The following is a 230,686-nucleotide window of genomic DNA, read 5'->3' on the forward strand; positions in this document are numbered from 1 at the left end:
GCCTCGGTGATCGCCGAGTGGACCGGCGCGCTGATCGGCCTGTTCATGACCCGCAAAGCCCTGCGCGCCTATCCCGGCCATATTGCCTGGGCCGCGCTGGCGTTGTGGCAGAGCTGGCGCCCATTGTTGGCGGTCAACCGCGACATCTTCATTCGCAGCCTGGCGTTGCAGTCGGTGTTTTTCCTGATCACCGTGCAGGGCGCACGACTGGGCGATGCCACGGTCGCCGCCAATGCGTTGCTGCTCAACGGCCTGTTGCTGACCGCCCATGCGCTGGACGGTCTGGCCCACGCCGTGGAAGCCCTGTGCGGGCATGCCATCGGCGCTCGCGACCGTGATGCCCTGCGCCGCTCACTGGTGGTGGCGTGCGGCTGGTCGTTGTTGGCAAGCCTGGGGTTTGCCTTGCTGTTTCTGTTCGCCGGGCACCTGTTCATCCAGATGCAGACCAACATCCAGAGCGTGCGCGACACCGCCTTCATCTATCTGCCGTACCTCGCCGCGCTGCCGCTGATTGCGGTCTGGAGTTACCTGCTCGACGGCCTGTTCATCGGCGCCACCCGCGCCCGGGAAATGCGCAACGGCATGCTGTTGACGGTGATCCTGCTGCTGCCCTTCGCCTGGATGCTGCAAGGCTTGGGCAACCATGGACTGTGGATAACCTTCCTGCTGTTCATGATGCTGCGCAGCCTGACCCTTGGCACATTCGCCTGGTACTTGCGCAAGAACGACGGCTGGTTAAAAGGATAACGAGCGACACACCTTCAACCCGTTCAGGGTTGATCGTTCTGCCACAGGTTGCGCAGGCTATCGAGACGCTCCTGCTGGGTGGTTCCCGATAACGGCTGCCCCGGCACGGCGTCAGGGTGCTGCAAGCGCAGCCATAACCAGCCATCGAGCACCGGGCGCTCACTGAAACCCAGCGCCAGCCCTTCCTGCAGGTGAGCCCACAAGCTGTTGTAGTCGGTGCCGGTGGATCGGCTCCAGCGCCAGGCATGCTGCTCCAGCAGGCAGGTCTGCAAGGTGTCTCGCTGACGCGAGCTGAGGTTTTCTTCGATGGCCAGCGGCCTGACGGCAAGCCGTGGATTGAACAACTGCTGCCAGCCCAGACAGCCAATGGCCCGATCGGCCCAGGTGCCGCCGAACCAGCGTAACTGATCGATCGGACCGAGCCAGCGACTCAGCTCCTGCGCATCGCAGGCATCGAAAAAGTAACTCGCCGTTTGAGGGTTGTAGTAACTCAACAAGGCCCGGTGATGCAGGCTGAAGGTGACGGTGAGCATGCGGCGCAAATGCTCCAGCAGCTGTGATGAAGAGGCGTCACTGACCAGCAGCAACCCGCCCCATGTGTGTGGCTCACTTGAGTACAGCTCGACGAGTGCCGGGCATTCGCGAAGGTCGACCAACACTGGCCCGTGCTCACGCAACGGATGAAACTCGGTGCCTTCGAACAGCCAGAACCATCGGACATGAGCAAACTGTTGCCGCAACATCGCACCGGCCCGAGGCACGCCCGGTACATCGAGCAACAGCCATTGCGGGGTCGAGTCGGGCGCCTGAACGGCAATCATGCCGCACCGCTCTGACCAGGCTGCGTCGCTGCCCGGCAAGTGCATAAGGATTGCGCGCAATGACTGAAACTGCCCCCACCTGGCAGCAGACACAGGAGTACCAAGGGTTCGCTGGATTGCAGCAAGCCCGATAAACCATCAACCGCGCGGCTGGCTTCAGTGGTCGAGGCGGATAGCCGGTCGGCCATGGCTGACGCTGCGCTGGACGGTGCTCCGGGAAGAAATCCGCTGATCAAGGGTTGATCAGGATCACCTTCGATAAAGCTCACCAGCACTTGCGTGCCCTCACTCAAGGGCATGACACCCGCGTTTTCCAGCTCGCCAGACAACGGCAACCAACAGTGGCTGGGAGCTGCGCCTTCGCCCTGATAAAGCCAGTCAAACTGCACGGCAACCGGTCGGGAGGGATCGGGGCGAGACTCACCGACGTCGACTACCCATCCCCTTTGCAGGCTGTGCATCCTGGGTTTCACATCTGGATGAGCGGCAATGAAAGGCACCTCCTGCAAAACGACGCGCAGCTGGTTGCGATACAAAAAATCCGGCTGTTGTCCTCCCTGATGCTCGACATGAGTCAATAGCCAGAGACGATTCCAGTCCGCATACGGATGACCAGACAACGGCATCAGTTGACCGCTGCGCAGCGTTGGCAGGTTCGTCTGCCCCTCGGCAATCTGCCCGCAGCCATGAAGCTTGAACTGATGCACTCCCGGTCGTTCGCTTTCATCCTCGAAGACCCTCTCTTCGCCACGGCGAAACTGCCCCGGACCGTCGCCCAAGACCAGACAATGCCCGCGCGCACGGTGCTCGAAGTAGTAATGAAGCCGCTCCTGGGCGCATAGACGCTGGAAAAACTGCAGGTCCGACTCCCGGTACTGCGTGCAGAAATCACGGGACGGGTAATCGCCGCTCAGGTCGAAACGACGATCCTTGCCGGCAATGCCGTGCTCCTTGAGCACCTGGGCGAGAATGTCCGGCACAGAACGATCGCTGAAAATGCGCTGAGTGAAGCGCTGGGCCAGGCAAGCAAGCCTCGGGCCCAGACGCACACGACAAAGCCTGGGCTCATTGCCATGGCCGGGTTGAACGAGACCAAGCAACTGTCCGTGAATACCCTCCCCCTGCGGCCCGAAGTGCAAAAAGGCCGAGCGGTACAGCAGGCTTGCGAGGTCCAGCGTCGGGTCATCGTTCAGCAGATCCACGTCGAACGCAAAAGGCTCGCTGATCGCTTCACTACCGGTAAAGGCCAAGACCTCAAAGGGGTCGGGAAGACCCGCTATATCCAGACGAAATGACGGCTCGTTGACTGAATCGAACATCGGCGATTCTCTACAGGAGGGGCGGCCGGGGATTCTCGCTGAGAGACATGGCCGAGTAGAGTGCCGAAGTACAACTTAGGAAATGACCTACGTGAAAAGAAGACCACATCGCTTGGATTGCTAGGAATGTGGGTCATTTCGCGTGAAAAAAGAGAAGCCCCGCACCAGGTCATCTGAAATTTCCGCAACGTATGGAGAATTTTCAGACAACCCGATGGGCGCGGTGCCTTACCTCAAGAAGACAGGTAAGACGAACGGGTCAGGCCCAGACGCAAGGCATCGAGGAACTGGGTGCGCTCGCTGGCGCTGATGCGGGCACTGGCGCACTTGTCGCGGTAGTGGGTCATCAGTTCTTCCGGCGACAAGTGCACATAACGCAGCATGTCTTCGATGGTGTCGTGGGTTTCGATACCGGCGTGGTAAACGCTGCCGTCAGCATTCTGATAGATGTTCACCGAGTCGGTGTCACCGAACAGGTTGTGCATGTCGCCAAGAATTTCCTGGTAGGCACCGACCAGGAAAATCCCCAGCAGGTAGTCTTCACCCTCGTTCAGACCGTGCACCGGCAGGCTGGTCTCGATGCTCTGCTCGTCGACGTACTGCTTGATCTTGCCGTCGGAGTCGCAGGTCAGGTCTTGCAGCACGGCACGGCGCAGCGGCTCTTCGTCGAGACGGTGCAGCGGCAGGATCGGCAGGACCTGGCCGATGGCCCAGGTGTCCGGCAGACTCTGGAATACCGAGAAGTTGCAGATGTACTTGTCGGCCAGCTTGTCGTTGAGTTCGTCGAGCACCTGACGGTGGGAACGCTGACGGGCCTTCAACGAGTTGTGCAGGCGGCGGCAAACGGCGAAGTAGCATTGCTCGGCCAGGGCTTTTTGCGCCAGGGTCAGCTTGCCATCGGCGTACTGGGTGGCCACGTCGCTCATGTAGTGCGTGGCGCGCCAGTAGGTCTCGGTGACCATTTCGATGTCGGTCGGGCCGAGCAGGTCAACCAGCCACTGCACGGTTTCCGGCAGTTCTTCCTTGTTGTCGATCTTCGGCACGTCGTCGTTGTGTTTCTCGACGTCGGTCACCTGCACCACCAGCATCGCGTGGTGGGCGGTCAGGGAACGGCCGCTTTCAGAGAAGATGTTCGGGTGCGGCAGGCTCTGCGCGTCGCAGAATTCCTTGAGCATTCCGACCACGACACCGGCGTAATCGTCCATGTCGTAGTTGATCGAACTGGCGTTACGCGAGTGAGTACCGTCGTAGTCCACGCCCAAACCGCCGCCGACGTCGATGTGATCGACCGGCAGGCCAAGGTTGCGCAGTTCGCCGTAGTAACGAATCGCTTCCTTGAAGCCGTGCTGGTAGTCCGCCAGGTTGGCGATCTGCGAACCCATGTGGAAGTGCAGCAGGCGAATGCCCTGGTCCAGGCCTGCGGCACGGAAACGCTCGACCACCGACAGCAGTTGCGCCGCCGAAAGGCCGAACTTGGATTTTTCGCCACCGGTGTCTGCCCACTTGCTCGACGCCAGGGACGACAGACGCACACGCAGGCCGACCTGCGGCTTGACCTTGAGCGACGCCGCTTCTTCGATCACCAGACCGACTTCGGATTCTTTCTCGATCACGATGAACACGTTGTGGCCGAGCTTCTGGCCCATCAGCGCCAGACGGATGAACTCGCGGTCCTTGTAACCGTTGCAGACAATGGTGCCGCCCTTCGGCGCCAGTGCCAGTACCGCCAGCAGCTCAGGCTTGGAGCCAGCTTCCAGGCCGATCGATACGTTCTGGGTGGCGATGATGTTTTCGATCACCGCTTCCTGCTGGTTAACCTTGATCGGGTACAGCGCGGTGTACTTGCTCTGGTATTCCAGGCGCTCGATGTTGGCATCGAACGCGCCGGTCAGCTGACGCACGCGGTCTTGCAGGATGTCTGGGAAACGCACCAGCAGCGGCAAGGACAAACCGCTTTTGCGCAGTTGGTCGACTTGCTCGAACAGGTCGATAGGCGAACTGGTCGGGCCGTTCGGACGAACTTCGACGCGACCGGCGTCATTGATCGCGAAATACCCGGCCCCCCAATGGCGAATCCCGTAAACACTGCGGCTGTCCGCAACTGTCCATTGGCTGCCATCGTCTTTGCGTGTGCGTCTTACGGACATCGAAGTCCCCTATAAAGAAGTCATAGAGCGTCGCCTTGAGTTCAGGCCGGCGCAGTCTAAAGAATGAAAATGACGTTTCGTCAACGAGGGGGTAGACCTCGCTGACCGCAGTGAGTTTAGAAACCGGTCTTGAACAGGCTCTGTGAAAACCATGGAGACGACGCCAGACCAGAATGAAATCAGGACTGGATCAAGCCGCGGGTGGTTTTCACAGAGGCTGCTAGCCGCCGGACTTCTTCGCTTTGAAACCGTGTTTGATCAGCTCAGCCAAGAGTAGCTCGACATGATCGCCCTGGATTTCGATGATCCCGTCTTTCAACGCCCCACCGGTCCCGCAACGTTTCTTCAACGTGGTGGCCAGTTCCTTGAGCGCGTCTTCGGCCAACGGCACTCCGGTGATGGTCGTCACCGTCTTGCCGCCACGGCCCTTGCTTTCGCGACGCACGCGAGCGATGCCGTCGCCGGCCGGGATAACGGTTTGTTTGCAGATGCAGGCATCCACCGGTTTACTGCATTCCGGGCAATGACGACCTGCGTCGGTGGAAAATACCAGGCCACCAAGGGCGGCGAAGGATGCGGCTTTTTTGGCCACCGGCAATCCTCTTGGGAGGACAAAGACTGATCGCAACCTTGGGCAAGGTTATCGACCGCGAAGCCCCACTCAGGCAGGGGCAGCGCTACTGAGCCGGGCACTGCCGGTTCAGTTTGAAAAGGTCGCGCAGTGTAACGGCAAAAAGCCGACTTGCTAAGAGCCAATCGGCGCCAATTTACAGCTCTTTTGCGACGTCATCCCCTTGGGCGCGAAGATAGCGCTTCAGGGCTGCCAAAGAGTCCGGGCAGTACGGCTTTTGCTGGATTTCCAGCAGGACCTGATCGATCGGGATAAAGCGCGCTTCCAGCACCTCTTCCGGCTGCAGGATCAATGGACCGTCCCACACCGCCGAAAACGCCGAACACCAGAGCCGGTTGCCGGTGTCCTCGAAGAAAAAGTGATCGTGGGCGGTCAGTTCCACACCGCTCACCCCCAGCTCTTCTTCCAGCTCACGGGCCGCCGATTCGGCATAAGTCTCGGTGGCCAACACCATGCCGCCGGCCGCCACGTCCCAGTAACCGGGATAAATCGCTTTGCTCAGGGTGCGCCGGTGAACGCACAGCTCACCGGCAGAATTGAACAGCATGATGTAGGTGCCGCGCCCGATCAGCCCACGCTCACGCAGGTCGGAGCGGACCAGGGCGCCGAGCAGGTTGTCCTGTTCGTCGACCCAGGCGATCTGTTCGGCATCGGAGGCCGCGCGGTGGGCGGCCTCTTTAGCGCTATCTACCATGACTCAGCCCTGATTGAGCAGTTGACGCAAGTCGATCACCGCGGCGTTGGCCCGGGAGATGTAATTGGCCATGACCAGCGAGTGGTTGGCCAGCACACCGAAGCCGCTGCCGTTGAGGATCATCGGGCTCCAGACCGGCTCTTGCGAAGCCTCCAGCTCACGGATGATCTGGCGCACGCTGACCGTAGCGTTTTTCTTCGCCAGCACATCGGCGAAGTCGACTTCGATGGCACGCAGCAGATGGGACAATGCCCAGGCCTGACCACGGGCTTCGTAGAACACGTTATCGATCTGCATCCACGGGGTTTCAACGACTTCTTCGTCAACCTGCGGCACCTGGCCGAGCGCCGGGACTTCGGTTTTCAGCGCAGTGTTGAGCTTGACCCGGCCAACGCTGGCCGACAGCCGTTGCGACAGCGAGCCCAGACGAGTCCCTACATCACCCAGCCAGTTGTTCAGATTGTCGGCGCGGGCGTAGAACAGCGCGCTCTTCTGGTCCGGCCCCGACAGGCGTGCCTGATAGCGGCTCAGGGAGTTGATGCCTTCCTGATACTCGGACTCACTGGATGGCAGCACCCAGCTCTTGTTGTCGAAGTTGAAGCGCGGCTCGGCCTTGGCCAGGTCGGCGTCTTCGGCGGACTGCGACTGGGAACGGGCGAAGTCTTTACGCAGCGCACGGCTCAGGTCGCGGACCTGGACCAGCACGCCATATTCCCAGCTCGGCATGTTGTCCATCCATAGACCCGGCGGGAAACGGTCGTTGGAAATATAGCCACCCGGTTTGGTCAGCAAGGTACCGGCGACGGTCTTGAGGGTTTCCACCGTGGTGTACCCGACGACCATCTGCTTGCCTTCTTTCTCGGCCGCCATCTGGGCATTCTGCTGAACCGGGAACAGCGCGGGTTCCTGGCTCCAGTACCAGCCCAGCGCGATAGCCACCAACAGGTAAAGGCAAATCAGAGTGGCCAGCGCCCGACTGAACAACAGGCCACCAAAATAACTGCGGGTGGCCGATTTCGGTTCAGCGGCACGCTCAGGCGCGCTGCCCGTGCGGTTCTTCCAGTCCAGCATGGCGATATCCTTTCAATCACTTGAGTTCATCGGTTCGACTACAACCCTACGCCATCGTGCCTTTATTTGCCGCGCATTAAATCCTGCGGGACACAGCGAGCCATACAATGACTGCAATCGAAGCCATCACTATAAATGAAGCACAGCGTTGAGCCTATGCGACCAGTCGGTCGGGAACTGAATGATGTCGCTTTGCAGATTATTGACGTAGGACACTCATGCAATTGAAAAGAGGTGCTAGCATAGAGCCACCAGTCGATCTCAGCATGCACCCTAACTAGTAGTCAGGATATGACCGAGCCAGAAGACCCCAGCCGTGAGCGCCTCAAGCACCACTTTGCCCAGCGGGTAATTCATCAGGCACGTCAGATTCTTGAGATATGGCAACGCCTGCAACGCAACGAATGGTCCATCACCGACTTGTCGGAGCTGAGCGAGGCCAATCTGCGCCTGCTGCGCTTTGCCGAACGATTCGAACAACCGGAACACACCCTGCTGGCCCGTCATATCGGCCAGTCGCTGGAGGCCGTCGACGCCAATCGCGGACGCCTGAGCAGCGGATTGATCACTGACCTCAACCGCCTGATGCAGCGTTTGTCCCGCACTGGCCTGCGCCATGGCGATCAGCTCGAACACACCTTCCTGCCACCGCTGCGCAAGCCGATCTACGTGATGCTGCAGGATCACGACCGGGCCGAGCGGCTGGCCAAGCAACTTGAATTCTTCGGGCTCAGCGCCCAAGCCCTCGACAGCGTCGCCGCGTTCCGCGCCTCGATGGTCGAGCGTTTGCCGGCGGCGATCGTGATGGATGTCGACTTCAGCGGCGCCGGCATCGGCCTGAAACTGGCGGCCGAAGCCCAGCAAGGCCTGGAGCAGCCCTTGCCGCTGTTGTTTTTCAGCCTGCACGAAACCGACACCCCGACCCGCCTCGCCGCCGTGCGCGCCGGCGGCCAGGAGTTTCTCACCGGCACCCTCGAAGCCTCGAGCCTGCTGGAAAAGATCGAAGTGCTGACCTGCGTCGCCCAGTACGAACCTTATAAAGTGCTGATCATCGACGACTCCCGCGCCCAGGCCTTGCACACCGAACGCCTGCTCAACAGCGCCGGGATCGTCACGCGGACCTTGATCGAACCGATCCAGGCCATGGCCGAACTGGCGGATTTCCAGCCAGACCTGATCATCCTCGACATGTACATGCCGGCCTGCACCGGTACGGAACTGGCCAAAGTGATCCGCCATAACGACCGCTATGTCAGCGTGCCGATCATTTATCTGTCGGCCGAAGACGATCTGGACAAGCAGCTCGACGCCATGAGTGAGGGCGGCGACGACTTCCTGACCAAGCCGATCAAGCCGCGACACCTGATCACCACCGTGCGCAACCGTGCGGCGCGGGCGCGCAATCTGAAAGCGCGGATGGTGCGCGACAGCCTGACCGGTTTGTACAACCACACCCACATTCTGCAATTGCTCGAAGACTGTTCATTCCGCGCCCGTCGCGAAAACAAACCGCTGAGCTTTGCGATGCTCGACATCGACCACTTCAAACGGGTCAACGACAGCCACGGCCATCCCATGGGCGACCGGGTGATCAAGAGCCTGGCGCTGTTCCTCAAGCAACGGTTGCGAAAGACCGACTTCATCGGCCGTTACGGCGGTGAAGAGTTCGCCATCGTCATGCCGGACACCGATATTGAATCGGCCTACAAGGTGCTCGATGAAATCCGTCAGCGCTTTGCCGAAATTCACTACCCCGCGCAGCCCCAGGACCTCTGGTGCACCTTCAGTGCCGGCGTCGTCGAACTGCACGAAGGCTCCGACAGCCTGATGATGGCCACACAGGCAGACGAGGCGCTGTACCGCGCCAAGGACGCCGGACGCAACCGCGTGCAAGCCGCGCGGGAGTCAAAGCAAAGTGCCACTTTTTCATCGGAATCGACCGATTCGGTCATAACGCTGTAACAGAAACGCAATAACTTCAGGCACTTACCATTCTGCCGTTGGTAGCCCGCAATGCGCCTGAAGCTGTTGACCAATCTCAATACCCTCCTTCTGGTCGCCGTTTGCGTAGCCCTCGGCGCTACCCTCTGGTGGTCGCAAAAAGCCCTGGAACGCCCCTACCTGTTGATGGAGCGTTATCTGGGCCTGTCTCAGCAGTTTCAAAATGAAGTGGCGCGTAACGTCGAGGATTACCTGGCCAGCGGCGATGCCCTGCGCCTGAGCAGCGCGAGCCAGGCCATCGACAGCCTGCAAAAGGAGCTCGGCGAATTACCTCCAGCCCTGGCCGATACCTTGCGCCCCAGCCTGTCGAACCTGGACGAGTTCAGCAAAACGGACTTGCTGGCTGCCGGCAAACTCGCCGGCGATCCCCAAGCCCTGCTGCTGCAAGCCGAGCGCGAGCTCGGCGCCAGCCTCGATCAGCTCAGCCAGTACGCCAACGGCAACGCGGCGTACCTGACGCCTTTGCTCGCGGCTTCCCAGCATCTGGGCAAGTTGTCTTTGGCCCGGGACAAACTGGTCAGCAGCGGGCGCAGCGAACTGGCCGCCAATGTCGAGCGCGAAGTTGCCAGCATCCGCGTTCAGGCTGAACAATTGAACACCTTGCCGCTGCTGGGGGTGACTGCCAGCAGTGAATCGAACACTGATGACTTCTCCGCCATGATGGGCCTGGAGAACAGCGAGAAAGCCGTTGCCGAAGATGCCGGTGTCAGCCTCAAGCGTGAACTCAACAGCCTGCTCACCCGCTACCCGGCTGAACTGGCACGCACGCGCGAACAGATCCAGAAACGCGCCGACCTCAGCGCCGCGACTCACTTGAAAATCACCGCCGTGCAGCAGGCCATCGCCGGGCTGGAACCGGTAGTGCGCGCCCAGCACGGGCAAATCCAGGGCGAAGTGCGGTTGATGCAGGGCGTAATGATCGGGCTGATTCTGCTGATCGCCTTGCTCATCGATACCTTGCAGCGACGCCTGGCCCGAACCCTGACCAATCTGGCGCCAGCCCTTTCGACCTGGGCCGAGGGCGATTTCAGCCGAGACATTCAACTGGGCGCGACAAACCGCGAACTGCATGACATTCAAGCCTCGCTCAATCGCTTGCGCGCCTATCTGGTCGACCTGGTGGGAACCATTCGCCTCAACGCCGAGCAGGTCGCCGGCAGCAGCCGGACGCTGGCCGAATTGAGCAACGACCTGCACAGCGGCGCCGAGCATCAGGCCGGCGACACCGCGTTGATCCGCGACTCTCTCGGCGAACTCGAGGCGACGATTCAACAAGTCGCCGGTGACGCTAGCCAGGCCGCGGACGCCAGTCGTCATGCAGGCCTTGCAGTGGAGCACGGTCAGAAAGTCATCGGCCTGAGCCTCACCGGGCTGCATGCGCTGGTGGGTGAAGTGCAAGGCAACGCACAGATGATCGAACATCTGGCCGAAGAGTCGGCGACCATCGGCGGCGTGCTGACGGTGATTCGCTCGATCGCCGACCAGACCAACCTGCTGGCCCTGAACGCCGCCATCGAAGCGGCCCGCGCCGGGGAGATGGGCCGAGGGTTTGCGGTGGTGGCCGAAGAGGTTCGTTCACTGGCACAGCGCACCGCCGGTGCCACCGCCGAGATTCAGACGCTGATCGCCGGCCTGCAAACCGCCGCGCGGCAATCGGTCGAAGGCATGCGCGCCCAGGTCGAACACGCCGAAGCCACAGCCAACCAGGCCCAGGCCGCCGACGGTGCACTGGATAAAATCGTCGGAGCGATCCAGACCATTTCCGACACCGCCGTGCGCATCGCCGATGTCACAGCCCAGCAGAGCGGCGCCGTCAGCGAAATCCGCGATCACAGTGAGCGGATTCATCAATTGGGTGGGGATAACTTGCTGAGGATTGGTGAAGGGCGCAGCCAAGGCGAACATTTACTGACATTGGGTGGGCAGTTGCATACAGCGGTGCAGGCATTTCGGGTTTAAGGGCTCGGGCCTGAACGCTACCAACGAGCAAGATTATCGACACCTGAGTTCTTGTATGAAAACTCCTGTTTATCTATACGGTGCTTTTTAGTCATCGTTTTGATGCTAGAGTTTAGCGCTTCAATCAATCGAGCGTGCACAGGAGTGCGAGGCTCCTTTTGGCGATGATCCTGCGGATCAGGAATGGATCAAGAAGGGAGTCAGGTATGCCCGTTTCAGGAACTACTAAAAACACTGCATACACAATCGCCACCTCCTCCCTGCTAGCTGTATGCCTGGCTTATATCGGCTGGACATGGCTCATGTCTTCCGGCAACCCGGTGCTGACCGATGTAGTACTTAAACTACCCCTTGGCGAAAACGGCTTCATCTATGGCGTCAAGGATGATCGAGGCGGAGCAACAGTACCGTTCAGCTATCGATACTATGTCTATCGCGAACTGACATCCAACGAGCAAATAGCGTCTGAACTCAAGACCGCTGGTCCGTTTTTAGTCACCCGAGATCCAGCCATAAAGGTCGATATCCAAGGTTCAACTATCAATGTATCGACCCACCAGGAAGTCTATGAGTATCACAGCAGCACGCTGTTTCGACATACCAACAGTAACCACTACACCCCTGTAACAATCAACTTGTGTAAACACTCCAGCGATCAACCAACAAAGTAAGCCGGAAGCCTGACTGAAACACCTCCCTGCAGGAGCTGCCGAAGGCTGCGATCATTTGATGTTGATCCTGGCGGCGGATCGAGCGTTGAAGATCAAAGTCAAAATATCGCGGCCTTTGGCAGCGCCTACGGGAGATCGGCGTAGTCGCATACATTGCACACTCAGCTATCATGCCCGCACCTCCAATACGCGAGATTGTCATGCGCCGTTTGCTCTGCCTGCTGTTTTTAGTGCTCGCCCTGCCGGCCTCCGCCGCCGGGTTGCTGGACAGTCGCCCCAGTTCCACCCTGGGTTCGATCAACAACAGCGCCGATTTCCTGCCGGTGCGCGAAGCCTTTCAGTTGAGCCTGGTAGAAAGCACGCCGCAATCGATCAAGCTGCGTTTCGTCGCCACCGAGGGTTACTACCTCTACCGCCATCGCTTCCAGTTTCGCGCAGATCCGGCCGACGTTGGCCTCGGCGCAGCTCAACTGCCCAAGGGCGAACAAAAGCACGATGAATACTTCGGCGACGTCGAGGTTTACCACGGCATTCTCGATGTAGAGCTGCCGCGCACCGATCCCCGCGCCTTTACGCTGGCCGTGACCTATCAGGGCTGCGCCGACAAAGGCCTGTGCTACCCGCCCGAGACAGAGCGCCTGAGTATTGATGGCAGCGGCACCACGACCACAGATTGGGGCTGGCGCGAATTGGCGCTGTTCTTCCTCGCAGGCCTCGGCCTGACCTTCACCCCCTGTGTGCTGCCGATGCTGCCGATCCTCTCCGGGGTAGTCCTGCGCGGGCAGATCGGCGGTTTACGTGGCTTCAACCTGTCGCTGGCTTATGTGCTGCCGATGGCCATCTGCTTCGCCCTGCTGGGTGCCTTGATGGGCATGTTCGGCGCACAGCTTAATCTTCAGGCGCGCTTGCAATCGGCTTGGGTGCTGGTGCCGTTCGCGCTGTTTTTCGCGGTGTTTGCCTTGGCGATGTTCGGGGTGTTCGAACTGAAACTGCCCTACGCCATCAGCAGCCGCCTGGACCGGATCGCCGGGCGCACCGAAGGTGGCTCACTGTGGGGCGCGGCGGTGCTGGGCGTGGTGTCGAGCCTGCTGGTTTCGCCCTGCGTCTCGGCCCCCTTGGCCGGTGCGCTGCTGTACATCAGCGCCAGCGGCGATGCCTTGGGCGGCGGGTTGAAACTGTTCATGCTTGGCCTGGGCATGGGCGCGCCGCTGTTGCTGGTGGCGACTGGCGGCGCGGCCTGGTTGCCGAAAAGCGGGCCGTGGCTGATCTACGTGAAAAACGCGATTGGTGTGCTGCTGCTGGGGCTGGCGATCGGTTTGCTCAGCCGAGTATTGCCGGGCCAGATCACCTTGCTGTTGATCGGCTTGCTCGCCGGTGGCGTCGGGTTGTTCATGGGCGCGCTGGAGTTCGTCTATAAACCGCCGAGAAAACGCCTGGGGCAATTGCTGGGGATGTTTCTGCTGTTTTATGCACTGGCCTGTTGGTACGGCGCGTTCAGCGGTCAGTCCGATCCGTTCAACCCCATTGGCCAGCCGCATATCGTCGCCAGCAACGAGCAGCAACCGCAAATCACCAGCGCCTGGCAAACCATCACCACTCCATCCGAACTGGATCGCGTCCTCGCCGAAGCCAAATCCTCCGGCACGCCGCTGCTGCTCGACTGGTACGCCGACTGGTGTATTAGTTGCAAAGTCATCGAACACCAAGTGCTCAACGATGCCAACGTCGTCGAACGTCTCAAAGGCTATCGACTGATCCGCTTCGACATCACCGCCAGTAACACCGAACAGCGCGCCCTGCTCGACCGCTACAAGCTGTTCGGCCCGCCGGCGCTGATGTTTTTCGGCAGGGACGGCGCCGAACGCACCGATGTGCGAGTGATCGGCGAGATAAACGCCACGGACTTCGCCGAACGTGTTGCGAAAGCAAATGACCGGATTTAATCACCCGGTCACATATTTCGCGCAAACATCGGCCATCGTGCTGCCTATTGCATAGAACTGGACAGTCACAAAGGCTTTGCGGCATAGTCGCCTGGTTCTGACAATTGCACACGGATCACAAAGGAGCAGCAGATGGCGACCCTATTGGTTTTGCACGGCCCTAACCTGAACCTGCTCGGCACCCGGGAACCGGGCGTCTATGGTGCAACCACCCTGGCACAAATCAACCAGGACCTGGAACAGCGGGCGCGCAATGCCGGCCACCATTTGCTTTACCTGCAAAGCAACGCCGAGTACGAATTGATTGACCGCATCCACGCTGCTCGCGGCGAAGGTGTGGACTTCATTCTGATCAATCCAGCAGCTTTTACGCATACAAGTGTCGCATTACGTGACGCGCTGCTGGCGGTGAGCATCCCATTCATCGAAGTGCATTTGTCTAACGTGCACAAACGCGAACCTTTCCGCCATCACTCTTACTTCTCCGATGTTGCGGTGGGAGTGATCTGCGGCCTTGGCGCCAGCGGTTATCGACTGGCCCTGGAGGCCGCACTAGAGCAGCTTGAAAGACAGGCAACGGCTTGAACAACAAGCGTTAAACGCCCCTGACCGACCCTTGGGAGTTGATGATTCATGGATATCCGTAAAGTTAAGAAACTGATCGAATTGCTGGAAGAGTCCGGCATCGACGAGCTTGAGATCAAGGAAGGCGAAGAGTCCGTACGCATCAGCCGTCACAGCAAGACGCCGGCTCAGCAGTACTACGCACCGGCTCCGATGCATGCACCGGCACCGGCGCCAGTTGCTGCCGCCGCTCCGGTTGCTGCCGCTGCACCTGCGGCTCCAGCTGCGCCTACGCTGAACGGCAATGTTGCCCGCTCGCCGATGGTCGGCACGTTCTATCGCAAATCCTCGCCGTCCTCGCCGTCCTTCGTTGAAGTCGGCCAGACCGTGAAGAAAGGCGACACCCTGTGCATCGTCGAAGCCATGAAGATGATGAACCACATCGAGGCTGACCACAGCGGTGTGATCGAATCCATCCTCGTCGAAGACGGCCAGCCGGTTGAGTTCGACCAACCGCTGTTCACCATCGTTTGAATCGCGGAGAGCCTTTGATGACTGCGAAGTTGGAAAAAGTTCTGATCGCCAACCGCGGTGAGATCGCCCTGCGGATTCTGCGTGCCTGCAAGGAAATGGGCATCAAGACCGTCGCCGTTTACTCCAAGGCCGACAAAGAGCTGATGCACCTGGGCCTGGCAGACGAATCCGTCTGCATCGGTCCGGCCTCCGCTGCGCACTCCTACCTGCACATTCCGGCCATCATCGCCGCCGCTGAAGTGACCGGCGCCACCGCCATTCACCCAGGCTACGGTTTCCTTGCGGAAAACGCCGACTTTGCCGAACAGGTCGAGAACTCCGGTTTCGCGTTCATTGGCCCGAAAGCCGAAACCATCCGCCTGATGGGCGACAAGGTATCGGCCAAGCACGCCATGATCGCCGCTGGCGTTCCAACCGTTCCGGGCTCCGACGGCCCGCTGCCTGAAGACGAAGAAACCGCTCTGCGCATTGGTCGCGAAGTCGGTTATCCGGTGATCATCAAAGCCGCTGGTGGCGGTGGTGGTCGCGGCATGCGCGTGGTGCACAAAGAAGAAGACCTGATCTCCTCGGCGAAACTGACCCGCTCCGAAGCGGGCGCAGCGTTCGGCAACCCGATGGTCTATCTGGAAAAATTCCTGACCAACCCACGTCACGTGGAAGTTCAGGTACTTTCCGACGGTCAGGGCCACGCCATCCATCTGGGCGACCGCGACTGCTCGCTGCAACGTCGTCACCAGAAGGTTCTCGAAGAAGCGCCGGCACCGGGCATCGACGAGAACGCGCGCGAGGAAGTCCTCGCCCGCTGCGTCAAGGCTTGCATCGACATCGGCTACCGTGGCGCCGGCACTTTCGAGTTCCTGTACGAGAATGGCCGCTTCTACTTCATCGAGATGAACACTCGTGTCCAGGTAGAGCACCCGGTATCGGAAATGGTCACCGGCATTGACATCGTCAAGGAGATGCTCAGCATCGCCGCCGGCAACAAGCTGTCGTTCACCCAGGATGACGTGGTCATCCGCGGTCACGCGCTGGAATGCCGGATCAACGCCGAAGACCCGAAAACGTTCATGCCAAGCCCAGGCACGGTCAAGCATTTCCACGCCCCAGGCGGCAACGGCGTTCGCGTCGATTCGCACCTGTACAGTGGCTATGCCGTTCCGCCGAACTACGACTCGTTGATCGGCAAGCTGATCACCTACGGCGCAACCCGTGACGAAGCCATGGCGCGCATGCGTAATGCGCTGGACGAGATCGTTGTCGACGGGATCAAGACCAACATCCCGCTGCACCGTGATCTGACCCGTGACGAAGGCTTCTGCAAAGGGGGGGTGAACATTCACTACCTCGAGCACAAGCTGGCCGGCGAGAAGCACTAAGCTTCAGCCGGAACATGACAAGGCCGCTTTCGAGCGGCTTTGTTGTTTCTGAAGGTTTCATCCATCCCTATAGGACATAACTGACAGGTGCCAGCCTGTTCGGGCTGGCTATAATCGCCCCTTATTCAGCGCAACGCTGACAAACCAGAGCCCGCCCATGCCTGAAAAACTGCCGATCAACCTGAACGACCTGCTACGCCAGCGGACAGTCGAGGGCGAGCAAATTGAATATAAAACGGGTTGGAATCCTGATCCGATCATTCGCACGCTCTGCGCCTTCGCCAACGACTTTGAAAACCTGGGCGGTGGTTATGTGGTAATTGGGCAGGATTGCGATGCCAATGGTCAGCCGGTCTTTCCTCCCCTGGGCCTTGCCGATCAGGATCTCGATAAAATCCAGCTCGAACTGCTGGCCGCTTGCCAATCCATTCAGCCAGCCTACTTTCCCGTGTTGAGCATGGAAGAGGTTGAAGGTCGCAAGCTGATAGTACTGTGGGCACCGGGCGGGCAAAATCGCCCGTATAAAGCCCCGGCAGCGGTGACCTCCAAGCACAGGAGTTTGCATTACTACATCCGTCGCTACAGCAGTACGGTGGAAGCCAAGGGGGAAACCGAGCAGGAACTCTTGAGTCTTGCCGCCAAGGTCCCCTTCGATGATCGCTTCAACCTGGCCGCTAGCGTCAGCGATCTATCCAAACCCCTGATGCAAAGCTTCCTGCAGGAGGTTGGCAGCGGCCTCGCCTACGACGCAGACAGCATGCCTACCGAGACACTGGGCCGACAAATGAACGTCGTGGGTGGCCCGACCGAGTCGCCGTGGCCCAAGAATGTTGGCCTGATGTTTTTCAGCGCTACACCCGATCGATTCTTTCCGGGGACACAGATTGATGTTCTGTGGTTTCCCGAAGGTGCTGGCGGCGACCGTTTTGACGAAAAGATTTTCAAAGGCCCGCTGGCAAACATGACCCGCGAGGCACTGGCCTATATTCAGCGCAATTTCTTGCATGAAACGGTGATCAAACACCCAGACCGTGCCGAAGCCACACGGGTCTGGAATTTCCCTTTCACGGCGATTGAAGAGGCGCTGGTCAACGCCGTATATCACCGCTCCTACGAGGAACGCGAACCGATAGAGGTCCGCATCAGCCAGGAAGAATTGGTGATTTTGAGCTTTCCAGGACCTGACCGCTCAATTCGCCTGGAAGATTTGCGAGCCGGTCGAGCCGTTAGCCGTCGTTACCGCAACCGGCGAATTGGCGAGTTTTTGAAAGAGCTGGACCTGACGGAAGGACGCTCGACAGGAATCCCCAAAATTCTCAAAGTCATGGCCACCAATGGTTCACCTGCACCGCTGTTTGAAACTGACGATGACCGGATTGCTTACGTCGTTCGACTGCCCGCACACCCTCTGTCACAGAGCAAAGGAGCAGCGACCGGGGAGACCACCATGGAAGTCACCATGGAAGTCACCATGGAAGTCGCTGCGTTGCTGAATGTCATCGATGGCGATATGAGCAGGCTAGAACTTCAAACCGCGATGAACCTGAAAAACGCCGACCACTTTCGCAAGGCTTACGTATTGCCTGCCATTGCTGCCGGGGTTCTTGAAATGACGCTGCCCGAACGACCTAACAGCCGCCTGCAACGCTACCGCCTGACAAACAAAGGCCTGCAATGGCTCACCACCAAAAATGCAAGGAATCCGCATTAAGATGTGATCCAGACCAACAAGGCCGCTTTCGAGCGGCTTTGTTGTTTCTGCGCCCCTACAACAGAACACGCAGTGTCGACCTTGTCGTCTTCTGCCTCGCGCTCGCGTAAACTTGCGCGCTTCTCGCAGCCCGCTAGGCTGCAATCTATATTTTTCAAAGGTGCCCGCCATGCCTTGGCTGCAAGTCCGTCTCGCCATCAGCCCAGAACAAGCCGAAACCTACGAAGACGCTTTCCTTGAAGTGGGCGCCGTGTCGGTGACCTTCATGGACGCCGAAGATCAACCGATCTTCGAGCCGGAACTCAACACCACCCCGCTGTGGTCGCACACACACCTGCTGGCCTTGTTCGAAGGCGGCACCGACGCCGCCAGCGTGCTGGCCCACCTGGAGTTGCTGACCGGCAGCCCGCTACCCGAGCATCACAGCGAAGTGATCGAAGACCAGGACTGGGAACGCAGCTGGATGGATGGCTTCCAGCCGATGCGCTTCGGCCAGCGCCTGTGGATTGTCCCGAGCTGGCACGCCGCCCCTGAGCCTGACGCGGTGAACCTGCTGCTGGACCCGGGCCTGGCGTTCGGCACCGGCACTCACCCGACCACCGCGCTGTGCCTGGAATGGCTCGATGGCCAGGACCTGAAAGACTGCAACGTGCTGGATTTCGGCTGCGGCTCGGGGATTCTGGCGATTGCCGCCTTGTTGCTGGGCGCCAAACAAGCCGTCGGCACCGATATCGATGTGCAAGCCCTGGAGGCCTCCCGCGACAACGCCGGACGCAACAACATCGCCGACGAGCTGTTCCCGCTCTATCTGCCGGAAGATTTACCGCAGGTTCAAGCCGACGTGCTGGTGGCCAACATTCTTGCCGGCCCGCTGGTGTCCCTGGCGCCGCAACTGTCCAGCCTGGTCAAGCCCGGCGGTCGCCTGGCGCTGTCGGGCATCCTCGCCGAACAGGGTGAAGAAGTCGCCGCCGCCTACGCTCGCGACTTCGATCTGGACCCGATCGCCAATCGCGACGGCTGGGTACGCATCACTGGCCGTCGGCGCTAGAATGAGCGCCTGCATAAACCGGATTGCCGCATGACCGATAGCTTCGTCACCCAGTGCCCGCATTGCCAAACCAGCTTCCGCGTCAGCCATGCTCAGTTGAGCGTGGCCCGTGGGGTGGTTCGTTGCGGCTCGTGCTTGCAGGTATTCAACGCCGCCAGGCAGCTGCTTGAGCAACGTGCCGGCAAGGAAGCGGTAAAACCGGTTGCATCGGCGTCCGTAGAACCGCCCGTGCAGCGGGCCATCAGCCAAAAGCAATGGACCGCGGCCGAAATGGACCTGGACAGCCTGGACCTGGATGAAGAACTCGCCCGGCTCGAACAGCGGGAAATCCAGCCGACGACGGAGTTCGGTCGCTCCCGCGAAGACAGCCTCAGCGCTCGTCGCGACAACACCGAACACGACGAAGCCCCTTGGCCCGACAGCCTCTTCAGTGAGTCGGCCGCCGATCGTGCGCAAGCCGCCGACGCGCAGACGCCAGCACCGATGGTCGAACCGACGATCGAGCCAAGCAAACACTCGCGCACCGAGCCTTCGCTGTCCATGGAGCCCGTGCCGCTGGACGATGAGCCCGAGATACAGCAGCTGCGCCTGCACGACCCGCTTGACGCCCCGATCCCTTTTGGCAGCCTGTCGGCGAAAACCGATGACGATGAGATCGACGATGACCTGCCCTCCGTCGAGCCCCTGCGCAAGCGACGCGAACGCAGCGATCCGGCCCTGCGCGCTGAAGTGCTACAGGACCTGACCGACGACCCGTTGCAACTGGATTGGCAAAAACGCCGCTCCCCCTGGGGTCGGCGCTTTTTCTGGCTGCTGCTGATCCTGCTCGGCGCCGCCGGCCTCGTTGGCCAATACGTCGCCTACCACTTCGACGAACTGGCGCGCCAGGACCAATATCGTCCGTGGTTCCAGCAACTGTGCCCGCACATCGGCTGCACAGTGCCGTCCAAGGTCGACATCGCGAAAGTCAAAAGCAGCAATCTGGTGGTCCGCAGCCACCCGGACTTCAACGGGGCGCTGGTGGTCGATGCCATCATTTATAACCGTGCGCCCTTCTCCCAGCCGTTCCCGCTGCTGGAGCTGCGTTTTGCCGACCTCAACGGCCACCTGATCGCCAGCCGTCGCTTCAAACCCGGCGAGTACCTCAACGGCGATCTCGAAGGCCTGGCCGAAATGCCGCCGCAAACGCCGATCCACATCGCGCTGGACATTCTCGACCCAGGCCCCAAAGCGGTGAACTACAGCCTGAGCTTCCACTCGCCCGAGTGAAACGGCACACCGTTACAGGCTTGGCGGCAGATTTCTGACTTTGACCATTCAAACCAAACCGTTGGCGATAACAGAATAACTGTTCAGATTTTGTTCAATTCAGCCTTTATCCAGTCATCGAGAGCGGGTATCATGCCAACCCTTTTTCGAACTCTCATGATCCGGCCCCACAACAGGGAAGTCCTATGTCGGCGGTACGCATCGGTCCATATACATTGCACAACGGCTTGATCCTCGCCCCCATGGCGGGCGTCACCGACCAGCCCTTTCGTCAGCTGTGCAAACGATTGGGCGCAGGACTTGTAGTCTCGGAAATGGTCACCAGCGACATGAGCTTGTGGAACACCCGCAAATCACGGATGCGCATGATCCACGAAGGTGATCCCGAGCCCCGCTCGGTACAGATCGCCGGCGGAGATGCGCAGATGCTGGCGGATGCGGCCCGAGCCAACGTCGAACTGGGCGCGCAGATTATTGACATCAACATGGGCTGTCCGGCGAAGAAGGTCTGCAACAAGGCCGCCGGCTCCGCACTGTTGAAAGATGAAGCATTGGTGACCGAGATCCTGCAGGCCGTGGTGGCTGCGGTCGATGTACCGGTCACCCTGAAGATCCGCACCGGCTGGGACCGGGCGAACAAGAACGGTCTGACGGTGGCGAAGATCGCCGAACAGGCAGGCATCACGGCGTTGGCCGTACATGGCCGCACGCGTGCCGACCTGTACACCGGGGAAGCTGAGTACGACACCATTGCCGCGATCAAGCAGGCGGTGTCGATTCCGGTCTTCGCCAATGGCGATATCGATTCGCCCGAGAAAGCCCGGTACGTGCTCGACGCGACCGGTGCCGATGGCCTGTTGGTGGGCCGGGCTGCCCAGGGGCAGCCATGGATTTTTCGTGAAATCGACCATTATCTGCGTACCGGCGAAAAACTCCCGGCACCGGAACTGATCGAGGTGGAATGTATTCTGCTTGAGCATCTGGCCGCGCTGCATGCCTTCTATGGCGACGTCATGGGCGTGCGCATAGCTCGCAAGCATGTGGGCTGGTATCTCGCAACCTTGCCGGGCGCCAGGGAGTTTCGCGCCCACTTCAATCGTTTGGAAGATACGGAAGCACAATGCGCCTACGTTCGAGGCTTCTTCGCCGAACGTTACAAGAGCCTGACAGGGGACGGAGAAGGGGTGGCCGCATGACGATGATGACCGAGACTTTAGTGAGTGGAACAACACCCGTGAGCGACAACGTGAATTTGAAACAGCACCTCAATACCCCGAGCGAAGAAGGTCAGACCCTTCGCGGGAGTGTCGAGAAGGCGCTGCACAATTATTTCGCCCACCTTGAGGGCGCTGCCGTCACGGATGTGTACAACCTGGTGCTCTCCGAAGTCGAGGCTCCCCTGCTCGAATGCGTGATGAACTACGTCAAGGGCAACCAGACCAAGGCCAGTGAGCTGCTCGGGCTGAACCGGGGCACCCTGCGCAAGAAACTCAAGCAGTACGATTTGCTGTAAGCATTCAATCAAACCAGAAAGGCGCCCGCGTAAAACCGGTCGCCTTTTTTGCTGACTCCTTTGCTTTTGATGGAAATTGAGATGACCGACCAGACCACCCGCCTGCCGATCCGCCGCGCCTTGATCAGCGTTTCCGACAAGACCGGGATCCTTGAATTCGCCAAAGAGCTCGAAGCCCTGGGCGTCGAGATCCTCTCCACCGGCGGGACGTTCAAGCTGCTGCGCGACAACGGCGTTGCCGCAGTAGAAGTCGCGGATTACACCGGTTTCGCAGAAATGATGGACGGTCGGGTGAAAACCCTGCACCCGAAAATCCACGGCGGGATCCTCGGTCGTCGCGGTATCGACGACGCCATCATGAGCGAGCACGGCATCAAGCCGATCGATCTGGTAGCGGTCAACCTGTACCCGTTCGAAGCCACCATCAACAAGCCAGGCTGCGACCTGCCGACTGCTATCGAGAACATCGACATCGGCGGCCCGACCATGGTTCGTTCAGCGGCAAAAAACCACAAAGACGTGGCCATCGTGGTGAATGCCAGCGATTACGCCAACGTTCTGGAAAGCCTCAAGGCCGGCGGCCTGACCTACGCCCAGCGTTTCGACCTGATGCTCAAGGCCTTCGAACACACCGCTGCCTACGACGGCATGATCGCCAACTACATGGGCACCGTGAACCAGGCGGCTGAAACCCTCTCGACCTCCGGCCGCAGCGAATTCCCGCGCACCTTCAACAGCCAGTTCATCAAGGCCCAGGAAATGCGCTACGGCGAGAACCCGCACCAGAGCGCGGCGTTCTACGTTGAAGCCAAGCCTGCCGAAGTCGGCATCGCCACCGCGACCCAACTGCAGGGCAAAGAGCTGTCGTACAACAACGTGGCCGACACCGACGCCGCGCTGGAATGCGTGAAGAGCTTCGTCAAGCCGGCCTGCGTGATCGTCAAGCACGCCAACCCGTGCGGCGTGGCCGTGAGCCCGGACGCCGAAGGCGGCATCCGTCAGGCCTACGAACTGGCCTACGCCACCGACACCGAGTCGGCGTTCGGCGGCATCATCGCGTTCAACCGCGAGCTGGATGCTGAAACCGCCAAGGCCATCGTCGAGCGTCAGTTCGTCGAAGTGATCATCGCCCCATCCGTCAGCGCAGAAGCCCGCGCCATCGTGGCAGCCAAAGCCAACGTACGCCTGCTGGCCTGCGGCGAGTGGTCGGCTGACCGCGTTCCGGCCTGGGACTACAAACGCGTCAACGGCGGTTTGCTGGTACAGAGCCGCGACATCGGCATGATCAGCAGCGAAGACCTGAAAGTGGTGACCAAGCGCGCCCCGACCGAGCAGGAAATCAACGACCTGATCTTCGCCTGGAAAGTCGCCAAGTACGTCAAGTCCAACGCCATCGTCTACGCCAAGAACCGTCAGACCATTGGTGTCGGCGCCGGCCAGATGAGCCGCGTGAACTCCGCGCGTATCGCCGCGATCAAGGCTGAACACGCAGGCTTGCAGGTGGCAGGCTCGGTGATGGCCTCCGACGCGTTCTTCCCGTTCCGCGACGGCTTGGACAACGCAGCCAAGGTTGGCATTACCGCAGTGATCCAGCCAGGCGGCTCGATGCGTGATGCGGAAGTGATTGCTGCTGCAGACGAGGCCGGCATCGCCATGGTGTTCACCGGCATGCGCCACTTCCGTCACTAATCAGACAACGGCCGCACTGAAGCCGGCATCTGCTGCGTTGGAGCCGACCTCGATGATGCTCATTGCCAAAAGGCAACTCCGCTCATCGAGGTCGACTCCGCCTTGCATCTACCGACTTCATTGCGACCTCCTACAGCGTGAAGCGCTTTAGGTTCTAAAACAGAATTAGCGTCATCCGAGGTTTTTGAAATGAATGTTTTGATCATTGGCAGCGGTGGCCGTGAACACGCCCTGGCCTGGAAAGTGGCTCAGGATCCGCGCGTGCAGAAAGTGTTCGTTGCCCCGGGCAACGCAGGCACCGCCATTGAAGCCAAGTGCGAGAACGTCGCCATCGACGTGCTCGCCCTCGAGCAGCTTGCAGATTTCGCGGAGAAAAACGTTTCCCTCACCATCGTCGGCCCGGAAGTGCCGCTGGTTGCAGGCGTTGTCGATCTGTTCCGCTCCCGTGGCCTGGATTGCTTCGGCCCGACCGCGGGTGCCGCGCAACTGGAAGGTTCGAAAGCCTTTACCAAGGATTTCCTGGCGCGTCACAAGATCCCGACCGCCGACTACCAGAACTTCACCGAGATCGAGCCGGCCCTGGCTTATCTGCGTGAAAAAGGCGCACCGATCGTGATCAAGGCCGATGGCCTGGCCGCCGGCAAAGGCGTGATCGTGGCCATGACATTGGCTGAAGCTGAAGACGCGGTGCGCGACATGCTCGCTGGCAACGCGTTTGGCGATGCCGGTTCCCGCGTGGTCATCGAGGAGTTCCTTGACGGCGAAGAAGCCAGCTTCATCGTCATGGTCGACGGCAAGAACGTGCTGCCGATGGCCACCAGCCAGGACCACAAACGCGTCGGCGATGGCGACACCGGTCCGAACACCGGCGGCATGGGCGCTTACTCCCCGGCACCGGTCGTCACCGCCGAAGTCCATCAGCGGGTCATGGACCTGGTGATCTGGCCAACCGTGCGCGGCATGGCCGAGGAAGGCAACGTCTACACCGGTTTCCTCTATGCCGGCTTGATGATCGACAAGGCTGGTAACCCAAAAGTTATCGAGTTCAACTGCCGTTTCGGCGATCCTGAGACCCAACCGGTGATGCTGCGCTTGCAGTCGAGCCTGGTGTTGCTGGTCGAAGCGGCCCTGGCGCAAGCGCTGGACAAGGTCGAAGCACAGTGGGATCCACGTCCGAGCGTCGGCATCGTATTGGCCGCTGGCGGTTACCCGGGTGACTACGCCAAAGGCGTGGCCATCAACGGTCTGGATGCAGCCGCGGCACTGGAAGGCAAAGTTTTCCACGCCGGCACTGCACTCAAGGACGGTCAGGTGGTGACGGCCGGTGGTCGGGTGCTGTGCGCAACCGCCATGGGCACCAGCGTCGACGCAGCCCAGCAGCAGGCTTACAAACTGGCGGCTAAAATCGACTGGGAAGGCTGCTTCTATCGTAAGGACATTGGCTACCGCGCCATTGCCCGCGAGCGTGGCGAAAATCAGGAATAAGCCATCCATTCGGCCAGGCAAGGGCTTGCAGCCCTTGCCGGACTATTCCGGCGCCGCGCATAGTTATATTCTGGCATCAACCTACGAAGGGATTTCGCCGTGCGCTGGCTCAGGATTGCCATAGGCTTCACCGTCACTCTGCTGACCTTGCTCTGCATGCTCCCGGCCCAGGCCACGCAAGGCAGTGGCTGGGCGGTATTGCTCGACGAACAGGGCGATCTGCAGCTGAGCGACATCCGCTCCGGCCGCTACACCAATCAATTCAGCCCCGTCGAACTCGACCGCCTCACCGCAGCCGGGCCCGAGGGTGCGCTTTGGCTGCGTTTCAGGCTGGCACCCGGCAAACACGAACAGTTGCTGAAGGTGTTCGCACCCGACCTGTCGCACCTCAATCTGTATGTGCTCGACGGCGACCAGCTGATCGATCAATTGAATACCGGCACCGGGCAGCCTCAGGCTGAGCGCCCCCTGCCCAGCAGCGACTTCATGTTGCCGCTGCCACAAAGCGACAAAACCCTCGACGTCTATATGCGACTGGTCTCCGAACACCAGTTTCGGCCCTACATCACCCTGCAATCGGCGGTCATGAGTGCAGCCACTCAGAACCAGACGTTGATCTACGGTCTGCTCTTTGGCTGTCTCGGGATGCTGATCCTGCATAACCTGACCCGCTACACCTACACCCGCTCGCGCAGCAGCCTCTGGCTGGCGGCGTGCGAAGGGTTGCTGCTGCTCAGCCTGGTGCTGCTGCTGAACCTGGCCCGACCATGGTTGCCGAACTGGTCCGTCGTACAAACACCCGGTGCCTATCTTGCCTTGCTGCTGACCGCACCTTGCGGCCTGATGTTCGCCTACCGCTTCTTCGCCCCGCTCGGCCCACACCCGCTGAACAAGCTGCTGCTGGGGGACATCCTGTTCATCGTGGCCTGCGGCCTGCTGCTGTTGTTCGTCAACACCCTGCCGCTGAACCTGATCACGTACGCACTGGTTGCCCTGGCCGGCCTGAGCATGTTGTTCGTCAGCGCCCATCACTGGCAAAAAGGTTATCGCCCGGCTCGCCTGTTCGTGGCGGCCATGGTGGTGTTCAACCTTGGCACGTTGATTATCCTGCCGGCGCTGCAGGGGCTCACCCTTGTCGCCCCGCAAGGCCTGATCATCACCCTGCTGGTGTTTATCTGTATCAGTGGCCTGTTGATGAGTGTGGCCCTGGGCGAGCGACAGCGTAGCATCACCGAAGACCGTTTCAGCGTCAGTCGCGACCTGGCTGCCAGCAATGCCGAAATAAACGCCAAGGCCGAATTCCTGGCGAAAATCAGCCACGAAATCCGCACCCCGATGAATGGTGTGCTGGGCATGACCGAACTGCTGCTGGGCACACCGCTGTCGGTCAAGCAGCGCGACTATGTGCAAACCATCCATAGCGCCGGCAACGAACTGCTGACGCTGATCAACGAAATTCTCGACATCTCCAAGCTCGAGTCCGGGCAGATCGAGTTGGACGACGTGCAGTTCGACCTCAATGCCCTGATCGAGGACTGCCTGAGCATCTTCCGCGCCAAGGCCGAACAACAGAACATCGAGCTGATCAGCTTTATCCAGCCACAGGTACCGCGCGTCATCAGCGGTGATCCGACGCGCCTGCGCCAGACGCTGCTGAGCCTGCTGGAAAACGCCCTGAAGAAAACCGACGAAGGCGAGATTCTGATCGTTGTCGCCCTGGATGAACGCAGCGCCAAACCGCGGTTGCGCATCGCCGTGCAGGACAGCGGCCAGCCGATGGAGGCTGAAGAACGCGACGCACTGATGCACGCCGAGCTGCACAGCAAGCATTTCCTCTCGGCCACCAGCCTGGGGGGCAATCTGGGGCTGGTGATTGCCCGTCAGCTGATTCGTTTGATGCAGGGCGAATTCGGCATCAAGAGCGGCGCCAACCAGGGCAGCACATTGTGGCTGACCCTGCCACTGGACCCGGACCGTCTCGAGCATCCGACCTCGGACCTGGACAGTCCGTTGCAAGGCGCACGCGTACTGGTCGTGGACGACAACGACACCTGTCGCAAGGTGCTGGTGCAGCAGTGCAGCGCCTGGGGCCTGAACGTCAGCGCCGTACCGTCCGGCAAGGAGGCCCTGGCGCTGCTGCGCACCAAGGCCCACCTGCGCGATTATTTCGACGTGGTCCTGCTGGACCAGAACATGCCTGGTATGACCGGCATGCAACTGGCCGCCAAGATCAAGGAAGACCCGAGCCTGAACCACGACATTCTGCTGATCATGCTCACCGGCATCAGCAACGCGCCGAGCAAGATCATCGCGCGCAACTCCGGGATCAAGCGCATCCTCGCCAAGCCTGTGGCCGGCTACACCCTCAAGACCACCCTGGCGGACGAACTGAACCAGCGCAACAACGGCCCGGCCACCTCACAGCACCTGCCCACCGGCCCAACCCTTCCGGTCAAGGTACCCAGCGACTTCCGCATCCTGGTGGCTGAAGACAACAGCATCTCGACCAAGGTCATCCGCGGCATGCTGGGCAAGCTCAACCTGCAACCGGATACCGCCAGCAATGGCGAAGAAGCCTTGGTGGCAATGAAGGCCCAGCGTTACGACCTGGTGCTGATGGACTGCGAAATGCCAATCCTTGACGGCTTCTCCGCCACCCAGCAATTGCGTGCCTGGGAAGTCGGCAACCAGCGAACTCGCACGCCCGTGGTGGCATTGACAGCACACATCCTTGCCGAGCACAAAGAGCGTGCGCGTCAGGCCGGCATGGACGGGCACATGGCCAAACCGGTCGAGCTGTCGCAGTTGCGCGACCTGATCGAGCATTGGGTTGCCCAGCGCGATCATCAGAATCGTACGGCTTCGACGTTCTGAGCAATCTCCCGTCGCCCGCCGACAACTTTCTAAACCGGCTGATAGACTCCGCTCCAACAATCTCCTGCCACGAGTCGACATCATGCTCCACGTGTTATTCAGCGTTTACCTGAAGATGCTGGTGCTCTACAGCCCGTTCTTCGTGTTGTCCTGCTTCATCAGTCTGTCCCGCGGTTATTCGCGCAAGGAGCAACGTCGCCTGGCCTGGAAAGTGGCAATTGCCACACTGGTTTCCAGCGTCTTGCTGTACCTGTTCGGGAGGGTGATATTTGACGTGTTCGGCATTACCGTGGATGCATTTCGTATCGGCGCCGGCAGCGTGCTATTCATCTCGGCGCTGGGCATGGCCCAGGGCAAGTCGGTGGTGCAGACCGATAACGTGCAGCAGGACGTGACCATCGTCCCGCTGACCATCCCCCTGACCGGCGGCCCGGGCACCATCGGTGCACTGTTGGTGATGGGTGTCAGCCAACCGCACTGGGACGACAAACTCACCGCGATCCTCAGCATTGCCCTGGCCAGTTTCACGGTGGGGGTGGTGCTTTACTTGTCGAACCGCATCGAGCGGATTCTCGGCGACCAGGGCCTGCAGATCGTCAGTCGCTTGATGGGACTTTTTGTCTGTGCACTGGCGGCACAGATCATCTTCACCGGTGTGAAAGGCTATCTGGTGCCCTGAGAGGCGCACAACTCCGTCATCCCGTGAACGTGGCGATCGCCACACCGCCCCCATCATGTCAAAGGCCGCGAACGGCATCGTTCGCGGCCTTTTTTTCATGAGACCCGCTGCAGTCGCCGCTTAACCTGCGACTGCCGGCTCCGCCAACAGCTCCTGCAACGTTGCACTGCCGGCTTTTCCTTTCCTGTCGCGCAACCGCGCCACGAACATCGATACCGGATGTGATTGCAGCTTTTCAAACGCAAGGAACACATCACCGCGCAATGCCGGGTCGGCGGAACACACATCGCGGAAGATCAGACTGTGCTCACTGTCCGGGTCAACGATGACCAGATGCTCCTGAACAATCTCGAACAGCAATCTTTGCGGATCATCGAAGGCCCAGATCAATTTGCCTGGAATGGCCGGCACTTCACCCAGTGCGTGCCGGCAGTCGACGATGACTGAGTCGAGCCTCAGCCAGGCAGCCTTCGTCAGGTGATAAGTCACGGCGCCCTGCCCCAATCGCAGAATCAACGTATTGACGTCATCGGGAATCAGCGGCAGGAGATCACCCAAGGTCTTTTCTCCTTCGACAACCAGCACTTCGGCGTTGCGCTGGACATAATCGAACGGCCCGATGCTTCGCCTGTCCGGATACACACGCACCTGCCCTTCCCGGGCCTCATGCAGCAACACATTGACCTGGCCTTGAGTGCCCAGCAGCGAATAATCGGCGGGCAGATCTTTACCGGTAATCCGGATCAGCCGGGCGCTTTGGACGGCATACCACTGCAAGCTGTCGAGTTCGGACTCCACAGATATAAATTCGGCATGTTCCGTCGTTTCCAGTAACGCCTGGAGACTTTCGATCAAGTGTTCGCCATGGGCGCTCACCCAGTCGTGGCTGACGCCGGTGATGATCTCCACCTCTTGATGGCGGAGTTCGAGCAGTACGCCGTCAACGGTTGTCCCACGCAAGCCGGCGCCCTCGATGGTCACGTCGGCAAAACGCCAATCCGCCCACTCTGGTTGATGAGCCGGCAACCTGTCGCTCAGTAACAATCGCGAGCCCGTGCCGAATGCCTGATCAAGTTGCTGCGGGTCGATGAACGTCTGATTCCAGATTTCACCGCTGGACAGATCGAACAGCCAGACCGCCTGATTGTCCGGGGTAACGCCAAGCAAGCGAATTTCCTTGTCGAGTCCCGGATCGCACAACACCAAGCGGTTATTCACATACCAGGCACCTACGTTGCCGTTATCGGCGAAATTGCGCAGGCCGACAATGGCAATATTGTTGCCCGGGTAACGCTCGGCAATCGGCTCCAGCGCCTGCCACCACTGGGCGCGGCCGTTGAGCCACTGCTCGCTCAGGCCGCCCAGCTGCACCTCGCCTTGCGCGGTCAGGTTGAAAAACAGCCCGTCCTCATCGAGTGCCACATAGCCGCTCTCGACGGCCACGACCTGCTTGAGCCCGGCGGGCTGCACCCATTGGTGGGCCCATTGTCCTTTGCCCTCTGCCACGGTCCGTTGCAGTCGGCAAAGGGTCTGGGCGAGCCGGTCGTAAATGAAGAATATGTCGCTGTCGTCGGCCATCGGCAACAGCATCAGATCGTTCAGGTGCTTGATCGAATCGGCCCAGCCACGCGTGTGTTGAGGCCGGGGCAGGGGATGAATGAGCAACTGATCGCGACTGCGAACCCACGCCATGTCTCGCCGATCCGGGTCAAACTTCCAACAGATCGAAACGTAAGGCGCCGGCTGCCAGTCGACCGTTGTGAATCCGTCCCGCTCAGGAACAGGATCGAAAGACACATACTTGCCAAACACCGATGACCAGTCGGCCAGCGTTTCGCTGGCAAACACCAACGCCTGCAGTTCCCGCGCCATATCGTGAGTCACGGAGCTCAACAGCAGTCGCCCTTCGTGAATCAGGTAACGGTACTGCCTGGCGGCCTGATTGCCCGCGACGTACTCCTGCACGACATGAATCACACCATGAGCATCCGCTTCGATACTGCGAATGGAGCACTTGCCTTCCTGTAGCAGTAAGCGATAACGATTCTTGAGCAAGCCTGTGGCGGCATCGACTTGCCAGATCTGGTAGTTCTCCGGTTGGTAGAAATAAGCAGAACCATCGAAAACCATCGACAGCTGCGCCTCGTCGGCCTCAAGGACGGTCTCGTTGCGGATATACAGGAAACGGTCTTCAGCGCTGTCATACCAGGCATTGGTGTAACGGGGCTCGTCCGGCGCCTCGAACGGAATCAGATAACGATGGATCTGCGTGTACGGCAATACCAGTCGATGCTCCTGCGTGAGGCCTTTGTAGTGCTCCAGCAATGCCTGTTCATCGAGTCCTTCAGGCGCGGTCTGCTCGAGAATGTCCAATCGGCGCTCGCCAAGATTAACGCGGAACAACTGCTGATCCGCCGCCCGAATCAGCACCTCGTGACGACCTTTGCCGAAAATTTTCACATGGACAGTACCGATGTACAGTTCGCCGTAAGGCTCGACGCGGATATCACTTTCACTCGCCCAACTAGCCTGCAACACCCAGCGGCATTGCTTCAGGCTTGGAGAGACAAGGCGGATACTTGCACCGGGATTGAGCATCAATGAACAGCTCCCCCCCGCGCCTGTCAGCTCATACGACAGCTTGCCGTGCCAGGCATCCGGCAAAACGGGGACCACCAGTGAACGATCCACCGCATCCAGTTGCACCTCGATGACTGTTTCGCGATACACCGGATTCAGACGATGAAGGATGTAATGCGACGGAAAGGAATAGAACGTAAACAGAAATAGCTGCCGACCATCCGCTTGCTTTTTTTCAAGGCGCCGGGCCGTGTCAAAACCGGGGTCGTGAAATGCGAAGGCAAAAGGCAGCGCCTTGTACTCATAGCCATAAAAGGTTTGCGGTGTGCATGGCAGCACAATGGCTTGCCCTGAGGGTGGTGCAAACTCTTTTTGACCGGGCAGGTTCAATTCCTGACGGATATTGATCGCCCGCGCGTAATCAACATCGAAACCCGGCACTCCGAAGTGGTCGTGCAGCGGAAACAGCTTCGGGCTGTCGAGCAGCAACTTGCCGGCCCCCAGATCTATGCGCTGGACGATCAGCGCTGGTCGCACGACCCAGGCGCCAACGGTGGGATCGAACCGGTAGCCGTGCGAGCGATACCCCCGATCCATGTCGTCGAAGAACTTGCCGACCTCCTCGGCGTCTCGCAAGATGCTGGCAAACCCTTGAGCCAGTGCAGCAACACCAATGGCCAGGCCACCAAGAATCACCCCGGCGCCACCGAGCACCGCAGCGGCGGTCGATGCGCCGGCCAGTCCTGCACCGATACCGCCTGCCGTGAGCGCCAGGCTGGCGGTATCGAATGTCAATTGAGTACCGAACTGGGCCTTCTCGACTTCGTTTTGCGCCGTCGACAACTGATAAATATCAAAGCCGACATTGGCCAGCCCCAATACGGCGCCGATACCTTCACCGGCTGCATGCCCCAAAGCTTCGCCGACGACCGGAGCGCAAGTACGAGCGATGATTTTCTCTTCTCTCAACGCAGTGCGAACCAACTGCACCAGGCCAACCACATCCACGACGGTGCCATGCGCCAACTGGGCATAGTTGACGTAAGCGTGCAGGCGCACGGCGGTAGTCAATGTCCGGCCCTCCCCTTCCCGTCCACGCAACGCGTTCATCAACGCCTGAATGGCGAACCCTGCGTTGAGGGTGTGAACACTGCCGATCTCGGTCGGATCCACGACACCGCCCGTCTCGACCGGTTTACGCGCCAGGGTCGAAAACTGTTCCGACAGCCAATTCTTGATCCGCAACAGACGGTGATCGCCGCTGATCACCTGGACCTCGTGTTCCGGGTCCGACGGATTGATCAGACTCACCCGATATTTGCCCTCGGGCGTAATTTCCAGCGTTTCGAACAACGGCACCAGTGGCGTTACCGACGCATGCAAGTCCTGCAAACCCACGCTGGCGTGTGCGATCTGCTGTCCCCACCAGTGGCTATCGAGCTCCAGCAAACTGCTGCCCAGATGCCAATTGTTAACCAGCGATTGCCCACGGGCACTGTTCAGGCGCTGGCGAATCGGACGCAGCGGTGCTCCCGGCAACGGTTCGGACTTTAATAGCTGCTCCACGGTAAATCCGGCAGACAGCTTCAAGGCAGACACCTTTTCCCCATGCAGGTCAATCAGGTCAAACTCCGGCCGGGCTTGCGAGCCATAGGCTGCGTAATGCCGTGCCATGCCTTGCTTCAGAAAAAAGTATTCCAGCGCCCGCTTGAACATGGCCGGTTGCTCGAATTCGAACAACGCGAAGTTGGGGTCGTAAAAATGATAAGTGGTGTGATCGCCCTCTACGGTCTTGGCCACCAGCATCGAATGATTGTCGGAGTTAAGCATCAGCGCGCGGCTGCCTTCATGTTGCTCGAGAGCGGCAGTGACCTGATCCAGATCCGCGCGGGCAAGCGGTGCCCCTACATCGTTCAATTGCACATCCCGCAGCTCTTCCAGCGATTGCAGGAAGGTTGCCGAATCAGCTTGCTCGGGATCGATGGCAGACAGATAGAAACGTTCACGCAACTGCCGAGAGGCCATGTCGTCCTGCATCAGTGCCGCGCTCATCACCAGGGTCAACGGGAAGCACCGACCACCAACCGCCTCGCCACCGCTGCGCAGCAGCAGATCCTGGGGAACCAGTTTGATGCCGCTGGCTTCGAGCTCGTCGAGTATCTGCCCCACCTTCTCGACGATCTGCATGCGATGTTCAAGGGTGGCCACTTGCTGGATTTGCGCCACATGGCGACCCCACTGGCCCGCCGTCCGCGCCTGCGTCAATGCCGCCTTTTTCAGTTCAAGTGCGCTGCCGGCCGCCCTCGGCGCCGGTTCTGAATCACTGCTCAGACTGGCTATGAATTCCGAGGCCCCGCGCTTGTACAGTTGCCGCTCAATGACGGCGTAACGGCCTGAAGCGCCCTGCCCGACCATGCTGTTGGCCAGATTGTCCAGCTCACCGGTGAACTCTACAAAGCGTTGGTTATGCAGTGAGTCCATCCCCAACAACACCCCCAGCGACAACCTCTGCAAGGGGGTCGTCTCGACGAAGTGACGGGTGCCATTGGCGAGATCGCTCAGCACTTCATCGACACCCGGGTTATGGTTTTGCCCATCGTTCAGGAAAGCAGGGGCTTGCGATTCGAGGGGCTGATTACGGATGGCCTGGCGATCATCAAAACTCAGCGGCAGTGGAACCTCGAAGCGGATAGCGCCAGTGTGCCCCCGACTCATCGCCGCCATGAACGGCTCGCCCAGCCCTTCGACCAAACGCTCCAGCACGTGGGTCAGCAGCACCGGCCGCTCTTCGATCACCGGCCAGCCCTGCTCGAACTCAATCGTCGGGCCTTTGAGCAATTGCGCGATATCGCCGCTGTAACGGGTCTTGTATTGGCCTTCCTGCCAGCGTTTCTGCTCATTACTGACCCATTTATCAGGGTCGGTTTCATTGTCCTTCCAGGAATGGTCCAGTTCTTCTTCGGTGGCGCGGTTGACCGACGTGTAGCGCGCAATGGCGGCCTCCTTGCGCACGGCCTCAGCCACCGAGGGGGTAAAGTGGGCTCTTGCGTAATCGGCCATGCCATCACGCACGGCTCCAGGGCCGGTCAAATAGATAGTCCCTTCGCTCTGAAGCCGAATGCCGTCGCGAAAGTAGGTCGCAATGGCATCGATCAGAAACCCTGCAAATATTTCCTCTTCCATCGACAGCTCAATCAGCGGCCCATACGTTCCTTCCACCACTTCCTGCACCAGCGGCGCGATGGCATCAACATCGCTCAAAGCAACGCCTCGTCGGGCGGCCAACCGGTTCGAAGCATCAATCACCTCATAGTTGAACCGGAAACGCTCGAGCACGGTTTGCAGAATCGTCGAGCGGGGATGCGCCATCAGAAATGCATTCGTTATCGAACTGCCTTCCGACGCCGCACGCAGCATAAAGGGTCGGGCCAACCGATCTGCCGGTGGCTGAAATACCTCACTCAGGCCCGGCCGGCCTTGTACAAAAGCCTCCAGTGCCGGCAAATGCTCAGGGGGAATCGTCTCGATGTAACTGGAGGATGCCCGACGCCCAGGCATCCATTCGGGATTGTCATTGAGCAATAACTGCAAAATCCCCAAATGCGCATCGGAACCCAAACCGTGGATATCGACTCCGCCCAGCGTTCTCGATAACGGCGGCAGGTTATCCACATCGGCATAGAGGCCACCTTCGCCAAACAGAACTTCAACACGCACCACATCGGACGCCGCCGCCAGATTGCCACGTAATCGCATTTCCTGTTCGTAGATGTCCTGTAATTGCAACGGCACCTCGGCCGCATCAAGATCGCGCAATTGGAAACCGTTCATGTCCTGCACACTGCGGTGATTGCTTTCCTTCAACGCTTGCAGTTGCGCCGCATCCTGGCCGTAGGCCCGAGTCAGCAGATCCATCCGTGCCTCATCGGCTGATTCACCGTTAGCCACTGCCGCATTGATGTGTGCGTACATCTGTTGTTTCAGAACAATGGCGCGCTCCTCGTACAGGGTTGCCAGCTCATCTTCGGAGATACTTTTGTCTGCGACCTGCGTCAGGGCATGCGCCTTGGCGGCGTCAACAATCAGTTTGTTGGTTTGATATGCCAGCAGCGCATCGCTGTCATACCAGAGATTGAGGGTGTAGCCATGCTCGGCCAACACCTGTTTCCATAGGTTGAGGTAATCGCGCTGAATGGCGCCGAGACCGCCACCGAGCCAGACAAAATGCAACACCTTGGGAACTTCCGTCGCCACTGTATTCATCTGCTCGACACTGAACCGAAGACGCGACTCATACCGTTCGACTTCGTCATGTATCTGCGATAGTTGCATCGCGGTGTCGTCAGCATTGCCCGGCGTCTGCGAATCAAGATTGCGTTTGACTCGCTTGTTGCCCAGCAACAGTGTCAGCGTGTGTTTGAATAAACCTAACGGCTCGAGCAGTCTTGGCGACTCCAGCAGCCCCACACAGGCAAAGTAATAACGCAATAGTTCCTCGTAGTGTGGACTGTCTTTATACGACGACAATCCACGCTCAAGATCCGCCAGTTTGAAAAGACTGACAAAATCAACATAACCATCCTTGTTTCGGTGCTCAATATCGTGCATGCGTATCCCGTCTTACTGTTTCGATTTAATTATCAACGAATAGGCCAGCCAATAAGCACAGACACTCAAACAACAGGGCATCTAAAGTTTTGGCCTGGAAGTTGAAAACTACGCCTTGAAACAGGCAAGCTCAAACAGGAAGAAATTCAATTAGTTTCAATGAAGCAGAAACAAAAAAACTTAACAACACACCCTAATGACACCAAAAGTTACTTAACACCTCACCAATAAACATGAAACTACTGCCACCTCAAATAAACCTGTCACGCGCTCAACGATGCAAAATATTTAATATTTCCGAATAAATAAAACAAGACATTAGTGACAGAACAAAGACGACAGGCAACCGCGTCAAATCCCATGACAGCCGCTGAAAAGGACGACACGTTCGAACGTGGAAAAAACCAACCCGACCAGTGGGATTCCAGTGCTGTGAAGTGACGGTGAAGACCGCGGCCCCGAAGGGCCGCTGGATATCAGGACGCCGGCTTTTCACCGTACCAGCGTGGCGTATACACCCAATCGCCACCCTCGGCGCGAGGGAATGCGCAGGTAGTGGACGAGCCGACGAGCACCATGGTGCGCATGTCCACTTGATCCGGGGTCAACGCCCCCAAGGTGGTCGTGCGTAAGGTCTGTCCCGGTCGGCCGATATCCCGCCCCAGCACCACCGGCGTTTCAGGTTTGCGATGCTGCGCGACGATCTCCAGCGCACGCCCCAACTGCCATGGCCGTGAACGTGAGATCGGGTTATAGAACGCCAGGGCCAGGTCCGCTTCGGCGGCCAGGTCCAGACGCTTTTCGATGATCGACCACGGCTTGAGATTGTCCGACAGGGACATCACGCAGAAGTCATGTCCCAGCGGCGCACCGGCCTGGGCAGCGGTGGCGAGCGACGCGGAGACGCCCGGCAGGATCTCCAGTTCGACAGTGTGCCAGGCCGGGTCACTCGACTCGTGCAAGGCTTCGAGCACCGCCGCCGCCATCGCGAACACGCCCGGGTCGCCTGAGGACACCACGATCACCGAACGGCCCCGGGCCGCCAGTTCGAAGGCGTGGCGGGCACGCTGCATTTCTTCGCGGTTGTCGGTGCAATGCAGCAACTGATCCGCGCGAAAGGGACCGGCCATGCGCACGTAGGTTTCGTAGCCGAGCACATCGGTGGCCCGGGCCAATTCGGCCTTGACGGCCGGCACCATCAGTTCGGCGGCGCCCGGGCCGAGGCCGATCACGGCCAGACGCCCGCGTGGGCGGCCGACTTGCGTGAGGTCCAGCGGCTGTTCGGTCACGGCCACAGCCGCATTGTTTGTCGTTGCGATGATCGTCGCCGCGGGCACCGCGCTACGGGCCAACGCGCCGATGTCGCTCGCCGGTGCGACAAAACGCAGCGGCACACCCAGCGCAACGGCCGCTTCATGCAACACCGGGCTGGCCATTTCAGTGTCAGCCGCCACCAGACAGGCCAGCGCCTGCACCGCGACGTTCGCCTGCTGTAACGCCGCGCGAACAGTGCCCGGCAAATCCGCCGCGGCGGCACCAATCGCCACCGCAACACTGCGCGGATAAATCACCAGCTCATTGGCACTCGCCTCACGGGCGTCGCTACCGACATGGATCGAACGCTGCGCCAGCGGATCTTCCACCAACTGCGCCTGCTCCAGCCACGGCGCCGCGCCTTCGATGCGCACGCTGTGCCCGGCGAGCAAATCAGAGACAAAACGCTTGCCCAGTTCCAGATCGCCAAGGGCGTAACCGCTTGGCGGATTGAGCAGGCAGGTGCCAAAGCGCAGTTCGCCGCTGGTGGTGATCGCCGCGGCGACCTGCAAACCGGCAGCGATCTTGCGCGCCATGACGTTCACGCCAGCTAGGCCACCGAGCAAGGGCACCACCGCGCTGGCGTCTTCGGCCACGGCCAGCACCGGCGGTTCGGCGCCCTTTTCCAGCAACAGCGCAGCCAGGGTGCGAATGACGATCCCCGCCGCGCACAGGGCAATGATCGGCGTGTCCTGCTGATACAGCTCGCGCAGGGTCGCGCCGAATTCGGGATAAGTGCGGTCGGCGCCCTCGACCCGTCCGGCCAGGCCGTGGATCAACGCAGCCGGATACACCTGTTGAATGCGGCGGGCAGTGGCCAGACTGCCTTGACCGAGAATGACGATTGCGGGCGTGGAATGAGTCATCAGCCTTGCCACCGCTCACCGGGAACGATGATCAGCGAGAAATACGGCGAGGACATCGGCTCGACCTGATCCAGCGGCACGATTTTCTGGTTGGCCATGGTCGCGCGCTCGACGTACAGCGCACGCTCTGCCAGACCGAGTTCTTCCAGCACCTGACGGACCTTGGGAAAGTTGCGCCCCAGTTTCATGATCACTGCCGCATCGGCATCGGCCAGGCGACGCTTGAGGTCTTCGTGGGGCAGCACGCCGGACAACACCGACAGGCTCTGATTGCGATACACCAGCGGCGCACCGAGTACCGAGGCACCGCCGAGCATCGAGCAGACACCCGGCACGACTTCGGCTTCGTAACGCTCGGCCAGTCGATCGTGCAGGTACATGTAGGAGCCGTAGAAGAACGGATCGCCTTCGCAGATCACCGCCACATCACGGCCAGCGTCCAGATGCGCGGCGAGTTGTTCGGCGGCCGTATCGTAGAAATCGCTGATCACTTGTTCATACGACAACGGCGCCGGCAGCGCTTCGGTGGTCACCGGATAAACCAGCGGCAGCAGGGTTTGTGGGTCTTGCAGATGCGCTTCGATGATGCCGAACGCATTGCCCTTCTTGCCCTTGGCGACGAAGTACGCCACCACCGGCGATTCGCGCAGCAGGCGCAAGGCTTTGACGGTAATCAGTTCCGGATCACCGGGGCCGACGCCCAGGCCAATCAAACGTCCAGGTTGCTGCATCATTCGATCTCCGTGGCGAGGGCGTTGACAGCGGCGGCGGCCATGGCGCTACCGCCCAGCCGGCCTTGCATGATGACGAAAGGCACGCCACGGCTGTCCGCCGCGAGCATCGCCTTGGATTCGGCGGCGCCGACGAAGCCCACCGGGAAGCCGAGGATCAGCGCCGGCTTCGGCGCGCCGGCATCGAGCATTTCCAACAGATAAAACAGTGCGGTCGGTGCGTTGCCGATCACCACCACGCTGCCTTCCAGATGCGGGCGCCACAACTCCAGCGCGGCGGCGGAACGGGTATTGCCCAACTCGCGGGCAAGCTCCGGCACGCTGTCGTCGCGCAGGGTGCAAATCACCGGGTTGTTGGCCGGCAAACGCGCGCGGGTCACGCCCTCGCTGACCATCCGCGCGTCGCACAGAATCGGCGCACCAGCCGCCAGCGCGTCGCGCCCGGCCTTGCCGGCGCCTTCGGAAAACTGCAGACCATCGATGGCCTCGACCATGCCGCAAGCATGGATCACCCGCACCGCGAGTTTCTCCAGATCGGCCGGAATACGCGCAAGGTTGGCCTCGGCGCGAATGATCGCGAAGGAGTTGCGATAGATCTCCTGACCGTCGCGGATGTAATCAAGCATCAAGGGGGCTCCGTGAGCGGGCGTCGAGCAAGGCCGCGACCGCTTCAATAGTAAGATTGCGTGCGTGCAGCGCGCCGAAACCCGGCTGCCCTGCATCGCGAAAATAGAGGTCGTAGTGACCGGGGGCGACAGCCAGCAGCGTGACCGGTGCTACATGGGCCGCGGCGCAGGAACGCTGGCAGCCGGACAAATGCACTGTTTGATCGTGACGTTGCAACAGCGCAGCCAATTGCATGGCGTCGCTCTTGGTATCGGCCAGGCCCTTGCCGCAGCCAGCGGAACCGGTGCAGGCGATCGACCGTGACACAGGCTGATCAGCGCCACATAGCAGGCCCAGTTGCTCCAGACGCCTAATGACTTCAGGCGCCCGCTCTTTTCGAACGTTGGGCAGCAACAGACTTTGCCATGGAGTGAAACGCAGACTCGCGTCGCCGAATTCGCATGCCAGTTGCGCCACGCCCCTGAGCATGGCGGGATCGAGCCGCCCCAAAGGCGGTACAGCGCCGACATAGACGTATTCGGTTCCAGCCTGTGGATGATCGCCGATGTGCAGGGCACCCGCAGTCAACAAGCGCTGCCAATCGGTAATCGACTTCAAGGGCACACGCTCGGCCAGGCGAGCGAGAAACTCTGCGAGTGGATACTCGGACAGCAAATGACGCATTCGTGTTTGATCCGGACGCGCCAGGTCGAGAAACAACTCCAGCACCGCTACCACCAGTGCGTGCCCCTGCTCGAGCGACACCGCGCCTGCGGGCCTGTCCGTAGGGCAACCCGCCAGACCGAACGCCAGCAACAGCTCGCCGTTTCGCTCAGCAGCAGACAACCACAGATCATGCGGGTGTTCGAGCATCGCCAACGCCTCGCCGCCATCGAGTTGCACGGCAAACTTGGCGCTGAGCTCGTGGAAACGTTCGTGGCTTTGCAGCGTGGTGAGGATCTGCTCCGCCAGCGCATGCGTGTCGAAGAGCATGTGCCGGTCAATCCCGGCGCTCGGGCTGAGCATCAGGTTGCGCACATCGTCACCCGCCGCGGTACGCGGCCCCAACCCTGCGGCGAGCAGGCTGTCGATCAACGCCGTCTGCTCACTGCCAATCCCGCGAATCTGCAGATTGGCGCGGTTGGTCGCCTCGATGACGCCCCCGGCAAACCGCTCGGCCGCGCTGGCCACCGCTTCAGCCTGGACCGCGCTGATCGAGCCGCCGTTCAGCTTGATCCGGCAGATACCGCCATCCAGCGCCGGGACGATACGCAGCAACCCCGGGCAGGCCGAGGGGCGTAAGGCGGTAGACATCGGGCGTTCGTTCAAAGGGGCGACCGGCAGTGTGGGAAAGGCGCTTCGCGGAGCGAAGGCGCGGTATTATGCCTGCTTTGTCCGACGGCATGATAAGCCTGCCCGTCGAATGGCCGGTCGACCAAACACCACAAGCGCGTCGCAGGCACTCAAACCTGAGGCTCGGCATCAAATAAACGAAATGATCTGCTCCTGACGCCGCGAGCCCAACAATGAAATAACTTTCGCTCGGGAAAGGTCATAGTCCTCTGGATCTATCAGCGCCTTGTAGCCAGCGACCGACACGTTCCCTGGTACTTTTTCAGTGCTGAAACGGTGGCGAAGAAGGTTATCAGCTACTGCTTCATCCATCTCGAAAGATATCACCGCAATAGACATAGCAATGCCTTGAGAGAGCACACCGAACTTGAACCGTATCCACCTTTCCTGCTGCAGAGCATACTTTCGGAGCACTTCGTTCGCCGGGGAAGTCACTGCCTGGTCAGACAAAAATTCCAGAGTTGTGTACAAAGCCTCGGCAGTGGCGGCGGGCATCCACTGACGCAGAACCTGTTGCGCCAGTTCAGCCAAGGTAAAACTGCCGGGCAAAGGCACGGGAAGGCTGACGCTGGGATCGTCCAACAACGTTGCACCCATTACTCTCATGGCCATCTTGTCGGCGTGAGCCCAGGACTCGAACTCTGTCAAATCAGGCACTTTATGAGACGCCACTGTTTGAGAATAAAGCAGTGCATCCAGACCGTCGTACCTCTCCGATTCCGGCAGTTCGTTGGCCATTAAAATGACGGCGCCGGCACAGATGGAAGCCTTAAAGCCAAAACCTGCATTCATTGATATTTCCCTAATAAAAGTCAGAGGCTTACACCTCTGACTTCAATTCAATTCAGGCTGCGCCAAATTCATAGCTGAGCGCTTTTTCACGCTGCGCGGTCAATGCCTTAACGATCAGTGGTTCGACAACCAGATAGTCTTCTTCGTCCATATGCATCGTGGCCGCACCGTTATAAATTTCGACACTGGAGGTACTCCATTCCGCAAACAACACTTTTGTCGGCTGAGCGGCGGCGAAGTACTGAACAGCGCCAATGGCCAGGGTGATATCACCGTCAGCGCCCTCCAGAGCACTCGTCATGCAGAAATTCCCGCCTTCGGCCTTCTTCGAATTACGTTCGAACAGGGTCAACGCTTCAGGCTCATCCTTCAGCGCCTTCATGGTAGCGTCTGCCACATCGGAGAGTACTTTCAATGCCGCCGCACCTTGAGCCACCGCCGCGGTCACCGCGGTATGGAGAACAGAAAGTGCAATATTATCCATGGTCAGTTTTTGGGAGCTGGCTTGATAGCGATTATAAGGCTGACTAAAAGCAAACCATCCCGACACTCTCATAAGCCTCATGAACTCGTTGTAACGTTGCTCTTTCTGATTGGGATTCGGGTATTTCAGCAAGGCAACCAGATCGGCGTACATATAAGTATTTTTGACAATACGCTTGCTTCGCTTGGACATGCTTTTGTCGAATCCCGCGATACCTGTACCCATGATCGCTGCATTAAGCTCATCTTTGTCGATGGGCAATCCACTACTGGAGGATACTTTAAACGAACGAGGCACTGGCTGCGCAGCGATAAGCTTATTGCACTCTTCAATTAACGCAACTCGCTCAGCTACGGAAGGGGCTTGATTGGACAACTCAGTCATAACATTGATTCCTTTCAGATTTTTTTTAAGCGCCCTCATGGCGCCAACTCAAACTAACTTCCACCCAGCATTTAATCAACTCACAAGAGATTCAATTCATTTCAGCGCGAACCGCCCAGGCGAAGTTACCGCGTCAATTCGACTTCCTTGATTCGCATGTCCCTGACAGCCTCGCTCAGGTCTGCTCGATATTTATCCATTTGACGTGGAGTGATCACGAACCGCCGAGACTGAATATCCAGTTGCGACTTCGAATACTCAACATCCCAAAACAAATAAGTGGACACCCAGTTGGCGCTGAGCAACCGTACGTTACTGATCACTATTTCAAGCTCATTGTAACGATTGTACTGCGCCGGCAAGAAACGAAAATCTCCCCATTCCCTTGTACTTTCCGTGAACAAATCAAGCCCTGCAATGTTGTGCTCAAGCAGTTGAAAAGTCTCTTGCACCTGCTTCAGCTTTGCCCTGCTCACCAACCAGGACAAGGACTTCGCCCAACTTTCCAACAAGTCACCGGAAAAATTTTTTTCAACGATTATCACGGGGTCGTGCTCCAGCCCCCAACCGACAGACCAAAGCCCCCCCGAGTAAAACTCGAACCACAGGCTCACGCCTTCTATCATGGCGAAGGTCAGCCTGAAACTGCGCCCAGCGCATGCTGTCCTTGATGTACTGTTTATCCTGTCTGGACAAACCGGGGGAAAATGCCAACAGGTTACTACCGAGCACGGTGGCACTACTCTCTCCAGACAGCTGACTGATCGATTGCTGCGTATCATTCATATACATATCCATTGTTGTTCATCTAACTTTCTGGCAGTTACTTACTCACTCAGCACGCCCCTTAAATGCACTTATTGAACTTCATGCAAAAAATACACTAACAACAAACCAACCACTCCAGAAAAAACAACATCAACATTTGATGTCCGGCCGTGTTCGATAAAATGGATAGCAGTCAGGTCGAGAAAGCCGCGCTATCATGCCGCCCATTAACGATAAACGCGTAATGAGGAGCGGCATGATTCCTTGGCTTACGGTTGTAGGCATAGCTGAAGACGGCTTCAAGGGCCTGGGCAAGAACGCCCGTCACGCCCTGCTGGGCGCTTCGCGGATCTTCGGCAGCCAGCGGCAACTGGATTTGTTGCCCGTGTGCATTCGCGGCGAACGCCAGCCCTGGCCCAGTCCATTTTCCCTTGAGCCGGTACTGGCGCTGCGTGGCGAGCCGGTGTGTGTGCTGGCCAGCGGCGATCCGATGTTCTTCGGCGTCGGTGCCAGCCTGGCACGGCAACTGCCCGCCACGGAAATGCTGATCCTGCCCGCCCCCTCTTCCGTATCGCTGGCAGCCGCTCGCCTGGGCTGGCCGTTGCAGGATGTGGTGACGCTGTCGGTGGTCGCCCGTCCCGTCGCCGCGCTCAACGCTCATTTGTTCAGCGGTGTGCGTTTGCTGGTGTTGAGCAACGACGGCCAGAGTCCGGCGGCCATCGCGGCGCTGCTGCGTGAACGCGGTTTCGGGCCGAGTCGCCTCACCGTGCTGGAGCATTTGGGCGGCGAAGCCGAACGACGCATCGAGGGCGCTGCCAACGACTGGAGCGAGCCGCAGATCGCCGACCTGAACCTGATCGCCATCGAATGCATCGCCGAACCGAACACACCGCGCCTGTCGCGCCTGGCCGGCCTGCCGGATTCGGCCTTCCAGCATGACGGCCAACTGACCAAACGCGACGTGCGCGCCATCACCCTTGCACGCCTCGCCCCGGTCCCCGGCGAACTGCTGTGGGACGTCGGCGCTGGCAGTGGTTCGATCGGCATCGAATGGATGCGCGCTCACCCGAGTTGCCGGGCGCTGGCCGTCGAAGCGGATGAGGGACGGCAGTCGTTGATCGAACACAACCGCGATGCCCTGGGCGTTCCCGGCCTGCAATTGATTCGCGGCAGTGCACCTCAAGCCCTGAACGGGCTCGAGCGCCCGGACGCGATTTTCATCGGCGGTGGCGTCACTCGTGAAGGCGTGCTCGATACTTGCTGGGCGCAACTCAAACCCGGCGGCCGGTTGATCGCCAACGCTGTGACACTGCAAAGCGAAGTGACCTTGATGGCCTGGCGTGAACGGCATGGTGGTGAGCTGACCCGCATTCACGTCGCCCAGGCGCAACCGTTGGGCGAGTTCGATACCTGGCGTCAGGCGCTGCCGATTACCTTGCTGGACGTGACGAAACCCCTCGATGCGTGACGAAACCGCCGAACAACCCGCCCCGCTGCGCAGCGGCTTGACCACCGGCAGCTGCGCCACCGCCACCAGCCTCGCGGCCGCCCGCCTGCTGCTCGGCGGCGTGGCAGCGGACGCCGTCGAGATCATTCTGCCCAAAGGCAAACGGGTGCAAATGCGCCTGGAATTCTGTCGACTGACGGACGACGGCGCCGAAGCCGGAACGATCAAGGACGCCGGCGACGACCCCGACGTGACCCACGGCGCCCTGCTGTTTTCCCAGGTGCGCTTGCACAGCGAACCGGGTATCCGCTTCAGCGCCGGCCGTGGCGTCGGCACCGTCACCCGGCCCGGGCTGGTGCTGAACGTCGGCGAACCGGCGATCAACCCGGTGCCGCGCAAGATGATCACCGATCACCTGACGTTGCTGGCCGAGGAACTGAATTACCAGGGCGGCTTCGAGGTCACGGTGAACGTCGAGGACGGCGAAGCCCTGGCGCTGAAAACCATGAACCCACGGCTGGGCATTCTCGGCGGCTTGTCGATCCTCGGCACCAGCGGCATCGTCCGGCCATTCTCCTGCGCCGCCTACATCGCCTCGATCCACCAGGGTATCGACGTCGCCAAAACCAATGGCTACCTGCACATCGCCGCGTGCACTGGCAACGCCAGCGAAGACACCATGCGCCGGGTTTACGACTTGCCGGAAATCGCCCTGATCGAAATGGGCGACTTCGTCGGTGCGGTGCTCAAGCACCTGCGCAAAGTGCCTGTGGATAAACTCAGCCTGTGCGGCGGCTTCGGCAAGATCAGCAAACTGGCGGCCGGGCACATGGATTTGCACAGTCGGCATTCAAGCATCGACCTGCCGCAACTGGCTGAATGGGCCGCAGCAGTCGGTGCCGATGCGGCGTTGCAACAGGCGATCCGCGACGCCAATACCAGTCAGCAAGCCTTGGCCATGGCCAGCGCCGCCGGGATCGCCCTCGGCGACGCGGTGTGCCAGCACGCCCTCGACTTTGCCCGCAGCGTGGTGCCGGCGCAGGTTCAGGTCGAAGTGTTCGCCATCGATCGCCAGGGCGGGATTGTCGGCCATGCGGGAGTTTTTCAATGAAGCGCGTGTTGTTGCTCGGCGGTGTCACTGAGGCATTGGCCATCGCCCGAACCCTGGGGCCGGAGCACATCTACAGCCTGGCTGGCGTCGGTCGTGTGCCGACGGATCTGAACTGTCAGGTCCGCGTTGGCGGCTATGGCGGCGCCGAAGGTCTGGCGCAGTTCATCCGCGATGAAGGTATTGACCTGCTGCTGGATGCGACCCACCCCTACGCGGCCCGCATCAGCCACAACGCCGCCACCGCCGCGAAGTTGAGCGGCATTGCCTGCTGGGCCTTGCGCCGTCCGGCCTGGCAGCCACAAGCCGCAGATGACTGGCGCGAAGTCAGCGACTGGGCCGAGCTGATCCACGCGCTGAAACCCTTTCGCCGACCGCTGTTCACCCTCGGTCGCGAGCCATTGCAACACCTGCACGAAATCCCGCCGGAGCAATTCTGGACGTTGCGTGCACTGGACGTTTATCCGGGCAACGAGCGCTGCGAAGTGATCGGCGCGCGTGGGCCGTTTCTGATCGAGGATGAACGCGCGTTGTTCGAGCGGCGGCAGATCGACGTGCTGATCAGCAAGAACAGCGGCAGCACCGCCACCGAGCCGAAGCTGGAAGTGGCGCGGGAACGTGGAGTGCCGGTGCTGGTGTTGAAGCGGCCGGTGTTGCCAGGGGTTGAGCGGGAGTTTGGGGCGGTGACTGAGGTTTTAACAGCCCTCACACAAAACTGGTAGCAGCTGGCGAAGGCTGTGTTCGGCTGCGCAGCAGTCGTAAAATCAAACACCACGGTCTGCCAGGTTGACTGCGGCGCATGGGATCACGACCGCTACGCAGCCGAACGCAGCCTTCGGCAGCTGCGACAGAAAATGCGCAATCCCCTACATATCCATCGGACCTAACGCACAACATCATCCAAATCGACTGACTTGTGGGCTCACAACCCAACCCCCATATTTCAAGCCCCACCCATGTAACGGGAAATGGCGGATGACTGAAAAATTCACTCGCTTCGATATCACTGAGTTTCTCCTGACGTCTGCCGATATGTGGCACTACATCAAGGCCTGCGAAGAGGAAGACCTGGGTGATGGGAGCTTCAATCGTGTAGCGCTCAGAGATGTCAAACACACAATCCGGGCAAGAATCCAAATCGACCCTCAATTCGCTCAGGCATTAAGAATCGAAGTCGCTACACTCTTTCAAAACGGCGAGGCTGAGCTTGCACGCCGGCTGCTCGATATGCTGACTGACTCGCTGCGACACCACACCGCACGCGGTCTTTTTACTTATCGCCCCTGATCAGGCTAAATAGCCGCGCCTGATCGCCCACTCAAACGGATCTGTCCCATGTCCCGACAACGGCTCGCATTTGCCTGGATCGCCTGCTTTGCAGTGCTGTTCAACATGCTCGCCATGCCGATGTCCGGTGCGATGGCCCAAACGGCGAAATCGCCGGCCGAACAGTTGCTGTGGGGCAGTTTCTGCTCTTCCAGCGGCACAAAGCTGGTGGCGATTTCCTTGGGCGACATCGAGCAGAAAGCCCCGCAGAACGACGATCATTCCAACATGCAGCATTGCTGGTGTTGCTCGGGCTCCGCGCCGTTGGTGGCGTTGCCGGGGCATGCGCCGCAGTTGTATTACGCGCGATTCGAGGCCAATCGAAGCGTGCCGCCTGCCACGCTCGACACACCGACACCGCGCCAGCAATGGCCCAGCCTCAACCCCCGCGCGTCCCCTCTGGTGTGATTCCTTCTCGCAATTGACCTGCGTTTTGAATCGTTCTGGAGAACTGCCATGTTGAACAAACTCATCGTCCTGGCTGTGTTGCTGCTGCCTGCCTGTTTTGCCAATGCCCACGAATACAAGGTTGGCGAACTTGAGATCGCCCATCCGTGGTCGCAGGAGTTGCCGCCCAATGCGCCCACCGTCGCGGCGTACTTCGTGATTCACAACAGCGGCAAAACCGCTGATCGGCTGCTCAGCGTCGGCTCGCCGATATCCGGCAAGGCTGAGTTGCACGAACATGTGATGCAAAACGATCTGATGAAAATGCAGCAAGTGCCCATCGTCGAGATTCCGGCAGGTGGCGAAGTCACCTTCGCGCCGATGGCGTATCACGTGATGCTGCTGGAGCTCAGAGACCGCAGCCTGTTGAGCGACGGCAAGCACTTTCCACTGACCCTGCACTTCGAGAAGTCCGGTGATGTAACGGTCGAGGTCTCGGTGCAGAAAAAGGCGCCGGACAGCATGCAAGCGCACATGCACGCCCAGTAATCGCCCCCGTTGAAAACGCCTATGCGCCCGCATAGCGCCAGGCCATCCGTGCGCCGCCGTCAGCCAATGAGCCTGACCCGCGGCAGCTGGATCAGCCTGTTCGCCATGCTGATGATCTTTATCGGCCCGCTGATTTCTCAGTCGATGCCGATGGATTCGCGCGCGGCTGCTTCGAGCATGGCAATGGGCATGTCCATGAACATGTCGATGGACATGGGCATGGACATGTCGGCGATTGAGCACGCCGACCACGACGCACAACCCGCCGCCGAACACTGCCGGCCGACAGCCGAGCATCACGCGCTGTGGGAAAAGTGCGGCTATTGCAGCCTGCTGTTCAATTGCCCCGCGCTCACCAGTGGCGCTTCATTCACCGCGTTCGACACCCCGCCCGCCACCACCTTCACCACACCCGCCACTCGCCTGGGCCACGCCCGGCAAACCATCTTCCCTGGCGCCCGCACCCGCGCCCCGCCCATCGTCGCGTAAACACCCCCACCTCTGATCTCACACGGTTTAGAAGACAGCCGCAGGCTGCCGGCCGTGTCGTTTACGACTGTTCGATGGAAATTGTCATGTCCAGGTTTTCTGCTGACACACGTTTGGGCGCTGCCCAGGCTTTTTTTGCCCTGAACCCATCCCGCGTTCGTTTCAGGCAAGCCACCGCCGCCCTTTGCGGCTTGTTGCTGACGCCAATGGTGCTGGCCGATGAGCACGCCGGCCACACCGAAGAACTGAGCCCGACGGTGATCACCGCCATCGCGCCGAGCTCGCCGCTGACCGTCGTCACCAACCCCAAGGACCCGCGCCAACCGGTGCCGGCCAGCGACGGTGGCGATTATCTGAAGACCATCCCCGGCTTCGCGCTGGTGCGCAACGGCGGCACCAACGGCGACCCGGTGCTGCGCGGCATGTTCGGCTCGCGCCTGAATATCCTCACCAACGGCAGCATGATGCTCGGCGCCTGCCCCGGCCGGATGGACGCGCCGACCTCGTACATCTCACCGGAAACCTACGACAAACTCACCGTGATCAAAGGCCCGCAAACCGTGCTCTGGGGCCCCGGCGCATCGGCCGGCACCATCCTGTTCGACCGGGAGCCGGAAAGCTTCGGCGAACTCGGCACAAGGGTGAATGCCAGCGTATTGGCCGGCTCCAACGGCCGCTTCGACAAAGTGCTGGACGCCGCCGCTGGCGGGCCGTTGGGTTACGTGCGCGTGATCGGCAACACCGCGCATTCCGATGACTACAAGGACGGCAACAACGACACCGTGCCCTCGCGCTACGACAAGTGGAACGGCGATGTCGCTGTCGGCTGGACGCCGAACGCCGACACCCTGCTGGAATTGACTGCCGGCAAGGGCGACGGCGAAGCCCGTTACGCCGGGCGCGGCATGGACGGTTCGCAGTTCTTGCGCGAAAGCCTCGGCCTGCGCTTCGAGCAATCGAACATCGGTGAGGTGCTGGATAAGGTCGAGGCGCAGGTCTACTACAACTACGCCGACCACGTGATGGACAACTATACCCTGCGCACGCCGTCCGGCACCGGGATGATGGCCGGCCCGATGGCTTCCAACGTCGACCGCCGAACCCTCGGCGCGCGGATCAAAGCCACCTGGCGCTGGGCCGATGTGCAGTTGATCAGTGGCCTGGATGCGCAAACCAACGAACACCGCCAACGCAGCGCCATGGGTATCGACACCTACAAGGATGTGCCCCGCAACAAGGACGCCGACTTCCACAACTACGGCGTGTTCAGCGAACTGACCTGGTACGCCGCCGACCGTGATCGACTGATCACCGGCGCACGACTGGACCGTGCTTCGGCCAAGGATTATCGACAGACCATCGGCTCCGGGATGATGGCCCGCCCCAACCCGACCTCCGACGACACCCGCGCCGACACCCTGCCCAGCGGTTTCGTGCGTTACGAGCATGACCTGGCCGACAGCCCGACCACGCTGTATGCGGGCCTCGGTCATGCCCAGCGGTTCCCGGATTACTGGGAGCTGTTTTCGCCCAACTCCGGCCCCGCCGGTTCGGTGAATGCGTTCGACTCGATCAAGCCGGAGAAAACCACCCAGCTCGACTTCGGCCTGCAATACAAGACCGCCGACCTCGAAGCCTGGGCCTCGGGTTACGTCGGGCAGGTGCGCGATTACATCCTGTTCAACTACACACCGGGGATGATGGGCACCACCTCGCAAGCCGAGAACATCGACGCGCGAATCATGGGCGGTGAACTCGGTGCGGCCTACAAGCTGACGACCAACTGGAAAGCCGATGCGACCCTGGCCTACGCCTGGGGCAAGAACAGCAGCGACGGCACTGCCTTGCCACAAATGCCACCGCTGGACGCCCGTTTCGGCCTGACCTACAGCGAAGACAACTGGAGCGCCGGCGCCTTGTGGCGGGTGGTCGCGGCGCAAAACCGTATCGACCGGAACAAGGGCAACGTGGTCGGCAAAGACTTCGACAAAAGCTCGGGGTTCGGCGTGTTCTCGCTCAACGGCGCGTACCGGATCAACAAGAACTGGAAGGTCAGCAGCGGCGTCGACAACTTGTTCGGCAAGGCCTACGCCGAACACCTGAACCTGGCCGGCAACGCCGGTTTCGGCTTCCCGGCCAATGATCCCCAAGCCATCAACGAACCGGGGCGCACGCTCTGGACCAAGGTCGACATGAGCTTCTAAGAGCATCGCGGGCAAGCCCGCCCCCACAGCTTCAACACCGCCGTGGGAGCGGGTTTGCCCGCGAATGACTGCGCAGCAGTCACCAGACAATGACAAAAGATCCAAGCCTAGCGGAGCACTCGAAGTGAAACAGCCCAAACCGAATTTCTACAACCTGGCCTGGCGTTGGCATTTCTATGCCGGCCTGTTCGTCGCGCCGTTCATGGTGATGCTGGCCCTGACCGGCATCGTCTACCTGTTCAAACCGCAACTCGATCCATTGATGTACGGCAGCCTGATGAACATCCCGGCCGGTCATCACACCGTGGCCGCCGACGACCTGCTCAAACGGGTGAAAGAGGCGTATCCACAAGCCCGGATCAAACAATACCTGCCGCCGGTCAACGCCGAACGCAGCGCGCAATTCGTGGTGATCAATGAAGGTCATGAACTGAACGTGTTCATCGATCCGTACCACGGCGATATCCTCGGCGAGCAAGACGCGAAGAACAATCTGCAGGCGCTCGCACGCTCGATTCACGGCGAGTTGATGATCGGCACCGTCGGTGATCGGCTGGTGGAGCTGGCCGCCGGTTGGGGTGTGGTGTTGGTGGTCTCCGGGGTATTTTTGTGGTGGCCGCGTGGTCAGTACGCCGGCGTGCTGTGGCCGCGCCTCAGCCGTCGCGGACGTGTGCTGTGGCGTGACTTGCACGCAGTGACCGGGTTCTGGGGCGCGGCGTTTTTGCTGGTGATGTTGCTCAGCGGCATGACCTGGACCGGCTTCTGGGGCAAGCAGTACGCCGACCTCTGGAACCGCTTTCCGGTCGCCATGTGGAATGACGTGCCCAAGTCCGACGTCGAGGCCCGCAGCCTCAACAGCGCCACACGCCAGACCGTGCCGTGGGCCATGGAAAACACGCCGATGCCAATGTCTGGCGACCATGCCGAACACATGGCTCACGCCAGCACGCAAGCCGGCCCGGCGGCGTCGACCATCAGCCTGCAAGACGTGCAAAACATTGCCGTGCAGCGCAAGGTCGAGCCTGGCTACAGCATTACCTTCCCGACCACCGCGACCGGTGTGTTCACCATCGCGGTGTTCGCCGACGACCCGCGCAACGACGCCACCCTGCACGTCGACCAGTACACCGGCGACGTCCTCGCCGACGTGCGCTGGCAGCATTACAGCAACGTCGCCCGCGCCACGGAGGTCGGCGTGATGCTGCACGAAGGCAAGATGTTCGGCCCGTTCAATCAGATCATCGTGCTGCTGATCTGCCTGATGATTTTGCTCAGCGCCGTCAGCGGCGTGGTGATCTGGTGGAAGCGTCGGCCACAGGGCAAGTTCGGTGTGCCACCCTTGCGTCACGACCTGCCGAAATGGAAAACCGCAATGGTCATCATGTTCGCCCTGGCGGTGATGTTTCCGTTGGTGGGGGCTTCGCTGGTTGTCGTGTGGCTATTGGATTGGGGGCTGCTGTCGCGCCTGGGCCGGCAAATTGAATCCACCTCACCTTCATCATGAAACAGGCGAGATACGCGTACGCGTAAAGCCAATACAATGCGGGCCAGCATTGAATCCTTGGCAAACCGCCAAGTTTTTGTGGCGAGGGAGCTTGCTCCCGCTGGGTTGCGCAGCAACCCCAAACCTGACGCCGCGGTTTCTCCGGGTATACCGCGTTGTCGGGCTTTACGACTGCTGCGCAGCCGAGCGGGAGCAAGCTCCCTCGCCACAGGTTGTGTGCTGGCTGAACGATCATCAGGAATGAAATGACTTCGCTGAACCTCACCAACCTCGCCTGGACACCCCTGGGCCACGGCCACTGCCATCACCAGTTCCAGCTGCGTGACGCCTCCTTGCACGTGGCTGCCGGTGAGTTCGTCGGGTTGATCGGCCCCAACGGCAGCGGTAAAACCAGCCTGCTGCGGTGCGCTTATCGCTTCAGCAAACCGGAAAGCGGCGAAGTAAAACTCGACCATCACAACGTCTGGAAGCAGTCCTCACGCTGGTGTGCGCAACGCATCGCCGTGGTGTTGCAGRAATTTCCCGACGCCTTCGGCCTGACCGTCGATGAAGTGGTCGCCATGGGCCGCACGCCGCACAAAGGACTGTTCGACGGCGACACCGTGCACGACCGCAACCTCGCGGCCCACGCCCTGGAATCAGTCGGCCTCAAAGGCTTCGAAGACCACGCCTTCGCCACCCTGTCCGGCGGTGAAAAGCAGAGGGTGATCCTCGCCCGCGCCCTGGCCCAGCAACCGCAATTGCTGATCCTCGATGAACCGACCAACCACCTCGACCCGCGCTATCAACTGGAACTGCTGCAGCTGGTCAAACGCCTGCAGATCGGCACGCTGGCGAGCATCCATGACCTCAATCTTGCGGCGGCCTTCTGTGATCGGCTGTACGTAATCCATCACGGTCGCATCGTGGCCAGCGGCCCCCCCAAGGAAGTCCTGACCACACACCTGCTGCACAACGTGTTCGGCGTCGACGCCCTGATCGATGACCATCCCTTGCACGGCTACCCACGAATCACCTGGATAACCCAACCATGACTTTGCGTTCCCTGCTTTGCGTCGCGTTGTTGCTGGGCAGTGCCCATGCCTTCGCCGAGGCCACCAAATACCCGCTGACTGTCCAGAGTTGCAACCGCGCAGTGACCTTCAAGCAAGCGCCGATACACGCGGTCAGCCACGACATCAACATGACCCAGATGATGCTCGCCCTCGGTCTCAAACCCAGGATGGCCGGCTACAGCGGCGTGACCGGATGGAAATCGGTGACGCCCCAGATGCAGACCATCCTCGATGGCTTGCCGGAGCTGGCAGCCAAGTATCCGTCGGTGGAAACCCTGCTCAACGCCAACGTCGACTTCTTCTTCGCCGGTTGGGACTACGGCATGCGCGTGGGCGGTGACCTCACGCCGCAAACCCTGCAACCGCTGGGCATCAACGTCTATGAGTTGACCGAGTCCTGCGCCTTCGTGATGAAGCGCCCACCGGCCAGCCTGGAAGACACCTACAACGACCTGCGCAACCTCGGCAAAATCTTCGACGTGCAGGACCGCGCCAACACCGTGATCGCCGAGATGCAGGCGCAAGTCGCCGAGGTGCGCCAGGATCTGCCGACCGACAAGCCTCGGGTGTTTCTGTACGACAGCGGTGAAGACCGGGCCATGACCTCCGGGCGCCTGGGCATGCCGCAGGCGCTGATCGACGCGGCCGGCGGGCGCAACATTCTCGATGACGTCGAGGCGAGCTGGACTCGGGTCAATTGGGAGAACGTGGTCGAACGTAATCCGCAGGTGATCGTGATCGTCGATTACGGCGAAGTCACCGCCGAACAGAAGGAGCAATTTTTGCTGAACAACCAGGCCCTGCAATCGGTGGACGCGATCAAGAACCAGCGCTTTATCGTCATTCCGTACGTGCAGGCCACGCCGGGGATCGATAACGTGCTGGCGGTTGAAACCCTGGCCAAGGGTTTCCACGGCGAATGATCGACCGTCGTTATGCCTTGTTGCTGATGGCCCTCGGCGCGCTGTTGCTGGTGTCGTGTGTGGTATCGCTGGGTTTTGGTCCGGCGCGGGTGCCGGTGGAGGTGGTGTGGCGGATTTTGCTGCACAAGATTTTCGGTATCGGCGTACCGGACTGGGCCGCTGGGCAGGAACACATCGTCTGGCTGATCCGCGTGCCACGCATGTTGCTCGGCGCACTGGTGGGCGCCGGCCTGGCGTTGATTGGCGCGGTGCTGCAAGCGGTGACGCGCAATCCACTGGCTGATCCGCACCTGCTCGGTGTGACCTCCGGCGCGACCCTCGGCGCGGTGATCGTGGTGTTGCATGTCGGTGAAATCGTCGGCCTGCTGACCTTGCCCATCGCGGCGTTCATCGGCGCGCTGCTGAGCATGTTGGTCGTGCTGATGATCGCCAACCGCAACGGTCGGCTCGACAGTGATCGGCTGCTGCTGTGCGGCGTGGCGGTGTCGTTCGTGATGATGGCGATCGCCAACCTGCTGCTGTTTCTCGGTGACCATCGCGCCAGTTCGGCGGTGATGTTCTGGATGCTCGGTGGCCTCGGGCTGGCGCGCTGGGAATTGCTCGCCGTACCCGCCGCGAGTGTATTGCTCGGGTTGGTGTTGCTGCTGGGCATGGCCCGACCGTTGAATGCGTTGATGGCGGGTGAGCAGACGGCTGTGACCCTCGGGGTGAATGCTCGCACCGTGCGCTTGCGGGTGTTTTTGATTGCCTCGCTGATGACCGGGGTGCTGGTGTCGATCAGCGGCTCGATTGGTTTTGTCGGGCTGATGGTGCCGCACATTGCACGACGCTTGGTGGGGGCCGAGCATCGACGGTTACTGCCGGTGTGCGTGTTGTTGGGCAGTCTGTTCCTGGTCTGGGTCGACGTGGCCGCACGAACGTTGATCGCCCCGGAAGACCTGCCCATCGGCGTCGCCACCGCCGCCATCGGCGGGCTGTTCTTCATCGGCCTGATGCGCCGGCGCTGACTCACCGCTCCCACAGGGTGATCGTTCCCACGCTCCCGCGTGGGAATGCCGCCAGGGACGCTCCGCATTCTGCCTTTGAATGTTTAACGGATGTATCAGAACTCAGACCTTTCCCACGCATCTTTCAGGTTGTCCGTCGGAAGCGGGCTCTCTAGTCTTTGGCTGTCGCTGAAAACTCAGTGATCGGGTGTGAGAAGCCCGGCAACTTATGGTCATCCAGTGTCTGTACACGCATAATCGCCGCCAGCTTATTAGCTGCCTGCAAATGTGTTATGGCGGCTGTGTGCGGGCGGACTTCGGTCCGGCCGGGTGTCCATAACCGGTCTTCTCACCTCGCACATAGCTGCCACCTCTTCCCGTGTGAGAAGCGGCAAGTGGAGGCTCCAACGCTGGAGAAATTTTTCAATGGACAAATTAATTCCTGACCCACCCTTCAACACCACCACCCCCAACGCCGAAGCCTCGCGCAACGAAGAATTACTCAAGGATCGCGAAGCCATAAAACGCGCCCTCGACTACTACCTCGATCCCCCGGCGCAATACACCGAAAAACCCCGTCGCCCCAGCACGATGTTCATGGTCGCCCCGGACATGGATACCGAAAGCCTCCTGGCCCACGCCTACGAATCGTTAGCCACGGCGAGTGTCCTGGCCAGCGACTTCGCCAACGACCTGACCGGCCCGCAGCGCTACACGGCGCTGGCGATTCAACAGAGCATCATGCTGGCGGAGCTGGCGGTGAACCGGGCGCTGGATAACGTCGACCCGGCGTAGACCGCGTTATCGACCATCGCGGGCTTGCCCGCGATGGCTGCATCGCCCCAATGTGGCGCATCTTCTCGCACCAACGCGCCAGCCCCGTCCCTTCATGGTGCGTCACGCAAACCCCGCAACCACTCTAATACGACATTTCCTTGCCCGTCCCCGACCGGGCACAGCCCTTGCAAAACAGCCTTCAGTCGTCCGCATCTGCCAACCATAAAAAACTTTAACGTTCATGGAGATCGCACAATGAAGCGTCACAGTTTGATCAAGGCTTTCACACTCACGGCAAGCATTGCCGCGATGGGCATGGCCTGGACTGTCCAGGCCGCCGAGACCATCAAGGTCGGTATTCTGCATTCGTTGTCCGGGACCATGGCGATCTCCGAAACCTCGCTCAAAGACATGGCGTTGATGACCATCGACGAAATCAACGCCAAGGGCGGTGTGAACGGCAAGATGCTGGAGCCTGTCGTCGTGGACCCGGCGTCGAACTGGCCGCTGTTCGCCGAAAAGGGCCGGCAGTTGCTGACCCAGGACAAGGTGGCGGTGGTGTTCGGTTGCTGGACCTCGGTGTCGCGTAAATCGGTGCTGCCGGTGTTCGAAGAACTCAACGGCTTGCTGTTCTACCCGGTGCAATACGAAGGCGAAGAGATGTCGCCGAACGTGTTCTACACCGGCGCGGCGCCCAACCAGCAGGCGATTCCGGCAGTGGAATACCTGATGAGCGAAGAAGGCGGCAGCGCCAAGCGCTACTTCCTGCTCGGCACCGACTACGTCTACCCGCGCACCACCAACAAAATCCTGCGCTCGTTCCTGCACTCCAAAGGTGTGGCCGACAAGGACATCGAAGAGGTCTACACCCCGTTCGGCCATAGCGACTATCAAACCATCGTGGCCAGCATCAAAAAATTCTCTGCCGGTGGCAAGACGGCGGTCATCTCCACCGTCAACGGCGACTCCAACGTGCCGTTCTATAAAGAGCTGGCCAACCAGGGCCTGAAAGCCACCGACGTTCCGGTCGTGGCGTTCTCCGTGGGTGAAGAAGAACTGCGCGGCATCGACACCAAACCGCTGGTGGGCAACCTCGCGGCGTGGAACTACTTTGAGTCGGTGGAAAACCCGGTGAACAAGAAGTTCGTCGATGACTGGAAAGCCTACGCCAAGAAACACAACCTGCCGGGCGCCGACAAAGCGGTGACCAACGACCCGATGGAAGCCACTTACGTTGGCATCCACATGTGGGCGCAAGCAGCCGAGAAAGCCAAATCCACCGACGTCGACAAGGTCCGCGAAGCCCTGGCCGGCCAGACCTTTGCTGCACCGTCCGGCTACACCCTGACCATGGACAAGACCAACCATCACCTGCACAAGCCAGTAATGATCGGTGAGATTCAGGCCGACGGTCAGTTCAACGTGGTGTGGCAGACCGAAGGGCCGATCCGCGCCCAACCGTGGAGCCCGTTCATTCCGGGCAACGACAAGAAGCCGGAGTATGCGGTGAAGAGCAACTGATTCACCCCGCTTAGCCTGATCGTTCCCACGCTCCGCGTGGGAATGCCTCAACGGACGCTCTGCGTCCGCTTTGGGACGCGGAGCGTCCCGGGCTGCATTCCCACGCAGAGCGTGGGAACGATCAACACAGGACACCTGCTATGCCCACCGCCCTTTGCCGCTTTATTCTTGCCCTCGCGCTGTTATTACCGATGGCTACCTATGCCGGCGACGCCGAAGATTTCGTCGCGGCCAATCCCGTGGTGCAAGCCAAGCTTCTGGAAACCTGGGCCGCGCAGCCCGATCCGGCCCGTATCGAACTGATCAACGCCCTGCAACAAGGCGAGCTGACCATCGATGGCCAACCGAAAACCCTGCGCCTGAACAATCGCCTGCGGGGTCTGATCGACACCGCTTTGGCCAGCCACCAGTTGCTCGCCGCCGACGCCAAAATCCGTTTGGCCGCCGCGCAGCAATTGCAGAAAAGCGCCAAACCGGCGCAGCTGAAATTCCTCGACCAACAGTTGACCAGCGAACAAGACGAAGCCGTTCATGCCGCCCTGAGCCTGGCCTTGGCCAATCTGCAACTGGTCGACAGTGACCCGACCGTGCGCCTCGCCGCCGTGCGTTTGCTCGGCGAAACCGGCGACCCACTGGCCCGCACCCGCCTCGAAGGCTTGCTCGAACCCGGCGTCGAAGCCGACGCCAGCGTGCGCACCGCCGCCGAAACCAGTCTGGCCCAGGTCAAACGCAAACTGCTGATCGGCGAAATGCTCGGCCAGGCCTTCAGTGGCATGTCCCTCGGTTCGATTCTGCTGCTCGCGGCATTGGGCTTGGCGATCACCTTCGGCCTGCTCGGCGTGATCAACATGGCCCACGGCGAGATGTTGATGCTCGGCGCTTACTCGACGTACGTGGTGCAGCTGATGTTCCAACGCTTCGCCCCACAAGCCATCGAGTTCTATCCGCTGATTGCCCTGCCGGTGGCGTTTTTCGTGACCGCCGCCATCGGCATGGCGCTGGAGCGCACGGTGATTCGCCACCTCTACGGCCGCCCGCTGGAAACCCTGCTCGCCACGTGGGGCATCAGCCTGATGCTGATCCAGTTGGTGCGGCTGGTGTTCGGCGCGCAGAACGTCGAAGTGGCCAACCCGGCGTGGTTGTCGGGCGGGATTCAGGTGCTGCCCAATCTGGTGCTGCCGTACAACCGCATCGTGATCATCGCGTTCGCCTTGTTTGTGGTGGTGCTGACCTGGCTGCTGTTGAACAAGACCCGCCTTGGCTTGAACGTGCGCGCCGTCACCCAGAACCGCAACATGGCCGCCTGCTGCGGCGTGCCCACCGGGCGCGTCGACATGCTCGCCTTCGGCTTAGGCTCGGGCATCGCCGGGCTCGGTGGCGTGGCGCTCAGCCAGATCGGTAACGTCGGCCCGGACCTCGGCCAGAGCTACATCATCGACTCATTCCTGGTGGTGGTGCTCGGTGGTGTCGGTCAATTGGCCGGTAGCGTGCTGGCCGCGTTCGGCCTGGGCATCGCCAACAAGATTCTCGAACCGCAGATCGGTGCGGTGCTGGGCAAAATCCTGATCCTCGCGTTGATCATTCTGTTCATCCAGAAACGTCCGCAAGGCCTCTTCGCACTGAAAGGACGGGTGATCGACTGATGAACCAGCCTCTGATGCTCACGGCCAGCCAAAAGGCCGGCCCCAAAGTCACGATTGCTGTCGGCGCGGTGATCCTTGTTTTACTGCTGGCGCTGCCATTGCTGTCGCTGTTGTCGCCGGACAGTGCGTTTCATGTCTCGGCCTACACGCTGACACTGGTGGGCAAGATTCTTTGCTATGCCATCGTCGCCCTGGCGCTCGATCTGGTCTGGGGCTACGCCGGCTTGCTGTCGCTGGGCCACGGTCTGTTCTTCGCCCTCGGCGGTTATGCGATGGGCATGTACCTGATGCGCCAGGCTTCGGGTGACGGCTTGCCGGCGTTCATGACGTTCCTGTCGTGGACCGAGTTGCCGTGGTACTGGACCGGCACCAGCAGCTTCCTCTGGGCCATGTGCCTGGTGGTATTGGCGCCGGGATTGCTGGCGCTGGTGTTCGGTTTCTTCGCCTTCCGCTCGCGGATCAAGGGCGTGTATTTCTCGATCATGACCCAGGCCCTGACCTTCGCCGGGATGCTGCTGTTTTTCCGCAACGAAACCGGGTTTGGCGGCAACAACGGCTTCACTAATTTTCGCAGCATTCTCGGCTTTGGCATTACGGAACCGGGGACTCGCGCGGTGTTGTTTTTCGCCACGGTGCTGTTGCTGGTGGCGAGTCTGTTCATCGGCTGGCGACTGGCGCAAAGCAAGTTCGGTCGGGTGCTGACCGCGCTACGGGATGCGGAAAACCGCCTGATGTTCTGCGGCTACGACCCTCGCGGCTTCAAGCTGTTTGTCTGGGTGTTGAGTGCGGTGTTGTGTGGCCTGGCGGGGGCGCTGTATGTGCCGCAAGTCGGGATCATCAACCCGAGCGAAATGTCGCCGACCAACTCGATCGAAGCGGCGGTCTGGGTTGCCTTGGGGGGGCGCGGCACGCTGATCGGCCCGCTGCTGGGTGCCGGCGTGGTCAACGGGATGAAGAGCTGGTTCACCGTGGCGTTTCCGGAATACTGGCTGTTCTTCCTCGGCGCGCTGTTCATCGTCGTGACGTTGTATCTGCCTAAGGGTGTGATCGGTCTGCTGAAGAAAAGGGGTGAACAATGAGGATTACTGCAACGGCTGAATTCATGCTCGAACCGGTCTTTTTTCCACCAGAGCCCAACAAGGACGCCGGCAGCAGCCGCGATGCCATCGGCCTCGGCCAACGCGTCGGCCCCGGCCTGAATACGCGTCACGGCACCATCCTGACGCTGGAAGACATCAGCGTCAGCTTCGATGGTTTCAAGGCACTCAACAATTTGAACCTGTACATCGGTGTCGGTGAATTGCGCTGCATCATCGGCCCCAACGGCGCGGGCAAAACCACGCTGATGGACGTGATCACCGGCAAGACCCGCCCCAGTCACGGCAAGGCCTGGTTCGGTGAAACCCTGGACCTGACGCAGATGAGCGAAGTGCAAATCGCCCAGGCCGGTATCGGTCGCAAGTTCCAGAAGCCAACCGTATTCGAAGCGCTGAGCGTGTTCGAAAACCTGGAGCTGGCGCAGAAAACCGACAAGTCGGTGTGGGCCAGCCTTCGAGCTCGCCTGAGTGGTGAACAAAAAGATCGCATCACCGAAGTGCTGGAAACCATTCGCCTGACCAGTTCGGTCAATCGCCCGGCAGGGTTGTTGTCCCACGGCCAGAAGCAGTTTCTGGAAATCGGCATGCTGCTGATGCAAGACCCGCAACTGCTGCTGCTCGACGAGCCGGTGGCGGGCATGACCGACGCTGAAACCGAATTCACCGCCGAACTGTTCAAGAGCCTGGCGGGCAAGCATTCACTGATGGTGGTGGAACACGACATGGGCTTCGTCGGCTCGATCGCCGACCACGTCACCGTGTTGCACCAGGGCAGCGTGCTGGCCGAAGGGTCACTTGCACAGGTGCAGGACAATGAGCGGGTGATCGAGGTCTACCTCGGCCGCTGATGAGCAATTGATCGATTCCGCGCTCTGCGTGGGAACGATCACAGGGGGAATTTGAAGATGCTGCAAGTCGACAAGCTGCACCAGTACTACGGCGGTAGCCACATCCTGCGGGGCCTGACGTTTGAGGTGAAGATCGGCGAAGTCACCTGCCTGCTGGGGCGCAACGGCGTGGGCAAGACCACCTTGCTCAAATGCCTGATGGGTTTGCTGCCGGCCAAAGAAGGCGCGGTGAACTGGGAAGGCCAACCGATCACCACATTCAAGCCGCACCAACGGGTGCATGCCGGTATCGCTTACGTGCCTCAGGGTCGGGAAATCTTCGGCCGGCTGACCGTGGAAGAAAACCTGCTGATGGGCCTGTCGCGGTTTCCCGGCTCCGAAGCCAAGGAAGTCCCGGCGTTCATCTACGAGCTGTTCCCGGTGCTGCTGCAAATGAAGCAACGGCGTGGCGGTGACTTGTCCGGGGGCCAGCAACAGCAACTGGCAATCGGCAGAGCACTGGCCAGCCGACCACGGCTGCTGATTCTCGACGAACCCACCGAAGGCATCCAACCGTCGGTGATCAAGGAAATCGGCGCGGTGATCAAGAAACTTGCAGTGCGTGGCGACATGGCGATTTTGCTGGTGGAGCAGTTCTACGATTTCGCCGCCGAGCTGGCCGATCAGTACCTGGTGATGTCCCGGGGCGAGATCGTGCAGCAGGGTCGTGGCGAAAATATGGAAGCCGAAGGTGTGCGCGGGCTGGTTACGATCTAACCTGCAGCCTTCTGACGATAAATTAGACGATATGAATTTACCTCTCCCCACTGCGCTGTTTACCCCGAGCTGGCATGCCGAGCTGGAGCTGGGCTACGCCCGTTTCGGCGCCAGCACCCGCCCGGTACAGCGCCGTCATCAAGGCCCGCTGCGGGTGCAGAAGCACTTGTATGCCGAAGGCCCCGAGGTGTGTCAGCACATCATCGTCCACCCACCGGGGGGGATTGCCGGCGGTGATCGGCTGGACATCTCGGCCAGCGTCGGCACGCACGCCTGGGCGCAAATCACCAGCCCCGGCGCCGCCAAGTGGTATCGCGCAGCCGGGCCGGCTTATCAGAAACTCGACTTGCGCGTGGCTGCCGGTGCTACGTTGGAGTGGTTGCCGCAAGAGACGATTATCTTCAGTGCCGCTCAGGCTGAACTCAGCACGAGCATTGATCTTGAAGGCGATGCCCGGTTGTTCTACTGGGACGTGGTAGCACTGGGTCGCCCGGCCAGTGGAGAGCGCTTCGACCTCGGGCACTTCCAGGCCCACCTGGATATCCGCCGCGACGGCCAGTTGCTCTGGCACGAACGCCAGCGCATTGCCGGGGATGACGGTTTGCTGGACTCGCCGATCGGGCTGGATGGGCAACCGGTGTTTGCGACGTTGCTGGTGACCGGAGAGATTGATAGCCAATTGCTGGAGAAGTGCCGCTCGCTGCCCAATGAGGTGCGCGGGGATCTGACGCAATTGCCGGGGCTGTTGGTCGCCCGGTGCCTGGCCGGTGAGGCGCTGCTGGCACGTGGCTGGCTGATCGATTTGTGGCGGTTATTGCGCCCGGCACTTTTAGGCCGCGAAGCCGTTCCTCCGCGAATATGGAGCACCTGAACACGAGGCGCACGATGCAAGATTTTTTAACTGCCGATTATGGATTTCTACGATGGACCTGACCCCACGCGAAAAAGACAAGCTGTTGATTTTCACCGCCGGCCTCGTGGCCGAACGGCGTTTGGCTCGCGGCGTGAAACTCAATTACCCGGAGGCCATGGCCTACATTTCTGCGGCGCTGCTCGAAGGCGCGCGTGACGGCCAGACCGTGGCCGAGCTGATGCACTACGGCACCACCCTGCTCAGCCGCGAACAAGTGATGGAAGGCATCCCGGAAATGATCCCGGAGATCCAGGTCGAAGCGACGTTTCCCGACGGCACCAAACTGGTCACCGTTCACCAACCGATCGCCTGAGGCCGCGCCATGACTTACCACATCCGCGATGCGCTGCACGCCGATCTGCCGGCGATCCGCGACATCTACAACGACGCCGTACTCAACACCACGGCGATCTGGAACGAACAGGCCGTGGACCTGGGCAACCGCCAGGCCTGGTTCAGCGCGCGGCAGGCCCAGGGCTATCCGATTCTGGTGATCGTCGACGGCGACGACAACGTACTCGGCTACGCTTCATTCGGTGACTGGCGGCCCTTCGACGGGTTCCGCCACACGGTCGAGCACTCGGTGTACGTGCGCAACGACCAACGTGGCAATGGCCTCGGCCCGCAACTGATGGCAGCGCTGATCGAGCGCGCCAAAGGCTGCAACAAACACGTGATGGTCGCCGCCATCGAAAGCGGTAACGGTGCCTCGATCCGGCTGCACGAGCGGGCCGGTTTTGTCGTCACCGGCCAAATGCCGCAGGTGGGTACCAAGTTCGGCCGCTGGCTGGACCTGACCTTCATGCAACTGATCCTCGACCCCGGCGTAATGCCACCCGGTCCCCACAAGGAGTGATGCCCCATGAACGCCGCCCAACTGCGACGCGTCAATGTTGAAAGCTTTGCGCACTATCGTCAGGGATTGATTGATCTGCTGCTCGACGCCGTCGGCTATGGCGCCAGCGTCGGGTTCATGGCGGATCTGGATGCCACCCAGGCCCGAGCCCATTTCGATGAAGTCCAGGACAACCTGAACAAAGGCAACGTGCTGCTGTGGGTGGTGGTCAAGGACGAACAGGTGCAGGCCAGTGTGCAACTGAACCTGTGCCAGAAAGCCAATGGGCTCAATCGCGCCGAAGTGCAGAAACTGCTGGTGCGTGAACATGCCCGTCGTCGCGGCCTGGGCCAGCAGTTGATGCATGCCCTTGAGCTTGCGGCCCGCCAGCACAAACGCGGCATGCTCTACCTCGACACCGAGGCCGGCTCCCCCGCCGAAGACTTCTACAAGGCCCTGGGTTACACCCGTGCCGGCGAAATTCCGGACTACGCCTGCGACCCGAACGGGCGCTACAAACCGACCGCCCTCTACTACAAGATTCTCCAAGGAGCCCAGTGATGATTCCCGGTGAGTACCAGATCCAGCCCGGCGACATCGAGCTTAACGTGGGCCGACGCACTGTCAGCCTGAAGGTGGCCAACAGCGGCGACCGGCCGATCCAGGTCGGCTCGCATTATCACTTTTTCGAAACCAACGACGCGCTGACCTTCGACCGCGCCGCCAGCCGTGGCATGCGCCTGAACATCCCCGCCGGCACCGCGGTGCGCTTCGAACCGGGGCAGAGCCGCGAGGTCGAGCTGGTGGACCTGGCCGGGCATCGCCGGGTGTTCGGGTTTGCCGGCAGGATCATGGGCGACCTCGATTAAAGATCAAAAGATCGCAGCCTCGCTTCGCTCGACAGCTCCTACAGAAAAACGCGATATCCGGGGGAACACGATCCCCCTGTAGAAGCTGTCGAGCGGAGCGAGGCTGCGATAGCGAGCTACGCGAGCGGTCTCAAACCCAATTGAATCCCAAGGCAAGCGCATGAAAATCTCAAGACAAGCCTACGCCGACATGTTCGGCCCCACCGTCGGTGACAAGGTCCGTCTGGCAGACACCGAACTGTGGATCGAAGTGGAACAGGACTTCACCACCTACGGCGAAGAAGTGAAATTTGGCGGCGGCAAGGTCATCCGCGACGGCCAGGGCCAAAGCCAACTGCTGGCTGCTGAGGTTGTCGATACCCTGATCACCAACGCGCTGATCATCGACCACTGGGGCATCGTCAAAGCCGACGTCGGCCTCAAGGACGGGCGCATCGCGGCCATCGGCAAGGCCGGCAACCCGGACATCCAGCCCAACGTCACCATCGCCGTCGGCGCCAGCACCGAAGTGATCGCCGGTGAAGGCATGATCCTCACCGCCGGCGGCATCGACACCCACATCCACTTCATCTGCCCGCAGCAGATCGAAGAAGCGCTGATGAGCGGCGTCACCACCATGATCGGCGGCGGCACGGGACCTGCCACCGGCACCAACGCCACCACCTGCACGTCAGGGCCGTGGCATCTGGCGCGCATGCTCCAGGCCGCCGATGCGTTCCCGATGAACATCGGCCTCACCGGCAAGGGCAACGCCAGCCTGCCGGAGCCGTTGATCGAGCAGGTCAAGGCCGGTGCCATCGGCCTCAAGCTGCACGAAGACTGGGGCACTACCCCGGCGAGTATCGACAACTGCTTGACCGTGGCCGACCAGTACGACGTGCAAGTGGCGATTCACACCGACACCCTCAACGAGTCCGGCTTCGTCGAAACCACCCTCGCCGCCTTCAAGGGCCGCACCATCCACACCTATCACACCGAAGGTGCCGGTGGCGGTCATGCGCCGGACATCATCAAGGCCTGCGGTTTCGCCAACGTGCTGCCGAGCTCGACCAACCCGACCCGGCCGTTCACCCGCAACACCATCGACGAACACCTCGACATGCTGATGGTCTGCCACCACCTGGACCCGAGCATTGCCGAAGACGTGGCGTTCGCCGAAAGCCGCATCCGGCGCGAGACGATTGCCGCCGAAGACATCCTCCACGACCTCGGCGCGTTCTCGATGATCAGCTCTGACAGTCAGGCCATGGGCCGCGTTGGCGAAGTCATCACCCGCACCTGGCAGACCGCCGACAAGATGAAAAAGCAACGCGGCCCACTGCCGGGCGACGGCGAAGGCAACGACAACTTCCGCGCCAAACGCTACATCGCCAAGTACACGATCAACCCGGCGATCACCCACGGCATCAGCCATGAAGTGGGTTCGGTCGAAGTGGGCAAATGGGCGGATCTGGTGCTCTGGCGCCCGGCATTCTTCGGGGTAAAACCGACGCTGATCCTCAAGGGCGGTGCCATTGCGGCCAGCCTGATGGGTGACGCCAACGCCTCGATCCCGACGCCGCAACCGGTGCACTACCGCCCGATGTTCGCCAGTTACGGCGGCTCGTTGCACGCCACTAGCCTGACTTTTATCAGCCAGGCGGCACAGGAAGCCGGTTTGCCTGAAGCCTTAGGGCTGAAGAAGAAAATCGCGGTGGTCAAAGGCTGCCGCGAGGTGCAGAAAACCGACCTGATTCACAACGATTACCTGCCGGACATCGACGTCGATCCGCAGACCTATCAGGTCAAGGCCGACGGTGTGCTGCTGTGGTGCGAGCCGGCGGATGTGTTGCCGATGGCTCAGCGTTACTTCCTGTTTTGAAATTCTGTCAGGTATAAAAAAACCGGCACGAAGGGCGTCAGTCTTCGTGCCGGTAGGGTTGTTTGTCGGGTCAATCAGTTATTCGGTTTGACCGTGAAGGGAATCTCTACCCTTTGCAGCTTCGCCCGATCCATCGCCTGCTGGGTCAGGGTCTTCATCAGCGTTTTCATCTCGGTGTTGATCGCCTCCAGCTCGGCGGCATAAGCCTCGTCTGTCATGACCTCTCCCGGAGCAATCGCGCTTTCCGGTTTACCCAACTCTGCGGCGAGGACCCGCAGTTCTTCTTTGAGAGCTGCCTTGGCCTCGACCGATAGATTCGGTTCGGTCGCGCGCCTATCAAGCGCCATGTAAAACTCCGTCGTCGCATCGATTCGGCGCCTGAAGACTTTGAAGGCGCTTCGATTCAAGCGCTGGATGAACGTGTCCCAGAACGGCTGTTCGATGATCGAATCACGCAACAAGTCGCCGGCTTCCAGAGCCAGTACCCGCTGATAGGCACTTTCGATCATCTCGGGGGTGACACCTGTGTGCGTGCGAAATTGCAAGTCACGGGATTGCCAGGGCAGATCCAGCCGTTCGGCCAGGTCCGTCATGTAGCCCAGATGTACTTCGACTTCATCGATGGTCCCCGAGACCAGGCCATTTTCATCGACGACCCTGAATTGCTCACCGTTCGCCAGTCGCTCGGCGACCACCTTGTGGGCGATCCGGCTCACTTCATCCAGGCGGGACTTGCCCCTGGCCAACTGCACCAGTTCCGCTTCCACCAGACCCGGACTGCGCAATGCGTAGGCTTCGTGGATCAACACTTCAACGCCCATCGCATTGAACAACTGTGCCCCGGCGTCGACGCAATTGGTAACCTCGTCTTTACCCATGACAAAAAGGTTGCGCCGCAACTCACTGTCTTTGGACATGGCTTCCAGCATTCGCCAGAGCTTGCTCGTCATGTCCACTCTAAATGCGCGATCGCTGTTGAAATGGCTGGACTCGGTGAGCTTCCTGATCTGATTGAAAAAAGGCACCGAACCGAACTCATCCTCAACGCTGTTCCATATCGCCTGTTTGGCGACCCATTCAGGCCGCGTCATGCCTTCCTCCCAATCAAGGCTGTCGCGCACGCCACGAGGCGGATACGGACGATCGGGGTCCAGGCCGACGGACCTGATGTTATCTCTGAGCGTGTTCAGATTCTCGGCCGACAACCACTGCGGGTCGCGACTCAACACCGTCCGTGCCAACAACTCCGCCTCGCCAGAGCCAGGTGTTACCTGGGGAATAGCTGTCAGCTCATTGCGTTGCAGGTTCAGGTAGAAATGCCGGAATCTGGGTTGAGAAAACAGCCCGTCCGGCCAGGTATGAATACCGGTCTCACCCAGCATCACGGTGTGTAGCATGCGCATACCACCGATATCGGGCACTCGCCCTAACGGGTTTCCCTGCAAATCGAGACTTTGAAGCCGGGTAAGCCATCTTAAGTACGTAGCGCCCTGCGCATCCAGCACAATCCGGTTATCGCCGAGGTACAACTCGGTCAGCCCACGCATTCGCCCCACCGAAGGAGGAAATTGCGTGAGCCGGTTGCCGGTGAGATTCAGCGAACGCAGGCGCGGAAAATGATCAAGAAAGGTGATGTGTGCGTCGGTCATCTCAGTGCCCAGCAAGTTCAGGCTGGTCACGTGCTGAAAATCGGCTTCCAGAGGGGGCATGGTTCCCAAGTGTCGTCCCATGGGCATATTTCTGAGGTCAAGCACTGTTCCCTGCAGAGTCTCGAAAGAGTCCACATGCCCGGGCCCGGTTTGCTGCCAGCACTGACGAATGGCCCTGTAAAGTGAGTTTCTGGACTGCCATTCGGCAACGCCGGCAGGGCTGAGCCTGTTCGCTTCGGTCGGCGAATTCAGCCAGCGCTGGAAGTTGGTATTGAGGCGGTTGAATTCCGCTTCCAGCGCACTGGCCCGCAGCTCCGGGTCAGCCTCGTTGCCGCCACCGTCCAGATAAGCCTGGGCTTGCTCTTCTGTCCAGCCCGGCCGCACGCTCCTGACGCGTTCCTGCAACGTCAGGCGACCGGTGAGCCGTCGAATGCCTTGCGGAAGAGGCATTCCACCGAGCAGCTTCATCGTCTCGGGATCATAAGCAGGCTTGCGCAGGGGGTTGTCCGCCAGCATCGGGCGAAGCTGGTCACGCGCCAAGGGTGCATTTTGAACGGTGTGCTTGAGTGTCGCGCCTTGATTGATTTCAAAACCCAGTGCTTTGCGTTCAGCGTCAGGCAGGGCATGCAATACCGAAGAAAACAGGTCATCGGCGCCGTGCAGATGGTTGTCCTCGGCATCCCGCGCTTCATAACCGTTTTCCGTGCTGACCAGGACTTTGCGCACATCCGCTTCATCTGGGCCAATGCTGTCGCGCACACGGCCAGTGAAAGAATGCTCGCGAATCTCGATGCGCACCTCCTGCGGCCAGTTCGGCAAGCTTTCCAGGCTATGCAATGCCAGCCTTTCCGTATCCAGCGCCTGCAGTGAATCAAGGAACAACCCTTCATAGGCACGCGACAGACGCACCTCCAGCGAGGCGGCGCGCGCCTGTTGCCCGAGGTGCAAGCCAATACGCTTTTGCTCGGCCAGCACTCGCAAGTCAGCCGGATCAGCGGCGCTCAGTAACTCCTCTGCCATGTTGGCGGGCAATTGCGCAAAAGTGTCCTGAAGCGTCCTGGCGTCGGCAATGTTTGACTGGCCGTTCTCAGGCAGCTTCCCCGTGTCCGCCCACGCCTTGAACCGGTTGATCGTGTCGACCAGCAACGCGGGCGGCGTTTCATTTTCGACATGCAGCCGACGCAACACATCTTCTTCGACGCCACTGGCGATACGGATGTGTTCAAGCGTTGCGTCGTCGAACGTTTCTACCCTCGCCCCCAACCGTCGCATGAGCTCGGTGGAGGTCCATTCGACAGGGCGGTCGAGCTCGGTATGCCAGGTGCCGGCGCCATTGTGTTCAAGCTTCGGTTGGTACGCCATCGCTCGATCCGGATGGAGAATCCGCGGTTGCCCCGTGAGTGGATCGTCTTGCACCGCAAAGTATTTACCGCCGCTCGACAGAAACTCCTGATCGTTGTGCAGATACAGGCCTCGCTCGTTTGGCTTCGTATCCGGACTCAGACTGACTTGATGTTCATACGGACTCAGGTCCGGATTCCAGAGACGGGTCTTGCCGTCAGCGAGCACCACCGGCTTCAGCTGTTCGACAAAAGATGAAGGCCGGACCGCTGCCGCTGCGCCCGTGGGTAAAACATGCCCTGCCGCCATGATTGCCAACTGGGCAGCATTGATCAGGACACCGCACAGAAGCGCTGCCGCTTCTTCCTTGTCTCCCTTGCTCCAGTCCTCAATGCCCTCCATGGTTTCGAGCAGCATTTGCCCGACCATCACGCCCAACATGGCCTCTCCCAGGCCCGGCACCAGCATTGCGCCGAAGTTGAACACATTCCAGCCGATGTTCGCGTAACTCCTCAGCCGCGCCCAGCGGGCATTGGCATCTTCATCGCCAGTGGGCACGGCGATATGTCGCGCATCGGCGATGGCCTTGTCGCGCCGCCATCGACTGAGCCGAGGCCAGAGCGCGCCTTCAATCACGTTGGTGATCGGCTCTGCATCGGGGTTTTCCACCGCAGTTTCCCGCCACCATGGCCCCATGCTCAACGGCTCCCGCTGCTGCCAGGTAAAGGTGCTGAAGCGTTCCCTGACGCGAGCGAAAAACCTGCCCTGGTCTTTTTGCGGTACGAACCGACTGAAGAACTGCTGATAGTCCGACGAGCGCAACTGGCTCGTCAGCTCCTTCATGAAGTCGGTAAAGGACGGATATTCCTTCAAGGGATGTTCAGGGTCGTCCGGTACGTAGGCGATCAAGGTGCCATCGAGCCGGCTCTGCGTGAAAATATCGTTCCTGCCCAGCATCTCGTCGACCACACCGCTTGGCCCGTTGGCAAAAAAGGCCTTGAGCAGTTTGAATTGATCAAACTCCTGCCCGGGTAAAATGGCCAGTTTGCGCGACCACTCCATCATTGTTCGTTGGTGTGCCGGAACCAGGCTGTTGTAGATTCGCTTTACTCGTGTTGGATCAGCCACTGCACTGAACAACACGATACCCGACAGCTTCACGCCCAAAAGAGTCAGCCGATGAGACTGTAACGGGCGATTGCCCATCGTGATGTTTGTCTGGTTGTCTCGCAGTTGCTGCAACTTGCCATATGCATAAGAAGTGATATCACTCTTCAAATAGGCAATCAGGGCTGACTCATTGAACGCGGCCTTTTCGGTCCCGATGAAGTGCTGCTCAAGCGAGGCTTTGGCATCAACCGCCGAAGGGGCCAGCAACCCTTTGATGTGCCGTTGATATTGCGCACCGAGATCCAGATCCCTGCAAAGGCTCGCAAAACTTTCGATGGTCAATGAATGGCGCTTCAGGGCTCCCTCGGCGTCGGTAGTGAAAATGCCGGAGCCATCACGAAAGGCGCCAGCACGGGTTTCAGAGTCCTCGAAGTTATGGAGTGCGGCCTCCAGCAGAGTTGACTGCCTGAGCCGACTGGCATTGGTGTCGACGCCAAAACCCAGGAGCGCCGGAATATAAAGCCGTACCGATGTCGCATGAACATCCAGATCCAGGTTCAGCTTTTCTTTCAGGGCCTGAACAAGCAAGGGTTCGGCGAACTTATTGATGTCCTTTTGTAAATCGCCCAGTGTGTCATCCAGGCTGTCTTGCAACCGCCAGCGCTCACTCATGAGTTCCTTGAGATACTGACGGTCGATAGCGCTGGCCTTGACGTACCACTCGGGAAAGTCGGGTGGCTGGATTGCATTTGATACAAGTTTTGATACCGATGGTTTATTTATTAACGCCGGGACTTTGGTTGCAAGATAATTCAGATAAATGTTTTCACCGACAGCGAGCACTGGAGAAGTGCCCGAAACAGATCCTTCTGATATTTCATTCATTACGCATGTATCCCTATGCGATCAACAGAACGCCCAGCTTATTCAATGACGACAAAAATAAAAGCTCAAATAGTTGTTGGGAAAAAGCGATAAAACCAACAACACCACTCAACTTGAGAATCTAAAAAATAATTAAATACCACCCGCAAAACTCGCAAGCCTGATCCGCCTTGTCAGCGGTAGTTTTTACCCGTCGGCAAAGGGGCTAAGATGCCAAGAGTTTCCAGTCAGGTGTGCCGGCCATGCGCTTATCCGAATTCATCAGGCAACACGTGGACCGCATCGTCGATGAATGGGAGCAGTTCGCCAGAACGATCACCCCGGCGGCCGAGTGCATGGATCGAGCAGCCTTGCGCGACCACGCCAAGGCGATTCTGCTAGCCGCCGCGCGAGACATGACTACTGCACAAACCGCCAGCGAACAACATGCCAAAGCCAAGGGTGAAGGTCCGGAGAAGACCCCAAGCCTGGACAAGGCCGGCGCCAGCCATGGAGAACTGCGTCATACCGTGGGTTTCGACCTGGTGCAGATGACCTCGGAGTTCCGTCATCTGCGTGCGTGCGTGATCCGCCTGTGGGTCAACAGCCTGGACGCCCCCGACATCGCCTATTTTCAGGACATGATCCGTTTCAACGAAGCCATCGACGAAGCCCTGGCCGAATCCACCGAGGCTTATGCCGAACAGGTCAATCGTTCCCGGGACATCTTTTTGGCGATCCTCGGCCATGACCTGCGCGCACCGTTGCAAGCAGTGAGCATGTCCACGGAATTGCTGCTACGCAAAGCCGCTCTTGAAGGCGACGCGCTGACGTGCGCAATCCATATCCAACGTGGCGCTCGGCACATGGCGGTGATGGTCGGCGATTTGCTGGAGCTGGTCCGCAGTCGCCTGGGCAAGCGCCTGCCGATCGAGCCGGCGCCCATGGACCTGGCCGAAACGGCACGCGAAGCGATTGCCCAAGCCTGCGCTGCCCATCCGCAATGCGATCCGACGCTGAGCGTTGAAGGCGATACTCAAGGTGTATGGGATGGCCGAAGGCTCGCTCAAATGCTGCAAAACCTGATCGGCAATGCGTTACAACACGGTTCGAACCACCGCGCGGTCAAACTGACCCTCAGGGGTGAAACGGACAGCGTTCGCCTCACCGTGCACAACGACGGTACGCCGATTCCACCCGAGGCGATCGGCACGATCTTCGATCCGCTGGTACGCAGTGCCGACGAAGAGCTCGGCGGGCCGAGCACCAGCCTCGGTCTGGGGCTATTCATCGTCAAGGAAGTGGTTGATGCCCATCAAGGGACGATCGAGGTCAGTTCCAGTGAGGCCGAGGGCACACTGTTTAGCGTGGTGTTGCCACGCAAGATCTGAAGTCGACATTCGACTACAGGATCACCAGCCGCCCCAACCGCTGCTTGAGCATGCGGTTCTCGGCCCGCAGTTGCTGGACCTCGTCAAGCAGGTCCAGCGCCAGGGCGACGCCTTCCCATTCCAGCTCCAGATCGCGCCGCAGCTTGGCGGCGCGCTTGGCCAATACCAGTTCGTAGTCGGTGAAACGCCAATCCCTGGGCTCTGTCCCCTGTGGTTCGAGGATGCCGTGTTCGACGATCTCGATCACATGCACGTCCGACAACTCGGTCGCCTCACAGAATTCTGCCAGGTCCAATAGAACGATCACGGGGTCGCTCATGATTGGGCTCCTCCTTATCTCGGAATCAAAAATTCTCTCGCGGATCGAAAGCGGCTTTTTTCGCCAACTCCTCCCACAACGCCTTGACGTCATGGTCGAGTTTTTTCGGCATCACCGCCTTGAGCTGCACGAACAGGTAACCACGGTGCCCGGCCTTGTGCATCAGGCCGTGGCCCTTGGCGCGCATGCGCTGGCCATTCTGGCTGCCAGCCGGAACCTTGAGGTTGATCTTGCCGGTCAGGGTCGGCACCGCGACTTCGGTCCCCAGCGCCAGTTCCCACGGCGCCAGCGGCAAGGTGATGATCAGGTTCTCGCCTTCGACATCGAATTTGGGGTGCGGCGCAAAACGAATGGTCAGGTACAGGTCGCCATTGGTCCCGCCACCGATGCCCGGAGCGCCCTGGCCCTTGAGGCGGATGCGCTCGCCGTCAGTCACGCCGGCGGGGATCTTCACGTTCAGGCTTTTGCTGGTATTGCTGACATGCTGGCCGGCAGCGTTGTACTGCGGCACCTGAAAGCTGACCTTCTTCGATTCGGTCGAGAGGGTTTCTTCCAGAAAAACCGGTAATTCCATTTCCACGTCTTGCCCTCGACGACCGGCACTATGGCCCGACCGTCCACCGCCACCGAAACCCGAACCACGGTTGCCGAAGATCGAACTGAAGAAGTCCGAGAAATCGCCCGTGTCCTGACCACCGCCACCGAAACCACCACGACTCTGCCAACCCGGTGGGCCCTGGAACGGCTGGCCGTGGTGACCGTATTTGCGCAAGTCGTCGTATTCGGCGCGCTTGTCGGCGCTTTTCAGCGCTTCATAGGCTTCCGACGCGTCCTTGAACTTGGCCTCGGCGTCCTTTTCCTTGCTGACATCGGGGTGGTATTTGCGCGCCAGCTTCCGATAGGCGGCCTTGATCGCCTTATCGTCCGCGGTCGGCTCCACGCCGAGAATCTTGTAATAGTCTTTGAAGTCCATCGAGGGAATCACCATCCATTATCGAAATCGCGCCACTCGGTACAGCATGCTCTGGTTTACAGCGTCTTGATTGATCAATCTCAATTTTGTGACCGGGCAGCGCATCAGTAGTTTATCGGCAGCCGGGCGCAGTTCTTGCTGTCGCCCAAGGATTGCCAAACCTATGCAGGGAAGTTTGGGGGCGATGGCCCATCTTTCAAGCGCAGATCAATGCGATTTAACAGATAGTCGGCCTTCGAATCTGCGCCGCACTGACATACACTGCGCGGCCGTTTTTTAACCGGAACTTGAAAGACATGAAAAACGCATCTCCAGCCCGTGCCTGCGGTATCGACTTCGGCACGTCCAACTCCACCGTCGGCTGGCTGCGCCCCGGCATGGAAACGCTGATCGCGCTGGAGGACGACAAGATAACCCTGCCCTCGGTGGTCTTCTTCAATATCGAAGAACGCCGCCCGGTGTACGGCCGGCTGGCGCTGCACGAGTACCTGGAAGGTTACGAAGGCCGGTTGATGCGCTCGCTCAAGAGCCTGCTGGGCTCCAAGCTGATCAAGCACGACACCAGCGTCCTCGGCACGGCGATGCCGTTCAAGGACCTGCTCGGGCTGTTCATCGGCCAGTTGAAAAAGCGCGCCGAAGCCGCTGCCGGTCGGGAGTTCGAGGAAGTGGTGCTGGGCCGTCCGGTGTTTTTCGTCGATGACGATGAACTGGCCGACCAGGAAGCCGAGAACACCCTGGTGGACGTAGCCCGCGCCATCGGCTTCAAGGAAGTCTCGTTCCAGTACGAGCCGATTGCAGCGGCGTTCGACTACGAGTCGACCATCGAAAAGGAAGAGCTGGTACTGATCGTCGACATCGGCGGCGGTACGTCGGACTTCTCCCTGGTGCGCCTGTCCCCTGAGCGACGTGGCCACGACAACCGTCACGACGACATTCTCGCCACCGGCGGCGTGCACATCGGCGGGACCGATTTCGACAAACAGCTGAGTCTGCAAGGCCTGATGCCGCTGTTCGGCTACGGCAGCCGGATGAAGAGCGGCGCCTACATGCCCACCAGCCATCACATGAACCTGGCGACCTGGCACACCATCAACTCGGTGTACTCGCAGAAATCGACCCTGGCCCTGGGCAGCATGCGCTACGACATCGAAGACACCGGCGGCATCGATCGCCTGTTCAAGCTGATCGACCAGCGCGCCGGGCACTGGCTGGCGATGGAAGTGGAAGAGACCAAGATTCAGCTGACTCATGCCGACAGCCGCCATGTGCCGCTGGACCGCATCGAGCCCGGTTTGAGTGTGGAACTGACTCGTGCGCTGTTCGAATCAGCCATCGACAACTTGCTGGAGCGGGTGCGCAACAGCGTGACCCAATTGCTGAACGACGCGAATGTGCGGGTCGATCAGGTAGATACGGTGTTCTTCACTGGCGGTTCGAGCGGGATTCCGGCGCTGCGCAACAGCGTCTCGGCGATGTTGCCGAAGGCGCAGCATGTGGAAGGCAACATCTTCGGCAGCATCGGCAGCGGGTTGGCGATCGAGGCGGCCAAGCGTTACGGCCCGATGGATTGACCGAAACCCTGTGGCGAGGGGGCTTGCCCCCGTTTAATGATCGTTCCCACGCTCTGCGTGGGAATGCCGCCATGGACGCTCAGCGTCCGCTGTTGAAGCTGTGACGCGGAGCGTCACGGGATGCATTCCCACGCAGAGCGTGGGAACGATCGGTTAGATCAACACTGGATCAAACCATCCCCACCTGCTTCAACTCACTCTTCAGGTACGCGTAATAAATCGGCCCCGCCACCACCCCCGGCAGGCCGAACGCGGCTTCGAACACCAGCATCGCCAGCAGCAACTCCCACGACTTGGCACTGATCTGCCCGCCGACGATGCGCGCGTTGAGGAAGTATTCGAGCTTGTGGATAAAGATCAGATACCCCAGCGCCGCCACCGCCACCCAGATCGACAGCGACAGGCCGACGATGGTGATCAAGGTGTTCGACATCAGGTTGCCGATCACCGGCAACAAGCCGAGCAGGAAGGTCAGCACGATCAGGGTTTTGGTCAGCGGCAGCTTGATCCCGAACATCGGCAGGACCACCGCGAGGAAAATCCCGGTGAAGAAGGTGTTGAGCAGGGAAATCTTGATCTGCGCGAACACGATGTTGCGAAACGCCTGGACCAACAGGTGCAAGCGGTCGAACAGCGCCGCGGCCAAGGGTTTGCGCTTGGTCAGGTCCGGCACGCGTTGCAAGGCGATGATCGCCCCCAGCACCATGCCGATCAGCAGCGTCACGAACATGTGCGCCGCGTCCTTGCCCACCAGTTGCAAGTCGCTCAAGTGCTTGCTCATCCACTCGCCGATGGCCACCCGGAACTCGGCGGCACTGGCCGGCAAATAAGCGTCGATGAACGGCGGCAGCTGCCCGCGTGCGCGGTCGACCACGCCCATGAATTTATCGAGGGAAGCACCGGGGTTTTCTGCCTCGTGCAGCAGAAAACTGATCGCACCGGCAAAGATCAGCGCCAGCACACTGACCACCAAAGTCCCCAGCAACGCCACTGCCAGCCAGCGCGCGCGGCGGCCTTCGATCAGCCGTTGCAATTGCGGCGTGAGCATGTTGACCAGTTCGAACACCAACAACCCGGCCAGCAGGCTGGGCAGCAATCGCAGAGGGATCACCAGCAGCAAACCGCCAAAAATGATGACCCAACTGATGAGCAACAAGACCTGACGCTGAGAAAACGCTGACATACAGCCTCAAAACGAACGACGTGAAAGGATTGGCAGTCTGCCAGCGTTCCGGCGCCGAAGCGAGCGGATGACCCACACGCCGTGTCGCGGCGAAAAGATCGCAGCCTTCGGCAGCTCCTACGCGCCTGTGGGCGCTGCCGCAGGCTGCAATCTTTTGATGATTATTTTTTCTTCAGGCACTCGCTCATGAACGCTTTGCGCGCATCGCCCTTGAGGGCCTTGGTGGCGGCATCGGCGTTGCAGGTTTTCATTTTTTCTTGCTGAGGTGTCATGGGCTTGGTGGCATCGGCGGCCGGTGCGGCTTTGAGGCAGGTGCTCATGAAGGCTTTGCGCTCATCGCCTTTAAGGCTCTTGGCGGTAGCGTCAGCATTGCAGGTGGTCATTTTGTTCTGTTGGGCAGTGGCAGCAAAACCCTGGGAGCAGAGCAGCAGACCGATCATCAACAACGGGGCACGCAACATCTTCATGGAGTTTTCTCCTTGTTACCGTACCGATGGGTACGGCCTCGCTCTGGAGTGTAGACAAAGCCTGTTACACGTTCACCTGCTATCAAGGTGGCTGCGCCGATACTGTTCCGGCGTGCACCCGGCCTGGCGCTGAAACATCGCGATAAACGCCGAGCCGGTGCTGTAACCCATGTCGAAGGCGATTTCCTGAATGCTGCGGTGGCCGTCCAGCGCTTCGATCGCCGCCAGAAACCGCAAGCGTTGCCGCCACTCACCGAAACTCATGCCCAACTCGCGAACAAACTGCCGGGCCAACGTGCGTTCGCTGACGTGAATCTGCCCGGCCCAATACGCCAATGGCCGGTTATTCCCAGGTTCGGCCTGCAAGGTTTCCAGAATGCCAAGTAACCCGGGGCTGCTGGCGTAGGGCAAATAGCACTCATGCATGGGCGCCTGTTGCAGTTGGTCCACCAGCACTTGAGCCAGACGCTGGTCCGCGTCGTGCTCGGGAATTTTCACATCGCGGGCGGCGAAGTCTTTCAGGATCGCCTTGAGGATGTCGCTGATTGCCAGGGTACAGGCCTGTTGCGGTAAATCGCGGCACAGCGTCGGCGCCAGGCAGACCGCGCGATAGTTGATCGGCTGATGGCTATAGAAACTGTGTTCGGTCCCGGGCGGCACCCACACCGCGTATTGCGGCGGCGACATGAAACGGCTGCCGTCGACATCCATGTGCAATACGCCATGGGCGGCGTACTCCAGCGTGCCCCACGGATGCCGGTGAGGCGCAGCGTATTCGTGGGCGTTGAAGTCGGCATAGCGGAAATACACCGCCGACGGCAGTTCGCTGAAATCCAGCAGGTCGATGTGTTTACTGTTCATGCTGTCCGGAATCAGAGGCAGGTTGTCTGGATCGCAGTATAGGCTTGCATCCAGACAGACGGATAATTGCCCCTCATTAACGTTCTGGCTTTTTCCCGATGCAATACGCTTATCCCCTGCTGGCCATTTTCATTTGGGCCGGCAACACCGTGATCAACAAACTCGCGGTGGGCGCGATCTTTCCCGCCGAAATCGGCTTCTACCGCTGGTTGCTGGCCGGGATTCTGTTCACGCCTTTCATGCTTAAGCCGGTGATCGCCCATTGGCCGGTAATACGCCCAAACCTGGGGAGGATCTTCATCCTCGGCGTACTCGGCATGGCGGTTTATCAGAGCCTGGCCTACTTCGCTGCAACGCTGACGTCGGCCACCAACATGGGCATCATTTTGTCGCTGATGCCGTTGATGTCGCTGGCCATGGCGATGGTCAGCCTCGGCCAACGCCTGACCGCCGGTGCGCTGGCCGGTGCGGTGCTTTCGTTTGCGGGGGTTTTGGTGGTGGTGTCGTCCGGCACCTTCGGCGCGTTGCTCGAACACGGGGTGAACCTGGGCGATGCGATGATGCTGATCGCCACGTTGGCGTATGCGGTTTACAGCACCTTGCTGAAAAAATGGCAGCTGCGCTTGCCGCCGCTGGTGTTGCTGTATTTGCAGGTGCTGGTGGCGGTGGTGGTGCTGTTTCCGCTGTTCCTTGCCTCGCCGAAGATCGGCCCGACCCTGCATAACATTCCGCTGGTGCTTTACGCCTGTCTGCTGGCCTCGATGCTTGCGCCGCTGGCGTGGATGCAGGCCGTGGTACGCCTGGGCCCGAGCCGGACCACGCTGTTTTTCAACCTGCTGCCGTTGATCACCGCGCTGATTGCGGCGGCGGTGCTGCATGAGCAGTTGGCGCTGTATCACCTGGTGGGTGGGGTGTTGACGTTGGGTGGGGTGATTTTGTCGGAGCGCTGGACTACCGTGCTGGGCCGCAAGAACAGCGTTGCCTGACCGGACGCCTTCGCGGGCAAGCCACGCTCCCACAGGTTTTGTGTCGGACGCTGGCAATGGGCACGACGCCAAACCTGTGGGAGCGTGGCTTGCCCGCGAAGAACGATAACGCGGTCTAAACCCCCGCCGCTTTCAACCGCGCGGCATGCTCGACAAACAACCGCACCGGCCCTGCCCCTTTGCCCACCAGCCCCAGGGATTGGTTGACGATATCGAAGTGATCCATCGGGTATTGATCGCCAATCACCGTCCCGAGATGCGAGCTGTAGCGCCCGACCATCCCGTCGCACTGCCCCGCTTCACGCACGAAGGTTCTGGCAAACAACCGGCAACTGCGGTTGGTGCCGTCGAACAGGTTGCACCCGCGATCGGTCTTGCCCGGCTGCAAAGTCCCGGACCAGGAGTAATAGCGCACGCCATTGACCACTTCCGGACCATGCCCACCCCAGGTGTCAGGCAGCCCCTGTGGATAACGCTGATTGAACAGCGCCACGCCGGCCGTGGTCAGCGATTGATGCGAAGCCGGGATATCCACCGGCAGTCGCGGCCCGCGATAACCGGTTTCCAGCAGGCACATCAACGCGCTGATCAACCACAGCAAAAAACTGAGCAGTCGTCCCCTGGCGCTGTCAGCCGGATAGTGATCGTGCAGGTAGTCCGCCAGCTCCGAACCGTGATTGGGCCCGGCCACCGAGGTCACCGAAGCCACCTGGTCCGGGCGTTTTGCGGCGGCGTAACGGGCAGTCAGCGAGCCCTGGCTATGGCCGATCAGGTTGACCTTCTCGGCCCCGGTATCGCGCAGGATTTCTTCGATCCGTGCCAGCAATTGTTCACCGCGCACCTCGGTTGAGTTGAGCGGTGAAACCTGCACCGCGATCACGGTCGCCCCATCCCGGCGCAATGCCGAAATGATCCCGAACCAATACGGATAGATCAGCAGACGGATAAACCCGAGCATCCCCGGGACCAGCACCAACGGGTAACGCGTGGCGGAGCCTTGCGACATGGATGAACATCCTTGTGGTCGGTGAGATGAAGCAAGGCTGGATGCAAGGCCTCAACCAAGCATCGCCACCCAAGATGACAACTCGACGACCAGTCTATGACATCCCCTACTTCAACCCCACCACGCCCGCCACAATCAGCCCGACCGACACCAGTTTGAGCGCGGTCAGGCTTTCGCCCAGCAGCGCAAAGCCGAGGAACACCGTGCCCAGTGAACCGATAGCGGTCCAGATCGGGTAGGCGATGCTCACCGGCAATTCGCGCATGGCCAAGGTCAGGAAATAGATCCCACCCACGGCCGCCACCACGGTGATCACCGAAGGCCAGAGCCGGGTGAAGCCTTCGGCGTACTTCATGCCCATGGCGAAGGTAACTTCAAACCCGGCGGCGATCAGCAAGAACAGCCAGGCCATCTAGAACTCCCTGGCCAACGCCAGCAAGCGCTGTTCGGCCTCGGCTACGGAAACCTGGAAGGTGCGTTCGGCGGACTCTTCGCCCTCGGCGGCGACAACCGTGACGTCAGTGATGCCGATGAACCCCAGTGCCGTGCGCAGCAACGGGTCGGCATGGTTCATCGCTTCAAGCTCGCCACCGGGGCCGAAACCAAACCCGCCGCGACTGGTGACGATCAACGCCTTCTTGCCCCGCACCAGCGGTTCGTACTGCGCGATGCCGTTGTCCAGGCTGTGATTGAACGTCAGCCCGAGCCGCACAATCTGGTCGATCCAGGCCTTGAGGCCACTGGGCACGCTGAAGTTGTACATCGGTGTGGAAATCACCAACAGCTCATGGCCGAGCAACTCCCCCACCAACTCATCGCTGAGCGCCAGATCGGCCTGCATCGACAGCGGTCGCGCTTCAGGTTCCGGATGAAAAGCAGCCGCTACGAAGGCTTCGTTGACGGCCGGGATCAACGCCCGGCCGACTTCACGGCGGGTCAATTGCGACTGCGGGTTACGGACCTGCCAGGCTGAAAGAAACACCTCGGCCAACCGTCGCGAGTGAGAGCGTTCGCCACGGGGGCTGGCGTGAATGGCAAGAATTGTGCTCATCTGAATCTCCTTAAGGGCTAAACTGAAACGGCTTGTGGTTGCAGCTTGAAGCGCACAGCCACCTGCCTTCAAATGAGCAAAAATCAGTCTGGATGAATCTATTTCACCCATGGAGTTTTAAATGTTTGCCTCGTTGCCATTGACCGCCCTGCGGGCCTTCGAATCCGCCTCGCGCCTGCTGAGTTTCAAGGCGGCCGCCGAAGAGCTGTCCGTGACGCCGACGGCGGTTTCCCACCAGATCCGCTCCCTGGAAAACTGGCTCGGCGTGCCGCTGTTCGAACGACTGCCACGCCAGGTGCGCCTGACCGAGTGCGGCGAACGGCTGTTCCGTAGCCTGCATGGCGCCTTGCTGGAGGTGGCGCAAAGCGTCGATACCTTGCGCCCGCAACGCAGCGGCACGAGCCTGACGATCTCCACCACCGCCGCTTTCGCCGCCCTTTGGCTGGTGCCACGGCTGGGACGGTTTTATGCCCGGCATCCGCACATCAGCGTGCGGCTGGACACTCACTGCGAAGTCATCGATTTGCACCAGGACGCCAGCGTCGATCTGGTGCTGCGCTACAGCCAAGACGACTACCCGAACCTGTATGGGTTGTGCCTGTTCGACGAATCCTTCGGGGTTTATGGCTCGCCTGAACAAGTGGCCCTGGCGACCCGTCGGGTACCCACCCTGATCAGCGTGCAGTGGCATAACTCCAAACTGTATGCCCACGGCTGGGAAGCCTGGTGCGCGCAATCCGGCGAAACCTGGCTGACCGGACAGCCAGCGGTGCGTGAATACGACGAAGAACATTACGCCCTGCAAGCCGCCATCGCCGGGCAAGGTTTGGTGCTGGCGAGCAATATTCTGGTGTCGGAGAGTGTGTCCAGCGGCTTATTGCTGCCTTACCGGGGTGAGATTCAGGTCGACGGGGCCGGATACAGCGCACTATGCGTACCGGGGCGCGAACGGCATCCGCCGGTGCGGGCGTTTTTTGCGTGGTTGCAGGAGGAGGCTCGATTGTCTGGCCTATTGCCAAGATCGCAGCTTGCGGCAGCTCCTGCAGGGGAACGCATTCCAATGTAGCTGCCGCAGGCTGCGATCTTTTGATCTACCGGGTGGGCTTGACCGTCACCGGCGCCTTGCCCGCCTTCATCTGCTCCAGCAACGGTGCACATTGATTCGGCTCGCCTGCGCTCGGCGCGATCAGCGCCAGCAAACCCGCCGCCGGCGCGGCAATCACACCCAACGCCACCATCCCGGCACCGCGCAGCATCAGCGGCACCGGTTTCACCCCTGCGTCCGGCTGGATGAACTTGCCCCGTACATACAGCGGCGAACGCAGTGAAATCAAGCGCCAGCCCTTGGATTCTGGAGAGATGGTCAGGTCCAATTGCTCGGTCGCCATGTTCGCAGTGCCATCGATATAAACGATCGCGTTCTCGGTATCGAACACGAACAACTGCGTGGTCGCCAGACCGTTCTTGATATCAAAGTCGGCCGCCGCGCAGTTGATCTTCACGTCCTTGTCGCCAAAGATTTTCCCGACCACATAGTTGCCGACGTTGAGCCCCGCCAGCTCCATCAATTGGCGACTGATGGCGCCATCATTGATCAGCAGCTTCAAATTGCCGTCAGCGGTGCCCAGCAGCTTGGCCACCGAGTTGCCACGACCGGTAAGGTCGGCGTCACCATTAAGCTCACCGAAACTGGTTTTCATCCGCTCAATGGAGGGGAACAACTGCTTGAGCTTGAACTTGCGCGCGGTCAGTTTGGCCCGGCCTTCCAATGGCTCGGCGCGCCCGTCCAGACGAACCTGCGCATCCAGATTGCCGCCCGCCACGCCAAAACGCAGGGGCTCGAGGCTGAGCACTCCATCGGTCAGCACCAAATGAGTGTAGAGATCGTTGAATGGCAGTTTTTCACTGCGAACGATGCGTTTGCCGGTGAATTCAACGTCAGCGTCCATTTTGCGCCAACGCTCGGTCTTGAACTCTTCGACCGGGAGCACCTTGTCCGCCGGCTGCTTGCTTTCACCGCCGCGGACCTTTTGCCTGGCATTGGAGTCGGCGCCGATCAGCGGGGCCAGGTCGGTAAACAGCAGTTGATCGGACTCCAGCGCCCCGCTGAGCTTGGGCCTTGGCTGGCTCGCGACATAGGTCAGGTTGCCGTGGATGTCGCTCTCGCCGATCTTGCCGTTGAAGTCCTCATAGCGGTACACCGCCCCGCCCGACTCATGCAGCTTGGCGGTCAAGTGCCCGTCGGTGGCGTACGGCGGGGTATCCGGCAGGGTCACGCCGATCAGCGGATAGAGATTGCCCAGGCTGGCACCGGCCAGTTTCAGGCGCAGATCCAGAGCGCCGAGATTCAATGGATCGGTGAGCGTACCGGCCAGTTCGACACGGGTGTCGGCGACCTTCACTTGCGCCTGAAGCGGGAACGGCCTATTGGCATCCTGTAAGGCGAGCAAACCGCCAACCTTGCCTTGGCCCGCGAGATTCTGGCCGTGGTATTGCCCTTTGACTTTCAGTGCGAACGCATAGTCTTGGGGCAAACCACCCTTTTCAACCGTTTTTTTTGCCGCTTTGTCGCCAACAATGTCGCTGAACGGAATCGGTTTGCCTAGTGGATCGATAAGTAGATCGAGCTGGGTTTTCAGCTTCTGGTCATCGAGCATGACATGGCCCTTGTCGAAGCCGATGGCACCGATGTCCAGCACCCAGTTCGAAGGTTCGGCGTTCGGGTCTTTGGGGTCGAACTTGAACGTCCAGTTGGCACGGCCGTCGGCCAGACGTTGCAGGTCGGCATTGGGTTCGGTCAGGTCGATGCGCGGGATCAGCACCCGCTGCGTCAGCAAGGCCAGCGGCGAAATACGTAGTTCGACGCGTTTGAGGGTCGCCATCTGCGGTTGCTTCGACCAGTCCGGGTTGCCCAGGCTCAGGTCCTCGGCCACCACATGCGGCCACGGCACCCAGGCCCGCCAGCCGCCTTCGTCGGGCTCGCGCCGCCAGACCACCGCGAGGTTGCCATTGATGGCGAACGGACGATGCAGTTCTTCGGAGACTCTGGCGTTAAGGGACGGTTTGATCCGGTTCCAATCGAAGAACGCGATGATCAGCACCAGGACGGCCAGCAGCACAACGAGGCTGGCGGAGGTCCAGGCAAGCATTTTACGAGTGCGCGTCATTGCACAGAGCTCCTGAATACGACTGAGCGCCCTGACAGCGACGCACTGATGAAACGTTAGGCCAGAACCGGCCTGCCATGAAATGTACGACTGGAAAACGGCCCGCAGGTTTAACCCGAAGGCCGATCGAACGCAAATAGCCGTCTCGCCCCTCTCTTTTTAGCGTTACCGACCCCGCACTTTTGCGAGGCGAAAATGAGTCGAAAATACCCACCTCAGTGCAAAAACGTTCGCCGGAAACGCCCGTTCTAGAGCCGCTCGGCCAAACAATCAATTCCGTTGATTATTACCATTGCGTTTATGAACTTTTATATCGACTTATCGAGAGTAGCATTGCCCTCGTACCCACTTTATCGCCCTCCCAAGGAGCAACCCATCATGAAACGCGAATTACTGCTTAGCCTGACCCTTTCGATGTTAGCCAGCACCGCTTTTGCTTTGCCGGCCGCTGATCAGGCCACTCCACAAGTCAAAGACAGCCACTCGGTGTTCAGTCAGACCGTTGCCGCTGATGGTTCCAACCGCACACCACAAGGTCAGACCCTGGCCGAAGGTGGCAATGATCGCCTGAAGGAAAAAGGCCTGATCACTCAAGATGGCTCGGATCGCACTCCACAGGGCCAAACCCTGGCGGCTGACGGTACCGACCGTACCCCACAAGGCCAAACCCTGGCCGCTGACGGTACTGACCGCACTCCACAAGGCCAAACCCTGGCTGCTGACGGTACTGACCGCACTCCACAAGGCCAAACCCTGGCAGCTGACGGTACCGACCGTACCCCACAAGGCCAAACCCTGGCCGCTGACGGTACCGATCGCACTCCACAAGGCCAAACCCTTGCTGAAGGTGGTGGTGACCGTGTGATCGAACGCAACAGCGCTGTGAGCTAAGCCCATGGCGGCCTGGAAAAAAAGCCCAATCCCCGGATTGGGCTTTTGACTTTATAGAAGCTGCATTTCCCCCGCGTGATCCCCCGACAGTCCGTTCGACGCCAGCGAAGCCGATTTGCTAGAGTGCGCCGCTGTCCCTGTCCAGAAAACACCCTTGCGATGCTGCCCCGCGCCGAACAGAAACAACAGACCCGCAACGCCCTGATGGACGCTGCCCGCCACCTGATGGAAAGCGGCCGAGGATTCGGCAGCTTGAGCCTGCGCGAAGTGACGCGAACCGCCGGGATCGTGCCCACTGGTTTCTACCGGCACTTCGCCGACATGGACGAATTGGGCCTGGCGCTGGTGTGCGAAGTCGGCCAGACCTTCCGCGAAACCATCCGCCTGGTGCGCCATAACGAATTCGTCATGGGCGGTATCATCGATGCCTCGGTGCGGATCTTTCTCGACGTGGTCACGGCCAATCGCTCGCAGTTCCTGTTTCTTGCCCGAGAGCAGTACGGCGGCTCGCTACCGGTGCGCCAGGCCATCGGCCGACTGCGCGAGGACATCAGCTCGGACCTGGCGGCCGATTTGTCGCTGATGCCCAAACTGCAGCATCTGGACATCGCCGGCCTGAGCGTCATGGCCGATCTGATCGTCAAAAGCGTGTTCGCGACCCTGCCGGACATCATCGATCCGCCGGCCGAAGCATTGCCCGAGCACCTGACACCACAGGCGAAAATCACCCAGCAGTTGCGGTTTATCTTTATCGGGCTGAAGCATTGGCAGGGACTCGGCAGTACCGAGTAACCCGTTAGAAAAAGATCGCAGTCTTCTGCAGAAGGCTGCGATCTTTTTTTGTGCGCCGCAAATTGGTGCGTAAAAAACCCTCCACGCACCAACTTCAATCAAAGTCCTGCAACATTCTGAGTCTCCCCCGTCGTTCTGACAGGCATTTCCTACCCCTCACCCGATTGGCAAGCCCCTTGCTCTAGCCTGAACATTGTTCATTGCTGGAAGCCTTCCGATGCTGGTGATTCATCGCAGAATCGACCCTCAACCCGTCTGGGCCGCCGAGTTGCACCTGACCTTCGAAGCCAGGAGCAAAAGTCGCTTGCGCTGTTTCAGTGCCGAGGGTGAAGACGTCGGCTTGTTTCTGGAGCGCGGCCAGCCGCCGCTGCATGACGGCGAATGCCTGCAAGCCGAAGACGGGCGCGTCGTTCGCGTCTGTGCTCGCCCCGAACAACTGCTGCACGTCACCTGCGCCAATGCGTTCGAACTGACCCGCGCCGCCTATCACCTGGGCAATCGCCACGTGGCCCTGCAAGTCGGCGACGGCTGGTTGCGCCTGCTCGACGATTACGTGCTCAAGGCCATGCTCGAACAGCTTGGCGCCAAGGCCGAGAACATCGAAGCGCCGTTCCAGCCGGAACACGGTGCCTACGGCGGCGGCCATCACCACTCGCGCCACGGTGACGAGGACTTCAACTACCCGCCGAAACTGCACCAGTTCGGCGTGCGTTTATGAACCCGGCCTGGGCGCTGCTGCGCCTGGCCAGCCCGCAGCTGCCGATTGGCGGCTACAGCTATTCCCAGGGCCTGGAAATGGCGGTGGATAACGGCGGGGTCAATGATCCCGACAGCGCGCGACGCTGGATCAGCGATCAATTGCTGCTGAACCTGGCGCGCTTCGAAGCGCCACTGCTGCTCGCGCATTGCACCGCCGCCGCCGAAGAAAACTGGACCCAATTGCTGCAACGCTGTGAAGAGCATCGCGCCAGCCGCGAAACCCGCGAGCTGCATCAGGAGAGCCGGCAGATGGGCTATTCGCTGCAGCAACTGCTCAACGGCTTGCCGGAGCTGGACGAGCCTGCTCGCGCCTTTCTCGAGCAACGCCCTGAACCGCATTTGGCTCTCGGCTGGGCGCTGGCGGCTCGCGCCTGGAACATCAGCCCGCAAGACGCGCTGGCCGCCTGGCTCTGGAGCTGGCTGGAAAACCAACTGGCGGTGTTGATGAAAACCCTGCCGTTGGGCCAGCAAGCCGCGCAACGCTTGACCAGCGAACTGCTGCCGTTGCTGCAACAGGCGCAGCAAGACGCCACCCGAATCAATCCCGAACACATTGGCAGCGCCGCTTTCGGTCTGTCCCTGGCGTGCATGGCCCATGAGCGCCAGTACAGCCGTCTGTTCCGTTCCTAGGGCCTTTTCATTTGGAGAATCACATGAACACACAACCCCTGCGCGTCGGCATCGGCGGCCCGGTCGGCTCCGGCAAAACCGCCTTGACCCTGGCCCTGTGCCTGGCCCTGCGCGAACGCTACAACCTGGCCGTCGTGACCAACGACATCTATACCCGCGAAGACGCTGACTTTCTGGTGCGCAACGAAGCCTTGGCGCCGGAGCGGATCATCGGCGTGGAAACCGGTGGCTGCCCGCATACGGCGATCCGCGAGGACGCCTCGATCAACCTCGAAGCCGTGGATCAACTGAACCGGCGCTTTCCGGGGCTGGAGCTGATCCTGGTGGAATCCGGCGGCGACAACCTCTCGGCGACGTTCAGCCCGGAACTGTCCGACCTGACCATCTACGTGATCGATGTCTCCGCCGGCGACAAGCTGCCGCGCAAGGGTGGCCCCGGCATCTGCAAATCCGACCTGCTGGTGATCAACAAGATCGACCTGGCGCCGCTGGTAGGCGCGTCGCTGGAGATGATGGACAGCGACACCCAACGCATGCGCAACGGCAAGCCGTTTGTCTTCAGCAACCAGAAAACCGGCCAGGGCCTTGAAGAAATCATCGCCTTCATCGAACGCCAGGGCCTGCTGACTGCGGCCTGATCACACTTATCAACAAGGAAGCTTATCCATGACACTGAAACGCATTCTGGGCGCCATGGCCCTGCTATTGACCCCGGCCATCGCCTTCGCCCACCCGGGCCATGACGACAACGGCTTGATCGCCGGCATCAGCCACCCGATCGGCGGCCTCGATCACTTGCTGGCGATGGTTGCCGTGGGGTTGTGGGCGGCGCAGCAGAAAGGCGCTGCGCGCTGGGCCCTGCCGTGCACATTCGTGGGCACCATGTTGATCGGCGGCTTGCTGGGTTTTGAAGGGCTGAACCTGCCGGCGCTGGAGAGCGGGATTGCGGCATCGGTATTGGCGCTGGGCCTGGCGGTGGCGCTGGCAGTGCGTCCGCCGCTGAGCCTGGCGGTGGCGGCGACCGCGTTGTTCGCGCTGTTTCATGGCGTGGCGCATGGTCTGGAATTGCCGGACATGTCCAGTCCTTGGGCGTATGCCACAGGGTTTGTGGCAGCGACAGCGGCGTTGCATGCCGCGGGTTATGCGGTGGTTCGCGTATTGCCTCAGGCCGCGGCACCGTTGGTTCGGCTGGTGGGTGCGGCGTCGGCGGCAACCGGAGTCTGGTTGCTGGCGGGTTGATTCTCTAGCGTCTGAACTGGCCCCTTCGCGATCCGACTTGCCCGCGAAGGCGGCCTGACAGACACCGCATCTCCAAGGCCTGCTAACATGTCGCGCAATTAACCCTGCCGTGACGACGCCAGCCAATGCCGCATGTTTCCCGCTCTGCCTCCCAGCCTGAATTGACCGCCCTGTTCGCCTCAGTGCACCAGCACTTCCAGGACGTGATCGTGCCGCTCTGGCAGGGCCCCGGCTGGAACGCCGACATGGCGTTGCCTTATGAGGCGCTGGATGCCGAGCATAAACCGCTGCCCCCTCAGCGCTACCGGGCCATGGCCTGCGCGCGGCAGCTGTACCTGTTCTCCAGCCTGATCGGCCAGGTGCCCAAGGCTGAAGAGCGCGCGGCGGCGCTGTTCCGTTCCTTGCAACGGCATTTCCACGATGCGGAGCATGGCGGCTGGTTCTACAGCATCGACCCGCAAGGTACGCCGCTGGACCAGCGCAAAGACCTCTACACCCACGCCTTCATCCTGTTCGCCTGCGCCCATTATTGGGACAAGGTTCGCGAACCGCTGGTGGAGTCGGTACTCAACGCCGCGCTGGAAGTGGTGGCGCAGCGTTTTGCCACGGGCGACGGCCTGTACGAAGCCAGCCTGGACCGTGATTGGTCCTCGCTCGACTCCGGGCCATTGCAGAACCCTCTGATGCATTTGGCCGAAGCCTTCCTCGCCACCCTGTTGGTGCGCGAAGACGCGGCTGTGCAGAAAGCGCTCATCGAGTTATGCACAGCCATGCACAAGCGCTTCATCGATCCGCGACATGCGGTGTTGATGGAGAAGCCGCTGGGAGCTGTGGATAACTGGTTCGAGCCGGGTCATCAGTTCGAATGGTATTTCCTGCTGCAATCCTCGCCATTGCTGCGCGGCTCGACACTGCATGCCTCGCTGGAGCGCGCGTTTGCGTTCACCGAGCAACGGGGTGTCGATCAGCAGACCGGTGCCGTGCGAGCGATGCTGGAACTGGATGATCACCCTCGCGACGCAACCCAACGCATCTGGGCTCAGGCCGAATACCTGCGCGCCCTGACCTTGCGCCCGGGCAGCGAAGCATCGGTGCAACGCCAATTGCAGGCGTTGCACGAGCGCTTTCTGCATGCGAGCGGTTGGTATGAGTGTCGCGATGAGCAGGGCGAAGTGAGCCGCAAGGACATGCCTTCGACCACGCCTTATCACTTGGCAACCTGCTATCGCGGGCTGGCCGAGTATCTCGGCTGAGTTTTTATTACGCCTTGCCGCCATTACGCTCAATGGCAAACCCACTCCAGGTCTGGCTCACCGGCATCAGCTCAAGGCTGTTGATGTTGATGTGGGCCGGTGCGTTGAGCACCCAGAAAATGGTCTCGGCGATGTCTTGCGGCTGGATCGGATCGGCACCGGCGTAAGTGGCGTTGTAACGCTCCTGGTCACCGGCGAAACGCACCAGCGAGAACTCGCTCTCACACAGGCCCGGCTCGATGTTGCTGACCCGCACCCCCGTACCTTGCAGGTCGCAGCGCAGGTTCAGGGAGAACTGTTTGACGAACGCCTTGCTCGCGCCATACACGTGGCTGCCCGGGTACGGGTAGTTGCCGGCGATGGAGCCGAGGTTGACGATGCTGGCGCCACGACCATGGGCGATCAGACGCGGCAGTAGCAAGCGGGTGCTGTACATCAAACCTTTGATGTTGGTGTCGACCATGGTGTCCCAATCATCGAGATTGCACTTGGGCGCCGGGTCCACACCCAGGGCCAGGCCGGCGTTGTTGATCAGCCCGCGCAGCTTGGCGAAGGATGGCGGCAGGTTGGCAATCGCCTCCTCCATGGCCTTGCGATCCCGCACGTCGAGCACCAGGCCATGGACCTCGGTCTGTTTCGACAACTCGGCGCACAGGGCATTGAGGCGCTCTTCACGACGACCTGTCAGCACCAGTTTCCAGCCGGCCTCGGCAAAACGACGGGCACAGGCTTCACCAAAACCGGAGGTCGCGCCGGTAATAAACAGGGTGTTGGACATCGTGTTCTCCTTACGTCGGCTGACAGTCAGCCCTTGGAATAGAAAATCAACCGGCAGCATGCCCGGCCTTTTCCACAGCGGCAACCATGGCAAAAACCGTATAAAAAACGATCAATGCTGGCAACACCCCATTCCCCGTGGCTTGCAGCCATGTACACGCACCTTATCCACAGGCCGGTCCACAGTTTCCGGGGGCAAGTGGAAAAGCTGCAAGCCGCTATCCACAAGGCTTTGCGGGCAGATTTGAAAGTTTTTTTCTTGACCCTGAGGCATCCCCTGTGTAGTCCAGGGCAATTTGCACGACTGAGCGGTCATAGCGACGATGGCGCCAAGCCAGCAACCACGGCCCTCAGCCGAGTCTTTCCAGAGTTTAACCACAGACTTATCCACAGGCTTGTCCACCTTGGCTCATACCGTGTTCGCTCATAACAAAAAGGTTGACAATGCCCACTTCAGGCTCGCCAAAAGCACCTGATCAAAAAACAATCATCTCTCTGCAAGCCACGTATTCAAAGGCTTACAGCCAGCTACTCCCACGTTATTCACAGCCAGCTCCACAGCAAACGGGGACAAGTCAAAACCGTGACAAAACAGCAATTTGCAGCGGCTTTATGTCGCGCTTTGAGAGGTCATGAATATTGTTTTCCACAATTTCCCTTTACCTCAAACCGCAGCCTCGTGTAGGGATTATGCGGGCATAAAAAAACGCCCTGAGTTCGTCAGGGCGTTTTCCAGGCTCTTCGGTTAGTGCCCGCCGAGATAGGCGTTACGCACCTCCTCGTTCACCAGCAGCTCCTTGCCGGTACCGCTGAGGCGGATCTGCCCGTTGACCATCACGTACGCCCGGTCCGACAGCTTGAGGGCGTGGTTGGCGTTCTGCTCCACCAGAAAGATGGTCATGCCCGTCTTGGCCAGTTCCCGCAGGGTCGCGAAGATCTGTTTCACCACAATCGGCGCCAGCCCCAGGCTCGGCTCATCGAGCAGCAACAGCTTGGGTCGGCTCATCAACGCCCGGGCGATGGCGAGCATTTGCTGCTCGCCACCGGACATGGTCATGGCCCGCTGGTTACGCCGTTCCTTGAGCCGCGGAAACAGCTCGAACATGCGCTCCATGTCCTCGGCGGCGTACTTGTCACCGATCGGGATGGTGCCCATCAGCAGGTTTTCCTCGACGGTCATGTCGGGGAACACCCGGCGGCCTTCCGGCGACTGAGCGATACCGTTGGAGGCGATATAGTGGGACGACTTGTGAGTGATATCCACACCCTGATAGACGATTTGCCCGTCAGCCGCCCGTGGCTGACCGAAAATCGACATCAACAGGGTCGACTTGCCGGCACCGTTGGAGCCGATCAGGCTGACGGTCTCCCCTTCATTGATGTGCAACGAGACTTTCTTCAGGGCCTGGATCGGTCCATAGAACACGTCGATCTCTTTCAGTTCGAGGATCGGTTGACTCATACCAGTTCCTCTTCGTCGGCGCCCAGGTAGGCGGCAATTACTTTCGGATCGTGTCGGATCGCATCAGGCCCGCCCTCGGCGATGACAACGCCGTGGTCCAGCACCACGATGTGGTCGGAAATGCTCATGACCATGCCCATGTCGTGTTCGATCAGCACCACGGTCAGATCATGCTCGTCACGCAGCAGCCGGATCATCGCGCTCAGCGCTTCGGTTTCCTGAGGGTTGAGGCCGGCGGCCGGTTCGTCGAGGCAGATGATCTGCGGCCGGGTACACATGGCCCGGGCGATCTCCAGGCGGCGTTGCTGACCGTAGGACAGCTCACCGGCCAAGCGGTTGGCGCAGTCCACCAGGTCCACCACTTCCAGCCAGTAGAACGCATGGTCCAGCGCGTCGCTTTCAGCCTTGCGGTACCCCTTGGTGTTGAGGATGCCGGCCAGCATGTTGCGGTTGACCCACATGTGCTGAGCCACCAGCAGGTTTTCCAGCACCGACATTTCCTTGAACAGGCGGATGTTCTGGAAAGTCCGCGCCAGGCCGGCACGGTTGATCAGGTGCGTGCCACCGAACATCTTGTAGTGAAGCCGGCCGATGAAGCTTTTCGGCGAAACGAAATCGATGGCCTTGAACGGCTCCCCGAGCATTTTGATGACGTCGGTTTTCACTCCACGGGTATTGAGTTCGATATGCCCGCCGGTCGCTTTGTAGAACCCGGTCAAGCAGTTGAACACGGTGGTCTTGCCCGCGCCGTTGGGGCCGATCAACGCGAAGATCGAATTGCGTTTGACCTTCAGGCTGACATCACTCAGCGCCTTGATGCCACCGAAGTGCATCATCAGATTTTCGACCGAGAGTACGACTTCACTCATGGCGCTACTCCTTTACGCGGGGTCACACCGGTGCGGCTGATTCGGATCAGGCCGCGCGGTCGCCAAATCATCATCAACACCATCAGGATGCCGAACAGCAACACGCGGTATTCAGCGAAGCCGCGCAGCAATTCCGGGGCAACGGTCAACACGAATGCTGCCATTACCACGCCGATGGTCGAACCCATGCCGCCAAGTACCACGATGGCGAGGATCAATGCCGATTCGAAGAAGGTGAACGAGGTCGGGTTCACAAAGCCCTGATAGGTCGCGAAGAACACACCGGCCAGGCCCGCCGTCGATGCACCGATGGTGAACGCCGACAGCTTGACCAGCACGTGATTCAGACCCATGGAGCGGCAGGCGATTTCGTCTTCACGCAAGGCTTCCCATGCGCGACCGACCGGCATGCGGGTCAAGCGATGCTTGATGTACAGCACGGCCATAACCACCAGGAACAACACCGCATAAATGAAGTAGTACTTCACGTCCGGGTTGTAGGCGATGCCGAAGAACTCATGAAAAGGTACCCCGCCGTCCTTCGCTCGCTTACCGAATTCAAGACCGAAAAACGTCGGCAACGGTGCCGCCATCCCGTTCGGGCCACCGGTCAGGGACAACCAGTTATTGAGGATCAACCGGATGATTTCACCGAAGCCCAGGGTCACGATCGCCAGGTAGTCACCGTGCAGGCGCAGCACCGGGAACCCCAGGATGCACCCGGCCAGCCCGGCGGTGATCGCCGCCAAAGGCAGCACGGTCCAGAAGCCCAGCCCCAGGTATTGGTAACCGAGCGCCAGGCCGTAGGCACCGATGGCATAGAACGCCACATAACCCAGGTCGAGCAGGCCGGCCAGGCCGACCACGATGTTCAGGCCCAGGCCCAGCAGCACGTAGATCAACCCAAGTATGACCACGCCCAACAGGTAAGAGTTGGAGAAGAACGGGAATACCACGGCGACAACGATCACCAGCGGGACGACCCAGCGCAACCGGGATTTATAGTCAGGCGCCAGAACATGAACCCCGGAGCCGGTGCTCTCAAAGCCTTCGAGAATTCTCAGGCCTTTGGGGGTTTGCAAGAACAGGCTCAGGGCAAAGCGGCCAGCCATAACAATGGCGACTATCCATGCCACGCGTGTCGGCTGCAGGTTGAAGCCGTAGCCGTCGAGGACCACGCCAACAATCGGGCCGAACACAATCAGGGCGATGAGGCCGGCAAGAATCGCGTCAACCAGGCTTTTTTTGACATCAATGGTTTTAGTGGTTGAAGACATCGCTTACACCTTCGACACAAGAGGACGGCCAAGCAGGCCTTGAGGCCGAAAGACCAGAACAAGAACGAGTAGCGAGAAGCTGAAAACGTCTTTGTAATCCGAGTTGACCAGCCCCGAGAACAGCGACTCGGAGATCCCGAGAATGATCCCTCCCAGCATGGCGCCGGGCAGTGAGCCAATGCCGCCGAGCACCGCCGCGGTGAACGCCTTGATCCCGATGACGAAGCCTGCGTAGAAGTCGAACGTGCCGTAGTTCATGGTGATCAGCACGCCGGCCAGGGCCGCCATCGCTGCACCGATGATGAACACGTAGGAAATCACCCGATCGGTGTTGATCCCCAGAATCGAAGCCATCTTGCGGTCTTGCTGGGTGGCGCGGCACATGCGGCCGAGTTTGGTGTACTTGATGACGTAGGTCAGCAAGCCCATGCCGACGAACGCGGCAACCAGAATGAAGATCTTGGTGTAGGTGAGTTGGACAAAGCCACTCCCAACCTCGATTCGCCATGCACCGGTCAGCAGCGTGGGGACACCCTGTTGACGGGCGCCCTGGGCAATCTGTGCATAGTTTTGCAGGATCAGAGAAATACCGATGGCGCTGATCAGCGGTGCCAGTCGGGTGGAGTTGCGCAGCGGTTTGTAAGCGACACGCTCGATGACCCAGCCATACACCGCGGTGACGATGATGGTGAAAACAAGGGTGCCGAGCATCAGCAGCGGGAAGGATTCAATACCGAAGTAAGCCAGCAGAGCCAGACTGATCGCCGCGAGGTACGCAGAGATCATGTAAACCTCGCCATGGGCGAAGTTGATCATGCCGATGATGCCATAGACCATTGTGTAGCCGATGGCGATCAGGCCATAGACCGACCCGAGGGTCAGGCCGTTGACCAGTTGCTGCAGGAAAATACCATCCATAACGCAATCTCACGCATTTGAGAGACTGCACAGAAGCCGGGTGCGACGGACCGGGGTTCAGCCGCCGGCGCAACTCGGTTGTGTGCAGCTCTACGAGAAAAGACAGGTACTGCACGGACATGTTTCAGGACTGCCCGGCACGCAAGGCGCCGGACAGATCAACCGCTCATATCACTTCTGTTTTTCCAGCTGGTGGTATTTGCCGTCCTTGTCCCACTGGTAAACCACGTAGTCGGAGACTTTCAGGTCGCCCTTGGAGTCCCAGGTCTTCTCGCCCATCACGGTTTTGACCGGATTGGCTTTCAGCCATTTGGCAGCGTCTTCGCCCTTGTTGGACTTGGCGCCGTTGAAGGCTGCGGCCAGGGTCTGTACCGAGGCGTAGGCGTACAGGGTGTAGCCTTCAGGTTCGGTGCCGGCCTTGCGGAAAGCGTCTACCACGGTCTTGCTGTCTGGCAGCAGACGCGGGTCGGCGCCGAAGGTCATCAGTACGCCGTCGACGTATTGCGGACCGCCAGCGGTGGTCACCAGTTCGTCGGTCACGATGCCGTCATCGGACATGAATTTCACGTCTTTCAGGCCTTCGGTACGCAGTTGTTTAACCAGTGGACCGGCCTCCGGGTGCAGACCACCGAAGTAGACCACGTCGGCACCGGCCGCACGGATCTTGGTCACCACGGCGCTGAAGTCTTTCTCGCCGCGGGTCAGGCCTTCATACAGCACCGGCGTTACGCCGCGCTTGATCAGTTGAGCCTTGGTGGCGTCCGCCAGGCCTTGGCCGTAGGTGTCCTTGTCGTGCAGTACGGCAACTTTCTTGCCCTTGAGCACGTCGACGATGTAGTCGCCGGCGACGATGCCTTGCTGGTCGTCACGCCCGCACATACGGAACATGGCGCTCAGGCCGCGCTCGGTCACCTTGGGGTTGGTGGAACCTGGGGTGATCGTGATGATGCCGGCTTCGTCGTAGATCTCGGAGGCAGGGATGGTCGACGAGGAGCAGAAGTGACCTACCACACCAACGACTTTCTTTTCAGTCAAGTCTTTAGCGACCGTCACAGCCTGCTTCGGCTCGCAGGCGTCATCGCCTTTGACCAGTACGATTTTTTCCCCGTTGACACCGCCGGCGGCGTTGACCGCATCGGCGGCTGCCTGTGCACCCTTCATGTACTGCTCGCCAAATGCCGCGTTGGCGCCTGTCATCGGGCCCGCCACACCGATTTTCACATCAGCCTGTGCAAACGCAGAAACACCCAGCGCAGCTGCCACTGCGAGGGCCAGAAAGCCTTTCTTGTAAAACGTCTGGGACATGAGGTGGTGCTCCAAGGTTTTTTTTAGTTGGCACTGCGACTTCACTGAATGCTCAGAGCAAGGGCCGTGCCATCGGTTTTTTATTCTGAAAAAAGTCGCTGCTTTCTTGTTATTTCGACTGTTTCGATCCCATTTTCATTGGGCGTGCAACCGTCTAAACCGCGGGAGGTGAAACCATTTATTTCAAAAGGCGCAACCCGCATGCGCCATCATTGCAACCGCAGCGCCAAACGATGTGCAACCTGCCTGTAACAGCCCGCGTCACCGAACTGCACACTGCTGGTGCGCAACTGCTACAACCCGCACCATTACAGGCTAGCCGCTTCGCTGAAAAGCGCTGCTTCCAGCAACATATTTCAACAATCAGATCACGATCCGCAGGCACTGGCCCGCGTGATACAGCGAAAAACCGGCCTCATACAGGCAGCTTCGCAGCCCCACGCCCGCCAATGGCTGCATGGGTGCGAAGGGAATCGGCAGGGCTTGAGGATTTCCGTTACACAAGTAGTCGGCGAAGGCTTTGCCGACCACTGTGCCGGTGGTCACGCCTCGACCGTTGTAACCAGTAACGGCCACCAGACCCGGTGCCGGCTCGAACAGGCGCATCAAATGATCGGGGGTGAAGGCGATGCAACCGGTCCAGGTGCATTCCCATTCCACTGGTTTCAGGTAGGGGAAATAATGTTGCTGAACCCGATCGGCCCAAGCCTTGAGGAACCAGGTCGGTTTCTGGTTGCCATTGCCGAGGCTGCCGAGCAACAACCGCCCTTCGGCATCGCGACGGATGCTGCTGAGCACTTGCCGGGTGTCCCAGGAACCCTGACCACCGGGCAGAATTTGCTGCGCGGCGTCTTCGGTCAGCGGCACCGACGCCACTTGATAGTAATAACCGGGGAAGAAGTTGCGGCGCAGTTCCGTCCAGTCGCCTTCGGTATAAGCATTGGAGGCGATCACCACCTGTTCGGCCAGCACCGAACCCTGGGCGGTCTGCACCGACCAGCGCTGGCCCTGACGTTCGAGTCGGGTCACCGGGGAATGATCGAACAACTGACCGCCAAGGCCGATGGCCGCGTTGGCCAGCCCCGTGGTGTAGGCCATCGGGTTGATCGTGCCGGCACGCCGGTCGAGCAGCGCGGCGGCGATTTTCCTGGTGCCCGTGGCTTGTTCGCAGGCAGTTCCGGTCAACAGCTCCACCGGTGCCCCGCGACGCTTCCATTGTTCTTCGCGACTGCGCAGGTCCGCCTCGCCACGCGCGTTGTGCGCCATGTGCAGCGTGCCTTCGCGGCGCAACTGGCAATCGATGTTGTATTTGTCGACCAGGCTGAACACCAGCGACGGCGCCGCTCCGAGCATACGGTTGAGCTGAGTGCCGACCGCCTTGCCAAAACCGGCTTCGATTTCGTCCGGAGGAATCCACATCCCGGCGTTGACCAGCCCGACGTTACGCCCCGACCCGCCATGGCCGGCGCGATGCGCTTCCAGCACACAAACACTCTTGCCTTGCTCCAGCAGATGCACCGCCGCCGACAGCCCGGTGAAACCGGCACCGATGACGCAGACATCCACCGTCACCTCACCCTTGAGCGCCGCATTGTCGGGCCTTTGCGGCGTCAGTTTTTCCCACAGACACTCTTCGCGTAACGGCATTGCCAGACTCCGAAAATGAAACCTAACCAACACACCATCGATCGTTCCCACGCAGAGCGTGGGAACGATCGATCAACAGCTTGTAGCTTGCTGCTTAATCGAACGTAATCCCCTGAGCCAACGGCAACTCCAGCGAATAGTTCACGGTGTTGGTCTGACGGCGCATGTACCCACGCCATGCATCGGACCCCGACTCACGACCGCCGCCCGTTTCTTTCTCGCCGCCGAACGCGCCGCCGATTTCCGCGCCGCTCGGGCCGATGTTGACGTTGGCGATGCCGCAATCGCTGCCCACCGCCGACATGAACCGCTCGGCTTCACGCACGTCGGTGGTGAAGATGCACGACGACAGGCCTTGTGGCACGGCGTTGTTCAAGCGCAATGCCTCTTCGAAATCGGTGTAACCGATCACGTACAGAATCGGCGCGAAGGTTTCGTCGCGCACCACATCGCTTTGTTCCGGCATTTCGACGATGGCTGGCGAAACGTAGTAAGCGTTGGGGAATTTGTCTTCCAGCTGACGCTGGCCACCAAACACCCGACCGCCTTCGCTCAAGGCTTGCTCCAGCGCGTCCTGCATGTTGTCGAAGCTGTGTTTGTCGATCAGCGGCCCGATCAGGTTGCCTTCCAGCGGATGGCCGATGCGCACCTTGGAGTAAGCGGCTTTCAGGCGGGTGACGATTTCTTCTTTCACCGACTCGTGGGCAATCAGGCGACGCAAGGTGGTGCAACGCTGACCGGCGGTGCCGACGGCGCTGAACAGAATCGCCCGCACAGCCATGTCCAGATCGGCGCTTGGGCCGAGGATCATCGCGTTATTACCGCCCAGTTCCAGAATGCTACGGGCGAAACGTGCGGCGATTTTCGGCGCCACTTCGCGGCCCATGCGGGTGCTGCCGGTAGCGCTGATCAACGCGACACGCGGGTCATCGACCAGGGCTTCGCCTGCATCGCGACCACCGATGATCACTTGGCTCAGGTGCGGCGGGGCGTCGCTGAAGTTCTTCAGGACACGGTCGAACAGCGCCTGACAGGCCAGCGCGGTCAGCGGGGTTTTCTCCGACGGCTTCCAGATCACCGGGTTGCCGCACACCAGCGCCAGCGCCGCGTTCCAGGCCCAGACGGCAACCGGAAAGTTGAACGCGCTGATCACGCCGACGATGCCCAGCGGGTGCCAGGTTTCGCGCATGTGGTGGCCAGGGCGCTCGGAGGCGATGGTCAAACCGTACAACTGACGGGACAAACCGACCGCGAAGTCGCAGATGTCGATCATTTCCTGAACTTCACCCAGGCCTTCCTGAGTGATCTTGCCGGCTTCCCAGGAAACCAACTCACCCAGATCGGCCTTGTACTCGCGCAGGATGTCGCCCAATTGACGAACCAGTTCGCCACGGCGCGGCGCCGGCACCTTGCGCCACAATTCGAACGCATGATCTGCGCGACTGATGTGCTGCTCGACTTCAGCGGCGCCTTCCCAGTTCACGGCGGCAATCCGACTACCGTCGATGGGCGAATGCACCGGCACTTTGCCGTTCTGGTACAGGGCCGGGTTCACACCAAGACGATCAAGCAATGCGGCAACCATGGGTCACTCCTCGAGCAGAAACAGAAAACGTGCAGCCGGATTAATTCGACTGATCTGACCTGTAGTTTTAGCGCTCCCGAGGTTCTCCAACAAACGACGATTAAGCGAGATATCATTCCGTTTATTCATGCTGCGAATCTGCCGGTAACACGCGTGCCACGTAGAGAGACAAGAACAAGGAGAACCGATGCTGAATAAACGCTACTTGCCGTCGATCACTGCGCTGCAGTGTTTCGAGGCCGTGACCCGGCATTTGAGCTTCACCCGCGCCGCCGAAGAGCTGAACCTGACCCAGAGCGCCGTGAGCAAACAGGTCGCGCAACTCGAAGAGCTGTTGCAGCACCTGTTGTTCCGCCGGGTGCGCCGACGCCTGCAAATGACCCCCGCTGGCGATTTGTATTTGGTGGAGGTGCGAAAAATCCTCACCCAAGTCGAAATGTCGACCCATTACCTGCGCTCTTACGGCGGTGACACCGAAGTCTTGCGCGTCTCCACGCCTCCGACCTTCGGCGCGCGCTGGCTGGTGCCACGCTTGAAAGGCTGGCGCCTGCGTCATCCGTCAATTCATCTGGACCTGTGCAGCGAACAGGAAGCCGACGATCTGCTGCAAGGTCGTAGCGACCTGGCGTTTTATTTCGGCCAAGGCTCACGGCCCGGCACCGAATGTCTGAAGCTGTTTGGCGAAGAGCTTGTTCCTGTGTGTGCCCCGGGCAGTCTGCCGGACACGCCATTCACCGATCCTACCCAGCTCACCGACCTGGTCCTGCTGCAAAACGCTTCCCGGCCCCAGGCCTGGCACGACTGGTTCGACAGCCAGGGCTACCACACCGAACACAGTTACCACGGCCCGCGTTTCGAAACGTTCTATATGTGCATCCGCGCCGCCCAGGTCGGCTGTGGTGTAGCGTTGCTACCGAAGTTTCTGGTGGAAGAGGAATTGGCCGACGGCAAGTTGGTCATTCCCTGGCAGCATGCAATGCCCAGCACCGACGCCTATTACCTGGCGTATCCGGAGCATTCGGCGGAAGTGCCCAAGGTGAGGGATTTTGTGAAGTGGATGCTGGAGCAGATAAACAATTCCACAGCCAACGACTAACCCCCGCGTAGGAGCTGCCGAAGGCTGCGATCTTTTGATCTTGAAAAGTCAGTCAAAAGATCGCAGCCTTCGGCAGCTCCTACGCTCCATTCATTGAAACAGCTGCAATGCCGTTGCCACAGGCCGCGGCCAGCCTGGAGAACCCCGTTATGAGCGAGAGTGTGTTTGCCGATCGCATCGTGCAGAACCTGCTCGACACCGACTTCTACAAACTGACGATGATGCAGGCGGTGCTGCACAACTACCCTAACGTGGAAGTCGAATGGGAGTTTCGTTGCCGTAACAGCGAGGATCTGCGCCCGTACCTGGCGGAGATCCGTTTCCAGATCGAGCGTCTGGCCGAGTTGAGCCTGAGCGCCGATCAGTTGAGCTTCCTGGAGCGCATCAGCTTCCTGAAACCGGACTTCCTGCGTTTTCTCGGACTGTTCCGTTTCAATCTGCGCTATATCCACACCGGCATTGAAAACGGCGAGCTGTTCATTCGCCTGCGCGGGCCGTGGCTGCACGTGATTCTGTTCGAAGTGCCGTTGCTGGCCATGGTCAGCGAAGTGCGCAACCGCTATCGCTACCGGGAAATCGTCCTGGAACAGGCCCGCGAGCAGCTCTATCGCAAGTTCGACTGGTTGACCGCCAACGCCAGCACCGACGAATTGTCCGAGCTGCAGGTAGCCGATTTCGGCACTCGCCGTCGCTTCTCGTACCGTGTGCAGGAGGAAGTGGTGAACGTGCTCAAGCATGACTTCCCCGGGCGTTTCGTCGGCACCAGCAACGTGCACCTGTCCCGGGAGCTGGACATGAAGCCGCTGGGCACCATGGCCCACGAATGGATCATGGCACACCAGCAACTCGGTCCACGGCTGATCGACAGCCAGATCGCCGCCCTCGACTGCTGGGTCCGTGAGTACCGTGGCCTGTTGGGGATTGCCCTGACCGACTGCATCACTTCCGATGCGTTTCTCGGCGATTTCGACCTGTTCTTTGCCAAACTCTTCGACGGCTTGCGTCACGACTCCGGTGACCCGGTGCTCTGGGCGGAAAAGGCCATCGCCCACTACCACAAGCTGGGCATCGACCCGATGAGCAAGACCCTGGTGTTTTCCGACAGCCTGACGTTGCCCAAATCTCTGGAGATTTTTCGGGCGTTACGTGGTCGGATCAATGTCAGTTTCGGCATCGGCACTAACCTGACCTGCGATATTCCGGGTGTCGAACCGATGAGCATCGTGCTTAAAATGACTGCATGCAACGGCCAACCGGTGGCCAAGATTTCTGATGAGCCTGGCAAGACTCACTGCAAAGACCCGAATTTCGTCGCCTATTTGCGACACGTTTTCCAAGTACCTGCCACCCTTTCCAGTACATCAAGCAAGGAGTGAATTCATGCAAGCCGTACAGCGTGAGATTGCTGAACAGCTCAAGGTCCAACCGCCGTTCGTGGATCAACTCGCCCTTGAGGCTGAAGTCGCCCGGCGAATCACCTTCATTCAGGATTGCCTGGTCAATTCCGGGCTCAAGGCGCTGGTGCTCGGTATCAGCGGCGGCGTCGATTCCCTGACCGCCGGCCTGCTGGCCCAACGCGCCATCCGTGAACTGCGTGAGCGTACCGGTGATGACAGCTACAAGTTCATCGCCGTGCGCTTGCCGTACCAGACGCAGTTCGATGAACACGACGCCCAGGCCTCGGTGGACTTCATCGCCCCGGACGAACGCCACACGGTGAACATCGGCCCGGCAGTCAAATCCCTGGCCAGTGAAGTGGCAGCCTTCGAAGGCAAAGAGGCAGTCTGGGTGGATTTCGTATTGGGCAACACCAAGGCGCGGATGCGCATGGTCGCGCAATACACCATCGCCGGTGCGGCTCATGGCCTGGTGATCGGCACCGACCACGCGGCAGAAGCCGTGATGGGTTTCTTCACCAAGTTCGGTGACGGCGCCTGCGACCTCGCACCGCTGAGCGGCCTGGTGAAAAACCAGGTCCGGGCGATTGCCCGCAGCTTCGGCGCGCCAGAGTCGCTGGTGGAAAAAATCCCGACCGCCGACCTCGAAGACCTGTCGCCGGGCAAACCCGACGAGGCGTCCCACGGCGTGACCTACGCCGAGATCGACGCCTTCCTGCACGGCGAACCGGTGCGCGAGGAAGCGTTCAAGATCATTTGCGATACGTACAAGAAGACTCATCACAAGCGTGTGATGCCGTTCGCGCCTTGATTCTGCCCCCTGTAGAAATGAATACAAAAAAAGCGTCCCAGGTGGACGCTTTTTTTATGCGTTTGAATCGATTACTTCAGCGTCACAGTGCCTTTCATCATCGAGATGTGGCCCGGGAACGAGCAGAAGAAACCGTATTTTTCGGCCGCATCGAGTTTCGATACATCGATGGTCAGAGAATCCTTTTCGCCAGCGCCGATGACTTTGGTGTGAGCGATGACGCGGGTATCACCTTCTTTCAGGTAATTCTTGTCGATGCCAGCCGCCAGGCCGTCGGTGGCGATCGGCTGCATGTCAGCCTCTTTGCTGATCACCAGGTTATGGCCCATGACGTTTTTCGGCAGGCTGCCGGAGTGGGTCAGTTCAACGGTGAAGGTCTTGCAGCTTTTGTCGATTTCAATGGCCTTGGTGTTGAAGGACATCTGATCGGTGGAGTCGATGGTCGTTTTGCACTCGGCAGCCATCAATTGGCTGCTGGCCAGCGTCAGCAGGGATACCGCAACAAGTTTGGCAAACATGGTGAATCTCCAAGGCAGGGTTAACGAAAGTGCTAATGGACAGAAGACTGCCTGAAATCTTCGCAAGTTCCTATGACCTGAATCAAAAATTGTATACAACTTTCGGGCTATGACACTCATCGAAACAATCTACCAGCCAGACGTCTGGGACGGCCCTATCATCAGGGCCATCATTACTCACTTGGAGCGTCTGTCATGTCTTTCAGCAGCTTGTTGAGCAGTTTGCTGGCCGCCTACGCCTGTGGCGCCAGTGGCACTTACGAAACACCTGAACGCGCGGTTTAACCCTTGGAACGATGCAAGCCTGCCTTTACTCTGTGGTCCTGATTGACCATGGAGCAAGGCATGTCTTTAACGTCCGTTTGTGTATTTTGCGGTGCCAGCACCGGCACCAATCCGGCTTATCGTGAGGCGGCTGTCGCCCTGGGGCGAGCATTGGCCGAGCGCAAGCTGACCCTGGTCTATGGCGGCGGCGCTGTCGGGCTGATGGGGATTGTGGCTGATGCCGCACTGGCGGCCGGCGGCGAAGTGATCGGGATCATTCCGCAGAGCCTCAAGGACAAGGAAATCGGCCACAGCGGCCTGACCCGCCTGGAAGTGGTCGACGGCATGCATGCGCGCAAGGCGCGAATGGCCGAGCTCAGCGATGCCTTCATCGCCCTGCCCGGCGGTCTGGGCACGCTGGAAGAGCTGTTCGAAGTCTGGACCTGGGGCCAGCTCGGGTATCACGGCAAACCGCTGGGTTTGCTGGAAGTGAACGGTTTCTACAGCAAGTTGACGTCTTTTCTCGATCATATCGTCGGCGAAGGCTTCGTTCGCGGGCAGCACCGTGACATGCTGCAAATGAGCGAATCACCGCAAACCCTGCTCGATGCACTGGATGCCTGGCAACCCTCGGTACCACCAAAATGGACCGAGCAAAAACCCAGCTAACGGCTCGGTGCCGATACAGGGCAGAATATGCGCCGCTCAACCTCACCTTCGACCCCAGAGGATCGCCCATGGCTAAACCTAATTATTCCTTCGCCAAACGTCAGAGAGACTTGGCCAAGGAGCAGAAGAAAGAGGAAAAGCTTCAGCGCAAGAAAGCTACAGCTGAAGAAGAAGCAGCCGCACTGAACCCGGATGCAGAAGGTGAAGTGGCGGCAGAAGATGATGTTGAAGCACCGAAAGATCAGGCGCCCGACGCCTGAGACCCTCCGGGCCCGATGATCTGATCAGGCCCACCGGATCTGTGTCCAGGGTCAGCAACGATGTTGCTGGCCCTCACAGGCCAATTTGAAACCTTCCTCCAAAAAAGCACATTCCCGCATGGGGTCTGCGCTATTCCAATGGCATCACTGTCACCCGAACTTCGGGATCATGGCTGCCACCGCCCAGAATCACCCCGCGCAACGGCGACACATCGGAAAAGTCTCGGCCCCAGGCCAGGGTGATGTGCTCCAGCGCCGGTTGCACATTGTTGGTCGGGTCAAAATCCACCCAACCCAGCACCGGGCAAAACACCGACACCCACGCATGCGACGCATCGGCGCCGATCAGCCGCGGCTGGCCCGGTGGGGGCTGTGTCAGCAGATAGCCGCTGATGTACCGCGCCGCCAACCCACGGGAGCGCAGGCACGCGAGCATCAAATGCGCGAAGTCCTGGCAAACCCCACGACGCCTCTCCAGCACTTCCACCAACGGCGTCGCCACTTGGGTCGCCTCGGCGTCGAAGGTGAACTCGCTGAAGATCTTCTCCATCAACGCTTGAACACCCAGCAGCAATGGCCGGCCAGCAGGAAAGCAACTTTCGGAGAACTCGACGAAACTGCGTTTCAAATGCACGTAGGGCGATTCGAAGCGGTAACGGCAGGCTTCCAGCAACGCAGGCGAGAGTGGCTGACCGCTGTAGGTCAGCGCGTTGCAGGTCGCTTCCCAGGCCGGCGATTGATTGAAGTCCAGCGACGGCCGTTCCAGCACTTCGACGGTGAGCCGAGCGTTGACCAGCAATTCATCGTGGGGGCGCTCGAACGCCAACCGGGTCAGCGGATTGCCGAACACATCCAGCTCATCCCGGCGTGAAGTCGGCTGGGGACTGATCTGCAACTGCTGTTCGGTGCAGCGCTGCCAGGCACAGGCGCGCGGCCACAGATGCGCCAGTTGCTGGGCCAGGGACACCGGGCTGTCGTAGTGATAATGGGTGTCGTGGAAAATCTGGTAATGGGCACTCATCAGACGGACACCGTGCGCTGGCTGACATCATCGACATGGGCGAAATGGCGCAAGGCCAGGCGATCCGACACCTGTCCGCTGGCATCGGCGATCTCTTGCAGCAGATCCGCCAACCCCTCTATGGCGGCGTGAACACTGGCCTCGCCGAACAGCGAGTTCTCCAGGCAGCCCAGATCGAAGTGCGCCAACCGCTCCACCAACTGCAGCAGACCTGTTTCGCGCGGCGCACCGAAGTCGTCGTTCAAGCGCTTCAACGTACGGGTCACCAGTTTCAACTGGAACAGCACCGCGTGCGGGTTTTGTTCATCGAGCAGCAACAGGTCAAGCACCGGGATCAATTGCGCCACCGCCAGGTACCGCGAGCGGTAGGTGATGCTGCTGTTACCCAGTTCCAGCAGCCATTCCAGCCCGGCCTGATCGAAAGCCCCGGCACCGCGCAAAAACGCCGCCAGACTGCCGCTGAGAAATTGCAGCCGTTCGATCCGCCGACCGATCATCAGGAAACGCCAGCCTTCGTCCCGGGTCATGTCGTCGAGGGCAAAGCCGGACAGCGCCGCCAGCGACATTACCAACCGGTTGAGGAAGTCCAGCAACTCGCCGAAATCCGGCTCTTCGGTTTCCAGCTCCATGGCCTCGCGCTGCAACTCCACCAGCGCTTGCCAGTTCTCTCGCGAGAGCTTGCCGCGTACTTGCGACGCCGCCCACTGCAAACGCTGCAGATTGGAGCGCAGGCTGAACGGCCAATCATCGCCGAGCAGCGCCGCCAGCAATCGTTCCGGCAACTCACCCTCCTCCGGCAACAGATTCAGGCGTTCACCGAGATCGACCGCCGCCTCCAGGGCTTGCGGGTCATCGCCATCGACATAGCGCGCGAGCATGACCCGCAGCAGCCGCGCGCTGTCATCGCAGCGCTCGCAATAACGGCCGAACCAGAACAGGTTCTCGACCACCCGCGATGGCAGATACGGATCACGACGTACCAGATCGTGAACGCCAATGTTGCGCTGGGCTTTCCATTGTTCGCCGCTGGGTGGGCGATCGCCCAACACCCAGGTGTCTTTGCTCGCGCCGCCGCGTTGCATCGACACCGCTTCGGCATCGGCCTCGGCGGCAACCCGGGTCAGGCCACCGGGCAGCACTCGATAACCCTCCCGACTGGCCACCGCATACACGCGCATGCCGATGGCTCGCGGTTGCAACTGTCCGCCTTCGGCCTGCCAGATCGGCGCCTGGGACAGTTGCGCCAATTCTTGCGCAACATAGGCATAAGGCCGTGCCTGCATGCGCTCAGCCAGAGCCTGGCGCTGTTTTTCACTCAAATCACGCCCAAACACCGGTGCAAAGCTCTGCGACGGAAACGCCGGCTTGATCAACAGTTCCGGCAGTTTTTCCAGGGCCTGGGCCAGCACCGGCGCTTCGCCGCACCACCAAGTTGCGATGGACGGCAGGATCAACTCTTCGCCGAACAGGAATTGATTGATTTTCGGCAGGAAGCCCAGCAAACCCGGCGACTCCAGCACACCGCTGCCGAGGGCGTTGGCCACCAGCACCCGGCCCTGACGCACCGCTTCGAGCAGCCCTGGCACGCCAAGGGCCGAGTCGGTGCGCAGCTCCAGCGGGTCGCAGAAATCATCGTCGAGCCGACGCATGATCGCGTGAACCCGGCGCAACCCGCTCAAGGTTTTCAGATAGACCGTGGCATCGCGCACGGTCAGATCACCGCCTTCCACCAGTGGATAACCGAGCTGACGAGCCAGGTACAAGTGCTCGAAATAGCTTTCGTTGAAACGCCCCGGTGTCAGCAGGACCACCAGCGGCGCTTCATCGTCGCTCGGCGCCTGCCGGGCGAGTGTTTCCTGAAGTGTGCGGAAGAACCCGGCCAGGTGCCGCACCTTCAAGTCGCGATACAACTCGGGGAAGGCCCGGGACACGATGGTGCGGTTTTCCAGGGCGTAACCGGCACCGGAGGGTGCTTGAGTCCGGTCGGCGGTCACCCACCAGCGACCGTCAGGCGTGCGCGCCAAATCCACGGCATACAGATGCAGAAAGGCCCCGTCGGGCGGTGCGATGCCCTGGCAAGGCCAGAGGAAGTTGTTATGACCGAACACCAGTTCAGCCGGCAGCAGGCCTTCGGCGATCAAGCGTTGAGGACCGTACAGGTCCGCCAGCACAGCATTGAGCAAACGCGCCCGTTGAGCGATCCCGGCCGAAAGCTGCTGCCACTCATCGGCTGCAATCACATGAGGCAACAAATCCAGCTCCCATGGCCGATCAGCGCCCTTGGGGTCGGCGTAGACGTTGTAGGTCACGCCGTTTTCCTGAATCTGTCGGGTCAGCAGCGCCTGACGCTGCACCAGTTGCGCTGGCGTGCTGCGTTGCAATTGATCGAACAGCCGCCGCCAGTGCGGGCGCACGGCGCCGCTGTTGTCGAGCAGTTCGTGATAGGTGCCCGCAGTCAACGGGTAGCGGTCAAGCAGGTCAGGCATGGAAAGCTCGGCAGACAGCAAAGAACGGTCAGACTAACGCAGGCTCATGACGCCCGGATAGACGAAAAATCCGAGCGTCGCGTACGGTTTAAAAGCGTCGCAAATCGAGTGTCATCGGCAGCTCGTCGTTGATTTCCAGTTTCGGTACAGGAAGTTTCCCAGGCGTGTGTCCGATGCGGAAGAAACGCGCCATCCGCCGGCTCTCGGCTTCATTGGCGTTCACCGGCAGGCTGTCGTAGTTGCGCCCGCCCGGATGGGCGACGTGGTACTGACAACCACCCAGCGAACGCCCCATCCAGGTGTCGAGCAAGTCGAACACCAGCGGTGCGTGGACCGGGATAGTCGGTTGCAGACAGTTGTACGGTTGCCAGGCACGGAAACGTACACCGGCGACGAACTCGCCGACCCGACCGGTAGGTTGCAACGGCACCGGGATGCCATTGCAAGTCAGCAGATAACGTTGCGGCGGCAACCCCGTCAGCTTGACCTGCAAACGTTCCAGGGACGAATCCACATAACGCACCGTACCGCCCGCGCTGCCCTCTTCGCCCAACACATGCCAGGGCTCCAGCGCCTGACGCAATTCCAGTTCGATGCCGCTGACGGCGTAGTCGCCGACCTTGGGAAAACGGAACTCCAGATGCGCCGCGAACCACTCTGCCTGCACCGGATAACCGGCGGCATTCAGGTCGACGATCACATCGGCGAAATCCTGCTCGATAAAGTGCGGCAGCAAGAACCGGTCGTGCAGTTCGGTGCCCCAGCGCGCCAGTTTCGGCGGTGCATAAGGCTCGCGCCAGAACCGTGCCACCAGCGCCCGCAGCAACAACTGCTGAGCCAGGCTCATGCGCGCATGGGGCGGCATTTCAAAGGCTCGCAGTTCCAGCAAGCCGAGGCGCCCGGTGGCGCCGTCCGGTGAATAGAGTTTGTCGATGCAGAACTCGGCGCGGTGGGTGTTGCCGGTCACGTCGATCAGCAAATTGCGCAACAAGCGATCCACCAGCCAGGGTGGGCATTCTTCGCCTGGCTTCGGCATCTGGGCGAAGGCGATTTCCAGTTCATACAGCGAATCGTTGCGCGCTTCGTCCACCCGCGGTGCCTGGGATGTCGGGCCGATGAACAGCCCGGAAAACAGGTAGGACAAGGACGGATGGTTATGCCAGTAGCTGATCAGACTACGCAGCAGGTCAGGACGACGCAGAAACGGTGAGTCAGCCGGGGTCGCACCACCCAGGACGAAATGGTTACCGCCGCCGGTGCCGGTGTGTCGGCCGTCGATCATGAATTTCTCGGTGGTCAGCCGGGTCTGGCGCGCCTCTTCGTATAGGAATTCGGTGCGTTCCACCAACTCGTCCCAGGTCGCGGACGGCTGGACGTTGACCTCGATCACGCCCGGATCCGGGGTAATGCGAAAGTTGCTCAGACGCGGATCGCTCGGCGGCTCATAGCCTTCCAGCAATACCGGGCAATGCAGCTCCTCCGCGGTGGCTTCGATGGCGGCGACCAGTTCCAGGTAGTCCTCGACCCGCTCCAGTGGCGGCATGAACAGGTACAACCGACCTTCGCGCGCTTCGGCGCAGAACGCGGTGCGGGTGAGCCAGTCGGCGGACTGGTCGATCTCGGGCACACGTTCGTCGGCGGTTTTCGGTTGAGCATGACTCTGTAGCTGGTCGGTGTCCGGTAGCGCCGGGAAATCCTGATTCGGGTCCGTGGGGTGAATGAACGGGTACTCCGCGGCTTTCACCCAAGGCTGCGAACCGAGCGGCAAGCGATAACCCAGTGGTGAATCCCCCGGCACCAGCCGGCAGTGCTCTTCGCGCAGGTACCAGCGACCGCTCTGCCATTGATCGCCCTTGGCGGTGCGCGCCAGCGGCAGGACCTGACCGATGACCTTGTCCAGGCCTTGGCTGAAGACTTTGCGCAGGCGCGCACGCTCCAGCGGCTCTTCCAGGCGTGAGTCTTCGGCGCTGACGTTCTGCGGCAATGCGCCTTCGCGCCAGAGGTAATAGAAATTGTCTTCGTAGGCCGGGAACACGAAGCGTGTCGGAATTTTCAAGCGCTCGGCGACACTCGCCAGAAAACGCCCGGCCAGTTCGCCATCGGCGCCGTAGTCTTCCTGCTCGTCGGCGATCAGCGCGCTGTTGTGCCAGATCGGCACGCCATCGCGGCGCCAGTAGCAGTTCAGCGACCAGCGCGGCAGTTGCTCGCCGGGGTACCACTTACCCTGACCGAAATGTACCAGGCCCTTGGGCGCGTAATGCTTGCGCATGCGCTGGAACAGTTCGGCTGACAGCCGACGCTTGGCTGGACCGAGCGCGGCGGTGTTCCACTCGGCGCCGTCCGGGTCATCGATGGAAACGAACGTCGGCTCGCCGCCCATGGTCAGGCGCACGTCACCTTCAAGCAAATCAGCATCAATCTGCCGGCCCAAGGCCTGAATCGCCAGCCATTGGTCTTCAGTGTAGGGTTTGGTAACCCTTGGCGCTTCCCAAATCCGCTCGACTGACATTTCGTGGGTGAATTCGCACTCGCACGGTTCCACCAGGCCACTGATCGGCGCCGCAGAGGACGGATCGGGACTGCACGCCAACGGAATGTGTCCTTCACCGGCAAACAGCCCTGAGGTCGCGTCCAGGCCGATCCAGCCGGCGCCGGGTAAATACACTTCGCACCAGGCGTGCAGGTCAGTGAAATCCACGTCGGTGCCCGAGGGGCCGTCGAGGCTTTTGACATCGGCAGTCAGCTGGATCAGGTAACCGGAGACGAATCGTGCCGCCAGGCCAAGGTTGCGCAGCAATTGCACCAGCAACCACGCCGAGTCACGGCAGGAACCCGAGGCCTGTTCAAGGGTGTATTCCGGGGTCTGTACCCCCGGTTCCATACGAATCAGATAACCGATGTCTTCGCTCAGGCGCTGGTTGATCGCGACGAGGAAATCCACGCTGGGCAGCGGCGTGCGGTCGATGCCGTCCAGATAGGCCTTGAATGTCGGCGTCAGCGGCAAGGTTTCCAGGTACGGCGCCAGCTCTTTGCGCTCGTCCGCTGCATAGGCGAAAGGGATCTTCTCGGCGTAGGGCTCGAGGAAGAAGTCGAAGGGATTGAAGACCGCCATCTCGGCCAGCAGGTCGACCTCGATCCTCAGTTCATCGGTTTTCTCCGGGAACACCAACCGCGCCAGGTAATTGCCCTGAGGGTCTTGTTGCCAGTTGATGAAATGCTGCTCGGGCGAGACTTTCAGCGCATAGGACAGTATCCGCGTGCGGCTGTGGGCAGCCGGGCGCAGGCGAACGATCTGCGGACCGAGCTCGACGGCGCGGTCGTAGCGGTAATGCGTGACGTGATGCAATGCGACATGAATCGACACGGCGTGCCTCCTGCGAGCCTTAAACTTATAGGAAAGCGCGCAAGACTTATGCCAGCCAGCGGCGTTGGCGCTTTCTCCAAGTGGTTGAGGCAGTACAGCACCAAAATCGGGCGATGCGGGAAATTGCTTTGTGGGGATTGCACAGAAATGTTGCGGAGGGGATGTTGGCGCTTGATCGTTCCCACGCTCTGCGTGGGAATGCAGCCCGTGACGCTCCGCGTCACTGGACGCGGAGCGTCCCTTGAGGCATTCCCACGCGGAGCGTGGGAACGATCACGCCAACCCGGAGGTTGGCGTTCTGTTCAGCTCAAGCGACGTTTAGCGCGGCACGACCGGCTTGCGCGCTGGCTTCGGCCCCTTGCCTTTAGCCGCGTCCTTGCGCTCCTTGGCTGCCTGCTGGTTGCGGGCGAATGCCGCCGCCTTGGCCTGTTCACGCTTGTCCCACGGGTTACCGCCATCGCTGGCACGCGGTGGCAGGCCGGTGTGCTGGGTCAGGATCTTGGTGGTCGTTTCCTTGGCCACTTTGTGGCTGCCGGCCGGCGTCGAGTTCTTGCGACGGGCGCTCTGGTAGCTGTCGGTCGCCGGCTGATGCAACGGGATCAACTGGTTCTTGCCCGGCCCGATCAGATCGGCGCGGCCCATGCGGGTCAGCGCTTCACGTAGCATCGGCCAGCCTTTCGGGTCGTGATAACGCAAGAACGCTTTGTGCAGGCGACGCTGCTCTTCGCTCTTGACGATGGTCACGCCGTCGCTCTTGTAAGTGACCTTGCGCAGCGGGTTCTTGCCCGAGTGGTACATCGCGGTAGCGGTGGCCATCGGCGACGGGTAGAACGCCTGCACCTGGTCGGCACGGAAACCGTTGCCCTTGAGCCACAGGGCCAGATTCATCATGTCTTCGTCGGTGGTGCCCGGGTGAGCGGCGATGAAGTACGGAATCAGGTACTGCTCTTTCCCGGCTTCCTTGGTGTACTTCTCGAACATGCGCTTGAACTTGTCATAGCTGCCGATGCCCGGTTTCATCATCTGGTTGAGCGGACCTTCCTCGGTGTGTTCCGGGGCGATCTTCAGGTAACCACCGACGTGGTGGGTCACCAGCTCCTTGACGTACTCCGGCGACTCGACCGCAAGGTCGTAGCGCAGGCCGGAGGCGATCAGGATCTTCTTCACACCCGGCAAGGCCCGGGCGCTGCGATAGAGCTGGATCAGCGACGAGTGATCGGTGTTGAGGTTCGGGCAAATGCCTGGGAACACGCATGAAGGCTTGCGGCACGCGGATTCGATTTCCGGGGTCTTGCAGGCGATGCGGTACATGTTCGCGGTCGGGCCGCCGAGGTCGGAAATGACGCCGGTGAAACCCGGAACCTTGTCGCGGATCTCTTCGATTTCGCGAATGATCGACTCTTCGGAACGGTTCTGGATGATCCGGCCTTCGTGCTCGGTGATCGAGCAGAAGGTGCAGCCGCCGAAGCAGCCACGCATGATGTTCACCGAGAAACGGATCATCTCGTAGGCCGGGATCTTTTCCTTGCCGTACGCCGGGTGCGGAACGCGCGCGTAAGGCATGCCGAACACGTAGTCCATTTCTTCGGTGGTCATCGGAATCGGCGGCGGGTTGAACCAGACGTCTACCTCGCCGTGCTTTTGCACCAGAGCGCGGGCGTTGCCCGGATTGGTTTCCAGGTGCAGCACGCGGTTGGCGTGAGCGTAAAGCACCGCATCGCCACGGACTTTTTCAACCGACGGCAGACGAATGACGGTCTTGTCGCGAGTCATTTTCGGGCTGGCCAGGATCTGTACGACCTTAGCCTCGCCAGGGTCTTCAACCGGCCCCTTTTCCTGCTCGATGGCGCAGGCGGCGGTGTCCTGGGTGTTGACGTACGGGTTGATGATCTTGTCGATCTTGCCCGGACGGTCGATGCGCGTGGAATCGACTTCGTACCAGCCTTGCGGCGTATCACGGCGGATGAACGCGGTGCCGCGCACATCGGTGATGTCTTCGATCTTGTGGCCGTAGGACAGGCGCTGGGCGACTTCGACGATCGCACGCTCGGCGTTGCCGTAGAGCAGGATGTCGGCGCAGGCGTCGATCAGGATCGAGTTACGCACCCGATCCTGCCAGTAATCGTAGTGGGCGATGCGGCGCAGGGAGGCTTCGATGCCGCCGAGCACAATCGGCACGTGCTTGTAGGCTTCCTTGCAGCGCTGGCTGTAAACCAGGCTCGCGCGGTCCGGACGTTTGCCCGCCAGGCCACCGGGGGTGTAGGCGTCGTCGGAACGGATTTTCTTGTCGGCGGTGTAGCGGTTGATCATCGAGTCCATGTTGCCGGCCGCGACACCGAAAAACAGGTTCGGCTCGCCGAGCTTCATGAAGTCGTCTTTGGACTGCCAGTTCGGCTGCGCGATGATCCCGACGCGGAAGCCCTGGGCCTCCAGCAGCCGGCCGATGATCGCCATGCCGAACGACGGATGGTCGACGTAGGCATCACCGGTGACGATGATGATGTCGCAGGAATCCCAGCCGAGCTGATCCATCTCCTCCCTGCTCATGGGCAGGAATGGCGCTGGCCCGAAACATTCGGCCCAGTACTTGGGATAGTCAAATAACGGCTTGGCTGCTTGCATGTCGATAACCGGTGTTGGCTTTCATTGAATTTCGCGGGCGCGGAATATAGCACAAATTTTGACCAATTCCGACGGCTATGGTCGGAAATCGGTGGAGCTGTTTTCGCAAAAGTCCTGGGGCCACAGAAGCCCTCGCCACAGTTACTCGTCGTCGTCGAAGTTGTAGCTACCCGGCGCCAGGTTTTCAAATCGGGTGTATTTACCGATGAAGGCCAGGCGGATAAAGCCGATCGGGCCGTTCCGCTGCTTGCCGATGATGATTTCGGCAATGCCCTTGTGTTCGGTTTCCGGGTGATACACCTCGTCCCGGTAAACGAACATGATCACGTCGGCGTCCTGCTCGATCGCTCCCGATTCCCGCAAGTCGGAGTTCACCGGGCGCTTGTTCGGGCGCTGTTCCAGGGAACGGTTGAGCTGGGACAGTGCCACCACCGGGCAGTTGAATTCCTTGGCCAGGGCTTTCAGGGACCGGGAGATCTCGGAAATCTCGTTGGTCCGGTTGTCACCACTGGACCCCGGGATCTGCATCAGTTGCAGGTAGTCGATCATGATCAGACCGATCTCACCGTGTTCACGCACCAGACGACGGGTCCGGGCGCGCATTTCCGAAGGGCTGATACCCGCCGTGTCGTCGATGAACAACTTGCGATCGTTGAGCAGGTTGACCGCCGACGTCAGGCGCGGCCAGTCGTCGTCTTCCAGGCGACCGGCCCGGACCTTGGTCTGGTCGATACGACCGAGAGACGACAGCATACGCATGATCAGCGATTCACCTGGCATCTCGAGGGAGTAAACCAGGACAGCCTTCTCGCTGCGCAGCACGGCGTTTTCCACCAGGTTCATCGCAAAGGTGGTTTTACCCATGGACGGACGGCCGGCAACGATGATCAGGTCAGCCGGTTGCAGGCCACTGGTCTTCTCGTCGAGGTCGGTGTAACCGGTGGACAGGCCGGTGATCGAGTTGTCGGTGTTGAACAAGGTGTCGATGCGGTCGATGGCCTTGGTCAGCAGGTCGTTAACGCTGACCGGGCCGCCGGTTTTCGGACGAGCCTCGGCAATCTGGAAGATCTGCCGTTCGGCCTCGTCGAGAATCTCGGCGGCGGTGCGGCCTTCAGGGTTGAAAGCGCTGTCGGCGATTTCGGTGCTGATGCCGATCAACTGGCGCAGGGTTGCCCGCTCGCGAACGATCTGGGCATAAGCCTTGATGTTGGCGACGGACGGCGTGTTTTTTGCCAGTTCGCCAAGGTAACCGAGACCGCCGACCTGGGACGTCTGACCTTCCTTGTCCAATTGCTCGGCCAGGGTCACGACGTCGATTGGCTGGTTCTGGTCCGCCAGTTTGGCGATGGCCCGGAAGATCAGGCGGTGGTCATGCCGATAGAAATCGCCGTCGGAGACTTGATCGAGCACGCGCTCCCAGGCGTTGTTGTCCAGCATCAGCCCACCGAGCACGGCCTGTTCGGCCTCGATGGAATGCGGCGGCACCTTCAGGGCAGCGGTTTGCAGATCGTATTGCTCGGGAGCGGAGATATCGTTCATGGCCACTTGGTTTATTCAGGAGAAGCAGGGGTTGTGAAAATCAGGAACTGCAGAAAGACAAAGGGCACGACCTGTAAACAGGATCGTGCCCGATGTTACCGGCAAGCACCCGAGGGTGCCAGCCGACAAGTACTGCTTAAGCTGCTACCACGACAACGCGTACGGTGGCTTCAACTTCGGCGTGCAGGTGCACGGCTACGTCGAATTCGCCTACGTTGCGGATAGTGCCGTTCGGCAGACGAACTTCGCTTTTTGCAACTTCAACGCCAGAGGCGGTCAGTGCATCAGCGATGTCGTGGGTGCCGATCGAACCGAACAGCTTGCCTTCGTCACCGGCGGTGGCAGTGATAGTCACTTCCAGCTCAGCCAGTTGGGCGGCGCGGCTTTCAGCCGATGCTTTACGGTCTGCTGCGGCTTTTTCCAGCTCAGCGCGACGCTCTTCGAACGCAGCCAGGTTGGCTGGGGTCGCAGCGGTAGCTTTGCCGTATGGCAGCAGGTAGTTACGACCGTAACCAGCCTTAACGTTCACTTTGTCACCCAGGTTGCCCAGGTTGGTGACTTTTTCCAGAAGGATCAGTTGCATGTGAAAATCCTCTTAACTTTTAACCTTCACCGTTCGCGCTATCGGCATCTTTCGGTGCCGAACGACCGCGAAAATCAATCAGGCTGTCGACGATGGCCAGAACCACCAGCAACGGATAGATCAGCTGCATGAACAGCAACAGCGTGACGTACAACCCCACCAGCCAGAACTTGGCCAGTCGCTTTTGCGCCACCAGCCCGTGAATCAGGGCCAGCCCGGCGAACACCAGCGGTACGCTGCACAACGGCGTCAACATGGCCATCTGCGGGCCAAGATTTGGCCCCAGAAGCATTAACGCCAGCAGCAACATCGCCGGTCCCAGCGGGATTCGGATGGCGCGAAACTCGCGACCAAAACCACCCGGGTTGTACAACAACGCCTGCCAGTAGCGCCCGACAATCAGGCTCAGCACACTGACGATTTGCAACAACGCCGCAATCAGGCCGGTCAGGACCGGTGCAATCAGGGACGCAAAGCGCGCTTGCTCGTCTACCGACAATTGCTGGTAGACCTCACCGAGTAGCGACGGCATGACTTTTATCAAAGCCTGCGCCAGCATCTCGATCTGGGGCGCAAAAGCCGCCCCCAGCACCACTGAAAACACCAATCCCATCGCTATGCTGACCAGCAGCACGCGGTTCCAGGACTCGCTTGCGCGCAAAACCAACGCAAGGCTCGAAGACCCCAGCAGCACCAGAAGTGCCCGTGGGTCGTCGAAGAAAAGCCACCAGATCAACGCCGGCAGCAGTCCCAGAGCAAGTACGCCAACGGCGTCCTTCAATCCGCGCCGCAGGAGCACAAGGCATCCGGCGGCAGCACCCAACCAATACAACAACGGCAATGTTGCGCATCCGGCCACTACCAGAGTGGCCTGCATACGGCCGCGCATGATGAACTCAGCTAAGGCGCGCATGCATTCAATCCTTTGCTACGTGTCGACTGCCCGGTCTCAGCGGCCGTGGCTGTCGGTGTAGGCCAGCAGGGCCAGGAAGCGGGCGCGCTTGATAGCGGTGGCCAGCTGACGCTGATAACGTGCTTTGGTACCGGTGATGCGGCTTGGAACGATTTTGCCGGTCTCGGATACGTAAGCTTTCAGAGTGTTGAGATCTTTGTAATCGATCTCTTTCACGTCTTCAGCGGTGAAGCGGCAGAATTTACGACGACGGAAGAAACGTGCCATGTAATAGGCTCCTCAAAAGGTCCGTGGATTACTCGTCAGCGTTATCGCTGTTGTCGCTGTCATCACTGTCAACGCCTTCAGCGTCGGAGTGCTCAGGACGGTCGCGACGCTCACGGCGCTCACTGCGGTTTTCTTCAGCCTTGAGCATCTCGGATTGGCCGGTAACGGCTTCTTCGCGACGGATGACCAGGTTACGGATCACTGCATCGTTGTAGCGGAAGTTGTCTTCCAGCTCGGCCAGGGCCTTGCCAGTGCACTCAACGTTCAGCATCACGTAGTGAGCCTTGTGAACATTGTTGATTGCGTAGGCCAGTTGACGACGGCCCCAATCTTCCAGACGGTGGATTTTGCCGCCGTCTTCTTCGATCAGCTTGGTGTAACGCTCAACCATGCCGCCGACTTGCTCGCTTTGATCCGGGTGGACCAAAAAGATGATTTCGTAATGACGCATGAATGCTCCTTACGGGTTGTAGCCTGCCGCTCAAAAGCGGTCAGACAAGGAGTGAATGACACTTATGGACTTGCTTGCGATAGACACATGCGTGCCTGCCGTCACAGCAAGGGGCGCAATTGTAGAGAAGGGTCGAGGGAGGTGCAAGGCAATTGGTGATTATTTGAACAATCACTTCGACTGGAAAGCCGAACACTTGCAGGAGCCGCCTGCGGCGACTCCTGCAGAGGAGTCTCAGGACTTTTTGGCGGTCCCGGCGGCTTTGACGCCACGCTGGCGCAGCGCTTCGAACAGGCAGACGCCGGTGGCGACGGACACGTTGAGGCTGCTGACGCTGCCAGCCATCGGCAGGCGCACCAAATAGTCGCAAAGGTCGCGAGTCAGGCGGCGCATGCCGCTACCTTCGGCACCCATGATCAGGATGGTCGGGCCCGTCAGGTCCTGCTGATACAGATCCTGTTCAGCCTCGCCCGCCGTACCGACGACCCACAAGCCGCGCTGCTTGAGTTTTTCCAGGGTGCGCGCCAGGTTGGTCACGGCGACCAACGGAATCACTTCCGCCGCGCCACAAGCAACTTTTCGAACCGTCGGGGTCAGCGTGGCTGATTTGTCCTTCGGCACGATCACCGCCAGCGCGCCGGCCGCATCGGCCGAACGCAGGCAAGCGCCGAGGTTGTGCGGATCGGTCACGCCGTCGAGCACCAGCAGCAAAGGCGCGCCTTCGGTGCGATCGAGCAGCTCGTCGAGCATCGCCTCGCCCCAGACCTGGCTCGGGCTGACGTCCGCCACCACGCCCTGGTGCACGCCTTCAACCCAGGCGTCCAGCTCGCGACGCTCAGCCTGACCGACGGCCACGCGATTTTCGGCAGCGAGTTCGATCAGCGTCTGAACGCGCGGATCGCTGCGGCCTTCAGCCAGCCAGATCTGCTTGACGCGTTTTGGGTGGTGACGCAGCAACGCTTCTACCGCGTGCACGCCGTAGATCTTTTCCAACTGACTCATGACTTGGCCTTAGGTTTACGCGCCCCGCCGCTTCTGGCGGCTGGAGCGGAACCCGCTTTTGGCGGGCCTTTACGGTGTTTGCTCGGTTTGGCTGGCTTGCCGCCGGAGGCCTTGTCAGGCGCCGACCGCCCGGTCTTTCCCCCAGACGCCGCTTTACCGCCGCTTTTCGCTTCAGACAGCAACGCCTGTTTCATTTCACGACTTTTGCGCAACTCGGCATTTTTTGCCGCCGCATCGCTCGGACGATAGGCCTCGACGGCCTTTTCCTTGGCCGGACGACGCCCGGCTTTGGCCAGTACCGGCTCGGCAGCTGTTTTGATAGCAGGCGCTGCGGTTTCAGTGCCGCGCTTTTTGCGACCGATCGGTGCGCTGATGGTTTTTTCGGCCATCTCGAAGTCGATCTTGCGCTCGTCGAGGTCGACGCGCATGACGCGCACTTCAACGGTGTCGCCCAGGCGGAAGCTACGACCGGTACGCTCACCGGCGAGGCGATGGTGCACAGGATCGAAGTGGTAGTAGTCACCCGGCAGCGCGGTGACGTGCACCAGGCCTTCGACGTAAATATCGGTCAGTTCGACGAACAGGCCGAAACCGGTCACGGCGGTGATCACCCCCGGGAACGATTCGCCCACACGGTCTTTCATGAACTCGCACTTGAGCCAGTTCACTACGTCGCGGGTGGCTTCGTCGGCACGGCGCTCGCTCATCGAGCACTGCTCGCCGAGCTGCTCCAGGGTCGCTTCGTCGTACGGATAGATCCGCGCTTTCGGAATGGTCATCGCACCGGCACGGCGAACGTGCGGGGTGTCCATTTTCGAATGGATGACGCTGCGAATCGCCCGGTGCGTGAGCAAGTCCGGGTAGCGGCGAATAGGCGAAGTGAAGTGGGTGTAGGCTTCGTAATTCAGGCCGAAGTGGCCCTGGTTATCGGCGCTGTACACCGCTTGGCTCAATGAGCGCAGCATGACGGTCTGGATCAGGTGGAAATCCGGACGATCCTTGATGCTCGCGAGCAAAGCCTGGTAATCCTTCGGCGACGGGCCATCCTTGCCTTTGTGCAGGGACAGGCCGAGCTCGCCGAGGAAGGCACGCAGTTTTTCCAGACGCTCCGGCGGCGGGCCGTCGTGGACGCGATACAGCGCAGGAATTTCGTGCTTCTTCAGGAATTCGGCGGTGGCCACGTTGGCCGCCAGCATGCATTCCTCAATCAGCTTGTGAGCATCGTTGCGAACGGTCGGACGGATTTCGGCAATCTTGCGCTCGGAACCGAAGATGATCCGGGTTTCCTGGGTTTCGAAATCGATCGCGCCGCGCACGTGACGAGCCGCCAGCAGAACCTTGTACAGCGCATACAGCTGCTTGAGGTGCGGCAGGACGTCAGTGTATTCACCACGAAGCTGACGCGCTTCGGTGGCTTTCGGCGTTTCCAGCATGGCGCTGACCTTGTTGTAGGTCAGGCGGGCATGGGAGTGAATCACCGCTTCGTAGAAGCAGTAGTCGGTCATTTCGCCGGATTTGGAGATGGTCATCTCGCAAACCATGGCCAGGCGATCGACGTGCGGGTTCAGCGAGCATAGGCCGTTGGACAGCTGCTCAGGCAGCATCGGTACCACGCGCTCGGGGAAGTACACCGAGTTGCCGCGAACCTGGGATTCGTTATCCAGCGCCGAACCGATTTTCACGTAGCTGGAAACGTCAGCGATCGCCACGTACAACTTCCAGCCACCGGAGAACAGGCGCAGCTTGCCCGGTTTGGCTTCGCAGTAGACCGCGTCATCGAAGTCGCGCGCATCTTCGCCGTCGATGGTCACGAACGGCAGATGACGCAGGTCGATGCGCTTCTCTTTGTCTTTCTCTTCGACTTCAGGCTTGAGCTTGGCGGCTTCTTTCAAGACCGCTTCAGGCCAGACGTGCGGAATATCGTAGGTGCGCAGGGCAACATCGATTTCCATGCCCGGGGCCATGTAGTTGCCCACGACCTCGACCACGTCGCCTTGCGGCTGGAAGCGTGGCGTCGGCCAGTGAGTGATCTTCACTTCAACGAACTGACCGATCTGCGCGTTGGCGTTGCGACCTGGCGTCACCAGCACTTCTTGCTGGATCTTCGGATTGTCTGCGACGACGAAACCGATACCGCCCTCCTCGAAGTAACGACCGACGATGCTCTCGTGAGCACGGGACACCACTTCGACAATCATGCCTTCGCGGCGACCGCGACGGTCGAGGCCGGAAACACGGGCCAGGGCACGGTCGCCATCGAACACCAGGCGCATTTGCGCCGGGCTCATGAACAGGTCGTCACTGCCGTCGTCCGGGACCAGGAAGCCGAAACCGTCACGGTGACCGCTGATGCGGCCCAGGATCAGGTCGAGCTTGTCCACCGGCGCATAAGTGCCGCGACGGGTGTAGATGAGTTGAGCGTCGCGCTCCATGGCGCGCAGGCGGCGGCGCAGGGCTTCGATCTGGTCTTCTGTGGTCAGACCAAACTCTTCGACCAGCTGCTCGCGGTTAGCAGGCGAACCTCGATCAGCAAGGTGCTGAAGGATCAGTTCGCGGCTAGGAATAGGGTTTTCATATTTTTCCGCTTCACGAGCGGCCTCGGGATCGAGGGACTGCCAATCGGCCATTAGAGAGTTTTCACCTTGTCTATATGCGGGTTAGTTTGGCATAGGCGTAATGAAACGGGAAATTTCAGGCTATGACAGCCCATCTAAAGCCCTTTATCGACACCGCGAAGCTGATTTGAATGCCGCCGGTAAAATTTTCCAGGTTTTTTTGATGGCAGGGGTTTACAGTTAAAAAGACGCTCCGTATAGTGCGCGCCATCGACGACGCACTAGCGCTGCCGATACTGCCCAGATGGTGAAATTGGTAGACACGCCAGCTTCAGGTGCTGGTGACCGCAAGGTCGTGGAAGTTCGAGTCTTCTTCTGGGCACCAATTTCGAGCTTGAGATTAGATCAATTTCAAGGCTCACACAAAAACCCGCGAAAGCGGGTTTTTGCATTCCAGGCTTCTGAATTATTAAAATTAAATCAGGGGTTTACAGATCAAAATGCTCTCCGTATAGTGCGCCACATCAACAGCGGCAACGCTGAAGATCATGCCCAGATGGTGAAATTGGTAGACACGCCAGCTTCAGGTGCTGGTGACCGCAAGGTCGTGGAAGTTCGAGTCTTCTTCTGGGCACCAATTCAAATTCAAGGTCACGATCTTGAATTTCACAAGAACCCGCGAAAGCGGGTTTTTGCGTTTCTGGTGTTTGAAAATCTCATAAACACTGCAGGACGGCCTTTGTAGGAGCTGCCAAAGGCTGCGATCTTTTGATCTTCAGCAATTTCAGCTCCGCCAGCAATCAAGATCAAAAGATCGCAGCCTGCGGCAGCTCCTCCAGGATCAAGTGTTGCGTCCGAGACCGCGCCAGCAAACCCTCACCCGCCCGGCAAGGCGCACTTGAGAAACAATATCGTTTATCATTGTTTCAAGTTTTTGCAATGCGACAGTGAGGAACCCTGCGAATGATGCTTCGAAATACCCTGCGCCGCGGCCTGACCATCACCCTCCTCGGCCTGACACTCGCCACGCCCCTCACCCAAGCCGCCGATCCGGTTTCCCTGACACTCTATAACGGTCAACACAAGGAAGTCGGCGACGCCGTCGCCAAAGCCTTCGAAGCCAAGACCGGGATTCACGTCAATGTGCGCAAGGGCAGCAGCAACCAACTCGCCAGCCAGATCGTCGAAGAAGGCGATCGCTCCCCCGCCGATGTGATCTACACCGAAGAATCGCCACCGCTGAACAAGCTCGGCGAACAAGGCCTGCTGGCGAAAGCCGATGCCGCCACACTTGAAGTCCTGCCCAAGGACTACGTCGCCGGCAATGGCACCTGGATCGGCATCACCGCGCGGGTCCGGGTCGTCGCCTTCAACCCTAAACTGATCGACGAAAAAGACCTGCCCAAGTCCGTCATGGAATTCTCCGATCCAAAATGGCAAGGCAAGGTCGGCTTCGTGCCCAGCAGCGGCGCCTTCCAGGAACAGGCGGTGGCGATTATCAAGGTCCACGGGATGGACGCCGCCGAAGAATGGCTGACCGGCCTGCGTGCGTTCGGCAAAACCTACAGCAACAACATGGTTGCACTGAAAGCCGTGGAAAATGGCGAAGTCGCCACCGTGCTGGTGAACAACTACTACTGGTTCGCCTTACAGCGTGAAAAAGGCCAACTCGACTCGAAGCTGCATTACTTCACCGGTGGCGACGTCGGCGGACTGATCACCGTTTCCAGCGCTGGCGTACTGAAATCCAGCAAACATCCAAAAGAAGCCCAGCAATTGCTCGCCTACATGGCCAGCGAAGAAGGTCAGCGTGTGATCACCCAGACCACCGCTGAATACCCGCTGCACAAGGGCATGGAATCGGATCGCGGTCTCAAGCCGTTCAGCGAACTGCAAGCGCCGAACGTCACGCCAGCCGATCTCGGCAACGCCGAAGAAGCCCTGGACCTGGAACGTGACGTTGGCTTGAACTGATGAGCGCCTCGTTATCCACCCCCGCTTCGCGCGGGGGCTACATGCCAAGGCGCAAGCGGCCGTCGATCTGGCTGCTGCTACCGGTTCTGCTGCTGGTGGTACTCAGCCTGTTGCCACTGGCCTATGTCGGCCTCAAAACCTGGCAAGCCGGCTGGGCCGAGGCGCTGCATCTGTTGTGGCGGCCCTACGTGTTTGGCCTGCTGCGCAATACCCTGGCGCTGATGCTGGGTGTCACATTGGCCTGCGGTGTGATTGGCCTGTCACTTGCCTGGCTGCTGGAGCGCAGCAATCTGCCGGGACGGCGGTTATGGGGCGTGATTCTGTGCCTGCCGTTCGCGGTGCCGGCATTTGTCAGCAGTTTCACCTGGGTGTCCCTGAGTGCTCACTTCGAAGGGCTGGGCGGGGCGATTCTGGTGATGACGCTGTCCAAGTACCCGCTGATCTTTCTGCCGGTCGCGGCAACGCTGCGCAATCTCGACCCCTCTCTTGAAGAGTCTGCCCGCACCCTGGGGCAGAATCGTTGGGGTGTATTCTTCAAAATCACCCTGCCCCTGCTCTGGCCGTCACTGCTGGCCGGTTCACTGTTGATTGCGCTGCACATGCTGGTGGAGTTCGGCGCGCTGTCGATCATCGGCCTGCAAACCTTTACCACGGCGATCTATCAGCAGTTCGAACTGGAATTCAGCAACGCCAATGCAGCGATGCTTTCTGCGGTGTTGCTGGCGCTGTGCCTGGTGCTGCTATGGCTTGAGTTACGCGTGCGCGGCAAAGGCCGACATGTACGCACCGGCCAAGGCGCTGCTCGGCATGCGGAGCAGGTTCGCCTCGGGCCGTGGGCGGCTGTGGGACAACTTTACTGCTTGCTGCTGGCGATCATCGGCAGCGGCATTCCACTGGGGATGCTGGCGTACTGGCTGATGGTGGGTTCGTCGGCAGCGTTCCCGGTGGCCGCGATCAGCGAGGCATTGCTGTCGTCGCTGGCGCTATCGCTCGGTGGTGCAGCGCTGTGCCTGGTGCTGGCGGTGCCGGTGGGCTTGCTGGTGGTGCGCCATAAAGGCCGACTGGCAATCTGGGCCGAGCGCTTGCCGTATCTGCTGCATGCACTTCCGGGATTGGTGATTGCGCTGACCCTGGTGTATTTCGCCCTGCATTATGTGCCAGTGCTGTACCAGACCTCGGCGCTGCTGCTGATTGCCTATGCGCTGTTGTTTCTGCCACTGGCGCAGGCGCCGATTCGCACCGCGCTGAACAAGGCCGCACCGCAACTGGAAGAGGCCGCACGCACGCTGGGGGCGTCGTCTTTCAGCGCATTTTGTCGAGTGACCCTGCCCATCATCTTTCCCGCCTTGGGCGCTGCGTTTGCGCTGGTGTTTCTGGATGCGATGAAGGAACTGACGGCGACGCTGCTGCTCAGCCCAACCGGGCTCAATACGCTGGCGACAGAAGTTTGGGCGCATACCGCGAATGTGGAGTTTGCGGCGGCGGCGCCTTATGCGGCGTTGTTGATATTAGTGTCGGGATTGCCGGTCTATCTGCTGACGACGAGGATGTATTTGAGCCGTTGATAAAACAAAAGATCGCAGCCTTCGGCAGCTCCTACAGTGGAAACGCATTTCCCTGTGTAGGAGCTGCCGAAGGCTGCGATCTTTTGATCTGCGGGGTTTACTACGCCCTGAACTGCCCCAGGCTCGCCTTCAACTGCGCCGCCAACCCATCCAGCACCTTGCCGCTGGCCGTGGTCTCCACCACCGCCTGAGCTGCTTTTTCAGCTTGAGCATGGATGGTCTCAACCCGCCCACGCACAGCCTGCGCACCTTGCGCCTGATGCGCCGCGGCCTGGGTCGCCAGGCCGATCGCTGCATGCACCTGCTCGACCGACGCCTGCACCGACTGCTGCAACCGCGCACTGTCGCGCAACACCAGCAACCCTTCACTGGCCTGACGCCCAGCCTGTCCGATTGCCGCAACAGCCTCACGCGCGCCCTGCTGCAGCGCGACGATGTGTGCCTGAATATCGCCAGTGGAGCTCTGCGTCTTGCTCGCCAACGCCCGTACCTCGTCCGCCACCACGGCAAACCCGCGACCGGTTTCGCCGGCACGCGCCGCTTCAATCGCCGCATTGAGCGCCAGCAAGTTGGTTTGTTCGGCGATCCCGTGAATCACCGTCAGCACCACTTCAATCTGCTCACTCTGCTGCGCCAGCCGCTCGATGACTTTCGCACCGGTGTCGACTTGTCCGGCCAATGCCTCGATGAGACTGCCGACTTTCGCCGAAGTCCGGGTGTTCTCATCCGTGGCCTGACGAATGCCCACCACCTGCTGCAAAGCGGCCTGCATGGCGTGGCTTTCAGACTGGGCCTCGTCAGCCATTTGCGACAACGCGCGCAGGCTTTCGGCCACTTCATCGCGCTGCATGCCAGCCGCTGCATCGGCACCGGCATTGCGCAGGGTCATGGCGCCGATTTCCACGCCGGTACGCTGGGCCACATCGCCCGCCTCACGCACGATCGGCTGCAATTTATCCACAAAGCGATTGACCGCCGAAGCCATGTCGCCGATCTCGTCCTGACTGTTGATCTGCACGCGCTTGGTCAGGTCGCCCTCACCCGCTGCCAGGTCATCCATCGCGACAATGAGCATCTTCAAGCGATTGACCACTCGACGCCCCAGCACCAGTGCCAATAACAGCAGCACACCGAAACCCACCACCGCCAGGCCCATGCCGATGCGCCAACGCAAAGCCCCCGCGGCTTCCTGCACGGCGCCCGTGGTGTTGGCTTTCATTTCAGAAGCAGTAGACTGCGCCGATTGCAGACGCCCGCGCATCGCCGTTGCGCTGTCGGCCGCCGCACCTTTGAGGCTGTCACCCACCAATTGATCGCTGCTGGCGATCAGCGCCGAGAAGCGCTTGTCCAGCGCCGCCAAATCGGTTTCCACGGAGGCAGTTGAGACCCCCATCAAAACCTTGCCGATTTCCACGCCATTGGGACTGATCGAGGCTTCGAGGTAGTAGACCGACGGATCGCTCTTCGCTGCATCCAGCACCTTGTCCAGCGCCCGCTCGCCCTGGCCTTTCTCCAGAAGCATCTTGTTGATCGCGTTCTCTCGGTTGAGGTAACGCGTCAGGTGCTGGCCCGTGGCGTCGTCATAGACCACGAACAACACGTTGGGATTGCGCTGGGCGCGGCGAGCGAATTCGGACAGGGTGGGAATGTCGCTGTCCCACATGGCGCGGGGTGCGACCGAGGCCAGCAGTTGCGCCATGTCGTTGGCCGAGTCCTTCAGGTCCTTCTCCAGCGTCGTACGCAGTTGAGCCTGCTCGTCTTTCAAACGTGAAGATAGCCCAGCGGTCAGGCGCTGACGGGTACTGCTGGACAGGTTATCCAGGCTCGACGTGACTTCACGCCCCGCCTGCTCCAGCTCACCGGAGAGCTTTTGGCTATCGGAGCCCAGGCGCACGCCCAGATCGGTTTCCAGCGCAGTCACCGTGCTCCGGGTCAGAGCGACAGCCACCAGCACCTGCACCAAAAGGGCGATACCAAGGGTAACGAACACGGGCCGCAACAAACGGCTTTGTAACAGTGAGAGAACGGCCGACACAGGAAATCCCTCTACTCTAACGCCATTAAATTGATGGCATTCTGAAGGCGATATTCACAGCAAAGGTCATGCCGTCCAACAGGCATAAACGACAAAGGCCCCGATTAAGGGGCCTTTGTTTTTTGCATCAACGACTTATCAAGCAAACGGATGACGCAGAACGATGGTTTCGTTGCGGTCCGGGCCCGTCGAAATAATGTCGATCGGCGCGCCGACCAACTCTTCGATGCGCTTGATGTAGTTGCGCGCAGCCTGAGGCAGCTCTTCCAGGGTCTTGGCACCCAGGGTCGACTCGCTCCAGCCCGGCATCTGCTCGTACACCGGCTCCAGGCCGATGTAGCTGTCGGCGTCGGTCGGTGCGTCGATCACTGCACCATCCTCGTTCTTGTAGCCTACGCAGATGTTGATGGTTTCCAGGCCGTCCAGCACGTCCAGCTTGGTCAGGCACAGGCCCGAGATGCTGTTCACATCGATGGCGCGACGCAGGATCACGGCATCGAACCAGCCGCAACGACGGGCACGGCCGGTGGTGGCGCCGAACTCGTGGCCACGCTTGGCCAGGAACGCACCAACGTCGTCGAACAGCTCAGTCGGGAACGGACCGGAACCGACGCGCGTGGTGTAAGCCTTGGTGATGCCGAGGATGTAGTCCAGGAACATCGGACCAACACCCGAACCGGTGGCGATGCCGCCAGCGGTGGTGTTGGAGCTGGTGACGTACGGGTAGGTGCCGTGGTCGATGTCCAGCAGGGAGCCCTGGGCGCCTTCGAACATGATGTCCTTGCCGGCACGACGCAGGTTGTGCAGCTCTGCGGTGACGTCGAGCATCATCGGCTTGAGCAGCTCGGCGTATTCCATGCACTCGTCGAGTGTCTTCTGGAAGTCGATCGCTGGCTCTTTGTAGTAATTGACCAGTACGAAGTTGTGGTAGTCCAGCAACTCGCCCAGCTTGGCGGCGAAACGCTCACGGTGGAACAGATCACCGATGCGCAGACCGCGACGGGCAACCTTGTCTTCGTAAGCCGGGCCGATGCCGCGACCGGTGGTGCCGATCTTCAGCTCGCCACGGGCCTTTTCACGGGCCTGGTCCAGCGCTACGTGGTAGGACAGGATCAGCGGGCAGGACGGGCTGATACGCAGGCGCTCGCGCACCGGTACGCCTTTCTCTTCCAGCTTGTTGATTTCCCGCAGCAGGGCGTCGGGTGCAACTACCACGCCGTTACCGATCAGGCACTGCACGCCTTCGCGCAGCACGCCAGACGGGATCAGGTGCAAGACGGTTTTTTCGCCGTCGATCACCAGAGTGTGACCAGCGTTGTGGCCACCTTGGTAGCGCACTACGGCGGCAGCATGTTCGGTCAGCAGATCAACGATCTTGCCTTTGCCCTCATCACCCCATTGGGTGCCCAGGACTACGACATTCTTACCCATAACACTTGTCCTCATTCGCGCAAACTTGGTGCCGGCGGCGGCCGGCAGGAAAACTCAAGAAGCCAGTGGCGATACTTGCCAAAGCCCGTTCTGCTGAATCAATTGCCGGTCGCAGTCCGCTTCACGGGCGGCGGCCAAAGGTTGCCCAGGCAATGCCTGAACGACACGCTGACCCTCACTGCGCAACTGGCAAACCTGCTGCCAGAGTGCTGCATCCGTACTGTCAGGCATCCAGATACCGCCAGACGGTAGCTCGATCTCAGCACGCCCCAGGGTCACCAGGGTTTTCAAATCGGTGGAGAAGCCTGTCGCCGGACGGGCGCGACCGAAGTCGGCACCGATATCGTCGTAACGACCGCCCTGAGCGATGGACTGGCCAACACCCGGCACGAACACGGCGAACACCACACCGGTGTGGTAGTGGTAGCCGCGTAATTCGCCCAGGTCGAAGTACAGCGGTAACTCCGGGAAACGCGTGGACAGACGCTCGGCAATCGCCAGCAAATCGTCCAGGGCCGCCAGAACAGGCGCCGGCGCATTGGCCAGACGCTCGCGGGCAGCGCTCAACACTTCACGACCGCCACACAGGTCGACCAACGCTCGCAGCATGCCCGACAGATCGGCAGGCAGGCCTTCGGTCAAGGTAATGACCTCGTCGATGGCTTTACGTTGCAATGCATCGAACAACTGTTGCTCGACTTCGCCGGACAAACCGGCGGCGCGGGCCAGGCCGCGGTAGATGCCGACATGCCCGAGATCCATGTGCACATCCGGCACATCGGCCAGTTGCAGCATGGCCAGCATCAGGCTGATGACTTCCACGTCGCTGCTCGGGCTGGCATCGCCGTACAACTCGGCGCCCAGTTGAATCGGGCTGCGCGAGGACGACAACGCACGTGGCTGAGCATGCAGCACGCTACCGGCATAGCACAGACGGCTCGGGCCTTCGCGACGCAGGGTGTGCGCATCGATGCGCGCCACTTGCGGCGTGATGTCGGCACGGAAACCCATCTGCCGGCCCGACTGCGGGTCGATGACCTTGAAGGTGCGCAGATCGAGGTCCTGGCCTGCGCCGGTCAGCAGGGATTCCAGGTACTCGATATGGGGAGTCACGACAAACTCGTAACCCCAGCTCTGGAACAGATCCAACACCTGGCGACGCGCAACTTCGATGCGCGCAGCCTCCGGTGGCAGTACTTCTTCGATGCCATCTGGCAGCAGCCAGCGGTCTACCGTTGCCATTACGCCATTCCCCTATGATCCGGGCAGCAAGCCTTTGGGCGAGCCTTGAGTGAAGCAGAAAATGATCGGCTCATGTGCATAAACCCCGCGCATGAACAACGTGGCGAAAAGCCTGGAACCGGCTTCGCCAACCACTTTCCTCGAAAAACCTGTCGAGTCATTCAACTCGGGCGCCTGCATAAGAACAGCAATCAAACGTGCAGACGCAAAAAAGCCGGGAATTTCCCGGCTGCCGCATCATACACACGTTTTCCCAAAGGATCACCCCGCCCGAGGCTTTAGCCGCCAGGCGGGGGATGATTCAGGTCAACGTCGTATCAAGGCTTGGCTTTTTCCAGGTAACGGAAGAAGTCACTGCTCGGGTCCAGGACCATGACGTCGGATTTGTTCGCGAAGCTTTCACGGTAGGCACGCAGGCTACGGTAGAACGCGTAGAACTCCTGATCCTGGCCGTAGGCCTTGGAGTAGATCGCAGCAGCCTGGGCATCACCGTCACCGCGAACCTCTTCGGATTCACGATAGGCTTCAGCCAGCAGCACGCGGCGTTGACGGTCGGCGTCGGCACGGATGCCTTCGGCCAGCTCGTTACCCTTGGCGCGGTGCTCGCGAGCTTCACGCTCACGCTCGGTGCTCATACGCTCGAACACGCTGCGGTTCACTTCCTTCGGCAGGTCGATGGCTTTGACCCGGACATCGACAACTTCAATGCCCAGCTCTTTTTCTGCCATCTTGTTCAGCGAAGCGGTGATGTCCGCCATCAGCGCATCACGCTCACCGGACACCACTTCGTGCAGGGTGCGTTTACCGAACTGGTCACGCAGGCCCGACTCCAGACGACGGGAAAGACGCTCGTCGGCAATCTGCTTGAGGCCGGAAGTCGCGGTGTAGAAGCGCTCGGCATCTTTCACGCGCCACTTGGCGTAGGCATCGACCATCACGGCTTTCTTTTCCAGCGTCAGGAAGCGCTGTGTCGGTGCATCCAGCGTCATCAGGCGCGCATCGAATATGCGCACCTTGTTGACGTAAGGCACTTTCACATGCAGGCCCGGCTGAACATCGGCCTGGACCACGCGACCGAACTGCAGCAACACCGCACGCTCGGTCTGAGCCACGATGTAGAAGCAGTTCCAGGCAACGATCGCCACGACGACGCCGACAATAAGGGCGATCAGCGATTTATTGCTCATCAGCGACTCTCCCTGGTACGTGCCTGCTGTTGCTGCATATCAGCTGCCGCACGCACATTCACTTCATTGCTGCTGGCTGCTGCGCCGGTCACCGGAGTGCTGGTGCGGCGACCATCCTCGACCATCTTGTCCAGCGGCAGATACAGCAGATTGCTCTGGCCATTCTTGTTGCCGGTCACGAGAACCTTGCTGGTGTTGCTGAAGATTTCCTGCATGGTGTCCAGGTACAGACGCTGACGGGTAACTTCAGGCGCCTTGCGGTACTCGGCCACCAGCTTGGTGAAGCGGTCAGCCTCACCCTTGGCGCGGGAGACGGTCTCGTCGCGGTAACCATTGGCATCCTCGAGGATGCGCTGGGCCTGACCACGGGCTTCCGGCACGACGCCGTTGGCGTAGGTTTCAGCCTGGTTACGCGAACGCTGCTCGTCTTCACGGGCGCGGATCACGTCATCGAAGGCCTCCTGGACTTCACGCGGTGCAGCAGCGCTCTGTACGTTGACCTGAGTGACGGTGATACCGGTGCGATAGGTATCGAGGAAACGTTGCAGACGCTCCTTGATTTCGCTGGCCATCAATTCACGACCTTCGGTCAGCACCTGGTCCATGGCGGTAGAACCCACCACATGGCGCAAAGCACTGTCGGTCGCATGCTGCAGGCTGGTTTCCGGCTGATCGACGTTCAGCACGAAGTCCTGCAGGTTGCTGATCTTGTACTGCACAGTCAGCGGCACTTCGACGATGTTTTCGTCTTCAGTCAGCATTTGACCCTGCTTGGTGTAGGCACGCTCACGCGTGACGTTTTCCAGGTACTTGCGATCGATCGGCGGGAAATAGATGTTCAGGCCCGGGCCGACGGTTTCATAGTATTTGCCGAAGCGCAGCACCACGGCCTGCTCCTGCTCGTCGACCACGTAGACAGCGCTATACAGCCACACGGCTGCCAGCACGGTCAGACCGATGCCGAGCAGGCCACCAAAGCCGCCACTCTTGCCCGGACCACCACCCTCGTCACCGCGTTTCTTGCCACCACCGAACAACCCGTTCAGGCTTTCCTGCAGCTTTCGGAAGGCCTCGTCGAGATCCGGTGGTCCCTTGCGGTCGCCGTTATTGCGGCGCTTGCCACCCCAAGGATCCTGATTATTCGAGTTGCCACCCGGCTCATTCCAAGCCATAGCGCTCTCCATCTGATAAAGCAAAGACGCACCCACGGCGCGCCGACCAATGCTACAGAATGCCTGTCACCGCGGCACAACCGCTTTCTCAGGCTTTTATTGCAAAGTGTGTTGCTCGATGAATTCCATCGGTTGCAGACCTTCGCGGCTCACGAGTCGATTCAATTCGATCCGCGGCAAGCGAACGGCCAGCAGGCTGATGCCTTCTTCGTCGTGTTCTTCTTTTTGCACCGCACCGAGCTCGAAAAACTGCGCACGCAGTCGAGCAAAACGTTGCGGCAAGCGCAAGGTGCCAACAAACAAATCGCTGCCCAACAGTTCCGCCACTGCCTGCTTGAGCAAGTCCAGGCCGGTACCGTCCTTTGCCGACAACCAGACCCGCTGCGGCTTGCCATCGGCATCGCGCTGGATCTGCGGCTCAACCCCCTCGAGCAAATCGAGTTTGTTGTATACCTCAAGGATCGGCAAGTCTTGTGCCCCGATCTCCCCGAGCACCACCATGACCTGTTCGATCTGGGCCATACGATCGGGCTCGTGCGCATCGATCACGTGCAGCAGCAGGTCGGAGTTGCTCGACTCTTCGAGCGTAGCTCGAAATGCCTCGACCAGTTTGTGCGGCAGGTGACGAATGAAGCCCACGGTGTCGGCCAATACGATCGGCCCGAGGTCCTCGAGCTCGAGTCGGCGCAAGGTCGGGTCGAGGGTCGCGAATAGCTGGTTGGCGGCAAAGACGTCGGAATCGGTGACCGAGTTGAACAGCGTCGATTTGCCGGCGTTGGTATAACCCACCAGTGAAACCGTCGGAATGTCAGCACGTTTGCGCCCACGACGAGACTGCTCGCGCTGGCTGCGGACCTTTTCCAGGCGCCCCTTGATCTGACGCAGACGAATCCGCAACAGGCGCCGGTCGGTTTCCAGCTGGGTTTCACCCGGCCCGCGCAGACCGATACCGCCCTTCTGCCGCTCAAGGTGAGTCCAGCCGCGAACCAGACGCGTACTCATGTACTCAAGCTGGGCCAGTTCGACCTGGAGCTTGCCTTCATGGGTGCGGGCGCGTTGGGCGAAGATATCGAGAATCAGACCCGTGCGATCGATCACGCGACACTCGAAAATACGTTCGAGGTTACGTTCCTGACTGGGCGTGAGGATGTGATTGAAAATCACCAGATCGACCTGTTCGGCTTTGACCAGGTCGCGTAACTCTTCGACCTTGCCGCTGCTGATCAGGGTTTTGGCGGTTGGCCGATGACGCGGCACGTTAAAAAACGCGACGGTCTCGGCACCAGCCGAAATTGCCAACTCCTGAAACTCCTGCGGATCTTCGCGCGCCTCAGGGTCCTGACCATCCAAGTGAACGAGAATTGCCCGCTCACCACCACCGTGGCGCTCAAAGAACAAAGGAGACTCCTATCAGGCGTTACCTGGCTCAGCGTCACCTGCTTCGGATTCGGTTGCGCTAGGCAGACGAATTGGACGAACTGGCACCACTGTAGAGATAGCGTGTTTGTAAACCATCTGGCTGACGGTGTTTTTCAGCAGGATAACGAACTGGTCGAAAGACTCGATCGTGCCTTGCAGTTTGATCCCGTTGACCAGGTAGATGGAAACCCCCACTTTCTCTTTACGTAAAGTATTCAAGTAAGGGTCTTGTAGCGAATGCCCTTTTGACATGTGCCGCACTCCTTTAAGGATTCAATATAAAAAATAGGTAAACAGATGGCTTGGGGCCGTCACACCCCCAAGGATAGACGGCAATTGCAAGGACTCAGCTCAATATGGAGATGGTCCCGAGGTATTTCAAGGCGCGCGGCAGATTGTCGCAATCGAGGCTGTCCAACCAGTGTAAATCAGCCCAACTGCGCAGCCAGGTGAACTGGCGCTTCGCCAATTGGCGCGTGGCAATGATTCCACGCTCCTGCATCTCGGCTTGCGTCAGCTTGCCATCCAGGTAATCCCAGACTTGTCGATAGCCTACAGCACGTATAGACGGCAACCCGGAATGCAAGTCACCTCTATCTCGCAGGGCTACGACCTCGTCGACGAATCCCTGTTCCAACATATTTGTGAATCTTTGTTTAATGCGCTCGTGCAGTACTTGGCGATTTGCCGGAGCGATGGCCAAGTTCGCGACAGTATAGGGCAATTGTTGCAGTCCCGAAGCGGCTGCTTCAGTACTTTGCGCAGATTGTCGCAAGCGTAGCTCAGTCATGCTCTGACCGCTGACGCGATAAACTTCCAGTGCACGACTGAGGCGCTGCGGATCGTTCGGGTGAATTCTCGCCGCGGATTGCGGATCAATCACCGCCAATTGATCGTGCAGGGCTTGCCAGCCAAGGCGTGCAGCCTCTTCTTCGATTTGCGCACGAACGTCCGCATCGGCCGCCGGCATGTCGGCCAGACCTTCGAGCAAAGCCTTGTAATAGAGCATTGTGCCGCCCACCAGCAGCGGAATATTGCCCCGCGCGGTGATCTCGCCCATGGCTTGCAACGCATCGCGACGGAAATCCGCGGCGGAATAACTCTCGGCCGGGTCGAGAATGTCGATCAGACGATGCGGGAATTCGGCCAGGATCTCTTTGGAGGGCTTGGCGGTGCCGATGTCCATGCCGCGATAAACCAGCGCCGAATCGACACTGATCAGCTCGCAGGGCAGGACCTTGGTGAGTTCGATGGCCAGGTCGGTCTTGCCGGCGGCCGTCGGCCCCATCAGGAAAATCGCGGGAGGGAACTGGCTCATCAACGACCGCGCAAGAACAGTTTGTCCAGATCGTCCAGGCCCAGTTGGGTCCAGGTCGGTCGGCCATGGTTGCATTGACCGCTGCGCTCGGTGTTTTCCATGTCCCGCAGCAGACCGTTCATTTCCGGCAAGGCCAGGCGCCGATTCGCGCGAATCGCACCGTGGCAGGCCATGGTGCCGAGCAGTTCGTTCAGGTGCGCCTGAATCCGGTCGCTGGTGCCGTATTCCATCAAATCCGCCAGCACATCGCTAACCAGTCGGTTGGCCTCGGCCTGTTTCAGCAACGCGGGGATTTGCCGGATGGCCAGGGTTTCCGGGCCAAGGCGCTGCAATTCAAAACCAAGACGCTGGAACCAGGCGACGTTTTCTTCTGCGCAATCGGCTTCGCGCTGGCTGACCGCCAGGGACTCCGGCACCAGCAACGGCTGACCGCTCAGGCCTTCGCTGGCCATGGCGACTTTCAGGCGTTCGTACATGATCCGCTCATGGGCGGCATGCATGTCTACCAGCACCAGGCCCTGGGCGTTTTCCGAAAGAATGTAGATGCCCTTGAGCTGCGCCAGTGCATAACCCAGCGGCGGAATGTCGTCCTGCCCGGCCGGCAGCGCGACTGCGTTGGCTTCGGGTAACGGCGCGAAGAACTCGCGATAGGCCGCCTGAGCTTCGGCGACGGGCACGCCGGACTGAGGCCGCGGCGTGTATTGATACTGATAACCGGCACCGGCGCCAGAGCCCGCCGAAGTATTGAAGGACGGCTGAGCCTGAGGCTGCTCCAGCAGCGCATTGGCCGCCAGACGCATCTCGCCCTGCGGGCCGAACTCGCCGGCTTCGATACCGGTTGGCCGGACCATAGCTGTCGCGACAGGCGCGGCCAACTGGTCTTCCGGCCGCACATCACCCAAGGCACGATGCAAAGTGCCGTAAAGGAAGTCGTGAACCATGCGCCCGTCACGGAAACGAACTTCGTGTTTGGTCGGGTGCACGTTGACGTCGACGCCCGCCGGATCGACTTCGAAAAACAGCACGAATGTCGGGTGCCGACCGTTGAACAGCACGTCGCGATACGCCTGGCGCACCGCGTGTGCTACCAGTTTGTCGCGCACGGCACGGCCATTCACAAAGAAATACTGCAAATCCGCCTGGCTGCGGTTGAAGGTCGGCAACCCGACCCAACCCCACAAATGCAGGCCATTGCGTTCGATTTCGATCGGCAGCGCCTGCTCCAGAAAGCCCGCCCCACAGATCGCCGCCACACGCCGGGCGCGGGCCGCGTCATCATGGGCTTCGTGCAGACTGAGGATGGTTTTGCCGTTGTGACGCAGATGGAACGCCACATCGAACCGCGCCAGCGCCAGACGCTTGATCACTTCTTGCAGGTGATCGAATTCGGTTTTTTCGGTCTTGAGAAACTTGCGGCGCGCCGGGGTATTGAAGAACAAATCGCGCACTTCCACCGAAGTGCCCACCGGATGGGCCGCTGGTTGCACGCGAGCCGCCATGTCCCGGCCTTCGGTTTCCACCTGCCAGGCTTGATCGGCGTCGCGAGTGCGGGAAGTCAGGGTCAGACGCGCCACGGAACTGATGGAGGCCAGCGCCTCACCACGAAACCCCAGGCTCATGACCTGTTCGAGGTCTTCCAGGTTGCGAATCTTGCTGGTGGCGTGACGGGCCAGGGCCAAAGGCAGGTCATCGGCGGAAATGCCGCTGCCATCGTCGCGTACCCGCAGCAGCTTGACACCGCCCTGCTCCACATCGACATCGATGCGTTTGGCGCCGGAGTCGAGGCTGTTTTCCAGCAACTCCTTGATCACCGAGGCCGGGCGCTCAACCACTTCACCAGCGGCAATCTGGTTCGCCAGCCGTGGGCTGAGTAGCTCGATACGCGCCGTGTTGGTCAGCACCTGGTTCATTCTTTGGCCGCCAGTTCAGTGCCTGGAATGGTCAACGTCTGACCAATCTTCAGTTCGTCACTTTGCAAGTTGTTGGCACTGCGCAAGGTGGCCGCAGACACCTGATAACGCACAGCGATCATCGCCAGGGTTTCGCCGGGGCTCACGCGATGGTCACGCGGGCCTTGGGCGATCTTGCCGGAATCGCGCAGCCAGGCAATGTAAGTGCCCGGCGGCGGGTTCTGCTGGAAGAATTGCCGCACGCCGCTGCTGATGGAGCGCGCCAGCGCCTGCTGGTGACTCGATGCCGCGAGTTTCGAGGCTTCGTTGGCGTTGGAGATGAACCCGGTTTCCACCAGGATCGACGGGATGTCCGGCGACTTCAACACCATGAACCCGGCTTGCTCGACACGTTGTTTGTGCAGCGGCGTGACGCGACCGATGTTGCTCAAGACTTTCTGGCCAACGTTCAGACTGGAAGTCAGGGAAGCGGTCATCGACAGGTCGAGCAGCACGCCGGCGAGCATCCGGTCCTTGTCGTCGAGGCTGACGTTGCCGGCACCGCCGATCAAGTCGGAACGGTTTTCGCTGTCGGCCAGCCAACGGGCGGTCTCCGACGTAGCGCCGCGGTCAGACAGGGCAAACACCGACGCACCGAACGCAGCGGCTGAAGGCGCGGCGTCGGCGTGGATCGAGACGAACAGGTCGGCGCCCTTCTTGCGGGCGATTTCGGTACGACCGCGCAACGGAATGAAGTAGTCGCCAGTACGGGTCAGTTCGGCGCGGAAACCTTTCATGCCATTGACCTGACGCTGCAGTTCACGGGCGATGGCCAACACCACGTCTTTTTCACGCTGACCGCGAGAGCCCGAGGCGCCCGGGTCTTCGCCGCCGTGACCGGCATCGATCACCACGATAATGTCGCGCTTGCCAGCCGGTGCAGGTGGCAGCTTGATCGAAGGCTCGGACGGCGTGACGGGTACGGCGGGTACCGTGGCCACAGACGGTGTTGGCGCAGGCGATGGCGCGGCGTCGGCCGCGTTGTCGAACAGGTCGACTACCAGGCGATTGCCGTACTGGGCGTTCGGCGCCAAGGTGAAGCTTTTCGGCGTGACGGCTTTTTTCAGGTCGATGACCACCCGCAAATCGGTCGGCGTACGCTGAGCCGAACGCATTGCCGTGATCGGCGTGTTGGCCGTGGAGACGTTCAGTGGCGAGCCGAGCGTCGCGCCATTGATGTCGATTACCAGCCGATCCGGTGCGGTCAGGGTAAAGACGCTGTGCTGGACAGGCCCCGTCAGGTCGAACACCAGTCGAGTGTTATCCGGCGCCCGCCAAAGGCGAACACTGTTGACCTTCGTCTCGGCCACAGCGTCGACGGTCACCGCCAAAAACAACACCCCTACGGCAGCAACCAACGCGCGAAAGCGCATACCTAACCCCATCATTTATTTGGATTCCAATGCCAAAACGGCACACCACGACTCGCCACGCGAGCCCTGGGGCAAAATTCTCAGCGAACGCCCGCTGTCTTGCGGGCTAATGGTAATGGTCAGGTCGGGCTTTGGCAAAAAGCCTGCACCCTTCTGGGGCCATTCAATAAGACATAATGCGTCGTCATCGAAATAGTCGCGGATGCCGAGGTACTCCAGCTCCTCGGGGTCGACCAATCGATATAAGTCGAAATGGAAGGCGCGGACGGCGCCGATCTCGTAAGGCTCGACCAGGGTAAAGGTCGGACTTTTTACCGCGCCGATATGCCCCAGGCCACGGATGATGCCCCGGGACAGTGTGGTTTTCCCCGCGCCCAGATCCCCTTCAAGAAAGATCAGACCGTGCCCTCCGGTGGTTTTGGCGATACGTGCGCCAAAATCGCTCATGGCCTGCTCATCAGCCAGGTACAGGGTTACTTCAGACACGGTGCTTGCTCCTCCAACAACTGACGAATGGCTGGAATCAGATCACTGGCCGCCAGCCCGCGGCCGAATTTACCTTGTTGCTCGCCGGCGTTGGCGTGCAGCCAGACCGCCAGGCATGCCGCGTCATACGCGTCCAGGCCCTGAGCGAGCAAGGCACCCACCAGACCGGCCAGCACATCGCCCAAACCTGCGCTGGCCATGGCCGGATGACCCTGATGACACAACGCCAGGCGCCCATCGGGGCTAGCGATCAAACTGCCAGCGCCCTTGAGCACCACCACCGCTGTATATTTTTTGCTCAACGCATGGGCGGCAGCCGGGCGGTCAGCCTGTACGGCGGCTGTCGATATCCCCAGCAATCGTGCCGCTTCGCCCGGATGCGGCGTGATGACACTACCTGCGGGCAAGCTCACGCCACCTTCGGCCAACAGGTTCAACGCATCGGCATCCCAGACTTGTGGCTGCGACGCATTGGCCGCGGCCGACAACAGACTGCGTCCCCAGGCGGCCTGCCCCAGCCCCGGGCCGACGACCAGCACCGTGGCCTTCTCCAGCAGGCCCATCAATTGATTGGCCGACGACGTGCCGAGCACCATGGCTTCCGGCAAACGCGCCAGGGCGGCCGGAACATGCTCGCTGCGGGTGGCCACGGACACCATGCCGGCACCGCTGCGCAGGGCACTTTGTGCACTAAGCAGGATGGCGCCGCCAAAACCGCGATCACCGCCAACGAGCAATACGTGACCGAATTTGCCTTTGTGGGCAGTTGGAGCGCGGCCGGTCAGACGCGGCACATTACCGGCCGTCAGGCGACGCGCACTGATCTCGGCCCCAATAAATGTCTCGGGGGCGACGTGCAGATCGTTGAATACCAAATCGCCCACCACGTCCGCCGCGTCACCGGTGAACAGCCCCACCTTCAACCCGATGAACGTCACCGTCAGGTCTGCTCGAACCGCAATGCCGAGCTGGCGCCCCGTATCGGCGCACAGCCCCGAGGGGATATCCACCGCCGCAACCGGTAACCCACTGGCGTTGATCGCGGCGATGACGCTGGCGTACGGCTCGCGCACTTCCCCGGTCAGGCCGGTGCCGAGCAAGGCGTCCAGCACAATGCCGCGTAACTCGGAGTGCGGGCTCCAGCTTTGAATGGCGACACCTTCGGCCACCGCCTCGGCATGGGCCGACGCGGCATCGCCTTGCAAACGCCCTGGGTCGCCAGCCGCCAATACCCGCACATGCCAGCCGGCGCGTCGGGCCAGCACCGCCACCAGATAACCGTCGCCCGCGTTATTGCCGTGACCGGCCACCACGCTCAATTCGTGTGCCGTCGGCCAATGGCGGACCAGCGCACGCCAGGTCGCCCGTGCCGCACGCTGCATCAATTCGAAGCCCGGTGTACCGGCCGCGATCACACTCGCATCGAGCCCTCGGACTTGCGCGGCGCTATACAGCGCGTCGGGTAATTCATCTTTAGTGTGCGGCATGCGTCTTCAGGCTCCGATGTCTGGCAGAATTATACGCATCTCAGCTCCGGTTTCTCTCGCCTCATGCCCGCTATTACCACAGACCTGCCCGCTCTCGCACAATCCATCAAGGACTGGGGCCGCGAGCTGGGCTTTCAGCAAGTCGGCATCAGCGGCCTCGACCTGGCCGAGCATGAGCAGCACCTGGAGCGCTGGCTCGCCGCTGGCTACCACGGCGAAATGGATTACATGGGCGCCCATGGCAGCAAACGCTCGCACCCGGAAGAACTGGTGCCGGGCACCCTGCGCGTGGTTTCCCTGCGCATGGACTACCTGCCGGGCGACACGCACATGGCACAACGGCTGGCCCAACCGGAAAAAGCCTACGTCTCGCGTTATGCCTTGGGCCGCGATTACCACAAATTAATTCGTAAACGCGTGCAACAACTGGCGGAAAAAATCCAGGCAGTGGTTGGCCCGTTCGGCTACCGCGCCTTCGTCGACAGCGCCCCGGTGCTGGAAAAGGCCATCGCCGAACAGGCTGGCCTGGGCTGGATCGGCAAAAACACGCTGGTCTTGAATCGCAAGGCCGGCAGTTACTTCTTCCTCAGCGAACTGTTCGTCGACCTGCCGCTGCCGGTGGACCCGCCCCACGCCACCGAGCACTGCGGTCGCTGCACAGCCTGCCTGGACATTTGCCCGACCAACGCCTTCGTCGGCCCGTATGTGCTGGACGCCCGTCGCTGCATCTCATACCTGACCATCGAACTGAAAAGCGCGATTCCTGAAGATTTGCGACCGCTGATCGGCAATCGGGTGTTCGGTTGCGATGACTGCCAGATCGTCTGCCCATGGAACCGCTTCGCCCGGCCTTCCGGGGAAAGTGATTTCAAACCCCGGCACAACCTGGACAACGCCGAACTGGCCGAACTGTTCATGTGGGACGAAGAAAAATTCCTCAGCAGTACCGAAGGTTCACCGTTGCGTCGGGCCGGTTACGAGCGTTGGTTGCGCAACCTGGCGGTCGGCCTGGGCAATGCGCCGTCGAGCATTCCGGTGCTGGAAGCGCTGAAGGCACGGCGGGACTATCCGTCGGAACTGGTGCGCGAACATGTCGAATGGGCGCTGAAACAACATGAGTTACGCGCTGGCAACAATGGATCACGCCCTTAACAAATGGGGTAACTCGACGATGAATCACCCCATTTGAAGTCGATTTACCCCATTAAAAGTAAACCGTACAGACGACCTGCAACCTTAGATCAAGCCTCGTCGTTATAAACGAACTTGGGCATTTCCCAGTGGAAACGGATCGCCAGCAAGCGCAGCAGGAAGCCGCCGAATAGTGTGATCAGGATCGCCTGTTCACCCGGCAATTGCAGATAGACACAGAATAAATAGCACCACGCCGCGGCAAACGAGACGCTGGCGTAGAGTTCGCGGCGGAAGATCAGCGGGATGTCGTTGCAGAAGATGTCCCGCAGAATGCCACCGAATACCCCGGTGATCACGCCGCTGACCGAGGCCACCAGCATGCCGTGGCCCATTTCCAGGGCGATCATGCAGCCGATCAGGGTGAACGCCACCAGGCCCACCGCGTCGAGCACCAGAAACAGCGAGCGCAGATGGCGCATCCAGCGCGCCGCGAAGACGGTGAACATCGCTGCGATCGACGTCAGCACCAGGTATTCCGGGTGCTTGACCCACGTCAGTGGGTAATGCCCAAGCAACACATCACGCACCGAACCGCCGCCCAGCGCCGTGACGCATGCAATCAGCACTACGCCAAACCAGTCCATGCCGCGACGCCCCGCAGACAGGGCGCCAGTCATGGCTTCGGCGGTAATGGCGATCAGGTAGAGCATCAGCAACATGGTGGCGGTCCTTACAAGAAGGCGCGCAGTCTACTCAGATCGTCAGGGCACCAAAAGGGGGCATTTACTCTGATAGACCGAGTCGCCTTCTTCGCGGGCACCACCCAATCAGAACTTGATGAAATTCTTGCGGTAGTGCTGCAGCTCGGCGATCGATTCGCGGATGTCGTCCAGGGCCAGGTGGGTGCTGCCCTTTTTGAAGCTGTCGCGCACGTCCGGTGCCCAACGCGCGGCCAACTCCTTGAGGGTCGACACGTCGAGGTTGCGGTAGTGGAAATAGCTTTCCAGCGATTTCATGTGGGTATAAAGGAAGCGACGGTCCTGGCAGATGCTGTTGCCACAGATCGGCGACTTGCCCTTCGGCACCCATTTCTCCAGGAAGGCGATGGTCTGGGCTTCCGCTTCGGCCATGCTGATGCGGCTGTCGCGAACCCGTTGGGTCAGCCCGGAGCCGCCGTGTTGACGGGTATTCCACTCGTCCATGCCGGCGAGGATCTCGTCGCTGTGATGGATGGCGATCACCGGACCTTCAGCCAAGGTGTTCAAATTACTGTCGGTGACGATGGTGGCCATCTCGATGATGACGTCGGTATCAGGGTTCAGCCCGGTCATTTCCAGGTCGATCCAGATCAGGTTCTGCGGGTTCTGCATATGTCGGCTCCTCGGCGTAGGTTCGCAGTTTAGCCTAGGGAGGCGGCCGGGCGTGCTAAACTCGCGGCCGTTTTACCTAATCGCTGCATTCTCGATACGGAACACCCATGGCCAAACGCCAACTCAATCGTCGTCAAAACTGGCGCATCGAAAAGATTCAGGGCGAGCGCGCTGCCCGCGCCGCCAAACGCGAGTCCTCGGCTGTCGAGGCACTTGAGGGTGGCGACCTGGGTCCGGAACAGACGGGCCTGGTGATCGCGCACTTCGGTGTACAGGTTGAAGTCGAAGCCCTCGATGGCGAGCTGGCCGGCCAGGTATTCCGCTGCCACTTGCGCGCCAACCTGCCGGCGCTGGTGACCGGCGATCAGGTCGTATGGCGTGCCGGCAACCAGGGCATCGGCGTGATCGTGGCGCAACTGCCGCGCAAAACCGAGCTCTGCCGCCCGGACAGTCGTGGCCAGCTCAAGCCGGTGGCGGCCAACGTCGACATGATCGTCATCGTCTTCGCCCCGCTGCCCGAGCCTCATGCCAACCTGATCGACCGCTACCTGGTTGCCGCGGAACACGCGGGTATCCGCCCGTTGTTGCTGCTGAACAAATTCGACCTGATCGACGAGCAGAACGCCCCGGCGCTGAATGCCTTGCTGGCGGTTTACCGCACGCTGGGTTACCCGGTGCTGGAAGTGTCGGCGCACCACGGCAACGGCATGGAACAACTTCAAAAACTGTTGGACGGGCACATCAGTGTGTTCGTCGGCCAGTCCGGTGTCGGCAAATCATCTTTGGTCAACAGCCTGTTGCCGGAAGTCGAAACCCGCGTCGGCCCGCTGTCCGAGTTGTCGGGCCAGGGCACCCACACCACCACCACCGCACGGCTGTTCCACTTCCCCGGTGGCGGTGAGCTGATTGACTCCCCGGGTATCCGCGAGTTCGGCCTGGGTCACGTCAGCCGTGCTGACGTCGAAGCCGGCTTCATCGAGTTCAACGACCTGCTTGGCACCTGCCGCTTCCGTGACTGCAAACACGACCGCGAACCGGGCTGCGCCCTGCTCAAGGCCCTGGAAGATGGCCGCGTGCAGCAGCAACGGATGAACAGCTACCGGTCGATCATCGCCAGTTTGCCTGAAAACAGCTATTAAACAGGTGTGCCGGCGACTCTCAGCCTGAAAGGCTGCCAGTCGCCAGTTCCGCCTTACAAAATCCTGCCGAATCTAAACGTCAGACCTTTCTGAAGGGACTGCGCGCGCCTGCTTGCAGGACATTTCTCTTTAACCGCTCAAGCCTTGTGGGCGTCATTCAGATGCCTACATTCGGTTCCTCTTCGCACTTTCGCGACTCCGAGGAGCCCCCATGCAAACCTATCATTTGTTCATCAGCCATTCGTGGACCTATCCCCACGCTCACGACAATCTCGTACGCCTGCTGGGCGCAGAGCCGGACTTCAGCTTCAAGAATTTCTCGGTGCCACCGCACAACCCGATCATGGGCGCCCGCACCGACAAACAGCTAGAAGAAGCCATCGAAAACAAGATCCGCCCCTGCTCGGCAGTACTGATCATGGCAGGCATGTATTCGACCTACAGCAAGTGGATCAACAAGGAAATCGAGATCGCCAAACGCATGGGCAAGGTGATCATCGCGATCAAACCGTTCGGTGCCGAGCGGATTTCTGCCGTGGTGCGCCATGCCGCGCATGCCGAATGCGCGTGGAACACCAAGAGCATCGTCAGCGCCATCCGCCAGCAAACGGCGGTGTGATCATGCGCAAGGGACTGTTTATCGGTATCAACCACTACTCGCATATCGCGCCGCTCAATGGCTGTAACAATAATGCCATCGCCATGGCCTCGATACTGGAACGACATGCGACGGGTAAGCCCAACTTCAAAAACCTGGTGCTGACGTCCGCCGAGGAGTATCTGACTCGCCAGATGCTGGAAGAGAACATCAAGCAATTGTTCTCCGGCGACTGCAATGTGGCACTGCTGTACTTCGCCGGACATGGCCACTTCGAAAGCGGTATCGATGAAGGCATGCTAATTCCACAGGATTACCGCTGCAGCAACGATGGCATTCGCATCAGCGACATCCTTCAGTGGGCGAACGCTGCCAACAAGATCAAAAACAAAGTCATCATTCTCGATTGCTGCGAAGCTGGCGCAGCGGGCGAGATGCGCAGCCTGCGCGGTGGCGCCAGCGTCATCGGCGAAGGCATGACGATATTGACCGCCTGCAAGAAAGCCCAACCTGCCCTGGAAGAGTCCGGCCATGGCGTGTTCACCGGACTGCTGCTGCAAGCGCTTCACGGCGGCGCCGCCAACGTATTGGGCGAGATCACGCCTGGCAGCCTGTATTCGTTCGTCGATAACGCATTGGGCGCCTGGGATCAGCGTCCGGTGTTCAAAACCAACGTGTCGCAATTCATCGCCCTGCGCGAAGTCCCGCCGCTGATACTGGAAGAAATATTAAGCCGCTTGCCCGAGTGGTTTCCCGAGGCACAGTCGGTGTACGCACTTGACCCCAGCTACGAGCCCACCGAAGCCACGTACGACCCGGACCACGGCCACATCTTCAAGCAACTGCAAAAGTGCAACCGCCACAGCCTGATCGAACCGGTGGACGCCGAGCACATGTATTACGCGGCCATCAACTCCACCGGTTGCCGCCTCACGGCGCTCGGTTCCTATTACCGCGAACTCGCCCTCAAAGGACATTTCTGATGCCTGTATTCATCAGCTACCGCCATAGCGATCGGCCCCACGCCATCGCTATCAACACTCGCCTGAAGCAGGCAAACATCAAAACTTATCTGGATGTGCTGGATCCCGAATCCCAGACTACCGACGACATCACCGGGGTGATCACCCGCAACATCACAGAATGCACACACTTGCTGGCTGTCGTTTCCGAGAGAACCGCACACTCCTGGTGGGTGCCGTTCGAAATCGGGGAGGCGACCATCAGCAACCGGCGGATCTGCTCATTCAAGACCGGACCGGCGGAACTGCCGCTGTACCTCGATAAATGGCCAAAACTCAGCACCGACAAGGATCTGGACTTTTTCATTGATGCCTACCGTGAAGAAGTGGCGACCAAGCGCTCAATGACGCTGGATTCGATCAGCGAATCCCTTTACGGCACCTACAGACGCAATGCAGAGCTGTTCCACGATCAGCTCAAGAACCGCATCCGACGCGGGTTCTGACAGGTGCAAAAAAGCCGCGATGATCGCGGCTTTTGTGTATTTCAATGCTGACCAACCAATGGCCGAACGGTTACTCGCGGCGCAGGTCAATCCTTTTTGGGTCGTGGCGGGTTGTCCTGACGATAGGTGTGCTGGGGTTTGATGACCAATTGCCTGACCTGGCTGTCCAATTCTTTGCTGTGATACAGGTCCAGGCATTTGAGCAGCTCAAAGCGAACGCCTTTTCGCTCTGATTCGACCAGTGGATTGTGATAATCACGAGCCAGAAACCGATCAACCAGAGTTCTACCGGCTTGAGGTGCTTGCTCCAGATCGAAATAGGTCCAATCCATAAGCGCGCTGGCACTGCTTCCGGCGTCCTGGGCGGCTTCAGGTTCGCTCTTGTAGGCTGTAGCGATGCAGTCTGCCAGCACCATATCCTTGTAATTTTGCGCGTAGGTGCGCCCGCCTGCCTGTGGGGAGTTGGTCGGATCATCCTTGGCCCAACTGTTGGAAGGTGCGGCCGCCCAAGCCAGTGCCAAGACCGCAATCAAATACTTCATCAAGACAAACTCCAGAAGTTCGCGCGATCGGTTTGATAGTTCACACCCGGCTCATTGAAATAGCAGTGGTCATAACACATTCTGCCGTCAAACAATGTGGCATGCCCCTGAGCGTCCGACCAGCCAGAAACTTCAAACAAAATAAGTCCCTTCCGGCCCGCCAGGGTGCCGCCATTTGCGGCCGGGTATCTGACCGTCTCGGCACTTCCCCATTGCTGTTCCAGATAGGCAATCAGGCTTTTGACGCGATAAAAGTACCAGCGCTTGTCAGCGCCAGACACGGTTTCGCCAACTATTCGCGGTATGAGTGAGCCAGAGTAATTGAGGATATAACTCATGCGTACTGCGCACGTGTTGACCCACCTTAGGGCCGGATCACGGCTGTTAATGTTCATTGCAACATTGCCGCCGATGACTGTCGCAACTTTTTCAGATGGATTGAGGGCATCGTAAATCCGTTGGGACGCCGCCCACGCGCTAGAAAATGAGGGTCGAATCATGTTTCATCCTTGATTTTGGGAAGCAGAAAATCGCAGCAGTTTAATCCTTCATGCTTGAGGTGACGATGGTGACACGCGCCGCTCAACAGCACCTCATGCTTCGGCCCTTGGCGTTGCGACCAGCGTGCCGCGACCGAACGGTGTACATCTGAGTAGGCGGCTGCCATAGCCCTGAACGAAGGGGGTCATGAAGGTGTGTTGCCCGGAAGTTACAACGCACAGGCAAATGATGCTGTTGAGCAGTAACCGCTCCTCTTAATGGCCAAATAACAGGATTTATGCACGCTATCAGCGCCAGTGATACCGTGCAAAATCAATGAATTAATTGAGACTGAAGGCTTCTTGAATGGTATTGATCAAACGATCGCCATCCACCTTTTTGTAACCGTGAGGGTTTGACGCAAGCTCAGTAGGCACTTGGCGAAGAAATAACTTCAAATCGAGAGCCATTCGTTCAGGAAGCTTGGTCATTCCTTCTGTAAGACCGACAGAAAGTAAGATCACATCTCTGAAGTGCTTATTGATATCACGACTGTCCACTCGTACCGTTGGCACCGTCAGCCCATCACGCGGTGAATCAATCAATCCACCTTCCGTTCGTTGCTGCCTTATTCGAGTTCCAGATCGACAGTCGCTGCCCGCCTTTGCCGATCATTTTCGTGACGCCACGAAAATGATTAGCGGCATCCAATCCAGCGGTTTTGCCGTTGAAGCTGTGGCAAGGAGTGATTGTCCATAACGACTTCCTGATAAGAAGCCAGAAGGTGTAAACCTTATTCAGGACGATACAGCAGAGACAAAAAAGCCGCGATCATCGCGGCTTTTTTTGGCCTCAGGAAACTGCTGCCGGCGGTTTCGGTTCGACGCTCTTCAGGCCAGGCTTCTGGAACGGGTACAAGTGCTGGCGCAGGATACCGCCCGGCAAGTCCTTGCCAAAAACCCCGTAGCGCGTCGGCCACTCCTTGGGTGGCAACTTGAAGGTGCCGAACAGCATATCCACCAGCGGCGTATGGATCGCATAGTTCTTGTAGATGTAATCCTTGTGCCGGGCATGATGCCAATGGTGATAGCGCGGCAGGACCATCACATAATTCAGCCAGCCGCCGTTGATCCGCACATTGGCGTGGGCCAGCACGGCCTGTACGCCGACCAGAATCACGTAGGCGTTCAACGCCTGTGGCGCGAAGCCCAGCAGCATCAAAGGCACCAGCACGCCGGTACGGGTGAGCAGAATCTCGATGAAGTGGACACGCGAACCGGCGAGCCAATCCATGTGCGTGCTTGAGTGATGTACGGCATGCATGCGCCATAACCACGGCACGACGTGATACAGCCGATGCAGCCAGTACTGACCGAGGTCAGCCACCAGTACCGCCAGCAAGAACTGCACAACGATCGGCAGGCTTTGTACGCTGGCCTGCAAGTCTGTCGACACCGCCCAACCGGCCACATAGCTCGAAGAGGCTGTGATAAAAATCAGGATGAACTGCACCAGCATATGACTGACAAAAAAGTAGGTCAGGTCAGTGCGCCAATGCGGACGCAGAATATTTTGCTCGGGGTCCTTGGAATAGAGTTTTTCCAGGGGGATAAAGACGATGGCCGACACCAGCAGGGCCAGGACGAACCAGTCCAGCCCCAGCGAATACGGTGTCTGCCCGATCGAACTGATCTGCACATTGGTGCCGCCGAGAAACACCGCCAGACCCGAGGCGACAAGTCCGGTGATCCCCAGGCGCTTGCGCTTGTTAAGCAGGATATTCAGGGTGCCCAGGCTGAAGGACAGTACCAGCCCGAGCAATAGCGTGGTGCGGGCAAACTGTTCGTCGTACACCTTGCGCAGTTCGGCGGTGGTCAGCCATTCAGGAAAGAGAAAGCAGAATACCGCCAGCAGGCTCAATAGCCCGAGTGTGGCCGAGATGTAGCCACTGACCCGCCCTTCACCAAACTTGAAGGGCGCATTGCCATGCTGCTGAAAATAGGACTTGAGTCTTTCCATTACTGATCTTCCATGATTCCGAAAACAAACTTGCAGTGAGTCGAGTCATTGCGACGCTGCAGTGACGCAGCCAGAAACAGAAAAGCCACTCAGGTGGCTTTTCTGCAGGTTATTGCTTGGGCGGTACAGCGGGTTTGGGCGGCTCGCCCGGCTTCGGCGCCGGATTATCAAACAGATTCAAACGCTCACGAAGTTCGTGTGCCGGCAGCGGTTCTTTATCCGCCGGCAATGCGTTCGGATCGGCTGGAGGCGCATGCACTTCGCCGGGGCCGCCCTGCCCTTGCGTCGGCACTGGCGCCGGCTCGGCACCTTGTTCGCCTTCAATGGCACGCTGGGCTTTCTTGGTCAGCACCACGATGTCGATCCGGCGGTTGACCGGATTGAACGGGTTCTCCCTGTCGAACAGCGCCGACGAGGCATAACCGACGACTCGCGCGACCTGAGCGTCCGGATAACTGCCGGCGACCAATGCACGGCGAGCCGCGTTGGCGCGGTTGGCCGAGAGTTCCCAGTTGCCGAAATCGCCGGTGCCCGAGTACGGCTTGGCATCGGTGTGGCCGCTGATGCTGATCTTGTTCGGCACCGCTTTGATGGTGTCGGCCATGGCCAGCAGGATGTCTTCGAAGTACGGCTTCAGACGCGCACTGCCGGAGTCGAACATCGGGCGGTTTTCGGCGTCCATGATCTGGATGCGCAAACCGTCCTGGGTGATCTCGAAGAGGATCTGGTCCTTGAATTTCTGCAATTGCGGGTTTTCATTGACCTTGTTCTGCAACTCTTGCAGCAACAACTCCAGGCGTTCCTTCTCGACCTGCTCGGCCATGCCTTCAACCTGCTCGGCGTCGATGGTCACCTTGTCTGGCTGCGGCTGAGATTTCACCTCCGGGTTGAGAGTGTTCTCCGGTGCCAGGGTCGGTGTGCCGCCCAGGTCGATGATGTACGGCGTACCGCTTTCGGAAAACCCGACCGGGTCCTTGAAGTAACCGGCGATGGCGATCTTCTGTTCAGGCGTCGCGGTGGACAGCAGCCACAACACCAGGAAGAACGCCATCATCGCCGTCGCGAAGTCCGCGAAGGCGATTTTCCAGGCGCCCCCGTGATGCCCTCCGGCGATGCGCTTGACGCGCTTGATGATTATCGGCTGGTTATTTTCCATGACTTAACGACCGCGAACCGCTTGTTCCAGCTCAGCGAAGCTAGGACGGTGCGCCGGGTACAGAACCTTGCGACCGAACTCCACCGCCAGCGACGGCGGCATCCCGGAAGCCGAAGCTACCAGCGAAGCCTTGATGGCTTCGTAGGTGTTCAGTTCTTCCTTGGCATCGTGAGCCAGGGAGTGGGCCAGCGGGCCAAAGAAACCGTAGGCCGCGAGAATACCGAAGAAGGTACCGACCAGTGCCGCCCCCACGTGCAGACCGATGGACTTCTGGTCGCCTTCGCCCAGGGATGCCATGGTCACCACGATCCCCAATACCGCCGCGACGATACCGAAACCGGGCATGGCGTCGGCGATGCCGTTCACCGCATGGGACGGGTGCTCGAGGTCTTCCTTGAGGCTATAGAGTTCCATGTCGAACAGGCCTTCCAGCTCATGGGGAGCCATGTTGCCGGAGGACATGATGCGCAGGTAATCGCAGATGAACGCGGTCATGCGTTCGTCTTTGAGCACCGCCGGGTACTTGGCGAAGATCGGGCTCGCGGCGGCATCTTCGATGTCGCCTTCGATCGCCATCATGCCTTCGCGACGGCTCTTGTTGAGGATCTCGTAAATCAGCCCCAGCACTTCCAGGTAGAAGGTGTGGTTGAAACGCGAACTGAACATGCCCAAGGACTTCTTGAGCACGTGCATTGTCATGTGGCCGGGGTTGGCCTGCAGGAAGGCGCCAAGGGCCGCGCCACCGATAATCATCACCTCGAAAGGCTGGATGAGAGCGGCAATCTTGCCGTGGGAAAGCACGTATCCGCCGAGCACGCTCGCGAATACGACGATGATGCCGATAATTTTAGCCATAGGTAGGAGAGCACTTACTGAGTCGGGTTCAAGGTCATATTCGGAAGTTAAAAAATCTCTTCTTCTACTTATCGGCAAAACTGCGCCAGACTATAGCCAGTTAAGGCGAAAAGCTAATTTGACCCGTTCAGGGCATAGGTAAAGCAGACGATGATCGCGTCCAGACATGGCTAACGAAACGAACGTCCCAACGCCAAAACCAACCACGCTTGAAAGCTGGGTCAAGCTTCTCGATGGCGTACGCCTGCCGGTTCCGCAAGCCAGCCACGACCGGGTCTGCAAAGCGATCCGCGATAACCGCAGCTCGCTGCGCGACATCGCCGACCTGATGCAGGAAAGCCCGGCCCTGGCCTTGAGCGTGATTCGCGAAGCCAACCGTCACACCCATGGCAGCATGACCACGCCGGCTGAAAACCTTGAGGTGGCGATCAATCGCCTCGGTTTGAAACGCACCGAAGAACTGCTCGACCGCCTGCCTGCCGAACCCCAATTGCAAATCCCCGTCGCCCTGCGCCAGCTTCAACTGATCAGCCAGCACGCCACTCAACAGGCCAACGGTTTTTTTGCCAGTCGCCTGGCGCGACTGTGGCAGGACATCCACTGGGGCAGTCTGCTGTTTCTCTCGCCACTCTGGCCCATGGCGCTGACCCATCCGCAGTTGCTTGAAGAGTGGGAGTTGCGGGTCATCCATAAAGGCGAGTCGGCGCGCAAAGTCGAGAAGCAATTATTCGGTGTTCGCCTGCTGGATATCTGTCTGGCGCTGGTGGACACCTGGCACTTGCCGATCTGGGTGCAGCAAGGTTATCGGCTGCTGCGCAGCGAACAACGTGAACTGGTGAAAGTCCTGCGCATCGCACGGGACAGCGATCACCCATTGCGCCAACAGAACCGCCTCGATGATGACCCGACGTTGCGCCGCTGGCTCAATCAGCCCGCCAATACCGTGCTGCTGGCCAACGGTCTGGCGCTGGCGGCACAACAGGCCTGGGACAGTCCCCACTGCGAGCGCTGGCAGTACCTGACCAGCCTTTACCTGCAAATGCCGATGGAGGAGGTGCAACAACAATTGCACCAGCAGGCCGCCAACAGCGCTCGTCAACACGCCATGCCGGACCTCTGGCACCCGGCCGAATCGCTGATCTGGCCACCGGGTGCGCACCACGCTCATGCCGGTTTGTTGCCCGCGCCGGCGCCGACCGCCGAAGACCTGGCGAAGTGGCGCAAGCAATGCGCCGAATTGCTGGTGGAGCCGAGCCGCTTTACCAATGCCATGCACTTGACCACGTCGGCCCGGGACGCTCTGGTGGCGTGTGGCATGCGCCGGGTGATGATTCTGATGGCCGATCGCACGCATGCCAATTTGCGTGTGCACCAGACCGCCGGGCTACCCAAGGAAGTGGCCGGCCTGAACCTGGTGGTCAGCCAGAGCACCGTGCTGCAACGCCTGCTCGCGCAACAGGCCCAGGTGCGCCTGACGCCGGCCAACAACGCACAATTCTCGGCCCTGCTGCCAGCCAGCCTGCGTAACCAATTCAGTGGCGAACACCTGCTGCTGCGTTCACTGGTCAACAACGGCCGGGTGATCATGATCGTGGTAGCGGATCAGGGCGGCGGACCGTTCTCGGAAATCACCGTGCAAGCGTTCGGCAAAACCGCTCAATGCATCGAAAAGGCCCTGCACAGCTTTAGCCACCGCTAGGGCCGTGTAGCAGCTGCCGCACGCAGCCTCGCAAGCTCGACAGCTGCTACGGCGTGGCATTAACCGCCAGGGCCTGTTTACGGTTATTTCCTGCCCCAAAATAACTGATAACAGGCCCTCATGACGCTGCGCTACAATCCTCCCCTTTGTGCTCTGGAGACCTCACATGTCTGACTTCTCTGGCTTGGCGCTGGTGATCGAACCGAGCGACCTGCTCCCGCGTCTCGACTCCCGCGAACTGATTCTGGTGGACCTGACCAGCAGCGCCCGCTATGCCGAAGGGCATATCCCCGGTGCACGCTTTGTCGATCCAAAACGCACTCAGCTGGGTCAGGCGCCTGCGCCTGGCCTGTTGCCGACCCACGCCGCGCTTGAAGCATTGTTCGGCGAACTGGGGCACAACCCCGATGCGGTCTATGTCGTCTATGACGATGAAGGCGGCGGTTGGGCCGGGCGTTTTATCTGGCTGCTGGATGTCATCGGCCACAGCAAGTATCACTACGTCAACGGTGGCCTGCCGGCGTGGCTGGCGGAAGGCTTGCCCATGTCGATCCAGATCCCGTCGGCAGTCGGCGGCCCGGTCGCCCTGACCCTGCACGACGAACCTGTCGCCACTCGCGAATACCTGCAAAGCCGCCTCGGCGCTGCTGACCTGGCGATCTGGGACGCACGCGGCCCGCTGGAATACTCCGGCGAGAAAGTGCTGGCGGCCAAGGGCGGGCACATCCCCGGCGCGGTCAATTTCGAATGGACCGCCGGCATGGATCAGGCACGCAACCTGCGTATCCGCACCGACATGCCGAAAATCCTGGAACAACTTGGCATTACCAAAGACAAAGAAATCATTACCCACTGCCAGACACACCATCGTTCTGGCTTCACCTATCTGGTGGCCAAGGCGCTCGGTTATCCGCGGGTCAAAGGCTACGCCGGCTCCTGGGGCGAATGGGGCAACCACCCTGACACGCCCGTAGAGATTTAAGTTTTTCAAGGACAGTTAATGAATAAGCGTTTGTTTATCCTCAGCCAATACCTGCTGCCCCATCACTTGCTCTCGCGACTGGCCGGCTGCATTGCCGAATGCCGCGTGCGCTGGTTCAAGAACGCCTTTACCGCCTGGTTCGCCAAGCGTTATCAAGTGGACATGTCCCAGGCGCTGGTCGAAGACCTGACCGCTTACGAGCACTTCAATGCGTTCTTCACCCGCGCCTTGAAAGACGGCGCTCGCCCGCTGGATCAAACCCCGGGCGCGATCCTCAGCCCGGCTGACGGTGCGGTCAGCCAGCTCGGCCCGATCGAACACGGTCGCGTTTTCCAGGCCAAGGGCCACAGCTTCAGCGTGCTGGAACTGCTGGGTGGCGACGCAGCCAACGCGGCGCCCTTCATGGGCGGCGATTTCGCCACCATTTATCTGTCGCCGAAAGACTACCACCGTGTGCACATGCCGCTGGCCGGCACCTTGCGCGAGATGGTCTACATCCCCGGCCGCATCTTCTCGGTCAACCAGACCACCGCTGAAAACGTTCCGGAACTGTTCGCCCGCAACGAGCGTGTAGCATGCATTTTCGACACCGAGCGCGGGCCGATGGCCGTGGTGTTGGTGGGTGCGATGATTGTGGCGTCGATCGAAACCGTTTGGGCTGGCTTGGTCACACCGCCAAAACGCGAGCTGAAAACCTTCCGCTACGACGAAGCGGCCCGTGCGCCGATTCACTTGGAAAAAGGTGCGGAACTGGGTCGTTTCAAGCTCGGTTCTACGGCGGTCGTGCTGTTCGGGCCGGATCAAGTGAAATGGGCTGAAGGGCTGGGCGCCCTTTCGCCAGTGCAGATGGGCCAGGGCATCGGCCAGCCAACCACCTGATCCCTCGATCCGATCCCACGAACGCCTTTCGTGGGATCGGACATTTCCTCCCGCTGCGCCCCCTCCTCCAGCGCTCATAGCTGCTACAGTCAAAGTCATTCGTTGCCCATTTCCCGGTCGGAGTTTGTCCACGGCATGAATGAGACCAATCCTGCCCTGCTGCTACGCGCACCGATCCCGACACAGTCGCGCCTGTCTTTCTGCGAAGCCACGCCACGCGACCTCAAGCGCTGGATCGCCAACCTGCCCAAAGCCAACATCGGTGAAACCGCTCGCCAGTTGTATCAAGGCTTGAATGAACTCAACCAACTGCTCACACCCAGCGACAATCGCCTGCAATTGCTCGAATTGCTGCGGCCCGAGGTGTATTACGTTTGCAAACACCTGGAGCGGCATTTCCTGCATCAAGCCATTGTGCTCGACGAGCGCTCGCGCAAGGTTGCCAACCTTTGCCAGGCGCTGCAGAGCCACTTGGCGATTGGCTACAAGCAGATCGTCATCCGAATTACGCAGCACTTCAGCAAGGACCGGGTACCGCTACTGACCCAGGCGTTGCAACGGGCGATTCATTGCCTGAACGGCGCGTTGATCCGCGCCACTGAGCTCTATTGCCCGGTGCCCGAAGGCCTGTGGCTGGAACTGCATCAGCTGTACCGGATCGGCTGCGAACATCAGCTGCAACATCAGAGCGTGCGCGATGAACTGGCCAGCCAGACGCAAAGCCTGAGCATCGAGCACGCCTACGTCGTCGCCCTCCTGCTGGGTGCTTCACGCTGCAATCAACTGCGCCAGAACCAGATCGCCCGGCTCGCCGAGGTGCTGGAACCCTGGAGCCAAAGGATCAAGCTGCAACCAGACAAACCGGACAACGGGCTGTTTGCCGTCGCCCCAGACCTCGACAGCGGCCCGCGTTATCGCGTCAAGTTCCCTGCCGAACAACAGGAGTGCTTGTTGGGGATCGACCCGCAGCCCCTGGTCGCAGCCATCGAATCCCGTCTGCAACAAACAGCCGACAAGGCATCGCCGCTGCCGGTTCCGACGGGGCTGAATCTGGATACGCTGCAACACCTGCATGCCGCCTGGGGCCAGGCCTCCGAGCGCGGTTTCCAGCGCACCGTCGGCCACGGCACATTGACCCTGTGCGTGGGCATGAGCGCCCTGCACTTTTATCTCGGCGGCAAACGCCCGTTCAACGACATCCTGAAAAAACCCGGCGCCCGTCCCGCGCAGTTCTCGGCTACTAACCCGGGAGGACGCGCCAAGGACCAATGGAACCAAGCCTTCGACGCCGCCCCCCAAGGCACGGCAGACATACTGCTGCCCTACGAAGAGATCGAATATCCACACCTTCAGAACGATGACAGCCACGAGGCGTTCGACCGCCAACAGCATTTCCCTACCTACGCGCTACCGGTGATCAATCACAGCCCTGGCGGTTATTGCCTGGCTTGGCCCGGCGCAGTGCCTGCCGAGCTGCAGGCTGGCGAAATGGTTGGCATCGAGGATACTGCCGGCCAAGGCTGGAGCGTTGCCGTAGTGCGCTGGATCCGCCAGGTACGGGGCGGCGGCACGCAGATGGGTATCGAGCAAGTTGCGCCTTACGCCGAACCCTGCGGCCTGCAACTGATTCGCTCCAGCGACGAACACAGTCAGTACTTGCGCGGGCTGTTACTGCCCGCCATCAGCGCCATCGACCTGCCGGCTACCCTGCTCGCGCCACGCCTGCCGTTCCAGGAAGGTAATAAGGTGTTGATCAACACCAATGGCCAGGAACGCCCGGCCGAGTTGGAGCGACGGGTGACGAGCACCAACAGCTTCAATCAGTTTGCCTACTGTTCGCTGGAGGTAGCCAGAAACGAAAACGCCGCGGAAGGCGGCGTGGTCGGGGTAACGCAAGAGTTTGATTCGTTGTGGAAGTCGCTTTGATTGGGGGAGCCGAAAAGCAAAAGATCGCAGCCTTCGGCAGCTCCAGGTGTTCACATGCCAATGTAGGAGCTGCCGAAGGCTGCGATCTTTTAATCTTTTGATCTTTTTAGAGCTGCCCGTCGCGATCCCGGAAACCCAGCAGATACAGCACGCCATCCAGCCCAAGGGTGGAAATCGCCTGTTTCGCCGATTGCTTGACCAACGGTTTGGCGCGGAACGCTACGCCCAACCCGGCAATCGCCAGCATCGGCAAGTCGTTGGCACCGTCACCGACAGCAATCGTCTGCTCCAGACGCAAACCTTCTTTATGCGCCAGTTCACGCAGCAAATCCGCCTTGCGTTGCGCATCGACAATCGGCTCGACCGCCACGCCGGTGACCTTGCCGTCGACCACTTCCAGTTCGTTGGCGAACACATAGTCGATGCCCAGCTTGGCCTGCAGTTGCTTGGCGAAGTAGGTGAAGCCGCCCGACAGAATCGCGGTCTTGTAGCCCAGGCGCTTGAGTTCGGCGAACAGGGTTTCGGCGCCCTCGGTCAGGCGCAGGGAAGCACCGATGGAGTCCAGCACGCTGACGTCCAGCCCTTGCAGCAAGGCCAGGCGCTCCTTGAAGCTGGCGCGGAAGTCCAGCTCGCCGGCCATCGCCCGCTCAGTAATTGCGGACACCTGGTCGCCAACACCGGCGGCCTTGGCCAGTTCGTCGATGACCTCGGCCTCAATCAGCGTCGAGTCCATGTCGAACACCGCCAGACGACGGTTACGGCGGAACAGCGAATCTTCCTGGAAGGCGATGTCGACGTTCAGCTCTTGCGCGACGCTGAGGAATTCAGCCCGTAGCGCTTGCGGGTCAGCCGCTTCGCCACGCACGGAAAACTCGATGCAGCCCTTGCCCTTATCGGCTGGAGTATCCAGCGGCATGCGCCCGGACAGACGATCGATATGATCGATGTTCAGGCCATATTTGGCGGTGATCGAGCTCACACGCTGCAATTGCTCGGCGGTCACTTTGCGGGTCAACAGGGTGACGATGTGGCGTTTCTTGCCCTGGTTGCCGACCCACTGCTGGTAATCCTCTTCGGACACCGGCGTGAAACGCACTTGTTGCTCAAGTTCATAGCCTTTGAACAGGATGTCTTTGAGCACCGAGTTGCCTTGCTCGGTGTCGGGAATTTCAACCAGGATGCCGAACGACAGGGTGTCGTGGATCACCGCCTGACCGATGTCGAGAATGTTCACACCACCCTGGGCCAGAACGCCGGTTATGGCCGCAGTCAGACCCGGACGGTCGACTCCCGTGATGTTTATCAGGACGATTTCGCGCAAGGCGCACCCCCGCAGGTGGAAAAAAACCGCATTCTACCCATTTTCAGTGACCATCGGGCACCGCGAGCGCTTTGACGACCTAGGGCCTGTCGCTATACTGCGCGTCAACTTCACGGACAAAGAGCCGAGCTCAAGTGAACCGGCCCACGCCAGTAAAAACCGATAACTTCTTTCTGCTGATCTTCCGGGCACTGCGTCATCGCCGTGTACCGATCGCATTGCGCATTGCCAGCCATAACGTGATTCTGGTCGCTCTGGCCCTGGTGATCTATGCCTGTGTGATGGGTTTGCAGTTCAAGCAGGCCATGCACGAGCAGGCGGATGCCCTGGGCGAAAGCCTGACTACCCAGACGGCTACGTCGGCCACGGAGCTGTTGGTGTCCAACGACATCCTCAGCCTGAATGTGCTGCTCAACAACCTGACCAAGAACAAGCTGGTGGCCCACGCTGCCATCTACAGCGTGGATAACCGCATCCTCGCCGAAGCCGGTCAGCGTCCCAAGCACAGCCTGCTGGGCGAAGCCGAAGGCATGTACCAGAGCAAGATCACCTTCCAGGACGTGACCGCCGGGCAACTGCGCATCAGCCTGGACATGGATCAGTTCCAGCAGCCGATGACCATCAGCCTGCAAAGCATGGGCATTCTGAGCGCGATTCTGCTGGCGCTGTCCCTGGCCTTGAGCCTGCGCCTGGGCCGCAATATCTCCACGCCGCTGCTGCAATTGCGCGTGTGGCTGCGCAATATCGACGAATACACCCCGGCCACCGAGCGTCAGGATGAAGTCGGCGATCTCGCTCGTCAGCTGCACGCCAATTTCGCGCCGGAGCCGGCCGAACCGGAGCCTGTTCCGGAGCCCGAGTTCAACGACAGCGATGACGACGAAGAGACCGATCCGGCCTTCGAAGTTCGCAACCTGCGTGATCCGAGCTTCGATGAAACCCGACCGGTGGCAAGTCTCAAGCCTGCGCCGCGGCGCATTGTCAGCACGGTCGAGGACGACGAGGACGACGAAGACCCGTTTGCCGATCTGCGTGACGACTCGACAGACAGTGCGCCGAAACCCGTCGCAAAGCCGCAGGTATCGAACGTACCTCAACACAGCGCGGTACTGGCGGTACAACTGGGCGCACAGGATCAACTGCGTCGCCTGCCCCGCGCGCGACTGGAAGAGCTGCTCAAACGCTACCGCGATTGCCTCGATCAGGCGGCGTCGCTCTACCAGAGCGAACTGCACACCCTGAACGATGGCAGCACGCTGATGCTGTTCCACACCGAAGACAGCGGCGATGACTACCTGACCAACGCCATCTGCTGCGGTGAGTTGCTGCGCGCCCTGGGCCATCAATTGCAGATCGAAGTCGCCGACAGCGGCATCACCCTGCAATTGCAGTTGGGCCTGACACTGGGCGACGAACTGTTCGGCTTGAGCCAGATCGACCTGCTGCTGACCGAAACCGCTCAGGATGCGCTGGCCCTGTCGCAACACAGCCGCAACCTGCTGCTGGTGGAGCGCAAGATCAGCGACGACGCGCTGATTCGCCAGCGTGCGCGGATCCGCCCGATTGCAAGCCCTGAGGGTGCGTGCTGCGTAGAACGCCTGATGGAGCCTTATCCGTCGATGCTGGAGCGGCAACTGGCGCGGATGCACGAACGCCGGGCATAACCCGTAACCTTGTGCCCGCTATAGAGAAGCCCGCAGATGAATAATCGTCTGCGGGCTTTTTGTTGTCCCCTAACTCTTGTAGCAGCTGCCGAGCCTGCGAGGCTGCGTCCGGCTGCGCAACAGTCGTAAAATCAGGCGATGGGCACGATCAGGCAAAACGCGCCAACAAGGTCTGCGAGGACTCTTCCTCGAACGCAGCCTTGCAGGCTCCGCAGCTGCTACGACCAACCCGCAAAAACAACAAAGCCCGCACAAGGCGGGCTTTGTTCTGGACTCAATCCAGGCTCAGAACCTGAACACTTCCATATCCGTACGAATCGGCGAGGCCATCGGGATCTTTGGCTGTTTCTCCGGCTCTGCTGCCGGTGCTGCGGGTTTGGCAGCCGGTTTGCGCGGTGCCTCAGCGATCGGTGGCTGATTGGCCAGTGGCTTGAGCGCTGTGGACAATTGCTCGGCCAGACGCTGCAGCAACACACCCTGGGCCTGAACCTGAGACGCCGTGCCGCCGGAGTGCTGCTCCTGCAGATGAATGATACGGTTATCACGCACCTGACCACGACGATCGATCAGGCGCCATTGCGCGTCCAGGATCGCCGGTTGCGACACACCCGAGTCCAGACGGGTGATGGTCAGCAGAACCTGAACATCCGGCGTGAAGCCCACTGTCGCAGGAGCCAGGACAACGCGCTGGCTGTCCAGATGACCAGCGACCTGACGCAGCAACAGCTGATCGATGTCCGACGAGAGGCTGCCGGCCCAACGACCGTCGGCCGATGCTTGAAGGCTGCCATCCGGCTGACGCTGCAACAAGGTTTCGCGTTGCAGGTAATCAGCAACCGTTACCGGGCCCAACAATACCGCCATGCCCGCGCTTTGCGCAGGCTGAGCCGGACTTCCGCTGTCCAGCTGATACAGCGACACCGGCTGGTGTACGCTGCAACCCGCCAGGCCAAGAACGCCAGCGAGCATCAAAATAAAAGGAAGGCGCAGAGCAGTCATCGTCCCATCCAGGTGGTTGCCACAAGGCTCACCACAGTGAAAATACTCAAAAAATATGAAGAACACTCGGCTACGCCGGCGCTTGAAAGGCCATATCATCCGTGAATATGCGTTCCGACTCCAGCGCCAAAGCGTCGATCTACGCGTTAAATCGTAGATCGAGCGCTCTAGGACGCCTAATTGAGGTTTTCGACGAACAGCGCATCCACTCTCTGAAAACCGCGTGGCAGCTTATTACCGCGACGCCCACGCTCACCTTTGTAGTGTTCGAGGTCGTCCGCCTTCAGCGACAAGGTACGTTTGCCGGCCTGCAGCACCAAAGTGGCGCCCTCCGGCAACACAGCGATGTCCGTGACATATTCTTCGCGACTGGCAACACGCTCACCGGGAATCCCGATGATCTTATTGCCTTTACCTTTACCTAATTGTGGCAGATCGCTGATTTTGAAGATCAGCAGGCGACCCTCGGTGGTCACCGAGGCCAGCCAGTTGTGTTCACGGTCGGCCACCGGACGCGGCAGGATGACCTTGGCGTTGTTCGGCAGGCTCAACAGGGCCTTGCCCGCCTTGTTCTTGGCTTGCAGGTCTTCGCCCTTGACCACGAAACCGTAACCGGCGTCGGATGCGATCACGTACAGCGCATCGTCTTCAGGCATCAGCACGCATTCGAAGCTCGCCCCTGGTGGCGGCGTCAGACGGCCGGTCAGCGGTTCACCCTGGCCACGGGCCGACGGCAGTGTGTGGGTTGCAACCGAATAACTGCGGCCAGTGGAATCGATAAACACCGCAAACTGGTTGGAACGCCCGGCCGCCGAGGTCTTGAAGCCATCCCCGGCCTTGTAGGACAGTCCGGTAGCATCGATGTCGTGACCTTTGGCGGAGCGAACCCAGCCTTTTTCCGACAACACGACCGTCACTTTCTCGTTTGGCAGCAGATCGTGCTCGGTCATCGCCTTGGCTTCGGCGCGCTCGACGATTGGCGAACGACGGTCGTCGCCATAGGTTTCGGCGTCTTTGATCAGCTCGCTGCGTACCAGTTTCTTCAGCTTGGCTTCGCTGCCCAGCAGGGCTTGCAGCTTGGCCTGCTCCTTGAGCAGTTCGTCCTGCTCGGCACGCAGCTTCATTTCTTCCAGTCGCGCCAACTGACGCAAACGGGTGTCGAGAATGTAATCGGCCTGGATCTCGCTCAGGGCGAAACGCTCGATCAGACTGGCCTTCGGGTGCTCCTCGGTACGGATGATGTGGATCACTTCATCCAGGTTGAGGTAGGCAATCAGCAAGCCGTCCAACAGGTGCAGGCGACGCTCGACCTTGTCGAGGCGGAATTGCAGGCGTCGACGCACGGTCCGCACGCGGAATTCCAGCCATTCCACCAGCAATGCGCGCAGGTTCTTGAGCTGCGGCTTGCCGTCGAGACCAATGATGTTGATGTTGACCCGGTAGCTGGATTCCAGCTCGGTGGTCGCGAACAGGTGTTGCATCAGCGCTTCGTGATCGACCCGGCTGTTGACCGGGATAATCACGATGCGGCATGGGTTCTCGTGGTCCGACTCGTCGCGCAAGTCCGCAATCTGCGGCGCTTTCGACGGTTTGGCCTGCATCATCGCGGCAATCTGCTCGAGCACTTTGGCGCCAGAGACCTGGTGCGGCAGCGCCGTCACGATGATATCGCCGTCCTCGACGTGGTACACCGCGCGCATGCGCACCGAACCGCGACCGGTTTCGTAGATTTTCAGCAGGTCGGCGCGCGGCGTGATGATTTCCGCTTCGGTCGGATAATCCGGGCCCTGAATGTGTTCGCAGAGCTGCTCGACCGTGGCTTTCGGTTCATCCAGCAAGCGCACGCAAGCGGTCGCGACTTCGCGCAGGTTATGCGGCGGGACGTCGGTGGCCATGCCCACGGCGATACCGGTGGTGCCGTTGAGCAGGATGTTCGGCAAACGGGCCGGCAACACCAGAGGTTCTTCCAGGGTGCCGTCGAAGTTCGGGCCCCAATCCGCCGTGCCCTGGCCCAGTTCGCTGAGCAGCACTTCGGAATAACGCGACAGCCGCGCTTCGGTGTAACGCATGGCCGCGAAGGACTTGGGATCATCCGGCGCACCCCAGTTACCCTGGCCGTCGACCAGCGTGTAGCGGTAGCTGAACGGCTGGGCCATCAGGACCATGGCTTCGTAGCACGCCGAGTCGCCGTGTGGGTGGAATTTACCGAGCACGTCACCGACGGTACGCGCCGACTTCTTGTGCTTGGAATCGGCGTCCAGCCCCAACTCGCTCATCGCATAGACGATGCGTCGCTGTACCGGTTTCAGGCCGTCGCCGATATGCGGCAAGGCACGGTCCATGATCACGTACATGGAGTAGTTGAGGTAGGCATTTTCGGTGAAGTCAGCCAGTGACCGGCGCTCTACACCGTCCAGGCTGAGATCAAGGGAGTCGCTCATGCGGGCCTCATTATTTCGTGGTCTGGCGCAGCAGCATGGTGCCACCGCGCTGGGTAAATTCAAGTTTGTTCAGTGCGCTCATGCCGAGCAGCACTTGATTGCCGTGCAAACCGGGCGCCACCAGCGCGCGTACGTCACGCAGCACGATGGCGCCCAATTGCAGCCGGTCGAGGCGGGTTCGATAGCCCTCACTCAAGCCATTGGCCGTGCTCAGGGTCACCCCGAAGCCTTTTTCCAGTTTCAATCGTTCAGCCATTTCGGCCGGGATCGACACATCGGTTGCGCCGGTATCGAGCATGAACTCCACGGGCTGGCCGTTGATCTGGCCGGTGGCGACAAAATGCCCCTGGCTGTTGCCGATCAGCTTCACCTCGATAAAACCCTGGCCCCGCTCAGAGCTGACGACGGTGTTGGGATTCTGTTGACGCTCCTCCCATTGACCGAAGAACCGCGTCGCCAGAAACAGCGCGGCGCCCCAGGCCAGCACCATCAACACCCGACCGGCGCGTTTGCCCGGCGGCTGTTGACTCATGGCTTGGCACTCCAGCCACCTTCCGGCGCGGCAAAGCGCCACACAATCGGCCGTGCTTCACCGTCGGCGCGCGCACCGTTGTTGTTGTCGATACCGATCCAGGCACCGTCGACGTCCACGATCAGCGCTTCCGCCAGCCCAAAGGGCTGTGAATAACGACGGTTTTCCTGCAAGGCCTCGGCGGCAAATGACCAGCAACGCTCGACCTTGGTCGTCACCGCATCACGGCGACAGATCTGAAAGGCGTTGCGCTCAAGGGTAAACAGCTTGCCGTCGAACAATGACAGATCGGCAAAATCCCGAGGGCGCGCTCTGGCGTGGGGAAATTGCTTCGGCTGCATTTCCATTCCGCCTTCACTCAGCAGCACACAGCTACCGTCGCAGTCCCACACTGTTTGCTGGCGCTTGATCAGCAGCAAACCGCGGCGCTCACGTTCGGCGGCCAGCCACAGCGTGTCACCGGCCGGATTGATCGCCAGGCCTTCAAATAACGCATTGAAGTGCAACAACATGCCGCTGGCCCGCGCTTCGCGAACCAGCATCGGCGAGATTTTCAGCCAGGACGCAGGCCCGGTTGGCGGTACTTGCAACACTGCGGCGTGGCCTTCGCTGACGATGTAACGATTGCCCGCGCTATCACAGGTGATGCCTTCGAAATCCAGATCCCCGCCCCGCACGAACGATGCGGCCCAGGTCCGCGAACGCAAGCCCCAGGGCAAACCGCTGTCGGGCACCAGGGGTACGTCAATGTGCACGGTTTCGGCTTGCCAGGTGGGGTTGCGGGTGTCGAGGCGATAGATTTGATCATCGTCGCGATCCGAAACGGTCCACAGCTCCTTGCCACACTGGGCCAGCCCCGACAGATTGCCGCCGCGCATGCCGTCGACGGCATGTTCGGACAACAGCCGCAGCTCTGGCGCGGGTTGCGCGCAAATCGTCACCGAAGTCAGCAGCAACGCACACGCCAGGGCCCAGCCAAAGCGCATCAGCCCAGAACCTCGGCCAGGTTGCCTTTGGATTCCAGCCAGGTCTTGCGATCGCCCGCGCGTTTTTTCGCCAGCAGCATGTCCATCATTTCCGAGGTTTCGGCGAAATCTTCACCCAGCGTCAGTTGCACCAGACGCCGCGTGTTCGGGTCCATGGTGGTTTCGCGCAACTGCGGCGGGTTCATTTCACCCAGGCCTTTGAATCGGGTGACCTGCGGCTTGCCGCGCTTCTTCTCGGCCACCAGGCGATCGAGGATGCCGTCGCGCTCGGCCTCGTCGAGGGCGTAGTAGATCTCTTTGCCCAAGTCGATACGGTACAGCGGCGGCATGGCGACGTAGACGTGACCGGCGTCCACCAGTGGACGGAAATGCTGGACGAACAAGGCGCAGAGCAAGGTGGCGATGTGCAGACCGTCGGAGTCGGCGTCGGCGAGGATGCAGATCTTGCCGTAACGCAACTGGCTCATGTCCGCCGCGCCCGGGTCGACACCAATCGCCACGGCGATGTTGTGCACTTCCTGGCTGGCCAGCACTTCGCTGCCATCGACTTCCCAGGTGTTCAGGATCTTGCCGCGCAATGGCAGGATCGCCTGAAATTCTTTGTCTCGCGCTTGCTTGGCCGAACCGCCGGCGGAATCACCTTCCACCAGGAACAGCTCGGAACGCATCGGGTCCTGCCCGGCGCAGTCGGCGAGCTTGCCCGGCAATGCCGGCCCTTGGGTAATGCGTTTGCGCTCGACCTTCTTGCTGGCCTTCAGACGACGACCGGCGTTGTTGATCGCCAGTTCGGCCAGCAACATGCCGGTCTCCGGGTTGGCGTTGAGCCACAGGCTGAAAGCATCCTTGACCACACCGGAAACGAAGGCGGCCGCTTCACGGGATGACAGGCGCTCTTTGGTCTGGCCGGAGAATTGCGGTTCCTGCATCTTCATCGATAGCACGAACGCGATGCGCTCCCAGACGTCTTCCGGCGCCAGCTTCACACCTCGCGGCAACAGGCTGCGGAACTCGCAGAACTCGCGCATGGCATCGAGCAAGCCCTGACGCAGACCGTTGACGTGAGTACCGCCCTGGGCTGTCGGGATCAGGTTGACGTAGCTTTCCTGAACGCTGTCGCCACCCTCGGGCAACCACAGCAATGCCCAATCGACCGCTTCCTTGTTACCGGCCAGGCTGCCGCAGAACGGCTCGTCGGGCAGGCGTTCGAATTCGCTGACCGCATCTACCAGGTAGGAGCGCAAGCCGTCTTCGTAATGCCATTCGACTTTCTCGCCGGTGGCCTTGTCTTCAAAACTGACCAGCAGCCCCGGACACAGAACGGCCTTGGCCTTGAGCACGTGCTTGAGGCGGCTGATGGAGAATTTCGGCGAATCGAAATACTTCGGGTCTGGTGCGAAAAACACGCTGGTGCCGGTATTGCGCTTGCCGACCGTACCGACCACTTCCAGTTCGGTTTTTTTGTAACCGTCGGCGAAAGTCATCTGGTATTCGTTGCCGTCACGTTTTACACGCACCCGGACTTCGGTCGACAAGGCGTTGACCACGGAAATACCCACCCCGTGCAGACCGCCGGAGAACTGGTAGTTCTTGTTGGAAAACTTGCCACCCGCATGGAGTTTGGTGAGGATCAGCTCGACGCCCGACACACCCTCTTCCGGGTGAATGTCCACCGGCATGCCACGGCCATCATCACTGACTTCCAGGGAGTGATCGGCGTGCAGGATGACCTGCACCGACGTCGCGTGCCCGGCCAAGGCTTCGTCGACGCTGTTGTCGATGACTTCCTGGGCGAGGTGGTTCGGCCGACTGGTGTCGGTGTACATGCCGGGGCGTTTGCGCACCGGGTCGAGGCCCGAGAGGACTTCGATGGCGTCTGCGTTATAAGAGCTAGCGCTGGGAGTGGCCATGGGGTCTCGTCGTCAGTGTCAGTAAAAAAAGAGGCGAACAATCACAATGCAGTGAAATCGATCGCCTGATACAAATCTGCGCCGATGCCGGCAAAACTCAATATGGCCGGCAGTTGCGCGGCAAAACCCTGGAAACTATGGTCGCCGCCGGCCTGAATGCGCAAGGCACAGGCCCGGTAATATTGCTGGGCGAGGCGATAGTCCAGTGTTTCATCGCCAGTTTGCAACCATACCTGAAACCGCTGCGGATCCTGGGGCGCCGGCACTTCCAGCTCGGCCAGGGCCGTCACGTGGTCGTGGGTCATTTCCCAGGTCTCATCGGTATACAGGTTTTTCTGCGTCCCCAGAAATCCGTCGAACATCCGGTGCGGGCTGACGGCAGGGTTGATCAACAGGGCTTTCAAGCCATGGTGCTCGGCCAGGTGAGTCGCATAGTAGCCGCCGAGTGAGCTGCCGACCAGCAGTGGCCGCCCCAGCTCCACAATCGCCTGTTCCAGCTGAGCGATGGCCTCACGGGGATGGTGATGCAGGGCCGGTACACGCAACTGATCGCTCAAGCCCAGCCGTTCCATCACATTCATCAACTGACAGGCCTTTTTCGACGCTGGCGCGCTGTTGAAACCGTGGATATAAAGGATCGAACCAGACATTTGAGCTCCCTGTGCGTCAGGTAAAGAAGGCGGAGTTTACTGTAGGAGCTGGCGAGTGCAACGAGGCCGCGATCTTGCTTTTTAAAAACAAAGTCAAAAGATCGCAGCCTCGTTGCACTCGACAACTCCTACGGGGGCCTTGGCGCCTACAGGGAAAAGTGTCAGTAGCCGTTGGAGCCGTAATCGATCTGGAAATCGAACCCGCTCACGCGCTCAACGCCAGTTTCAAGCTGACCATCGGGCAACAGCCGCAGCCACCGATACCCCGGCGCCTGCTCACTCACCTTGAAATCGTCGCTGCCCGGCTCGAACTGGATGCAGGTCGAGGGCGATGCGATCAGGCGAACACCGTTGCGCACTTGATCAATCTCCTGATGAACATGCCCCCAAAGCACCGCACGCACCTGCGGAAATCTGTCCAGCACCGCAAATAACGCTTCTGGATTGCGCAATCCTATCGGCTCCATCCACGCGCACCCGATCGACACCGGATGATGATGGAAACACACCAGATGATGCCGCTGCGGCGCCTCGCTCAACGAGCGCACGAGCAATTGCAACTGCTCATCCTGCAAATACCCCGGCACTGAACCCGGCACCGCCGAATCGAGCAACGTCACCCGCCAGTTGCCGATATCCACCACCGGCTCCAGCAATGCACTGTGCACCGCCGCCTCGGCCATGATCCGCGGCTCGTCGTGATTACCTGGAATCCAGCGCGCCGGGGCATCGATCTGCCGGGTCAGGTCGCGAAACAGCTGGTACGACTCCAGCGTCCCGTCCTGGGACAGATCGCCAGTGGCAATCATCAGATCGATCTGCGGTTGCTGCTTCAATACCAGCTCGATCACCTGTTGCAGGCTGTCACGGGTATTCATGCCCAGCAACGTCGCGTCCGCCTCGGCAAACAGATGACTGTCGGAGAGTTGCACCAGTAACGCCGGATCGGCGGTGGTCAATGTGGATACGCTCGGCAAGGCGTTCTCCCAGGGCGTGATCACGGGATTGGAAAGTGCCGCAATTATGCTGGGGGACGATCAAAAGAGGAAACCTGTGAACCGGAAGCAGTTCACAACTACACAGCACTCTTAGCGCACAACGGCGTACTCGTGTCCGCAAGCCAGGCAATGACTCAGCCATTCCCCCAGGAACAGATTGAGTTGAGCCTTTTCGTCCGGCTGATGCATCGCGGCGTTCGGGTAAGGATAGATGCCGCGAAAGCGTCGTGCATGTTCGGCGCTGATAACTTCAGCCATGCGTGCGTCGTGATACACCTGCACTTCCAGTTGCGGCACCGGCAACCAGGGCAGGCTGTGTTCCTGACGCACTTGCAGGGTGGTGGTGTATGGACAGGCTTGCAGCACTTCCAGGGCCAGCACGCCAAGCATCTGGTCACCCTGGGTCACGGCAATGCGCCGGGCCGCCGGATCGTTGCGCATGTCCGGCAACAGTCGCATCAGGCGCGCGTAGTTGGCCTCGCAAGAGGCTTGCAGCCCCACGAGGTCGACCCGATAGCGATCGCGCAGCTTGTTTACGACCATAACCCCCTCACTTCCACGCGGTTCAAAGCCAGCCACTGCAAGGCAATGATGCTCGCCGCGTTGGCAATACGTCCGTCGCGCACGGCTTGCAGGGCATCTTCGAAAGCCCAGACCGTGACGCGAATATCTTCTGCCTCTTCCTCCAGCCCATGCAGGCCGCCAACCCCGGCACTGTCACAACGCCCCAGGTACAAATGCACAAACTCGTTACTGCCGCCCGGCGATGGAAAATATTTGGTCATCGGCCAGAGCGCCCCGAATACAAGTCCAGCTTCCTCCTGCGCTTCGCGGTGAGCAACTTCTTCCGGTATTTCATCCTTGTCGATCAGACCGGCGACCAGTTCGATCAGCCACGGATTGTCGGTCTTGCCCATGGCGCCGACGCGAAATTGCTCGATCAGCACCACTTCGTCGCGCTGTGGATCATAAGGCAGCACACACACCGCATCGTGGCGCAAGAACACTTCACGATTGATCTCGCGACTCATGCCACCGTCGAACAATTCGTGGCGCAAGTGCACGCGGTCGAGCTTGTAGAAGCCCTCGTAGCACTTTTCGCGCCGAACGATATCAACGGCGGTCGGAATGGTGTTGGCAAAATCAGTCATGACAATCCTCGTTTACTGCAAATCCGTTACGAGGCTCCTTTTTGTTACTTGCAACCTCGACTTCGCGCCATCCTAACGCGCCCGCGATGTTTGATGCAGCCCCTTTACAGTCAGCGGGATAGACGGTGAGGGCGAAACCAACTCTAATTAGCTTAGTGGCGAACTGACTGCCTCGTTGAGAGTCGAAGCGGTTAACTTTTCGCCTTCCCCTGTTTCATTAAGGACGCCCATGTCGCTTTTCAAGATCGCCTCCGTGGCCGCCATCGCCCTGACCCTGGGTGCGTGCCAGAGTCTTTTCCAGCCCAATTACCGGGCGCCGCTGGAAACCACCCGCGACGCTTCCGAACAGCTGAAACCGGGTTGCGCCAACCCTGACTGCCCGCTGGTGAACATCGATACGCTGCACTTCCCGGCTGAGCCTGCGCTTGACAGCATCATCGAAAAACGCCTGCTGCAAATGACCCGCACCGCGCCCGACGCCCCTGTAGCGCCGACACTGACGACGTATCGCGAGCAGTTTTTAAGCAGCGCCGGGCCGCGCTACAGCAGCTACCTGCAAGCCAAGGTACGTGAGCAGCATGACGGCTTGGTGATCATTGAATTGTCCAGCTACCTGGACACCGGTGGTGACCATGGCACGCCGGGTCGCGGTTTCATCAACTATTCACGTCAGCAGCATAAAGTGCTGACGCTGTCGGACATGGTGATCCCGGGGCAGGAAGAAGCGTTCTGGAAAGCGGCCCAGGTGGCGCACAACAGCTGGCTGATCAGCACCAAACTCGATCAGGAGCCAGAGTTCGTCAAGAGCTGGCCCTTCGTGAAAACCCAGAACGTGGCGTTGACGTACGGCGGGGTGATCCTCAAGTACGAAGTGAGCACCCTCGCGCCTTACGCATTGGGCCACGTCGAACTGAAGATCCCCTACCCACGCCTGAACGGCATTCTCAAGCCTGAGCTGTTTCCCGGCCGTAGCTGAAGGCTCGACCAAGCACCAGTTGCAGCAGCCCTGCCAGTACCAGCGACGGCAGGGTTGCGCCGATGTCCGGATAGAGATTGGCCAGCAAGTGATAAGTGCTCACCCCGCCCAGCCAGGCGAGCAACGCCGGCCAGCGCAAGGCAGCCGATGCCACACGAGCACTGCGTTTGCGCAGGATGAAGTGATCCACCAGCACCACGCCGAACAGCGGCGCAAACACCGAACCGATCAACAGCAGGAAATTCTGGTACTGGGCCAATGGCGCCAGGCAAGCGATCAGCGTGCAGATCACGCCGATGGCCAAGGCCAGATGCTCGACTTTCAAGCGCAACAGAATCCCGCTGGACACCGCCGCCGAATGAATATCGGCAAAGGCATTTTCTGATTCATCCAACAGAATCAGCAACAACGGAATCCCCAGGCCCGCTCCGGCCAGCGCCAGCAGCAAGGCATTCACTTCACCGCTCGGCGCGAACGCCAGGGTGTACGCCACGCCCAGGCTCATCAGCCAGAAGTTACCGATAAAGAAACCCAACGCCGTACCGCCGAACACATTCTTCGCACGCTTACCGAAGCGCGAGTAGTCGGCAATCAGCGGCAGCCAGGACAGCGGCATCGCGATCGCAATGTCGAAGCCCACGGCGAACGGCATCGAACCATCACCGGCCTGTGCCCACAACGCCGCCAGATCAGCCTTGGCGAACAGGTTCCAGGTCAGCCAGACGCACGCGGCCAGCAACAGCCAGATACCCCACTTGCGCAGGATCTTGCGCACGAAAGTCAACGGACCGCTGACCGCCAGCAAGGTGGCCAGTGCACCGAAGAACAGCGTCCACAGCAGCGGGTTCGACCACAGGCTGCCTTCACTGAATGCACGGGCGCCGAGCAGGCTGGCGGCGTCGCGCATCACGATGATTTCGAACGAACCCCAACCGATCAGTTGCAGCAGGTTCAGCACCGCCGGAAGGCTCGCGCCTTTTGCACCGAGGCTGAGTTTGAGCGCGGCCATCGATGACAGGCCGGTGTCACTGCCGATCACGCCGACAGCGGCCAGCAACAGCACGCCGACCAGTGTGCCGAGAAAAATCGCCAGCAATGAACCGGACAGGCCCAGACCCGGTGCGAGCAAAGCGCCGGTCTGCAATACCATCAGGCCGATGCCGAGGGAGAACCACAGGGAAAACAGATCCCGACCGCCGAAGACGCGTTTGTCGGTCGGCACGGCGATGTCCGGGGAGTAAGTGCTGGGTTGAATGCTCAAGGGTGTTATCTCAGAGGAACATTTGTTGTTGATCTGCCCGATCCCCTGTGGCGAGAGGGCTTGCCCCCTCGCCACAGGGTTATCAATGCTGGATCAAACCTTCTTGTACAGCTGACTGCCTTCCTGCTTGAACCGCTCAGCCTGTTCCGCCAGTCCCTTGGCGACTTCGGCATCGACGGTTTCGATCCGCTGGTTGGCCGCGTACTCACGGACTTCCTGGGTGATCTTCATCGAGCAGAATTTCGGCCCGCACATGGAGCAGAAGTGCGCGACCTTGGCCGAATCCTTCGGCAGGGTTTCATCGTGGTACGAGCGTGCGGTATCCGGATCGAGACCCAGGTTGAACTGGTCTTCCCAGCGGAATTCGAAGCGCGCCTTGCTCAAGGCATTGTCGCGAATCTGTGCACCCGGATGCCCTTTGGCCAGGTCGGCGGCGTGAGCGGCGATCTTGTAGGTGATGATCCCGGTCTTCACGTCATCCTTGTTCGGCAGGCCCAAGTGCTCTTTCGGTGTCACGTAGCAGAGCATGGCGCAACCGAACCAGCCGATCATCGCCGCGCCGATACCGGAGGTGATGTGGTCGTAGCCTGGAGCGATGTCGGTGGTCAGAGGGCCGAGGGTGTAGAACGGCGCCTCGTCGCAGCACTCCAGCTGCTTGTCCATGTTCTCTTTGATCAACTGCATCGGCACGTGGCCCGGGCCTTCGATCATGCACTGCACGTCATGCTTCCAGGCGATTTTGGTCAGCTCGCCCAGGGTTTCCAGCTCACCGAATTGCGCTTCATCGTTGGCGTCGGCAATCGAGCCCGGACGCAGGCCATCGCCCAGCGAGAAGCTGACGTCGTAGGCCTTCATGATTTCGCAGATGTCTTCGAAATGGGTGTAGAGGAAGTTTTCCTTGTGGTGCGCCAGGCACCACTTGGCCATGATCGAACCGCCACGGGAGACGATGCCGGTCACGCGCTTGGCAGTCAGCGGTACGTAGCGCAGCAACACGCCGGCGTGGATGGTGAAGTAGTCGACGCCCTGCTCGGCCTGTTCGATCAGTGTGTCGCGGAACAGCTCCCAGGTCAGGTCTTCGGCGACGCCATTGACCTTCTCCAGTGCCTGATAGATCGGCACGGTACCGATCGGCACCGGCGAGTTACGGATGATCCATTCGCGGGTTTCGTGAATGTGTTTGCCGGTGGACAAGTCCATGACCGTGTCCGAACCCCAGCGAATGCCCCAGGTCAGTTTCGCCACTTCTTCTTCGATGGACGAACCCAGCGCGCTGTTGCCGATGTTGCCGTTGATCTTCACCAGGAAGTTACGGCCGATGATCATCGGTTCCAGTTCGGTGTGGTTGATGTTGGCCGGAATGATCGCGCGACCGCGGGCGATCTCTTCACGGACGAATTCCGGGGTGATGATTTTCGGTACGCTGGCGCCGAAGCTGTGGCCGGCGTGTTGCTGGTCCAGCAGGCCGGCGGCGCGGGCCACTTCGAGCTTCATGTTTTCGCGGATGGCGACGTATTCCATCTCGGCGGTGATGATGCCTTTACGGGCGTAGTGCATCTGGCTGACGTTGGCACCCGGCTTGGCGCGGCGCGGGTTGTTGACGTGGGCGAAACGCAGCTTGGTCAGTTCCGGATCGGCGAGGCGTTCCTGGCCGAAATTGGAGCTCAGGCCGGACAGGCGCTCGGTGTCGCCACGGGATTCGATCCACGGCGACCGCACATCGGCCAGGCCTTTGCGCACATCGATGGTGACGTTGGGGTCGGTGTACGGGCCCGAGGTGTCATACACCACCACCGGCGCGTTGATTTCGCCGCCGAAGTCGGTCGGGGTCACATCCAGGCTGATTTCGCGCATCGGCACGAGGATGTCGGGGCGTGTGCCCTGAACATAGATTTTTTGCGAGCGGGTAAACGGCTGAACCGATTGCTGATCGACCTTGGCCGAATCACTCAGGTTGGTTGCGATTTTTGATTTTGTCGTCATCACGGGCTCTCCAGACACACATCCAGGCAGTGGATTTTTGTCGGAGCGAACCTGTAAACGAATGGACGCACGGACGCTGGAAAATCCAGCTGGTGCTGTGCTCGGAGCTCGGGTGTTCGATTGTCGAACAACATCCCGGACGAAGCACAAGAGGACTCGCCGGGTGACGAGAAATCTTGTTCCCTACGCAGGCGCTAACCTGATCAGGTTCAACGGGATCCGAAATTATTCGATCTCAGCCTCATAGCAAGGCACCCCGACAAGAACCCGGCCAGTCTAGACATAACCGGCAAAGAACGCCAACACCACGGTAAACACCATGATGAATGGCGCAATCAGCGGATTGTTGCCGTGCCTGCGGGCAACTACACTCGCTACGCCGTGCCGCGCCTTGACGCTCTGCCTTGACGCTGCAGTGCGCCGCGCCGTAGCCTTGGCGTTCAAATTATCAGCGTAATTTTTAGGGATGGCCTCATGCTGCGCAAACTCTCACTGGCCCTTGCCGTGTCTTGTGCGTCCAATGGAATGGCCTGGGCAGCAGAAGCGCCCTTATCGACCAAGACCGACCTGGTCAGCGTCTATCAGGAAGCGGTAGATAACAACGCCGATATCGCCGCCGCCCGTGCCCAATATGGCGCCCAGAAGGAAGTCGTGCCCCAGGCCCGCGCCGGGCTGCTGCCTAACTTGTCGGCCGGTGCCGACATGAACAACACCCGCACCGCGCTCGATCAGCCATCGGTGACCTCGACCCGAAGCGGCACGGTGTATCAGGCGACCCTGTCGCAACCGATTTTCCGCGCCGACCGCTGGTTCCAGTTCCAGGCCGCCAAGGACGTCAATGAACAAGCCGCCCTGCAACTCTCGGCTACCGAACAGAACCTGATCCTGCAAAGCGCCGAAAGCTACTTCAACGTGCTGCGCAGCCAGGACAATCTGGCCTCGACCAAGGCCGAAGAAGCAGCGTTCAAACGCCAGCTCGACCAGTCCAACGAGCGCTTCGACGTCGGCCTGTCGGACAAGACCGATGTGCTGCAATCCCAGGCCAGTTACGACACGGCGCGGGCCAACCGGATTCTTGCTCAACGTCAGGTGGATGACGCGTTCGAAGCACTGATCACCCTGACTAACCGTCAGTACAACTCGATTCAGGGCATCGTCCACACCTTGCCGATCCTGCCGCCGGCGCCGAACGACGCCAAAGCCTGGGTCGACACCGCCGCCAAGCAGAACCTCAATCTGCTGGCCAGCAACTACGCGGTGAGCGCCGCCGAAGAAACCCTCAAGCAGCGCAAGGCCGGGCATGCACCCACCCTGGATGCGGTCGCGCAATACAAGAAAGGTGACAACGACGCCCTCGGCTTTACCAACCCGAGCGCGACCGGTGTGCGTTACGGCGGCGATGTGGAACAACGCACCGTCGGCCTGCAATTGAGCATCCCGATCTACAGCGGCGGGCTCACCAGCTCCCAGGTGCGCGAGTCTTACTCTCGACTGGACCAGACCGAGCAACAACGCGAATCGCTGCGTCGCCAGGTCGTGGAAAACACCCGCAACCTGCACCGCGCCGTCAACACCGACGTCGAGCAGGTGCAGGCGCGTCGGCAGTCGATCATTTCCAACCAGAGCGCGGTGGAAGCGACCGAAATCGGTTATCAGGTGGGAACGCGCAACATCGTTGACGTGCTCGATGCCCAGCGTCAGCTGTACACCTCGGTGCGCAACTACAACAACACGCGCTACGACTACATCCTCGACAACCTGCGCCTGAAGCAGGCCGCCGGCACCTTGAACCCGGGGGATTTGCAGGACCTGACGCGTTATCTCAAAGCCGACTACAACCCGGACAAGGACTTCCTGCCGCCGGATCTGGCGAAGGCTGCGGCGGAGCAGTTGAAAGCCAGGCCTTAAAAAGCAAAAGATCGTCCGAACGCGGCCCGAGCCTTCGACAGCTCCTACATTGGGATTGATGTACACCCTGTAGGAGCTACCGAAGGCTCGGGCCGCGTTCGGACGATCTTTTTGTTTCAGGCAACTCGCCCTAACGCTCGATCAACCGCCCCAATCCATCCAGCAACCGCTGCAACGCCCCCTGATTGGTGCGCATCACCTTCAGCCCCGCCTCCGCCATCCGCTGTGCATCGCTCGGCAGTTCGAACAATCGCTGCACCGCCAGCGCCAGACCTTCGGCATCATCGACCTCGACCAACGCGCCGGCGCTGCGCAACTGCGCGGCGATTTCGAGGAAGTTGAACAGGTGCGGCCCGCTGAGCACCGGTTTGGCCAGGGCCGCCGGTTCCAGCAGGTTATGGCCGCCATTGGGCACCAGGCTGCCGCCGACGAAAGCGCTGTCGGCCAAGGCGTAGAGAAACAGCAACTCGCCCATGGTGTCGCCCAGCAGCACCGAAGTGTCCGCGGTCACCGGCTCGCCCGTCGAACGCCGCACCGTGGCGAAACCTTTTTGCCGGCACAACTCAAACACCGGGTTGAAGCGCTCCGGATGACGCGGTACCAGAATCAGCAAGGCATCGGGATGATTGACCAGCAGCCGACGATGGGCATCGAGCACCACTTCGTCTTCACCTTCATGGGTACTCGCGGCGATCCACACCGGGCGCTCCTGCGCCTGCCATTGTCCACGCAATTCGGCAGCACGCTGCAGCAATTGCGGGTCGATGGTCAGGTCGAACTTGATCGAACCGGTCACTTCGACCGTTTCCGGGCGCGCGCCCAAATCGCGGAAACGCTGCGCTTCGGCTTCGGTCTGCACCGCGAACAGGCTCATCTCGGCGAGCATCGGCCGGGTCAGTTTATGGAAGCGGCCATAGCCTTTGGCCGAGCGCTCAGACAGTCGCGCATTGGCCAGGGCCACGGGAATTCCACGTTTGGCGCACTGATGGATATGGTTGGGCCAGAGCTCGGTTTCCATGATCACTGCCAGTTTCGGCCGGGCCCGATCAAGGAATCGCGCCGCAGCGCAAGGCAAGTCATAAGGCAAATAGCAGTGCTGAATGCGCGGCTCGTTGGCAAACAGCGCCTGGATCCGCTCAGACCCGGTCGGGGTCATGCAGGTGACGGTGATCGGCAGCGTCGGATATCGCTGCAGCAAGGCACGGATCATCGGCGCCGCGGCGATGCTTTCGCCCACCGACACCGCGTGCACCCAGAGGCCGTCCGGTTTCATCGCCGGTAGCGCGAGGGAGAAACGCTCGCCAATGCGTTTGGCATACGCCGGCGCCTTGCGCGCCCGCAGCCAGAGCCGAATCGCTACCAATGGCAGCCCCAGGTAAAACAGCGCGGTGTAGAGAGTTCTATTCATGGCGGCGGAGTTTATCGGTTTTTTAGCCGATCGCCTGCAAGTGCACGGCAAAACGTTCCGCCAGCCAACGGGCTGCCGGGCCGAGGGGCTCGTCGCGGCGCCAGACCAGCTCCACAATCAATGCCGGCGGTGTCCATTCGCTGGTCAGTTCGACCATCAGATTCTGATACGCCGGGTACTGCACCACATGGCGCGGCAACCAGGCCCAGCCGAGGCCGCGCATCACCCATTCGGCCATCACGTAGAAGCTGTCGGCACGCCAGACCTGCGGGCTGGCCGGCTCACTGCCGGGATAGACGCTGGATTGCGTGGACATCAGCAGCTGTCGATGCTGCGCCAGTTGCTGGCAATTGACCTGCGTCTGCTGCGCCAATGGATGCCCCACGCCGCACACCGTGACCATTTCAACGCTGCCCAGCACTCGGCGCTCAAGGGCTTCGGGAATCTGCTCGTGATAAAACAGCAAGCCCAGGTCGGCCCGACGCTCCACCAGTTTGCGCGCGACATCACCCTGGGCAGCGCTGGTCAGTTGCACTTCGAGGCTGGGAAACTGTTCGGCCAGGGCTTCGAAGCTTTCAACCACTGCCTGATAAGGCATTGCCTCGTCCTGGGCCACCCGCAAACTCGCTTCCTGGCCGCGCATCATCGCTAGTGCCCGGCCGTTGAGGCGCTCACATTGGCGCAGCACTTCCCGCGCCTCTTCAAGCAGCGCGGTGCCGGCTTCAGTGAGTTTCGGCTGGCGACCACTGCTGCGATCGAACAGGCTGACGCCCAGGTCTTCTTCCAGCAGCGCAATCGAACTGCTGACCGCCGACTGCGCCTTGCGCTGATCCCGCGCCACCGCGGAAAAGGAACGCTGTTCCGCGACACTGACAAACAAGTGCAGCTGTTCCAGACTCCATTGCATGTTCATGGCTCAACCCATCTTCAGAACAGATAGGTAATGACTTTACCGCATCTGGCGGATCTCTAGAATGCCGACCTCAGAAGCAACACTTCATACGAGGATTGACCCATGACCGCTTACTACTACCTGGCCATCGCCATCTGCGCCGAAGTGATCGCCACCGTTTCGATGAAAGCGGTCAAGGGTATCAGCACGCCACTGCCGCTGCTGCTGGTCATCATCGGTTACGGCATTGCTTTCGGGATGCTGACCCTGGTGGTGCGCAGCGTTCCGGTCGGCGTGGCCTACGCGGTGTGGGCCGGCATGGGCATCGTGATGGTCAGCGTCGCGGCGCTGTTTATCTACGGGCAGAAACTGGATGTGCCGGCAATGCTGGGGATGGCGTTGATTGTGCTGGGCGTCGTGGTTATTCAGCTGTTCTCCAAGACCGCGGGACATTAAAACCCGAAGCACCATTTACTGTGGGAGCACCGCACCGCCGCTCCCACAGGTTTTGCATCCGCTCTATTGATCACCAACAAATCTCCTGCGCATCGAGTCTGTATACTGCGCCCTCGTCTTGAACACTGAGGTCGCTGCATGCCATCCGTTATTTCCACCGACGTTCTGATTGTCGGCGCTGGTGTCGCCGGCCTCTGGCTGAATGCACGCCTGCGCCGCCAGGGTTTCTCGACCGTGCTGGTGGAAAGCGCCAGTCTCGGTGGCGGGCAAAGCCTGAAGTCCCAGGGCATCATCCACGGCGGTGCCAAGTACGCGTTGCACGGTGCCCTGACCGGCGCCTCGGAAGCCATTGCCGACATGCCGCGTCGCTGGCGTGAAGCACTGGCCGGTGACGGCGAACTGGACCTGTCCGGCGTGCGCGTATTGTCCGATGCCCATTACCTCTGGTCCCCCGGCACCCTCGCTGGCAACCTCACCAGCTTTTTCGCCAGCAAAGCCGTGCGCGGGCGGGTCGATCAGGTCAAAGGTGATCAATTGCCGCCGGCGCTGCAAGACAAGCGCTTCAAGGGCAAGGTCTATCGCCTGACGGAACTGGTGGTCGACGTGCCAAGCCTGATCCAGCGCCTGGCCGACCTGGCTGGCGACGGTCTGCTGGCCGGTCAACACATCGAACCGCTGCTGGAGAATGGCGAACTGGTCGGTTTGAAAGTCGACGAACGCGAAATCCGCGCCCAGCGCATCGTTCTCAGTGCCGGTGCCGGCACCGCTGACCTGCTGACCGCGCTGGGCCTGAGCCAACCAGCCATGCAGCGCCGCCCCCTGCACATGATCATCGTCAAAGGCCCGAGCCTCAAACCGCTGTACGCCCACTGCCTGGGCGGCGGGCCGAAGCCGCGCGTCACCGTGACCACTCACCCGGCCGCCGATGGTCAGTGGGTCTGGTACGTGGGAGGCGACATCGCCGAAGCCGAAGGCGTGGCCCGCGAGCCAGCCGCGCAAATTGCCGCCGCCCAGAAAGAACTTGGCCAACTTCTGCCGTGGATCGACCTGAGCACCGCACAGTGGGCGACCTTGCGGGTCGAACGCGCCGAGCCACTGCAATCGGGCCTGACCCGCCCGGACAACGCCTTCCTCGCCGAGCAGAATCGTCTGCTGGTGGGCTGGCCGACAAAACTGGCCCTGGCACCGGACTTCGCCGACCGCGTCTTCGCCACACTGCAACGCGACGGTATTCAGCCGAGCCATCCGGCCCCGCTGCCGGAACTGCCGAAACCGCCGATAGGCGCCCCTGCCTGGGAGCAACTGCTGCCATGAGCCAACCGACCCTGCATGACCTGCATCGACCGCTGGGCAGCACCGGCCTGCTGGTATCGCCCCTGGGCCTGGGCACAGTGAAACTTGGCCGCGATCAAGGGGTGAAATACCCCAACGGCTTTCAGATCCCCGGCGACGACGAAGCCCGCATGCTGCTCAAACTCGCGCGCGACCTGGGCATCAACCTGATCGACACCGCCCCGGCCTATGGCCGCAGCGAAGAGCGTCTCGGCCCGTTGCTGCGTGGGCAGCGTCAGGACTGGGTAATCGTCAGCAAGGTCGGTGAAGAGTTCGCCGACGGGCAGTCCCGCCATGATTTCAGCGCCGCGCATACCCGGTTCTCGGTGGAACGCAGCCTGCAACGTCTGGAAACGGACTTTATCGATCTGGTGCTGGTGCATTCCGACGGCAACGACCTGGCGATCCTCAACGACAGCGAGGTCTATGCGACCCTTGCCGAACTCAAGCGCGAAGGCAAGATTCGCGGTTTCGGTTTTTCCGGCAAAACCGTCGAAGGCGGTTTGAAGGCTCTGGAACAAGGTGATTGCGCAATGGTCACCTACAATCTGAACGAACAGAACGAGAAGCCAGTCATTGACTATGCTGCTGCTCACAGCAAAGCGATCCTGGTCAAAAAGGCCCTGGCCAGCGGCCATGTGTGCCTGAGCCCGGGCGTTGATCCGGTGCGTGCCAGCTTCGAATTGTTGTTTGAACACCCGGGGGTGGCCAGTGCTATTGTCGGGACCATCAATCCGCTGCACCTCGCCCATAACGTCGCGACCGTTGTCCAGGTCCTTCGTAGCCATTGATGCCGCCCACGCGGCCTTAAGCAGGAGCCGACATGCCGCGTACGCTGATCAGAAAGAACCCGAGCAACTTCAAGACCCTGCCGCTGTTCGTCGAAGCCACGCCTGAAGGTTTGAGTTACCAGAGCGTCGGGATGCCGTTGAATTTTTCCCAGACCCTGCAACGCCGCCGTCCGGTGACGGTGGCCGACAGCGAGCGGTTTGCCCTGGAGCTGGCGAACCTCGGGGTTTCGGTGCGCCTGACCCTGCATTGGCAGAATCGCGACTACTGGGTGTTGGTGCGTCAGCGTCGGCAGGATCGCGGCGACGTGGTGCTCAAGCTGATCTCCGGCTACGTGCCGGCCCATGAGCTGAACCTGCCGCTGCACACGGCGACCCAGGAAATTGCCGAAGAGTGCCTGCTGGAAACCCCGGAGGGCTGGCTCAGCGGGCGCTTCAACGAAACCTGGCTGCCAGCGCCCTACTCGGCAGCCCTGCATTACCGCGAAGCCCTGCCGTTTCGCCTGACACCACTCTCCGGTTCGGCGCGGCCGGTGCGCTGCGCGAACATGCCGCTGATCGAACGTCCCCGGGCCTACGTGCACTTGCCGACAGCCTCGCTGCAATTGATCTACGATTTGCGCCTGGACGTGCCCAAGGAAGCCAAATCCCTGAGCCTGTTCCATGTCGACGAGCGTCTGGAGGGCGATCAACTGGTGGCCCGGCTCGATCGCAAACGTCCCGATTTGTACCTGATGCCACTTGAAGATGGGGTGCCCCTCCCCGAGTTGTATACGCTCAAGCGCGATAAGCTGTTACCGGCCAGTACCCGTGGACTGTACCTGGCGGAGAGCTTCGCTATCCAACAAGGTTGGGTGGTCCGTGAAGAACGTATTCGCTGGAAGGACTGGATAGCACAACAAGGGCTGGGGGTACCGAAAGCTCAGCGACAAGGGTTGAAGCAACTTAGCGTGAAGGCTCTCCGACTGGTGAAGCTGGTGCGGGGAACACTGAGTAAATAATTGCTTGCCCCTAGCTTGATCGTTGCTTGTCCATGAACGTGCGGAACTGCGCAAACAAATGAAAGTAGCGATTCTCCCGCTTGCCCATGCCGCGCTTGGGGGAGAACGATTCATCAGCAAATGCACCGGTGATACGAACACGGGAAGCCTTGGTATCCATGGTGCAGATCCGGGCTCCTGCCTGTTGCAGTACGTATTTGAGCAGTCGTTCGGAATGTAACTTCCTTCCTGTCGCCTTGCAGAAGTCGAAGATGTGCTCAATCCTTTTCCCATAAGCCATATAGGTATCACGCCCACAAATGGCAAAACGATCGTTCAGCCCCCCCCACCACTGCCAATCAGGGATATAGCTATTCAGTCGCCTGGCTTCAGGGTGATCGAACACATAGGCGGGAAGCGGTGTGTGATAGAAATTATCCGGCCGAACGAATACAACGAAATCAGGATTGAAGGACTCCATCATGGCGGTGACTGTGTGCAGCGAATTCAGCTGATAGATCAGGTTCCGAAGTGAAGCGTACTCGTCAGCCCAGGTATCGCCGAGTGCCTTGACTTGTTCAAAGTTCCAACGCTCAAGAACACCTTCCGTTGAAGTGAGCTGGCCCGTCATAACCTCGAAGGCCTTATAGTTATCCGCCTTCAGCTCCCCCCTTTCGCCTGAGCGCGCGTTCTGGACTTCGTCGACTTTATACAGATGATAAAAGCATTTTACGTTGCTGTTCGGGGGCAACTGCGCAAGAACGTTTTCTTGAATGGAGGGAAAGCAGATTTCCGAATTTCTTGGAATACCAAAAAAAGCCACCGCAACATTTAACACTCGACAACACCCCTGAAAGAAAACGAGCCCGCTTTTCGGCGCCCTGCTGGTGACCGGTTACCAACAATCATTCATTTGCGACGAAGCAATACTTGCCACCAACTACGACGCTGCAGAGGCACGACGATGACGTCCGACTTTTGCAACCAGTCTCGCTCATAGTCCCAGGCATGCCCGCCCCAGAGCTTTCCTGCCTCGTTGGAAAAACCCAATGTCATCAGTTGGTAGGTATAACCAGTGTGACTGCGCAGCCAATCGAACAACACTAGCGCATTAAAGCCGGTGGAAGGTCCAACATAACGCTTGCCTCCTGGTCGGTCGACCGGATAGTTCCACAGTGCCGGTAACGGAATACGCTCCCAAAAAAGCGCCACTCGCGGCAAAGGGCACATTGGCTCCGTACATCCCACCAGCATTGTGAAACAACGCTCGCCAGCGTGTTCGAAAAGTCGCTGCACTTCAGATCCATAGGGAAGACCGAAGAAGTAAGCGTCTGGCGCATTGAAGCCATGCACGAATACATTGACGCTCTGCGGGCAAAGCAATACCGATTTAACACAGGTGTTGAAGCTGACCACGACGTCATCAATGCCAATATTCAGCGCCTGGAAGTCGGCCGGCGTAATAGCCGGATTATTGGCTATAAGCACAACACGAGAAGCCATGCGCAAGCACTCCTTCAGCTCCTCCGGCAGTCCATTCATAACGGACTGGTGGCCCCCAGGCATCGCATCCAGCGCTACTTTTTCACCGGTTTGAGGCTTTTGACATTCCATGAGCTACTCCGGAACCTTCATCCCATGACGTAACTTGACCCACAGGCGAGTGAATGCCGATGGCGGTCGCCAAGGACGCATTTCACGCTGGATTTCAACAGCGAGGGTACGTCCTACGCGTGCAAAGGAATACTGACTCTCAGCGAACGCCTGCCCGTTACTGGCGATACGAGCCGCTAACGCAGGGTCACTCTCCAACAGCTTGAGTTTTTCCAGTGCCTCCTCTTCGGAGCGATAGAACACGGTGTTGTGCATATCCTGAAAACCCAACAACCGATCTTCTTCACCCTGACTCCAGGCCAGCAATACGCAGCCACAGGCCATGGCTTCAAAGTTCTTGATCATGAATTCGCCCATGCCTATATCGGCACTGACAAAAATCTTGATGCGATTGAGTGTTTCCAGATATTCAGCGCCTGACTGGGTCCGGGTTACCAACATGCCGGTACGCCGAGCCAGCGATTCAAGGACTGCCTTGCGCTGCGCATATTCGGTACTTTTCAGACTGCCCAGAAAACCGATCGGAATGTCTCGAACACCGTCCATGTTATGCAGCATCTGTTCGTCATATCCTTTTGAAACGAACACTGCATCAATATTTTCAGCTTGCATCCTACGCGCAACAACAGCGCCAGATACCAGCACACGAGAGCTTGGGAGACGGCGATACAGGCGCGAATAAACCCTCCGGTACTTACTGTCGGGCATGTAGTTCTGATAGGCGTCATGCTCGAGAAAAATCAGCCCGGGAATACACTTTAGAACACTGACCTGTGGCGCGAGGCGCTTGACTCTGGAGAAAATCACGACCCGGTGAAAGTTCTGATAATTGACCGAAGCGAGAAACGAACCGAGATTCATCTGTTGCAGCTTGCTTAGGCGATAGACAACGCAATCGGTGCAGTTCTGCTGCACGATTTCATACAGACGGTCCAATATGACGCGCTGCTCGTCCATCACCAGGAGCATGACTTTCATAAAATAATTACCACAAGACAACAGCAGGTAAGCGCGGATTCGTACCGGCCAACGTCGACGGAAACGGTTATACCTCCACGGTAAGACCGTTCACGTACATTACAAAACGAGAGACGTCCACCTCAACGGCTGCGTATCTTCTCGACGATTGCGGTGGTCGAGCTATTTTCCACCAGCCCCAGTACTTTCACCGTCCCGCCGTAAGCGTTGACGATGTCCGCGCCAACCACTTGGTCGATCCCATAATCACCGCCCTTGACCAGTACGTCGGGCTTGACCTCGCGCAGCAGGTTTTCCGGGGTGCCTTCAGCGAAGCTGATCACCCAATCCACTGCGCCAAGACCCGCCAACACCGCCATGCGACGATCGACGCTGTTGATCGGACGACCCGGCCCCTTCAAGCGGCTCACCGACGCATCGTCATTGACCGCCACGATCAGGCGATCACCTTGGGCGCGCGCCTGTTCGAGGTAAGTCACGTGGCCGGCATGCAGGATGTCGAAGCAGCCGTTGGTGAACACGATCTTCTCTTTGTGTGCCCGCGCGTCATCGACCGCCAGCAGCAACTGCTCGAGGCCCAGCACACCGCGCTCGGAGCCTTCCTCGCGCTGAATCGCGCGACGCAGTTCCGGTGCGCTGATGGCCGCGGTACCGAGCTTGCCGACCACGATGCCCGCCGCCAGGTTGGCCAGGGCCACCGCGTGGGGCAGCTCTTCGCCAGCGGCGATCGCCGCCGCCAGGGTAGAAATCACCGTGTCGCCGGCGCCAGTCACGTCGAACACTTCACGGGCACGGGCCGGCAGGTGCAGCGCCGGATGATCCGGGCGCAGCAAGGTCATGCCGTGCTCGCCACGGGTTACCAGCAAGGCGCCGAGGTCGAGGTCGTGCATCAACTGCGCGCCCTTGCTCACCAGTTCGTGCTCATCGGCGCAACCGCCGACGATGGTTTCGAACTCGCTGAGGTTCGGGGTGATCAGGCTCGCGCCACGGTAGATCGAGAAATCCTTGCCCTTGGGATCGGCCAGCACCGGAATGCCACGGGCACGGGCGGCCTGGATCAGCACCTGATGGTTTTTCAGCGCGCCTTTGCCGTAGTCGGACAACACCAGCACCTTGATGCCTTCGAGCAATTCGTCGACTTGCTCGCCCAGCGCCAGGGCGTCAGTTGCGAAAGGTTCTTCGAAGTCGATACGCAGCAATTGCTGGTGACGGCTCATGACCCGCAGCTTGACGATGGTCGGCTGGTGCGCAATGCGCTGGAACAACGCCCGCACGCCGGCGCCCTTGAGGCTATTGACCAGGCTGTCGGCGGCTTCGTCGTCGCCAGTCACGCCGACCAGCGAGGCCGGTGCACCGAGCGCGGCAATGTTCAAGGCAACGTTGGCAGCACCGCCCGGACGGTCCTCGATGTGCTCGACCTTGACGACCGGTACCGGCGCCTCAGGAGAGATCCGTGAGGTACCACCATGCCAGTAACGGTCGAGCATGACATCGCCGACCACCAAGACAGGGGCTTGATTGAATCGCGGCATGGACAACTTCATGGAGCAACCCACATACAAAATGAACAGGGGCGCGATATTAACACAGGGTTGGCGCTGGCTTGTGGGACGGCTGCAACCTGATGAATCAGCAGGGGGTTCTGTTCATTTATTGAGCAGAAATTGCGATAAACGACGGCAAGCGTCCTCAAGTTGCAGCGCCTGGGTGTCGATCTCGCATTCCGCCGTCAACGGCCATTGCGCAGGTTGTCGCCATCGAGCTGGAACGTGTGCAGCCCGTGCTGGTTGAGTTGCAACGCCTGATCTCGGGAATCGGCATCGACAGGGCCTCATTCATAACCGAGCATTTCGTAATCGCGCTGGTACACCCGTCGCACCAGCCGACGGGTACACACCGAGCAGAAGTCACGGGCAAGTATCGGACGCCGCTGTTGCGAGCCGTTGACGGGGGGTAACACTGCCGAGTGGCCTACCTGTTCGCATATCAGGCGAAAATCCCGCTGCGGCTTCGGCAAGAGCTTCCAGAGATAACGTTGCAACATGGCAGTACCCGCGCGAAAGGGTTGGCCCCCCTCGATTGAAGGCAAAGTTCGTTCAGGAACCTTAACAAGCGCGTTGCCGAGATTTATTCCGGTTTGGTCAAGAAGCGTAAAGGTCTGGATACAATCCACCGGACGCGTTGCACGCCGGTGAACGCAAGGGTGAGCAGGGCTCACCCTTGCATCGAGTCAGGCGATGTCTTCAGCCGGGGCGTCGAGGCCCATGGCGTTCAGGCGGGCGTAGTAGCCATTCTGCGCCAGAAGCTCGGCATGGGTGCCGCGCTCGACGATCCGGCCCTGATCCATCACCAGAATCAGGTCAGCCTTCTCAATGGTCGACAACCGGTGAGCGATGACCAGCGTCGTGCGACCTTTCATGACCTGATCCAGCGCAGCCTGAATATGCCGCTCGGATTCGGTATCGAGGGCCGAAGTGGCTTCGTCGAGAATCAGCAACGGTGCATTCTTCAGCAGGGCCCGGGCAATTGCCAGACGCTGACGTTGACCGCCGGACAGCAACACGCCGTTCTCGCCGACCTGGGTGTCCAGGCCTTCGGGCAACTGCGCAATGAAGTCCATCGCGTAGGCGTCTCTTGCCGCTTTCTCGATGTCTTCGCGGGGAGCCCCAGCCAGATCGCCATACGCAATGTTGTTGGCCACGGTGTCGCTGAACAGCGTCACATGCTGGGTCACCTGGGCGATGTGCCTGCGCAGGTTCAGCAGTTTGTACTGTTCCACTTCAACGCCATCGATCAGGATCTCGCCCTTGTCGTGATGATAGAAGCGCGGAATCAGGTTCGCCAATGTCGACTTGCCGCTGCCCGAACGCCCCACCAATGCCACCATTTGCCCCGGCTCGACCGAGAAACTGATGTCATCGAGTACCTGGCGATCGGTGCCTGGGTAAGTGAAGCTCAAGTGACGCACGTCCAGACGACCGCTGACGACATCGCGCTCGATGGTGCCGGTATCGACTTCGGGTTCGACGTCCAGTTGCTCGAAAATACTCTCGGCGCCGGCCACACCTTTCTGGATGGTCGAGCTGACTTCGGACAATTGGCGGATCGGCTTCGGCAGCAGGCCCGCCAGAGTGATGTAGGCCACCATGTCACCGGCGGACGCATCTCCGCGCAGGAACAACACCAGGAACATCAGCACCGCCATGGCGGTGTAGATCACCAGTTGCAGCAGCGGCGTATAGATGGCGCCAGTGCGAGTCATGCGCAATTGCTTGTCGGTGTTGCCTTGGCTGGCATTGAAGAAACGCCTTTCTTCATAGACTTCGCCGCCGAAACTGCGCACCACGCGATAGCCCTGGATCGTTTCCGAGGCCACGTGGGTCACGTCCCCCATTGCAGCCTGGATCTTCTTGCTCTGTTTACGGAATTTCTTGCTGGCGGTGCGCACCATCAAGGCGATCAACGGCAGGATCGCAACCATGACCAACGTCAGGCGCCAGTTCATGAACAGCAGCGAGACGAACAGGAACACCACCGTCATGCCTTCACGGATTACGACCTTGATCGCATCTGTAGCCGCCCCCGTGACCATGGTTACGTTGAAGGTGATGCGCGAAATCAGATGACCCGAGTTATGCTTGTCGAAATAACGGTTGGGCAAGACCAGCAGGTTGTTGAACAACTGCACACGCAAGTCGTGGACCAGCCCGAGGGAAACTTTGGCCAGAAAGTAGTTGCCCAGATAAGATCCGAGCCCCTGCCACGCTGCAATCAGGATGATCAGCAAAGGCACGGCCTGCAGCAGTTGCAGATCACGCAGGTACGGTACGGTTGGAAACAGCGCCGCTTCGGGGTTGGACAGGCCGTCGACGAAATACTTGAGGATGTACCCGAGCATTGGCTGAGTCGAAGCGAAAATCAGAAAACCGACAATGCTGATCAGGAACAGGCTGATGTACGGCCGGACATAGCTGAGCAGGCGGAAGTAGATTTTCAAGCTCGATGGGCTTGCGGAGAGACTGGAGTCGGTCATATCACGCGAATGTCGATAAAAAGGACGCTGACTTTAGCACAGCTTCTTCTGGGTTCTGGCAATCGCATAAAGGCTGTTATTGTTAAGCGTCATATTCAGCATCAAATAGCCATCACCCCGAATGGCCGATCAACTTCAGGATTGAATCTCTCAGCATGCAACTCAGTGGCTTCAACAACACATCCAATCGAGTCTTCGATTTCATTTGCCTCTGGATTCTTCCACTTGGCTACTTCCTGCTGCTGTGCGCAATGTTCTTTCTGCCTGGTCGCAGCCTGCATCACAAGATTTTTTATGGCCTGTTCAGCATTCCATCGCTTATTGTCCTTTGCCTGCGCCCCCGCGAACTCAAAGAGTTGCTGCGCGAACCGATCTTCGTCGCGGCGCTGTTGTTCGCCGCCTGGGCCTTGCTCAGCCTGAGCTGGGGGCCGCCGATGGAGAAAAGCGTCATCGGTCAGTTCAAACCCTCTTTGCACACCCTGCTGTTGTTCGTTGGCTGCCACCTGCTGGTGCGCTACCGAAGCGAGATCATCCAGCCCCTGCTGTTCAGTGCCGCAATGGTCGGGCTGATCGCGTCGGCCTACAACCTGTTCATGTTTACCCGCCTCTACGAGCCGGGCATGCGCCTGATCGGGAGTGGCGCATTCGACAACCCACTGCTCAGCTCCCACGTATTCGGCTTTTTTTGTGCCTACTGGCTGAGCGTGAGCATGAGCTGCAAGCGTCGCCAGATGCTCTGGCTGAGCATCCCGGCGATGACGATCATGTTCGCCGCGGTGATTGCCACTGGCTCCAGAACCCCGCTGGTTGCTTTGACACTGGCTGCGTTATGGCTGAGTTTCATCAGCTGGAACCGTCGCTCTTTCGTATTGCTGGGTGCCCTGTTGATCAGTGGCGCAGCGGTTGCCGTACTGTTTTCGCAGATGATCGTCGAGCGCGGCGACTCCTATCGCTTTGAAATCTGGCAGCTGGCCCTGCAAAAAATTGCCGAGCACCCGTGGATCGGTCATGGCTACAACGCCACCCTGACTCTCGACCCCGGTATCGGCTACACCTTGCAGGAGCCTCATAGTTTCGCCTTGGGGGTGCTCTATTACGTTGGTATTTTCGGCTTGCTGCCGTGGCTGTTTTTCCAGGTCCGGAGCTTGCTGAATAGCTGGCGGTATCGCCTGCAACCGTTGTTCATCATCGCCTCGACCTGGCTGGTATTCGGCATCGGCGCCGGCTTGACCGAAGGCGGTGGCATCATTTCCCGGCCCAAGGAGCACTGGTTTTTGCTGTGGATTCCGCTGGCGCTGATCGCCGCATTAAGCATCAACCAACGGGCCAGGCGCCTATTGGCAATGCCGATCAGAACCTTGACACCCACCGCCCTGCAACAGTTGACCGCCAGTGCCCAGGTGATCGAGGAAGACGGGCTGGGGCCAAAAGTCCTGCGCCTGGTCGATGGCAGCTTCCTCAAGCTGTTCCGCCGCCGCCGCTGGTACACCTCGGGCAGCTTCAACCCCTATTCCGAACGGTTTGCCGCCAACAGCGAGCAATTGCGCAACCTGGGTATCCCGACCCCGCAAATTCTGGACCTGTATCGACTCGAGGACGGTAGCAGTGCCGTACACTATTCGCCGCTGCCGGGCAGCACTTTGCGTCAGGTTCTTCAAGGCATCACCGCGCCCGCGGTGCGTCAGGCGCTGGTTGAGCGTTTCGGCAAGTTCATGGCGCAACTGCATGAACAAGGTGTCTATTTCCGGTCACTGCACCTGGGCAATGTACTGGTACTGGATGACGGTGAGTTCGGCCTGATCGATCTGGCGGACATGCGCATCTATCCGTCATCGCTGAGCCTGTCCCTGCGCAAGCGCAATCTGCGCCATATGCAGCGTTACTCCGTGGATCGACGCTGGCTGTTCGAAGATCACTTTGACGCGCTACTTCAGGGATACGCCGTGATGGCGTCGAAATCTGCAGTGGATAACCTACACAGGCAAGTGCTGACCTGGAGTCATCCCGCCCGGGCTCATTAATGGTTGAAACCAACCCGTTCATTGCGCTGGCGGCCTACCTGCTGGCCATCGTGACTGCGGGCCTGCTGATCATCATCAGCAGCCTGACATTCCTGTACATCGAGAAACCAGGCATCGATGCAGGCAAGAAAACCCTGCAGTGGCTGTGCCAGCACAGGGAAGGTCAGAAAAAACTCCTACAGAAGGTCGCTCCACAACGTTGAGCAATCACCGGGGCTGTCGCTGACGGGCATACGCAAGAAAGCCTTCGATATCATCGCTGCAGAGCTTGTCGGCCAGGCCGTGCAACTCGGCCTCCGGCCAGTCCCACCAGGCACTCTGGAGGAGCAGCAAACGCTGTTCCTCGGGGAAACGCCAACGCAGGAAGCGCGCCGGATTACCACCGACCACCGCGTAGGGCTCGACATCGCGAGTCACCAGTGCACCCGCCGCGACGATTGCGCCATCTCCCACCGTTACTCCCGAGAGTATTGTGCTGTTGGAACACAGCCACACATCGTTGCCGATGTTCACATCACCGTTGGTGCCACTGTAACCGCTGATATGCGAGGCCTGTTCAACCATTGCCGGGAACGGAAACGTGGTGACCCAGTCCGTACGGTGATGCCCACCGAGAAAAATCTGCACGCCTTCAGCGATCGAGCAATACGCGCCAATGCTCAGTGTCGAGCCTTCCTTCCAGTCATAAACGTGCGGCAAGCCGTAACTGCCACGACCGAAAGTGTACTCCGGGTATCTCAGCTTGAAACGCGCCATACCCCGCTCGATCTTCGGCAACTTGCGAATCGCCCGCTTCGCGCGTTTTTCTCGATAGAGTTGTATCCAGCCCATGTCTCAGTCTTTTTCCAAGGGTGAGAAAAACAACCGCCCCAGCCCTCGCCAGGTCTTCTTGTTCCAGGCCTTGAACGGTATCTGCGCCAGCAGCTCCCGCGCCAGCTTGCGGTCGCGATTGGAGGTTTTCAGGAACATCGAGCTGAGGAATTTGTAGCGCACCTCGTCGTACAGCGGATGATCGCTGAACAGCGCGTAGGAGCGCAGGATGTTGTCGATCATGAAGCGGTTATTCTTGTAGGAGTTGGTGGCGTGCTTGCGATAGCGCGCCATCAGCACATTCAGGCCATCAATGAAGTAACCGGCGCGGGTCACCTTCAACTCGATCAGCAAGTCCTCCAGCCGAATGTTCGGATCGAAGCCGCCCACCTTGTCCAGAGCTTCGCGGCGGATCATCAGGGTCGGTGCCGGCGGATAGGGCTTGCGCTCCAGGAACATGTCATCGAAATCCAGACGACGGAACGGCACATCTCGACGCTGACGTTTCTCCGGATAGAGATTGCCGTCGGCGTCGATCAGTTCGATGTTACCGGCGCAGATCCCGACTTCGGGCTTGCCGTCCATATACGCCACCTGGGTGGCGATGCGCTCCGGCAACATGATGTCATCGGACCCGAACGGCACGATCAAACTGCCCTTTGAGCGCGCAATGGCGCCGTTGAGGGTGTTAGTCAGCCCCTGGTTCTGCTGGACCCGGAAATCGAAACCGTGCTGCGCCTGCAAGGCATTGATCCGCTCGACGCTGTCATCGCTGGAGCCATCATCGATGACCAGCAACTCGATATTTTTGTAGGTCTGGTTGAGGACGCTGAGAATGCTTTCCTCGATATAACGACCATGGTTGTACGACGCGACGATGACTGTGACGAGAGGTTGCGCGTCGCTCATGGTTGTTCCTTGCGGGCTTGGCTCAAGCCGGAATCGATCAGGTTCAGGTACTCCTGACGGAACACCTCGATGTCGTGTTGCTCCTGGAGATAACGATAGGCCTGTTCGCCCTTGGTCTTGAGATCGTCATCCGACAGCCCCAGGTAATTGTCCAGCGCAGCGACCAGCGTCGGCACGTCTGCCGGGGTAATCGCAAGACCACCTGCGCCCTGAATCAGCGGCAACATCGCCGGTACATTCGAGGCGATTACCGGCAGATGCCCGCTCATGCCCTCGAGCAATGCCAGCCCCAGGCCTTCAGCCAAGGACGGCATGGTCCAGATGTCGAACGCCCGAACATACTGCAAGGCGTTTTCCTTGAAACCCAGCAAGTGCGCGCGACCGGTCAGCCCCAGGCGCTCGATCTCGGCGGCCAGGCGCGACTCTTCACGCCCCGCACCAATGATTGCCAGCTGGGTGTTCGGGTATTTGTCCTTGAGGGTGGCAAAGGCCTGCAGCAGATAGGTGTGGCCCTTGACCGGCACCAGTCGGCCCAATGCGCCGATCAAGCGCACCGACGGATCGATGCCCAACAACTCGCGGGCACGCTCGCGGCTGTACTGCAAACCTTCAGCCTGCTCGATGTCGATGGCGTTGGTGATCGCGTAGGTATTCTGGTCGGTAAAGCCGCAGTCGCAATCGAGCAGGTACTGTTTGACCGCTGGCGACACGCCGACAAAGCGCCAATGGCGATCGATCAGACGTTGAGTCTGGCGGCGCCGGTAAAACCGGTCGTACTCGCCAAAACCGTGGGAGATGCCGATGCACAGCGGTACTTTCAACCAACGGTTGAGCGCCAGCATCATGTTCACCGGTTTGAAGCGGTTGCAAATCACCACGTCGAATTTTTCTGCGCGGCAGAACTTGTACAGCTGCCACATGGCGCGCAGGCGCATGCCCTTGAGGGACTTGTCGGAAAACTCGAAATACACCGAACGGTCGGCGCGACTCACTGCCTCGCCAGGCCCCGGCTTGCCGCGCAGGAACGCCGCGGTCACTTCATAGCGATCGCTCGGCAGGGCCTTGACGATCTGCTCCGCGAGGTCGGCAAAATCATGGGCTTTGACGTTGTAGTCAGGCTGCAACTGCAGAACCTTTGACCGTTGACTCATAACTCTCCCCGGTGAAAACCAGTCGCATCGATGACCCAGGCCGGCTCGGCGGCGAGGCGCCTGATCTCGGCTGGATCGGGTGGGGGCAACCGTGACCATTCGTTGCGTTTCCAGCAGACGAAGTGGAAATACGGAAACCGGCGGTCGCCATCGCGATCGTTACTCAAACAGCCATTGCGCCAATACCAGTGCTGCGGAAAATCATCCGTGCCGTCGTGCCACTTGATGCAACCGCCCGGGGTACTGAACGCCTCGGTGAATTCGCTGCGGCGACGCCACGGATTGAGCTTGCCCACCAGGGAGAACAGTGGCTCGGGGAAATTCTTGCGCCAGAGGAAGATCCGACTGAATGCGCCTTCATCCAGCGCGTGATGCGCCTGATCGGTAAAGCGTGTTTGCCAGTCCTTGATCTGCATGAACAACTCACGTTTGCGGGCAGTGTTGCGCATCAGACAGAGATGACCTGCCACCCGCCGCTCGTGGGTAGAGAACAGGTCATAACTGGCCAACCGATCAGCGGTGAAATAACTTCGCAGGTCACCAAATACCAGATCAATATCGCCGAACGCCCAGAAATCATAGCCTTGCAGGCGGTCGACATGAATATGCCCCAGAGCCGGCTTGATGTCGCAGAGCTTGTAAGGCGCATCCGGCACAAAGTCGATGTTCAGCCGCCGAGACACCAACGCGCAGTACTCGCTGAAACTCATGGCTTCAACAGTCACGTTGGGCGGCAGGTTCTCGGGAGTGCCGCAATCACTGAACAGCAGCCAGTCGATATCGGCGTTGCGTCGGCAACTCTCGAGGAAAAACGGCATCCAGAACGGCCAATGACCGAAATACGGAATCAGGAACAGGATACGCGGGCATGGATTGATCACAGAAATACTCACTACTGCTTGGATACGCCGCCATGCTAGGGGGCGCGATACTTCATTTCTGCCTCACAGATGTTTCACCATGCTTCAGAACCCAGAACAACTCATGCCGCCTGACCGCCTTGCGAAAGAACTCGTTCTCGCCATAGACGGGTGGCACTCTACTGGCCAGCAGCCACTGTATCAACCGCCGCAAACGTCGCTTGAACGGCATGGGCGGTTGCAGGTCGTGCATCATGCCCAACGCCATCGCTTTATCACGCTGACGCGCCAAAGGCATCGGCAGGCAGCAGGGCTGCATCGGCGTTGCCGAATCGAACGTCGGCGGCAGGGCGATGCCATGACCCGCATCACCCATCGGCCAACGATCATTGTCATGCAGATGGTTGGCATAGCCAAGCACGGTGGTCGGCTGCCACTCCAGCCCGCTCAACGCTTCGAGAACCGCTGCCTGGGCACAGATGTGATCCGGGTGCGGGTCAAGGGTCGGGTGCGGCAATACGATCACTTGCGGACGCGCCCTCAGCAACAGTTCACGCAGATCGGCCAGCAAATTGTTCCAGGTCGGCGCGCCGTCGACATCGCCCGGCAGGGCAAATGGATTCAACTGACGAAACAACCGGGTGTCACTCAAATCCGCTTCGCGCGAACCCACCGGCGTGGCCGGCGCCGCCTGCATCGCCGCCAGTTGCAGGCAAAAATACCCCAACTGCACGCAATGGGCTTCAGGCACCCCGGCCCAACGCGGTACGGCGATGCTATCCCAGGCCCGCAAACGGCCTTTGAGACGAGCCGCCTCGACCGTGCTCAAACCCATCTGTCGATAATGTTCGGCTTCGATTTCACCGGCGGTCAGGGTGACGATCCAGGCTTCGTCGGCCTGGCTGTACAGACCGTAGGCGGCCAACTCTGCGTCGTCGGCATGGGGAGCAATCACCATCACTCGCTGACGGCGGTAGTCCGGCTGCTCAAACACCCAAAGCACTGGCTCACCAAGCAATCGGCAGAAACGCCCGCGCAAACGTAATTCACCCTGTGACAGCACCCGTGACTGACCACTGAGATTGAGATAGCGCAGCCCGTTTACACCGCGTTCGAAAGTTTGCCGGTCGGGATTATCCCCCCCCAGCAACTCGACCATCGGATCGATAAAGCGCCCCAGCCAAGTACTTTTCACCCGCAACGCCAGTATCAGCGTGGCGTCATCGACCAGTATGACGCCCTCATCCAGCCGTAGCCGTTCACCGTCCAGATGAATCTTGGGTTGCGGGGTATACAGCGGGAAGCTGTATTGGTAATCGTCTTGGGGAGAATAAAACAGATGGTCGGCAAACCACGCCTCATGGGCGATCCAGCCCAGCACCGCAAGCACCAGCGGCAGCCACCAGGCCACCAGCACGCCGATCGCGATCAGCAGCATCAACGCAATCAACAGGCCGATGCGTTTGTTGCGCCGATGGCGCTTGAGCAGTTGCTGTTTGCGGCTCATGGGTTGGCTCATACCGTGAAGACCGGCACAGAATTGCACCAACGGTCCTTGTACTCACGGTCGGTTCGACCAAAGGAAAACCGTAGGGGTTTATCCAACGCGCGTGCATGTTCCCAGGCGCTTTGGGTGTTGAGGAAGCTCAGCACGCTACCCGGGCTGAATTCGCGGGTCTCGGGATCGACACCACCGTTGACGTATTCGACACTGATCCACTCCGGCGCCTCGACTCGGTACACCAGTTGAGTCGCAATCGGTGCGTCGTTGAGGAAAATCACCGAGCCAATCAGCAACTCGCGCAACAACTCGATCACCTCGCCCATGCGCTCGGCACCGGTGGCCGGAAAGCCCCAGCGACGCTGGAACAGGTCGCAATAGATCGCCGCCAGTTCACTGCTGGAAAACTCGGTAACCGGCCGCACCACGCCGCCCGCTTCTTCCAGCAGGCGCAACTCGCGGCGCTGGTTGTAGCGAAACTTTTTCGACAGTTCTTCAGGTGTCCGGGCCAGCGCCAGTTGTTCGGCCTGCAGCTTGATACCGGTAAAACGACCTTCGCTCAGCGCCGACAGGTAACGCCCGCGATGGCGCAGCGGTGCCTGGGCATCAGCGGCGGCCGGCAGGATCAGCTCGGCATTGCCGAGGTCGAACAGGCCCTTTTTACCCGTGCGCTTGAGCACGTCCTTGGACAGCGCCAGGTCGCGTCCCCAGGTCGGGATGGCGGCTTTCACTTCGCCGTCCTGCTCCCAAGCCAGGTAACGCACCGGGATGTCGGCCAACTGTGCCAGACGTTCGACCACCAGAGGATGCGTCGCGACGCTGCCGCCAAAACGCTGCCAGGCTTGCGCATAAGTCGAGGCGTCGACCTGCGCCCAGCCACGCTCGCGCCAGCCTTGAAATCGGTTGAGCATCAGCCCCTCGGTGCCAGTTCGGTAACGTGCGGCAAATGCCAGAAAGCTTCGCGCACCGCGCGATCGGAGAAGCGCTCGCGCAAGCGGTCGAACATCAGCTCGGCACACTGACGACGTTGCTGCTCGTCCATTGCGGCCAGATGCTGCAGCCCTTGCGCCAGGTGCCCGGCATCTCCCTGCGGAAACAGAATGCCCACGCCTTCGACCACTTCCCTGGCACCCCCGCACGCGCTGGCGAGCAATGGCACACCGGCGGCCATGGCCTCCAGCAACACCATGCCGAACGGCTCGTTATCAGAACTCAGGGCAAACACATCGAAAGCGCGGAAGTAACGTCGCGCCTCGGGCACCTGGCCGAGGAACAGCACGCGATCGCCAATACCCAGTTCACGCGCCAGGGCCTTGAGGTCCTGTTCCAGGCGACCACTGCCCAGGATCACCAACTGACTGTTGGCCGGCAACCCCGGCAATGCCTGGGCAAAACCATGCAGCAGCGTGGTCTGATCCTTGTCCGGATGCAGGCGCCCGACGTTGCCGACAATCCAGGCATCCATCGACAGACCGAGGGATTCCCGAGCTTCGCGGACTGATACCTGACTGGTCTGCAACGCAGATACGTCAATACGGTTATAGAGTGTCTGAATCCGCCCGACTGGCCATTTCGGCAAGCAACGACGCATGTCGTCACGCACCGCATCGGAGACCCCGAGCAGGCTCAGGCGCTTGCGGAATATGTGCGCGAACAGTTTGCGGGTGCCGCGCTGGTAATCGCCAAATGCGTGATGCACGCCAATGACCGGCAACGAAGTGCCGAGCAAGGCGATGTAGATCGGTTTGAAACGGTGAGCAATGCAGAAACTGAAATTGCGCGAGGCGGCGATCTTGCGCAGATCGCCGATGGCGCCCAGCTTCAGGCCACGAATGGCCTTGGAGCTGTATTCCATGAACAGCACTTCATCGGAAGCGCAGCTCGCGGCGACTTCGGCATCGGCAGCCCCGGTCAGAAACACCGTGGTCACTCGATAACCGGTCCCCGCGAACAGGCTGGCGTACTGCCGCGCGCAGTCCAGAAACGGCCCGTCATAGCCGTGACAGAACTGCAGCACATGGCGTTCAGCCGAGCGTGTCATAAGCGTCCGCACCTTCTTTGACCACCAGAATGTCTTCCATGATCAGGTACTGCAGGTCGGAGCCGAAGAACATATTCAAGGCGTCGGTCGGCGAGCAGATCATCGGCTCGCCACGACGGTTGAGCGAGGTGTTTAGCGACACGCCGTTTCCGGTCAGCACTTCCAGCGCCTTCATCATGTCGTAGTAACGCGGGTTGTATTCGCGCTTGAGCACCTGGGCCCGGGACGTGCCGTCTTCATGGACGACTTCCGGCACGCGGGTTTTCCACTCTTCAGCCACTTCGAAGGTGAATGTCATGAACGGTGCCGGGTGATCGATCTTGATCATTTGCGGCGCAACGGTGTCGAGCATCGACGGGCAGAAAGGCCTCCAGCGCTCGCGGAACTTGATCTGATGGTTGATACGGTCCGCCACGCCGGCCACGCTCGGGCAGCCAATGATCGAACGACCGCCCAAGGCACGCGGACCGAACTCCATGCGGCCCTGGAACCAGGCCACCGGGTTGCCATCGACCATGATTTTGGCGATCTGCTCCGGCATATTGTCGAGCTTGCGCCACTTTGGCTTGTCGGCGTGACGGGCGCAGGCCGCGATAACGTCTTCGTTGCTGTAGGACGGGCCGAGGTAGACGTGTTCCATCTTCTCGACCGGTACACCACGGGCATGAGACACATAAGCCGCTGCACCCACCGCGGTACCGGCATCGCCGGACGCAGGCTGGACGAACAGTTCTTTGATGTCATCGCGGGCGATGATTTTCTGGTTCAGCTTGACGTTCAACGCACAGCCACCGGCGAAGGCCAGCTTGCCGGTTTCCTTGAGCACATCGCCCAGGTAATGGTCGATCATCTGCAACGCCAGTTTCTCGAACAGCGCTTGCATGCTGGCGGCGTAGTGAATGTACGGCTCGTCGGCGATGTCGCCTTCACGTTTTGGACCCAGCCACTCGATCAGCTTCGGCGAGAAGTAGAAACCCTTGCCCTTCTCTTTATAACGACGCAGGCCGATGACGTTGGCGTAGTCGGTATTGATCACCAGTTCGCCGTTTTCGAACGAGGCCAAACGGGAAAAATCGTATTTGCTGGCGTCGCCGTACGGCGCCATGCCCATGACCTTGAACTCACCGTCGAGCATTTCGAAGCCGAGGAACTCGGTGATCGCGCCGTACAGGCCGCCGAGGGAGTCCGGATCGAAGAATTCCTTGATCTTGTGGATCTTGCCGTTTTCGCCATAACCGAAGAAAGTCGTGGCGTATTCGCCCTTGCCGTCGATCCCCAGGATCGCGGTTTTCTCTTTGAAACCGGAGCAGTGGTAGGCGCTGGAGGCGTGGGCCAAGTGGTGCTCGACCGGCTCGATCTTGATCTTTTTCGGATCGAAACCCAATTGCTCGAGGCACCAGACAATCTTGTTGCGATAGCGCTTGTAGCGACGGTTACCCATCAGGATCGCGTCGAGGGCGCGGTCCGGGGCGTACCAGTAGCGCTTGGCGTAGTGCCAGCGAGCCTTGCCGAACAGGCTGATTGGCGCGAATGGAATCGCCACCACGTCAACGTCGGATGGCTTGATACCCGCCTGCTCGAGGCAGAATTTCGCCGATTCGTAAGGCATGCGGTTCTTTGCATGTTTATCACGCACGAAACGCTCTTCTTCAGCCGCCGCGACCAGCTTGCCGTCGATGTACAAGGCTGCGGAAGGATCATGGCTAAGGGCGCCGGACAGGCCAAGAATCGTCAATGCCACAGGGGTCTAGCCTCTTTAGTCTGCATGCAGGCGCAACGCGCCTCAAAAGTTAATGTGCCCTCGCAAAGGGCGAGAGACAGCTAAAGGGCGGGATTATAGCTTAAAAGCGCCGGCAAGCCTCTAGCAGGAAGTGGCAAGCTGGCGCGTTGACAGATGAAGGACCTCGACATAGACTCCTGCGCAAATGGACTGGGGGATCCCGGTCGGCGTTGTGGCCTCGGTGAGTTTCACCGGGGCTTTTCGCTTTCTGAGAGAGGGAAAATCTTTAAACCCCAGTTCTCGAACCCCTCCCCCACATTGTTACGCCCACCACTGCAGTAGAACTTGCGCTTGAGCACGTCAAAGGCACGATTTTCTTGCCCTGAGCGCAAAACGCTCATTCCAATGGGTCTTGCAACAAGATCCGCTAGCTGTAACCCCGTAGAATTCACTTGCTTGGTTGCAAAGACGATATCGAATGGCAACTGAATGCCCAATCGGTTCGCGCCATCGCACATGCGACGAAACTCCAGTTCAAGCTCGTTATCCTCCCGCTTCCCTCGACGCTCGAAAATCACATGAGTTAAAACGCTCTGTTGATTCTTTTCCTGTAAATACTCATAAAGAGTTTCCAGACAGAAGCCGAGCGCGACGTGATAAGGATTGTGGACAGGACCTTGTTTTTCGCGAAGGGCGGCTTTGTCGATAACACAGCTGATCAGGACGAAATTGCTGGCTTCAATGATGCCCGTCAACTCATCGAGAAAGGCATGTTTGTGTTGCCTCGACGTGAATAGACTAGAGAACGCTCCTTTTTCTTTTCGAATTTCCAATTCATGCAGACCGATCAGGTCGTGCCCCATATGATTGAATTTAAACTTCTGAAGGGCAGGAATAACCTTCTCGCAATAATGTCTTTTATGAAACACACAAAATGCCAGCACAAACATTGGATAGTTTGGATCTAATGTTTGCATCCCATGATCGCCACTCTCATCCACATAGATTATGAAATCGCTGTACCTCCCGAACGGAGGTAAAAGCTTTTTCGCCTCGACATTAGTTGAGGTTGCGTTTTCAAAAAGAAAAAACTGTTGAGAGGGCAAGATCGGGGCCGACACGAGCTATTTACCCTTTTGTTTTTCGAACCAGGTGCATTAGGTGTAGCACTGACACGCCGGTATATAAAAGAATTACCCCCGGCCCGGCCGCCAGTAAATCCTTATATTTCCGTCGGCAGCCTGCCGGTAAATCGTATAGGGCAAGAAAACCGTGTCGAATACACCCGAAAGGGTCAAATCCAGCAATACGAACGGCACCAGAATACCCGTGGGATCGGGTGGCGCATGGAGGAGACAAAAGTCGTGAGCCAGACCGCTGTAGATGCGAGGAACGGACTGACAGTAGGTCTTTTGCTTTCTGAGGCCACGGGCCGCCTCTTCGTCATCCTGCAGCACCGTGACAGCGGTCCCGCAGCCAGACAGCGCCAGTGAAAAAGAGCTCAACATCACAGCCATTTTTATCGTCAAAATCTGCCCTCCGAGAACGTCAGGCAAACTAGCATCGTGGCTATTCAGGGCACAGTTCATGCGCTCTGCAGATCACGTAGGACAATTCACAAGAACTTGTCCGCCAGATCTCGGGAGACGGATCTGGCCCCATCGCGGGCAAGCCCGCGATGGGGTCAAAGACCCGCTTCAAGCAGCGCCAGAGATATCTTTGGGCAGACGCTGATCAATCACTTGGTACAGCGCACTGCTCTCGGGCCAGTTGCGCATGAACCGCGCCCGATCCCGCGCATACGCGGGGGCAAAGCTGCTGAGCGAACCATGCTGACACATCGAATCCAGGTCGATCAGCGCCCAGCGATCCTGTTGCCAGAACAGGTTATGGCCCTTGAAATCGCCATGGCTGATCCGCTCGCCAATCAGCTCGGCGAACAGGTGATCCAGTGCTCGCAACTCGGCTTCCGGCGCGTCCCCGCTCTCAACGTACGGCGCGAAGCGCTCGATGATGTCCGGCCCCGGCAAATACTCGGTCACCAGGTACGCCCGGCTGCGCAGCCAGAAAAAACGCTTCTCCAGCAACGCCAATGGTTTGGGCGTGGCAATGCCGAGGAACGCCAGGCGATTGCCTTCGCGCCATGAGTGCCAGGCGCGGCTCGGGCGCCAGAAACGCTTGAGCCAGTGGGTAAAGCCTTTGATGTTGTAACGCTTGACCACCAACGTACGCCCGGCCACCTCGACCTTGCCGACACTCGCCGCGCCGCCGGTTTTGTACAGATGCCCCTGATCGAGCAAGGCATCGGCCTGTGCCAGTACCGGCAGCATCGCAGCCTCTTCCTCACGGCGAATCGCCCGCAAGCCGAACGCACCGCGCTGGACACTGAACAACGTGCATTCGCGGCCGACCTTGATCAGAAAGTCCTTCAAACGCCAGCGACGGACCTTGTCGATCTGTTTTTGCAATGCCTCCATCGGCAACGCGTGTTCGCCGTTACTCAGCAGGTAATACACCAGCAACTCTTCGGTGAAGGGTTCCAGTGCTTTGGGCAACTGGGCGAAAAACACCCCGAGGTTTTCCAGGACTTTCTGTTGCGACAGCGGCTTGCCCGCCGTTTCGACGCAGATCCCGGCGCCATCGATCAAATACAACTGACCGCCATGGCGCAGCAGGTTGTCCAGGTGCAGGTCTTCCTGCCACAGGCCTTTGCTGTGCAGTTGGCCGATGGCGCCCAACGCCTCAGCCAGCACCGCGGATTGTTCATCCGCCAATGCGGGCAAGTGCTCGACCTGCTTCCAGGCATCCCCCAGGCTCTCGGCACCCTCAAGGAAATCGAACAACAGCCAACCGCCCTCGCCGTCCTTGAGGCCATCGGCCAATAACAACGGCGTGGTCAGCCCCTGAGCGGCCAGCAAACGCACGCCGTCCAGCTCACGTTGAAAATGCCGCGCCGCTTTGCCACCGACCAACAACTTGGCCAGCACCGGCCGGCCGCGCCAGACGCCAGCACCCACATAACGCTGCCCCGGCAACACCCGCAGCAGACTCAGCAACTGCAAATCGGCAGGCCCCGCGGCATCGGCCAGTGGAATGCTCAGCGGCAGGCTCGGGCTGCGGCCGGCGTTTTTCAGTTCGGACAAACGCATCAACGCGTCTCCTTGTTACTGCGCCGCGCACTCAGGCGCGATACCCAACGGTCCACCCGCGAACTGTTCAGCGGCTGATCCAGATAAACCGCCAACAATTCGCGCAGCTGGCTGTCGCTCCATTCCGGCGCCCGACGCAGCAACGGCTCCAGGTCCTTGACCCGATCACGTCGGCCGAAAAACAGCGGCCGGGTTTTTTCCAGGTCGATCAATTGCGCCTGATAGCCGTCGCCGGCGGCCTGAAGAAAAATGTGCTTGGGGTAAAAGCAACCATGGACCTGGCGCCTGCCGTGCAGGCGTCGCGCCAGTTGCCCACAGGCCTTGAGAATGGCCGAGTGCTGTATCGCGCTCAGCTCCGACCAGCGCTGCAACAGCGAATCCAGATCATCCCAACCGTCCAGCGCGTGAGTCAGCAGAATCGCCCGAACTTCGCCGTCGACCTTGCGCTCACCAAAAAACGCCGCCTGCAGCGCCGGAATACCCAGTGTCCGATAACGACTGATGTTGCGAAATTCACGGGCAAAACTCGGCTCGCCAAAGGGCGAATGCCGGGAGCGCGTCAGGTAGTTGCTCTGGCGCTTGAGGTAGTAGCCATGACCGTCCAGATCCAGCCGAAACACACTGCTCCAGCCACCCCGGCCGGTGTTGGGCTCGTCCACCGCGTCGAGCTGTTTGGCCCAAAGTGCGTCGAAGGTGCCGAGACCATGACGCTCGAACAGCGCACGGTCTTCAGCAGCCAGAAAATCAGTCATTCGCGTCCCTCAAAAAATCTCACCACGTGCCGAATGCGTTTCTTGTCCGCGGCATCGAGCCGGGCGCATTGGCGGTATTGCAGGTAAAAGCGCAGGCGCTGGGTGGCCGACAGGTGATACTTGGCGACCTTGTCGAGGCAGGCCAGGTCTTTGGTGATGCGGTACTTGAGCCAGAAGCCACGCCAGAAATCGCCGTTGGGGCAATCGATCAGGAACAGCCGGGCCTCATCGTCGACCAACAGGTTGCGCCACTTCAAATCATTATGAGTGAAACGGTTGTCGTGCATCGTCCGGGTGTAACCGGCCAATTGGCGACTGACGGTATCAACCCAGGCGCGGTCCGCCAGTTTCGGATCATGCCGATTAGCCAGGACCGACAAGTCTTCGGTATGCGGCAGTTCGCGGGTGATCATTGCCCCACGGGCGTACGTCATACCGTGCCGCTCCAACCCCCAGGCCACAACCTCTGCGGTGGGAATGCCCCACTTGGCGAAACGCTTGAGGTTCTGCCATTCGGCCTTGACCCGAGGTTTGCCCAGGTAGCGCCGCAGGCCTTTGCCGGCACTGACGTAGCGTTTGACGTAATAGTTGACGCCTTTGCGCTGTACGCGAATAACTTCAGACAGCGGATCGTGGGTCAGTTGCTCGCCCTCGAGGGCAAACACCGCATCAAGACTACCGAAATCTTCTGCCAGATCGCTGTAAGCCGGCTCCAGTGTCCAACCCGACATCAGAGCGCATCCCCGTAGCGCTGTTTACGCTCATAGAGCTTGTTGGCCTTGCCTTCGAGCCACGCCAGCAACCCGGCTTCTTCAATCAGAATCTGGCGCAGAGGCTGTTGGAAGTACCCCTTGAGGAAACGCAGTTTGTCGCGACGGGTCAGGCCGATCTCCAGCGCCGAAAAATACAGCGCCGCCAGGTCCTTGTTGCGCCAGCGCCGGGTAATCGTCGGACGGGCCTGGGCGCGGTGCAGGTCGATCACCGACAACTTGAGGTCATCGCAGGTCACCGGCTTATCGGTGTGCAGCAGGAAGTGGCAGATGTAGCAGTCGCGATGGTTGACCCCGGCGCGGTGCATCATGCCGGTCATGCGCGCGACTTCGGCGATCAGCGCGCGCTTGAGCTTGGGCTCCGGCGGGTGCTTGACCCAGTCGATGCTGAAATCTTCAAGGCTGACAGTGGGCGCCAATTCTTCAGTGACGATGAACGAATGCTGATCCGCCGGGTTGCTGCCCTTTTCGCCATAAGCGACGGCAGTCATGGTCGGCACGCCGACTTCTTGCAAGCGCTCAATGGCCTTCCACTCCTGGCCCGCGCCCAGCACCGGCAGCTTGGCGGTCAGCAGGTTCTTGAAAATCTCACCCCAGCCGATGCCCCGGTGGATCTTCACGAAGTACCCGTGGCCGTCCACTTCAGTTCGCAGTGTCCGGCGCGCTTCGAGCTCGCGGTACACCTCGCCCTTGAGGCCCTCGACTTCGGCGAACGGGTCGCGTCCTGCCCAGAGGCTCTTGAACGGTTCAGCCAGCATCAACTTCATTAAGCGTGCTCCGCCAGAATCACATCGGCCGCGTGCTGCGGCATGCTGTAGAGGTCGGCCGTCTCGGCGAAGGCCAGACCGTTGCGGCTCCAGGCCGCCCGTGCATCGGCATCGTTCAACATGCCGGTCAGGTATTGAGTCAGTTGCGCTTGATCGAAGGGTTCGTCCAGCACCAGACCCGCATCGGCCTCGGCGATGTAATGGGCATAACCGCACACTTCGCTCACCAGCACCGGCAACCCGGCCACCAGGGCCTCAAGCAATACCGTCCCGGTGTTTTCGTTGTACGCCGGGTGGATCAGCAGATCGGCACCGAGCAGGAAACGCGGGATATCGCTGCGGCCCTTGAGGAACTGCACGTTATCGCCAAGCCCCAATGTGGCGCTCTGCAGCTGGAATACTTTGGGGTCGTCCTGGCCAATTACAAACAGACGGGTGCGTTTTTTCAGCTCGGCGGGTAATGCGGCCAGCGCCTTGAGGCTGCGGTCGACACCTTTGGTCTTGAACCCGGAACCGATCTGCACCAGCAGCAGCTCATCGTCCTTCAGGTTAAATTCAGCGCGGAACCCGGCGCGAATTTCATCCGCGTTCGCGGGGCGACGACGGTCTTGGGCAATGCCCGGTGGCAGCAAATGGAAGCGCGCCAGCGGTGTGTCGTAATGCTTGATGAACAGCGGCTGCTGGACTTCGGAAATCATCAGCACTTCGGTCTTGGCATCTTTGGCGAACACCGCGCGTTCGTACTCGGCGAAGTGCCGGTAACGGCCCCAGCGACGGTACAGCGAGTTGCGCAGGTTTTGCGCCTTGTCTTCGAAGCAGCCGTCGGCGGCGTAGTAAACGTCCAGGCCCGGCATTTTGTTGAAACCGATCAGACGGTCCACCGGACGCTTGGCCAGATCGGCCTCCATCCATTCGGTGAGTTTCTCGTTGCGCCGATGATTGAAGAACGCCTTGACCGGCGCCACCAACACTTCGAAGCCCGGCGGGATGTCGCCTTCCCAGATCAACGTGTAGACACGAATTTGATGGCCACGCTGCTGGCATTCAAGTGCGATGCGCATGAAGTCACGCTGCAAGCCGCCAAACGGAAAGTACTTGTACAGGACAAATGCCAATTGCATCAGCGCAGCTCCTCAGCCAGTAACAACGTGCTCAGTCGGCTCGCGACACGCTCGGGATTCAGACGCGTGAAGCACAGGGGCCACTCGCGTTTCAGGTCAAACCGACGGGCATCGTCGGCCGTCGGTTGATAGGTGCATTTCTTTTGCAGGCACGGCGCGCAAGGGAAGTCGCTGGCCATATGAATCTGCGATTTGCCGTAGGCACCGGTCAGGCCCGGATTGGTCGGACCGAACAACGACAGGGTCGGCACGTCCAGCGCTGCAGCCAGGTGACCGAGGCCGGTGTCCACCGCCACACAGGCTTGCGCCCCGGCCAGGACTTTGCCAACACCCGCCAGGTTGAGCTTGGGTAGCACCTCGACGTGTTTCATGTCTTTGGCGATGCGCTCGGCGCGGGCCTTTTCGACCGGGTTGCCCCACGGCAGCTTTACCGCCACGCCGAGATACCCCACCCGCTCGGCCAGCTCGCGCCAATAGGCTTCGGGCCAATGCTTGGTGTCCCAGGTGGTGCCGTGGAGAAACACCACGTACGGATTCTTGCGCGGCAATTCCACCAGCCGCTCGACGTTCAGGCCGTAATCACCCAGGCCTTTGGGCAGGTCGTAACCCAGGGCCAACGCGAACAACTGACGCACTCGTTCAACCGCGTGCTGCCCACGGGCCACGGCCAGACGTCGGGAATAGAAGCGCGCGGCGATCGGTTCGCGGGCCGAATTCTTGTCCAGCCCGGCCACCGGCGCTTTGGCATAGCGCGTCAGCAACGCACTTTTCAGCAGGCCCTGAGCATCGATCACCAAGTCGTATTTCGTCGCGCGAACACTTTGCTTGAAGCGCTTCCACTCGCCACTCTTGATGGTCTGCCAGATGTTCTTGCGCCAGCGACGGATCGCCACCGGAATCACCTTGCCCACGGCCGGGTGCCAGGTTGGAATCTCGGCGAAACCTTCTTCCACCACCCAGTCGAACTTGATGCCGGGGATCGCCCTCGCCGCATCGGTCAACGCTGGCAACGCGTGAATCACGTCGCCCAGCGAAGAAGTCTTGATCAACAGTACCCGCAAACTATTTGACCTCGACCACAGTGCCCAGCAATCGCTGCAAGGCTTCGTTCACCGCTTTGGGCATGAGCTGGCGCAAGCAGTTGTAATGACCGAAACGGCAGGTGCGATCGAAGCACGGGCTGCATTCGATGCCCAGGCGCACGATCTCGACATGCTCGGCCAGCGGTGGCGTGAAGCCCGGCGACGTCGAGCCGTACACCGCCACCAACGGGCGGTTCAGCGCGGCAGCCACGTGCATCAGGCCGGAGTCGTTGGAGACCACCGCGTCGGCGCAGGACAGCAGATCGATGGCCTCGGCCAGGGAAGTGCCGCCACTGAGGTTCACCGACTCTTCACGCAGCCCCGGAATCAACCGCCCACGAATGTCTTCGCCCACCGCGTGATCGTTTTTCGAGCCGAACAGCCAGACTTGCCAGCCTTCACGAATCTTCGCCTCGGCGACCTTGGCATAGTGCTCGGACGGCCAGCGCTTGGACTCGCCGAACTCGGCGCCGGGGCACAGCGCCAACACCGGACGGTCAAGGGCCAGGCCGAACTTGGCCAGCGCGCCGTCGCGAGTCACCGGGTCGATCTGCAGGCTCGGCCGTGGATAAGGTTTCGGCAGCTCGATGCCGGGCTCAAAGGCCAGGGCCATGAAGCGCTCGATCATCAACGGATAACGCTCTTTGTCGAGCGTGCGCACGTCATTGAGCAGGCCGTAGCGGAACTCGCCACGCCAGCCGGTGCGTTTCGGGATGCCGGCAAAAAACGGCACCAGTGCCGATTTCAGCGAATTGGGCAGCAGAATGGCCTGGTCGTACTGACCGGCCAGGGATTTACCGATGCGCCGACGCGTTGCCAGCTCCAGCACGCCATGGCCGAGCGGGAAGCTCAAGGCCTGGCGTACTTCGGGCATGCGCTCGAGGATCGGCCGGCTCCACTCGGGGGCCAGCACGTCGATTTCGCACTGCGGGTGGCGTTGTTTGAGACACTGAAAAAGTGTCTGCGCCATCACCATGTCACCGACCCAACTGGGCCCAACGATCAGAATTTTCATGTGGTTTCCAAAAACGAACCGGGGAGGCATACGCCTCCCCGCCTCGAGAATCCAGCACCTGCGGGGTGAGCCGCCAGGTCATTTGGACGAGCCGGTTGGGGCTCGTCGAATAAATTTAATACACATCCATGTCAGTTAGCATAAATCTCTGTGGTGAGGGAGCTGGCTCCCTCGCCACAAAAGCCCGCCACACTCTTGTCAGCTTCAGCTTAACCCCAGCTCACGCCAGATCCGCATGACCTGCCGTCGCTCATCCACGAACTGGTCGCCCGGTATTACCCCGGAGTCCTTCTGCAAGGCCTCCCGGTGAGCGGCGGAGCGGTAGGCTTTATAGGCCTCACGCAACAGGCTGGCGTCTTCGGCGGGTATCAACCCTTCCTCCTCCAGCCCTTCCAGAATGCGGATATTGTCGGTATAGCGCAGCAATGACGGATGCGTTTCAGACCACGCCAGAGCCGCGTATTGCACCATAAATTCAATATCGACGATACCTCCAGCATCCTGCTTGAGATCGAACGGCGCCGTGGCCTCGAAGGCATTTGCCGCCGTGCCTGCCGCCGTGCTCTTGCTGCCGAGATTATCGCGCATCTTGGCGCGCATCTCGCTGACCTCCTGGCGCAAGGTCGACAGGTCCCGCGATTTGGCCAATACCGTCGCGCGAACCTTCTCGAACGCCTGGCCGACATCCTGACTACCCACCAGCGCCCGCGCCCGCACCAGCGCCTGGTGCTCCCAGGTCCAGGCCTCGTTTTCCTGATACCGGGCAAACGCGCCCAATGAACTCACCAGCAAACCGGAAGCACCGGATGGCCGCAGGCGCATGTCCACTTCATATAGCTGACCGGAGTTGGTCTGAGCCGTCAGCAAGTGAATGATCCGCTGCCCGAGCCGGGTAAAGAACTGCGCGCCGTCGATGGGTTTCGGGCCGTCGGTTTCCGCTTGCGGATCCGCATCATGGATGAACACCAGGTCCAGGTCAGAACTGTGCCCCAATTCCAGGCCGCCGACTTTCCCGTAACCGACAATGATGAATCCAGGGTCGCACACGCTGCCATCGGTGCGCAGCGGTGTACCGTACTTGGCCACCGTCTGGCGCCAGGCCAGGGCCAGAACTTGCTCAAGAATCGCTTCGGCAAGCCAGGTCAGGTAATCGCTGACTTTCATCAATGGCAGGCTGCCGGCGATTTCCGAAGCGGCGACGCGCAAGCGGTGCGCCAATTTGAAATGCCGCAGGGCTTCCATTTGTTGTTCGAGGTCGTCTTCGGGAATCCGCGTCAGGCGCTCGCGCAACTCGGCCGCCAGTTCCGGCGCCAGCGGTGGTTTGAACAATCGGCCTTCGTTGAGCAATTCGTCGAGCAGCAACGGGAAGCGCGTGATCTGTTCGGCAATCCACGGGCTCGCCGCGCACAGTGTCAGCAGACGGCGCAGCGCACCGGGGTTTTCGGTCAGCAGCACCAGATAGGCGGAACGCCGCGCCACCGCTTCAACCAGTGGCAGCACGCGCTCCAGCACCAGATCGGGATTGGCGTGCTCCACGGCCTGGGCCAGCAAGCGCGGTATAAAAGCATCGAGGCGTTCCCGCCCCAGACGCTGCATGGCACGCAATTGCGGACTGCTGCGCAGACTGGCCAATGCCTTCAGTGCCTTGGCGGCATCGGCGAAACCGCCCTCTTCGAGTTGGCGGCACGCGGCTTCTTCGTCCTGGGCTTCTTCCCACAGCGGCAGCCATTCCCCGCCGACCACCACTTCGCTCTCGGTGCCTTGCTCTTCATCAGGATCGGCAATCACCTGACCGAAGTGCCAGGCCACCCGGCCACGCCAGTACATCAGTTGTTCGTGGAATGCCGTCCAGTTGGTAAACCCGAGCATGAAGGCAATGCGCGCCTGATCCTGCGCACCGTCCGGCAACATCTGGGTCTGGCGGTCGGCAATCGCCTGAATCGCATGCTCGGTGTAACGCAGAAATTCGTAGCCTTTGCGCAGTTCGCTGACCACCGCCGGCGGCAGATAGCCCTGCCCCTCCAGGGTGCTCAGTACTGTTAATAGAGGACGCTGTTGCAGGCTCAGGTCGCGACCACCGTGAATCAGCTGGAAGGCTTGGGCGATAAACTCGACTTCACGGATACCGCCGGAGCCAAGCTTGATGTTGTCAGCCATGCCCTTGCGCCGGACTTCCTGCTGAATCAACTGCTTCATGGTGCGCAGCGCTTCGATGGCCGAGAAGTCCAGGTAACGCCGGTAAACGAACGGCCGCAGCATCTCGAGCAACTGGGCGCCAGCCACTTGATCGCCAGCCACCACCCGCGCCTTGATCATCGCGTAGCGTTCCCAGTCGCGGCCCTGATCCTGGTAATACTGTTCCAGCGCATTGAAGCTCAGCACCAGAGCGCCGGACGAACCATAAGGCCGCAGGCGCATGTCGACGCGGAACACGAAACCGTCGACGGTCATCGGGTCCAGCGCCTTGATCAGACGCTGGCCGAGGCGAATGAAAAATTCCTGGTTATCCAGCGAGCGTTTCACGCCGACGGTTTCGCCGCCCTCGGGGTAGGCAAAGATCAGATCGATGTCCGACGACAGGTTCAGCTCCACCGCGCCGAGCTTGCCCATGCCGAGGATGACCATCTGCTGCGGCTCGCCGCTGCGCCGCCCGGTGGGCACACCGAACTGCTGGCAATGCCGCGAGTATAACCACTGATAGGCCTGATCGATGCTGGCATCGGCCATGTCCGAGAGGTCGCGACAGGTCTGCACCAGATCGGCCTGGCGAGTCAGGTCGCGCCAGATGATCCGCACCTGGTGACGATTACGCTGGCGGCGCAGGACACGACCTAGCTGGTCGTCGGTTTCGGCGGCGCTCACCGCCGTGGCGATCTGTGCGCACAACTCGCCCGGCGCCAAGGCGCGGTCCAGTTCGCCGGACTGCACCAGTTCCAGCAACATCAAAGGGTCACGCAGACTCTGTTCAATCACAAAGTCGCTGGCAGCGGCGACGCGGGCAAATTGCGCCCAGCGCTCAGGCGTCCAGGCAGACAGGCCATGGTCATCGGGAAGAACCCCGACGGTCGTACGAAACGACTGCTCGGCGCGGGTGACAAACGGCAGGAGCCCATCGGGCAGTTCGGCAAGCGAAGGGAGGCTCATGGTCTATCCTTGATCGGCGTGTGAGGGGCTGCATGTAGTGATTCGTGAAAACCCGCTACGCGACTGACTGTCGAACAAAGGTTAGAAATAGCTGAAATTTCTTTATTTTTGGCAGCGATCATCAAGCTTCCACCTTTTTCGATTGGCAAAAGACCAACCTTAACGATTATTCTCACAACGCAGCCGGAGGCCACAAGCCAATCATCTGTAGTTTTACTACTCGTCTATACATTCGAAAGGCTGAAATGCCCGAAGATTTGTAGTAAAACTACACGCCGCCGGAACAACCTATCGGCAATCCAAGAATTTATATCGTCTGCCCACAAGGCCAGTCGCAAACTCAGGCAACCGATTCTGGAAGCCTTTCCGCCCTGGAGCAAGCCATGCAAGACCTCGATCCCGTCGAAACCCAGGAATGGCTGGACGCCCTGGAATCGGTTCTCGACAAAGAAGGCGAAGACCGTGCTCACTATCTGATGACCCGTATGGGCGAACTCGCAACCCGTAGCGGTTCGCAATTGCCTTACGCCATCACCACGCCATACCGCAACACCATTCCCGTTACCCACGAAGCACGCATGCCTGGCGACCTGTTCATGGAACGCCGCATTCGCTCGCTGGTACGCTGGAACGCGATGGCCATGGTGATGCGCACGAACCTGAAAGATTCTGACCTGGGCGGTCACATCTCCAGCTTCGCCTCCAGCGCAACCCTGTACGACATCGGCTTCAACTATTTCTTCCAGGCCCCGACCGACGAACACGGCGGCGACCTGATCTACTTCCAGGGTCACACCTCGCCAGGCGTTTACGCCCGTGCGTTCATGGAAGGCCGCATCACCGAAGACCAGATGAACAACTTCCGCCAGGAAGTCGACGGTCAGGGCCTGTCGTCCTACCCTCACCCTTGGCTGATGCCTGACTTCTGGCAGTTCCCGACCGTATCCATGGGTCTGGGCCCGATCCAGGCGATCTACCAGGCACGCTTCATGAAGTACCTGGAACACCGTGGTTTCATCCAGCCAGGCAAACAGAAAGTCTGGTGCTTCCTGGGCGACGGCGAGTGCGACGAGCCGGAATCCCTCGGCGCGATCTCCCTGGCCGGCCGCGAGAAGCTGGACAACCTGATCTTCGTCATCAACTGCAACCTGCAGCGCCTCGACGGCCCGGTTCGCGGCAACGGCAAGATCATCCAGGAACTCGAAGGCGTGTTCCGCGGTGCTCAGTGGAACGTGACCAAAGTCATCTGGGGCCGTTTCTGGGACCCACTGCTGGCCAAGGACGTCGACGGCATCCTGCAACGCCGCATGGACGAAGTCATCGACGGCGAGTACCAGAACTACAAAGCCAAAGACGGCGCGTTCGTGCGTGAACACTTCTTCAACTCGCCAGAACTCAAGGCGATGGTTGCCGATCTGTCCGACGACGAGATCTGGAAACTCAACCGTGGCGGCCACGACCCGTACAAGGTCTACGCGGCGTACCACGAAGCGGTCAACCACAAAGAACAACCGACTGTCATCCTGGCCAAGACCATCAAAGGTTATGGCACCGGTGCCGGCGAAGCGAAAAACACTGCGCACAACACCAAGAAAGTCGATGTCGACAGCCTGAAGTTGTTCCGCGATCGTTTCGACATCCCGGTCAAGGACGAAGAGCTGGAGAACCTGCCGTTCTTCAAACCGGAAGCAGGCAGCGCCGAAGCCCGTTACCTGGCCGAGCGTCGCAATGCGCTGGGCGGTTTCGTACCACAGCGTCGCGCTCAAAGCTTCAACATCCCGACCCCTCCACTGGACACCCTCAAGGCGATCCTGGACGGCTCGGGCGACCGTGAAATTTCCACCACCATGGCCTTCGTGCGGATCCTCGCGCAACTGGTCAAGGACAAGGAAATCGGCCCGCGCATCGTACCGATCATCCCGGACGAAGCCCGTACCTTCGGTATGGAAGGCATGTTCCGTCAGTTGGGCATCTACTCCTCCGTCGGCCAGCTCTACGAGCCAGTCGATAAAGACCAGGTGATGTTCTACAAGGAAGACCAGAAGGGCCAGATCCTTGAAGAAGGTATCAACGAAGCGGGCGCCATGAGCTCCTTCATCGCTGCCGGCACTTCGTACTCCAGCCACAACCAGCCGATGCTGCCGTTCTACATCTTCTACTCGATGTTCGGCTTCCAGCGTATTGGCGACCTGGCCTGGGCCGCTGGCGACAGCCGTACCCGTGGCTTCCTGATCGGCGGCACCGCCGGCCGTACCACCCTGAACGGTGAAGGCCTGCAACACGAAGACGGTCACAGCCACCTGCTGGCTGCCACCATCCCGAACTGCCGCACCTACGATCCAACCTACGGCTACGAGCTGGCGGTGATCATTCAGGACGGCATGAAGAAGATGACCGAAGAGCAACAGGACGTTTTCTACTACATCACCGTAATGAACGAGTCCTACCAGCAGCCAGCCATGCCGGCCGGTGCCGAAGAAGGCATCAAGAAAGGCATGTACCTGCTCGAGGAAGACACCCGCGAAGCGGCGCACCACGTTCAGCTGATGGGCTCCGGCACCATCCTGCGTGAAGTCCGTGAAGCGGCGAAGATCCTGCGTGAAGAGTTCAACGTCGGCGCCGACGTCTGGAGCGTTACCAGCTTCAATGAACTGCGTCGCGATGGCCTGGCCGTTGAACGCACTAACCGTCTGCACCCTGGCCAGAAGCCTAAGCTGAGCTACGTCGAAGAGTGCCTGAACGGCCGTAAAGGTCCCGTCATCGCCTCTACCGACTACATGAAGCTGTTCGCTGAACAAATTCGTCAGTGGGTCCCGTCCAAGGAATTCAAAGTCCTGGGCACCGATGGTTTCGGCCGCAGTGACAGCCGCAAGAAGCTGCGTCACTTCTTCGAAGTCGACCGTCATTTCGTGGTGTTGGCAGCCCTGGAAGCCTTGGCTGACCGTGGTGACATCGAACCTAAAGTGGTGGCTGAAGCCATCGCCAAGTTCGGCATCAACCCGGAAAAACGCAACCCACTGGACTGCTGAGGAGACACTCTGTGAGCGAACTCATTCGCGTACCTGACATCGGCAGCGGTGAAGGTGAAGTAATTGAACTGTTTGTGAAGGTCGGCGACCGTATCGAAGCCGATCAGAGCATCCTGACGCTGGAATCGGACAAGGCGAGCATGGAAGTGCCTGCACCTAAGGCCGGCATTATCAAGAGCCTGAAAGTGAAGCTGGGCGATCGCCTGAAAGAAGGCGACGAACTGCTGGAACTGGAAGTCGAAGGTGCCGCAGCGCCAGCCCCTGCGGCTGCCGCTGCGCCAGCTGCCAAAGCTGAAGCCAAACCGGCTGCCGCACCTGCGCCGGTAGCGCCTGCTGCCGCGCCGGCTGCTGCCAGCATTCAGCAAGTGCACGTGCCGGACATCGGTTCGTCGGGCAAGGCCCAGATCATCGAGATCCAGGTCAAGGTCGGCGACACCGTCGAGGCTGATCAGTCACTGATCACCCTGGAGTCCGACAAGGCCAGCATGGAAATCCCTTCGCCCGCCGCTGGCGTGGTCAAGGCCATCAGCGTCAAGCTCAACGACGAAGTCGGCACGGGCGACCTGATTCTGGATCTGGAAGTGGCGGGTGCTGCGGCCCCTGCTGCCGCCGCTCCTGCCCAGGCTGCTGCGCCTGCTGCCGCTGCTCCGGCGCCAGCCGCCGCGGCGCCGGCTGCACCGGTTGCCGACAGCGTTCAGGACATTCATGTCCCGGACATCGGTTCGGCGGGCAAGGCCAAGATCATCGAAGTACTGGTCAAGGCTGGCGACACTGTTGCCGCCGATCAGTCGCTGATCACCCTGGAATCCGACAAGGCGAGCATGGAAATCCCATCGCCTGCCGCTGGCGTGGTGGAAAGCATTTCCATCAAGCTGGATGACGAAGTCGGTACCGGCGACCTGATCCTGAAGCTGAAAGTCAAAGGCGCGGCACCTGCTGCAGCCCCGGCTCCGGCTGCCGCTGCTGCGCCGAGTGCTCCAGCGCCTGCCGCTGCTGCTCCGGCTGCCGCCGCTCCTGCTGCTGCCCCGGCTGCTGCTCCTGCCAAGCCTGGCGCGAAAGTTCACGCCGGCCCTGCCGTGCGTCAACTGGCCCGCGAGTTCGGCGTCGAGCTGAGCGCTGTCGGCGCCAGCGGTCCGCACGGTCGCATCCTGAAGGAAGACGTTCAGGTTTACGTCAAGGCCATGATGCAGAAGGCCAAGGAAGCTCCGGCCGCTGCGGCTGGTGCAACCGGCGGCGCGGGCATCCCGCCGATTCCGGTCGTGGACTTCAGCCGCTTCGGCGAAATCGAAGAAGTGCCGATGACCCGCCTGATGCAGGTCGGTGCCGCCAACCTGCACCGCAGCTGGCTGAACGTGCCGCACGTAACGCAATTCGACTCGGCGGATATCACCGAGCTGGAAGCGTTCCGCAACGCCCAGAAAGCCGTGGCCGAGAAGGCCGGCGTCAAGCTGACCATCCTGCCGCTGCTGCTCAAGTCCTGCGCACACCTGCTCAAGGAACTGCCGGACTTCAACAGCTCGCTGGCACCAAGCGGCAAAGCGATCATCCGCAAGAAATACGTGAACATCGGCTTCGCCGTCGACACCCCGGATGGCCTGCTGGTACCGGTCATCAAGAACGTCGACCAGAAGAGCCTCCTGCAACTGGCCGCCGAAGCTGCTTCCCTGGCTGAAAAAGCCCGGACCAAGAAGCTTTCGTCGGACGAGATGCAAGGCGCCTGCTTCACCATTTCCAGCCTCGGCCACATTGGCGGCACCGGCTTCACGCCGATCGTCAACGCGCCGGAAGTGGCGATCCTCGGTGTTTCCAAGGCAACCATCCAGCCAGTCTGGGACGGCAAAGCCTTCCAGCCGAAACTGATGCTGCCGCTGTCGCTGTCCTACGATCACCGCGTGATCAACGGCGCCGCTGCTGCACGCTTCACCAAGCGTCTGAGCGACCTGCTGGCGGACATCCGCACCATCCTGCTGTAACACCGACTGGCCCTCCCCTGGCGGAGGGCCAATCGCGTTCCACGTTTTCCGAGCGCCACGCTCGTACCTCAACCCCGTCGATTTGGCGGGGCTTTTTTTTGCCTGACAAAACTCCCCGTTTCAGCATTCCATGTGCCGAACCCGCATTCGGCAGCTGCTACGGCACGGACCCTCTTTGTGCCTTATTCCTACATCCAAGGCTTACACCACCTACAACCCGCATCCACTTCTGCCCGATATTTTTTGCGATTCAGTAACTAGTCTTAGTTGCGGATAACTTCCACACAAACTTCGACTAATTAATCTGATTAGTTAGCATTACCTCGAATGGATTCGAACATGTTCAAACCAACTGTCGGCCCAATTATCGGCCACACCACAACTAACCATGCGCGCATTTTCTTGCGCGGTGAATTACAGAACGATGCCTTGGTATTTGCGGGCATCCGTTATCGACGCACAGGCGAGAAACTCTGGTCCAAAGGCGTATTTGCAAAACTGTCCGTCTTGCGCGACATGTCCGATGTCATTGCACTCAATGACCTGGCCACCGACACCGACTATGAGTACCAGGCAGGCTGGTTCAGCCCCATGAGCCCGGTGCATACCGTGGAGACAGTTCAGGAACTGCCGCTGCAATGGCCACGGGAGATTTACCGCTTTCGCACGCAGTCCAGCAAAACCAGCCAGCCACGGGCTTATGTCGTCGGCTCGTGTCGTTACCTGCGAATGACCGCCGGCATTGCGTCGGCCCCACAGTTGGGCGACCGGATTTTTGCCTCGATCAACAGCCTGGCGGACAGCGCCGAACCGCCCATCAGCGCCATGCTGATGACTGGCGATCAGATTTACGTCGACGACTTGAACCTCGTGGCCCCTGACCGGGAATACAAGGACATTCTCAAAAAATACCGCACAGCCTTTTCGCAGCCTCATATTTCCAAGTTAATGTCGGGCATGCCGACTTACATGATCCTCGACGACCATGAAATAGAAGACAACTGGCCCGCCAACAAAAGTAACGCCGATGATTACTTATACAAAAACGCCATTGCAGCGTATGAGTTATATCAAGCCAGTCACAGCCCCACGCATGAACTGCTGGCCAATGGGCAAGTAAGCAAAAGACTGGAACATTATTGGTATCAGTTCTCCGAAGGCGATATCGAGTGGTTTATCACCGACAGTCGAACCCGACGCAATCTGTCGGCCAACGACCGGCGTATCCTTGACGAAGAACAGGAACAGGCGCTGCTCAAATGGCTGATCAATAGCCCGGCCCGGGTCAAATTCGTGGTCACCAGCGTCATGTTTTACCCCGACCGCAAAAGCCATGGCAATGACGCCTGGAAAGCCTTCCCGGAGCAACGCCTACGGCTGCTGGAGACGATTCGTACACGCGATATCAAGAACGTCTTGTTCATTTCCGGCGATGTCCACGGCTCCCTCACCAGTCGCCTGACCCACAGCGAGGACCCGGATTTTGAAGTTCATACCATCGTGTCTTCGCCGCTGTGCAACAGCAAACTGCTGCCGTACGCCAAGGCGTCGACCTTCATTCTCGATCAAGCCCTAGCCCGAACGCCCCAGGGAGATTATCGGCATGAACTGACCAGCGAGGTGATCAGCCAGGACAATTTTGCCCATCTGGTCGTCGAGGCCGAACAGGTTCGCGTCAATTATCACGATCGGGACGGTAAGCTCCTGCAGTCGATAAATATAAAATTGCGTTGACCGTTGGAAAAGATCGCAGCCTTCGGCAGCTCCTACGGGCTGCGATTTCTTGATTCACAACATTACTTTTCGGCACCTCGTTGAAGAATTCTCCACGACTGCCGACATATTCTTATAGCACTTGGCCTTCATGTCTCTTGTCAGTCGGTGTCGCAATGATGCAACCTTGCCGCAGGCAACAGTAAAGAGGGCGAGAGCCCGGCGCGATCAGCATATTCGAAGCGAGTTTCCTTCAATGAAAAGCCAACCCGATGCCGCCAGCCGTATGGTGGCCGAGGTAGTGACGCAGTTGCCTGTGCCCTCGCGGCTCGGCATGCTGCGTTTCGAACGGCTGAATGAACCAAGCTGGGCGCTGCTGTTTCTCGATCCCAATTGCGAACGACAGTTCGGCCTGCCGGCGGTGGAGCTTTGTGCTCTGGTCGGCTCGCCCTACGCCAGCCTGATGGAGCCCGAAGCGCGCTATCAACTGCATGACACGATCCAGCAGCAACTCACCGAAAGCCCGCATTACCTGATCCGCTATACCTTGCACACCGCCGCAGGCGTTCTGAGCCTGCTGGAACTGGGCGAAGCCTACAAACAACACAATCGGCACCTGTTACGCGGCTACCTGATGGTGGTGGACGGCCTGTTCGACGGCGAACCCTTGCTGCCGGCGCTGGATCTGGAAACCCAGAACTCACGCCTGCAAATCGCCCTGGAACTCAATCAACGTGCCCAGCAGGAACAACTGCAGCACCTGGACCGGGTGCGCGCCCAGCAAGACCTGATCCTGCTGCTGACCCGCCAGCGCTACAGCACCAACAATTCCCTGCAAGAAGCCGCTGAACTGATCACCCGCAGCGCCTGCGATATCTACGAAATCGACTGCGCCAGCCTGTGGAACCTCGATGGCTCGCTACTGACGCCGATCTCGGCCTATCACCGCGCCACCCGGGGTCGCCAACTGCCGGAGCCGATAGACGCCAGTGGTTTTCCCGATTACCTCGACGCCTTGCACACTGGCCGCGCCATCGACGCCCACAACGCCATGCGCGACCCCCGCACCCGGGAAATCGCCGAGTACCTGCGCCCGCGCGACGTCAACGCCATGCTCGACGCCAGCATCCGCGTCGATGGCCAGGTGGTCGGCGTGCTCTGCCTGGAACAGATCGGGGCGACCCGCGCCTGGCAGTCGGACGAAATCGCCTTTGCCGGCGAACTGGCGGATCAATTCGCCCAAGTCATCAACAACCACAACCGCCGCACCGCCACCAGCGCCCTGCACCTGTTCCAGCGTGCGGTGGAACAAAGCGCCAACGCCTTTCTGCTGGTCAATTGCGACGGCGTGGTGGAGTACGTCAACCCAAGCTTCACCGCGATCACCCAGTACACCACCGAGGAAGTCCACGGCCAGCGGCTGTCGGAACTGCCGGCGCTGGAAAACCTCAGCGAACTGCTGTTCGACGCTCCGTCGGCGCTGGCCAAGAGCAACAGCTGGCAGGGCGAGTTCAAGAGCCGGCGTAAAAACCTCGAACCCTACTGGGGCCAGTTGTCGATTTCCAAGGTCTATGGCGACAACCGTGAGCTGACGCACTACATCGGCATCTACGAAGACATCACCCAGACCAAGCTCGCCCAGCAACGCATCGAGCGCCTGGCTTACACCGATAACCTGACCAACCTCGGCAACCGTCCGGCGTTCATCCGCAACCTCGATGAACGCTTCGCCCGAGACAGCGATACACCCATCAGCCTGCTGCTGGTGGACATCGACAACTTCAAGCGGATCAACGACAGCCTCGGCCACCAGACCGGCGACAAACTGCTGATCAGCCTGGCGCGGCGCCTGCGCAACAGCCTGAGTTCGAGCGGCAGTCTGGCGCGCTTCGCCAGTAACGAATTCGCGGTGCTGCTGGACGACACTGACCTCTCGGCGGGCCAGCAGGTTGCCAATCAATTGCTGGCAACCCTCGACAAACCGATGTTCGTCGACAACCAGTTGATCAGCGTCACCGGCTCCGTGGGCCTGGCCTGCGCGCCGCTGCATGGTCGCGATCCACAGACGCTGATGCGCAACGCCGGTTTGGCGCTGCACAAGGCCAAGGCCAATGGCAAACATCAGGTGCAAGTGTTCACCGAAGCGCTGAACGCCGAGGCCAGCTACAAACTGTTCGTCGAAAATAACCTGCGCCGCGCCCTGACCCAGAACGAGCTGGACGTGTTCTACCAGCCCAAGCTGTGCCTGCGCAGCGGTCGCTTGCTGGGCATGGAAGCGCTGCTGCGCTGGAACCATCCGGAAAAGGGCATGATCCGCCCGGACCAATTCATCAGCGTGGCCGAAGAAACCGGGCTGATCATCCCGATCGGCAAATGGATCGCCCGCCAGGCCTGCCGCATGAGCAAAGAGCTGACCGCCGCCGGCCTGGGCAACCTGCAAGTGGCGATCAACCTGTCGCCCAAGCAGTTCTCCGACCCGGACCTGGTGGCGTCCATCGCCAACATCCTCAAAGAAGAAGCGCTGCCGGCGAACCTGCTGGAGCTGGAACTGACCGAAGGCCTGCTGCTGGAAGCCACCGAAGACACGCACTTGCAGCTCGATCAGCTCAAGCGTCTGGGCCTGACCCTGGCGATGGATGACTTCGGCACCGGTTACTCGTCGCTCAGCTACTTGAAAAAATTCCCGATCGACATCATCAAGATCGATCGAAGCTTCATCCACGAAATCCCGGACAACCAGGACGACATGGAAATCACCTCCGCCGTGATTGCCATGGCCCACAACCTGAAACTCAAGGTCGTGGCTGAAGGCATCGAGACTGCCGAGCAACTGGCCTTCCTGCGCCGCCACCGCTGCGACGTCGGCCAGGGCTACCTGTTCGACCGACCGATCCCGGGCTCCGAGCTGATCGAAAAGCTCAAACGCTACCCGCGCGGCCCAATCGCCTGACAGCGACGTAACACTCGGGCAAACTGGCAGTCTGTATTTACATCTCAACCTGACTGAGAGGACTGATCATGGTTCTGCGCTCGGAAATTCTGGTGAACAAAAACGTGCTCCCGACTAAAGAACAAGCTCTGCCTGGCCGCGAAACCCCGATCAAGGTTCCGGAGAAACACTTCGTCAACGGCAACCCGCTGCTGGGTCCGTTTCCGGGCAACGTAGAATTCGCAATCTTCGGCCTGGGTTGCTTCTGGGGCGCGGAACGCAAATTCTGGCAGCGCGAAGGCGTGTTCAGCACCTCGGTCGGTTATGCCGGCGGCTTCACGCCGAACCCGACCTACGAAGAAGTCTGCTCGGGCCTGACCGGGCACACCGAAGTGGTGCTCGTGGTCTATGAGCCGGAAAAAGTCAGCTACGAACAGCTGCTGAAAATGTTCTGGGAACTGCACAACCCGACCCAGGGCATGCGCCAGGGCAACGACATCGGCACCCAGTACCGCTCGGTGATCTACTGCACCAAACCGGAACAACTGGAAGCGGCGAAGAACAGCGCGAAAGTGTTCCAGGCGGAACTGACCAAGGCGGGCAAAGGCATCATCACCACTGAAATCGACGAAGCCCCGACGTTCTACTACGCCGAGGCGTATCACCAGCAGTACCTGGCCAAGAATCCTGAGGGGTATTGCGGGATTGGCGGTACTGGCGTGACGTGCCCGATCTAAATTTCGGACCCTGAAAAGCATCGCGGGCAAGCCTCGCTCCTACGGTCACACCGACCTGCAGGAGCGAGGCTTGCCCGCGAAGGCGTCCGATTAGACGCCACACATGCAACTGATCAGCTCTCGGCGATCAACCAATCCATCTGCCAACCACCCTGGGTCTGCCCCAACTTCTTGGACAACCACGGCAGCAACTCACGCAACTCTTCCTCCAGCCCCCACGGCGGATTGGCAATCGCCAACCCCGAACCGTTCAAGCTGTTCGGCGTATCCAGCGGATGCACCAGCAACTCCACCCGCAGCAACTTAGGCGCACCCGTTCCGGCCAGATCCTGATAGAAGCGCCGCAACGCCCGCTGATCCTTCACCGGATACCAGATCGCCGCCACCGTTTGGCGCATCCGGCCAATCGCCTCTTTCAACGACGCCGCACAACGCTGCATCTCATCGAGCTGCTCAAATGGCGGATCGATCAACATCACCGCCCGCTTCTCCGGCACCGGCAGCAACGCACGCGGCACATGCCAGCCTTCACCCAGGTGAACCTTCACCCGACGATCGCCCTTCATGTTGTCCTTGAGCAACACACCGTCTTCCGGGTGCTTCTCGTTCAGCAACACGCGATCCTGAGGCCGGGTCAAACGCCGCGCCAACTCCGGCGACCCCGGGTAATAGCGCAACTGGCCATCCGGGTTCATCTCGTGCAACACCTTCATGTAATCGGCGGTCAGCGCCGGCAAATCCGGCTGATCCCACAACCGCGCGATGCCTTCCAGGTACTCACCGGTACGGCTGGCCTGATCGCCCTGAAGGTCATACAGACCAATGCCGGCGTGAGTGTCGAGATAGGCAAACGGCTGCTCCTTGCGCGACATCAAGGCGATGAGGCGGGTCAAAGTCAGGTGTTTGAACACATCGGCGTGATTGCCGGCATGGAAGGCGTGACGATAATTCATGGCTGCTCCTGCGAAGGCCGGGAAGTTTACCTTGTACGGGGCAGAACGTCAGGGGTTCGCGGCTGAGCGGGCAAGTACAACCCCAATACCGCGCCAATCCATAAACCCTGTGGCGAGGGGGCTTGCCCCCGTTGGGCTGCAAAGCAGCCCCAAAATATCCAGACCACCCCATAACCTGTGGCGAGGGAGCTTGCTCCCGCTCGACTGCGAAGCAGTCGCCAAACCAAGCCACTCGGTACAGCTGACAAAACGGGATTGCAGGTTTTGGGACTGCTACGCAGCCCAACGGGAGCAAGCTCCCTCGCCACAAAAGCCACTCGACGTTATTCCGAAGGCCGAGCCCGCAACCGCCGCCCCACCACATCCAGCACATCGCAGCCATCGCGCAATGAAATGGCACAGAGCAAAGCAAAATCACTAAGGATGAAGGATTCACACTCGACCGAACCGCGCATGGACATGTTTTCCAGCACCTGAGTGACCGCGCGAATTCGATAGCTGGCAGTGTCGGTCAAGATATCCAGCGGCGCGTGGGTATCGACGAATAGCGTGGGCATGTCGGTGCAGTTGCCGGTTAGGGCCATGAAACGGTTGGCGGGATGGGGGATTGGTTTTTCGTAGGGTGGATCGGGTGTAAGTGTTTTCATTTGAATTGCTCCAAGGAAGAAATGGAGCTGCCTTAGGCCTTCCTACAGGCTAGGGTGGCAGCTATGCACGGGGTAGGAATATCGAGACCCTTAGAGCAAAACTCGACCACGCCGAAGCGTGCCCGCGCATAGCCGCCGCAACTGATCATACGGACGCACGTTAACGGCCGCAAACCAAGCATCGACGCCAATATAGCTCTAACGGTTTCGAAGGGTTCCTACACCCCGCCACTGAATTTTCAGTGACCACCAAAGACTATCGATGGAAATCATTTCGCACCAGTTCATGGAAACCGATACGAGTTGAAGGAAACTTCCGACGACCTTGCCCAGAAATTCCGCCAAAAGCATGACAGATTATCAACCCAATAACGTTCGCCTAAGATTTATATCAACAAGACCCAACATTAGAGCTTTACAATTTCAGCTTGATATCGCAACAAACACTCCAAAAGAACCTGCATAAATTTCCGCCGATCCTCAACCTCATCATCAAAGTAAGTAGTTATCTTATCGAAGATCGAATCAAAGCTCTCACCAACTCCCAAATAATAAGTTAACGTATCGATATACCACTCGCGATCACTAGCACTATAGGAAACGAACTCAGGCCTCATAAGTATGTCGAACAGCTCAGCGAGCTCCCCCTCATTATTAACATCCTTAGATACTATGACCTCTTCTCTTTCATCGCTATCAACATTGTCGATATCAAATAGAAAAAGCAGGCCGCGCAAAATTGAAAGCTTTGGGGGACGCTTCATTTTCAAAAATCCGCATAAGTAGTTATTGGAGCACCAGCTCCATTCAATATGGCAACCGCATCTGTTTGCTCCCCATACTCCAATCCGTCCCGCTTGTATCCTTCACCAATTTTCTTACCCATATTCATTGGCTCCTTAGATGCCGCGTGACCATTTCGCCTGAATATTAGCTGAGCACGATGAATAGCGTTCAACTGATCTCTATAGCTAATAAAACGTGTTGCGGCACTAGGGATTTTGGGCTGACCAGCCTTCCTTCCGCGTGTGTACCTTTCAATAACGCCAGTTGTGGGGTTCCTTCCCGTCATCACCCGCTGACGTTGAGACTCCAAGCTGGTCTGCTTGCCATGCTTCTCTAGAAAATGAGCACCTTCTGTGGCCTGTTCCATCTCATATAAACGCCGATAAGCATTCGACTCCGCCAGCTCATCAATCCGCGCCCTCCGCTGATCACCTGTCAGCTTCGGCAGCGGCGGCTCACCTTCATCAACCTTAGCGCCAGTCGTATCATCCGGCGCCCCACACCCTGGCTTATTCGGTGGCGGACAATTCCCGCTTAACCCCAACGGATCAACCCAGCCCGTCGGGTTCGGCGTGTACTGATACTGGTTCAGCCCACCCGCCAGCTTGATCGGGTCCGGCGTCAGATACCGACCAACCTCCGGATCATAGTATCGATGCCGGTTGTAGTGCAGGCCGCTCTCGGCGTCGAAGTATTGCCCCTGGAAACGCAGTGGCTGGTCAAGCTGCTCGCCTCCACCGAGTGCGAGGTGCGTGACTTTTCCGTAGGCGTTGTACTTCGCCGACCAGACGATCTCACCACCAAAATCGGTCAGCTCCAGCGGTGTACCCAGGTGGTCGAGCTGGTAGTAGAAGGGACAAGCCTTACGCGGGCCTTTGCCGTCGAGCATGGCCAGCGGGCGGAAGCTGCCGGGCTCATAGACGTAGCTGCGGTAGTGCTCGCTGCTGCTTTCGGCGACGAGGTTGTCGCCTTGCCAGAAGAACTCGGTGGTTTGGCCGTCGACGGTTTTGCTGATGCGGCGGCCGAAGGCATCGTAGCGGTAGCTTGAGCAACGACCGTCCGGCGTGGTGACGCCGATCAGCCGGTGCTGGCAGTCGTAGCGGTATTCGGTGACGAGTTTTTGCGCGGTGCCGCGGCGTTCGCGGATCAGGTTGCCGAAGGCGTCGTAGTCGTAATGGCGGTCGCCTTGCATCAACAGGCGATTGCCTTTGACGGTCGTCGGGCCGGGGCGGTCCTGTATCAGCAAGTTGCCCGCCGGGTCATGAGCAAAACTTTCCGGCGGCTCGTCGCGGGTGTGGCGAACGCGGGTCAGGCGGTTGAGTGCGTCGTAGTAATAGCTGCGCTGGCCGTGACGGCTGTCGGCGATGGTCGCCAGGTTGCCGTTGACCGCATAGCTGTAGTGGCGCATGTACAGCGGTTTGGTTGGCTGATTGATCGCGTGGGCTTGCAACCGGCCTTGTTCGTCGTAGTGGTACTGGCTGGTCAGCTGCCCTTGTTGGCGTTGCTGTTCGCGGCCGAAGACGAATTGGTGGCTGGTGAGGCGTGCGCCGTTGAGGTCGATGGCCGTCAGCGCACCGCCCTTGGCGTGGTGGTAGTCGAGTTTGCTGCCGTCCGGCAGACGCAGGCGGTTGAGCTGGCCGCAGGCGTCGTAGCCATAACGCAGGGTGCCCCAGCCCTGATGCTCGGTGATCAGGCGATCCTGCTGGTCGTACTCGAACTCCAGCGGGTGATCGTGGCCGTCATCGACACCGAGCAGCCGGCCCAGCGAGTCGTAGCGGTATTTAACCTGGATGCCGTCGGGCAAGGTTTTGACCAACAAGCGCCCGGCCGAATCCCGCTCGTAAGCCGTCACCAGCTGCGAGCCGTCATCACCGAACTCGGTTTTCTCCAGCAGGTGCCCATTGAGATCGTAGGCGTACGCGGTGCGGCGACCGTCGAAGCCGGTTTCCTGGCGGATCAATCCGCTGGGCGTGTAGTCCAGCCGATAGTGTTCGCCGGATTCGTTCTCGATTTCCGTCAGAAGCAGCTGTGCGTTGTCGTAGCGGTACTGGAGCTGGGTGCCGTCGGGATTGATCCGGCGGCTGACCAGATGCAGGTCGTCGGCGTACTCGTAACGGGTGATGCGGCCCAGTTCATCGCGTTCGGCGATGATCTTGCCGTAGGCGTTGTAGCTGAACCCGCGCACGGCTCCAGTGGGCAGCGTCGTCTGAATCAGTCGGCCGACCGCATCCCATTGGTACTGGGTGAGCGCACCGTGTTCGTCCTGACGAGTCGTCTGCCGTCCCAGCGCATCGTAGGAAAACGCTCGCTGACCACCGTCCGGCAGCGTTTCCTCAAGCAATTGCCCCAGGGCATTCCAGACGAACACATGCCGACTGGTGTCCGGATAGCGGATCGACAGCAACCGGCCTTGTGCGTCGTAGTGATAGTGGGTGACCTGACCGTCGGGATCGGTCGCCTCGGTGACATCACCCTGAGCATTGCGTTGGTATTTCCACACCGCCTGACCGCGATAGCGCGCATGCAGGAAACCGTTGCGATACTCGTAGGCCGTTGGCTCGTCGTCCGGTGGAATCAGCGCCACCAAGCGTCCGACGTCGTCGTAGCGGTATTCAGTGACGGCCCCGAGTGGATCCTGCTCGGCCACCAACCGGCCCTGCTCGTCGTAGGCCTTGAGCTGTTCACCGCCATCCAGCCCAACCCGGCGCACCAGCCGCGCCCGGTCGTCGTGGACGTAAACCTCTTCACTGCCGTCGATGTTCAGGACCGTGACGCTGCCCGCATCATCCCAGACATAGCGCGCATCCATCTGCGCAAACGACGCCCAGTGCCGCACGCAGCGCGCCGCCTTGCCGGACCTTTCCCATTCCCAGAAGAAACTCGCGCCACCGGCCAGTTGCCGCTGCAAAATTACGTGGTTGTCGTCGTAGTCGTAACGTTCGCTTTCGCCGGCGGCATTGCTCGCTTCGATCAGTTGATCGCGTTCGTCGTAGTGATAACTGACCAGCGTCTGCTCGGTATACCAGGCCTCGGCGAGGGTCTGCGCCGGGCGGAAACACTGGTAGTCGACGGCGATCAGGTGGGCGCAGTCGTAACGCAACAGCAAGGCACGACCGGCGCCGTTGTCGAGGCGCTGGATGCGCTCCTGGCGGTCGCGGGTGATGCGCAAGCGGTTGTCGTAGGCGTCGCTGATCGCCGTCAGCCGGCCGTGGTGGAAGTGGTAGAACCGCGTGTCGTCACCGGCCTGGGCGAGGATCAGTTCTTCGGGGGCATTGCCGAGGTAAATCGCCGCGCGGGAGAGGCTGTTGTGGATCGCCGGGCGTTCGCTGCTCGGCAATGGAAACGTGGTGCGGCGGTTTTCGTGGTCGATCCAGATGACCTGGTCGCCGTCGATCTCCAGTCGATGGGCGAGCGAATGACTCCAGCCAAAACCGAGGCCGACATCGATCTCGGCGGCGCTGGTGCGGTAGAGCCGGGTGAAGTCGAACGGCAGGAGGCCGTCGAGCGAACCGTCGGTGAGGGTCAGCAGTTCTTCGCCGGTGACCATCGACACCGGGCATTTGTTGGTCGCGGTTTTGTCGACGGAGTCGGCGCTGTCGCCGTTGGGGTTTTTCGCCTGATCCGGGGAGTCGTCGTGGTGTTCGTTTTGTTTGAGCGTGGTGTTGCGTTTGGCATCCCAGCGCAGTTGCATCCGGCCTTTTTTCAGCCCCGCGGCAACACCGCGTGCGGCGACCGCTTTGTACTGGTCGACGTACTTAATGAAGGTGCTGAGGATATTGAAAGTGGCCTCGACGAAGCGCATCGCGAGACTGGCCAGCCCCATTCCGTATTTGAGACCGCGAGCTGTTAAATAGGCTTTGGCGGCGGGTATGCCGACACCTGTGAAAGCCAGTACCGAAGCAATCAGAATATCGATCAGCACCGAGACGATGACTTGGCTGGCCGCCTCTGTCGCGTTGCCGGCGATCTCGCTGGGCGGCAGCATTTCCAGCCAGAGACTGGCAGTACGCAACAGTAAACACAGCGCCGCTTCGTCACTGGCCAGCAGTTGGACTTTTGCCATGACCTGCGGCGCTGTTTCCGCGAGCCTGACCAACTCATCAGCGCCGCTGCCCAAACGCTCAACGAACTTGCGGGGATCCTGAAGAATGTCCGAGAGCAGGCTGAGGCTTTCCCAAACGCCCATGACCGCCGCCCAACTTCCCGCGAGCATGCCGTTACCGGCAGCCGTAAAAGTCGATTGCGACCACTGCGGTTTGAACCCTTCCCACTCACTGCGTAACCAGCCCTCCAGGTCGCTGGTCAGGCCATTGTAGGAATCAAAAAGGTCGTTGATTTTCGAGGGCGCAACTTCACCCTGGACATGAACGCGATAGAACTTTCCCGGCGTACCTACGAACTGCCCTTTACCGTTTTCATCGAGCAAGACCGGTGTGCTTTCACCGCCATCAACGGCAATCACATCGACCGAAATATTCCCCAACGGAATGTCATAAACCGATTCGAACTTGCTCTCGATCTGCAGAATTCCATTAGCCGGACACTGCGCAAGACCCGAGATAAAATCATCGTCGCCACTGCTCACCGCAGTCGTGGTATTGCCGAGTTTTATCACCCGTTCCATGTCCAACAGCGAAGGCATGTCCATCGCCCGGCTGACCCTGTCCGCATTCCGGCTCAAGAAGTTGCCAAGCTGTTGGCGATACAAAACCAGTGTGTCTTTAAAACCGTCGAGCTCCTGCTCGATCCGTACGATCTGATCCATCAGTCCAGCTCCGTCATCAGGTAATCCACCAACGCTGATTTCGGCGCTTGAGGCAGGTAGGGCGTCTCAAGAAAACTCGCGACTTTGTGCCGCAACACGCTTTCGGAGAACGCCTCATAAAGATCAGGGCGGTCCTCGCTCAACCACTTCAGCAGGTTGTTGATGTGAGTTGTTGCAGACTCCGTGGCGAGGTGTTTGAGCAGTGACTCGGAAACTTCCCACCAGGGGAAAACCCTGGCGGTTTTCAGCGCGCTGCCACCAATATCCAGCGGCTGGCCATTGATCAGGCAGCGCCCGATCACCGGCATCAGTTGCGCAGCGTTAACCTCGGCAGACTGCAGAATCGGCAGCACATAGCGCCCATCCCAATAGCGGAAAAACACCGCGTTGCCGTTGGGCATCAAAACTTGTGTGAGGCTGCGCAAATCCTCGACCAGTGCCTCTTGGGCAGCACAAGACACCGCCAGCCAACCCCAATCACGGGACTCAGTGGCGGCGACCCAATCCAGAAACTCACTGTCAGCGGCGACGATTCCGACATAGGGCATCACCGCTTCCCACTCGGCGTAGGCAGTGCTGGCCCAGATCGGGCTTGGCGCTTGTGCAGTGATCGAGCGTTGCCAGGTTTTGAACGGTTCAGCGGCACTGGCGCTGCTGAAAATTGCGAACAGTTGCTCCGACGGTTGCAGTGGCTGGCGTTCCAGCCAGGCGCGAGGCGACAAAACATCAGGCAGCACAGACACCGCCCTTGCAGCGCTCACACTCTTCGCAGAACGGCGCGTCGCTTTGCAGGCTGAGAATCTGCGCGGCGCTGAGCAGCGCCGCCGGGGCCGCTGCGAGTGTCAATGGCACATCCGGCAAGCTCGGCGCAGAGGCCATGGCCGCCATCAGTGCCCCACCGACCTGAATCGGCACGCTGCTGAAAATCCCGCCGGGGCCGATGTTGATCCACTGCCCGCCCGCCTGAATGGTCGCGCTGGCGCCGCCGTCGATGACCACTTGCTGGCCGGCGCTGACGTGGAATTGCTGACTGGCATTGAGGGCCTGATTGCTCACGCGAATGTGCCGGTCGCCGACCACCACCAGGTGATCGTCCAACCGTACTTCGGTCTGGCGCTGGCCGTGGGTGATGCGTTTTTCGTCGGCCTTCAACTCATGGCGGGCAGTGCCGGTGACGACGATGCTGCGCTGGTTATCAACCTGCACCTGTTGATCGTTGAGGACGTGCTGAGTCCAGTTGCGCTGGGCGCGCAGGTAGATTTCCTCGGCGCCCTTGCGATCCTCGATGCGCAATTCGTTGTAACCGCCGCCACCGGGACTGCTTTGGCTGCGGAAAATGCTGCGGGTCTTGTCGGCCGGCAGATCTAGGGGTACCGGGGTGGCCGCGTTGGGCAGACAGCCCATCACCAGTGGCTTGTCGGCATCGGCATCGATAAATCCCACCAACACTTCCATGCCGACGCGCGGAATCATCACGCTGCCGTAACGGTCGTGAGCCCAGCCGGTGGCGACGCGTAGCCAACAACTGGAGTGTTCGTTGAGCTGACCGTCACGGTCCCAGGCAAGCTGAACCTTGACCCGGCCGTACTCGTCGCAATGGATTTCGCTGTCAGCCGGGCCGGTGACCACGGCGGGTTGATAGCCGAGTATCCGTGGTTTTTCCGGCCCCTGCGGCGGGCGAAAGGAAACGTCCCACGGCGTCGCCAGAAAGGTGTTGCGATAGCCCTGGAAATCATCCGGGCTGTCGCTGGTGGCCGACTCTTCCAGCACTTGCGGCTGACGGCCGCGGTGTTCGATTTCGGTGATCAACCACAGGTCATTCCACGCCTGACGCGGGTGTTCGGCCAGGTATAGGAAATGCCCGCTGACCAATGCGGATTCGTCGCCACGACCTTCGGCCTGACGGTAATCCGCGTTGTGCCGCTCCAGCGCCCGCTGAGTCAGATGTTTGCCATGTTCCCGATCGGTGAATTGGCCGGGGAAGCGGTAGTCCTCCAGCACCGGTCGCTGCTCGCTGTCGAGGCGGCTTTCGAGTTGCAATCGCGGTTTCTGGAAGTCGTRGTCGCGACGGGTGACTGCGGTGGTGCGGGTTTCCAGCCGTACATTGAAACGCTTGATCGCTGGCGCATCCGCGGCCATCCCGCTGCCCGGCAGGTACAGCGTCGGCTCGGCCAGGCGAGGGAAAACCGTCTGATCGTCGCCGAACACCAGCAGGTGCCCGTCGGAGCTGTGCTGGAAGTGGTAGTGAATACCGACCTCGGCACACAGGCGCTGGATGAACGCCAGATCGCTTTCAGCGTATTGCACGCAGTACTCGCGATCGGGGTAGTCGCTGCCGAGCCGGAACTCGAAGGCGTCGCGCTGGATGCCGTGGTCCTTGAGGATTTGCGCAACGATCGTCGGCACACTTTTGTGCTGGAAGATCCGCTGATTGATACGCCGGTCGAGATACGCCAGACGCGGTACGAGACTGATCTGGTAACCCGTCAGACGGTGCCCGGAATCGCTTTGGCCGACGCGAAAAACCTGACCATGAATACCGGAACCTTGCGCATCGAAACTCAGAAACGCCTGACGATGCAGCAGGCTTTCGAGCTCTATGTCGGGTCGCTCGCTGACCAGTTCYAGGTCAAAACGGTAGGGTTGGCTGATGGCTTCCTTGCCCGTGAACTCAAGCACCTTGAGCTCATTCTGGACGCCGTCGAGG

Annotated in this window: 188 protein-coding genes, 2 tRNA genes, 2 pseudogenes and 1 riboswitch (2 of these 193 running past the window's edge); of the genes and pseudogenes, 84 read left to right on the top strand and 108 right to left on the bottom strand. The window is 60.0% G+C overall.

Annotated features, from left to right (window positions below; all coding sequences use genetic code 11):
- Positions 1 to 747, top strand: the 3' portion of a protein-coding gene (locus AC1D2Q_RS09275) for an MATE family efflux transporter (RefSeq protein ID WP_477812995.1). It extends 594 nt beyond the left edge of the window; only the last 747 of its 1,341 coding nucleotides appear in the window; the start codon falls outside the window, past its left edge; it ends in the stop codon at positions 745 to 747.
- Between the two features lie 23 nt (positions 748 to 770).
- On the opposite strand, the gene AC1D2Q_RS09280 is transcribed toward AC1D2Q_RS09275, so the two are convergent.
- From AC1D2Q_RS09280 to AC1D2Q_RS09305, 6 genes are all read right to left on the bottom strand, one after another.
- The gene (locus AC1D2Q_RS09280) at positions 771 to 1,568 is read right to left on the bottom strand and encodes a DUF4123 domain-containing protein (protein WP_477812996.1); all 798 of its coding nucleotides are present in this window, start codon (positions 1,566 to 1,568) and stop codon (positions 771 to 773) included.
- Positions 1,565 to 2,887: a contractile injection system protein, VgrG/Pvc8 family gene (locus AC1D2Q_RS09285; RefSeq protein ID WP_477812997.1), complete on the bottom strand. Its 1,323-nt coding sequence runs from the start codon at positions 2,885 to 2,887 to the stop codon at positions 1,565 to 1,567. Before AC1D2Q_RS09285 ends, AC1D2Q_RS09280 begins: the two co-directional genes overlap by 4 nt.
- A 233-nt stretch (positions 2,888 to 3,120) precedes the next feature.
- Positions 3,121 to 5,034 (bottom strand): arginine decarboxylase, encoded by a 1,914-nt coding sequence (gene speA, locus AC1D2Q_RS09290; protein ID WP_018928415.1) that lies wholly within the window; start codon positions 5,032 to 5,034, stop codon positions 3,121 to 3,123.
- 220 nt (positions 5,035 to 5,254) lie between these two features.
- Positions 5,255 to 5,626 (bottom strand): translation initiation factor Sui1, encoded by a 372-nt coding sequence (locus AC1D2Q_RS09295; RefSeq protein ID WP_007914613.1) that lies wholly within the window; start codon positions 5,624 to 5,626, stop codon positions 5,255 to 5,257.
- A 175-nt stretch (positions 5,627 to 5,801) separates the two neighbouring features.
- Complete coding sequence (locus AC1D2Q_RS09300; RefSeq protein WP_019582277.1) at positions 5,802 to 6,359, bottom strand: NUDIX hydrolase; 558 nt, start codon at positions 6,357 to 6,359, stop codon at positions 5,802 to 5,804.
- Positions 6,360 to 6,362: 3 nt separating this feature from the next.
- Complete coding sequence (locus AC1D2Q_RS09305; protein WP_018928417.1) at positions 6,363 to 7,430, bottom strand: DUF2333 family protein; 1,068 nt, start codon at positions 7,428 to 7,430, stop codon at positions 6,363 to 6,365.
- A gap of 291 nt (positions 7,431 to 7,721) precedes the next feature.
- On the opposite strand from AC1D2Q_RS09305, the gene gcbA reads away from it, so the two are divergent.
- The 16 genes and pseudogenes from gcbA to AC1D2Q_RS09385 all read left to right on the top strand — a co-directional run bounded on the left by gcbA (position 7,722) and on the right by AC1D2Q_RS09385 (position 28,746).
- Positions 7,722 to 9,392, top strand: coding sequence for a diguanylate cyclase GcbA (gene gcbA / locus AC1D2Q_RS09310; RefSeq protein WP_477812998.1), 1,671 nt, complete (start codon positions 7,722 to 7,724; stop codon positions 9,390 to 9,392).
- Positions 9,393 to 10,883: 1,491 nt separating this feature from the next.
- Positions 10,884 to 11,390 (top strand): annotated as a pseudogene (locus AC1D2Q_RS09315) (methyl-accepting chemotaxis protein); the annotation flags it as partial.
- A 206-nt stretch (positions 11,391 to 11,596) separates the two neighbouring features.
- Positions 11,597 to 12,061, top strand: a complete 465-nt coding sequence (locus AC1D2Q_RS09320; RefSeq protein WP_477812999.1) for a hypothetical protein — start codon at positions 11,597 to 11,599, stop codon at positions 12,059 to 12,061.
- Between the two features lie 200 nt (positions 12,062 to 12,261).
- Positions 12,262 to 14,004 carry a protein-disulfide reductase DsbD gene (locus AC1D2Q_RS09325; RefSeq protein ID WP_477813000.1) on the top strand — a complete coding sequence of 581 codons (1,743 nt, stop codon included), beginning with the start codon at positions 12,262 to 12,264 and terminating at the stop codon, positions 14,002 to 14,004.
- Between the two features lie 132 nt (positions 14,005 to 14,136).
- Positions 14,137 to 14,589 carry a type II 3-dehydroquinate dehydratase gene (gene aroQ / locus AC1D2Q_RS09330; RefSeq protein ID WP_007937215.1) on the top strand — a complete coding sequence of 151 codons (453 nt, stop codon included), beginning with the start codon at positions 14,137 to 14,139 and terminating at the stop codon, positions 14,587 to 14,589.
- A 48-nt stretch (positions 14,590 to 14,637) separates the two neighbouring features.
- Positions 14,638 to 15,102 carry an acetyl-CoA carboxylase biotin carboxyl carrier protein gene (gene accB / locus AC1D2Q_RS09335; RefSeq protein WP_111455267.1) on the top strand — a complete coding sequence of 155 codons (465 nt, stop codon included), beginning with the start codon at positions 14,638 to 14,640 and terminating at the stop codon, positions 15,100 to 15,102.
- 17 nt (positions 15,103 to 15,119) lie between these two features.
- The gene (accC, locus tag AC1D2Q_RS09340; protein WP_096513612.1) at positions 15,120 to 16,478 is read left to right on the top strand and encodes an acetyl-CoA carboxylase biotin carboxylase subunit; all 1,359 of its coding nucleotides are present in this window, start codon (positions 15,120 to 15,122) and stop codon (positions 16,476 to 16,478) included.
- A gap of 157 nt (positions 16,479 to 16,635) precedes the next feature.
- The gene (locus tag AC1D2Q_RS09345; protein WP_477813001.1) at positions 16,636 to 18,189 is read left to right on the top strand and encodes a Fic family protein; all 1,554 of its coding nucleotides are present in this window, start codon (positions 16,636 to 16,638) and stop codon (positions 18,187 to 18,189) included.
- Positions 18,190 to 18,358: 169 nt separating this feature from the next.
- Positions 18,359 to 19,237, top strand: coding sequence for a 50S ribosomal protein L11 methyltransferase (gene prmA, locus AC1D2Q_RS09350; RefSeq protein WP_019582270.1), 879 nt, complete (start codon positions 18,359 to 18,361; stop codon positions 19,235 to 19,237).
- A gap of 30 nt (positions 19,238 to 19,267) precedes the next feature.
- Positions 19,268 to 20,506, top strand: a complete 1,239-nt coding sequence (locus AC1D2Q_RS09355) for a DUF3426 domain-containing protein (RefSeq protein ID WP_477813002.1) — start codon at positions 19,268 to 19,270, stop codon at positions 20,504 to 20,506.
- Positions 20,507 to 20,691: 185 nt separating this feature from the next.
- Positions 20,692 to 21,702, top strand: a complete 1,011-nt coding sequence (gene dusB, locus AC1D2Q_RS09360) for a tRNA dihydrouridine synthase DusB (RefSeq protein ID WP_018928425.1) — start codon at positions 20,692 to 20,694, stop codon at positions 21,700 to 21,702.
- A complete protein-coding gene (fis, locus tag AC1D2Q_RS09365; protein ID WP_007907419.1) occupies positions 21,699 to 22,019 on the top strand; it encodes a DNA-binding transcriptional regulator Fis in 321 nt (106 codons plus the stop codon). The genes dusB and fis overlap by 4 nt, the downstream gene beginning before the upstream one ends.
- 81 nt (positions 22,020 to 22,100) lie before the next feature.
- Positions 22,101 to 23,708 carry a bifunctional phosphoribosylaminoimidazolecarboxamide formyltransferase/IMP cyclohydrolase gene (gene purH / locus AC1D2Q_RS09370; protein ID WP_477813003.1) on the top strand — a complete coding sequence of 536 codons (1,608 nt, stop codon included), beginning with the start codon at positions 22,101 to 22,103 and terminating at the stop codon, positions 23,706 to 23,708.
- Between the two features lie 189 nt (positions 23,709 to 23,897).
- The gene (gene purD, locus AC1D2Q_RS09375; protein WP_007937200.1) at positions 23,898 to 25,193 is read left to right on the top strand and encodes a phosphoribosylamine--glycine ligase; all 1,296 of its coding nucleotides are present in this window, start codon (positions 23,898 to 23,900) and stop codon (positions 25,191 to 25,193) included.
- A 99-nt stretch (positions 25,194 to 25,292) separates the two neighbouring features.
- A complete protein-coding gene (locus AC1D2Q_RS09380) occupies positions 25,293 to 28,067 on the top strand; it encodes a hybrid sensor histidine kinase/response regulator (RefSeq protein WP_477813004.1) in 2,775 nt (924 codons plus the stop codon).
- 82 nt (positions 28,068 to 28,149) lie between these two features.
- Positions 28,150 to 28,746, top strand: coding sequence for a MarC family protein (locus AC1D2Q_RS09385; RefSeq protein WP_477813005.1), 597 nt, complete (start codon positions 28,150 to 28,152; stop codon positions 28,744 to 28,746).
- A 120-nt stretch (positions 28,747 to 28,866) separates the two neighbouring features.
- On the opposite strand, the gene AC1D2Q_RS09390 is transcribed toward AC1D2Q_RS09385, so the two are convergent.
- The 8 genes from AC1D2Q_RS09390 to AC1D2Q_RS09425 form a co-directional block, all read right to left on the bottom strand.
- A complete protein-coding gene (locus AC1D2Q_RS09390; RefSeq protein ID WP_477813006.1) occupies positions 28,867 to 35,934 on the bottom strand; it encodes a TcdA/TcdB pore-forming domain-containing protein in 7,068 nt (2,355 codons plus the stop codon).
- Positions 35,935 to 36,410: 476 nt separating this feature from the next.
- Positions 36,411 to 38,114, bottom strand: a complete 1,704-nt coding sequence (gene cobJ / locus AC1D2Q_RS09395) for a precorrin-3B C(17)-methyltransferase (RefSeq protein ID WP_477813007.1) — start codon at positions 38,112 to 38,114, stop codon at positions 36,411 to 36,413.
- Positions 38,114 to 38,845 (bottom strand): precorrin-2 C(20)-methyltransferase, encoded by a 732-nt coding sequence (locus AC1D2Q_RS09400; protein ID WP_018928431.1) that lies wholly within the window; start codon positions 38,843 to 38,845, stop codon positions 38,114 to 38,116. The genes cobJ and AC1D2Q_RS09400 overlap by 1 nt, the downstream gene beginning before the upstream one ends.
- Entirely contained in the window at positions 38,845 to 39,471 is a 627-nt protein-coding gene (locus tag AC1D2Q_RS09405; protein ID WP_007937188.1) for a precorrin-8X methylmutase, read from the bottom strand. Before AC1D2Q_RS09405 ends, AC1D2Q_RS09400 begins: the two co-directional genes overlap by 1 nt.
- Positions 39,464 to 40,765: a precorrin-3B synthase gene (cobG, locus tag AC1D2Q_RS09410; RefSeq protein ID WP_477813008.1), complete on the bottom strand. Its 1,302-nt coding sequence runs from the start codon at positions 40,763 to 40,765 to the stop codon at positions 39,464 to 39,466. Before cobG ends, AC1D2Q_RS09405 begins: the two co-directional genes overlap by 8 nt.
- 168 nt (positions 40,766 to 40,933) lie before the next feature.
- A complete protein-coding gene (locus AC1D2Q_RS09415) occupies positions 40,934 to 41,596 on the bottom strand; it encodes a hypothetical protein (protein ID WP_477813009.1) in 663 nt (220 codons plus the stop codon).
- A gap of 52 nt (positions 41,597 to 41,648) precedes the next feature.
- Complete coding sequence (locus AC1D2Q_RS09420; RefSeq protein WP_477813010.1) at positions 41,649 to 42,464, bottom strand: hypothetical protein; 816 nt, start codon at positions 42,462 to 42,464, stop codon at positions 41,649 to 41,651.
- 125 nt (positions 42,465 to 42,589) lie between these two features.
- Positions 42,590 to 43,078 carry a hypothetical protein gene (locus AC1D2Q_RS09425; RefSeq protein WP_477813011.1) on the bottom strand — a complete coding sequence of 163 codons (489 nt, stop codon included), beginning with the start codon at positions 43,076 to 43,078 and terminating at the stop codon, positions 42,590 to 42,592.
- 410 nt (positions 43,079 to 43,488) lie between these two features.
- On the opposite strand from AC1D2Q_RS09425, the gene cbiE reads away from it, so the two are divergent.
- The 24 genes from cbiE to ureC all read left to right on the top strand — a co-directional run bounded on the left by cbiE (position 43,489) and on the right by ureC (position 66,330).
- The gene (gene cbiE, locus AC1D2Q_RS09430) at positions 43,489 to 44,700 is read left to right on the top strand and encodes a precorrin-6y C5,15-methyltransferase (decarboxylating) subunit CbiE (RefSeq protein WP_477813012.1); all 1,212 of its coding nucleotides are present in this window, start codon (positions 43,489 to 43,491) and stop codon (positions 44,698 to 44,700) included.
- Positions 44,693 to 45,790 (top strand): cobalt-precorrin-5B (C(1))-methyltransferase, encoded by a 1,098-nt coding sequence (locus tag AC1D2Q_RS09435; protein ID WP_477813013.1) that lies wholly within the window; start codon positions 44,693 to 44,695, stop codon positions 45,788 to 45,790. The genes cbiE and AC1D2Q_RS09435 overlap by 8 nt, the downstream gene beginning before the upstream one ends.
- Positions 45,787 to 46,509, top strand: coding sequence for a cobalt-precorrin-6A reductase (locus tag AC1D2Q_RS09440; RefSeq protein ID WP_477813014.1), 723 nt, complete (start codon positions 45,787 to 45,789; stop codon positions 46,507 to 46,509). The genes AC1D2Q_RS09435 and AC1D2Q_RS09440 overlap by 4 nt, the downstream gene beginning before the upstream one ends.
- Positions 46,510 to 46,762: 253 nt before the next feature.
- Entirely contained in the window at positions 46,763 to 47,074 is a 312-nt protein-coding gene (locus tag AC1D2Q_RS09445) for a hypothetical protein (RefSeq protein ID WP_477813015.1), read from the top strand.
- 48 nt (positions 47,075 to 47,122) lie between these two features.
- Complete coding sequence (locus AC1D2Q_RS09450) at positions 47,123 to 47,521, top strand: DUF2946 domain-containing protein (protein ID WP_018928437.1); 399 nt, start codon at positions 47,123 to 47,125, stop codon at positions 47,519 to 47,521.
- Between the two features lie 48 nt (positions 47,522 to 47,569).
- Complete coding sequence (locus tag AC1D2Q_RS09455; protein ID WP_477813016.1) at positions 47,570 to 48,049, top strand: copper chaperone PCu(A)C; 480 nt, start codon at positions 47,570 to 47,572, stop codon at positions 48,047 to 48,049.
- Positions 48,050 to 48,070: 21 nt separating this feature from the next.
- Positions 48,071 to 48,538, top strand: a complete 468-nt coding sequence (locus AC1D2Q_RS09460) for a DUF2946 domain-containing protein (protein WP_477813017.1) — start codon at positions 48,071 to 48,073, stop codon at positions 48,536 to 48,538.
- Positions 48,539 to 48,624: 86 nt separating this feature from the next.
- Positions 48,625 to 50,742, top strand: a complete 2,118-nt coding sequence (locus tag AC1D2Q_RS09465; RefSeq protein ID WP_477813018.1) for a TonB-dependent copper receptor — start codon at positions 48,625 to 48,627, stop codon at positions 50,740 to 50,742.
- A gap of 124 nt (positions 50,743 to 50,866) precedes the next feature.
- Positions 50,867 to 52,246: a PepSY-associated TM helix domain-containing protein gene (locus AC1D2Q_RS09470; RefSeq protein WP_477813019.1), complete on the top strand. Its 1,380-nt coding sequence runs from the start codon at positions 50,867 to 50,869 to the stop codon at positions 52,244 to 52,246.
- Positions 52,247 to 52,491: 245 nt separating this feature from the next.
- Entirely contained in the window at positions 52,492 to 53,280 is a 789-nt protein-coding gene (locus AC1D2Q_RS09475) for an ABC transporter ATP-binding protein (protein WP_477813020.1), read from the top strand.
- Complete coding sequence (locus AC1D2Q_RS09480; RefSeq protein WP_477813021.1) at positions 53,277 to 54,224, top strand: ABC transporter substrate-binding protein; 948 nt, start codon at positions 53,277 to 53,279, stop codon at positions 54,222 to 54,224. Before AC1D2Q_RS09475 ends, AC1D2Q_RS09480 begins: the two co-directional genes overlap by 4 nt.
- A complete protein-coding gene (locus AC1D2Q_RS09485; protein WP_477813022.1) occupies positions 54,221 to 55,231 on the top strand; it encodes a FecCD family ABC transporter permease in 1,011 nt (336 codons plus the stop codon). The genes AC1D2Q_RS09480 and AC1D2Q_RS09485 overlap by 4 nt, the downstream gene beginning before the upstream one ends.
- 405 nt (positions 55,232 to 55,636) lie before the next feature.
- Positions 55,637 to 56,005, top strand: a complete 369-nt coding sequence (locus tag AC1D2Q_RS09490) for a DUF6124 family protein (RefSeq protein ID WP_477813023.1) — start codon at positions 55,637 to 55,639, stop codon at positions 56,003 to 56,005.
- Positions 56,006 to 56,242: 237 nt separating this feature from the next.
- A complete protein-coding gene (gene urtA, locus AC1D2Q_RS09495; protein WP_477813024.1) occupies positions 56,243 to 57,508 on the top strand; it encodes an urea ABC transporter substrate-binding protein in 1,266 nt (421 codons plus the stop codon).
- Positions 57,509 to 57,648: 140 nt separating this feature from the next.
- A complete protein-coding gene (gene urtB / locus AC1D2Q_RS09500) occupies positions 57,649 to 59,151 on the top strand; it encodes an urea ABC transporter permease subunit UrtB (RefSeq protein ID WP_477813025.1) in 1,503 nt (500 codons plus the stop codon).
- Positions 59,151 to 60,230 carry an urea ABC transporter permease subunit UrtC gene (gene urtC / locus AC1D2Q_RS09505; protein WP_477813026.1) on the top strand — a complete coding sequence of 360 codons (1,080 nt, stop codon included), beginning with the start codon at positions 59,151 to 59,153 and terminating at the stop codon, positions 60,228 to 60,230. Before urtB ends, urtC begins: the two co-directional genes overlap by 1 nt.
- Complete coding sequence (gene urtD, locus AC1D2Q_RS09510; RefSeq protein WP_477813027.1) at positions 60,227 to 61,096, top strand: urea ABC transporter ATP-binding protein UrtD; 870 nt, start codon at positions 60,227 to 60,229, stop codon at positions 61,094 to 61,096. Before urtC ends, urtD begins: the two co-directional genes overlap by 4 nt.
- A gap of 57 nt (positions 61,097 to 61,153) precedes the next feature.
- Positions 61,154 to 61,852 (top strand): urea ABC transporter ATP-binding subunit UrtE, encoded by a 699-nt coding sequence (urtE, locus tag AC1D2Q_RS09515; protein ID WP_477813028.1) that lies wholly within the window; start codon positions 61,154 to 61,156, stop codon positions 61,850 to 61,852.
- A 31-nt stretch (positions 61,853 to 61,883) separates the two neighbouring features.
- Positions 61,884 to 62,723: an urease accessory protein UreD gene (locus AC1D2Q_RS09520; RefSeq protein ID WP_477813029.1), complete on the top strand. Its 840-nt coding sequence runs from the start codon at positions 61,884 to 61,886 to the stop codon at positions 62,721 to 62,723.
- A gap of 52 nt (positions 62,724 to 62,775) precedes the next feature.
- The gene (gene ureA / locus AC1D2Q_RS09525; protein WP_007937143.1) at positions 62,776 to 63,078 is read left to right on the top strand and encodes an urease subunit gamma; all 303 of its coding nucleotides are present in this window, start codon (positions 62,776 to 62,778) and stop codon (positions 63,076 to 63,078) included.
- A gap of 9 nt (positions 63,079 to 63,087) precedes the next feature.
- Complete coding sequence (locus tag AC1D2Q_RS09530; protein WP_477813030.1) at positions 63,088 to 63,621, top strand: N-acetyltransferase family protein; 534 nt, start codon at positions 63,088 to 63,090, stop codon at positions 63,619 to 63,621.
- A gap of 6 nt (positions 63,622 to 63,627) precedes the next feature.
- The gene (locus AC1D2Q_RS09535) at positions 63,628 to 64,161 is read left to right on the top strand and encodes a GNAT family N-acetyltransferase (RefSeq protein WP_018928452.1); all 534 of its coding nucleotides are present in this window, start codon (positions 63,628 to 63,630) and stop codon (positions 64,159 to 64,161) included.
- A complete protein-coding gene (locus tag AC1D2Q_RS09540) occupies positions 64,161 to 64,469 on the top strand; it encodes an urease subunit beta (RefSeq protein WP_109627750.1) in 309 nt (102 codons plus the stop codon). Before AC1D2Q_RS09535 ends, AC1D2Q_RS09540 begins: the two co-directional genes overlap by 1 nt.
- A 160-nt stretch (positions 64,470 to 64,629) precedes the next feature.
- Positions 64,630 to 66,330 (top strand): urease subunit alpha, encoded by a 1,701-nt coding sequence (gene ureC, locus AC1D2Q_RS09545; protein WP_477813031.1) that lies wholly within the window; start codon positions 64,630 to 64,632, stop codon positions 66,328 to 66,330.
- 74 nt (positions 66,331 to 66,404) lie between these two features.
- On the opposite strand, the gene AC1D2Q_RS09550 is transcribed toward ureC, so the two are convergent.
- The gene (locus AC1D2Q_RS09550) at positions 66,405 to 71,315 is read right to left on the bottom strand and encodes a dermonecrotic toxin domain-containing protein (RefSeq protein WP_477813032.1); all 4,911 of its coding nucleotides are present in this window, start codon (positions 71,313 to 71,315) and stop codon (positions 66,405 to 66,407) included.
- A 242-nt stretch (positions 71,316 to 71,557) separates the two neighbouring features.
- Between AC1D2Q_RS09550 and AC1D2Q_RS09555 the strand changes: the two genes are divergently transcribed.
- Entirely contained in the window at positions 71,558 to 72,685 is a 1,128-nt protein-coding gene (locus tag AC1D2Q_RS09555; protein WP_477813033.1) for a sensor histidine kinase, read from the top strand.
- Positions 72,686 to 72,698: 13 nt separating this feature from the next.
- Here the strand turns inward: AC1D2Q_RS09555 and AC1D2Q_RS09560 are convergent, their stop codons facing one another.
- Together AC1D2Q_RS09560 and AC1D2Q_RS09565 are read right to left on the bottom strand one after the other, a co-directional pair.
- A complete protein-coding gene (locus AC1D2Q_RS09560; RefSeq protein ID WP_477813034.1) occupies positions 72,699 to 73,004 on the bottom strand; it encodes a chaperone modulator CbpM in 306 nt (101 codons plus the stop codon).
- 25 nt (positions 73,005 to 73,029) lie between these two features.
- Positions 73,030 to 73,977: a DnaJ C-terminal domain-containing protein gene (locus tag AC1D2Q_RS09565; protein ID WP_477813035.1), complete on the bottom strand. Its 948-nt coding sequence runs from the start codon at positions 73,975 to 73,977 to the stop codon at positions 73,030 to 73,032.
- A gap of 296 nt (positions 73,978 to 74,273) precedes the next feature.
- Here AC1D2Q_RS09565 and AC1D2Q_RS09570 point away from each other — a divergent pair, with 296 nt between their 5' ends.
- A complete protein-coding gene (locus AC1D2Q_RS09570; RefSeq protein WP_477813036.1) occupies positions 74,274 to 75,548 on the top strand; it encodes an Hsp70 family protein in 1,275 nt (424 codons plus the stop codon).
- 169 nt (positions 75,549 to 75,717) lie between these two features.
- Here AC1D2Q_RS09570 and AC1D2Q_RS09575 read toward each other — a convergent pair whose 3' ends face one another.
- The 3 genes from AC1D2Q_RS09575 to AC1D2Q_RS09585 form a co-directional block, all read right to left on the bottom strand.
- A complete protein-coding gene (locus AC1D2Q_RS09575) occupies positions 75,718 to 76,731 on the bottom strand; it encodes an AI-2E family transporter (RefSeq protein ID WP_018928460.1) in 1,014 nt (337 codons plus the stop codon).
- A 161-nt stretch (positions 76,732 to 76,892) separates the two neighbouring features.
- Positions 76,893 to 77,198 (bottom strand): PsiF family protein, encoded by a 306-nt coding sequence (locus tag AC1D2Q_RS09580; RefSeq protein ID WP_253416992.1) that lies wholly within the window; start codon positions 77,196 to 77,198, stop codon positions 76,893 to 76,895.
- A gap of 72 nt (positions 77,199 to 77,270) precedes the next feature.
- Positions 77,271 to 78,059 carry an AraC family transcriptional regulator gene (locus AC1D2Q_RS09585; RefSeq protein ID WP_477813037.1) on the bottom strand — a complete coding sequence of 263 codons (789 nt, stop codon included), beginning with the start codon at positions 78,057 to 78,059 and terminating at the stop codon, positions 77,271 to 77,273.
- Positions 78,060 to 78,157: 98 nt separating this feature from the next.
- Here AC1D2Q_RS09585 and AC1D2Q_RS09590 point away from each other — a divergent pair, with 98 nt between their 5' ends.
- Positions 78,158 to 79,045: a DMT family transporter gene (locus tag AC1D2Q_RS09590; protein ID WP_477813038.1), complete on the top strand. Its 888-nt coding sequence runs from the start codon at positions 78,158 to 78,160 to the stop codon at positions 79,043 to 79,045.
- A gap of 115 nt (positions 79,046 to 79,160) precedes the next feature.
- On the opposite strand, the gene AC1D2Q_RS09595 is transcribed toward AC1D2Q_RS09590, so the two are convergent.
- The 3 genes from AC1D2Q_RS09595 to AC1D2Q_RS09605 form a co-directional block, all read right to left on the bottom strand.
- A complete protein-coding gene (locus AC1D2Q_RS09595) occupies positions 79,161 to 80,051 on the bottom strand; it encodes an alpha/beta fold hydrolase (RefSeq protein WP_477813039.1) in 891 nt (296 codons plus the stop codon).
- A 106-nt stretch (positions 80,052 to 80,157) separates the two neighbouring features.
- Complete coding sequence (locus AC1D2Q_RS09600; RefSeq protein ID WP_007903452.1) at positions 80,158 to 80,463, bottom strand: DMT family transporter; 306 nt, start codon at positions 80,461 to 80,463, stop codon at positions 80,158 to 80,160.
- Positions 80,464 to 81,102, bottom strand: coding sequence for an FMN-dependent NADH-azoreductase (locus AC1D2Q_RS09605; RefSeq protein ID WP_477813040.1), 639 nt, complete (start codon positions 81,100 to 81,102; stop codon positions 80,464 to 80,466).
- Between the two features lie 121 nt (positions 81,103 to 81,223).
- On the opposite strand from AC1D2Q_RS09605, the gene AC1D2Q_RS09610 reads away from it, so the two are divergent.
- Complete coding sequence (locus tag AC1D2Q_RS09610) at positions 81,224 to 82,168, top strand: LysR substrate-binding domain-containing protein (RefSeq protein WP_477813041.1); 945 nt, start codon at positions 81,224 to 81,226, stop codon at positions 82,166 to 82,168.
- Positions 82,169 to 82,193: 25 nt separating this feature from the next.
- Here AC1D2Q_RS09610 and AC1D2Q_RS09615 read toward each other — a convergent pair whose 3' ends face one another.
- Positions 82,194 to 84,269 (bottom strand): AsmA family protein, encoded by a 2,076-nt coding sequence (locus tag AC1D2Q_RS09615; protein ID WP_477813042.1) that lies wholly within the window; start codon positions 84,267 to 84,269, stop codon positions 82,194 to 82,196.
- 378 nt (positions 84,270 to 84,647) lie between these two features.
- On the opposite strand from AC1D2Q_RS09615, the gene AC1D2Q_RS09620 reads away from it, so the two are divergent.
- The 7 genes from AC1D2Q_RS09620 (at position 84,648) to AC1D2Q_RS09650 (ending at position 89,833) form a co-directional block, all read left to right on the top strand.
- The gene (locus tag AC1D2Q_RS09620) at positions 84,648 to 85,160 is read left to right on the top strand and encodes a hypothetical protein (protein ID WP_477813043.1); all 513 of its coding nucleotides are present in this window, start codon (positions 84,648 to 84,650) and stop codon (positions 85,158 to 85,160) included.
- Positions 85,161 to 85,319: 159 nt separating this feature from the next.
- The gene (locus tag AC1D2Q_RS09625) at positions 85,320 to 85,952 is read left to right on the top strand and encodes a TetR family transcriptional regulator (RefSeq protein ID WP_018928469.1); all 633 of its coding nucleotides are present in this window, start codon (positions 85,320 to 85,322) and stop codon (positions 85,950 to 85,952) included.
- Positions 85,953 to 86,169: 217 nt separating this feature from the next.
- Complete coding sequence (ureE, locus tag AC1D2Q_RS09630) at positions 86,170 to 86,670, top strand: urease accessory protein UreE (protein ID WP_018928470.1); 501 nt, start codon at positions 86,170 to 86,172, stop codon at positions 86,668 to 86,670.
- Positions 86,667 to 87,341, top strand: coding sequence for an urease accessory protein UreF (locus AC1D2Q_RS09635; RefSeq protein ID WP_477813044.1), 675 nt, complete (start codon positions 86,667 to 86,669; stop codon positions 87,339 to 87,341). Before ureE ends, AC1D2Q_RS09635 begins: the two co-directional genes overlap by 4 nt.
- A gap of 23 nt (positions 87,342 to 87,364) precedes the next feature.
- Positions 87,365 to 87,979 carry an urease accessory protein UreG gene (ureG, locus tag AC1D2Q_RS09640; protein ID WP_477813045.1) on the top strand — a complete coding sequence of 205 codons (615 nt, stop codon included), beginning with the start codon at positions 87,365 to 87,367 and terminating at the stop codon, positions 87,977 to 87,979.
- A gap of 28 nt (positions 87,980 to 88,007) precedes the next feature.
- On the top strand, positions 88,008 to 88,580 hold the full coding sequence (locus AC1D2Q_RS09645) for a HupE/UreJ family protein (RefSeq protein WP_477813046.1): 573 nt from the start codon (positions 88,008 to 88,010) through the stop codon (positions 88,578 to 88,580).
- Positions 88,581 to 88,705: 125 nt separating this feature from the next.
- Entirely contained in the window at positions 88,706 to 89,833 is a 1,128-nt protein-coding gene (locus AC1D2Q_RS09650) for an AGE family epimerase/isomerase (protein ID WP_477813047.1), read from the top strand.
- 7 nt (positions 89,834 to 89,840) lie between these two features.
- Here AC1D2Q_RS09650 and AC1D2Q_RS09655 read toward each other — a convergent pair whose 3' ends face one another.
- The 8 genes from AC1D2Q_RS09655 to amaB form a co-directional block, all read right to left on the bottom strand.
- The gene (locus tag AC1D2Q_RS09655) at positions 89,841 to 90,611 is read right to left on the bottom strand and encodes an SDR family oxidoreductase (RefSeq protein WP_086944072.1); all 771 of its coding nucleotides are present in this window, start codon (positions 90,609 to 90,611) and stop codon (positions 89,841 to 89,843) included.
- 744 nt (positions 90,612 to 91,355) lie between these two features.
- On the bottom strand, positions 91,356 to 92,072 hold the full coding sequence (locus AC1D2Q_RS09660) for an ABC transporter ATP-binding protein (protein WP_019582222.1): 717 nt from the start codon (positions 92,070 to 92,072) through the stop codon (positions 91,356 to 91,358).
- On the bottom strand, positions 92,069 to 92,941 hold the full coding sequence (locus AC1D2Q_RS09665; protein WP_477813048.1) for an ABC transporter ATP-binding protein: 873 nt from the start codon (positions 92,939 to 92,941) through the stop codon (positions 92,069 to 92,071). The genes AC1D2Q_RS09660 and AC1D2Q_RS09665 overlap by 4 nt, the downstream gene beginning before the upstream one ends.
- Positions 92,938 to 94,218 (bottom strand): high-affinity branched-chain amino acid ABC transporter permease LivM, encoded by a 1,281-nt coding sequence (gene livM, locus AC1D2Q_RS09670; RefSeq protein ID WP_477813049.1) that lies wholly within the window; start codon positions 94,216 to 94,218, stop codon positions 92,938 to 92,940. Before livM ends, AC1D2Q_RS09665 begins: the two co-directional genes overlap by 4 nt.
- Positions 94,219 to 94,221: 3 nt before the next feature.
- Positions 94,222 to 95,136 carry an ABC transporter permease subunit gene (locus tag AC1D2Q_RS09675; protein ID WP_477813050.1) on the bottom strand — a complete coding sequence of 305 codons (915 nt, stop codon included), beginning with the start codon at positions 95,134 to 95,136 and terminating at the stop codon, positions 94,222 to 94,224.
- A gap of 171 nt (positions 95,137 to 95,307) precedes the next feature.
- Complete coding sequence (locus tag AC1D2Q_RS09680; RefSeq protein ID WP_477813051.1) at positions 95,308 to 96,441, bottom strand: branched-chain amino acid ABC transporter substrate-binding protein; 1,134 nt, start codon at positions 96,439 to 96,441, stop codon at positions 95,308 to 95,310.
- A gap of 363 nt (positions 96,442 to 96,804) precedes the next feature.
- Positions 96,805 to 98,088: an L-pipecolate oxidase gene (amaA, locus tag AC1D2Q_RS09685; RefSeq protein WP_477813052.1), complete on the bottom strand. Its 1,284-nt coding sequence runs from the start codon at positions 98,086 to 98,088 to the stop codon at positions 96,805 to 96,807.
- Between the two features lie 94 nt (positions 98,089 to 98,182).
- Positions 98,183 to 99,673 (bottom strand): L-piperidine-6-carboxylate dehydrogenase, encoded by a 1,491-nt coding sequence (amaB, locus tag AC1D2Q_RS09690; protein ID WP_413697560.1) that lies wholly within the window; start codon positions 99,671 to 99,673, stop codon positions 98,183 to 98,185.
- A gap of 187 nt (positions 99,674 to 99,860) precedes the next feature.
- Here amaB and AC1D2Q_RS09695 point away from each other — a divergent pair, with 187 nt between their 5' ends.
- The 3 genes from AC1D2Q_RS09695 to nadE all read left to right on the top strand — a co-directional run bounded on the left by AC1D2Q_RS09695 (position 99,861) and on the right by nadE (position 102,977).
- The gene (locus AC1D2Q_RS09695; RefSeq protein WP_477813053.1) at positions 99,861 to 100,769 is read left to right on the top strand and encodes a LysR family transcriptional regulator; all 909 of its coding nucleotides are present in this window, start codon (positions 99,861 to 99,863) and stop codon (positions 100,767 to 100,769) included.
- A 149-nt stretch (positions 100,770 to 100,918) separates the two neighbouring features.
- Positions 100,919 to 102,145, top strand: coding sequence for a nicotinate phosphoribosyltransferase (pncB, locus tag AC1D2Q_RS09700; protein WP_019650677.1), 1,227 nt, complete (start codon positions 100,919 to 100,921; stop codon positions 102,143 to 102,145).
- Positions 102,146 to 102,149: 4 nt separating this feature from the next.
- Positions 102,150 to 102,977: an ammonia-dependent NAD(+) synthetase gene (nadE, locus tag AC1D2Q_RS09705; protein WP_477813054.1), complete on the top strand. Its 828-nt coding sequence runs from the start codon at positions 102,150 to 102,152 to the stop codon at positions 102,975 to 102,977.
- A gap of 71 nt (positions 102,978 to 103,048) precedes the next feature.
- On the opposite strand, the gene azu is transcribed toward nadE, so the two are convergent.
- Positions 103,049 to 103,495: an azurin gene (gene azu, locus AC1D2Q_RS09710; protein ID WP_477813055.1), complete on the bottom strand. Its 447-nt coding sequence runs from the start codon at positions 103,493 to 103,495 to the stop codon at positions 103,049 to 103,051.
- Between the two features lie 345 nt (positions 103,496 to 103,840).
- On the opposite strand from azu, the gene AC1D2Q_RS09715 reads away from it, so the two are divergent.
- Together AC1D2Q_RS09715 and AC1D2Q_RS09720 are read left to right on the top strand one after the other, a co-directional pair.
- Positions 103,841 to 104,428 carry an LOG family protein gene (locus AC1D2Q_RS09715; protein WP_018928486.1) on the top strand — a complete coding sequence of 196 codons (588 nt, stop codon included), beginning with the start codon at positions 103,841 to 103,843 and terminating at the stop codon, positions 104,426 to 104,428.
- 68 nt (positions 104,429 to 104,496) lie between these two features.
- Positions 104,497 to 104,688 (top strand): hypothetical protein, encoded by a 192-nt coding sequence (locus AC1D2Q_RS09720; RefSeq protein WP_018928487.1) that lies wholly within the window; start codon positions 104,497 to 104,499, stop codon positions 104,686 to 104,688.
- A gap of 130 nt (positions 104,689 to 104,818) precedes the next feature.
- Here the strand turns inward: AC1D2Q_RS09720 and AC1D2Q_RS09725 are convergent, their stop codons facing one another.
- The 11 genes from AC1D2Q_RS09725 to rnr all read right to left on the bottom strand — a co-directional run bounded on the left by AC1D2Q_RS09725 (position 104,819) and on the right by rnr (position 121,563).
- Positions 104,819 to 105,709, bottom strand: a complete 891-nt coding sequence (locus AC1D2Q_RS09725) for a transglutaminase family protein (protein WP_019582213.1) — start codon at positions 105,707 to 105,709, stop codon at positions 104,819 to 104,821.
- The gene (locus AC1D2Q_RS09730; RefSeq protein ID WP_138866701.1) at positions 105,709 to 108,195 is read right to left on the bottom strand and encodes a circularly permuted type 2 ATP-grasp protein; all 2,487 of its coding nucleotides are present in this window, start codon (positions 108,193 to 108,195) and stop codon (positions 105,709 to 105,711) included. Before AC1D2Q_RS09730 ends, AC1D2Q_RS09725 begins: the two co-directional genes overlap by 1 nt.
- Positions 108,196 to 108,283: 88 nt before the next feature.
- Entirely contained in the window at positions 108,284 to 111,559 is a 3,276-nt protein-coding gene (locus AC1D2Q_RS09735; protein ID WP_477813056.1) for a transglutaminase family protein, read from the bottom strand.
- 318 nt (positions 111,560 to 111,877) lie between these two features.
- Positions 111,878 to 114,181, bottom strand: a complete 2,304-nt coding sequence (locus AC1D2Q_RS09740; RefSeq protein WP_026286605.1) for a YgiQ family radical SAM protein — start codon at positions 114,179 to 114,181, stop codon at positions 111,878 to 111,880.
- A gap of 141 nt (positions 114,182 to 114,322) precedes the next feature.
- Positions 114,323 to 115,720, bottom strand: coding sequence for a replicative DNA helicase (gene dnaB, locus AC1D2Q_RS09745; protein WP_019650685.1), 1,398 nt, complete (start codon positions 115,718 to 115,720; stop codon positions 114,323 to 114,325).
- Between the two features lie 136 nt (positions 115,721 to 115,856).
- The gene (rplI, locus tag AC1D2Q_RS09750) at positions 115,857 to 116,303 is read right to left on the bottom strand and encodes a 50S ribosomal protein L9 (protein WP_007939577.1); all 447 of its coding nucleotides are present in this window, start codon (positions 116,301 to 116,303) and stop codon (positions 115,857 to 115,859) included.
- Positions 116,304 to 116,322: 19 nt separating this feature from the next.
- Positions 116,323 to 117,216, bottom strand: a complete 894-nt coding sequence (locus AC1D2Q_RS09755) for a YybS family protein (RefSeq protein ID WP_019582207.1) — start codon at positions 117,214 to 117,216, stop codon at positions 116,323 to 116,325.
- A gap of 36 nt (positions 117,217 to 117,252) precedes the next feature.
- Positions 117,253 to 117,483, bottom strand: a complete 231-nt coding sequence (rpsR, locus tag AC1D2Q_RS09760; protein WP_002551829.1) for a 30S ribosomal protein S18 — start codon at positions 117,481 to 117,483, stop codon at positions 117,253 to 117,255.
- A 28-nt stretch (positions 117,484 to 117,511) separates the two neighbouring features.
- Positions 117,512 to 117,934 carry a 30S ribosomal protein S6 gene (gene rpsF / locus AC1D2Q_RS09765; RefSeq protein WP_007939579.1) on the bottom strand — a complete coding sequence of 141 codons (423 nt, stop codon included), beginning with the start codon at positions 117,932 to 117,934 and terminating at the stop codon, positions 117,512 to 117,514.
- 234 nt (positions 117,935 to 118,168) lie between these two features.
- The gene (rlmB, locus tag AC1D2Q_RS09770) at positions 118,169 to 118,936 is read right to left on the bottom strand and encodes a 23S rRNA (guanosine(2251)-2'-O)-methyltransferase RlmB (RefSeq protein ID WP_018928494.1); all 768 of its coding nucleotides are present in this window, start codon (positions 118,934 to 118,936) and stop codon (positions 118,169 to 118,171) included.
- Positions 118,933 to 121,563, bottom strand: a complete 2,631-nt coding sequence (rnr, locus tag AC1D2Q_RS09775; RefSeq protein WP_477813057.1) for a ribonuclease R — start codon at positions 121,561 to 121,563, stop codon at positions 118,933 to 118,935. The genes rlmB and rnr overlap by 4 nt, the downstream gene beginning before the upstream one ends.
- 226 nt (positions 121,564 to 121,789) lie before the next feature.
- Between rnr and AC1D2Q_RS09780 the strand changes: the two genes are divergently transcribed.
- From AC1D2Q_RS09780 to AC1D2Q_RS09795, 4 genes are all read left to right on the top strand, one after another.
- Positions 121,790 to 121,876: transfer RNA gene (locus AC1D2Q_RS09780), tRNA-Leu, on the top strand.
- A gap of 165 nt (positions 121,877 to 122,041) precedes the next feature.
- Positions 122,042 to 122,128, top strand: a tRNA-Leu gene (locus AC1D2Q_RS09785).
- A gap of 326 nt (positions 122,129 to 122,454) precedes the next feature.
- Positions 122,455 to 123,465 carry an extracellular solute-binding protein gene (locus tag AC1D2Q_RS09790; protein WP_018928496.1) on the top strand — a complete coding sequence of 337 codons (1,011 nt, stop codon included), beginning with the start codon at positions 122,455 to 122,457 and terminating at the stop codon, positions 123,463 to 123,465.
- Positions 123,465 to 125,030: an ABC transporter permease gene (locus AC1D2Q_RS09795; RefSeq protein ID WP_477813058.1), complete on the top strand. Its 1,566-nt coding sequence runs from the start codon at positions 123,465 to 123,467 to the stop codon at positions 125,028 to 125,030. Before AC1D2Q_RS09790 ends, AC1D2Q_RS09795 begins: the two co-directional genes overlap by 1 nt.
- 100 nt (positions 125,031 to 125,130) lie before the next feature.
- Here the strand turns inward: AC1D2Q_RS09795 and AC1D2Q_RS09800 are convergent, their stop codons facing one another.
- From AC1D2Q_RS09800 to AC1D2Q_RS09855, 12 genes are all read right to left on the bottom strand, one after another.
- Positions 125,131 to 127,065: a methyl-accepting chemotaxis protein gene (locus AC1D2Q_RS09800; protein WP_477813059.1), complete on the bottom strand. Its 1,935-nt coding sequence runs from the start codon at positions 127,063 to 127,065 to the stop codon at positions 125,131 to 125,133.
- A 138-nt stretch (positions 127,066 to 127,203) separates the two neighbouring features.
- Positions 127,204 to 128,496: an adenylosuccinate synthase gene (locus AC1D2Q_RS09805; RefSeq protein ID WP_018928499.1), complete on the bottom strand. Its 1,293-nt coding sequence runs from the start codon at positions 128,494 to 128,496 to the stop codon at positions 127,204 to 127,206.
- A 54-nt stretch (positions 128,497 to 128,550) separates the two neighbouring features.
- Complete coding sequence (locus AC1D2Q_RS09810; protein WP_007939588.1) at positions 128,551 to 129,738, bottom strand: ATP phosphoribosyltransferase regulatory subunit; 1,188 nt, start codon at positions 129,736 to 129,738, stop codon at positions 128,551 to 128,553.
- Between the two features lie 317 nt (positions 129,739 to 130,055).
- Positions 130,056 to 130,925, bottom strand: a complete 870-nt coding sequence (gene hflC / locus AC1D2Q_RS09815; protein WP_007939589.1) for a protease modulator HflC — start codon at positions 130,923 to 130,925, stop codon at positions 130,056 to 130,058.
- Positions 130,925 to 132,097 carry an FtsH protease activity modulator HflK gene (gene hflK / locus AC1D2Q_RS09820; protein WP_477813060.1) on the bottom strand — a complete coding sequence of 391 codons (1,173 nt, stop codon included), beginning with the start codon at positions 132,095 to 132,097 and terminating at the stop codon, positions 130,925 to 130,927. The genes hflC and hflK overlap by 1 nt, the downstream gene beginning before the upstream one ends.
- Positions 132,098 to 132,193: 96 nt before the next feature.
- Positions 132,194 to 133,495 carry a ribosome rescue GTPase HflX gene (gene hflX / locus AC1D2Q_RS09825; RefSeq protein ID WP_007939591.1) on the bottom strand — a complete coding sequence of 434 codons (1,302 nt, stop codon included), beginning with the start codon at positions 133,493 to 133,495 and terminating at the stop codon, positions 132,194 to 132,196.
- A 12-nt stretch (positions 133,496 to 133,507) separates the two neighbouring features.
- Positions 133,508 to 133,768 (bottom strand): RNA chaperone Hfq, encoded by a 261-nt coding sequence (gene hfq / locus AC1D2Q_RS09830; protein ID WP_007902656.1) that lies wholly within the window; start codon positions 133,766 to 133,768, stop codon positions 133,508 to 133,510.
- A 94-nt stretch (positions 133,769 to 133,862) separates the two neighbouring features.
- Entirely contained in the window at positions 133,863 to 134,834 is a 972-nt protein-coding gene (gene miaA, locus AC1D2Q_RS09835; protein WP_086944079.1) for a tRNA (adenosine(37)-N6)-dimethylallyltransferase MiaA, read from the bottom strand.
- Positions 134,834 to 136,744 carry a DNA mismatch repair endonuclease MutL gene (mutL, locus tag AC1D2Q_RS09840; RefSeq protein ID WP_018928503.1) on the bottom strand — a complete coding sequence of 637 codons (1,911 nt, stop codon included), beginning with the start codon at positions 136,742 to 136,744 and terminating at the stop codon, positions 134,834 to 134,836. The genes miaA and mutL overlap by 1 nt, the downstream gene beginning before the upstream one ends.
- Positions 136,741 to 138,171 carry an N-acetylmuramoyl-L-alanine amidase gene (locus AC1D2Q_RS09845; protein ID WP_477813061.1) on the bottom strand — a complete coding sequence of 477 codons (1,431 nt, stop codon included), beginning with the start codon at positions 138,169 to 138,171 and terminating at the stop codon, positions 136,741 to 136,743. Before AC1D2Q_RS09845 ends, mutL begins: the two co-directional genes overlap by 4 nt.
- Positions 138,172 to 138,642, bottom strand: a complete 471-nt coding sequence (tsaE, locus tag AC1D2Q_RS09850; protein ID WP_477813062.1) for a tRNA (adenosine(37)-N6)-threonylcarbamoyltransferase complex ATPase subunit type 1 TsaE — start codon at positions 138,640 to 138,642, stop codon at positions 138,172 to 138,174.
- Positions 138,630 to 140,129 carry an NAD(P)H-hydrate dehydratase gene (locus AC1D2Q_RS09855; protein ID WP_477813063.1) on the bottom strand — a complete coding sequence of 500 codons (1,500 nt, stop codon included), beginning with the start codon at positions 140,127 to 140,129 and terminating at the stop codon, positions 138,630 to 138,632. Before AC1D2Q_RS09855 ends, tsaE begins: the two co-directional genes overlap by 13 nt.
- Before the next feature lie 63 nt (positions 140,130 to 140,192).
- Here AC1D2Q_RS09855 and queG point away from each other — a divergent pair, with 63 nt between their 5' ends.
- On the top strand, positions 140,193 to 141,281 hold the full coding sequence (gene queG / locus AC1D2Q_RS09860; protein WP_477813064.1) for a tRNA epoxyqueuosine(34) reductase QueG: 1,089 nt from the start codon (positions 140,193 to 140,195) through the stop codon (positions 141,279 to 141,281).
- 89 nt (positions 141,282 to 141,370) lie between these two features.
- On the opposite strand, the gene AC1D2Q_RS09865 is transcribed toward queG, so the two are convergent.
- Both AC1D2Q_RS09865 and orn read right to left on the bottom strand, forming a co-directional pair.
- A complete protein-coding gene (locus AC1D2Q_RS09865; RefSeq protein WP_028940166.1) occupies positions 141,371 to 141,982 on the bottom strand; it encodes a trimeric intracellular cation channel family protein in 612 nt (203 codons plus the stop codon).
- Between the two features lie 108 nt (positions 141,983 to 142,090).
- Entirely contained in the window at positions 142,091 to 142,633 is a 543-nt protein-coding gene (gene orn / locus AC1D2Q_RS09870) for an oligoribonuclease (protein ID WP_018928509.1), read from the bottom strand.
- A gap of 107 nt (positions 142,634 to 142,740) precedes the next feature.
- Between orn and rsgA the strand changes: the two genes are divergently transcribed.
- The 4 genes from rsgA to AC1D2Q_RS09890 all read left to right on the top strand — a co-directional run bounded on the left by rsgA (position 142,741) and on the right by AC1D2Q_RS09890 (position 145,838).
- Complete coding sequence (gene rsgA / locus AC1D2Q_RS09875; protein ID WP_018928510.1) at positions 142,741 to 143,772, top strand: small ribosomal subunit biogenesis GTPase RsgA; 1,032 nt, start codon at positions 142,741 to 142,743, stop codon at positions 143,770 to 143,772.
- A 211-nt stretch (positions 143,773 to 143,983) separates the two neighbouring features.
- On the top strand, positions 143,984 to 144,391 hold the full coding sequence (locus tag AC1D2Q_RS09880) for a TIR domain-containing protein (RefSeq protein ID WP_477813065.1): 408 nt from the start codon (positions 143,984 to 143,986) through the stop codon (positions 144,389 to 144,391).
- Between the two features lie 2 nt (positions 144,392 to 144,393).
- Positions 144,394 to 145,353: a caspase family protein gene (locus AC1D2Q_RS09885; RefSeq protein ID WP_477813066.1), complete on the top strand. Its 960-nt coding sequence runs from the start codon at positions 144,394 to 144,396 to the stop codon at positions 145,351 to 145,353.
- Positions 145,353 to 145,838 (top strand): toll/interleukin-1 receptor domain-containing protein, encoded by a 486-nt coding sequence (locus AC1D2Q_RS09890; RefSeq protein ID WP_477813067.1) that lies wholly within the window; start codon positions 145,353 to 145,355, stop codon positions 145,836 to 145,838. Before AC1D2Q_RS09885 ends, AC1D2Q_RS09890 begins: the two co-directional genes overlap by 1 nt.
- A gap of 86 nt (positions 145,839 to 145,924) precedes the next feature.
- Here the strand turns inward: AC1D2Q_RS09890 and AC1D2Q_RS09895 are convergent, their stop codons facing one another.
- From AC1D2Q_RS09895 to motA, 6 genes are all read right to left on the bottom strand, one after another.
- Complete coding sequence (locus AC1D2Q_RS09895) at positions 145,925 to 146,380, bottom strand: type VI secretion system amidase immunity protein Tai4 (protein WP_477813068.1); 456 nt, start codon at positions 146,378 to 146,380, stop codon at positions 145,925 to 145,927.
- On the bottom strand, positions 146,380 to 146,880 hold the full coding sequence (locus tag AC1D2Q_RS09900) for a type VI secretion system amidase effector protein Tae4 (RefSeq protein WP_477813069.1): 501 nt from the start codon (positions 146,878 to 146,880) through the stop codon (positions 146,380 to 146,382). Before AC1D2Q_RS09900 ends, AC1D2Q_RS09895 begins: the two co-directional genes overlap by 1 nt.
- Positions 146,881 to 147,201: 321 nt before the next feature.
- Entirely contained in the window at positions 147,202 to 147,465 is a 264-nt protein-coding gene (locus tag AC1D2Q_RS09905; RefSeq protein WP_477813070.1) for a hypothetical protein, read from the bottom strand.
- A gap of 247 nt (positions 147,466 to 147,712) precedes the next feature.
- Positions 147,713 to 148,879 carry a sterol desaturase family protein gene (locus tag AC1D2Q_RS09910; protein ID WP_477813071.1) on the bottom strand — a complete coding sequence of 389 codons (1,167 nt, stop codon included), beginning with the start codon at positions 148,877 to 148,879 and terminating at the stop codon, positions 147,713 to 147,715.
- A 109-nt stretch (positions 148,880 to 148,988) separates the two neighbouring features.
- Complete coding sequence (gene motB, locus AC1D2Q_RS09915) at positions 148,989 to 150,035, bottom strand: flagellar motor protein MotB (protein WP_477813072.1); 1,047 nt, start codon at positions 150,033 to 150,035, stop codon at positions 148,989 to 148,991.
- A gap of 3 nt (positions 150,036 to 150,038) precedes the next feature.
- Positions 150,039 to 150,890, bottom strand: a complete 852-nt coding sequence (motA, locus tag AC1D2Q_RS09920; protein WP_018928515.1) for a flagellar motor stator protein MotA — start codon at positions 150,888 to 150,890, stop codon at positions 150,039 to 150,041.
- Between the two features lie 166 nt (positions 150,891 to 151,056).
- On the opposite strand from motA, the gene AC1D2Q_RS09925 reads away from it, so the two are divergent.
- From AC1D2Q_RS09925 to AC1D2Q_RS09940, 4 genes are all read left to right on the top strand, one after another.
- Positions 151,057 to 152,589, top strand: a complete 1,533-nt coding sequence (locus AC1D2Q_RS09925) for an HDOD domain-containing protein (protein ID WP_477813073.1) — start codon at positions 151,057 to 151,059, stop codon at positions 152,587 to 152,589.
- 166 nt (positions 152,590 to 152,755) lie between these two features.
- The gene (gene rhdA, locus AC1D2Q_RS09930; protein ID WP_477813074.1) at positions 152,756 to 153,571 is read left to right on the top strand and encodes a thiosulfate sulfurtransferase; all 816 of its coding nucleotides are present in this window, start codon (positions 152,756 to 152,758) and stop codon (positions 153,569 to 153,571) included.
- Between the two features lie 18 nt (positions 153,572 to 153,589).
- Positions 153,590 to 154,450: an archaetidylserine decarboxylase gene (asd, locus tag AC1D2Q_RS09935; protein ID WP_477813075.1), complete on the top strand. Its 861-nt coding sequence runs from the start codon at positions 153,590 to 153,592 to the stop codon at positions 154,448 to 154,450.
- Between the two features lie 135 nt (positions 154,451 to 154,585).
- Positions 154,586 to 156,376 carry a molecular chaperone gene (locus AC1D2Q_RS09940; protein ID WP_477813076.1) on the top strand — a complete coding sequence of 597 codons (1,791 nt, stop codon included), beginning with the start codon at positions 154,586 to 154,588 and terminating at the stop codon, positions 156,374 to 156,376.
- Between the two features lie 106 nt (positions 156,377 to 156,482).
- Here the strand turns inward: AC1D2Q_RS09940 and serB are convergent, their stop codons facing one another.
- Positions 156,483 to 157,697, bottom strand: coding sequence for a phosphoserine phosphatase SerB (serB, locus tag AC1D2Q_RS09945; protein WP_007939616.1), 1,215 nt, complete (start codon positions 157,695 to 157,697; stop codon positions 156,483 to 156,485).
- Between the two features lie 134 nt (positions 157,698 to 157,831).
- Between serB and AC1D2Q_RS09950 the strand changes: the two genes are divergently transcribed.
- The gene (locus AC1D2Q_RS09950; RefSeq protein ID WP_477813077.1) at positions 157,832 to 159,361 is read left to right on the top strand and encodes an AhpA/YtjB family protein; all 1,530 of its coding nucleotides are present in this window, start codon (positions 157,832 to 157,834) and stop codon (positions 159,359 to 159,361) included.
- 285 nt (positions 159,362 to 159,646) lie between these two features.
- Here AC1D2Q_RS09950 and AC1D2Q_RS09955 read toward each other — a convergent pair whose 3' ends face one another.
- The 9 genes from AC1D2Q_RS09955 to AC1D2Q_RS09995 all read right to left on the bottom strand — a co-directional run bounded on the left by AC1D2Q_RS09955 (position 159,647) and on the right by AC1D2Q_RS09995 (position 169,025).
- Positions 159,647 to 160,360 carry a PqiC family protein gene (locus tag AC1D2Q_RS09955; RefSeq protein WP_019582189.1) on the bottom strand — a complete coding sequence of 238 codons (714 nt, stop codon included), beginning with the start codon at positions 160,358 to 160,360 and terminating at the stop codon, positions 159,647 to 159,649.
- 176 nt (positions 160,361 to 160,536) lie between these two features.
- A complete protein-coding gene (parC, locus tag AC1D2Q_RS09960; RefSeq protein WP_305479837.1) occupies positions 160,537 to 162,801 on the bottom strand; it encodes a DNA topoisomerase IV subunit A in 2,265 nt (754 codons plus the stop codon).
- A 10-nt stretch (positions 162,802 to 162,811) separates the two neighbouring features.
- Positions 162,812 to 163,333, bottom strand: coding sequence for a retropepsin-like aspartic protease family protein (locus tag AC1D2Q_RS09965; protein ID WP_477813078.1), 522 nt, complete (start codon positions 163,331 to 163,333; stop codon positions 162,812 to 162,814).
- Positions 163,330 to 164,319 carry an esterase-like activity of phytase family protein gene (locus AC1D2Q_RS09970; protein WP_477813079.1) on the bottom strand — a complete coding sequence of 330 codons (990 nt, stop codon included), beginning with the start codon at positions 164,317 to 164,319 and terminating at the stop codon, positions 163,330 to 163,332. Before AC1D2Q_RS09970 ends, AC1D2Q_RS09965 begins: the two co-directional genes overlap by 4 nt.
- Positions 164,319 to 166,226, bottom strand: coding sequence for a DNA topoisomerase IV subunit B (gene parE, locus AC1D2Q_RS09975; protein ID WP_007939624.1), 1,908 nt, complete (start codon positions 166,224 to 166,226; stop codon positions 164,319 to 164,321). The genes AC1D2Q_RS09970 and parE overlap by 1 nt, the downstream gene beginning before the upstream one ends.
- Before the next feature lie 41 nt (positions 166,227 to 166,267).
- Complete coding sequence (locus tag AC1D2Q_RS09980; protein ID WP_477813080.1) at positions 166,268 to 166,876, bottom strand: YqiA/YcfP family alpha/beta fold hydrolase; 609 nt, start codon at positions 166,874 to 166,876, stop codon at positions 166,268 to 166,270.
- Positions 166,877 to 167,037: 161 nt separating this feature from the next.
- Positions 167,038 to 167,853: a 3',5'-cyclic-AMP phosphodiesterase gene (gene cpdA, locus AC1D2Q_RS09985; RefSeq protein ID WP_477813081.1), complete on the bottom strand. Its 816-nt coding sequence runs from the start codon at positions 167,851 to 167,853 to the stop codon at positions 167,038 to 167,040.
- Positions 167,854 to 167,964: 111 nt separating this feature from the next.
- Positions 167,965 to 168,417 (bottom strand): DUF1249 domain-containing protein, encoded by a 453-nt coding sequence (locus AC1D2Q_RS09990; RefSeq protein WP_007939629.1) that lies wholly within the window; start codon positions 168,415 to 168,417, stop codon positions 167,965 to 167,967.
- Positions 168,408 to 169,025 (bottom strand): NUDIX domain-containing protein, encoded by a 618-nt coding sequence (locus AC1D2Q_RS09995; protein ID WP_477813082.1) that lies wholly within the window; start codon positions 169,023 to 169,025, stop codon positions 168,408 to 168,410. Before AC1D2Q_RS09995 ends, AC1D2Q_RS09990 begins: the two co-directional genes overlap by 10 nt.
- Positions 169,026 to 169,254: 229 nt before the next feature.
- On the opposite strand from AC1D2Q_RS09995, the gene AC1D2Q_RS10000 reads away from it, so the two are divergent.
- Positions 169,255 to 170,001, top strand: a complete 747-nt coding sequence (locus tag AC1D2Q_RS10000; RefSeq protein ID WP_477813083.1) for an RsiV family protein — start codon at positions 169,255 to 169,257, stop codon at positions 169,999 to 170,001.
- Here AC1D2Q_RS10000 and cytX read toward each other — a convergent pair.
- Together cytX and thiC are read right to left on the bottom strand one after the other, a co-directional pair.
- Positions 169,970 to 171,262, bottom strand: a complete 1,293-nt coding sequence (gene cytX / locus AC1D2Q_RS10005; protein ID WP_477813084.1) for a putative hydroxymethylpyrimidine transporter CytX — start codon at positions 171,260 to 171,262, stop codon at positions 169,970 to 169,972. The two genes, AC1D2Q_RS10000 and cytX, sit on opposite strands and share 32 nt — an antisense overlap.
- Positions 171,263 to 171,355: 93 nt before the next feature.
- Entirely contained in the window at positions 171,356 to 173,245 is a 1,890-nt protein-coding gene (thiC, locus tag AC1D2Q_RS10010) for a phosphomethylpyrimidine synthase ThiC (RefSeq protein WP_477813085.1), read from the bottom strand.
- A gap of 163 nt (positions 173,246 to 173,408) precedes the next feature.
- Positions 173,409 to 173,514, bottom strand: a riboswitch (TPP riboswitch).
- Between the two features lie 205 nt (positions 173,515 to 173,719).
- Here thiC and AC1D2Q_RS10015 point away from each other — a divergent pair.
- On the top strand, positions 173,720 to 175,153 hold the full coding sequence (locus tag AC1D2Q_RS10015) for a TolC family outer membrane protein (RefSeq protein WP_477813086.1): 1,434 nt from the start codon (positions 173,720 to 173,722) through the stop codon (positions 175,151 to 175,153).
- Between the two features lie 130 nt (positions 175,154 to 175,283).
- On the opposite strand, the gene waaA is transcribed toward AC1D2Q_RS10015, so the two are convergent.
- Positions 175,284 to 176,561 (bottom strand): lipid IV(A) 3-deoxy-D-manno-octulosonic acid transferase, encoded by a 1,278-nt coding sequence (gene waaA, locus AC1D2Q_RS10020; protein ID WP_477813087.1) that lies wholly within the window; start codon positions 176,559 to 176,561, stop codon positions 175,284 to 175,286.
- Between the two features lie 22 nt (positions 176,562 to 176,583).
- Entirely contained in the window at positions 176,584 to 177,474 is an 891-nt protein-coding gene (locus AC1D2Q_RS10025) for a LysR family transcriptional regulator (protein ID WP_018928534.1), read from the bottom strand.
- A 102-nt stretch (positions 177,475 to 177,576) separates the two neighbouring features.
- On the opposite strand from AC1D2Q_RS10025, the gene AC1D2Q_RS10030 reads away from it, so the two are divergent.
- The 4 genes from AC1D2Q_RS10030 (at position 177,577) to AC1D2Q_RS10045 (ending at position 181,030) form a co-directional block, all read left to right on the top strand.
- Positions 177,577 to 177,909: a DMT family transporter gene (locus tag AC1D2Q_RS10030; RefSeq protein WP_477813088.1), complete on the top strand. Its 333-nt coding sequence runs from the start codon at positions 177,577 to 177,579 to the stop codon at positions 177,907 to 177,909.
- Positions 177,910 to 178,047: 138 nt separating this feature from the next.
- Complete coding sequence (locus tag AC1D2Q_RS10035) at positions 178,048 to 179,223, top strand: NAD(P)/FAD-dependent oxidoreductase (RefSeq protein WP_253417060.1); 1,176 nt, start codon at positions 178,048 to 178,050, stop codon at positions 179,221 to 179,223.
- On the top strand, positions 179,220 to 180,032 hold the full coding sequence (locus AC1D2Q_RS10040; protein ID WP_477813089.1) for an aldo/keto reductase: 813 nt from the start codon (positions 179,220 to 179,222) through the stop codon (positions 180,030 to 180,032). The genes AC1D2Q_RS10035 and AC1D2Q_RS10040 overlap by 4 nt, the downstream gene beginning before the upstream one ends.
- A 32-nt stretch (positions 180,033 to 180,064) precedes the next feature.
- Positions 180,065 to 181,030, top strand: a complete 966-nt coding sequence (locus tag AC1D2Q_RS10045; protein ID WP_258672159.1) for a metal ABC transporter ATPase — start codon at positions 180,065 to 180,067, stop codon at positions 181,028 to 181,030.
- Between the two features lie 10 nt (positions 181,031 to 181,040).
- On the opposite strand, the gene AC1D2Q_RS10050 is transcribed toward AC1D2Q_RS10045, so the two are convergent.
- The 6 genes and pseudogenes from AC1D2Q_RS10050 to msbA all read right to left on the bottom strand — a co-directional run bounded on the left by AC1D2Q_RS10050 (position 181,041) and on the right by msbA (position 187,634).
- A complete protein-coding gene (locus AC1D2Q_RS10050; protein WP_477813090.1) occupies positions 181,041 to 181,847 on the bottom strand; it encodes a hypothetical protein in 807 nt (268 codons plus the stop codon).
- A 71-nt stretch (positions 181,848 to 181,918) separates the two neighbouring features.
- On the bottom strand, positions 181,919 to 182,623 hold the full coding sequence (locus AC1D2Q_RS10055) for a hypothetical protein (protein WP_477813091.1): 705 nt from the start codon (positions 182,621 to 182,623) through the stop codon (positions 181,919 to 181,921).
- A gap of 3 nt (positions 182,624 to 182,626) precedes the next feature.
- A complete protein-coding gene (locus tag AC1D2Q_RS10060; RefSeq protein ID WP_477813092.1) occupies positions 182,627 to 183,601 on the bottom strand; it encodes a glycosyltransferase in 975 nt (324 codons plus the stop codon).
- Between the two features lie 122 nt (positions 183,602 to 183,723).
- Positions 183,724 to 185,145 (bottom strand): bifunctional D-glycero-beta-D-manno-heptose-7-phosphate kinase/D-glycero-beta-D-manno-heptose 1-phosphate adenylyltransferase HldE, encoded by a 1,422-nt coding sequence (gene hldE, locus AC1D2Q_RS10065; RefSeq protein ID WP_477813093.1) that lies wholly within the window; start codon positions 185,143 to 185,145, stop codon positions 183,724 to 183,726.
- A gap of 287 nt (positions 185,146 to 185,432) precedes the next feature.
- A pseudogene (locus AC1D2Q_RS10070) lies at positions 185,433 to 185,606 on the bottom strand (sulfotransferase family 2 domain-containing protein); the annotation flags it as partial.
- A gap of 225 nt (positions 185,607 to 185,831) precedes the next feature.
- The gene (gene msbA, locus AC1D2Q_RS10075; protein WP_477813094.1) at positions 185,832 to 187,634 is read right to left on the bottom strand and encodes a lipid A export permease/ATP-binding protein MsbA; all 1,803 of its coding nucleotides are present in this window, start codon (positions 187,632 to 187,634) and stop codon (positions 185,832 to 185,834) included.
- A gap of 155 nt (positions 187,635 to 187,789) precedes the next feature.
- Between msbA and AC1D2Q_RS10080 the strand changes: the two genes are divergently transcribed.
- A complete protein-coding gene (locus AC1D2Q_RS10080) occupies positions 187,790 to 189,655 on the top strand; it encodes an O-antigen ligase family protein (protein WP_477813095.1) in 1,866 nt (621 codons plus the stop codon).
- A complete protein-coding gene (locus AC1D2Q_RS10085) occupies positions 189,655 to 189,858 on the top strand; it encodes a hypothetical protein (RefSeq protein ID WP_477813096.1) in 204 nt (67 codons plus the stop codon). Before AC1D2Q_RS10080 ends, AC1D2Q_RS10085 begins: the two co-directional genes overlap by 1 nt.
- A gap of 4 nt (positions 189,859 to 189,862) precedes the next feature.
- Here the strand turns inward: AC1D2Q_RS10085 and AC1D2Q_RS10090 are convergent, their stop codons facing one another.
- The 18 genes from AC1D2Q_RS10090 to glnE form a co-directional block, all read right to left on the bottom strand.
- Positions 189,863 to 190,486 (bottom strand): CatB-related O-acetyltransferase, encoded by a 624-nt coding sequence (locus tag AC1D2Q_RS10090; RefSeq protein WP_477813097.1) that lies wholly within the window; start codon positions 190,484 to 190,486, stop codon positions 189,863 to 189,865.
- A 3-nt stretch (positions 190,487 to 190,489) separates the two neighbouring features.
- Positions 190,490 to 191,374 carry a glycosyltransferase gene (locus tag AC1D2Q_RS10095; protein ID WP_477813098.1) on the bottom strand — a complete coding sequence of 295 codons (885 nt, stop codon included), beginning with the start codon at positions 191,372 to 191,374 and terminating at the stop codon, positions 190,490 to 190,492.
- The gene (locus tag AC1D2Q_RS10100; protein WP_477813099.1) at positions 191,371 to 192,525 is read right to left on the bottom strand and encodes a glycosyltransferase family 4 protein; all 1,155 of its coding nucleotides are present in this window, start codon (positions 192,523 to 192,525) and stop codon (positions 191,371 to 191,373) included. The genes AC1D2Q_RS10095 and AC1D2Q_RS10100 overlap by 4 nt, the downstream gene beginning before the upstream one ends.
- The gene (locus tag AC1D2Q_RS10105) at positions 192,522 to 193,406 is read right to left on the bottom strand and encodes a DUF6625 family protein (RefSeq protein WP_477813100.1); all 885 of its coding nucleotides are present in this window, start codon (positions 193,404 to 193,406) and stop codon (positions 192,522 to 192,524) included. Before AC1D2Q_RS10105 ends, AC1D2Q_RS10100 begins: the two co-directional genes overlap by 4 nt.
- A 52-nt stretch (positions 193,407 to 193,458) precedes the next feature.
- Positions 193,459 to 194,892 (bottom strand): PIG-L deacetylase family protein, encoded by a 1,434-nt coding sequence (locus tag AC1D2Q_RS10110; protein WP_477813101.1) that lies wholly within the window; start codon positions 194,890 to 194,892, stop codon positions 193,459 to 193,461.
- Positions 194,893 to 194,900: 8 nt separating this feature from the next.
- Complete coding sequence (locus tag AC1D2Q_RS10115) at positions 194,901 to 195,797, bottom strand: antimicrobial resistance protein Mig-14 (protein ID WP_477813102.1); 897 nt, start codon at positions 195,795 to 195,797, stop codon at positions 194,901 to 194,903.
- Positions 195,797 to 196,927, bottom strand: a complete 1,131-nt coding sequence (locus AC1D2Q_RS10120; RefSeq protein ID WP_477813103.1) for a glycosyltransferase — start codon at positions 196,925 to 196,927, stop codon at positions 195,797 to 195,799. The genes AC1D2Q_RS10115 and AC1D2Q_RS10120 overlap by 1 nt, the downstream gene beginning before the upstream one ends.
- Positions 196,911 to 198,668, bottom strand: coding sequence for a carbamoyltransferase family protein (locus tag AC1D2Q_RS10125; protein WP_105340523.1), 1,758 nt, complete (start codon positions 198,666 to 198,668; stop codon positions 196,911 to 196,913). Before AC1D2Q_RS10125 ends, AC1D2Q_RS10120 begins: the two co-directional genes overlap by 17 nt.
- A gap of 227 nt (positions 198,669 to 198,895) precedes the next feature.
- The gene (locus tag AC1D2Q_RS10130; RefSeq protein ID WP_477813104.1) at positions 198,896 to 199,768 is read right to left on the bottom strand and encodes a DUF3800 domain-containing protein; all 873 of its coding nucleotides are present in this window, start codon (positions 199,766 to 199,768) and stop codon (positions 198,896 to 198,898) included.
- A gap of 72 nt (positions 199,769 to 199,840) precedes the next feature.
- Entirely contained in the window at positions 199,841 to 200,176 is a 336-nt protein-coding gene (locus tag AC1D2Q_RS10135; protein WP_477813154.1) for a YceK/YidQ family lipoprotein, read from the bottom strand.
- Between the two features lie 168 nt (positions 200,177 to 200,344).
- On the bottom strand, positions 200,345 to 201,796 hold the full coding sequence (locus AC1D2Q_RS10140) for a lipopolysaccharide kinase InaA family protein (protein ID WP_477813105.1): 1,452 nt from the start codon (positions 201,794 to 201,796) through the stop codon (positions 200,345 to 200,347).
- Complete coding sequence (locus AC1D2Q_RS10145; RefSeq protein ID WP_477813106.1) at positions 201,796 to 202,548, bottom strand: lipopolysaccharide kinase InaA family protein; 753 nt, start codon at positions 202,546 to 202,548, stop codon at positions 201,796 to 201,798. Before AC1D2Q_RS10145 ends, AC1D2Q_RS10140 begins: the two co-directional genes overlap by 1 nt.
- Positions 202,545 to 203,279, bottom strand: a complete 735-nt coding sequence (locus tag AC1D2Q_RS10150; RefSeq protein WP_477813107.1) for a lipopolysaccharide kinase InaA family protein — start codon at positions 203,277 to 203,279, stop codon at positions 202,545 to 202,547. The genes AC1D2Q_RS10145 and AC1D2Q_RS10150 overlap by 4 nt, the downstream gene beginning before the upstream one ends.
- Positions 203,279 to 204,085, bottom strand: a complete 807-nt coding sequence (gene rfaP, locus AC1D2Q_RS10155; protein WP_477813108.1) for a lipopolysaccharide core heptose(I) kinase RfaP — start codon at positions 204,083 to 204,085, stop codon at positions 203,279 to 203,281. Before rfaP ends, AC1D2Q_RS10150 begins: the two co-directional genes overlap by 1 nt.
- The gene (locus AC1D2Q_RS10160) at positions 204,085 to 205,206 is read right to left on the bottom strand and encodes a glycosyltransferase family 4 protein (protein WP_428631162.1); all 1,122 of its coding nucleotides are present in this window, start codon (positions 205,204 to 205,206) and stop codon (positions 204,085 to 204,087) included. Before AC1D2Q_RS10160 ends, rfaP begins: the two co-directional genes overlap by 1 nt.
- A complete protein-coding gene (waaC, locus tag AC1D2Q_RS10165; protein ID WP_428631159.1) occupies positions 205,206 to 206,267 on the bottom strand; it encodes a lipopolysaccharide heptosyltransferase I in 1,062 nt (353 codons plus the stop codon). Before waaC ends, AC1D2Q_RS10160 begins: the two co-directional genes overlap by 1 nt.
- Position 206,268: 1 nt before the next feature.
- Positions 206,269 to 207,303 carry a lipopolysaccharide heptosyltransferase II gene (waaF, locus tag AC1D2Q_RS10170; protein ID WP_018928560.1) on the bottom strand — a complete coding sequence of 345 codons (1,035 nt, stop codon included), beginning with the start codon at positions 207,301 to 207,303 and terminating at the stop codon, positions 206,269 to 206,271.
- Positions 207,304 to 207,507: 204 nt separating this feature from the next.
- Positions 207,508 to 210,447, bottom strand: a complete 2,940-nt coding sequence (gene glnE / locus AC1D2Q_RS10175; RefSeq protein ID WP_477813109.1) for a bifunctional [glutamate--ammonia ligase]-adenylyl-L-tyrosine phosphorylase/[glutamate--ammonia-ligase] adenylyltransferase — start codon at positions 210,445 to 210,447, stop codon at positions 207,508 to 207,510.
- A gap of 383 nt (positions 210,448 to 210,830) precedes the next feature.
- Between glnE and aceE the strand changes: the two genes are divergently transcribed.
- From aceE to msrA, 5 genes are all read left to right on the top strand, one after another.
- On the top strand, positions 210,831 to 213,476 hold the full coding sequence (aceE, locus tag AC1D2Q_RS10180; protein ID WP_477813110.1) for a pyruvate dehydrogenase (acetyl-transferring), homodimeric type: 2,646 nt from the start codon (positions 210,831 to 210,833) through the stop codon (positions 213,474 to 213,476).
- 11 nt (positions 213,477 to 213,487) lie between these two features.
- Complete coding sequence (gene aceF, locus AC1D2Q_RS10185) at positions 213,488 to 215,449, top strand: dihydrolipoyllysine-residue acetyltransferase (protein WP_477813111.1); 1,962 nt, start codon at positions 213,488 to 213,490, stop codon at positions 215,447 to 215,449.
- A 339-nt stretch (positions 215,450 to 215,788) separates the two neighbouring features.
- A complete protein-coding gene (locus AC1D2Q_RS10190; protein ID WP_477813112.1) occupies positions 215,789 to 217,183 on the top strand; it encodes an alkaline phosphatase D family protein in 1,395 nt (464 codons plus the stop codon).
- 235 nt (positions 217,184 to 217,418) lie between these two features.
- Positions 217,419 to 220,112: a putative bifunctional diguanylate cyclase/phosphodiesterase gene (locus AC1D2Q_RS10195; RefSeq protein WP_477813113.1), complete on the top strand. Its 2,694-nt coding sequence runs from the start codon at positions 217,419 to 217,421 to the stop codon at positions 220,110 to 220,112.
- Between the two features lie 68 nt (positions 220,113 to 220,180).
- Positions 220,181 to 220,828 (top strand): peptide-methionine (S)-S-oxide reductase MsrA, encoded by a 648-nt coding sequence (msrA, locus tag AC1D2Q_RS10200; RefSeq protein ID WP_018928566.1) that lies wholly within the window; start codon positions 220,181 to 220,183, stop codon positions 220,826 to 220,828.
- Between the two features lie 113 nt (positions 220,829 to 220,941).
- On the opposite strand, the gene AC1D2Q_RS10205 is transcribed toward msrA, so the two are convergent.
- The 6 genes from AC1D2Q_RS10205 to AC1D2Q_RS10230 form a co-directional block, all read right to left on the bottom strand.
- Positions 220,942 to 221,781 (bottom strand): 23S rRNA (adenine(2030)-N(6))-methyltransferase RlmJ, encoded by an 840-nt coding sequence (locus tag AC1D2Q_RS10205; RefSeq protein ID WP_018928567.1) that lies wholly within the window; start codon positions 221,779 to 221,781, stop codon positions 220,942 to 220,944.
- Between the two features lie 323 nt (positions 221,782 to 222,104).
- Positions 222,105 to 222,428, bottom strand: coding sequence for a hypothetical protein (locus AC1D2Q_RS10210; protein WP_018928568.1), 324 nt, complete (start codon positions 222,426 to 222,428; stop codon positions 222,105 to 222,107).
- A gap of 407 nt (positions 222,429 to 222,835) precedes the next feature.
- Positions 222,836 to 223,192 (bottom strand): hypothetical protein, encoded by a 357-nt coding sequence (locus AC1D2Q_RS10215; RefSeq protein ID WP_028940182.1) that lies wholly within the window; start codon positions 223,190 to 223,192, stop codon positions 222,836 to 222,838.
- Positions 223,193 to 223,194: 2 nt separating this feature from the next.
- Complete coding sequence (locus AC1D2Q_RS10220; protein WP_477813114.1) at positions 223,195 to 227,979, bottom strand: RHS repeat-associated core domain-containing protein; 4,785 nt, start codon at positions 227,977 to 227,979, stop codon at positions 223,195 to 223,197.
- Positions 227,979 to 228,716 carry a DUF4123 domain-containing protein gene (locus AC1D2Q_RS10225; protein ID WP_477813115.1) on the bottom strand — a complete coding sequence of 246 codons (738 nt, stop codon included), beginning with the start codon at positions 228,714 to 228,716 and terminating at the stop codon, positions 227,979 to 227,981. The genes AC1D2Q_RS10220 and AC1D2Q_RS10225 overlap by 1 nt, the downstream gene beginning before the upstream one ends.
- A protein-coding gene (locus AC1D2Q_RS10230; protein ID WP_477813116.1) for a type VI secretion system Vgr family protein crosses the window boundary here: on the bottom strand, positions 228,706 to 230,686 show its 3' portion. 38 nt of this gene lie beyond the right edge of the window; only the last 1,981 of its 2,019 coding nucleotides appear in the window; its start codon lies off the right edge, out of view; its stop codon occupies positions 228,706 to 228,708. The genes AC1D2Q_RS10225 and AC1D2Q_RS10230 overlap by 11 nt, the downstream gene beginning before the upstream one ends.

It is taken from the genome of Pseudomonas sp. P1_A1 (assembly GCF_056406935.1).

Bases quoted from the DNA above. Each gene is read 5' to 3' on its own strand.
- AC1D2Q_RS09280 (WP_477812996.1), bottom strand. From the start codon at position 1,568: ATGATTGCCGTTCAGGCGCCCGACTCGACCCCGCAATGGCTGTTGCTC.
- AC1D2Q_RS09285 (WP_477812997.1), bottom strand. From the start codon at position 2,887: ATGTTCGATTCAGTCAACGAGCCGTCATTTCGTCTGGATATAGCGGGT.
- speA (WP_018928415.1), bottom strand. From the start codon at position 5,034: ATGTCCGTAAGACGCACACGCAAAGACGATGGCAGCCAATGGACAGTT.
- AC1D2Q_RS09300 (WP_019582277.1), bottom strand. From the start codon at position 6,359: ATGGTAGATAGCGCTAAAGAGGCCGCCCACCGCGCGGCCTCCGATGCC.
- AC1D2Q_RS09305 (WP_018928417.1), bottom strand. From the start codon at position 7,430: ATGCTGGACTGGAAGAACCGCACGGGCAGCGCGCCTGAGCGTGCCGCT.
- gcbA (WP_477812998.1), top strand. From the start codon at position 7,722: ATGACCGAGCCAGAAGACCCCAGCCGTGAGCGCCTCAAGCACCACTTT.
- AC1D2Q_RS09320 (WP_477812999.1), top strand. From the start codon at position 11,597: ATGCCCGTTTCAGGAACTACTAAAAACACTGCATACACAATCGCCACC.
- AC1D2Q_RS09325 (WP_477813000.1), top strand. From the start codon at position 12,262: ATGCGCCGTTTGCTCTGCCTGCTGTTTTTAGTGCTCGCCCTGCCGGCC.
- aroQ (WP_007937215.1), top strand. From the start codon at position 14,137: ATGGCGACCCTATTGGTTTTGCACGGCCCTAACCTGAACCTGCTCGGC.
- accB (WP_111455267.1), top strand. From the start codon at position 14,638: ATGGATATCCGTAAAGTTAAGAAACTGATCGAATTGCTGGAAGAGTCC.
- accC (WP_096513612.1), top strand. From the start codon at position 15,120: ATGACTGCGAAGTTGGAAAAAGTTCTGATCGCCAACCGCGGTGAGATC.
- AC1D2Q_RS09345 (WP_477813001.1), top strand. From the start codon at position 16,636: ATGCCTGAAAAACTGCCGATCAACCTGAACGACCTGCTACGCCAGCGG.
- prmA (WP_019582270.1), top strand. From the start codon at position 18,359: ATGCCTTGGCTGCAAGTCCGTCTCGCCATCAGCCCAGAACAAGCCGAA.
- AC1D2Q_RS09355 (WP_477813002.1), top strand. From the start codon at position 19,268: ATGACCGATAGCTTCGTCACCCAGTGCCCGCATTGCCAAACCAGCTTC.
- dusB (WP_018928425.1), top strand. From the start codon at position 20,692: ATGTCGGCGGTACGCATCGGTCCATATACATTGCACAACGGCTTGATC.
- fis (WP_007907419.1), top strand. From the start codon at position 21,699: ATGACGATGATGACCGAGACTTTAGTGAGTGGAACAACACCCGTGAGC.
- purH (WP_477813003.1), top strand. From the start codon at position 22,101: ATGACCGACCAGACCACCCGCCTGCCGATCCGCCGCGCCTTGATCAGC.
- purD (WP_007937200.1), top strand. From the start codon at position 23,898: ATGAATGTTTTGATCATTGGCAGCGGTGGCCGTGAACACGCCCTGGCC.
- AC1D2Q_RS09385 (WP_477813005.1), top strand. From the start codon at position 28,150: ATGCTCCACGTGTTATTCAGCGTTTACCTGAAGATGCTGGTGCTCTAC.
- AC1D2Q_RS09390 (WP_477813006.1), bottom strand. From the start codon at position 35,934: ATGCACGATATTGAGCACCGAAACAAGGATGGTTATGTTGATTTTGTC.
- cobJ (WP_477813007.1), bottom strand. From the start codon at position 38,114: ATGACTCATTCCACGCCCGCAATCGTCATTCTCGGTCAAGGCAGTCTG.
- AC1D2Q_RS09400 (WP_018928431.1), bottom strand. From the start codon at position 38,845: ATGCAGCAACCTGGACGTTTGATTGGCCTGGGCGTCGGCCCCGGTGAT.
- AC1D2Q_RS09405 (WP_007937188.1), bottom strand. From the start codon at position 39,471: ATGCTTGATTACATCCGCGACGGTCAGGAGATCTATCGCAACTCCTTC.
- cobG (WP_477813008.1), bottom strand. From the start codon at position 40,765: ATGTCTACCGCCTTACGCCCCTCGGCCTGCCCGGGGTTGCTGCGTATC.
- AC1D2Q_RS09415 (WP_477813009.1), bottom strand. From the start codon at position 41,596: ATGAATGCAGGTTTTGGCTTTAAGGCTTCCATCTGTGCCGGCGCCGTC.
- AC1D2Q_RS09420 (WP_477813010.1), bottom strand. From the start codon at position 42,464: ATGACTGAGTTGTCCAATCAAGCCCCTTCCGTAGCTGAGCGAGTTGCG.
- cbiE (WP_477813012.1), top strand. From the start codon at position 43,489: ATGATTCCTTGGCTTACGGTTGTAGGCATAGCTGAAGACGGCTTCAAG.
- AC1D2Q_RS09435 (WP_477813013.1), top strand. From the start codon at position 44,693: ATGCGTGACGAAACCGCCGAACAACCCGCCCCGCTGCGCAGCGGCTTG.
- AC1D2Q_RS09440 (WP_477813014.1), top strand. From the start codon at position 45,787: ATGAAGCGCGTGTTGTTGCTCGGCGGTGTCACTGAGGCATTGGCCATC.
- AC1D2Q_RS09445 (WP_477813015.1), top strand. From the start codon at position 46,763: ATGACTGAAAAATTCACTCGCTTCGATATCACTGAGTTTCTCCTGACG.
- AC1D2Q_RS09450 (WP_018928437.1), top strand. From the start codon at position 47,123: ATGTCCCGACAACGGCTCGCATTTGCCTGGATCGCCTGCTTTGCAGTG.
- AC1D2Q_RS09455 (WP_477813016.1), top strand. From the start codon at position 47,570: ATGTTGAACAAACTCATCGTCCTGGCTGTGTTGCTGCTGCCTGCCTGT.
- AC1D2Q_RS09460 (WP_477813017.1), top strand. From the start codon at position 48,071: ATGCGCCCGCATAGCGCCAGGCCATCCGTGCGCCGCCGTCAGCCAATG.
- AC1D2Q_RS09465 (WP_477813018.1), top strand. From the start codon at position 48,625: ATGTCCAGGTTTTCTGCTGACACACGTTTGGGCGCTGCCCAGGCTTTT.
- AC1D2Q_RS09480 (WP_477813021.1), top strand. From the start codon at position 53,277: ATGACTTTGCGTTCCCTGCTTTGCGTCGCGTTGTTGCTGGGCAGTGCC.
- AC1D2Q_RS09485 (WP_477813022.1), top strand. From the start codon at position 54,221: ATGATCGACCGTCGTTATGCCTTGTTGCTGATGGCCCTCGGCGCGCTG.
- AC1D2Q_RS09490 (WP_477813023.1), top strand. From the start codon at position 55,637: ATGGACAAATTAATTCCTGACCCACCCTTCAACACCACCACCCCCAAC.
- urtA (WP_477813024.1), top strand. From the start codon at position 56,243: ATGAAGCGTCACAGTTTGATCAAGGCTTTCACACTCACGGCAAGCATT.
- urtB (WP_477813025.1), top strand. From the start codon at position 57,649: ATGCCCACCGCCCTTTGCCGCTTTATTCTTGCCCTCGCGCTGTTATTA.
- urtC (WP_477813026.1), top strand. From the start codon at position 59,151: ATGAACCAGCCTCTGATGCTCACGGCCAGCCAAAAGGCCGGCCCCAAA.
- urtD (WP_477813027.1), top strand. From the start codon at position 60,227: ATGAGGATTACTGCAACGGCTGAATTCATGCTCGAACCGGTCTTTTTT.
- urtE (WP_477813028.1), top strand. From the start codon at position 61,154: ATGCTGCAAGTCGACAAGCTGCACCAGTACTACGGCGGTAGCCACATC.
- AC1D2Q_RS09520 (WP_477813029.1), top strand. From the start codon at position 61,884: ATGAATTTACCTCTCCCCACTGCGCTGTTTACCCCGAGCTGGCATGCC.
- ureA (WP_007937143.1), top strand. From the start codon at position 62,776: ATGGACCTGACCCCACGCGAAAAAGACAAGCTGTTGATTTTCACCGCC.
- AC1D2Q_RS09530 (WP_477813030.1), top strand. From the start codon at position 63,088: ATGACTTACCACATCCGCGATGCGCTGCACGCCGATCTGCCGGCGATC.
- AC1D2Q_RS09535 (WP_018928452.1), top strand. From the start codon at position 63,628: ATGAACGCCGCCCAACTGCGACGCGTCAATGTTGAAAGCTTTGCGCAC.
- AC1D2Q_RS09540 (WP_109627750.1), top strand. From the start codon at position 64,161: ATGATTCCCGGTGAGTACCAGATCCAGCCCGGCGACATCGAGCTTAAC.
- ureC (WP_477813031.1), top strand. From the start codon at position 64,630: ATGAAAATCTCAAGACAAGCCTACGCCGACATGTTCGGCCCCACCGTC.
- AC1D2Q_RS09550 (WP_477813032.1), bottom strand. From the start codon at position 71,315: ATGAATGAAATATCAGAAGGATCTGTTTCGGGCACTTCTCCAGTGCTC.
- AC1D2Q_RS09555 (WP_477813033.1), top strand. From the start codon at position 71,558: ATGCGCTTATCCGAATTCATCAGGCAACACGTGGACCGCATCGTCGAT.
- AC1D2Q_RS09560 (WP_477813034.1), bottom strand. From the start codon at position 73,004: ATGAGCGACCCCGTGATCGTTCTATTGGACCTGGCAGAATTCTGTGAG.
- AC1D2Q_RS09565 (WP_477813035.1), bottom strand. From the start codon at position 73,977: ATGGACTTCAAAGACTATTACAAGATTCTCGGCGTGGAGCCGACCGCG.
- AC1D2Q_RS09570 (WP_477813036.1), top strand. From the start codon at position 74,274: ATGAAAAACGCATCTCCAGCCCGTGCCTGCGGTATCGACTTCGGCACG.
- AC1D2Q_RS09575 (WP_018928460.1), bottom strand. From the start codon at position 76,731: ATGTCAGCGTTTTCTCAGCGTCAGGTCTTGTTGCTCATCAGTTGGGTC.
- AC1D2Q_RS09580 (WP_253416992.1), bottom strand. From the start codon at position 77,198: ATGAAGATGTTGCGTGCCCCGTTGTTGATGATCGGTCTGCTGCTCTGC.
- AC1D2Q_RS09585 (WP_477813037.1), bottom strand. From the start codon at position 78,059: ATGAACAGTAAACACATCGACCTGCTGGATTTCAGCGAACTGCCGTCG.
- AC1D2Q_RS09590 (WP_477813038.1), top strand. From the start codon at position 78,158: ATGCAATACGCTTATCCCCTGCTGGCCATTTTCATTTGGGCCGGCAAC.
- AC1D2Q_RS09595 (WP_477813039.1), bottom strand. From the start codon at position 80,051: ATGTCGCAAGGCTCCGCCACGCGTTACCCGTTGGTGCTGGTCCCGGGG.
- AC1D2Q_RS09600 (WP_007903452.1), bottom strand. From the start codon at position 80,463: ATGGCCTGGCTGTTCTTGCTGATCGCCGCCGGGTTTGAAGTTACCTTC.
- AC1D2Q_RS09605 (WP_477813040.1), bottom strand. From the start codon at position 81,102: ATGAGCACAATTCTTGCCATTCACGCCAGCCCCCGTGGCGAACGCTCT.
- AC1D2Q_RS09610 (WP_477813041.1), top strand. From the start codon at position 81,224: ATGTTTGCCTCGTTGCCATTGACCGCCCTGCGGGCCTTCGAATCCGCC.
- AC1D2Q_RS09615 (WP_477813042.1), bottom strand. From the start codon at position 84,269: ATGACGCGCACTCGTAAAATGCTTGCCTGGACCTCCGCCAGCCTCGTT.
- AC1D2Q_RS09620 (WP_477813043.1), top strand. From the start codon at position 84,648: ATGAAACGCGAATTACTGCTTAGCCTGACCCTTTCGATGTTAGCCAGC.
- AC1D2Q_RS09625 (WP_018928469.1), top strand. From the start codon at position 85,320: ATGCTGCCCCGCGCCGAACAGAAACAACAGACCCGCAACGCCCTGATG.
- ureE (WP_018928470.1), top strand. From the start codon at position 86,170: ATGCTGGTGATTCATCGCAGAATCGACCCTCAACCCGTCTGGGCCGCC.
- AC1D2Q_RS09635 (WP_477813044.1), top strand. From the start codon at position 86,667: ATGAACCCGGCCTGGGCGCTGCTGCGCCTGGCCAGCCCGCAGCTGCCG.
- ureG (WP_477813045.1), top strand. From the start codon at position 87,365: ATGAACACACAACCCCTGCGCGTCGGCATCGGCGGCCCGGTCGGCTCC.
- AC1D2Q_RS09645 (WP_477813046.1), top strand. From the start codon at position 88,008: ATGACACTGAAACGCATTCTGGGCGCCATGGCCCTGCTATTGACCCCG.
- AC1D2Q_RS09650 (WP_477813047.1), top strand. From the start codon at position 88,706: ATGCCGCATGTTTCCCGCTCTGCCTCCCAGCCTGAATTGACCGCCCTG.
- AC1D2Q_RS09655 (WP_086944072.1), bottom strand. From the start codon at position 90,611: ATGTCCAACACCCTGTTTATTACCGGCGCGACCTCCGGTTTTGGTGAA.
- AC1D2Q_RS09660 (WP_019582222.1), bottom strand. From the start codon at position 92,072: ATGAGTCAACCGATCCTCGAACTGAAAGAGATCGACGTGTTCTATGGA.
- AC1D2Q_RS09665 (WP_477813048.1), bottom strand. From the start codon at position 92,941: ATGAGTGAAGTCGTACTCTCGGTCGAAAATCTGATGATGCACTTCGGT.
- livM (WP_477813049.1), bottom strand. From the start codon at position 94,218: ATGTCTTCAACCACTAAAACCATTGATGTCAAAAAAAGCCTGGTTGAC.
- AC1D2Q_RS09675 (WP_477813050.1), bottom strand. From the start codon at position 95,136: ATGGATGGTATTTTCCTGCAGCAACTGGTCAACGGCCTGACCCTCGGG.
- AC1D2Q_RS09680 (WP_477813051.1), bottom strand. From the start codon at position 96,441: ATGTCCCAGACGTTTTACAAGAAAGGCTTTCTGGCCCTCGCAGTGGCA.
- amaA (WP_477813052.1), bottom strand. From the start codon at position 98,088: ATGCCGTTACGCGAAGAGTGTCTGTGGGAAAAACTGACGCCGCAAAGG.
- amaB (WP_413697560.1), bottom strand. From the start codon at position 99,673: ATGGTTGCCGCATTGCTTGATCGTCTTGGTGTGAACCCGGCCCTGTAC.
- AC1D2Q_RS09695 (WP_477813053.1), top strand. From the start codon at position 99,861: ATGCTGAATAAACGCTACTTGCCGTCGATCACTGCGCTGCAGTGTTTC.
- pncB (WP_019650677.1), top strand. From the start codon at position 100,919: ATGAGCGAGAGTGTGTTTGCCGATCGCATCGTGCAGAACCTGCTCGAC.
- nadE (WP_477813054.1), top strand. From the start codon at position 102,150: ATGCAAGCCGTACAGCGTGAGATTGCTGAACAGCTCAAGGTCCAACCG.
- azu (WP_477813055.1), bottom strand. From the start codon at position 103,495: ATGTTTGCCAAACTTGTTGCGGTATCCCTGCTGACGCTGGCCAGCAGC.
- AC1D2Q_RS09715 (WP_018928486.1), top strand. From the start codon at position 103,841: ATGTCTTTAACGTCCGTTTGTGTATTTTGCGGTGCCAGCACCGGCACC.
- AC1D2Q_RS09720 (WP_018928487.1), top strand. From the start codon at position 104,497: ATGGCTAAACCTAATTATTCCTTCGCCAAACGTCAGAGAGACTTGGCC.
- AC1D2Q_RS09725 (WP_019582213.1), bottom strand. From the start codon at position 105,709: ATGAGTGCCCATTACCAGATTTTCCACGACACCCATTATCACTACGAC.
- AC1D2Q_RS09730 (WP_138866701.1), bottom strand. From the start codon at position 108,195: ATGCCTGACCTGCTTGACCGCTACCCGTTGACTGCGGGCACCTATCAC.
- AC1D2Q_RS09740 (WP_026286605.1), bottom strand. From the start codon at position 114,181: ATGCAAGCAGCCAAGCCGTTATTTGACTATCCCAAGTACTGGGCCGAA.
- dnaB (WP_019650685.1), bottom strand. From the start codon at position 115,720: ATGAACGATATCTCCGCTCCCGAGCAATACGATCTGCAAACCGCTGCC.
- rplI (WP_007939577.1), bottom strand. From the start codon at position 116,303: ATGCAACTGATCCTTCTGGAAAAAGTCACCAACCTGGGCAACCTGGGT.
- AC1D2Q_RS09755 (WP_019582207.1), bottom strand. From the start codon at position 117,216: ATGCGCGCCTTAGCTGAGTTCATCATGCGCGGCCGTATGCAGGCCACT.
- rpsR (WP_002551829.1), bottom strand. From the start codon at position 117,483: ATGGCACGTTTCTTCCGTCGTCGTAAATTCTGCCGCTTCACCGCTGAA.
- rpsF (WP_007939579.1), bottom strand. From the start codon at position 117,934: ATGCGTCATTACGAAATCATCTTTTTGGTCCACCCGGATCAAAGCGAG.
- rlmB (WP_018928494.1), bottom strand. From the start codon at position 118,936: ATGAGTCAGTTGGAAAAGATCTACGGCGTGCACGCGGTAGAAGCGTTG.
- rnr (WP_477813057.1), bottom strand. From the start codon at position 121,563: ATGGCCGATTGGCAGTCCCTCGATCCCGAGGCCGCTCGTGAAGCGGAA.
- AC1D2Q_RS09790 (WP_018928496.1), top strand. From the start codon at position 122,455: ATGATGCTTCGAAATACCCTGCGCCGCGGCCTGACCATCACCCTCCTC.
- AC1D2Q_RS09795 (WP_477813058.1), top strand. From the start codon at position 123,465: ATGAGCGCCTCGTTATCCACCCCCGCTTCGCGCGGGGGCTACATGCCA.
- AC1D2Q_RS09805 (WP_018928499.1), bottom strand. From the start codon at position 128,496: ATGGGTAAGAATGTCGTAGTCCTGGGCACCCAATGGGGTGATGAGGGC.
- AC1D2Q_RS09810 (WP_007939588.1), bottom strand. From the start codon at position 129,738: ATGGCAACGGTAGACCGCTGGCTGCTGCCAGATGGCATCGAAGAAGTA.
- hflC (WP_007939589.1), bottom strand. From the start codon at position 130,925: ATGAGCAATAAATCGCTGATCGCCCTTATTGTCGGCGTCGTCGTGGCG.
- hflK (WP_477813060.1), bottom strand. From the start codon at position 132,097: ATGGCTTGGAATGAGCCGGGTGGCAACTCGAATAATCAGGATCCTTGG.
- hfq (WP_007902656.1), bottom strand. From the start codon at position 133,768: ATGTCAAAAGGGCATTCGCTACAAGACCCTTACTTGAATACTTTACGT.
- miaA (WP_086944079.1), bottom strand. From the start codon at position 134,834: ATGAGCCAGTTCCCTCCCGCGATTTTCCTGATGGGGCCGACGGCCGCC.
- mutL (WP_018928503.1), bottom strand. From the start codon at position 136,744: ATGAACCAGGTGCTGACCAACACGGCGCGTATCGAGCTACTCAGCCCA.
- AC1D2Q_RS09845 (WP_477813061.1), bottom strand. From the start codon at position 138,171: ATGATGGGGTTAGGTATGCGCTTTCGCGCGTTGGTTGCTGCCGTAGGG.
- AC1D2Q_RS09855 (WP_477813063.1), bottom strand. From the start codon at position 140,129: ATGCCGCACACTAAAGATGAATTACCCGACGCGCTGTATAGCGCCGCG.
- queG (WP_477813064.1), top strand. From the start codon at position 140,193: ATGCCCGCTATTACCACAGACCTGCCCGCTCTCGCACAATCCATCAAG.
- AC1D2Q_RS09865 (WP_028940166.1), bottom strand. From the start codon at position 141,982: ATGTTGCTGATGCTCTACCTGATCGCCATTACCGCCGAAGCCATGACT.
- orn (WP_018928509.1), bottom strand. From the start codon at position 142,633: ATGCAGAACCCGCAGAACCTGATCTGGATCGACCTGGAAATGACCGGG.
- rsgA (WP_018928510.1), top strand. From the start codon at position 142,741: ATGGCCAAACGCCAACTCAATCGTCGTCAAAACTGGCGCATCGAAAAG.
- AC1D2Q_RS09880 (WP_477813065.1), top strand. From the start codon at position 143,984: ATGCAAACCTATCATTTGTTCATCAGCCATTCGTGGACCTATCCCCAC.
- AC1D2Q_RS09885 (WP_477813066.1), top strand. From the start codon at position 144,394: ATGCGCAAGGGACTGTTTATCGGTATCAACCACTACTCGCATATCGCG.
- AC1D2Q_RS09890 (WP_477813067.1), top strand. From the start codon at position 145,353: ATGCCTGTATTCATCAGCTACCGCCATAGCGATCGGCCCCACGCCATC.
- AC1D2Q_RS09895 (WP_477813068.1), bottom strand. From the start codon at position 146,380: ATGAAGTATTTGATTGCGGTCTTGGCACTGGCTTGGGCGGCCGCACCT.
- AC1D2Q_RS09900 (WP_477813069.1), bottom strand. From the start codon at position 146,880: ATGATTCGACCCTCATTTTCTAGCGCGTGGGCGGCGTCCCAACGGATT.
- AC1D2Q_RS09910 (WP_477813071.1), bottom strand. From the start codon at position 148,879: ATGGAAAGACTCAAGTCCTATTTTCAGCAGCATGGCAATGCGCCCTTC.
- motB (WP_477813072.1), bottom strand. From the start codon at position 150,035: ATGGAAAATAACCAGCCGATAATCATCAAGCGCGTCAAGCGCATCGCC.
- motA (WP_018928515.1), bottom strand. From the start codon at position 150,890: ATGGCTAAAATTATCGGCATCATCGTCGTATTCGCGAGCGTGCTCGGC.
- AC1D2Q_RS09925 (WP_477813073.1), top strand. From the start codon at position 151,057: ATGGCTAACGAAACGAACGTCCCAACGCCAAAACCAACCACGCTTGAA.
- rhdA (WP_477813074.1), top strand. From the start codon at position 152,756: ATGTCTGACTTCTCTGGCTTGGCGCTGGTGATCGAACCGAGCGACCTG.
- asd (WP_477813075.1), top strand. From the start codon at position 153,590: ATGAATAAGCGTTTGTTTATCCTCAGCCAATACCTGCTGCCCCATCAC.
- AC1D2Q_RS09940 (WP_477813076.1), top strand. From the start codon at position 154,586: ATGAATGAGACCAATCCTGCCCTGCTGCTACGCGCACCGATCCCGACA.
- AC1D2Q_RS09955 (WP_019582189.1), bottom strand. From the start codon at position 160,360: ATGACTGCTCTGCGCCTTCCTTTTATTTTGATGCTCGCTGGCGTTCTT.
- parC (WP_305479837.1), bottom strand. From the start codon at position 162,801: ATGAGCGACTCCCTTGATCTCAGCCTGGACGGTGTAGAGCGCCGGTCA.
- AC1D2Q_RS09965 (WP_477813078.1), bottom strand. From the start codon at position 163,333: ATGAGTCAACAGCCGCCGGGCAAACGCGCCGGTCGGGTGTTGATGGTG.
- AC1D2Q_RS09970 (WP_477813079.1), bottom strand. From the start codon at position 164,319: ATGCGCTTTGGCTGGGCCCTGGCGTGTGCGTTGCTGCTGACTTCGGTG.
- parE (WP_007939624.1), bottom strand. From the start codon at position 166,226: ATGGCCACTCCCAGCGCTAGCTCTTATAACGCAGACGCCATCGAAGTC.
- AC1D2Q_RS09980 (WP_477813080.1), bottom strand. From the start codon at position 166,876: ATGTCTGGTTCGATCCTTTATATCCACGGTTTCAACAGCGCGCCAGCG.
- AC1D2Q_RS09990 (WP_007939629.1), bottom strand. From the start codon at position 168,417: ATGGTCGTAAACAAGCTGCGCGATCGCTATCGGGTCGACCTCGTGGGG.
- AC1D2Q_RS09995 (WP_477813082.1), bottom strand. From the start codon at position 169,025: ATGACTGATTTTGCCAACACCATTCCGACCGCCGTTGATATCGTTCGG.
- AC1D2Q_RS10000 (WP_477813083.1), top strand. From the start codon at position 169,255: ATGTCGCTTTTCAAGATCGCCTCCGTGGCCGCCATCGCCCTGACCCTG.
- thiC (WP_477813085.1), bottom strand. From the start codon at position 173,245: ATGACGACAAAATCAAAAATCGCAACCAACCTGAGTGATTCGGCCAAG.
- AC1D2Q_RS10015 (WP_477813086.1), top strand. From the start codon at position 173,720: ATGCTGCGCAAACTCTCACTGGCCCTTGCCGTGTCTTGTGCGTCCAAT.
- waaA (WP_477813087.1), bottom strand. From the start codon at position 176,561: ATGAATAGAACTCTCTACACCGCGCTGTTTTACCTGGGGCTGCCATTG.
- AC1D2Q_RS10025 (WP_018928534.1), bottom strand. From the start codon at position 177,474: ATGAACATGCAATGGAGTCTGGAACAGCTGCACTTGTTTGTCAGTGTC.
- AC1D2Q_RS10030 (WP_477813088.1), top strand. From the start codon at position 177,577: ATGACCGCTTACTACTACCTGGCCATCGCCATCTGCGCCGAAGTGATC.
- AC1D2Q_RS10035 (WP_253417060.1), top strand. From the start codon at position 178,048: ATGCCATCCGTTATTTCCACCGACGTTCTGATTGTCGGCGCTGGTGTC.
- AC1D2Q_RS10040 (WP_477813089.1), top strand. From the start codon at position 179,220: ATGAGCCAACCGACCCTGCATGACCTGCATCGACCGCTGGGCAGCACC.
- AC1D2Q_RS10045 (WP_258672159.1), top strand. From the start codon at position 180,065: ATGCCGCGTACGCTGATCAGAAAGAACCCGAGCAACTTCAAGACCCTG.
- AC1D2Q_RS10055 (WP_477813091.1), bottom strand. From the start codon at position 182,623: ATGGAATGTCAAAAGCCTCAAACCGGTGAAAAAGTAGCGCTGGATGCG.
- AC1D2Q_RS10060 (WP_477813092.1), bottom strand. From the start codon at position 183,601: ATGAAAGTCATGCTCCTGGTGATGGACGAGCAGCGCGTCATATTGGAC.
- hldE (WP_477813093.1), bottom strand. From the start codon at position 185,145: ATGAAGTTGTCCATGCCGCGATTCAATCAAGCCCCTGTCTTGGTGGTC.
- msbA (WP_477813094.1), bottom strand. From the start codon at position 187,634: ATGACCGACTCCAGTCTCTCCGCAAGCCCATCGAGCTTGAAAATCTAC.
- AC1D2Q_RS10080 (WP_477813095.1), top strand. From the start codon at position 187,790: ATGCAACTCAGTGGCTTCAACAACACATCCAATCGAGTCTTCGATTTC.
- AC1D2Q_RS10085 (WP_477813096.1), top strand. From the start codon at position 189,655: ATGGTTGAAACCAACCCGTTCATTGCGCTGGCGGCCTACCTGCTGGCC.
- AC1D2Q_RS10090 (WP_477813097.1), bottom strand. From the start codon at position 190,486: ATGGGCTGGATACAACTCTATCGAGAAAAACGCGCGAAGCGGGCGATT.
- AC1D2Q_RS10095 (WP_477813098.1), bottom strand. From the start codon at position 191,374: ATGAGCGACGCGCAACCTCTCGTCACAGTCATCGTCGCGTCGTACAAC.
- AC1D2Q_RS10100 (WP_477813099.1), bottom strand. From the start codon at position 192,525: ATGAGTCAACGGTCAAAGGTTCTGCAGTTGCAGCCTGACTACAACGTC.
- AC1D2Q_RS10110 (WP_477813101.1), bottom strand. From the start codon at position 194,892: ATGAGCCGCAAACAGCAACTGCTCAAGCGCCATCGGCGCAACAAACGC.
- AC1D2Q_RS10115 (WP_477813102.1), bottom strand. From the start codon at position 195,797: ATGCTCAACCGATTTCAAGGCTGGCGCGAGCGTGGCTGGGCGCAGGTC.
- AC1D2Q_RS10120 (WP_477813103.1), bottom strand. From the start codon at position 196,927: ATGACACGCTCGGCTGAACGCCATGTGCTGCAGTTCTGTCACGGCTAT.
- AC1D2Q_RS10140 (WP_477813105.1), bottom strand. From the start codon at position 201,796: ATGCGTTTGTCCGAACTGAAAAACGCCGGCCGCAGCCCGAGCCTGCCG.
- AC1D2Q_RS10145 (WP_477813106.1), bottom strand. From the start codon at position 202,548: ATGACTGATTTTCTGGCTGCTGAAGACCGTGCGCTGTTCGAGCGTCAT.
- AC1D2Q_RS10150 (WP_477813107.1), bottom strand. From the start codon at position 203,279: ATGTCGGGTTGGACACTGGAGCCGGCTTACAGCGATCTGGCAGAAGAT.
- rfaP (WP_477813108.1), bottom strand. From the start codon at position 204,085: ATGAAGTTGATGCTGGCTGAACCGTTCAAGAGCCTCTGGGCAGGACGC.
- AC1D2Q_RS10160 (WP_428631162.1), bottom strand. From the start codon at position 205,206: ATGCAATTGGCATTTGTCCTGTACAAGTACTTTCCGTTTGGCGGCTTG.
- waaF (WP_018928560.1), bottom strand. From the start codon at position 207,303: ATGAAAATTCTGATCGTTGGGCCCAGTTGGGTCGGTGACATGGTGATG.
- glnE (WP_477813109.1), bottom strand. From the start codon at position 210,447: ATGAGCCTCCCTTCGCTTGCCGAACTGCCCGATGGGCTCCTGCCGTTT.
- aceE (WP_477813110.1), top strand. From the start codon at position 210,831: ATGCAAGACCTCGATCCCGTCGAAACCCAGGAATGGCTGGACGCCCTG.
- AC1D2Q_RS10190 (WP_477813112.1), top strand. From the start codon at position 215,789: ATGTTCAAACCAACTGTCGGCCCAATTATCGGCCACACCACAACTAAC.
- AC1D2Q_RS10195 (WP_477813113.1), top strand. From the start codon at position 217,419: ATGAAAAGCCAACCCGATGCCGCCAGCCGTATGGTGGCCGAGGTAGTG.
- msrA (WP_018928566.1), top strand. From the start codon at position 220,181: ATGGTTCTGCGCTCGGAAATTCTGGTGAACAAAAACGTGCTCCCGACT.
- AC1D2Q_RS10205 (WP_018928567.1), bottom strand. From the start codon at position 221,781: ATGAATTATCGTCACGCCTTCCATGCCGGCAATCACGCCGATGTGTTC.
- AC1D2Q_RS10210 (WP_018928568.1), bottom strand. From the start codon at position 222,428: ATGAAAACACTTACACCCGATCCACCCTACGAAAAACCAATCCCCCAT.
- AC1D2Q_RS10215 (WP_028940182.1), bottom strand. From the start codon at position 223,192: ATGAAGCGTCCCCCAAAGCTTTCAATTTTGCGCGGCCTGCTTTTTCTA.
- AC1D2Q_RS10220 (WP_477813114.1), bottom strand. From the start codon at position 227,979: ATGGATCAGATCGTACGGATCGAGCAGGAGCTCGACGGTTTTAAAGAC.